The sequence below is a fragment of the Streptomyces sp. NBC_00669 genome (genome assembly GCF_036226785.1).
Lineage (GTDB): Bacteria > Actinomycetota > Actinomycetes > Streptomycetales > Streptomycetaceae > Actinacidiphila.
Genome location: NZ_CP109018.1, coordinates 6439178 through 6669863, shown reverse-complemented (window position 1 = coordinate 6669863; position 230686 = coordinate 6439178). Strand labels below are relative to the sequence as shown.

General features: G+C 72.7%; 194 protein-coding genes, 5 tRNA genes and 1 pseudogene (1 of these 200 only partly in view). 98 read left to right on the top strand and 102 right to left on the bottom strand.

The window, feature by feature from the left end; translation table 11 throughout:
* Positions 1-2: 2 nt before the first annotated feature.
* The 5 genes from OG896_RS28195 to OG896_RS28175 form a co-directional block, all read right to left on the bottom strand.
* Positions 3-803, bottom strand: coding sequence for an ABC transporter permease (locus OG896_RS28195; protein WP_329369821.1), 801 nt, complete (start codon positions 801-803; stop codon positions 3-5).
* Positions 800-1867: an ABC transporter ATP-binding protein gene (locus OG896_RS28190; RefSeq protein ID WP_329369819.1), complete on the bottom strand. Its 1068-nt coding sequence runs from the start codon at positions 1865-1867 to the stop codon at positions 800-802. The genes OG896_RS28195 and OG896_RS28190 overlap by 4 nt, the downstream gene beginning before the upstream one ends.
* A complete protein-coding gene (locus OG896_RS28185; RefSeq protein ID WP_329369817.1) occupies positions 1864-2256 on the bottom strand; it encodes a hypothetical protein in 393 nt (130 codons plus the stop codon). Before OG896_RS28185 ends, OG896_RS28190 begins: the two co-directional genes overlap by 4 nt.
* A 142-nt stretch (positions 2257-2398) precedes the next feature.
* Complete coding sequence (locus OG896_RS28180; protein ID WP_329369815.1) at positions 2399-3058, bottom strand: response regulator transcription factor; 660 nt, start codon at positions 3056-3058, stop codon at positions 2399-2401.
* On the bottom strand, positions 3055-4347 hold the full coding sequence (locus OG896_RS28175) for a sensor histidine kinase (RefSeq protein WP_329369812.1): 1293 nt from the start codon (positions 4345-4347) through the stop codon (positions 3055-3057). The genes OG896_RS28180 and OG896_RS28175 overlap by 4 nt, the downstream gene beginning before the upstream one ends.
* Positions 4348-4623: 276 nt before the next feature.
* On the opposite strand from OG896_RS28175, the gene OG896_RS28170 reads away from it, so the two are divergent.
* Positions 4624-4980 carry a DoxX family protein gene (locus OG896_RS28170; RefSeq protein ID WP_328463605.1) on the top strand — a complete coding sequence of 119 codons (357 nt, stop codon included), beginning with the start codon at positions 4624-4626 and terminating at the stop codon, positions 4978-4980.
* Between the two features lie 103 nt (positions 4981-5083).
* On the opposite strand, the gene OG896_RS28165 is transcribed toward OG896_RS28170, so the two are convergent.
* The gene (locus tag OG896_RS28165) at positions 5084-5932 is read right to left on the bottom strand and encodes a helix-turn-helix transcriptional regulator (RefSeq protein ID WP_329369810.1); all 849 of its coding nucleotides are present in this window, start codon (positions 5930-5932) and stop codon (positions 5084-5086) included.
* 145 nt (positions 5933-6077) lie between these two features.
* Between OG896_RS28165 and OG896_RS28160 the strand changes: the two genes are divergently transcribed.
* Entirely contained in the window at positions 6078-6857 is a 780-nt protein-coding gene (locus OG896_RS28160) for an NAD(P)H-dependent oxidoreductase (RefSeq protein WP_329369808.1), read from the top strand.
* Positions 6858-6972: 115 nt separating this feature from the next.
* Here OG896_RS28160 and OG896_RS28155 read toward each other — a convergent pair whose 3' ends face one another.
* Positions 6973-7593: a TetR/AcrR family transcriptional regulator gene (locus tag OG896_RS28155; protein WP_329374331.1), complete on the bottom strand. Its 621-nt coding sequence runs from the start codon at positions 7591-7593 to the stop codon at positions 6973-6975.
* A 223-nt stretch (positions 7594-7816) separates the two neighbouring features.
* Here OG896_RS28155 and OG896_RS28150 point away from each other — a divergent pair, with 223 nt between their 5' ends.
* Positions 7817-8797, top strand: coding sequence for an alpha/beta hydrolase family protein (locus OG896_RS28150; protein WP_443057164.1), 981 nt, complete (start codon positions 7817-7819; stop codon positions 8795-8797).
* Between the two features lie 3 nt (positions 8798-8800).
* On the opposite strand, the gene OG896_RS28145 is transcribed toward OG896_RS28150, so the two are convergent.
* From OG896_RS28145 to OG896_RS28130, 4 genes are all read right to left on the bottom strand, one after another.
* Positions 8801-9316: a hypothetical protein gene (locus OG896_RS28145; RefSeq protein WP_329369804.1), complete on the bottom strand. Its 516-nt coding sequence runs from the start codon at positions 9314-9316 to the stop codon at positions 8801-8803.
* A 76-nt stretch (positions 9317-9392) separates the two neighbouring features.
* The gene (locus tag OG896_RS28140) at positions 9393-13106 is read right to left on the bottom strand and encodes a hypothetical protein (protein WP_329369802.1); all 3714 of its coding nucleotides are present in this window, start codon (positions 13104-13106) and stop codon (positions 9393-9395) included.
* A 49-nt stretch (positions 13107-13155) separates the two neighbouring features.
* The gene (locus tag OG896_RS28135) at positions 13156-13749 is read right to left on the bottom strand and encodes a TMEM165/GDT1 family protein (RefSeq protein ID WP_329369800.1); all 594 of its coding nucleotides are present in this window, start codon (positions 13747-13749) and stop codon (positions 13156-13158) included.
* A gap of 363 nt (positions 13750-14112) precedes the next feature.
* A complete protein-coding gene (locus OG896_RS28130; protein WP_329374329.1) occupies positions 14113-14919 on the bottom strand; it encodes an ABC transporter permease in 807 nt (268 codons plus the stop codon).
* A 444-nt stretch (positions 14920-15363) separates the two neighbouring features.
* Here OG896_RS28130 and OG896_RS28125 point away from each other — a divergent pair, with 444 nt between their 5' ends.
* Positions 15364-16272 carry a DedA family protein gene (locus OG896_RS28125; protein WP_329369798.1) on the top strand — a complete coding sequence of 303 codons (909 nt, stop codon included), beginning with the start codon at positions 15364-15366 and terminating at the stop codon, positions 16270-16272.
* Between the two features lie 113 nt (positions 16273-16385).
* Here the strand turns inward: OG896_RS28125 and OG896_RS28120 are convergent, their stop codons facing one another.
* Positions 16386-16571 carry a hypothetical protein gene (locus tag OG896_RS28120; protein ID WP_328463621.1) on the bottom strand — a complete coding sequence of 62 codons (186 nt, stop codon included), beginning with the start codon at positions 16569-16571 and terminating at the stop codon, positions 16386-16388.
* A 279-nt stretch (positions 16572-16850) separates the two neighbouring features.
* On the opposite strand from OG896_RS28120, the gene OG896_RS28115 reads away from it, so the two are divergent.
* Entirely contained in the window at positions 16851-18269 is a 1419-nt protein-coding gene (locus tag OG896_RS28115) for a family 2B encapsulin nanocompartment shell protein (protein ID WP_329369795.1), read from the top strand.
* 164 nt (positions 18270-18433) lie between these two features.
* Here the strand turns inward: OG896_RS28115 and OG896_RS28110 are convergent, their stop codons facing one another.
* The 3 genes from OG896_RS28110 to OG896_RS28100 all read right to left on the bottom strand — a co-directional run bounded on the left by OG896_RS28110 (position 18434) and on the right by OG896_RS28100 (position 21315).
* Entirely contained in the window at positions 18434-19192 is a 759-nt protein-coding gene (locus OG896_RS28110) for a bestrophin-like domain (protein ID WP_329369793.1), read from the bottom strand.
* 21 nt (positions 19193-19213) lie between these two features.
* Positions 19214-19366 (bottom strand): hypothetical protein, encoded by a 153-nt coding sequence (locus OG896_RS28105; protein ID WP_329369791.1) that lies wholly within the window; start codon positions 19364-19366, stop codon positions 19214-19216.
* A gap of 1403 nt (positions 19367-20769) precedes the next feature.
* The gene (locus tag OG896_RS28100) at positions 20770-21315 is read right to left on the bottom strand and encodes a flavoprotein (protein WP_329369789.1); all 546 of its coding nucleotides are present in this window, start codon (positions 21313-21315) and stop codon (positions 20770-20772) included.
* Positions 21316-21597: 282 nt separating this feature from the next.
* Between OG896_RS28100 and OG896_RS28095 the strand changes: the two genes are divergently transcribed.
* The 3 genes from OG896_RS28095 (at position 21598) to OG896_RS28085 (ending at position 22819) form a co-directional block, all read left to right on the top strand.
* A complete protein-coding gene (locus OG896_RS28095; protein WP_329369787.1) occupies positions 21598-21855 on the top strand; it encodes a DUF6400 family protein in 258 nt (85 codons plus the stop codon).
* Positions 21839-22081, top strand: a complete 243-nt coding sequence (locus tag OG896_RS28090) for a hypothetical protein (RefSeq protein ID WP_329369785.1) — start codon at positions 21839-21841, stop codon at positions 22079-22081. The genes OG896_RS28095 and OG896_RS28090 overlap by 17 nt, the downstream gene beginning before the upstream one ends.
* A gap of 192 nt (positions 22082-22273) precedes the next feature.
* A complete protein-coding gene (locus tag OG896_RS28085) occupies positions 22274-22819 on the top strand; it encodes a hypothetical protein (protein ID WP_329369783.1) in 546 nt (181 codons plus the stop codon).
* Between the two features lie 144 nt (positions 22820-22963).
* On the opposite strand, the gene cyaB is transcribed toward OG896_RS28085, so the two are convergent.
* Positions 22964-23524 (bottom strand): class IV adenylate cyclase, encoded by a 561-nt coding sequence (gene cyaB / locus OG896_RS28080; RefSeq protein ID WP_329369780.1) that lies wholly within the window; start codon positions 23522-23524, stop codon positions 22964-22966.
* 9 nt (positions 23525-23533) lie between these two features.
* Positions 23534-24349: a helix-turn-helix domain-containing protein gene (locus tag OG896_RS28075; protein ID WP_329369778.1), complete on the bottom strand. Its 816-nt coding sequence runs from the start codon at positions 24347-24349 to the stop codon at positions 23534-23536.
* 188 nt (positions 24350-24537) lie between these two features.
* Here OG896_RS28075 and OG896_RS28070 point away from each other — a divergent pair, with 188 nt between their 5' ends.
* Both OG896_RS28070 and OG896_RS28065 read left to right on the top strand, forming a co-directional pair.
* Complete coding sequence (locus OG896_RS28070) at positions 24538-24834, top strand: hypothetical protein (protein ID WP_329369776.1); 297 nt, start codon at positions 24538-24540, stop codon at positions 24832-24834.
* Positions 24835-24934: 100 nt separating this feature from the next.
* The gene (locus tag OG896_RS28065) at positions 24935-25327 is read left to right on the top strand and encodes a hypothetical protein (protein WP_329369774.1); all 393 of its coding nucleotides are present in this window, start codon (positions 24935-24937) and stop codon (positions 25325-25327) included.
* 344 nt (positions 25328-25671) lie between these two features.
* Here OG896_RS28065 and OG896_RS28060 read toward each other — a convergent pair.
* Positions 25672-25743: transfer RNA gene (locus OG896_RS28060), tRNA-Val, on the bottom strand.
* Between the two features lie 219 nt (positions 25744-25962).
* Between OG896_RS28060 and OG896_RS28055 the strand changes: the two genes are divergently transcribed.
* A complete protein-coding gene (locus OG896_RS28055) occupies positions 25963-27204 on the top strand; it encodes a hypothetical protein (protein WP_329369772.1) in 1242 nt (413 codons plus the stop codon).
* A gap of 190 nt (positions 27205-27394) precedes the next feature.
* Here the strand turns inward: OG896_RS28055 and OG896_RS28050 are convergent, their stop codons facing one another.
* Positions 27395-27616, bottom strand: a complete 222-nt coding sequence (locus tag OG896_RS28050; RefSeq protein WP_328463643.1) for an FmdB family zinc ribbon protein — start codon at positions 27614-27616, stop codon at positions 27395-27397.
* Positions 27617-27713: 97 nt separating this feature from the next.
* Between OG896_RS28050 and OG896_RS28045 the strand changes: the two genes are divergently transcribed.
* On the top strand, positions 27714-28325 hold the full coding sequence (locus OG896_RS28045) for a phosphonate degradation HD-domain oxygenase (RefSeq protein ID WP_329369770.1): 612 nt from the start codon (positions 27714-27716) through the stop codon (positions 28323-28325).
* A 65-nt stretch (positions 28326-28390) separates the two neighbouring features.
* On the opposite strand, the gene OG896_RS28040 is transcribed toward OG896_RS28045, so the two are convergent.
* Entirely contained in the window at positions 28391-29050 is a 660-nt protein-coding gene (locus OG896_RS28040; protein WP_329369768.1) for an O-methyltransferase, read from the bottom strand.
* A gap of 66 nt (positions 29051-29116) precedes the next feature.
* Here OG896_RS28040 and OG896_RS28035 point away from each other — a divergent pair, with 66 nt between their 5' ends.
* From OG896_RS28035 to OG896_RS28025, 3 genes are all read left to right on the top strand, one after another.
* Positions 29117-29749, top strand: coding sequence for a nucleoside/nucleotide kinase family protein (locus OG896_RS28035; RefSeq protein ID WP_329369766.1), 633 nt, complete (start codon positions 29117-29119; stop codon positions 29747-29749).
* A gap of 100 nt (positions 29750-29849) precedes the next feature.
* A complete protein-coding gene (locus tag OG896_RS28030) occupies positions 29850-30545 on the top strand; it encodes a GntR family transcriptional regulator (RefSeq protein ID WP_329369764.1) in 696 nt (231 codons plus the stop codon).
* Positions 30546-30717: 172 nt separating this feature from the next.
* Complete coding sequence (locus tag OG896_RS28025; RefSeq protein ID WP_329369762.1) at positions 30718-32067, top strand: MFS transporter; 1350 nt, start codon at positions 30718-30720, stop codon at positions 32065-32067.
* A 24-nt stretch (positions 32068-32091) separates the two neighbouring features.
* Here the strand turns inward: OG896_RS28025 and OG896_RS28020 are convergent, their stop codons facing one another.
* The 3 genes from OG896_RS28020 to OG896_RS28010 are packed head-to-tail and all read right to left on the bottom strand — an operon-like array spanning position 32092 to position 36808.
* On the bottom strand, positions 32092-32934 hold the full coding sequence (locus OG896_RS28020) for an HAD family hydrolase (protein ID WP_329369760.1): 843 nt from the start codon (positions 32932-32934) through the stop codon (positions 32092-32094).
* A gap of 11 nt (positions 32935-32945) precedes the next feature.
* Positions 32946-35597 carry a phosphoribosyltransferase gene (locus OG896_RS28015; RefSeq protein ID WP_329369758.1) on the bottom strand — a complete coding sequence of 884 codons (2652 nt, stop codon included), beginning with the start codon at positions 35595-35597 and terminating at the stop codon, positions 32946-32948.
* 38 nt (positions 35598-35635) lie between these two features.
* Positions 35636-36808, bottom strand: a complete 1173-nt coding sequence (locus OG896_RS28010; RefSeq protein ID WP_329369756.1) for an HpcH/HpaI aldolase/citrate lyase family protein — start codon at positions 36806-36808, stop codon at positions 35636-35638.
* Between the two features lie 241 nt (positions 36809-37049).
* On the opposite strand from OG896_RS28010, the gene OG896_RS28005 reads away from it, so the two are divergent.
* Positions 37050-37967 carry a TerD family protein gene (locus OG896_RS28005; protein WP_329369755.1) on the top strand — a complete coding sequence of 306 codons (918 nt, stop codon included), beginning with the start codon at positions 37050-37052 and terminating at the stop codon, positions 37965-37967.
* A gap of 335 nt (positions 37968-38302) precedes the next feature.
* Here the strand turns inward: OG896_RS28005 and OG896_RS28000 are convergent, their stop codons facing one another.
* The 6 genes from OG896_RS28000 to OG896_RS27975 form a co-directional block, all read right to left on the bottom strand.
* Positions 38303-39034 carry a TerD family protein gene (locus tag OG896_RS28000; protein ID WP_329369753.1) on the bottom strand — a complete coding sequence of 244 codons (732 nt, stop codon included), beginning with the start codon at positions 39032-39034 and terminating at the stop codon, positions 38303-38305.
* A 105-nt stretch (positions 39035-39139) separates the two neighbouring features.
* Positions 39140-40333, bottom strand: coding sequence for a DUF475 domain-containing protein (locus OG896_RS27995; RefSeq protein WP_329369751.1), 1194 nt, complete (start codon positions 40331-40333; stop codon positions 39140-39142).
* Between the two features lie 62 nt (positions 40334-40395).
* On the bottom strand, positions 40396-40971 hold the full coding sequence (locus OG896_RS27990; RefSeq protein WP_329369749.1) for a TerD family protein: 576 nt from the start codon (positions 40969-40971) through the stop codon (positions 40396-40398).
* Between the two features lie 47 nt (positions 40972-41018).
* Complete coding sequence (locus OG896_RS27985; protein WP_103883544.1) at positions 41019-41594, bottom strand: TerD family protein; 576 nt, start codon at positions 41592-41594, stop codon at positions 41019-41021.
* Positions 41595-41696: 102 nt separating this feature from the next.
* Positions 41697-42155: a peroxiredoxin gene (locus OG896_RS27980; protein WP_329369747.1), complete on the bottom strand. Its 459-nt coding sequence runs from the start codon at positions 42153-42155 to the stop codon at positions 41697-41699.
* Between the two features lie 150 nt (positions 42156-42305).
* Complete coding sequence (locus OG896_RS27975) at positions 42306-42746, bottom strand: DUF3052 domain-containing protein (protein WP_103883542.1); 441 nt, start codon at positions 42744-42746, stop codon at positions 42306-42308.
* A gap of 449 nt (positions 42747-43195) precedes the next feature.
* On the opposite strand from OG896_RS27975, the gene aceE reads away from it, so the two are divergent.
* The 3 genes from aceE to OG896_RS27960 all read left to right on the top strand — a co-directional run bounded on the left by aceE (position 43196) and on the right by OG896_RS27960 (position 48871).
* Positions 43196-45943, top strand: coding sequence for a pyruvate dehydrogenase (acetyl-transferring), homodimeric type (aceE, locus tag OG896_RS27970; RefSeq protein WP_329369744.1), 2748 nt, complete (start codon positions 43196-43198; stop codon positions 45941-45943).
* A gap of 957 nt (positions 45944-46900) precedes the next feature.
* On the top strand, positions 46901-48052 hold the full coding sequence (locus OG896_RS27965; protein WP_329369742.1) for an alpha/beta hydrolase: 1152 nt from the start codon (positions 46901-46903) through the stop codon (positions 48050-48052).
* A gap of 93 nt (positions 48053-48145) precedes the next feature.
* The gene (locus OG896_RS27960; protein WP_328463676.1) at positions 48146-48871 is read left to right on the top strand and encodes a DUF4429 domain-containing protein; all 726 of its coding nucleotides are present in this window, start codon (positions 48146-48148) and stop codon (positions 48869-48871) included.
* Between the two features lie 33 nt (positions 48872-48904).
* Here the strand turns inward: OG896_RS27960 and OG896_RS27955 are convergent, their stop codons facing one another.
* Positions 48905-49366, bottom strand: coding sequence for a MerR family transcriptional regulator (locus OG896_RS27955; protein WP_329369740.1), 462 nt, complete (start codon positions 49364-49366; stop codon positions 48905-48907).
* 38 nt (positions 49367-49404) lie between these two features.
* Between OG896_RS27955 and OG896_RS27950 the strand changes: the two genes are divergently transcribed.
* From OG896_RS27950 to OG896_RS27915, 8 genes are all read left to right on the top strand, one after another.
* A complete protein-coding gene (locus tag OG896_RS27950) occupies positions 49405-49536 on the top strand; it encodes a hypothetical protein (RefSeq protein WP_329369739.1) in 132 nt (43 codons plus the stop codon).
* A gap of 11 nt (positions 49537-49547) precedes the next feature.
* Positions 49548-50369 (top strand): serine hydrolase domain-containing protein, encoded by an 822-nt coding sequence (locus OG896_RS27945; protein ID WP_329369737.1) that lies wholly within the window; start codon positions 49548-49550, stop codon positions 50367-50369.
* The gene (locus tag OG896_RS27940; RefSeq protein ID WP_329369736.1) at positions 50366-51073 is read left to right on the top strand and encodes a pirin family protein; all 708 of its coding nucleotides are present in this window, start codon (positions 50366-50368) and stop codon (positions 51071-51073) included. Before OG896_RS27945 ends, OG896_RS27940 begins: the two co-directional genes overlap by 4 nt.
* A 148-nt stretch (positions 51074-51221) precedes the next feature.
* Positions 51222-52361 carry a PucR family transcriptional regulator gene (locus OG896_RS27935; RefSeq protein ID WP_328474050.1) on the top strand — a complete coding sequence of 380 codons (1140 nt, stop codon included), beginning with the start codon at positions 51222-51224 and terminating at the stop codon, positions 52359-52361.
* Between the two features lie 90 nt (positions 52362-52451).
* Positions 52452-53447: an ACP S-malonyltransferase gene (locus OG896_RS27930; protein ID WP_329369735.1), complete on the top strand. Its 996-nt coding sequence runs from the start codon at positions 52452-52454 to the stop codon at positions 53445-53447.
* Positions 53444-54478 (top strand): ketoacyl-ACP synthase III, encoded by a 1035-nt coding sequence (locus tag OG896_RS27925; protein WP_329369733.1) that lies wholly within the window; start codon positions 53444-53446, stop codon positions 54476-54478. The genes OG896_RS27930 and OG896_RS27925 overlap by 4 nt, the downstream gene beginning before the upstream one ends.
* A 67-nt stretch (positions 54479-54545) precedes the next feature.
* On the top strand, positions 54546-54794 hold the full coding sequence (locus tag OG896_RS27920) for an acyl carrier protein (protein ID WP_328463685.1): 249 nt from the start codon (positions 54546-54548) through the stop codon (positions 54792-54794).
* Positions 54795-54902: 108 nt separating this feature from the next.
* Positions 54903-56171, top strand: a complete 1269-nt coding sequence (locus tag OG896_RS27915; protein WP_329369731.1) for a beta-ketoacyl-[acyl-carrier-protein] synthase family protein — start codon at positions 54903-54905, stop codon at positions 56169-56171.
* Positions 56172-56293: 122 nt separating this feature from the next.
* Here OG896_RS27915 and OG896_RS27910 read toward each other — a convergent pair whose 3' ends face one another.
* Positions 56294-57175 carry an NAD(P)-dependent oxidoreductase gene (locus tag OG896_RS27910; RefSeq protein WP_329369729.1) on the bottom strand — a complete coding sequence of 294 codons (882 nt, stop codon included), beginning with the start codon at positions 57173-57175 and terminating at the stop codon, positions 56294-56296.
* A 161-nt stretch (positions 57176-57336) separates the two neighbouring features.
* Positions 57337-57831, bottom strand: a complete 495-nt coding sequence (locus OG896_RS27905; RefSeq protein WP_202233532.1) for a DUF3145 domain-containing protein — start codon at positions 57829-57831, stop codon at positions 57337-57339.
* A 263-nt stretch (positions 57832-58094) separates the two neighbouring features.
* Here OG896_RS27905 and OG896_RS27900 point away from each other — a divergent pair, with 263 nt between their 5' ends.
* The gene (locus OG896_RS27900; protein ID WP_329369724.1) at positions 58095-59006 is read left to right on the top strand and encodes an SGNH/GDSL hydrolase family protein; all 912 of its coding nucleotides are present in this window, start codon (positions 58095-58097) and stop codon (positions 59004-59006) included.
* Between the two features lie 66 nt (positions 59007-59072).
* Entirely contained in the window at positions 59073-59675 is a 603-nt protein-coding gene (locus tag OG896_RS27895; protein ID WP_329369722.1) for a GNAT family N-acetyltransferase, read from the top strand.
* A 39-nt stretch (positions 59676-59714) separates the two neighbouring features.
* On the opposite strand, the gene OG896_RS27890 is transcribed toward OG896_RS27895, so the two are convergent.
* Together OG896_RS27890 and OG896_RS27885 are read right to left on the bottom strand one after the other, a co-directional pair.
* Entirely contained in the window at positions 59715-62177 is a 2463-nt protein-coding gene (locus OG896_RS27890; protein WP_329369720.1) for a glycoside hydrolase family 3 protein, read from the bottom strand.
* A 170-nt stretch (positions 62178-62347) separates the two neighbouring features.
* Positions 62348-62776 carry an organic hydroperoxide resistance protein gene (locus OG896_RS27885; protein ID WP_329369718.1) on the bottom strand — a complete coding sequence of 143 codons (429 nt, stop codon included), beginning with the start codon at positions 62774-62776 and terminating at the stop codon, positions 62348-62350.
* Between the two features lie 111 nt (positions 62777-62887).
* Here OG896_RS27885 and OG896_RS27880 point away from each other — a divergent pair, with 111 nt between their 5' ends.
* Entirely contained in the window at positions 62888-63307 is a 420-nt protein-coding gene (locus OG896_RS27880; RefSeq protein WP_329369716.1) for a MarR family winged helix-turn-helix transcriptional regulator, read from the top strand.
* 70 nt (positions 63308-63377) lie between these two features.
* Here OG896_RS27880 and OG896_RS27875 read toward each other — a convergent pair whose 3' ends face one another.
* From OG896_RS27875 to OG896_RS27860, 4 genes are all read right to left on the bottom strand, one after another.
* Positions 63378-63956 (bottom strand): DUF1707 SHOCT-like domain-containing protein, encoded by a 579-nt coding sequence (locus OG896_RS27875; protein ID WP_329369714.1) that lies wholly within the window; start codon positions 63954-63956, stop codon positions 63378-63380.
* A gap of 77 nt (positions 63957-64033) precedes the next feature.
* Positions 64034-65095, bottom strand: coding sequence for a LacI family DNA-binding transcriptional regulator (locus tag OG896_RS27870; RefSeq protein ID WP_329369712.1), 1062 nt, complete (start codon positions 65093-65095; stop codon positions 64034-64036).
* Between the two features lie 144 nt (positions 65096-65239).
* A complete protein-coding gene (locus OG896_RS27865) occupies positions 65240-65572 on the bottom strand; it encodes a hypothetical protein (protein WP_329369710.1) in 333 nt (110 codons plus the stop codon).
* A gap of 5 nt (positions 65573-65577) precedes the next feature.
* Positions 65578-66549 carry a DUF6772 family protein gene (locus tag OG896_RS27860; protein WP_329369708.1) on the bottom strand — a complete coding sequence of 324 codons (972 nt, stop codon included), beginning with the start codon at positions 66547-66549 and terminating at the stop codon, positions 65578-65580.
* A 101-nt stretch (positions 66550-66650) separates the two neighbouring features.
* Here OG896_RS27860 and OG896_RS27855 point away from each other — a divergent pair, with 101 nt between their 5' ends.
* Complete coding sequence (locus OG896_RS27855) at positions 66651-67952, top strand: MFS transporter (RefSeq protein WP_329369707.1); 1302 nt, start codon at positions 66651-66653, stop codon at positions 67950-67952.
* Between the two features lie 82 nt (positions 67953-68034).
* Here OG896_RS27855 and OG896_RS27850 read toward each other — a convergent pair whose 3' ends face one another.
* The gene (locus tag OG896_RS27850) at positions 68035-68709 is read right to left on the bottom strand and encodes an SCO2400 family protein (protein ID WP_329369705.1); all 675 of its coding nucleotides are present in this window, start codon (positions 68707-68709) and stop codon (positions 68035-68037) included.
* A gap of 357 nt (positions 68710-69066) precedes the next feature.
* Here OG896_RS27850 and efeU point away from each other — a divergent pair, with 357 nt between their 5' ends.
* From efeU to efeB, 3 genes are all read left to right on the top strand, one after another.
* Positions 69067-69915 carry an iron uptake transporter permease EfeU gene (efeU, locus tag OG896_RS27845; RefSeq protein ID WP_328463717.1) on the top strand — a complete coding sequence of 283 codons (849 nt, stop codon included), beginning with the start codon at positions 69067-69069 and terminating at the stop codon, positions 69913-69915.
* Positions 69916-70070: 155 nt separating this feature from the next.
* The gene (efeO, locus tag OG896_RS27840; protein ID WP_329369703.1) at positions 70071-71249 is read left to right on the top strand and encodes an iron uptake system protein EfeO; all 1179 of its coding nucleotides are present in this window, start codon (positions 70071-70073) and stop codon (positions 71247-71249) included.
* A 3-nt stretch (positions 71250-71252) separates the two neighbouring features.
* On the top strand, positions 71253-72569 hold the full coding sequence (gene efeB, locus OG896_RS27835) for an iron uptake transporter deferrochelatase/peroxidase subunit (protein ID WP_329369701.1): 1317 nt from the start codon (positions 71253-71255) through the stop codon (positions 72567-72569).
* 95 nt (positions 72570-72664) lie between these two features.
* Here the strand turns inward: efeB and OG896_RS27830 are convergent, their stop codons facing one another.
* The gene (locus tag OG896_RS27830) at positions 72665-73816 is read right to left on the bottom strand and encodes a helix-turn-helix domain-containing protein (RefSeq protein WP_329369699.1); all 1152 of its coding nucleotides are present in this window, start codon (positions 73814-73816) and stop codon (positions 72665-72667) included.
* 355 nt (positions 73817-74171) lie between these two features.
* Between OG896_RS27830 and OG896_RS27825 the strand changes: the two genes are divergently transcribed.
* The 3 genes from OG896_RS27825 (at position 74172) to OG896_RS27815 (ending at position 77078) form a co-directional block, all read left to right on the top strand.
* Entirely contained in the window at positions 74172-75206 is a 1035-nt protein-coding gene (locus OG896_RS27825) for an esterase/lipase family protein (protein WP_329369696.1), read from the top strand.
* A gap of 178 nt (positions 75207-75384) precedes the next feature.
* Positions 75385-76161 carry an SDR family NAD(P)-dependent oxidoreductase gene (locus OG896_RS27820; RefSeq protein WP_329369695.1) on the top strand — a complete coding sequence of 259 codons (777 nt, stop codon included), beginning with the start codon at positions 75385-75387 and terminating at the stop codon, positions 76159-76161.
* A gap of 77 nt (positions 76162-76238) precedes the next feature.
* Complete coding sequence (locus tag OG896_RS27815) at positions 76239-77078, top strand: helix-turn-helix transcriptional regulator (RefSeq protein WP_328463730.1); 840 nt, start codon at positions 76239-76241, stop codon at positions 77076-77078.
* 101 nt (positions 77079-77179) lie between these two features.
* Here OG896_RS27815 and OG896_RS27810 read toward each other — a convergent pair whose 3' ends face one another.
* From OG896_RS27810 to OG896_RS27785, 6 genes are all read right to left on the bottom strand, one after another.
* Positions 77180-78478, bottom strand: coding sequence for an extracellular solute-binding protein (locus OG896_RS27810; protein WP_329369693.1), 1299 nt, complete (start codon positions 78476-78478; stop codon positions 77180-77182).
* Positions 78475-79413, bottom strand: a complete 939-nt coding sequence (locus OG896_RS27805) for a hypothetical protein (RefSeq protein WP_329369691.1) — start codon at positions 79411-79413, stop codon at positions 78475-78477. Before OG896_RS27805 ends, OG896_RS27810 begins: the two co-directional genes overlap by 4 nt.
* Positions 79410-81107, bottom strand: a complete 1698-nt coding sequence (locus OG896_RS27800; protein WP_329369690.1) for a VWA domain-containing protein — start codon at positions 81105-81107, stop codon at positions 79410-79412. Before OG896_RS27800 ends, OG896_RS27805 begins: the two co-directional genes overlap by 4 nt.
* A gap of 121 nt (positions 81108-81228) precedes the next feature.
* Positions 81229-84066, bottom strand: coding sequence for a serine/threonine-protein kinase (locus OG896_RS27795; RefSeq protein WP_329369688.1), 2838 nt, complete (start codon positions 84064-84066; stop codon positions 81229-81231).
* Positions 84063-86066 carry a serine protease gene (locus OG896_RS27790; RefSeq protein WP_329369686.1) on the bottom strand — a complete coding sequence of 668 codons (2004 nt, stop codon included), beginning with the start codon at positions 86064-86066 and terminating at the stop codon, positions 84063-84065. The genes OG896_RS27795 and OG896_RS27790 overlap by 4 nt, the downstream gene beginning before the upstream one ends.
* A gap of 687 nt (positions 86067-86753) precedes the next feature.
* A complete protein-coding gene (locus tag OG896_RS27785) occupies positions 86754-87392 on the bottom strand; it encodes a TetR/AcrR family transcriptional regulator (RefSeq protein WP_329369683.1) in 639 nt (212 codons plus the stop codon).
* Between the two features lie 64 nt (positions 87393-87456).
* Between OG896_RS27785 and OG896_RS27780 the strand changes: the two genes are divergently transcribed.
* Both OG896_RS27780 and OG896_RS27775 read left to right on the top strand, forming a co-directional pair.
* Positions 87457-88584 carry an ATP-binding cassette domain-containing protein gene (locus OG896_RS27780; RefSeq protein WP_329369681.1) on the top strand — a complete coding sequence of 376 codons (1128 nt, stop codon included), beginning with the start codon at positions 87457-87459 and terminating at the stop codon, positions 88582-88584.
* Complete coding sequence (locus OG896_RS27775) at positions 88581-89459, top strand: ABC transporter permease (protein ID WP_329369679.1); 879 nt, start codon at positions 88581-88583, stop codon at positions 89457-89459. The genes OG896_RS27780 and OG896_RS27775 overlap by 4 nt, the downstream gene beginning before the upstream one ends.
* A 156-nt stretch (positions 89460-89615) precedes the next feature.
* On the opposite strand, the gene OG896_RS27770 is transcribed toward OG896_RS27775, so the two are convergent.
* The 4 genes from OG896_RS27770 to OG896_RS27755 all read right to left on the bottom strand — a co-directional run bounded on the left by OG896_RS27770 (position 89616) and on the right by OG896_RS27755 (position 90895).
* Entirely contained in the window at positions 89616-90098 is a 483-nt protein-coding gene (locus OG896_RS27770; RefSeq protein ID WP_329369677.1) for an ATP-binding cassette domain-containing protein, read from the bottom strand.
* Positions 90099-90505: 407 nt separating this feature from the next.
* A tRNA-Ile gene (locus tag OG896_RS27765) sits at positions 90506-90579 on the bottom strand.
* A 166-nt stretch (positions 90580-90745) separates the two neighbouring features.
* Positions 90746-90818: transfer RNA gene (locus tag OG896_RS27760), tRNA-Asn, on the bottom strand.
* Between the two features lie 4 nt (positions 90819-90822).
* Positions 90823-90895 (bottom strand) — tRNA-Asn (locus tag OG896_RS27755).
* 181 nt (positions 90896-91076) lie between these two features.
* On the opposite strand from OG896_RS27755, the gene OG896_RS27750 reads away from it, so the two are divergent.
* The 4 genes from OG896_RS27750 to OG896_RS27735 all read left to right on the top strand — a co-directional run bounded on the left by OG896_RS27750 (position 91077) and on the right by OG896_RS27735 (position 97048).
* Complete coding sequence (locus tag OG896_RS27750) at positions 91077-91373, top strand: YtxH domain-containing protein (protein WP_328463753.1); 297 nt, start codon at positions 91077-91079, stop codon at positions 91371-91373.
* Positions 91374-91595: 222 nt separating this feature from the next.
* The gene (locus tag OG896_RS27745; protein WP_329369675.1) at positions 91596-93044 is read left to right on the top strand and encodes an FGGY family carbohydrate kinase; all 1449 of its coding nucleotides are present in this window, start codon (positions 91596-91598) and stop codon (positions 93042-93044) included.
* Between the two features lie 288 nt (positions 93045-93332).
* Positions 93333-95069 (top strand): ABC transporter ATP-binding protein, encoded by a 1737-nt coding sequence (locus tag OG896_RS27740; RefSeq protein WP_329369673.1) that lies wholly within the window; start codon positions 93333-93335, stop codon positions 95067-95069.
* Positions 95070-95131: 62 nt separating this feature from the next.
* Positions 95132-97048 carry an ABC transporter ATP-binding protein gene (locus tag OG896_RS27735; protein WP_329374326.1) on the top strand — a complete coding sequence of 639 codons (1917 nt, stop codon included), beginning with the start codon at positions 95132-95134 and terminating at the stop codon, positions 97046-97048.
* 187 nt (positions 97049-97235) lie between these two features.
* On the opposite strand, the gene OG896_RS27730 is transcribed toward OG896_RS27735, so the two are convergent.
* Both OG896_RS27730 and dnaG read right to left on the bottom strand, forming a co-directional pair.
* Positions 97236-98462, bottom strand: coding sequence for an RNA polymerase sigma factor (locus OG896_RS27730; protein ID WP_443057163.1), 1227 nt, complete (start codon positions 98460-98462; stop codon positions 97236-97238).
* A 162-nt stretch (positions 98463-98624) separates the two neighbouring features.
* Complete coding sequence (gene dnaG, locus OG896_RS27725; RefSeq protein ID WP_329369669.1) at positions 98625-100574, bottom strand: DNA primase; 1950 nt, start codon at positions 100572-100574, stop codon at positions 98625-98627.
* A gap of 222 nt (positions 100575-100796) precedes the next feature.
* On the opposite strand from dnaG, the gene OG896_RS27720 reads away from it, so the two are divergent.
* Positions 100797-102755, top strand: coding sequence for a glycoside hydrolase family 9 protein (locus OG896_RS27720; protein ID WP_329369667.1), 1959 nt, complete (start codon positions 100797-100799; stop codon positions 102753-102755).
* 73 nt (positions 102756-102828) lie between these two features.
* Here the strand turns inward: OG896_RS27720 and OG896_RS27715 are convergent, their stop codons facing one another.
* From OG896_RS27715 to OG896_RS27700, 4 genes are all read right to left on the bottom strand, one after another.
* Positions 102829-103269: a GNAT family N-acetyltransferase gene (locus tag OG896_RS27715; RefSeq protein WP_328463767.1), complete on the bottom strand. Its 441-nt coding sequence runs from the start codon at positions 103267-103269 to the stop codon at positions 102829-102831.
* Positions 103270-103316: 47 nt separating this feature from the next.
* Entirely contained in the window at positions 103317-104579 is a 1263-nt protein-coding gene (locus OG896_RS27710; protein WP_329369665.1) for an NAD(P)/FAD-dependent oxidoreductase, read from the bottom strand.
* Between the two features lie 619 nt (positions 104580-105198).
* Complete coding sequence (locus OG896_RS27705) at positions 105199-106488, bottom strand: deoxyguanosinetriphosphate triphosphohydrolase (RefSeq protein WP_329369663.1); 1290 nt, start codon at positions 106486-106488, stop codon at positions 105199-105201.
* A 200-nt stretch (positions 106489-106688) separates the two neighbouring features.
* Positions 106689-107525, bottom strand: a complete 837-nt coding sequence (locus tag OG896_RS27700) for a sirohydrochlorin chelatase (RefSeq protein WP_329369661.1) — start codon at positions 107523-107525, stop codon at positions 106689-106691.
* Between the two features lie 149 nt (positions 107526-107674).
* Between OG896_RS27700 and OG896_RS27695 the strand changes: the two genes are divergently transcribed.
* From OG896_RS27695 to OG896_RS27665, 7 genes are all read left to right on the top strand, one after another.
* Positions 107675-108574 (top strand): DUF4132 domain-containing protein, encoded by a 900-nt coding sequence (locus tag OG896_RS27695; protein ID WP_329369659.1) that lies wholly within the window; start codon positions 107675-107677, stop codon positions 108572-108574.
* Positions 108571-113919, top strand: coding sequence for a hypothetical protein (locus OG896_RS27690; protein ID WP_329369656.1), 5349 nt, complete (start codon positions 108571-108573; stop codon positions 113917-113919). The genes OG896_RS27695 and OG896_RS27690 overlap by 4 nt, the downstream gene beginning before the upstream one ends.
* Positions 113916-115178: an ATP-binding protein gene (locus OG896_RS27685; RefSeq protein ID WP_443057162.1), complete on the top strand. Its 1263-nt coding sequence runs from the start codon at positions 113916-113918 to the stop codon at positions 115176-115178. The genes OG896_RS27690 and OG896_RS27685 overlap by 4 nt, the downstream gene beginning before the upstream one ends.
* A gap of 37 nt (positions 115179-115215) precedes the next feature.
* On the top strand, positions 115216-119013 hold the full coding sequence (locus OG896_RS27680) for a DUF5682 family protein (RefSeq protein ID WP_329369652.1): 3798 nt from the start codon (positions 115216-115218) through the stop codon (positions 119011-119013).
* 438 nt (positions 119014-119451) lie between these two features.
* Positions 119452-121383, top strand: coding sequence for a hypothetical protein (locus tag OG896_RS27675; protein WP_329369651.1), 1932 nt, complete (start codon positions 119452-119454; stop codon positions 121381-121383).
* Between the two features lie 368 nt (positions 121384-121751).
* A complete protein-coding gene (locus OG896_RS27670) occupies positions 121752-122411 on the top strand; it encodes a SanA/YdcF family protein (RefSeq protein ID WP_329374324.1) in 660 nt (219 codons plus the stop codon).
* An 82-nt stretch (positions 122412-122493) separates the two neighbouring features.
* Positions 122494-122976 (top strand): OsmC family protein, encoded by a 483-nt coding sequence (locus OG896_RS27665; protein ID WP_329369650.1) that lies wholly within the window; start codon positions 122494-122496, stop codon positions 122974-122976.
* 144 nt (positions 122977-123120) lie between these two features.
* Here the strand turns inward: OG896_RS27665 and OG896_RS27660 are convergent, their stop codons facing one another.
* Positions 123121-124548, bottom strand: a complete 1428-nt coding sequence (locus OG896_RS27660; protein ID WP_329369649.1) for an endo-1,4-beta-xylanase — start codon at positions 124546-124548, stop codon at positions 123121-123123.
* Positions 124549-124898: 350 nt separating this feature from the next.
* Positions 124899-125996 carry a LacI family DNA-binding transcriptional regulator gene (locus OG896_RS27655; RefSeq protein ID WP_329369648.1) on the bottom strand — a complete coding sequence of 366 codons (1098 nt, stop codon included), beginning with the start codon at positions 125994-125996 and terminating at the stop codon, positions 124899-124901.
* Positions 125997-126250: 254 nt separating this feature from the next.
* Here OG896_RS27655 and OG896_RS27650 point away from each other — a divergent pair, with 254 nt between their 5' ends.
* Entirely contained in the window at positions 126251-126964 is a 714-nt protein-coding gene (locus OG896_RS27650; RefSeq protein WP_328463792.1) for a DUF4230 domain-containing protein, read from the top strand.
* Between the two features lie 84 nt (positions 126965-127048).
* On the opposite strand, the gene OG896_RS27645 is transcribed toward OG896_RS27650, so the two are convergent.
* Complete coding sequence (locus tag OG896_RS27645; RefSeq protein WP_329369645.1) at positions 127049-127909, bottom strand: nitroreductase/quinone reductase family protein; 861 nt, start codon at positions 127907-127909, stop codon at positions 127049-127051.
* Positions 127910-128003: 94 nt separating this feature from the next.
* Between OG896_RS27645 and OG896_RS40485 the strand changes: the two genes are divergently transcribed.
* Positions 128004-128681, top strand: a complete 678-nt coding sequence (locus OG896_RS40485) for a MarR family winged helix-turn-helix transcriptional regulator (protein WP_443057161.1) — start codon at positions 128004-128006, stop codon at positions 128679-128681.
* Between the two features lie 592 nt (positions 128682-129273).
* On the opposite strand, the gene OG896_RS27635 is transcribed toward OG896_RS40485, so the two are convergent.
* Together OG896_RS27635 and OG896_RS27630 are read right to left on the bottom strand one after the other, a co-directional pair.
* Positions 129274-129891 carry a MarR family winged helix-turn-helix transcriptional regulator gene (locus OG896_RS27635; RefSeq protein ID WP_329369643.1) on the bottom strand — a complete coding sequence of 206 codons (618 nt, stop codon included), beginning with the start codon at positions 129889-129891 and terminating at the stop codon, positions 129274-129276.
* The gene (locus OG896_RS27630; protein WP_329369641.1) at positions 129888-131309 is read right to left on the bottom strand and encodes an MFS transporter; all 1422 of its coding nucleotides are present in this window, start codon (positions 131307-131309) and stop codon (positions 129888-129890) included. Before OG896_RS27630 ends, OG896_RS27635 begins: the two co-directional genes overlap by 4 nt.
* 124 nt (positions 131310-131433) lie before the next feature.
* Here OG896_RS27630 and dusB point away from each other — a divergent pair, with 124 nt between their 5' ends.
* Complete coding sequence (dusB, locus tag OG896_RS27625; protein WP_443057160.1) at positions 131434-132669, top strand: tRNA dihydrouridine synthase DusB; 1236 nt, start codon at positions 131434-131436, stop codon at positions 132667-132669.
* A gap of 108 nt (positions 132670-132777) precedes the next feature.
* Here the strand turns inward: dusB and OG896_RS27620 are convergent, their stop codons facing one another.
* From OG896_RS27620 to OG896_RS27600, 5 genes are all read right to left on the bottom strand, one after another.
* Complete coding sequence (locus tag OG896_RS27620) at positions 132778-134424, bottom strand: beta-N-acetylhexosaminidase (protein ID WP_329369639.1); 1647 nt, start codon at positions 134422-134424, stop codon at positions 132778-132780.
* 7 nt (positions 134425-134431) lie between these two features.
* Entirely contained in the window at positions 134432-135217 is a 786-nt protein-coding gene (locus OG896_RS27615; protein ID WP_329369637.1) for a carbohydrate ABC transporter permease, read from the bottom strand.
* A gap of 173 nt (positions 135218-135390) precedes the next feature.
* Positions 135391-136356: a carbohydrate ABC transporter permease gene (locus OG896_RS27610; protein WP_329369635.1), complete on the bottom strand. Its 966-nt coding sequence runs from the start codon at positions 136354-136356 to the stop codon at positions 135391-135393.
* Between the two features lie 178 nt (positions 136357-136534).
* The gene (locus OG896_RS27605) at positions 136535-137860 is read right to left on the bottom strand and encodes an extracellular solute-binding protein (protein WP_329369633.1); all 1326 of its coding nucleotides are present in this window, start codon (positions 137858-137860) and stop codon (positions 136535-136537) included.
* A 140-nt stretch (positions 137861-138000) separates the two neighbouring features.
* Positions 138001-139188 carry an ROK family transcriptional regulator gene (locus OG896_RS27600; RefSeq protein WP_328463815.1) on the bottom strand — a complete coding sequence of 396 codons (1188 nt, stop codon included), beginning with the start codon at positions 139186-139188 and terminating at the stop codon, positions 138001-138003.
* A gap of 266 nt (positions 139189-139454) precedes the next feature.
* On the opposite strand from OG896_RS27600, the gene OG896_RS27595 reads away from it, so the two are divergent.
* The 3 genes from OG896_RS27595 (at position 139455) to OG896_RS27585 (ending at position 146064) form a co-directional block, all read left to right on the top strand.
* Entirely contained in the window at positions 139455-141653 is a 2199-nt protein-coding gene (locus tag OG896_RS27595) for an RICIN domain-containing protein (RefSeq protein ID WP_329369631.1), read from the top strand.
* A 489-nt stretch (positions 141654-142142) separates the two neighbouring features.
* Entirely contained in the window at positions 142143-144905 is a 2763-nt protein-coding gene (ppdK, locus tag OG896_RS27590; protein WP_329369629.1) for a pyruvate, phosphate dikinase, read from the top strand.
* A gap of 565 nt (positions 144906-145470) precedes the next feature.
* Positions 145471-146064: a lamin tail domain-containing protein gene (locus OG896_RS27585; protein ID WP_329369627.1), complete on the top strand. Its 594-nt coding sequence runs from the start codon at positions 145471-145473 to the stop codon at positions 146062-146064.
* A 103-nt stretch (positions 146065-146167) separates the two neighbouring features.
* On the opposite strand, the gene OG896_RS27580 is transcribed toward OG896_RS27585, so the two are convergent.
* Positions 146168-147103 carry a helix-turn-helix transcriptional regulator gene (locus tag OG896_RS27580; RefSeq protein ID WP_402443299.1) on the bottom strand — a complete coding sequence of 312 codons (936 nt, stop codon included), beginning with the start codon at positions 147101-147103 and terminating at the stop codon, positions 146168-146170.
* A 161-nt stretch (positions 147104-147264) separates the two neighbouring features.
* Here OG896_RS27580 and OG896_RS27575 point away from each other — a divergent pair, with 161 nt between their 5' ends.
* The gene (locus OG896_RS27575; RefSeq protein ID WP_329369623.1) at positions 147265-148803 is read left to right on the top strand and encodes an MFS transporter; all 1539 of its coding nucleotides are present in this window, start codon (positions 147265-147267) and stop codon (positions 148801-148803) included.
* 317 nt (positions 148804-149120) lie between these two features.
* On the top strand, positions 149121-150122 hold the full coding sequence (locus OG896_RS27570) for an aldo/keto reductase (protein ID WP_329369621.1): 1002 nt from the start codon (positions 149121-149123) through the stop codon (positions 150120-150122).
* A 40-nt stretch (positions 150123-150162) separates the two neighbouring features.
* Here the strand turns inward: OG896_RS27570 and OG896_RS27565 are convergent, their stop codons facing one another.
* The 3 genes from OG896_RS27565 to OG896_RS27555 form a co-directional block, all read right to left on the bottom strand.
* Positions 150163-151167, bottom strand: a complete 1005-nt coding sequence (locus OG896_RS27565; protein ID WP_329369619.1) for an NAD-dependent epimerase/dehydratase family protein — start codon at positions 151165-151167, stop codon at positions 150163-150165.
* An 11-nt stretch (positions 151168-151178) separates the two neighbouring features.
* A complete protein-coding gene (locus OG896_RS27560) occupies positions 151179-151955 on the bottom strand; it encodes a class I SAM-dependent methyltransferase (protein WP_329374317.1) in 777 nt (258 codons plus the stop codon).
* A 191-nt stretch (positions 151956-152146) separates the two neighbouring features.
* On the bottom strand, positions 152147-152578 hold the full coding sequence (locus OG896_RS27555) for a Fur family transcriptional regulator (RefSeq protein ID WP_329369617.1): 432 nt from the start codon (positions 152576-152578) through the stop codon (positions 152147-152149).
* A gap of 268 nt (positions 152579-152846) precedes the next feature.
* Between OG896_RS27555 and OG896_RS27550 the strand changes: the two genes are divergently transcribed.
* Positions 152847-154229 (top strand): glycine--tRNA ligase, encoded by a 1383-nt coding sequence (locus tag OG896_RS27550; RefSeq protein ID WP_329369615.1) that lies wholly within the window; start codon positions 152847-152849, stop codon positions 154227-154229.
* Positions 154230-154473: 244 nt separating this feature from the next.
* Here OG896_RS27550 and OG896_RS27545 read toward each other — a convergent pair whose 3' ends face one another.
* From OG896_RS27545 to leuA, 7 genes are all read right to left on the bottom strand, one after another.
* Complete coding sequence (locus OG896_RS27545) at positions 154474-155271, bottom strand: isoprenyl transferase (protein ID WP_328463856.1); 798 nt, start codon at positions 155269-155271, stop codon at positions 154474-154476.
* 122 nt (positions 155272-155393) lie between these two features.
* The gene (gene recO / locus OG896_RS27540; protein ID WP_329369614.1) at positions 155394-156140 is read right to left on the bottom strand and encodes a DNA repair protein RecO; all 747 of its coding nucleotides are present in this window, start codon (positions 156138-156140) and stop codon (positions 155394-155396) included.
* Between the two features lie 49 nt (positions 156141-156189).
* Positions 156190-156882, bottom strand: coding sequence for a response regulator transcription factor (locus OG896_RS27535; protein WP_329369613.1), 693 nt, complete (start codon positions 156880-156882; stop codon positions 156190-156192).
* A complete protein-coding gene (locus tag OG896_RS27530; RefSeq protein WP_443057159.1) occupies positions 156879-158237 on the bottom strand; it encodes a sensor histidine kinase in 1359 nt (452 codons plus the stop codon). The genes OG896_RS27535 and OG896_RS27530 overlap by 4 nt, the downstream gene beginning before the upstream one ends.
* 556 nt (positions 158238-158793) lie before the next feature.
* Positions 158794-159495, bottom strand: a complete 702-nt coding sequence (locus OG896_RS27525; protein WP_328463862.1) for a TerB family tellurite resistance protein — start codon at positions 159493-159495, stop codon at positions 158794-158796.
* A 280-nt stretch (positions 159496-159775) separates the two neighbouring features.
* Positions 159776-160396 (bottom strand): hypothetical protein, encoded by a 621-nt coding sequence (locus tag OG896_RS27520; protein WP_329369610.1) that lies wholly within the window; start codon positions 160394-160396, stop codon positions 159776-159778.
* 176 nt (positions 160397-160572) lie between these two features.
* Positions 160573-162345 carry a 2-isopropylmalate synthase gene (leuA, locus tag OG896_RS27515; protein ID WP_329369608.1) on the bottom strand — a complete coding sequence of 591 codons (1773 nt, stop codon included), beginning with the start codon at positions 162343-162345 and terminating at the stop codon, positions 160573-160575.
* Between the two features lie 300 nt (positions 162346-162645).
* On the opposite strand from leuA, the gene OG896_RS27510 reads away from it, so the two are divergent.
* The 7 genes from OG896_RS27510 (at position 162646) to OG896_RS27480 (ending at position 172455) form a co-directional block, all read left to right on the top strand.
* Positions 162646-163785, top strand: a complete 1140-nt coding sequence (locus OG896_RS27510; protein WP_329369606.1) for a M4 family metallopeptidase — start codon at positions 162646-162648, stop codon at positions 163783-163785.
* A 5-nt stretch (positions 163786-163790) separates the two neighbouring features.
* Positions 163791-164057, top strand: a complete 267-nt coding sequence (locus OG896_RS27505; protein WP_329369605.1) for a protealysin inhibitor emfourin — start codon at positions 163791-163793, stop codon at positions 164055-164057.
* Between the two features lie 441 nt (positions 164058-164498).
* A complete protein-coding gene (locus tag OG896_RS27500; RefSeq protein ID WP_329369603.1) occupies positions 164499-168080 on the top strand; it encodes a DEAD/DEAH box helicase family protein in 3582 nt (1193 codons plus the stop codon).
* Complete coding sequence (locus OG896_RS27495; RefSeq protein ID WP_329369601.1) at positions 168077-169585, top strand: restriction endonuclease subunit S; 1509 nt, start codon at positions 168077-168079, stop codon at positions 169583-169585. Before OG896_RS27500 ends, OG896_RS27495 begins: the two co-directional genes overlap by 4 nt.
* 2 nt (positions 169586-169587) lie before the next feature.
* Positions 169588-171177, top strand: a complete 1590-nt coding sequence (locus OG896_RS27490; RefSeq protein WP_329369599.1) for a type I restriction-modification system subunit M — start codon at positions 169588-169590, stop codon at positions 171175-171177.
* 229 nt (positions 171178-171406) lie between these two features.
* Complete coding sequence (locus OG896_RS27485) at positions 171407-172213, top strand: helix-turn-helix domain-containing protein (protein ID WP_329369597.1); 807 nt, start codon at positions 171407-171409, stop codon at positions 172211-172213.
* Entirely contained in the window at positions 172210-172455 is a 246-nt protein-coding gene (locus OG896_RS27480; RefSeq protein ID WP_329369596.1) for a DUF397 domain-containing protein, read from the top strand. The genes OG896_RS27485 and OG896_RS27480 overlap by 4 nt, the downstream gene beginning before the upstream one ends.
* Before the next feature lie 61 nt (positions 172456-172516).
* On the opposite strand, the gene OG896_RS27475 is transcribed toward OG896_RS27480, so the two are convergent.
* Positions 172517-173083 (bottom strand): DJ-1/PfpI family protein, encoded by a 567-nt coding sequence (locus OG896_RS27475; RefSeq protein ID WP_329369595.1) that lies wholly within the window; start codon positions 173081-173083, stop codon positions 172517-172519.
* A 418-nt stretch (positions 173084-173501) separates the two neighbouring features.
* On the opposite strand from OG896_RS27475, the gene OG896_RS27470 reads away from it, so the two are divergent.
* Together OG896_RS27470 and OG896_RS27465 are read left to right on the top strand one after the other, a co-directional pair.
* On the top strand, positions 173502-174152 hold the full coding sequence (locus OG896_RS27470) for a hypothetical protein (protein ID WP_329369594.1): 651 nt from the start codon (positions 173502-173504) through the stop codon (positions 174150-174152).
* A gap of 290 nt (positions 174153-174442) precedes the next feature.
* Positions 174443-174694, top strand: a complete 252-nt coding sequence (locus tag OG896_RS27465) for a hypothetical protein (protein WP_329369592.1) — start codon at positions 174443-174445, stop codon at positions 174692-174694.
* Positions 174695-174922: 228 nt separating this feature from the next.
* On the opposite strand, the gene OG896_RS27460 is transcribed toward OG896_RS27465, so the two are convergent.
* The gene (locus tag OG896_RS27460; protein ID WP_329369590.1) at positions 174923-176383 is read right to left on the bottom strand and encodes an MFS transporter; all 1461 of its coding nucleotides are present in this window, start codon (positions 176381-176383) and stop codon (positions 174923-174925) included.
* A gap of 118 nt (positions 176384-176501) precedes the next feature.
* Here OG896_RS27460 and OG896_RS27455 point away from each other — a divergent pair, with 118 nt between their 5' ends.
* Positions 176502-177599, top strand: a complete 1098-nt coding sequence (locus OG896_RS27455; protein ID WP_329369588.1) for an Lrp/AsnC family transcriptional regulator — start codon at positions 176502-176504, stop codon at positions 177597-177599.
* Between the two features lie 282 nt (positions 177600-177881).
* Here OG896_RS27455 and era read toward each other — a convergent pair whose 3' ends face one another.
* Complete coding sequence (gene era / locus OG896_RS27450; protein ID WP_328463894.1) at positions 177882-178853, bottom strand: GTPase Era; 972 nt, start codon at positions 178851-178853, stop codon at positions 177882-177884.
* Positions 178854-179148: 295 nt separating this feature from the next.
* Here era and OG896_RS27445 point away from each other — a divergent pair, with 295 nt between their 5' ends.
* Positions 179149-180462 carry an ammonium transporter gene (locus OG896_RS27445; protein ID WP_328474064.1) on the top strand — a complete coding sequence of 438 codons (1314 nt, stop codon included), beginning with the start codon at positions 179149-179151 and terminating at the stop codon, positions 180460-180462.
* A complete protein-coding gene (locus OG896_RS27440; RefSeq protein WP_328463896.1) occupies positions 180459-180797 on the top strand; it encodes a P-II family nitrogen regulator in 339 nt (112 codons plus the stop codon). Before OG896_RS27445 ends, OG896_RS27440 begins: the two co-directional genes overlap by 4 nt.
* Positions 180798-180839: 42 nt before the next feature.
* Here OG896_RS27440 and OG896_RS27435 read toward each other — a convergent pair whose 3' ends face one another.
* Positions 180840-181223 carry a cytidine deaminase gene (locus OG896_RS27435; protein ID WP_328463898.1) on the bottom strand — a complete coding sequence of 128 codons (384 nt, stop codon included), beginning with the start codon at positions 181221-181223 and terminating at the stop codon, positions 180840-180842.
* 114 nt (positions 181224-181337) lie between these two features.
* Between OG896_RS27435 and OG896_RS27430 the strand changes: the two genes are divergently transcribed.
* A complete protein-coding gene (locus OG896_RS27430) occupies positions 181338-181532 on the top strand; it encodes a hypothetical protein (protein ID WP_328463900.1) in 195 nt (64 codons plus the stop codon).
* Between the two features lie 17 nt (positions 181533-181549).
* Here OG896_RS27430 and OG896_RS27425 read toward each other — a convergent pair whose 3' ends face one another.
* On the bottom strand, positions 181550-181816 hold the full coding sequence (locus tag OG896_RS27425; RefSeq protein ID WP_329369586.1) for an Ig-like domain-containing protein: 267 nt from the start codon (positions 181814-181816) through the stop codon (positions 181550-181552).
* Positions 181817-181864: 48 nt separating this feature from the next.
* Between OG896_RS27425 and OG896_RS27420 the strand changes: the two genes are divergently transcribed.
* Positions 181865-182392 carry a GNAT family N-acetyltransferase gene (locus OG896_RS27420; protein ID WP_329369584.1) on the top strand — a complete coding sequence of 176 codons (528 nt, stop codon included), beginning with the start codon at positions 181865-181867 and terminating at the stop codon, positions 182390-182392.
* Between the two features lie 83 nt (positions 182393-182475).
* Here the strand turns inward: OG896_RS27420 and OG896_RS27415 are convergent, their stop codons facing one another.
* The 3 genes from OG896_RS27415 to OG896_RS27405 form a co-directional block, all read right to left on the bottom strand.
* On the bottom strand, positions 182476-182997 hold the full coding sequence (locus tag OG896_RS27415) for a hypothetical protein (protein ID WP_329369582.1): 522 nt from the start codon (positions 182995-182997) through the stop codon (positions 182476-182478).
* Between the two features lie 132 nt (positions 182998-183129).
* Entirely contained in the window at positions 183130-183417 is a 288-nt protein-coding gene (locus OG896_RS27410) for a hypothetical protein (RefSeq protein WP_328463908.1), read from the bottom strand.
* 83 nt (positions 183418-183500) lie between these two features.
* Positions 183501-183833, bottom strand: a complete 333-nt coding sequence (locus OG896_RS27405; protein ID WP_329369579.1) for a winged helix-turn-helix transcriptional regulator — start codon at positions 183831-183833, stop codon at positions 183501-183503.
* An 87-nt stretch (positions 183834-183920) separates the two neighbouring features.
* Here OG896_RS27405 and OG896_RS27400 point away from each other — a divergent pair, with 87 nt between their 5' ends.
* Both OG896_RS27400 and OG896_RS27395 read left to right on the top strand, forming a co-directional pair.
* Positions 183921-184529 (top strand): NAD(P)-dependent oxidoreductase, encoded by a 609-nt coding sequence (locus OG896_RS27400; protein ID WP_329369577.1) that lies wholly within the window; start codon positions 183921-183923, stop codon positions 184527-184529.
* Positions 184530-184601: 72 nt separating this feature from the next.
* Positions 184602-185552: an aldo/keto reductase gene (locus tag OG896_RS27395; RefSeq protein ID WP_329369575.1), complete on the top strand. Its 951-nt coding sequence runs from the start codon at positions 184602-184604 to the stop codon at positions 185550-185552.
* A gap of 210 nt (positions 185553-185762) precedes the next feature.
* On the opposite strand, the gene OG896_RS27390 is transcribed toward OG896_RS27395, so the two are convergent.
* The 3 genes from OG896_RS27390 to OG896_RS27380 all read right to left on the bottom strand — a co-directional run bounded on the left by OG896_RS27390 (position 185763) and on the right by OG896_RS27380 (position 187110).
* Positions 185763-185972, bottom strand: a complete 210-nt coding sequence (locus tag OG896_RS27390) for a DUF397 domain-containing protein (RefSeq protein ID WP_329369573.1) — start codon at positions 185970-185972, stop codon at positions 185763-185765.
* Positions 185973-186040: 68 nt separating this feature from the next.
* Positions 186041-186250, bottom strand: coding sequence for a DUF397 domain-containing protein (locus OG896_RS27385; RefSeq protein ID WP_329369571.1), 210 nt, complete (start codon positions 186248-186250; stop codon positions 186041-186043).
* Positions 186247-187110 (bottom strand): helix-turn-helix domain-containing protein, encoded by an 864-nt coding sequence (locus OG896_RS27380; RefSeq protein WP_329369570.1) that lies wholly within the window; start codon positions 187108-187110, stop codon positions 186247-186249. The genes OG896_RS27385 and OG896_RS27380 overlap by 4 nt, the downstream gene beginning before the upstream one ends.
* An 80-nt stretch (positions 187111-187190) precedes the next feature.
* Here OG896_RS27380 and OG896_RS27375 point away from each other — a divergent pair, with 80 nt between their 5' ends.
* Both OG896_RS27375 and OG896_RS27370 read left to right on the top strand, forming a co-directional pair.
* Positions 187191-187424, top strand: a complete 234-nt coding sequence (locus OG896_RS27375) for a hypothetical protein (RefSeq protein WP_328463924.1) — start codon at positions 187191-187193, stop codon at positions 187422-187424.
* Positions 187425-187466: 42 nt separating this feature from the next.
* On the top strand, positions 187467-188309 hold the full coding sequence (locus OG896_RS27370) for a helix-turn-helix domain-containing protein (protein WP_329369568.1): 843 nt from the start codon (positions 187467-187469) through the stop codon (positions 188307-188309).
* A 39-nt stretch (positions 188310-188348) separates the two neighbouring features.
* Here the strand turns inward: OG896_RS27370 and OG896_RS27365 are convergent, their stop codons facing one another.
* Positions 188349-189293, bottom strand: coding sequence for a helix-turn-helix transcriptional regulator (locus OG896_RS27365; RefSeq protein WP_443057158.1), 945 nt, complete (start codon positions 189291-189293; stop codon positions 188349-188351).
* A gap of 46 nt (positions 189294-189339) precedes the next feature.
* Here OG896_RS27365 and OG896_RS27360 point away from each other — a divergent pair, with 46 nt between their 5' ends.
* Positions 189340-190893: an MFS transporter gene (locus OG896_RS27360; protein WP_329369566.1), complete on the top strand. Its 1554-nt coding sequence runs from the start codon at positions 189340-189342 to the stop codon at positions 190891-190893.
* Between the two features lie 454 nt (positions 190894-191347).
* Here the strand turns inward: OG896_RS27360 and OG896_RS27355 are convergent, their stop codons facing one another.
* Positions 191348-192610 carry a beta-ketoacyl-[acyl-carrier-protein] synthase family protein gene (locus OG896_RS27355; protein WP_329369564.1) on the bottom strand — a complete coding sequence of 421 codons (1263 nt, stop codon included), beginning with the start codon at positions 192608-192610 and terminating at the stop codon, positions 191348-191350.
* 68 nt (positions 192611-192678) lie between these two features.
* On the opposite strand from OG896_RS27355, the gene OG896_RS27350 reads away from it, so the two are divergent.
* Entirely contained in the window at positions 192679-193296 is a 618-nt protein-coding gene (locus tag OG896_RS27350; protein WP_329369562.1) for a TetR/AcrR family transcriptional regulator C-terminal domain-containing protein, read from the top strand.
* Here OG896_RS27350 and OG896_RS27345 read toward each other — a convergent pair.
* The 3 genes from OG896_RS27345 to OG896_RS27335 all read right to left on the bottom strand — a co-directional run bounded on the left by OG896_RS27345 (position 193293) and on the right by OG896_RS27335 (position 198791).
* Positions 193293-195092 (bottom strand): CocE/NonD family hydrolase, encoded by a 1800-nt coding sequence (locus tag OG896_RS27345; RefSeq protein ID WP_329369560.1) that lies wholly within the window; start codon positions 195090-195092, stop codon positions 193293-193295. The two genes, OG896_RS27350 and OG896_RS27345, sit on opposite strands and share 4 nt — an antisense overlap.
* A gap of 104 nt (positions 195093-195196) precedes the next feature.
* Positions 195197-198013, bottom strand: a complete 2817-nt coding sequence (locus OG896_RS27340) for a glycosyl hydrolase family 95 catalytic domain-containing protein (RefSeq protein ID WP_329369558.1) — start codon at positions 198011-198013, stop codon at positions 195197-195199.
* A 571-nt stretch (positions 198014-198584) separates the two neighbouring features.
* Positions 198585-198791, bottom strand: coding sequence for a hypothetical protein (locus tag OG896_RS27335; RefSeq protein WP_329369557.1), 207 nt, complete (start codon positions 198789-198791; stop codon positions 198585-198587).
* Positions 198792-199105: 314 nt separating this feature from the next.
* On the opposite strand from OG896_RS27335, the gene OG896_RS27330 reads away from it, so the two are divergent.
* The 6 genes from OG896_RS27330 (at position 199106) to OG896_RS27305 (ending at position 204044) form a co-directional block, all read left to right on the top strand.
* Entirely contained in the window at positions 199106-200290 is a 1185-nt protein-coding gene (locus OG896_RS27330) for a helix-turn-helix domain-containing protein (protein ID WP_329369555.1), read from the top strand.
* A gap of 287 nt (positions 200291-200577) precedes the next feature.
* Positions 200578-201828, top strand: coding sequence for a helix-turn-helix domain-containing protein (locus OG896_RS27325; RefSeq protein WP_329369554.1), 1251 nt, complete (start codon positions 200578-200580; stop codon positions 201826-201828).
* 260 nt (positions 201829-202088) lie between these two features.
* Positions 202089-202328 (top strand): hypothetical protein, encoded by a 240-nt coding sequence (locus OG896_RS27320; RefSeq protein WP_329369553.1) that lies wholly within the window; start codon positions 202089-202091, stop codon positions 202326-202328.
* A gap of 27 nt (positions 202329-202355) precedes the next feature.
* Positions 202356-202457: transfer RNA gene (locus tag OG896_RS27315), tRNA-Cys, on the top strand.
* 79 nt (positions 202458-202536) lie between these two features.
* Positions 202537-203409, top strand: coding sequence for a helix-turn-helix domain-containing protein (locus OG896_RS27310; RefSeq protein ID WP_329369551.1), 873 nt, complete (start codon positions 202537-202539; stop codon positions 203407-203409).
* Positions 203410-203444: 35 nt separating this feature from the next.
* Positions 203445-204044: a DUF6907 domain-containing protein gene (locus OG896_RS27305; RefSeq protein WP_329369550.1), complete on the top strand. Its 600-nt coding sequence runs from the start codon at positions 203445-203447 to the stop codon at positions 204042-204044.
* Positions 204045-204050: 6 nt separating this feature from the next.
* Here the strand turns inward: OG896_RS27305 and OG896_RS27300 are convergent, their stop codons facing one another.
* On the bottom strand, positions 204051-205022 hold the full coding sequence (locus OG896_RS27300; RefSeq protein ID WP_329369548.1) for a LacI family DNA-binding transcriptional regulator: 972 nt from the start codon (positions 205020-205022) through the stop codon (positions 204051-204053).
* Positions 205023-205501: 479 nt separating this feature from the next.
* Between OG896_RS27300 and OG896_RS27295 the strand changes: the two genes are divergently transcribed.
* From OG896_RS27295 to OG896_RS27270, 6 genes are all read left to right on the top strand, one after another.
* The gene (locus OG896_RS27295; RefSeq protein WP_329369546.1) at positions 205502-206779 is read left to right on the top strand and encodes an ABC transporter substrate-binding protein; all 1278 of its coding nucleotides are present in this window, start codon (positions 205502-205504) and stop codon (positions 206777-206779) included.
* Between the two features lie 35 nt (positions 206780-206814).
* Complete coding sequence (locus tag OG896_RS27290) at positions 206815-207759, top strand: carbohydrate ABC transporter permease (RefSeq protein WP_329369543.1); 945 nt, start codon at positions 206815-206817, stop codon at positions 207757-207759.
* Positions 207756-208706, top strand: a complete 951-nt coding sequence (locus OG896_RS27285) for a carbohydrate ABC transporter permease (protein ID WP_329369541.1) — start codon at positions 207756-207758, stop codon at positions 208704-208706. The genes OG896_RS27290 and OG896_RS27285 overlap by 4 nt, the downstream gene beginning before the upstream one ends.
* Positions 208707-208828: 122 nt before the next feature.
* Positions 208829-211435, top strand: a complete 2607-nt coding sequence (locus tag OG896_RS27280) for a hypothetical protein (protein ID WP_329369539.1) — start codon at positions 208829-208831, stop codon at positions 211433-211435.
* 251 nt (positions 211436-211686) lie between these two features.
* Complete coding sequence (locus OG896_RS27275) at positions 211687-212928, top strand: IS4 family transposase (RefSeq protein WP_329362138.1); 1242 nt, start codon at positions 211687-211689, stop codon at positions 212926-212928.
* 378 nt (positions 212929-213306) lie between these two features.
* A complete protein-coding gene (locus tag OG896_RS27270; protein WP_329369537.1) occupies positions 213307-214653 on the top strand; it encodes an MFS transporter in 1347 nt (448 codons plus the stop codon).
* Positions 214654-214675: 22 nt separating this feature from the next.
* Here OG896_RS27270 and OG896_RS27265 read toward each other — a convergent pair whose 3' ends face one another.
* From OG896_RS27265 to OG896_RS27240, 6 genes and pseudogenes are all read right to left on the bottom strand, one after another.
* On the bottom strand, positions 214676-216091 hold the full coding sequence (locus OG896_RS27265; RefSeq protein ID WP_329369535.1) for an MFS transporter: 1416 nt from the start codon (positions 216089-216091) through the stop codon (positions 214676-214678).
* Positions 216088-216750, bottom strand: a complete 663-nt coding sequence (locus OG896_RS27260) for a MarR family winged helix-turn-helix transcriptional regulator (RefSeq protein ID WP_329369533.1) — start codon at positions 216748-216750, stop codon at positions 216088-216090. Before OG896_RS27260 ends, OG896_RS27265 begins: the two co-directional genes overlap by 4 nt.
* A 52-nt stretch (positions 216751-216802) precedes the next feature.
* The gene (locus OG896_RS27255; RefSeq protein ID WP_329369531.1) at positions 216803-218176 is read right to left on the bottom strand and encodes a hemolysin family protein; all 1374 of its coding nucleotides are present in this window, start codon (positions 218174-218176) and stop codon (positions 216803-216805) included.
* Between the two features lie 19 nt (positions 218177-218195).
* Positions 218196-218690 carry an rRNA maturation RNase YbeY gene (gene ybeY / locus OG896_RS27250; RefSeq protein ID WP_329369529.1) on the bottom strand — a complete coding sequence of 165 codons (495 nt, stop codon included), beginning with the start codon at positions 218688-218690 and terminating at the stop codon, positions 218196-218198.
* Between the two features lie 13 nt (positions 218691-218703).
* A complete protein-coding gene (locus OG896_RS27245; protein WP_329369527.1) occupies positions 218704-219789 on the bottom strand; it encodes a PhoH family protein in 1086 nt (361 codons plus the stop codon).
* Positions 219790-219996: 207 nt separating this feature from the next.
* Positions 219997-221097, bottom strand: a pseudogene (locus tag OG896_RS27240) (carbohydrate kinase family protein); the annotation flags it as partial.
* A 186-nt stretch (positions 221098-221283) separates the two neighbouring features.
* On the opposite strand from OG896_RS27240, the gene OG896_RS27235 reads away from it, so the two are divergent.
* Together OG896_RS27235 and OG896_RS27230 are read left to right on the top strand one after the other, a co-directional pair.
* Positions 221284-222645 (top strand): family 4 glycosyl hydrolase, encoded by a 1362-nt coding sequence (locus OG896_RS27235; protein ID WP_329369525.1) that lies wholly within the window; start codon positions 221284-221286, stop codon positions 222643-222645.
* Positions 222646-222808: 163 nt separating this feature from the next.
* Positions 222809-223627: an HAD family acid phosphatase gene (locus OG896_RS27230; protein ID WP_329369524.1), complete on the top strand. Its 819-nt coding sequence runs from the start codon at positions 222809-222811 to the stop codon at positions 223625-223627.
* Positions 223628-223680: 53 nt separating this feature from the next.
* Here OG896_RS27230 and OG896_RS27225 read toward each other — a convergent pair whose 3' ends face one another.
* Both OG896_RS27225 and OG896_RS27220 read right to left on the bottom strand, forming a co-directional pair.
* The gene (locus OG896_RS27225) at positions 223681-224589 is read right to left on the bottom strand and encodes a ribonuclease Z (RefSeq protein ID WP_329369523.1); all 909 of its coding nucleotides are present in this window, start codon (positions 224587-224589) and stop codon (positions 223681-223683) included.
* Positions 224590-224711: 122 nt separating this feature from the next.
* Positions 224712-225068, bottom strand: coding sequence for a histidine triad nucleotide-binding protein (locus OG896_RS27220; protein WP_329369521.1), 357 nt, complete (start codon positions 225066-225068; stop codon positions 224712-224714).
* Positions 225069-225291: 223 nt separating this feature from the next.
* Here OG896_RS27220 and OG896_RS27215 point away from each other — a divergent pair, with 223 nt between their 5' ends.
* The 4 genes from OG896_RS27215 to OG896_RS27200 form a co-directional block, all read left to right on the top strand.
* A complete protein-coding gene (locus OG896_RS27215) occupies positions 225292-225417 on the top strand; it encodes a hypothetical protein (protein ID WP_329369519.1) in 126 nt (41 codons plus the stop codon).
* Between the two features lie 138 nt (positions 225418-225555).
* Positions 225556-225918 (top strand): hypothetical protein, encoded by a 363-nt coding sequence (locus tag OG896_RS27210; RefSeq protein ID WP_329369517.1) that lies wholly within the window; start codon positions 225556-225558, stop codon positions 225916-225918.
* A gap of 80 nt (positions 225919-225998) precedes the next feature.
* Positions 225999-229532 (top strand): S41 family peptidase, encoded by a 3534-nt coding sequence (locus OG896_RS27205; protein ID WP_329369516.1) that lies wholly within the window; start codon positions 225999-226001, stop codon positions 229530-229532.
* Positions 229533-229844: 312 nt separating this feature from the next.
* Positions 229845-230686 carry the beginning of a S53 family peptidase gene (locus tag OG896_RS27200; RefSeq protein WP_329369514.1) on the top strand. The gene runs 1156 nt beyond the window's last position, so 842 of the gene's 1998 nt are visible here — the first part of the coding sequence; the start codon lies at positions 229845-229847; the stop codon falls past the right edge of the window.

Genomic DNA, 230686 nt, shown 5'->3' with positions numbered 1-230686 from the left:
CCTCAGCCCGACGTGACTTCGCTGCGCAGCACCCGCAGGACGCCGAACGCCCCGGGCAGCACCACCCACAGGAGCGTCGCCGTGCACAGCTGCGCCCACTGGTGCCCGCTCAACCCGTGGTCGTAGAGCGGTCCTTGGGCGAGGTTGAGGTCGAGCCAGTGGCTGACGCCCTTGAGCCCGTGCACGGCGTTGAACAGCACGCTGGACAGGTTGGGCAGCACGTAGAACGCGACGATCGCGGCGGCGCCGTTCAGCAGCAGCATGCCGAACGCCAGGCCCAGCGCCAGACCGCTCAGCAGGACCAGGGTGATGTCGCCGAGACCGCCGGCGCCGAACGCCCAACTGCCGTCGCCGTGACGCAGTGCGACGCCCAGGAGGTTGCCGAATGCCGCCGAGACAAGGGTGTTGACGACCATCAGCAGCCCGAGCAGCATGGCCGCGCCGCCCTTGGCCAGCAACACCCGTGAGCGGTCGGGCTCCAGGGTGAAGGTGACCAGTCCGGTGCGCTGGCTCCACTCGCTGGTGACGGCCAGGATGCCCACGACGGGGAGCAGCAGCTTCTGCGGGGTCTGGGTGAAGTCGACCAGCTTCGTGAAGGTGAGCTTCGCGGGGTCGGCGGTGAACAGCATGACCGCGACCACCAGCGGGGTGGTGACGAGGATGGCGATCAGCAGCCAGCGGCCCGCCCGGGTGTCGCGGAGCTTGCGCAGTTCGGTGCCGAGCAGGCGGGAGAAGGGGATGCCGGGGTGCCGCTCCGCGGGCGCGGGCGCGGGCCGCGGGGCCGGGTGCACGTTCGTGGTCATCGTCGCGTCGCATCCTTCGCGGTGGTCACGGTCGTCGCGTCCTCTACGCTCTTCGCGCTCTTCGCGCTCTTCGCGCTCTTCGCGCTCTTCGCGCTCTTCGCGCTCTTCGCGCTCTTCGCGCTCTTCGGGTTCTTCGGGTTCTCGCGCGAGTGGTCGGCGGTCAGCCGCAGGAACATGTCCTCCAGGCCGGTCTGCCCGGCGGCGCGCAACTCCGTGAGCCGCACCCCGGCCGCTGCCGCCACGCGCGAGACCTGGTCGGTGGGGGCCTGGGTGAGGTGACCGCCGTCGGTGGCGGTGTGGTCGATGCCGGCAGCGGTGAGCGCGTCGGCCAGAGCGCGGTCGTCCGTAGCGCGGACGAACGTGCCCCCGGCGGCGAGCAGTTGCTCCTTGGCGCCCTGGGCGACGATCCTCCCCCGCCCGATGACGACCAGTTCGTCGGCGATGACCTCGATCTCGCGCAGCAGGTGGGAGGAGAGCAGGATGCTGCCGCCGCCGTCGGCGAAGTCCCGCAGCAGGCCGCGCATCCAGTGGATGCCCGCCGGGTCGAGCCCGTTGGCCGGCTCGTCGAGGATGAGCACCCGCGGATCGCCCAGCAGCGCGTGCCCCACGCCGAGGCGCTGGCGCATGCCCAGGGAGTAGGTGCCGGTACGGCGGCGGGCCTCGGTCGGGGTGAGGCCGACGAGTTCGAGCACCTCGTCGACCCGCGTGCGCTCCAGGCCCATCACCATCGCCGAGAGGGTGAGCACCTCGCGGCCGGTGCGCCCGGAGTGCTGCGCCGACGCGTCCAGCAGCACCCCGACCCGGCGGCCCGGGTTGGGCAGGTGCCGGTAGTCGTGGCCGAGTACGGTGCAGCGTCCGGAGGTCGGCGGGGTGAGGCCGATCATCATGCGCATGGTGGTCGACTTGCCGGCTCCGTTCGGGCCGAGGAAGCCGGTGATGACTCCGGGCCGCACGCCGAAGGTCACACCGTCCACGACCGTGTGGCCGCCGTAACTCCTGCTCAGGCCGCGGACGTCGATCGCGAAGGAGCCGAAGTCGCCCTGGGTGTTGCCGGTTCCGCTCATGCCGGCCGCCTCCCGCGCACCGCGCGGACGGCCACCGCGACACCGCAGACCAGGCCGAGCACCAGGCCCACGAGCTCGATCACCGTTCCGGAGAAGGCCGTCACCTTGGACGCCGCGCCCAACTGGTCGCGCATCTTGGGCGTCACGATCCCGCCGAAGGAGATGAAGACCGCGATCAGCGCACCGAGCGGCGGAGCCCACCGCCGGCGCAGCGCGAGCAGCGCCGCGCCGGCCAGCAGGACGACGACGCCCGGCGGGACGACCGGGTAGTCCGCGCCGCCCGCGCGCTGCACGTAGATTCCCAGGGCCGCGGCGGTCATCCCGCCGACGGCCAGTCTGCGCGTCGTGTCCGCCCGGTGCGGCTGTGCCTGATGTCGTTGGTTGACCATGCGCCCATCGTGGGTCGCGGCGCGCCCGCGGACGTCGGCTGCCGGGCGGCAGTCGCCGTACGCAGATCCGCGTACGCCGGCCGCGCCGCCACGTCGGAGCGGGCCGTCACGTCGGGGCTGGCCGTCACGTCAGGGCGGGGCGTCACGCCCCGTCGGCGAGCCCGGACTGGTAGGCGAAGACGACCAGTTGGGCACGGCTCCTGGCGCCGAGCTTGACCATCGCCCGGCTGACGTGGGTGCGGGCCGTGGCCGGGCTGATCACGAGCCGCTCGGCGATCTCGTCGTTGTCGAGCCCTTCCGCGGCCAGGACGACGACCTCGCGCTCCCGGTCGGTGAGGGAGCGCAGCTCCGGATGCGGCTTCAGCGACCGGGGCGACGCCGAGACGAACTCGCGCACCACCTTGCGGGTCACCGACGGCGACATCAGCGTGCCGCCGTCGACGACGGAGCGGATCGCCTGGAGGAGTTCGGCCGGTTTGGTGTCCTTGAGCAGGAAGCCGCCGGCGCCGTGGCGCAGGGCGTCGAAGATGTACTCGTCGTGTTCGAACGTGGTGAGCATGATGACCTTGGTGCCGGCGAGCGCCGGGTCCGCGGTGATGCGCCGCAGGGCGGCGATGCCGTCGATGCCCGGCATGCGGATGTCCATGAGGATGACGTCCGGTCGCGTCTGCCGCGCGACGGCCACCGCGGCCAGCCCGTCCGCGGCCTCGCCGGCCAGCGCCATGCCTTCCTCGTTCTCCACGAGGGTGCGCAGGCCGAAGCGCACGAGGTCCTGGTCGTCGACGACCAGCACGGTGATCATGACGGGGCTCCGAGGGGAAGGCGGGCACGCACCTCGAACGTATCCCGGGCCGAGCGCGCGGCGGTGAGTTCCCCGCCGAGGGCGAGGGCGCGCTCGCGCATGCCGGCGATGCCGGAACCGCCGCCGCCCGAACGTCCGTTGCCCGTCGACCCGTTGCCCGCGGTCTCGTCGCCCGCACCCCCGCCGGCACTCGTGCCCGACGCGCCGGCACCGGGCGGCGCCGCGACGGCGGGATCAGCAACCACCGGATTGGCGACGACCGGATTGGCGGCCACGGGGTTGGTGACGACGATCGACACGCTGTCGCGCGCGTAGCGGATGCCGACCGTGGCCTGCCGGGCCCCGCTGTGCCGCAGCACGTTGGTCAGCGACTCCTGGATGATCCGGTAGCCGGTCAGCTCCACCGCGACCGGCAGGGCGGCCGCGGCCTCGCCGTCGACGTCGAGCCGTACGTACACCCCCGCCTCGGCCATCCGCTGCCGCAACTCGTCCAGCCGGACCAGGCTCGGCACCGGGAACCGCTCCGGGCCGGCGCCGGTGCGGCGCACCACGGCGAGCGCGGCCCGCAGTTCGTCGAGCGCCTCGCTGCTGGTGCGGCTGATCGCCTCCAACGCCACTTCCGCCTGTTCGGGCTTCCTGGCGAGCACGTGCAGGGTGATGTCGGCCTGCATCTTGATCGCGGCGAGGCCGTGGCCGACGATGTCGTGCACCTCCTGGGCGACACGGAACCGTTCGTCGTCCACGCTCTGCCGGATCACCTCGGCGCGCGCCCGGGCCGCCGTCTCGTGCCGCAGCCGGAGCGCGTACCCCAGGGCGAAGGGCACCACCGCCCAGGCGGAGACCGGGATGGCCCCGGACACGCCGAGCCCGGAGTCACGGACGATCAGGTGCGGCAGGACCAGCACGAGCCCGCCCACGGCGTACGGCACCGCTCCGGCCAGGGGAGCGTGCCTGGCCACGGTGTAGACGGCGATCATGAAGGTGGCGATGATCGGCCCGTAGGCGTACCCGAGGTCCAGGTAGCCGGCGGTGCAGACCGCCACCACCGCAAGCGTGGCCAGCGGCCACCTGCGGCGCAGCGCCAGGACCAGCGCGGCCGTCACGAACAGCGCGAAGCCCCGGGCGTCGATGGGCACCTCCGCCCGCTGCGGGCTCCCCTCGAACCCCGTGCCGACGGCTCCGGCGACGGCGATCACGACCGCCGTCACGGCGTCGCCCAGCAGCCACCCGCTGATCCTCGTACGGCCCGCGCTCCCCTGCCGCCGGCTTCCGATCGGTACCGCGACCACCCGCGCCGTCTCCTCTCCCCCGCCCCGTTGTCCCCAACCTGCTCAGCATGGTCCGGGCGGAGCCGGGCCGCGTCCGCCCCAGGGCGGCATCCGCACTACGCGGATCGGAGTACGTCCCGGAGCACGTCCTGGAGTACGCCCCGGAGCACGCGGGCCGCCCGCCGACCGGCCGATGTCACAGATCGGGTCGCCCGCCGGTCGTTCAAGGCAGCGGCACCCCGCGACGGAGTGCCCGGCAACCTCATCGCCCGGCTCGCAGCACAGAACGGAGAGAACGTGTTCGCCGCTTACGTCACGGTCACCATCCTCGGTGTGGTCTTCAACGGCGCCGCCGCCGTCACCTACCTGATCGGCCACGAATACCCCAAGACCCAGGCGGACATGAAGGGGATAGCCCGCAAGTGGGTGCCGGTGCTGGGCATGTTGCTGGCGGCGGGCACCGTGGGGCTGGCGGCCGGGTTCGCCGTGCCGCTGCTGGGGACCCTCGCCGCCTGCGGCCTCGTGCTGTACTTCATCGGCGCGATCTTCGCCCATCTGCGGGTGGGCTCGCGGAACATCGTGGGCGGGATCGTCTTCCTCGCCACGGCGGTGGCCGCCCTGACCCTCGGCCTGGCCGACCACGGACCCTGGTGACCGGGGAGCCGCGCCCAGCGCGTGCCCTGCCCGTGCCATGCCCGTTTCCAGTGCGCGCCCTGCGCGCGCCCCGCGCGCCCCGCCCCGGGCGGACACCGTCCGGCTACTCGCGGACCTCGGCGTCCACCAGCGGCCGCACGTCAGCGCGGTCCGTGCCCAGGCCCGCGAGCAGGCGCAGCCCGTCCTCGGAGGGGCTGCCGGGGGCCGCGGTCAGCACCAGCAGCTCCATGCCGGACGCGTCGGGCAGCGAGAAGTTCTCCTGGTGCAGGTCCAGCAGTCCGACCAGCGGGTGCCGGTACGCCTTGCGTCCGTGCGTGCGGGCGCGCACGTCCGCGCGGGCCCACAGGCGGCGGAAGCGGTCACTGCCCATCGCGAGCTCGCCGATGAGCGAGGCCAGGCGGGGGTCGTCGGGGTACTTTCCGGCGGCCAGCCGCAGGTGCCCGACCACGTCCACGGTGCAGTCCTCCCAGCCCGCGTAGAGACCGCGCTCGGTCTCCTCCAGGAAGATGTGCCGGGCGGTGTTCAGGCCCGTCACCGGCCGGCCGTAGAGGAGGCCGGCCAGGCGGTTCCCGGCGAGCACGTCCATGCGGTGGTCCACCAGCAGCGCGGGCGCGTCGCCGACCAGGTCCAGGACGCGCAGCAGTTCGGGCCTGACCCGTCCGCCGGGCGCCTTCGCGCGACGCCGGCGCTGCCGGGCCAGCCGGCACAGGTGGTCGCGTTCGGTCTCGTCGAGGCCGAGGACGCGGGCGAGCGCGTCGAGCACCTGGAGGGAGGGCTGGGTCGCGCGGCCCTGCTCCAGGCGTACGTAGTAGTCGACGCTGACGCCGGACAGGTGCGCGACCTCCTCGCGGCGCAGCCCCTCGACCCGGCGGCGGCTGTCGGTGGCGAGGCCGAAGACCGCCGGGTCGACCCGGGAGCGCCGGGTCCGCAGGAAGCCCGCGAGATCGTCCATGACCTCCAGTATGGCCTCGGCGGCGCCGCGCGAAGGTGGTCCTGCCGATACCAGGAAGTCCCGTCCGACGGAAGCGGCGCCCCTGAACAGCGGGCGACGCGGTGCCCAGAATCGAAGGCACCCACCCGATCCGAAGGAGTCCCCCGTGAAGACGCTGATCGTCCACGCCCACCCGGAGCCGAAGTCGCTCAACGGCTCGCTGAAGGACCTCGCGGTGTCCACGCTGGAGAGCGCCGGCCACGAGGTGCTGGTGAGCGATCTCTACGCGATGAACTGGAAGGCGGTGGTGGACGCCGCCGACTACGGCCCGCACGCCTCCAGCCCGCTGAAGGTCGCCCGCGACTCCGGCCGGGCCTTCGACGCCGGGGCGCTCGGCCCGGACGTCCGCGCCGAGCAGGAGAAGCTGCTGTGGGCCGACACGGTCATCCTCCAGTTCCCGCTGTGGTGGTACTCGATGCCCGCCATCCTCAAGGGCTGGGTGGACCGGGTGTTCACCTACAACTTCGCGTACGGCGTCGGCGAGCACAGCGCCACCAAGTACGGCGAGCGCTTCGGCGAGGGCTCCCTCGCGGGCAGGAGGGCGCTGCTGTCGGTGACCGCCGGCGGCCCGGAGTCGCACTACGCCGCGCGCGGGATCAACGGCCCCATCGACGACCTGCTGTTCCCGATCCAGCACGGCATCCTCTACTACCCGGGCATCGAGGTGCTGCCGCCCTTCGTGCTGTACGGCACCGACCGGATGACCGACGAGGAGTACCCGGACGTCGCCCGGGCCTGGCAGCAGCGGCTGCTCACCCTGGAGACGACCGAGCCGATCGCGTTCCGGCGGCAGAACTTCGGCGACTACGAGATCCCGTCGCTGCACCTGAAGGAGGGGCTGGAGCCCGCGGGCCGCACGGGTTTCGGGCTGCACGTGGGCAACTGACGCGAAGGGGTGCGGCCTGCGCGGCGCAGACCCGGTCGGGCTACGCGTCAGTGCGCCGCGTGCGTCAGTGCATGGGGGGCGTCAGCGCGCGGGGTGCGTCAGTCCGTGGGATGCGTCAGTGCGTGGCGCGGAGGCCGGCGACGAGGAGGGAGATCAGGCGGCGCGGGTCGTAGTCGGGGTCGCTGTCCGCGCCGACGCACAAGTTGCCGACACCCCGCATGAGTTCGAGCCCGTCGAGGCGGGCGGCGCCGTCGAGGTCGGCGCGGATGTCGCCGTGTTCGACGGCGGCGTCGAGGAGCCGGTCGCAGACGGGGGCGAGCCGGTCGACGAAGTGCGCGTGCAGCGCGTCGAACCCGGGGCTGTCGGGCCGCAGGACGGCGGCGAGCCCGTGCTTGGTGACGAGGAAGTCGACGAAGAGGTCGACCCACTGCCGCAGGGCGTCGTACGGGGTGGCCGCGCTCGCGAGGAGCGCGGGGCCGGCGGCGGCGCAGGCGTCGACCTGGTGGTGGTAGACGGCGACGATGAGGTCCGCGCGGGTCGGGAAGTGGCGGTAGACGGTGCCGACCCCGACCCCGGCCTTCTCCGCTATGGCGCGTACCGGCGCCTCGACGCCAGAGGCGACGAAGACCTCGGCGGCCGCGTCCAGCAGGGTCTGCTGGTTGCGCCGGGCGTCCTTGCGCCTGGACCCGGCCGGTCCGCTGCCCGTGCCGCGAGCGCTGCCGTCCACGTCGTCCACGTCGTCCACCGCGTGATCCTCCCAGGAGCTTGCAAAGCGGAACGTTGCTCCGTATCGTTGGCGGAGCGAGGTTCCGTTTCGTGCATTGTGGCAGATCGGGGGCCGGCCACCAAGCCGTCCCGCGCCGCGGCACGCCCTCCTCGCGCTCTCGCTCCCGCCCGGCAGGACCCGCGGCGCCACACCGGCCGCCCGCTGCCGGGCGCATCGAACGGAAGGCAGCTCCATGTCCGACCCGACCACTGCGACCATCTCGACCACATCAGCCACTTCCGGCACTTCCGGCACTTCAGGCACCTCTGGCACATCCGCGACCGTGATATCCGTACGGCCGGTCGTCCTGCCCGCCGCGCCCGAGCGCGGCGAGGACCTCCAGGTCCGCGTCTCCGCCCCCGCCGACGGCCACCACCTGCCCGTCGTCGTCTTCTCGCACGGCTTCGGCGGGTCGATGAACGACTACGCCCCGCTCGCGGACTTCTGGGCCGCCCACGGCTTCGTGGTCCTGCAACCCACCCACCTCGACTCCCGCACCCTCGGCGTTCCCGCCGAGGACCCTCGCACCCCCCGCATCTGGCGTTTCCGCATCGAGGACCTCACCCGCGTCCTCGACGGGCTCGACCTGCTGGAAGCCGCCGTGCCGGGCCTCGCCGGGCGCGTCGACCACGACCGCGTCGCGGTGGCCGGCCACTCCTGGGGCGCCCAGAGCGCGAGCACGCTGCTCGGCGCCCGCGTCCTGGACTCCGCCGGGGTGCCCGGCGAGGACATGACCGACCCCCGCGTCAAGGCCGGCGTCCTGTTCGCCCTGACCGGTCTGGGCGACGAGCTGACCCCGTTCGCCGCCGAGCACTTCTCCTTCATGCGGCCGTCCTTCGACGCCATGACCGCGCCGGCCCTCATCGTGGCCGGCGACCACGACCAGTCCGCGCTGTCCACCCGCGGCCCCGACTGGTTCACCGACCCCTACACCTACAGCCCGGGCGGCAAGAGCCTGCTCACGCTCTTCGGGGCCGAGCACTCGCTCGGCGGCATCAACGGGTACGAGTCCACCGCCACGACGGACGAGAACCCGGCCCGCGTCGCGCTGGTCCAGCGGCTCAGCACGGCCTTCCTGCACAGCGCGCTCCGCCCCGAGGACACCGGCTGGAAGGCAGCGGCCGCCGCGCTGGCCGAAGACCCCAGCCCGCTGGGGACGTTGGAGAGCAAGTAGGCGTCAGCAGGACCCGCCACCGTCGAGATAGCCCAACAGGAAGCTCTGATAGGGCTGGTACGCCTTGTGGACGACGGCGGGGTCCACCAGCCAGGCGTCGTACGCGCGGGTCTGCGCCGCGTCGGCGCCGTCGACCAGCCGTCCGCTCGACGGGTCGAGGAACGCCCGGCCCGCGCTGAACCGCTTGGCGTACACCTCCGGTTGCCCGGACGTGGTGGTCTTCGGGTGCGCGGGATCGGCGACGGCGGGGAAGTGCTCGCCGTTGACGACGAAGCCGGCCACCCGCTGCTCCCACGAGTCCAGCACGAGACTGTCGCACGAGGTGGCCTTGTCGGGGTCGGGTGCGGCCCGCCGCACCGTGGTGACCAGACTCTGCTGCGACTTCAAGGACTCCAGCGCGGAGTCGGGCGTACGGGAGGGCGCGGGCTTGGGCGCCGCGTGCCCTCCCCCGCACCCGGTCAGCGCGGCCGTCACGGCAGCCGCGACGGCGATGAGCGGGACGGCCGGTGATCGGCGCACGATGAGCTCCCCCCGGAGACGTGGGGCGCAGCCTAACCCGGCCCTCCCGCGCCCCGCGCCGCCCTCCGCGAAGTCTTCACGAGAGGAGCGCGTCCACCGGGGACACGGGCTCCCAGCGCGGATCGCGGCCCGTCAGCCGCGCGGTGACCCGCGCCCAGGCCGCCTCGTCGGAGCCGAGCCGGACCCGGACGAGGCGGGCCAGCGCCGCGAGTGCGGCGGCCGCCTCGGACGGGGCGTCGGTGCGGCGGGCGGCGCTGCCGAGGTAGTCGAGGACGAGGGCCGCCGGGGCGGCCACGTCCAGCAGGTCGGTGGCGGTCAGCAGGCCGGACGTGAGGAGGCCGTCGAGTTGGGTGACGGTCGCGCAGTGGTAGAGGCCGGCCACTCCGTGGCGGGCGCGCGCCCGGGTGAGTGCGGCGCCGTCGGGCAGGCCGGACGGGCCGGGCTCGCGCACCGACCCGGCGTAGCGCAGCCGCAGTTCGGGGGGAGCGAGCGACATGCCGATCAACTCCTCCCAGTACGGCAGCGGTTCCTCCTGGTGCGCGGCCTCCAACGCCTGCCAGTCGGCGCCGACCGGGTCCGCCGTCACGGCGCTCGTCGCGGTCCAGCGGTGGGAGGCGCGGCGGAGCTTCTTGACCATCTTGGCCGGGGCGCGTTCCCGGTCGAGCCGGGCGCGGAGCACGGCGGCCGGATCACGGGAGTCCAGCGCCTTGATGCACAGTTTGGTGGCGGCCTGGCCGAGCGGGCCGCGGCCGACCAGCGCGGTGAGGCGGGTAGCGCCGCCGTGTTCGAGGAGGCTCAGGCAGCCGAACACCTGCTGGACGAAGCCGAGTTCGGTGGCGTACCGGACGAGGATCTCCTCGACCAGGTCCGGCTCGGCCGAGCCGAGCCACCGCATGCCCCCGGCCGGCCCCGCCGACGGATCGGCCCGCACCTCGGCGAGCACCAGCGCGGCGACCGGCTCCATGGGCGCGCCCGTGCCCGTAGCCGTAGCGGCGTCCGTACCGGCATCCGTACCAGCATCCGTGCGTGCGGCTCCTGCCGCTGCCTGTGCCGCTGCCGCCGCAGCCGTACGACGCGACGACCGCTCGACGACGCGGCGTACGACGAGCGGATCGCGGGTGTGCCGCAGCAGCGCGAGATCGGTGCCGGGGTCATCGACGTCGGCCAGCCGCGCGGCCAGGCCGTCTTCGAGCCAACGCTGCTGGGTGGCGAGGACCCGCAGGGCCCGCGGGTCGCGGCCGGCGAGCAGCCGTTCGAAGGCCGGGCGCGGTATGTGGTCGTGGCGCAGCAGGTACGCGGCGAGCAACCACGGTCCGTCAGGGCCGAGTCGGGACAGCACCGCGTCGATCACCTCGGCGTCGGCCAGGCACAGCAGGGTGCCCACCGGCCAGACCCACAGGTGGTCGCCGTGTGCCAGCAACCCGAGCGCCTCGTCAGGGGTGCCCGGGCGCGCTGTGTGCCGGTCCCAGGACGGCCGGCCCGCCCCGTCCTCCGGCCCGACCTCCGCCTCCGCGCCGGGCGCGGCTCCTGCTCGCGACAGCAGGTCCGCCCAGGTGTCCTCGACGGCCGCCTGCCCCGCCACCGCCGCCAGCCGGAGCCATGCCTCGGGGTCGGCGCCGAGTTCGGAACGCAGGCGCCGGGCAAGGGCGTTGCGCCATCCGACGGGGAAGGCCGACCGCCGCCAGTCGTGCGGGAGGCTCAGCAGGCGGTACGCGGGCAGCCAGCCGAGCAGGTCGTCGGCGGTCAGGATGCCCTGGGTGTAGGCGAGTTCGGTGAGAACCGCGCTGGACCCCCAGGACTCCGGGAGCTTCGCGCGCACCGTCGCGGACGCGGGCGCGGCGTACCAGGAGCCGTGGTCCGGTGGCTCGACCTCCCGCGCCGCGCACGCGCCGACGAGCCACCCCGGGGTGGCGAGGCCGGGGCTGTCCGCCCAACTGGTGCCCGCCAGGAAGCGCAGGACGCCGACGTCCACGGGATCGGGCGGCGGCGCCGCGTCGGCCGGGGCGAGGGTACGGAGCAGGTCGAGGGCGGACAGCGCGGCCCGCTCGACGGCTCCCCGTGGCTTCAGCGGCGGGTCGTACCGCTCCCCCGCGACCTCCGAACCTCCCGCCGCGAGCGCGTCGTCCCCGGCGGAAGCCTCGGCGGCCCCCGCCGCACCGGACTCCCCGGACTCCCCGGATTCCTCCGACCCCTGCGGCCCCTCCGCCGCCACGGCCTCCGCCGCCGCCGCGATCAACTCCCGCAGCCCGCCCGGATATTCGGGCAGCAGCCGGTCGAACGCCGCCCACGCCTCGGCCGAGTCGCCGAGATGCGCGTCGGCCGCCGCGCGCAACTCCCCGACCGCGGCACCGGTGAGCAGGCCGCGCCCCTCCAGCGCGCTCAGCGCCGCGAGCGCCCGGACAGCCGGCCGGGCGGCCCGCACCAGCTCGACCGGGTCGAGCAGCCCTGCCGCGACCACCCCCTCCGCCCACAGCTCGGCGCCGTAATCCAACTCCTCCTCGGCCAGGCGGCGTTCGGGCGGCGAGATGTTCCCGGAGCGCCGACCGCCGGTGCGCCAGGGCTCGTTGAGCACGCTCAGCCTGAACGCGAGCCGCTGCTCGTCGCTCGCCCCCTCGTGCCGGGCCAGCTCCTCGCACGCCTTGGGCATGAACGGGCGCTCCACGTGTGCCTTGTGCAGCGCGTGCAGGTCGTGCGCGTACGGCTCCGCCAGCAGGTCACGCAGCGTGCTGGTGCCTCGGGTGACGGCGAGCAGGCCCGGCAGCCGCCCGGGGTCGTCGTACGGCTCGCCCCGCGCGTACAGCCGGCGCAGGGCGTCGCCCGAACCGTCCTCCTCGGCCAGCGCCGCGGCGACGGCCCCGTGTACGGGCCGGGTCAGGTGGCCGGTGACGGCCGGGTCGTCGAGCAGGCCGCGCAGCGCCTCGGGGCCGCCGCGCTCCCAGACCCGGGCCAGGGCGTACTGCTGGGCCACGCCCCGGGCGCCGGCGGCCAACGCCCTTGCCGTCAGCGCCGGATCGCCCGAGCACAGCAGCGGCGCGAGCCAAGTGCGCGGCACATCGGCGCCCGGGTCGGTCAGTTCGGCCCGCAGCGCCTCGTCCATCGGCACCGTGTCGAGCCGGCGGGCGAGCGTACGGCGCAGGGAGTACGTGGCGCGCGGGTTGCGGTAGACCGCCGCCCCGACCGCCGGGTCCCCGACGTCGAGCAGCCGCGCCAGCACCCTCGGGTCGAGCCGGGAGTGCCGGGCCAGCGCCACCCGGGCGCGGGTGCCGCCGTGCTCCGTGACGGCCGCGGTCAGGCCCGGCCCCGGCAACGCCCCACCGGACAGCAGCAGTTCCACCGTACGGTCCGGCAGCGCCGCCAGCGCGACGGCCGCGTGCTCGGGCGCGGCGTGCTCGATCAGGAGCGCGAACGTGTCGTGCACGCTGCGCGGCGCCGGTGCCCGCAAGGCGCCGCCCGACGGGGCCGGCGGCACGGGCGGGGCCTCGTCGGCGAGCAACTCGGGCACGCTGCCGGGGTATTCGGCGAGCGCGTCGTGCACCCGCAGCCACCGCGCGGCGCTGCCGCCCAGCCGCTCCGCCACCAACGCGCGCAGCCCGCACGCCACTTGCTCGTCCACCCCGCCGGCCGCGGTGATCCGCGCCGCCGCGGTACGCGCCGGCCGCGCGGCCGCCAGCGCCGCGGCCGGGCCCCCGCCCCGCGCCGCGCCCGTTCCCCCGCCGGCCCCCGCTCCCACCGTCAACGCGATCAGTTCGCGCACGACATGGGCCCCCGCACCGCTCTTCGTTCCCGTCACGACCGCCACCCTACGAACGGGGTCCGACAACCGGGGCGGCCCGGGTCGCTCAGAGGAGCGCCGCGCCCGTCGCCGCCTCGTACAGGCTGAGGCCCGCGAGGACGACCATGACCGCGGCCGCGACCTTGGTGATCAGGGACAGCGGCACCCGCTTCATCAGGAGGCGGCCGCCGAAGATCCCGAGGGCGCCGACCGCCCAGAGCCCGAGCACGGCGCCGATGGCGACGGAGACGGGGTTGTCGTAGCGCGCCGCGAGGTTCGCGGTCATGATCTGCGTGAGGTCGCCGAACTCGGCCACGAGGATGAGCATGAAGCCCGCCCCCGACACCTTCCAGAAGCTCTGGCCGGCCGGCTCCTTGACCTCCTCCTCGTCCTCTCCCTTGGACAGCAGCAGCATGGCGGCGCCGCCGAGGAAGAGGAGGCCGACGACGCCCTGCACCCAGCGGTGCGGCAGCAGCGTCAGCAGGCTGCCGGCGGCGATCGCGAGCGCGACATGGACGACGAAGGCGGCGGCGACGCCGACGAAGACGTAGGACGGGCGGTAGCGGGTCCCGAGCATGAGACTGGCGAGCGCGGTCTTGTCGGGGAGTTCGGCCAGGAAGATCACGCCGAAGACGACGGCGATGACGCTGATGCTGAGCACGGAAGCTTTTCCTCGATCGGTCGGGGCGGCCGCACCGAGAGGACCATGGGCTTTCCAGGGGTCGCTTCGGCACGGCAGCGTCAGGACACTGCGGCCGAAGGTCTCGCTGGCGGGCACGCGCGGTGCACCGCCTCCGGGCGCCGGCCCGGCACGTCCGCGCACCTCGCGATGCGGAACGGCCCGGCAGTATGTCGACGGTCCGGCGAAGAGCTACTCCCCTTCTGCTGCCCTCATCGTACGGCATCCCGCCCCCGGCCCGGCCGGGGGCGACCGCGCACGGTCACGCTCCCGAGCGGCGCGCTCGCCTACGGTAACGGGCCCGCGAGGGCGCGAGACCGTACGACCCGCCATCCCGCCGTAGGCTCACGCCTTCCGCCCCCGCACGACCTCGGCCCACGAGCGTCTGTGCGGCGGCTCACCGTGCCGGGGCCGGGTGATCCGGCCGCGCGCGACCAGTTCCAGCACCACCGCCACGGACACCGCCTGCACCGCCATCAACGCGATCAGGACGAAGAGCTGCACCGCGCCGGCCGACACCGGGCTCGCCCCGCCCAGCAGCATGCCGACGAACGCCCCCGGCAGGGTCACCAGGCCCACCGTCCTGGTCTGGTCGAGCCCCGGGATCAGCGCGCCCGAGGCCGCCGGCCGGGCGATCTCCATCCGCGCGTCCCGGTCGCTGAGGCCGATCGCCATCGCCGCCTCCACCTCGCCGGCCCGCCCGGACAGCTCCTCCAGCGCCCGCCGCCCGCCCAGCACGGTGGCCGTCAGCCCGCCGCCGATGAGGATGCCCGCCACCGGGATCAGCGCGATGCCGTCGATCGGCACCAGCCCGCTGAGCACCAGCACGGCCACCACGGGCAGCGCACCGGCGCCCACCGGCACCGCGGCCCAGCGCCAGGTACGGTCGGTGGTGACGCGCCGTCCCGCCGTTCGCGAGGCGACCGCGTACATCAGCAGCACGAAGGCAAGCAGCGCGGCCTGGTGCTTGACCACCCACCCGATCAGCGCGGACACCGCGGCGAGCTGCACCGCGGCCCGGACGCCGGCCAGCACGATGCCGTGCGCGTAGTTCTCCCGCACATCGGCCAGCCGCGCGTAAGCAGCGATGCCCGCCGCCGCCACCAGCAGCACCGCGAGCACGATCCCGAGCGTCCGGTTCACCGGCAGCAGCGACGAGGACGACGAAGACGCCAGGAAAGAAGCGGGTGATCCGAGCGAAGAGGGCAAAGGGATCGAAGGGAACGAAGGGAGCGAGACGGCCGGGAAACCGCCGGACTCGGGCAGAAGAACGGCGCCGGCCGCTGTCACGGGACTGGACCACCTCACACTTGGCGTGCGGTTTCGTCGCCGACTCCGCAGAATCTGCGCCGAACCGTTTCCGCGAGAGTATTCCCGCCGTAATAACGCCGTGATTGTCTATTACGTCACGTGCCCTCGACGGAACCGCGGTCCACTACTGGCGTACGCTGTACGGCTGACGGCGGATGAAGATCCGCCGCTCGTTGACGCGACACCGGAAGCAGGTCTCCGGGGCACTTCGCAGACGGGCTCGCAGGACCAAGGCACCAGACCAAGGCACGACACGGGCACGACGGCGAAGGGCGAGGAGGCGTAGTGCTGCATCACCTGGGCTCCCTCTTCGAGTGGCCGTGGATCTACGTTCTCGTGGCGCTCTCCGTGCTGCTGGACGTGTTCGTCCCGGTCCTGCCCAGCGGCGTCCTGGTGATCAGCGCGGCCACCGCCGGCTCGACCGGCGCCAGGGACGGCATCCTCGACATCCTCGTGCTGCTGGTGTGCGCGGCGACCGCGTCCTGCGCGGGCGATCTGCTCGCATACCGGCTCGCCTGGCGCGGCGGGGCGTGGTTCGACCGGCGGATCGCGAACTCGCGACGGCTCGCCGCCGCCCATGAACGGCTCGGACAGGTGCTCAACAGCGGTGGCGGCGCCCTGGTGGTGCTGGCCCGCTTCGCGCCCGCCGGCCGCAGCGTCGTCAGTCTCGGCGCCGGAGCGGCCCGCCGCCGCCCGCGCGACTTCCTGCCCTGGTCGGCGCTGGCCGGGGTCTGCTGGGCCACCTACAGCGTCGGTCTCGGCTGGATCGGCGGCCGGTGGCTGGGCGCGAGCTGGTTCGGCACCCTGATGTCGTTCATCGCGCTGCTGGGCGCCGGGGCCTTCGCCGCGCTGATCTTCCGCCGCGAGCGGCGGATAGCGATCGAGGCGGACGAGTTCGCCGCCGCGCCGCTCACCGCGGGTACGTCGGCGACGGCCCCCGTCGTGACACCTGACGCGACACCTGCCGTGACACCCCTCGCGACGCCCCTCGTGGCCCCTGTCACAGCGGCGGCCTCCGCGGCGGCGCCGCTCTCGACACCGATCGCCCCGCTGATTCCGCCGCTGGTCCCCCCGCTCATCCCGCCGCGGCCGGCCTTCTCCCCCTCGCTCTCCCCTTCGCTCGCCGGCAACCCGCTCGGCATCCCGCCGCAGACCACGCCGCCGGTGGGCGGCGCGGTGGTGGAGGCGCGCTGACGCGCTGAGCGCCCGGCCGCACAGCCCGCGCGCGGCGCCGAGCGCCTCCGCGCCGGCCTGCGGCCCCTACGGCCACCCCGGTCCACTTCGTCCCCACCACCGGCCGCCGCCGATCAGCGACGACGCCGTCTGGACGACGGGTAGCTCCACCCGGAGCCGACCCCGGCCAGGTGCAGCGCGACGCAGAACGCACCGGCCAGCAGCAGGCTGAATGGCGTGAAACCGGCGTCCGTTCCGGTGCTGGTCGCGTTGACGATGTACCCGATGGCGAAGATGACGGCGCCCACGGCAGCAAGCATGTGAAGCCTCCTTGAAGCGGTCGGCGCCGGAGTAGGCGCCCCGAGCGCCCGGTCGGCGCCCTCAGACCCTCGCCTTCCCCCCAACCCCCATGCGACGCACATCAGTTCGCACCCCAGGGACGGATGCCCACGGAGCCGCACGGAACCGGACGGATCACCCCGGCCGGAGCCCCGCTTTCCAGAATTTCGGAAAGTATTCTCACTCGATCCGGCAATAGTCAGCACTCTCCGTACTGGAAAGAATTGGGCCGTATCAGCTCCTTACGGGAAGGACAGTCCATGTCGGTTGATGCGGGTCAGGACACCGCACAAGGCAATCCGCAGGACGCTCACGCGCGGACCAGTCTCGACACTGCCGCCGCGCGGAATCTGGCGACCACCACGAAGTCCACCCCGCAGATGCAGGGCATCTCGTCCCGCTGGCTGCTCAAGGTGCTGCCGTGGGTGCAGGTCAACGCGGGCACGTACCGGGTCAACCGCCGGTTGAGCTACGCGGTGGGCGACGGCCGGGTGACCTTCGTGAAGACCGGCTCCGAGGTCCGGGTCATCCCGCAGGAACTGGGCGAGATCGCCGCGCTGCGGTCGTTCGACGACGTGGCGGCACTCACCGCGCTGGCGGATCGTTTCGTCCAACGGGAGTACGCGGCGGGTGACGTGCTGGCCGAGGCCGGCCGCCCGGCGGACACCGTCTTCCTGATCGCCCACGGCAAGGTCGAGAAGATCGGCGAGGGGTCGTACGGCGAGCCCACCCAGCTCGGCTCGCTCGCCGACGGCGCCTACTTCGGCGAGCAGGCGCTGCTGGGCGAGGACACCTGGCAGTACACCTCCAAGGCCGCCACCGCGACCACGGTGCTGGAACTGCCGCGGCAGTCGCTGCTGTCGCTGCTGGATGCCGCCCCACCGCTGCGCGAACACCTCGACGCGTTCCGGGCGATCCCGACCCAGCGCACCAACAAGCGCGGTGAGGCCGCGATCGAGCTGGCCTCGGGCCACAAGGGCGAGGCCGCGCTGCCGGCCACCTACGTGGACTACGAAGTCAAGCCGCGCGAGTACGAGTTGAGCGTCGCCCAGACCGTGCTGCGGGTGCACAGCCGGGTGGCCGACCTCTACAACGAACCGATGAACCAGACCGAGCAGCAACTCAAGCTCACCGTCGAGGCGTTGCGGGAGCGCCAGGAACACGAGCTGATCAACAACCCCGAGTTCGGCCTGCTCAACAACGCGGACTACGACCAGCGCATCCAGCCGCACGCCGGGCCGCCGCTGCCCGACGACCTGGACGAGCTGATCAGCCGCCGCCGCAACACCCGCTACCTGCTCGCCCACCCGCGCACCATCGCCGCGTTCGGCCGCGAGTGCACCCGCGCGGGCATCTACCCGGACCCCGTGGAGGTGAACGGCTCCACCGTCCCCGGCTGGCGCGGCGTGCCCATCCTGAGCTGCAACAAGATCCCGGTCACCGAGGCCAGGACCAGCTCGATCATCGCCATCCGTACCGGCGAGGACAACCAGGGCGTCATCGGTCTCAACCAGACCGGCCTGCCCGACGAGTACGAACCCGGGCTCAACGTCCGCTTCATGGGCGTCGACGAGAAGGCGATCATCAGCTACCTGGTGACGACGTACTTCTCCGCCGCCGTGCTGGTGCCCGACGCGCTCGGCGTGCTGGAGAACGTCAACGTGTCCAACTGGCGCTGAGCCGTGCGGCGGAGCTGCCGCGGGGCCGTAGCGGCCACGGCGCGCAGCAGCCGCGGGACCTAGCAACCGCATGACAGCCGTACCGAGAAGGGCGGTTCCCCCACCGGGCCTGGTGGGGGAACCGCCCTCTTTCACGTCTCACGGCTCGGCGGTCGCGCCGCCGCTCACTGCCGGAGCACGATCTCCCGGAAGACGCTCGCGCTCACCGACAGGCCGTCGCCGAACGGCGCGTCCAGGTCCCAGATCAGGAAGAGCAGGAACGCGATGAGCGCGCTGAACAGTCCGGCGAGGAGCAACTCCCTTCCGGAGCGCCGGATCTGCAACGTGAAGATCAGCCCGACCGTGACCAGCGCCCCGGTGATCAGGCCGAACCACACCATCCCCGGCATCGTGGCCCCGAGACTCTGCCCCCGGTTCGTCCTGGCCTGGTCCACGGCCGTGACCTGGTCCAGCAGCGGCTGGTACGCCTGCTGGCCGAGGTCGCTCTTCGGGTCGTACTGCGTGACGTCGGTACGCACCTTGTCCAGCAACTGCGTGGCCCTGGGCGACAGTTCGTCGTGGTTCCGCATGTACGGCCATTCCTTGTCGGCGACATAGGAGGCGTACGCGTCCACGTCCGCGCGCACCTGGTCCCGTACACCGGCCGGGTAGACCTGCACCCGGGCCTTGATCTCGTGCAGGGCCTGCGCCTCGGCGAGCACGTCCGCCTGGGCGCTGCCGCGGCCCTCCCACACGCCCGCGATGGCCAGACCGAGCACGATCGCGTAGACCACGCCGATCATCATGACCATGTACTCGATGACGTCCGGGGTCTCGGACGGGTCGTCGTCGTCGGTGATCCTGCGCTGCCTGAGCACCACGACACTGATCACCACGGCACACACCGCGGCCATCGCGATGACCAGCACCAACCACTGTGACATGGGTGAACTCCCCCTCTTTCGCTAGCGGTTCCTGCGGTAGGTGTTGGAGCCCGGCCGCAGTACGGCCACGGCGAGCAGGGCGGGCACGGTGGTGAGCAGCATCGTCTCCATCACGGTGCGGGTGTGCCGCGTCGGCTTGCGCACGGCCTTGGGCGCGGGGGTCGGCCAGGCCACGGGTTGCGGCGGCGCGGCGGCGGGGCTCGGGGTGGCCTTGGGAGTGGGGGTGGGGGTCGGACGCGGGGTGGGGCTGGGTGGCGGGGGCGGTGGAGAAGCGGGCGGCGGTGCCACGGCCGCGCGGTGGGTGGGGGCCGGGGTCGGGGTGGGGGTCGGGGTCGGTTTCGGGGTGGGCGTGGGTGTGGGGGTGGGGGTGGGGGTCGACGGTGGCGGGGTCGTGGGTGGCGGAGTCGTGGGTGGTGGAGGTGGCGGCGGGGGCGGCTTCGGGTGGCAGGACGCCGGGGGGCGCGGGTGCCACAGCCAGCCCGACGGGAAGGTCCACGTGCCGGACCAGCCCCCGGTCCAGCTCCAGGTCCACGCCCAAGGCCAGTACCAGGGACCGCACTTCAGCGGCCAGGGCGAGCCCGGGAACGGGCTCGGGTGCCGATGCGTCCGCGGCCGGCCGGCGTGGTGCGCGCCGAGCTCCCAGAACGGGGGCCGTACGTGGGCCGGTTGCCGCGGGTACGGCGGCTGCTCGGTCCGGTCGGGCACGACCTCGGGTGTGCCGACCGTCGGAACCGGGGTGGGCGGCGCGCTGGTCGCCGCGGGAGCCGGGGAACGGGCAGGGACCGTGCTGGGGACGGGAGTTGGGGTGGAGGTAGGTGCCGGCGTACGGTTCGGCGTCGGTGCCGATGTCGGCGTAGGGCTCGGCACGCGGGTCGGCGTACGGCTCGGTGTCGGGTCAGGTTCCGCCGACGGGTTCGGGCCGTCCGGTGTCGCCCGCGAGGGCGGGGTGGCCCCTGGGCCGGAGCGGTCGGGGTGGTGCGGCCGGTCCGGGCGGTCCTGGGGCGCCGCCGGTGCGTGGTTCGCGTGTGCTGGGTGCGGCGCGTACGCCGCTGGGCCCGAGTGCCGGGAGGACGCCGGGCCGGGCGGCCCTGACCGTTCTCGCGCGGCGCCCGGGCGGGCTGGTGGACGGGAGGTCGTACAGGCGCGGGCCGCGCGTATGCCGTCGGGGCAGCCGGGTCCGGGGGTCGCGGCCGCCACGCCGCTCAGACCCCATGAACCCGCTGCCATCACCACGGCGAGCGCCGCCCACATCCGGGCGAGCCTCCCCCATGAAGTGCTCACCCCTCCATGCTTCGCAGCACCACCGCGCACACCCGCGCGAACCCCCTTCGTTCACCCGAAAGGGTCAGCAACCCCCTAAACGTGTCGGCGTGTCGCCCAACGCCCTTTCATCGGGGGGCCGTTACGGGGGTGGGGCCGGGCACGGTGGAGAGCGGGTGCGTACGCCGGCGCCGCCCGCCGGTTCCGGGCGCCGCTCGACCGTTCCCGGCCCGGCCACCCGCCACAGGGCCACCGCTCCCGGCCACCCGCCGCCCGGCCACCCGCTCCCGGCACCGCTCAGCGCGGGGCTCGCCCGCTCACCGTACGTCGCCCGCCGCGCCCAGCTCCTCCAGCAGCAGGTGCCACGGGTAGCCCACCGGGTCGTCGCCCTCCGGCGGGCCCGGCTCGAAGCCGCCCGGGCCGTGCAGCACCCGCACCCCGGCCAGCCGCAGCTCCCCCACCGACCGCTCGAACGCGGGATGCCGGGCGTACGCCGCGTTCAGGCACGGCATCGCGATCAGCGGGGTGCCCTTACCGATCGCCTCCGCGGCCACCCCGACCACGAACTTGTCGGTGATCCCGGCCGCCCACGCGTTGATCGTCGTGAAGGTCGCCGGAGCCACCACGATCACGTCGGCCGGCGGCCAGACGTCCGGCTGCCCGGGCAACTTGTACTCCCAGCGCACCGGGTGCCCGGTCAGCACCGCGAGGCCGTCCAGCGAGTCGCCCAACCACCGCGCCGCGGTGGGCGTCAGCCCGAGGCACACGTCCCACCCGGCCCGCTGCGCGGACTCGATCACCCGCGCCACGTCGAACACCGGAGGCGCGGCGGAAGCGAACAGGTACAGGGTTCGAGTGATCATGATCCCCACTCAACCGCCCCACCCTTCACTCCGCAACCACGCCCTCCGCCCGCGCGGAAGCCGTCATGAAATGCGTCACACCGTCGCAAGCAGGGCATACCCGGCGGTCGGGGCTCGGGCGCGGCAACAGCCCCCGCCCGGCGACCGATCCGGGCGCGGCCGGCGCGGGGCCGAGGGAAGCGCCGCTCCGGACGGCTCCCGGGCCACCCCGGAGCCCCTTCCCCACCTCGCGGGCGCCTGGTACAGATGGTGAGGTTACCCCCGTACACCGGAAGTCTCGCCATGAACCAGGACAACACCACCGGCCTCATACCCTTCGCGATCGACCTGACCTTCGAGGAAGCCCGCCGCCGGGCCGAGGTCGTGGCCGCGCTCGGTCCGGACTGGGACCCGATGGCCGTCCTGCGGGGCGAGGACGAGGCGTACGCCCTCCTCTACTCGGACCTGGACGCCGACCAGCAGCGCACCTACGACCTGCTGGTGGCGGCCGGCGTCCTGCCGGGGACAGGGGAGGAGCCGGGCCGTGCGGCTGCCCATTGACCCGCACGCGGACATCGCCCGCCGCGCCTGGGTGGCCTGCCCCGTCTGCGACGACGCCCGCCACTGCGCGACCTGCGCGGCCCGCCGCAACTGCGGCGAGCACTGGCGCTACCTGCTCGCCAACAAGGGCCCGGTCATCCACCTCCAGTGCCCGCGCTGCACCCACATCTGGTCCGTGAACACCCGCCCCGGCACCACCCGCCCCGCCGACGACACCCCGTTCTGACCCCCGCCCGCGGAAGAACCCTCACGGGGCGAGCCGGTACGGGGCGAGCCGGGCGGCCGTCGACCCGACGCCAGGGGGACCGGGCCGGACCGTTGCCGCGGCGGCGCGGAAGTGCGCCGCGGCGAATGTGGGTAGGGTTCCCGGGCCGCGGGGACGAGGGTGCGGCAGCGCGGATTCGGCCGGGGAGAGACTGTGGCGCTCTGGGATCAACTGCCCGCTCTGATAGGCGTCGTGATCGGTTCGCTCGGCTCGTACGCCGTGCAGACCTCGACCGAGCGCCGACGGTGGAGGCGGCAGCGGGAGGAGCGTTGGGACGAGAAGCGCTTCGAGACGTACGGCCGTTACGCCAACGTGCTCAAGGCGCAGTTGCGCGTCGCCCAGCGCATAGGCGCCGCCCTCGGATTCGCCGACGTGGCCGACCCGTTGCAGCCCGCCGACGGCCTCCCGCTCCTCGCCGACGCCGAGTCCCGCCGCGCGACGGAATGGGAGTCCGTCCTGCTGGTCGGTGACGCGGCGACCATCGCGGCGGCGCGGCGCTGGCACGAGACGATCTGGACCATCGAACTCCTCGTACGGGAGGGGCCGGTGGACCCCGCGATGTGGACCAAGGCCCACGCCCTGGCGAGCGCGGCACGCGATGCCTTCTACGCGAGCGCCCGACGCGACCTCGGCATCGCGGGAGACCCGCCGCCCTCGGGTTCGTGGCCCCGGCAATGGCGAGCCGAACTCACCGGCTGAGCGCGGACCGGCTGCGGCACGTCGCCGAGGGGCGCTCCGCGGCTCGAACGCGGACGGTACGGCGCCGACACGAACCGCGCGGCGCGCACCCGTACGGCACCCGACTCCAATGGACCGGCCCCCGTCAACAGCGCGACGGGGGCCTCAGCCTTTCCGGCTGGCGGCAACCGCGTCGGTGTACTGCTCGGTGGTCAAGTCGCCGTCCTCGATGCCCAGCTCGACGAGGACCGCGCGTACATCGTCGAGCGCGGCGTCGACCTGGTCGTCCGGGACGATCGTCTCCAACTCGATCCAGTGCTGCCCGTCTACCTCCGGCACCTGCACGAGGGTGGCGAGCATCGAGCGGCCGTGCGCCTCAATCGAGTAATTCCGGCAGCGCTTCTCGAACTCGATCACGGGCGTGTACCCGAGGCCGCGCACGATCTCGTGCACCGCACTGGCGTCCGTGACGGCGGTCTCGGACTCCGGCTTGGAGCCGCTGGCGTCATCGACCCGGGCGCCCTTGTAAGTGAGGACCGTGCGGGTGCTGTCCGGGCCGTGGACGGTGCGTACCCGCAACTCGCGGTCCCCGCCGGTCAGCTCGCGGTCGGGGGTGTCGTAGTAGGTGTCGTGGTAGACCTCGGCGCGGCCGACCGCACGCTTCTCCAGCTCTGCGTGCACGTGCTCAGGATCGCGGACCCGCGCCTTCAGCTCTGCCTCGATCAACTGCCCCTCCTAGATGGTCCGCTCGGCATCGGCGGCGAGCGCGTCCAGCATCCTGCGGAAGCCGCCGTAGAGCGGGCCCGACGGCGTGTGCATCACCTTGTACACCGCAGACTCATGCCCCTCCCAGCCCGCGGTGAACGCGCTGACGTACATGGTGGTGTCCAGCCGGATGATCCGCCATGTGGGTAGCGAGCGGTACCGGTAGACCGCGAGTTGACGACCCGTGGCCAGCTCGCGCAGTCGAGCCTCGGCCAGACGGATACCCCCCGCCAGGGACTCGGCAGACTCACCGATCTCGGCCGCCCTGCCGGCGACCGCGGGCGCGTCCGGATCGAGCAGCAGCACCCGGACCCGTGGCGGCTCCCGGCGGGCGAGGCCGGGCCGAAGCAGGCTGTCGTTGAGAGCCAAGAGCCCGAGGCCACGCACCGCCAGGACGTCGATTTCCGCCGCGGTGGTGGCGTGCCGCTGGATCTCCTCGGCGGCCGCGGCCTGGGCCGAGTAGACCCTGACGACCTCGGGGAAGGCTGCGAGGTCGAACGCGGCGCCGCTGGCGCGCTGTTCGCGGGAGGGGGCGAGACCGAGCAGCCGGCGGGCGTCGTCCGGCATGCCGAGGCCGTCGGCGACGCGCTCGTACACGTCGAGCCGCGAGATCTCCCGGCGGCCGTTGATCACCTCGTTCACCCGGCCCTGCGTCATGTCGACGGCGGCCGCAATCCGGGCCTGACTTGCGCCGGCGTGCTGCTGGACCGCACGGAAGATGGCGGCCATGTCTCGGCCGCGCAGCGCCTCGCGCACGTCGGCGCGCTGCCAGGCCCAATCAGGCATTGCTACCTGGGTGTTCGCTGCTGTGGCCACCTCGGCTCCGCACGGTTCACGGCGGGATCGAAATGTATCCCACGGTGAGATTACCGCTCGGGTATCGAATCGCGACGCACGGTCACGGAACCTTGCAGCAGAAAGCCCCGCGCCGTGCGACCGGCCGGGGCAGCAGCCACGCCAGCAAGGGGCGCAGCATGCGGCAGTCCACGGTTCGGCGGTCCGCCGTCGGACGTCTGCTCGATGCGGAGCTGCGTATCCCGCGGGTGCGGTCACTGGAAGCGGCGTGCGCCGAATTGGCCGCGCGTCCGCTCGACGTCACGCTCGCCGAGATCCGCCAGGCCCTCGAAGGGCAGGTCGGTGGCGAGGGCAGGCGGCGCCTGCACGTGCTCGTCAGCACCCTGTACCACCGCGCCGGCGCCTCACTTGACCTCACGATCGCGCTGCGCACCGAGATCGAGGCGGCACCGGCCGCCCCACCCACCGAGGAGTGATCACCATGTCCTGTGGCGTTCCCGGCTGCCGTAAGGGCGGCTGCACCACCGACCCCAAACCCACCACCCCGCCCACCCGCAACCCCACCGAGTCCTGACGATGTCGACCGCCCCCGCAGGAATCCACCACGCCCACCCGCCGATCGTGTGCTGCTCGACGACACTCCTGCTGCCGCTGAGCACGCTCGCCGCCGCCACGCGGATGACCGCAGACCCCAGCGCCATCGACAAGGCCGTGCAGTGCTGCCTCCCCCACAAGACCGGCACCCACTACGGACTCGTCGCCGAGATCGACCCGACGCACGCCGCGTGGGCCGTGTGGGGACGGGACGGCAGCCCGCACCTCCGAGTCCTCGCCGACTGCCCCGAGACCAGCCCGGACCGGATGGACGGCTGCGCCCTCTACGCCCGACACCGCGGCCCCCACACCTGGCACACGAGCAGCACCAACCACACCCCGCCCCGCTCCGTCATGACCGTCCCGCCCCGATAGCTGCCGCGGTTGGTCCCGCGGCACGGCCGCCCGACATCAAACGGGCGACCACCGGCCCCGGCACACGCCGACCCCTGCCGCGCCGGGGCCACCCACCACCAGCCACACATCCCGAGGACCGACCTTCGAATCCGTGGGCGACGGGGGCCGAGTCGTGCCCGAGACGGGCGCGCCGATCTGCGGAGTGGCCATGATCACTTGGGAGACATCCGGAAGACGTCCAGGGAGAAGCAAGTTCCAGAAGAGGGGTAGCGGGTTCCAGCAGAATCCGGGAAAAGCGAAGGGCCACGTCGGGGGCAACGCCCTGACCTGGCCCTTCGTCACATTCCGGGTGATGCACGGGGTGGGCGTGGACGGTTTCGAACCGCCGACATCCGCCTTGTAAGGGCGGCGCTCTACCACTGAGCTACACGCCCCCGGGGTTTGCGACGTCACAGGTTACCCCGGGGTGGGGCGTGCTCGGCAAGCGCGGTGGGCCGGGCGGCGGGGCGGGGCGGGCCCGGCGGCGGGGCTCGGCCTGGAGCCGGCGGGGCCGGAGCGCGGGCGCGGGGAAAGGGGGCCGTGTGTTCGGGCCGGGTGGGTGGGAGGATGGGGCGGACGACAGTGAGCAGCGAGCGCGGGGAGAGAGTGTCACTGTGACGACGGCACGTTCGTGGTGGCGGCGCGGCGACGACCTGCGTGCGGAGGCCCAGGCGGCGAAGGATGCCGCGGCCCAGGCGTTCTACGACCTGGACACGGCCCAGCGGGACCTGGAGATCTCGATAGAGACGATCTCCGCGGTGGACGACACCCCGCAGGCCAGGCGGGCGCTGGACGGTTTCCGGGCACTCGGCGAGAAGATCGACCGGGTCAGCGGCGCCTACATCGCGACCGTCGACGCCCACGACATCGACCGGGACGACCTGGACCACGCGGCGGCCTCGCGGGCCGTGACCGAGCTGACCCGGGCGAAGGACGACCTGACCAACGCGAAGACCGAGCTGGAGCGGTACCAGGCCGGCCTTGCCCCGCTGCTGGGCAAGGCCGAGACGCAGCTCGCCCAGCTGGCGCCCGCCCGGGAGCGGGCCAAGCAGTCGCTGCTCGCGGCGAGCCAGGCGCTGGACGCGGTGCGCGCGGCGGGGCTGAAGGCCGACGCGCTGGCGGCCCGGCTCGCCTCGCTCGGCCCGGAGCTCACAAAGCTCAACGAGGGCGCGAGCAAGCACGGCGTACGGGAGACGGTCCGGCGGGCCGACGAGATGCGGCGCACCGCGGAGGCGGTCAGGGCCGAGGCCGAGCGGCTGCCCGAGCAGGCGAAGGAGATCGACAAGCGGCTGGTGTCGCTGCGTACCCGGGTGCAGGCACTCGGCACCCGGGCGGAGGGGGTGGCCCCCGTGCTCAGCGAGTTGCGGCGCCGTTTCTCCGCCGCCTGCTGGCAGGACCTGCAGGCGGTGCCGGATCAGGCCGCGCAGGCGGTCCGGCTGGCCGAGCAGGCACTCGCCGAGGCCCGGGTGGCTCGTACGGAGCAGCGCTGGGCCGACGCCACCTCGCGGCTGGCGACCGTACGTACGCAGATGGACGACGTGGACGGCGCCGTGGCCGCCGCAGGGGATCGGCTGCGCCGGCTCAACGAGGTCAGCAAGGACCCGACCGGCGAGGTGGAGAAGACGCGGTTCGCGATTCGTGACGCGCAGCGGCTGGCGATGCAGGGGCGGAGTACGCCCGAGCCCCGGCACGCGCGACCGCTCGACGAGGCAGTGGCGCGGCTCGACCGCGCCGTGGGCGCGCTGGAGGGGCGGCACCCCGATTACTGGGCGTTCCTCACGGAGACCGCGGCGGTGCGCGACACGGTGAACCGGGTGGTGTCCAATATTCGGGAGGACCGCGCGGCGGGGCGTTGACGGACCCCCCGACTCGGGTCAGGCCGCCGTCCCGGGACCACCTGCCGGGGTGGGCCGATCGCGCCTTTCTCCCGCAGAGCTTCGCCTGGGTGGGAGTGCCCCCGGGTGCCTTGATGGAGCCCCCCCACGCGCCCCTGAGCAAGTGCGGGCACTCCCCCGGGCACCCCGGGCGACCCCGGGGGGGACGGGGTCAGCCGCAGCAGCCGCCTCCGCAGCAGCCTCCTCCGCCGGAACCCCCGGAGGGCCCTGCGGGGGAAGGGGAGGACGAGGAGGCGACGGAGACGGTGGAGAGGAGCTTGACCGTGTCGGCGTGGCCGCGGGGGCAGGGCGCGGGGGCGTCGGACTGGGACATGGGGCGGCGCATCTCGAAGGTGAAGCCGCACGCCTTGCAGCGGTACTCGTAACGGGGCATGCCCTCAGGGTAGCCGGAGCCGTGGGCGGGGTCGGCGTTCATCCACAGGTAACCCGGGTGATGCCGAAGGACCGCCCGGGTGTGGCATCTTCCGGCCATGGACACCGCCCCCCTCGACGCGCTGGAAGCGCTCTTCCTCGGCGCCGGCGCCGACCAGTACCTCGGCGAGGACGTCACCCAGGCCCAGCACATGCTGCAAGCGGCGGCACTCGCCGAGGCCGACGGCGCCCGGCCCGCGCTGGTGGCCGCGGCGCTGCTGCACGACATCGGCCACTTCCACGGCACCGTGAGCGGCGAGGAGTGGCTGGAAGGCACCGACAACCGGCACAGCCACACGGGTGCGGACCGGCTCGCCGCGTGGTTCGGCCCGGACGTCACGGAGCCGGTACGGCTGCACGTGGCCGCCAAGCGGTATCTGTGCCGCGCCGAACCCGGCTACCACGACAAGCTCTCCGCCGAGTCGGTGCGGACCCTGGCGCTGCAGGGCGGCCCGATGACGGTCGCGCAGGCGCGGGCGTACGAAGCCGAGCCGTACGCCCGCGACGCGGTGACGCTGCGCCGCTGGGACGAGCGGGCGAAGGACCCGGCCGCGCAGGTGCCGCCCTTCGCCCACTACCGCCCGCTGCTGGCGGCCCTGCTCAGGCCCGAGACACCCGCGACGCCCGAGACGCCCGCGACACCCCCGATGCCCGAGACGCCCGCCTCGTAAGCCCGCGCGCCGGGCCGCCGCCATCCGCCATCCGCCGCCCGCCCCACCCCGCTACCCCCGCCACCTCACCGCTTGCGGGCCAGCGTCGTGCCGTCCGCGACCGTCAGCAGCACGTCGTCGACCCGGTCGTCGGCCCGCACCCGGTCGTTGAACTCCCGGATCGCCGCGGCCCCGCCGCCCCTGCCGAGGTCGGTGACCTCGCCGTGGAAGAGGGTGTTGTCGACCACGAGGAGGCCGCCGGGGTTCATCCGCGGCACCAGCTCCTCCCAGTAGTCGACGTAGGAGCCCTTGTCGGCGTCGAGGAAGACCAGGTCGATCCACGGGCCTTCCGGCAGCGCCCGCAGCGTCTCGATCGCGGGGGCGATCCGCAGGTCGATCCGGTCCGCGACGCCCGCCTCCGCCCAGGCCGCGCGCCCCACCGAGGTCCACTCCTCGGAGACGTCGCAGGCGATGACCCGGCCGCCCTCCGGCAGCGCCGCCGCCATCGACAGCGTCGAGAAGCCGGTGAACGTGCCGACCTCCACGATCTGGCGGGCCCCGGTGAGCCGGACCAGGAACTCCAGCAGCGGGCCCTGCTCCTGCGCCGTCTGGAGCCCGGCGGAGTCCGCGAACCGACGGTGCGTGGTGTCCACCAGCGCGCGCTGGGCCGGGCTCAGCGGCGGGTTGTGCGCGAGGACGTACGCGTACAACTCCGGGGTGAGCGGGGGGTTCTTCGTCTCGTACAACGTCTTCTCCCGTGAACGGTGTCTGGCTCGGGCCCACCCCGGGGCCCGTCGCCCTAGGCTGTCCGGATGCTCGTCGATGACGTGATCGCCTTGGTACCCAGCATCCCAGGCCGCCGAGCCCTGCTCGGGTTGGCGGGCGCGCCGGCCGCCGGGAAATCAACGCTCGCGCAGCGACTGGTCAGCGGCGTCAACGGCCGGCTCGGCGCGGACACGGCGGCGTACGTGCCGATGGACGGATTCCACCTGTCCAACGCCCAGTTGGACCGGCTGGGGCTGCGCGGGCGCAAGGGCGCGCCCGAGACGTTCGACGTCGACGGGTACGTGCACCTGCTGCGCCGGCTGCGGGCGATCCGTGAACGGCCGGTCTACGCGCCCGGGTTCGACCGGCGGCTCGACGAGCCGGTGGCCGCCGCCCTGGTCGTCCCCGCCACCGCGCGGCTCGTCGTCACCGAGGGGAACTACCTGGCCGATGACGGGGCCGGCTGGTCGGAGGTCCGCGACCTCCTCGACGAACTCTGGTACGTCGACACGCCCCGGCGGCTGCGCGAACGCCGGCTGCTGCACCGGCACGTAGGGGGCGGGCGCTCCCAGGACGAGGCGATCGCCTTCATCGCCGACAGCGAGCGGCCCAACGCCCGACGGGCCGAGTCCGGCCGCGCCCACTGCTCCCGCGTCATCAGCGCGGAACGGGGTGCCTGACCCCGACCCCGTTCCGGCGGCGCCCGACCGGCTCCCGCGATGCCCGCCCGACTCCCAGAGATCTCATGGCCCATACATGTATCCATGCTAGGGTGCATGTATGGATACCTCACCTCCCGACTCCGCGCACCGCCAGGACCGCCAGGACCGGCCCGTCTCGGCCGCCGAGCGGGCCTACGCCGACACCAAGGAGCGGATTCTCGCCGGCGACCTGCCCGGCGGCAGCCTGATCAGCGAGGTCGAGGTCGCCGACCGGATCGGGCTGAGCCGCACCCCGGTCCGGGCCGCCTTCCTGCGCCTGGAGAGCGAGGAGCTGCTGCGGCTGATCCCCAAGCGGGGCGCGGTCGTGGTGCCGGTCCCGCCGCACGAGGCCGCCAACGTGCTGGAGGTGCGCGAGGCGCTGGAGTGCGCGGCGGTCCGGCGGCTGCTGGCGGGCGACGACGACCGGCTCGCCGAGGCCGTCACCCTGCTGCGCCGCCGCCTGAGCGAGCAGGAGGCACCCGCCCGGGACCTGGACGTCGACACCTTCACCCGCCTCGACCAGGCGTTCCACCTCGCGATCGTCGCCGTCTCGGGCAACAGCCTCGCCGAGCGGTTCTACGCCTCCCTCGGCGACCGGCAGCGGCGGATGGCCGTCCACGCGCTGCGGCCCCGGCCGGACCGGCTGAGCGTGCTCGCGCGGGAACACGAGGCGCTGGTGACCCACATCGCCGCGCGCGACGAGACCGCCTTCGCCGCGGCGCTGCGCCGCCACCTCGACGACACCCACCGGGCGCTGGACGGCGGCGACCGCTGACCATGCGAAGGACCGCGCACAGCACACCGGCGACAGCACGGCGGAGCCCGACGGCGCCCGCACGAAAAGCGCCCGCACGAACAGCGTCGGCACGAACGGCACCCGCACGAACAGCGTCGGCACGAACGGCACCGAGCGCCGCACGTCCCACCACGCGGAGCGGAGCGGCCCGATGACCGCGACCACCGCCTCCACCGCGATCACCGGGGCCACGCGCGCGATGACGCCCCGCGCCGCCCACCCGCGCGGCTGGCGGCAGGCCGCCGCCGGGCTGGTCGCCTGCGGGTGGGGCGGCAACCAGTTCACCCCGCTGCTGCTGATGTACCGGCGTACGGACGGCTACTCGACGGTGACCGTCGACGCGCTGCTCGGCGCGTACGTGGTCGGTCTCATCCCCGGCCTGCTGATCGGCGGTCCGCTCTCCGACCGCTGGGGGCGGCGGCCGCTGATGATCGCCGGCACGGCGCTCTCGCTGCTGGCCAGTGCCGTCCTCGCGGCCGGGTCGCTCGGGCTCGGCCCGCTCGTCGCGGGGCGGCTGCTGACCGGCGCGGCCGTCGGGATCGCGATGGCCGTGGGGTCGAGCTGGGTGAAGGAGCTGTCGCAGGCCCCCTTCGACCCCGGCGCGGACCCGGGCGCGGGCGCCCGGCGCAGCTCGCTGGCGCTCACCGCGGGCTTCGGGATCGGTCCGGGCGTGGCCGGCGCGCTCGCCCAGTGGGGTCCGTGGCCCACCGCGCTGCCCTACCTGGTCCATGTGGCGGTCGGCGGTGCCCTGTTGGCGGTCATGCTCGGGGCACCCGAGACCCGGAAGCGGCCGGCGGTCCGGCCGGAACCGACCGGAGGGCTGCCGACCGGAGGACGGCGAGGGCTACGGGTCGCAGGACTGCGGGCCCGCGAGTTCCTGGCCGATCTGAGGGTCCCGGCCGCCAGTCACCGCCGCTTCCGGCGGATCGTCCTCCCCATGGCGCCCTGGGTGTTCGGGTCCGCGGGCATCGCGTACGCCGTGACACCCCAGCTCGTCGACGCCCGGGTCGGCCACTGGGGCCTGGCCTACGCCACCGCGCTGACCGTGCTCACCCTGGGCATGGGAGCCGTCGTCCAGCCCCTCGCGAAACGGCTCGGCGCCCGGTCGAGCGTGCCGGCGATGTCGGCCGCCATGGTGCTGATGGCGCTGGGCATGGCCGTGTGCGGGCTGGACGCCCACACCCGCTCGCCGTGGCTGGCGCCGGTCGGCGCGCTGGTGCTGGGCGCGGGCTACGGGATCGCGATCGTCTCCGGACTGGTGGAGATCCAGCGCATAGCCCGCCCCGACGACCTCGCCGGGCTCACCGGCGTGTACTACGCGGCGGCGTACGCCGGCTTCCTGCTGCCGACCGTGCTCGCCGCCGCGTCGTCCGTCGTCGGCTATCCCGTGCTGCTCCTCGCGCTGGCGGTGCTCGCGGTCGGCTGCCTGGCGGTCATCCTCGCGAACTCCCGCGTCCCGGCGGTTCCGGGCCCGCTCCCGCCACGGCGCCCCGGGCTGTGACGCGCGGCCGGCAGCGGGCGCCGGTCAGCCGTCGAGCCGTACGCCGGGACGGTCTTCGAGCCGGGCGAGGACGCGGTGGAGGATCTCCTCGCCCGCGGCCACTCCGGCGGACGCGAGCGCGGTGACGTGGGGAGCCGTCCACCCGGTGTCGGCGAGCTCGCCGTGCGCGGGGGTCCAGCCGGCGTCCGCGGCCAGCAGGAGGTCGGCGTCCAGGAGCGAGTCTCCGGCGGCGAGCACCTCGTGCGCACCGGTGCGCCGGACCACCTCCGCGAGGGCCGCGGACTTGCTGAGCGGCTTGGGCACGGCGTAGATCTTGCGTCCCTGGAGCGAGACGGTCCAGCCGCGGGTGTCGGCCCACCCGGCGAGTTCCTTGACCCAGCCGACGGGCAGCCGCTCCCGGTCGACCACGAGGTAGGCGAACAGCTCCTCGGCGATCCGCTCCTTGCGCAGCCACTCCGGGTCCGCGGTGGCGGCCAGGTGCGCCCGCACCTCGGCCAGCGGCGCGCAGCCGTCGGCGAGCCTGCGCCGCATCTCGTCGTGCCAGTCGTGGTCGGTGCGCCCGTCGACCAGCAGGTGCCCGCCGTTCGCGCAGATCGCGTAACGCGGCACCCGCCCGGGCAACTTGATCCGGCGGTACTGCTTGCGGGTGCGGGTGGTGGCGGGCACGAACCGCGCGGTGTCGGCGAGTTCGACCAGCAGCCGCCCGGCGGCCTCGGTGAGGTAGGACAGCGGCCTGGCCTCGTGGACCTCGACGCACAGCAGCCGCGGGGCCTGCTCGTCCGGCATGGTCAGGCCCAGCGCGGCGGCGGAGTAGACCAGGGTGCGGTCGAGGTCGCTGGCGACCACGGTCCGGTGGTGCGTGGGCATCGGGGCGCGGCTCACTTCGCGGCCACCGCCTTGCCGTCCACACCGGTCGCGCCGCGCGTGAAGCGCGGGTGGATCAGACCGACGCAGGAGTACGGCAGGTCGTCCACCTCCTCGACGGGTACGCCGCGTTGCGCGGCGAGCAGCCTGACGTGGTCCAGGTCGGCGCCCACCCCGCGCTTGGCGAGGATCTTCCACGGCACCCGGCGCAGCAGCACCCGGGTGGTCTCGCCGACGCCGGGCTTGACCAGGTTGACGTCCCCGATGCCGTACTCCTCGCTGATCCGCTCCACCGCGGCCCAGCCCGCCCAGGTCGGCGAACGGTCCTGCCCGCGCAGCGACTTGACGTCGGCGGCGACCGAGTCGGCGACCGAGTCGAAGGCGGCGGCGACGGTGTCGAGGAAGTACCCGGAGACGTCGGCGCCGAGCAGGTCGCGGTAGAACTTCGCGCCGTGGAAGTCGTGCGGTCCGATCAGCCCCTCGCGCAGCACGGTGCGGGAGATCAGCCCGGAGACGGTGGAGTTGAGGCACGCGGAGGGGATCAGGAAGTCGTCGCGGGTGCCGTAGGTGCGTACGCAGCCGCCCGGGTCGGCGAGGACCGCGATCTCCGGGTCGAATCCCGGCTTCCCCGAACCCGAAGCCGAACCCGAACCGGAAGCCGCACCGGAACCCGAAACCCCGCCCGAGCCCTGCTCCGACGCCTGCGCTTCGGCGAACTCGGCCACGGCCGCGGCCAGTTCGCGGGTGATCGCGCCCTTCCCGGTCCAGCCGTCGACGAACACCACGTCGGCCGGGTCGTGGTGGGCGGCCAGCCAGCGCAGCGCGTTGGCGTCGATGCCGCGGCCGCGGACGATGGAGACCGCGTAGTGCGGCAGCCGCAGCCCGTGCGCGTGCTCGGCCCAGCGGCGCATCAGCACGCCGACGGGGGTGCCGGCGCGGGCGAGCGAGACCAGGACGGCGTCCGGTCCGCGCTCGGCCAGCACCAGTTCGGTGACGGTGCCGACCGCACGGGCGATCCGCCGCGCCGAGCCGTCCAGCGCCGAGCGGAACAACTCCTGGTACTCCGGGGTGGGTTGGTACTCCACCGGCAGCGACTCGGCGTAGTGCGCGCCGCCGCTCTGGATGGCCTCCTCGCGCTCCTCGGTGGGCGCCTCCAACTCGACGTCGGAGAGGTCCTTGAGCAGCCAGCCCACCTCGTCGGGCGCGTAGGAGGAGAACTCCGGCCCCCGCAGCGGCTCGGCCAGGCCGGACGACCCGGCCGGACCGTACGACCCGGCCGGGGCCTCGGGGGTCTGCGGGGCCCGCGCGGTCGCACCGCTCGGGCTGTTCGTCGGGCTCATCGCGTGCGTGCTTCCGTTCGGTCGGTAGGACGGCACCACCGCGAGCAGTACCGAGTCGGTGGCGGCGGCCAGCCGGTCCAGCAGCCCGCCGGGCGCGTGCAGGGCGGCGGTGTCCCCGGTCGAGTCCACCACGCACACCACCGCGTCGAACCCGCGCACGTTGTACGCGAACCGGTCCGTGCTGCCCTCGTCGGTCGGGTCGTCGTGTGCGGGGAACGCGATCCGGTGCCGTATGGCGTACCCGGGGTCGTCGACGGCCAGTACCGGGGAGCGGGTGGTGGTGGAGTACCGGACGGCGGCCGGGGCGCTCCCGGGCGCCGAGGCGCGCGCCCGGGCCTCCAGGGTGCCCTGGAGCGCCTTGGCCAGCCGCAGGGGCGCGTACATCAGCTCCTCGTTGCCGAGGACGAGGACACGGCCGGCGGACGGCGGCAGGGCGTCGGCGAGCCGGCCGCCCATCGCGGGCAGCGCCTCCGCCAGCCGCATGGCGTGCCCGGGCAGGAAGCCGTGCCGGCCCCCGTCGGGCACCTCCTCTGGCCACTCCAGCTCCACCCGGCGTACGCGCCCGGCGGAGGCGGGGCCGCCGGCCGCCGGGGGGACGGCGACGGACGCCTCGTCCGCCGCGTGGTGCGCGGCCACCAGCGCCTGGCCCCTGCCGAGCACCCCGTCCGGGAGGCCGACCGTCCCCGTGGCCAGGGCGATCACGTCGATGCGCGCGGGCAGTTCGGCGGCGAAGGCGTCCAGCGCGTCGCGGTCGGCGGGCGCGCGCATGTCGGTGAGCGCCACGACGACGTAGTGCTCGCGCGGGTGGAGGGCGTGCAGGGCCGCGATGGTGTTGCGGATGGTGCGGCCGGTGGAGAACTCGTCGTCGACCAGCACGAGCGGGCCGGGCCGGGTCAGCAGCCCGGGCTCCTCCGGCAGCAGCAGGTGGGAAGTGGCGTGACTGTGCTCCTCCTCGAAACCGCCGTGCGGGGTGACGCCGGGCACCGCGCGGCGGGTGGAGTGCAGGTAAGGCGCGAAGCCGATGCCGTCGGCGACCGCGTGGCCGAGCCCGGTGGCGGTCTCGGCGTATCCGAGCACGACCGCGTTCCGCGCGTCGGCCGCGCCCAGCAGGTCCCGTACCCGCAGGCCGAGCGCGAAGGCGTACCCGTAGACCGTGCCGGGGTCCTGCGGGACGTGCTTGCCGAGCACCTGGGAGACGAGCAGATGGGCCCGCTTGGGGTTGCGCCGCAGCGCCAGGCCGACCAGGTCGGCGAGGCCGTCGCCGTGCAGGGTGACGCCGAGGCGGTCGGCGACCCACTGCCCGGTCCAGGGCGCGTTCGTTGGCATCAGGCGGGTGTCCTTACGTGCGGATGGGTGGGCACCGGTCAGGAGGAGGGCAGGCTCGCGGCGAGCAGTTCCACGAAGCCGACGTCCTCGCGGGCGACACCGAAGACCTCGGCGCGGCGCAGGGTGCGTTCGGCCCAGGCGCGGTGCGGCTTCACCTCGTTCATCTTGTTGGTGTAGGCGGAGCGGAGCACCCCGCCGCCGCTGCGGTCCTGGTGCAGGATGTCGGCGGCGTCGCAGAACTCCTCGTGGGTGACGACGCTCAGCGCGTTGACGACCGGCACATGGCTGGGGTGGATGCAGGTCTTGCCCTGCAGGCCGTTGGCCCGGTCCAGCTCGATCTCGCGCAGCAGGCCGTCCATGTCCTGCTCGATGAGGGCCTCGCGCAGGTCCTCGGCCTCGGGGGTGAACGGGCTGCGGCGCAGCTGGGGCTTGAACATCCGCTCGTGGTGCCGGAAGTACTCCCACACCGGGCCGGTGACGACGAAGCCGCTGCCGTCCGCGCGGCCGAGCACGTTGACCACGTCGGCGATGACGGAGGCGACGATCTGCACGTCGTACGCGGTCATCGCGGGCGCCCGGCGCAGGCCGTAGGAGGAGCAGAAGTCGGTGACGCCAAGGCGCAGGGCGAGCACCCGGTCGCGGTACTTGTCGACGGTGCGGGATATCCCGTAGAGCGTCTCCACCCGGCTCTCCAGGTGCAGCAGCTCCGGGGACTCCAGCACCGGCATCGCGAACAGCCGATGCCCCGAGGCGCTTTCCGCGTTGCCGACCGCTTCGAGGAAGGGGACGCCGCTCTCCTCGGTGAACTTGGGCAGCACGAATCCGGACAGCAGCCGTACGGTGCCGCCGAGCCGGTGCACCAGGTCGGTGATCTGGGCCGGGGTGCGGACCCGGATGAACAGCAGCGGGAGCGCCTGCTCGGCGCCGGGCCGGGCGGCCAGATCCGCGAACTGCCGGACCAGGTTCGCCTCGCCCGCCTCGACGTCGCGGTCGTCGATGGAGTCCTCCAGGCACAGCACCATGGAGACCACGCCGCGGGCGGCCTGCTTGAGCACGTCGTCGGCGAGGTGCGGCCGGGTGGCCGGGCTGTAGAGCGTGGCGCCGAGGGCGGTCGCGAGGACGCGCGCGGGTGAGCCGGAGGTGAACTCCTGAGGTTCCCGGTGGAAGAGCTCACCCCTGAGGTCTGACGCAAGATGTCCGAAGTGTCGCATACGCCCCCTTTCAGAGTCGCAGCCGCGAGAGAAGGCGTCAATCGCGTGGCCGATTATCGTACGTGTGCCCGTGTCGCAAAGGTTCCCGCAGCGCGTGACAAACAGGTAACCGGCTCCGGTCGGCCAGGTGTCCGTCCCCGCGCGTCACCCGCCCCGCCCGCGCGGCCGGAGCGGACCCCCGCACCCGGCCCGCCGTCCGCGGCGTTGTGGGCCGCCCCGCAGGACGGGCAGGATGGCAGTCATGACGCACGTGATGGTGAAGGGCTCGAACATCCCGCTGGACGCCTCGGGCATCCGGGCGGTGCTCCGCTGGAGCCCGGCGCCGACCGCTCCCGACGTGGACGCCTCCGTGCTGCTGCTCGGCGCCGACGGCCGGGTGCGCTCGGACGCCGACTTCGTCTTCTACAACGCCCCCCGGCACCCCTCGGGCCTGGCCCGGCACCTGCCGAAGCAGCGCGTCTCCGACGGCTTCACCGACACCGTGGAGGTCGATCTGGCCGCGCTCGACCCGGGCGTGGACCGGGTGGTGGTCGCCGCGTCCTGCGACGGCGGGCCGTTCCGGCTGGTGCCCGACCTGGTGCTCGCCCTCTTCGACGCGGCCGGCCCGCAGCACGCCGCCCCGCTGGTCACCTTCGACGTGGTGCCCGACACCGGCCAGGAAAGCGCGCTGATCTGCGGCGAGTTGTACCGCAAGGACGCCGGCTGGAAGTTCCGCGCGCTCGGCCAGGGATACGCCACCGGCCTGGTCGGCCTCGCCACGGAATACGGCATCGCGGTCGACGACGGCGCCTCCGAGGAGCCCGCCCAGGGCGCCACCGCCGCCGCGGGCCCCACCGCCGCCATGCCCGGCCCCGCACCCACCGGCGGCTACACCGCGGCCGCAGGACCCACCGTGTCCGCCCCCGAACCCCCCGGCGCCTACGGCTACCCCCTCCCGGCCCCGTACCCCTCCCACGTCCCCGCCCAGCCCGCCTACGGCTACCCCCAGCCCGTCGCCGCCACCATCCCTCCCCCGCCCCCTCAGCAACCCGTAGTCCACCAACAGCCCCAACAGGCCTACCCGGCCTACGGCTACCCCCAGCCCGTCGCCACCAACGCCCTCCCCCCCGACGGCCACTTCACCCTCCCCCCGCAGGGCCCCCAGTTCCAATCCGCCTGACCGCTCGGGAGAACCAACGGGAGCTTGGCGGCAACCCCAGGCGAAGCCCTGGGTAGTGACCCCACAGCCGAAACACCACCCCGGCCAGGACAGCTTCTCCTCAAGGAAGAGCCGTCACCTACCCAGGGGCGCGGGGAACTGCGCGACAAGCCCCCACCAACAGGTGATCCCCAAACAACAACAACCACCCCCGACAGGGGAGCTTCCTTTCAAGCAAAGGCCGTCAAGTTGCCCAGGGGCGCGGGGAAAGGCGCGACAAGCCCCCCACCGGCAGGTGGTCCCGGAACCGACAGCACCACCCACCCCGGAGGGTCCGCTCGACCCCACCGCCAGGGTCACACCTTGGACTTGTACCCCCGCCCCCACTGCAGCCCCCACCCGTAGAGCCGGTCGATCTCCGCTTGGAAGCCGTAGACGTACTTCACCTCGCGGTGGACGACCATCTCGTCCTTGCGGTTCTCGATCAGCACCACCGCGCAGGACCGCGCCTGCGGCTCCCGCTCGGTGAGCGGGATCTCGATCCGCGGCCCGGACCCGGGAAAGATCTCCACCTTCGCGTGCGTGCGGTCGAACGCCGGCGTGCCGTCGTAGATGTACACGAACACCAGCAGGCGCTTGAACTCCTCGCGCTTGTCGAAGTTGATGTACAGCGTCTCGCCCGAGGTGCCGCCGAACCGGTCGTCGCCGGTCATCTGGATGTACGGCGGCGCGTCCAGGTCACCGTGGAAGTCGCCGAGCGGCTGGACCACCCCCTTGGTGCCGTCCGCGAGTTCGTACATGCACGCCAGGTCCAGGTCGACGTTGACCATCGCCGGGCCGGCCGCCTGGACCACACGTGGCTTGAACACGTCGATCTGGCGGCGCAGGAAACTGCCCCGATCCGTCACCCAGTCCCCGGAGTCGGTCGGCCGCATCTGCCAGGACAGGTTCACCCGCATGTTGCCGACCGCGGCACCGTGTTTCGTCAGCGACAGCTCGGGCCGCCGCTTGGTGAGTTCCACGCTGTGCGTGTTCGTCACGTCGAACTGGTCCGGGCCGTTGGGCCGCAGGAACCGCCACCAGGCCATTGTCGTCCGTCCTCCCCTGTCGCTCAGCACCGCAGCCACCCGCCGCACGGACGCGCCGCTGCCCCCGCCGGACGGCGGGGGCAGCGGCGCGTGCGCGGCCGGGGGTCACACCCCGGACGAGACTTCCGCCTTGTCGTCGTCCGACTGACCAGAGCCTTCCCCGAGACGGCGGTTGCGTACCACCGACGACCAGTAGGACGCCGCGATCAGGACAACGCCGACCAGGCCGGTGATGACCTCGCTGACGTCGTACTTGATCGTGATGAGCAGGATGACCGCCAGCGCGCCGATCGCGTAGTGCGCGCCGTGCTCCAGGTAGACGTAGTCGTCCAGGGTGCCCTTGCGGACCAGGTAGACGGTGAGCGACCGGATGTACATCGCGCCGATGCCCAGACCCAGGGCGATCTCGAAGATGTCGTTGCTGATCGCGAAGGCGCCGATGACGCCGTCGAAGGAGAACGACGCGTCGATGACTTCCAGGTACAGGAACATGAAGAACGCGGCCTTGCCGGCCAGACCGACCGTCCGGGCCACGTTGGCGCCGCTGGTGGCCGCGGGGACCTTGGCGCCCAGCGAGGGTTCCTCGACGGCCTTGGGGCCCTCGCCGTCCTCGTCGCCGTCCTCGTCCTCGTCGTCCTCCAGCCGCTCCTCGAAGAAGCCGGAGATGCCGCCGACCACCAGGTAGGTGATCAGACCGGCGACACCCGCCAGCAGGACCGTCTCGGCCTTGTCGACCGTGCCGTGCCCACCGTGCAGCGGCACCGAGTCCGCGACCGTGGTGCCCGCGATGACCAGGACGATCATCGCCACCGCCACCGACAGCATGTCCAGCTTGCCGAGCTTGGCCAGCGGCTTCTCCAGCCAGGACAGCCAGTTGATGTCCCGCTCCTCGAAGATGAAGTCGAGGAAGATCATCAGCAGGAACATGCCGCCGAAGGCGGCGATCGCCGGGTGGGCGTTGGAGACGAGGTTCTCGTAGCGGTCGTGGTCGTTGACCGCGATCCGGACCGCTTCCCACGGGCTGAGCTTCGCGGTGACGGCCACGATGATGATCGGGAAGACCAACCGCATGCCGAAGACCGCGATCAGCACACCGATGGTGAGGAAGATCTTCTGCCAGAACGCGTTCAGCTTGCGGACGATGCCCGCGTTGATGACCGCGTTGTCGAAGGAGAGCGAGATCTCGAGGATGGACAGGATCGCCACGATGGCGAGCCCTTTGCCTCCCCAGAGGATGCCGGCCAGGGCCAGGCCGGCGGCAGTGATGCCGAGTGACCAGCCGAATGTTCTGAGGAGCACGTGCTTCCCACCCAATCCCTTGTGATCCCTTGAGCCAAGGGTCCCCCGCGCGGTGCGCGGCTTTACGAAACGTTGACCCCGAAGTCTAGGGCGATACCGCGCAGCCCCGAGGCATACCCCTGGCCTACTGCACGGAACTTCCACTCGCCGCCGTACCGGTACAGCTCGCCGAAGATCATCGCCGTCTCGGTCGAGGCGTCCTCGGTGAGGTCGTAGCGGGCCAGTTCGACGCCGTCGGACTGGTTGAGCACGCGGATGTAGGCGTCGCTGACCTGCCCGAAGGTCTGCACCCGGGCGTCGGCGTCGTAGATCGAGACGGGGAAGACGACCTTGTCGACGGTGGCCGGCACCTTCGTCAGGTCGACCAGGATCGTCTCGTCGTCACCGCCGCTGCCGCCGGTGAGGTCGTCGCCGGTGTGCTCGACGGAGCCCTCCGGGCTCTTCAGATTGTTGTAGAAGACGAAGTACTCGTCCCCCAGCACCCGGCCGCCGGAGCACAGCAGCGCGCTGGCGTCCAGGTCGAAGTCGGCACCGGTGGTCGAACGGGCCCTCCAGCCGAGGCCGATCTGCACCTGGGTGAGATTCGGCGCGGCCTTGGACAGGGAGACGTTGCCCCCCTTGGCGAGCGTGACGCCCATCGTGGTCCTTTCCCCCTCAAACGTGGTGGTGGGCAGCGTGCCGGCGGTCAGACGTTGACGCCGAAGTCCTGGGCGATGCCGCGCAGGCCCGAGGCGTATCCCTGGCCGATCGCGCGGAACTTCCACTCCGCGCCGTGCCGGTACAGCTCGCCGAAGACCATCGCCGTCTCGGTCGAGGCGTCCTCGGTGAGGTCGTAACGGGCCAGTTCGGCGCCGTCCGCCGCGTTGACCACGCGGATGTAGGCGTTGCGCACCTGGCCGAAGCTCTGCTGGCGCGGCTCGGCGTCGTAGATGGACACCGGGAAGACGATCTTCGCCACGTTCGCCGGCACGGTGGCCAGGCTGACGTTGATCACCTCGTCGTCGCCCTCGCCCTCACCGGTGAGGTTGTCGCCGGTGTGCTCGACCGAGCCGTCCGGGCTCTTGAGGTTGTTGAAGAAGACGAAGTGCTGGTCGGAAAGGACCTTGCCCTGCTCGTCGGTGAGCAGCGCACTCGCGTCGAGGTCGAAGTCGCTGCCGGTGGTGGTGCGGGCGTCCCAGCCCAGACCGACGACGACCGCCGTGAGGTTCGGCGCCTCCTTGGTCAGCGAGACGTTGCCACCCTTGCTGAGGCTGACTCCCACGAGTCCTCCTGTCGGTTTCCCCGCCCGTCGGTGCGGTGTGGGTCGTTGTGTGCTGCGCTTGCTGGATCAACGTCCAGAGCTTAGTGACCCGTTCCCGATTGGCTACAGCGCGGACAGCGCTTTCGCGTACTGGCCGAGATCACGCGCGTCCGGCAGGCCGTTCACCACGGTCCACCGCACCAGACCCTGCCGGTCGATCACGAAAGTGCCGCGCAGCGCGCAGCCCTTCTCCTCGGCGAAGACGCCGTAGGCGCGGGAAACCGTTCCATGCGGCCAGAAGTCGCTCAGCAGCGGGAAGTCCAGGCCCTCGGCGTCGGAGAAGGCGCGCAGTGCGTGCATGGAGTCGCAGGACACCGCGAGCACCTGGTTGTGCTCGTTCTGGAACGAGGCCAACTCGTTCTGGATCGCCTGGAGTTCGCCCGAGCACACGCTGGTGAAGGCGAACGGGAAGAAGATCAGCAGGACGTTCTTGACGCCCCGGAAGTCGTCCAGGGCGACGGTGCGGCCGTGCTGGTCCCTCAGCCGCAGATCAGGTGCGGGTCCGCCCGCGTCGATCGGCATGAAAACGGCTCCCTGCGCCAAGCGGACATGAGGTTCCCCACGCCCCGGGTGCGGCCGTGCCTACCCGGGGCGCGGGGAACCGCGCGACAAGCCACGGCGGCGGCGCGGCCGGAAACGGACCGCGACCCACTACGGCGCGGTCCGTACCGCCTACCGCTTGCCGGCTTTGGCCGCCTTCGGGGTTACCAGACGGCTGCCCGTCCAGTCCTTCGCCGCGTTGACACTGCTGGTCTGGGCCAGGCCGGCAGTCTGCGCCGCTTCACCGATCTCGCTCGGCTCCACGTGGCCGTCACGCCCGGTCTTCGGGGTCATGAGCCAGATCGGGGCGCCGGGGTCGATCGTCGACGTGGCGTCGACGAGCGCGTCGGTGAGGTCGCCGTCGTCCTCGCGGAACCACAGCAGGACGGCGTCGGGCACGTCGTCGTACTCCTCGTCGGCGAGCTCCTCACCCGTGAGCTCCTCGATCCCCTCACGGAGCTCCTGGTCGCAATCCTCGTCGTACCCGAGCTCCTGGACCACCTGTCCGGGCTCGAAACCAAGCCGGCTCGCCGGGTTGGTCCGCTCCTCCGCGTGGTCCGCGGTCGCGCTCACGCTTTGCCTCCTGTCATGGGCACAGATTTCGTGCGGGTCTTCATGGTCTGTATGTGCCCGCGACGGTGCGAGCTTATTGGCGGTAGTCCACACGGGCGGGGCGGATCGCGCAAGTACCCGCCGTACGAGACCGTCGAAACGGTGACGATTCGACCGTCTTCATGGCAAGTTCCCCGCTTCACCGCCGCCCTGCGCACTCTCCCATGGTGACGCAGATCACGGACATCTGCCGGGGTTGCCCGTTTTGCAGAGTGTTGGCACCGCGAGTCGGTCGTACGTCCGACTGGGCGTAGAGTTCGGATTTGGCCGCCCACCTGGGGTTACCGCCCGGTAGAGATGACGTATCGAACGGCCTCGGTACACGATGGACGCGGCGCGTGCCGCCGTCGGCGGCCACTCCATCACGTCCAGAGACATCCCGTAGCAGTCCTAGTGAGCGAAGGAACAGCGTGGCTTCCGGATCAGATCGCAACCCGATCATCATTGGCGGCCTTCCCAGCCAGGTCCCGGATTTCGATCCCGAGGAGACGGCGGAATGGCTCGACTCGCTCGACGCGGCCATCGACGAGCGGGGCCGGGAGCGCGCCCGCTACCTGATGCTCCGCCTGATCGAACGGGCCCGCGAGAAGCGTGTCGCGGTCCCCGAGATGCGCAGCAGCGACTACGTCAACACCATCGCCACCAAGGACGAGCCGTTCTTCCCCGGCAATGAGGAGATCGAACGCAAGATCCTCAACGCCACCCGGTGGAACGCCGCGGTGATGGTCTCGCGCGCCCAGCGCCCCGGCATCGGGGTCGGCGGCCACATCGCGACCTTCGCCTCCTCGGCGTCGCTGTACGACGTGGGCTTCAACCACTTCTTCCGCGGCAAGGACGACGGCCTCGGCGGTGACCAGGTCTTCTTCCAGGGCCACGCCTCGCCGGGCATCTACGCGCGCGCGTTCCTGCTCGACCGGCTCACCGAGGCGCAGCTCGACGCGTTCCGGCAGGAGAAGTCGAAGGCCCCCGACGGCCTGTCCAGCTACCCGCACCCGCGGCTGATGCCGGACTTCTGGGAGTTCCCGACCGTGTCCATGGGCCTCGGCCCGCTCGGCGCGATCTACCAGGCCCGGATGAACCGCTACATGGAGGCGCGCGGCATCGCCGACACCTCCAAGTCGCACGTGTGGGCGTTCCTCGGCGACGGCGAGATGGACGAGCCGGAGTCGCTGGGCCAGCTGTCCATCGCCGCCCGCGAGGGCCTGGACAACCTGACCTTCGTGGTCAACTGCAACCTCCAGCGGCTCGACGGCCCGGTGCGCGGCAACGGCAAGATCATCCAGGAGCTGGAGTCGCAGTTCCGCGGCGCCGGCTGGAACGTCATCAAGCTGGTCTGGGACCGCTCCTGGGACCCGCTGCTGGCCCAGGACCGCGACGGCCTGCTGGTCAACAAGATGAACACCACCCCGGACGGCCAGTTCCAGACGTACGCCACCGAGACCGGCGCGTACATCCGCGAGCACTTCTTCGGCAGTGACCAGCGGCTGCGCAAGATGGTCGAGGACCTCACCGACGAGCAGATCCTGCACCTCGGGCGCGGCGGGCACGACCACCGCAAGGTCTTCGCCGCCTACACCGCGGCCCTGGCGCACAAGGGCCAGCCGACCGTGATCCTCGCCCAGACCATCAAGGGCTGGACGCTGGGCCCGAACTTCGAGGGCCGCAACGCGACCCACCAGATGAAGAAGCTCACCGTCGACGACCTCAAGCGCTTCCGGGACCGGCTGCACCTGCCGATCACCGACCAGCGGCTCGACGAGGGCTACCCGCCGTACTACCACCCCGGCCGGGACTCCGAGGAGATCCAGTACATGCACGACCACCGCAAGGCGTGCGGTGGCTACGTACCGACCCGGATCGTCCGCGCCAAGCCGCTGACGCTGCCGGAGGACAAGGTGTACGCGGCGGCGAGGAAGGGCTCCGGCCAGCAGTCGATCGCCACCACGATGGCGTTCGTCCGCATCCTGAAGGACCTGATGCGGGACAAGGAGATCGGCAAGCGGTTCGTGCTGATCGCCCCGGACGAGTACCGCACCTTCGGCATGGACGCGTTCTTCCCGAGCGCGAAGATCTACAACCCGCTCGGCCAGCAGTACGAGTCGGTCGACCGCGAACTGCTGCTCGCCTACAAGGAGTCGCCGACCGGCCAGATGCTGCACGACGGCATCTCCGAGGCGGGCTGCACCGCCTCGCTGATCGCCGCGGGCTCGGCGTACGCCACCCACGGCGAGCCGCTGATCCCGGTCTACGTCTTCTACTCGATGTTCGGTTTCCAGCGCACCGGCGACCAGTTCTGGCAGATGGCCGACCAGCTCGCGCGCGGCTTCGTGCTCGGCGCGACGGCCGGCCGGACCACCCTGACGGGTGAAGGTCTCCAGCACGCCGACGGCCACTCCCAGCTGCTGGCCTCGACCAACCCGGCCTGCGTCGCCTACGACCCCGCGTACGGCTTCGAGATCGCGCACATCGTCAAGGACGGCCTGCGCCGGATGTACGGCGAGACCGCGGACGGCAAGCCCGGCGAGGACGTCTTCTACTACCTCACGGTCTACAACGAGCCGATCCAGCACCCGGCCGAGCCCGCCGACGTGGACGTCGAGGGCATCCTCAAGGGCGTGCACCGGTTCCAGCCGGGCAGCGCCGGCGAGATCCCGGCGCAGATCCTCGCGTCCGGTGTGGCGGTGCCGTGGGCGCTGGAGGCCCAGCGCATCCTCGCGGAGGAGTGGAACGTGCGCGCCGACGTCTGGTCGGCCACCTCCTGGAACGAGCTGCGCCGCGAGGCCGTGGCGGTCGAGGAGCACAACCTGCTGCACCCCGAGGAGGAGCAGCGGGTGCCGTGGGTGACCCGCAAGCTGTCCGGGGCGCAGGGGCCGTTCGTGGCCGTGTCGGACTGGATGAGGTCGGTGCCGGACCAGATCGCCCGCTGGGTGCCGGGGCGGTACACCTCGCTCGGCGCGGACGGTTTCGGCTTCGCCGACACGCGGGGGGCGGCGCGCCGCTTCTTCCACATCGACGCGCAGTCGGTGGTGCTGGCGGTGCTCACCGAGCTGGCTGCCGACGGGAAGGTCGATCGCTCTGCGCTCAAGCAGGCGGTGGACCGCTACCAGCTGCTGGACGCCTCCGCGGCTCACCCGGGCGCGGCGGGCGGCGACGCGTAGCGCTGCGCTGCGCTCCGCGGTCAGCGGTCAGCGGTCAGCGGTCAGCGAGACCACGGGTGGGCCCGCACCGGTTTTTCCGGGGCGGGCCCGCCGTGCGTTCGGGGGTGACGGGACCGCCCGGGCGGGGATGTTCTGTCCGTCCCCGGACCACCTGCCGGTGGGGGGCTTGTCGCGCAGTTCCCCGCGCCCCCGAAAAGACCCGCCCGGGCAGGGGTGTTCTGTCCGTCCCCGGACCACCTGCCGGTGGGGGGCTTGTCGCGCAGTTCCCCGCGCCCCCGAAAAGACCCGCCCGGGCAGGGGGCACTGCCCACACCCGGACCACCTGTGAGCGGTGGGCTTGTCGCGCAGTTCCCCGCGCCCCCGAAAAGACCCGCCCGGGCAGGGGGCACTGCCCACACCCGGACCACCTGTGAGCGGTGGGCTTGTCGCGCAGTTCCCCGCGCCCCTGAAAGGACCCGCCCGGGCGGGGGGTTCCGTCCGTCCCCGGACCACCTGCCCCGCGCCCCTGAAAGGACCCGCCCGGGCAGGGGTGTTCTGTCCGTCCCTGGACCACCTGCCCCGCGCCCTCGAAAAGACCCGGCCGGGCGGGGGTGCCCGCGGCGGGGTCCAGGGGGAGCACTTCGGGTGCCGGTGGGCGGGGTGGGCGGGCGCGGCGGCGGGGTGAGGGGTGGGGGGTGCCGTAGCATCCCGGACGAACCGTAGGAAGTGACCGCAGCCCGTACATCCACCGGGACGGAGCCCGCAAGGCATGAGCGAGTGACGCTGCCGCCCGCACGTACGGGCACGCTGTCCCCGAGTGGTGGGCGCCCGGTCAGGGGTCCGCACGGACGGGTCGCCGTGCCCGCGAGCCGGGCGCCGAGGGACGCGCCCGTGGGCGTGTGGGCGCCGGCCGGCGGGCGGGGACGGCGCACCGGGGGGCGGAGGCGCCAGGGGCTCCCGAGCGGGGCGCGTCCGCTGGTGGCCCTGGCGGTCATCTTCGTGCTGCTGGCGACCACCGGGTGGACGGCCACGCTGTCGCCGCGCGCGGCGAAGGACGCGATGGCCGCCGCGCTCGCCGCCTGGACCCACGGCACCGTCGGCGCCCGGCGGCTGCCGGACCCGGACGCGCCGCCCGGCGCCGTCGCCCGCTTCTTCGCCTCGCTCACCGGCGCCCAGCGGCTCGGCCTGGCCCGGCGCTACCCCCTGGTCGTCGGCAACCTCGACGGGGTCGACCCGGCCCTGCGCTACGGCGCCAACCGGCTCGCGCTGACCCGGCAGCGGGCCGCCGCCCTCGCCGACGAGCGCAGCGACGCGCTCACCCCGGTCGGTCGCGCCGCCATGACCGACCTCGCCGACCGCTACACGTCCCTGCTCGCCGGCCACCGGCAGATCCTCGCCTTCGACCCGACCGGCGACGGCCACATCGCCGAGGTGCTCGGCGACCTGCGCACCGCGACCCATGTCGCGGTGGTCGTCCCCGGCGTCGCCACCGACCTGGCCGACTTCGAGCGGGACGACGCCAAGCGGTACGCCGCCACCGCCGGCATGGCCCGCGCGCTGTACGGCGCCGAGCGGCTCGACCGGCCGGACGCCCGCACCGCGGTGATCGCCTGGGCGGGCTACACCGCCCCGGACGGCCTCGGCCTGGAAGCCTCCACCGGCACCCTCGCCGCCCGAGGAGCGGTCCGGCTCGAATCGCTCCTCGCCGCGCTCCCCCGCCGCCGCGACGTGGCGCTGTTCTGCCACTCCTACGGCTCGGTGCTGTGCGGGCTGGCCGCTCCGCACCTGCCGCCCGGCCGGGTCCGCGACATCGCCGTCATGGGCAGCCCGGGCATGCGTGCCCGCGACGTCGCCGCCCTGCACACCACCGCGCACGTCTGGGCGGCCCGGGACTCCGGGGACTGGATCGGCGACGTGCCGCACGTGGAGTTCGCCGGGCTCGGCCACGGCCCCGACCCGGTCTCCGGCGGCTTCGGCGCCCGGGTGATCAGTACCGACGGCGCCGACGGCCACGGCGGCTACTTCGTCCCCGGGACGACCAGTCTCGCCAACTTCGCGGACATCGCCCTCGGCGACTACTCGGCGATCACCTGCCCCACGGAGAACACCTGCACCAGTGGTCTTGGCTGAGCCGGGCGCGGCCGGGAAAACCCGTCCCCCTTTCGATGACGCGCGTAGCGGGTAAGGGGCACAGTCCGCCGAGGCGGCCATAAGCTGGGCCTTATGGGTGAAGTGCTGGCCGGGAGCAACGCCGTGTGGGAATTCGAACCCGACGCCGTGGTGATCCGGTACAGCAGAGGCGTACGAGGCTCCCGGCTACTCCAGGCGCTCGGTGAGCGGCGGGTGCCGCACGAGGCGCTGGAGGACGTGGAGCTGGTGCCCGGCCGCCGCGGCACCGTGGTCCTGCGCGCGACCCCGCACCCCGGCGTCGACCCGCTCATCGAGGTCGCCGGCGGGCAACTGCGGGAGAGCGCCGATCCCTACCGGCTGGTGCTGCCCGAGCAGAGCGCCGAACTCGCCGAGGCCGCCCGGGACGACCTGCTGGCCGCCGTCCGCACCGCCGCGGTCACCGCGGACCCGCCCGGCGGGCGCTACCTGGTGCCGGCCCCCGCGGTACCGCGCTCCTTCAAGGCGTACGACGCGAAGGCCACCTTCGACGGCCACGCGGTCGGCTTCCACTGGTTCCGCACCGGCGCCTCCACCGCGAAGTGGAACTCCGGCGACCAGACCTTCCCCGTCGAGGAGTTGTGCGGCGTCGACTGGCGCTCACCGGAGCAGGTCCACGGCCACCTGCGGCTGCTGCTGCGCGACCCGGCCGAGCCGCTGCCCCCCGCCGACCGCGACCCGGCGAGCGTGATCTTCGGGCTCGGGTACGGCTCGGTGCACGAGTCGCTCCCGTTCGCCGCGGCGGTGCTGGCGGCGATCCGTACCAGCCGCGTCAGGCCGTAGGACGGGGACGGCGGCGGCGCGGCGGCGCTCCGCTCACGCGGTCCGTTCCGGCGCCCGGGAGCAGGCGTAGGTGCTGATCTTGTGGTCCAGCACCGTGAGGGTGTCCTGGAGTTCGGTGATCCGCCGGACCACGTCCACCCGGGTGGACTCCAGCAGCGCCTGCCGCTCGCCGTAGGTGTGGTCGCCGGCCCGCACCATCTCCGCGTACGTCACCATGTCCGCGACCGGCATCCCGGTCAGCCGCAGCTTCCCGACGAAGGCGAGCCAGTCCAGGTCCCGGTTGCTGAACCGGCGCTGGCCGGTGTGCGAGCGGTCCACATGCGGCATCAGCCCGATCCGCTCGTACCAGCGCAAAGTGTGCGCGCTCAGCCCGGTGAACTCCGCGACCTCGCTGATCGTGTACTGGTCCTGCCCGTCCGGCCGCAGATGCGTCTCCGGGTCCTCGCAACTCGCTGTGTTGCTCGGCTTGCTCTTCGCCACCTGCACGACCGTCATACCTCTTACGCTAAGACCTTCGAGCGCACTCTAGGCAAGTGAGCAAGGCGCCCCCGGTGGTGGGCGTCTTCTCGCGGAGCGAGCCGCGCATGTTCAGGGGCGCGGGCAACTGCGCGACCGGCCCCGACTCGCAGGTGGTCCCGGAACCGGCAGAACCCCCCACCCCGTAGGGTCAGGCCCCATGGACAGCTTGGCGATGATCGCGCAATGGCCGGTGCCCAACGCCTCCGCCGGCGTGGTCCGGGCGGACGGCACCGTGGCCGGGACGTACGGCACCCTCCAGCGGAGCTACCCCCTGGCGTCGGTGACGAAGCCGCTCGCGGCGTACGCGGTACTCGTGGCCTGGGAGGAGGGCGTGTTCGAGCTGGACGACCCGGCGGGCCCCGAGGGCGCGACGGTTCGGCACCTGCTCGCCCACGCCTCCGGCCTCGCCTTCGACGCCCCGAAGGTGATGGCCGCCCCCGGCACCCGCCGCATCTACTCGAACTCCGGGTTCGAGGCGCTGGGCGAGGCCCTCGCGAAGGCGGCCGGCATCCCGTTCGCGGAGTACGCCCGCCAGGCGGTGCTGGAGCCGCTGGGCATGGCGGACACCACGCTGGACGGCTCCCCCGCGGCCGACGGCGTCTCCACCGTCGCGGACCTGCTGAAGTTCGCCGCCGAGGTGCAGGCCCCGCGGCTGCTGCACCCCTCCACGGTCGCGACCGCGACCTCCGTGGCGTTCCCCGGCCTGAAGGGCGTACTGCCCGGCTACGGCCGCCAGGACCCGAACGACTGGGGCCTGGGCTTCGAGATCCGCGCCGCCAAGTCCCCGCACTGGACCGGCGCGCTCTCCTCCCCCGCGACTTTCGGCCACTTCGGCCAGTCCGGCACCTTCCTGTGGATCGACCCGGTCGCGGGCGCGGCCTGCGTGGCGCTGACCGACCGCCCCTTCGGCGAGTGGGCGCTGCCCCTGTGGCCGCGGCTGACCGACGCGGTGCTCACCGAACTGCGGGCGGCCGGATGACCGCGGCGGGCGAGGTGTGGCGGGCGGAGCGCCGCTACACCGGCGGGGACCCGTCGGCCGGGATCGAGACGCGGCACGCGTTCTCCTTCGCGGGCTTCTACGACCCGGCGAACGTACGGTTCGGGCTGCTGCTGGCGTGCAACGAGGAGCGGTTGGCGCCCGGCGCGGGCTTCGCCGAGCACACCCACCGCGACACCGAGATCGTCACCTGGGTGATCGAGGGCGAGTTGGAGCACCGCGACACCGAGGGCGTCGCGACCCGGCTGCGCGCCGGCGACGCCCAACTGCTCAGCGCGGGCGGCGGCGTTCGCCATGTCGAGCGCAACCCGGGCGCCGATCCGTGCCGTTTCCTCCAGATGTGGCTGCACCCGGACCCGGCCGGCGGCCCGTCCCGGCACTCCGTGGCCACCGACGTCGCACCGCCGGGGCCCGGCCCGTACCTGCTCGCCTCCGCCGCGCCGGACGCGCCGCTGCCGCTGCGCCAGCCGCACGCCGCGCTGCACCTGGCGCGCGGCTCGGGCCCGTTGCCGGACGCCCCGTTCCTCTACCTGCACGTGCTGCGCGGCACGGTCCGGGTGGACGGCCGCGAACTCGGCCCCGGTGACGCCCTGCGCGCCGCCAACTCCCGCGCCCGGCAGGCCGAAGCGCCCCCCGATGCCGAGTACCTGGTGTGGCGGATGACCGCCGAACCGTCGTACGGATAGCCGAAACGGACAACCCGCCACCTGCGCGGCCACACCCATAAGGCAGGCTTGGACCGTGCCTCCTCCCGCGCAACGCCCGCAGAACCCGCAGAAGCGGCAGCCCCCGCACGCCTCCTCGGAGCCGCCCCGCGGCGACCACGCCGCGACCCTGCGGCGGCTGGAGAAGTCCGCCGGCCGGCTGGCCGCGCACGCCATCGCGCGGATGGACGAGCAACTTCCCTGGTACCGGGCGATGCCCCCGGAGAACCGCAGCTGGATCGGGCTGGTCGCGCAGGCCGGTATCGCCGCGTTCACCGAGTGGTTCCGCCACCCCGAGGCCCCGCAGGCGATCAGCACCGACGTCTTCGGCACCGCGCCGCGCGAGTTGACCCGGGCCATCTCGCTGCGCCAGACGGTGGAAATGGTGCGCACCACCATCGAGGTCATGGAGTCGGCGATCGACGAGGTCGCCGCGCCCGGCGACGAGGGCGTGCTGCGCGAGGCGCTGCTCGTCTACGCCCGGGAGATCGCCTTCGCCACCGCGCAGGTCTACGCGCAGGCCGCCGAGGCGCGCGGCGCGTGGGACGCCCGGCTGGAGTCGCTGGTGGTCAACGCGGTGCTCTCCGGGGAGGCGGACGAGGGCGTGCTGTCGCGGGCCGCCGCCCTCGGCTGGAGCTCGCCGGACAAGATCGTGGTGGTGCTGGGCACCGCGCCCAACGGCGACAGCGAGCTGACCGTGGAGGCGATCCGGCGGGCCTCCCGGCACGCGAAGCTCCAGGTGCTCACCGGGGTGCTCGGCGAGCGGCTGGTGGTGATCGCCGGCGGTGACGACGACCCGATCCGGGTGGCGAAGGCGCTGATCGGGCCGTTCGCGCCGGGTCCGGTGGTGGCCGGCCCGGTGGTCGGCGACCTGCTGTCCGCGACCAGGTCCGCGCAGGCCGCCGCGGCCGGCCTCAAGGCGTGCCGGGCCTGGCCGGACGCGCCACGCCCGGTACTCACCGACGATCTGCTACCGGAGCGTGCGATGGCGGGCGACCGCTATGCTCGCAGTCAGCTGGTGGAGGAGATCTACAGGCCGCTTGAAGAGGCGGGCTCGGCGCTACTGGAGACTCTGAGTGTCTACCTGGAGCAGGCATCCTCGCTCGAAGGTGCCGCACGGATGCTGTTCGTGCACCCCAATACGGTTCGCTACCGGCTGCGACGTGTGACTGATGTCACCGGTTGGTCACCTTCCGACGTGCGTTCGGCGTTCACCCTGCGCATCGCGCTGATCCTGGGACGTCTCTCGGACGGCGACCGGCCTCGCTGACTCGTTTGTTGGACACCCACAAATCGGCTGACACTTCTTCGTCCTTGTCCCCACGGGCGGTGACACCCGCCCGCGAGAGAGAGTGTGAACGTGCTCGTACTCGTCGCTCCCGGCCAAGGCGCCCAGACGCCCGGCTTCCTGTCCCCCTGGCTCGACCTGCCCGGCGCGGCCGACCGCCTCGCGGGCTGGTCCGACACGGTCGGCCTCGACCTGGTCCACTACGGCACGAAGGCCGACGCGGACGAGATCCGCGACACCAAGGTGGCCCAACCGCTGCTGGTGGCCGCCGGGTTGCTGTCGGCCGGTGAGCTCGGCCTGTTCGGCAACGGCGGCACCGGGCGGCCCGACGCGGTCGCCGGCCACAGCGTCGGCGAGATCACCGCGGCCGTGCTCGCCGGGGTCCTCTCCGAGCAGGACGCGCTGTCGTTCGTGGCCACCCGCGGCCGCGCGATGGCCGAGGCCGCCGCGGTCACCGAGACCGGCATGTCCGCGGTGCTCGGCGGCGACCAGGACACGGTGCTCGCCCACCTGACCGGCCTCGACCTCACCCCGGCGAACATCAACGGCGCCGGCCAGATCGTGGCGGCCGGCACCCTGGAGCAGCTCGGCGTGCTCGCCGAGCAGCGGCCGGAGGGCTCCCGGGTACGGCCGCTGGCGGTGGCCGGCGCCTTCCACACCGCCCACATGGCCCCCGCGGTGGCCGCGCTGGAAGCGCTCGCGCCGAATCTGACCGTCGCGGACCCCTCTTTGCCGTATGTCTCGAACGCGGATGGGCAGAAGGTGGACAAGGGCACGGAGGTCGTGCGCCGACTGGTCACGCAGGTTTCGCACCCGGTGCGCTGGGACCTGTGCATGGAAACGTTCAAGCAGCTCGGGGTCACCGCGATCATCGAGGTGTCGCCGGGTGGCACGCTGGTCGGCCTGGCCAAGCGCGCCCTGCCAGGGGTCCGCACCCTGGCGCTGAAGACACCGGAGCACCTGGCGGCCGCGCGCGAGCTGGCCGCCGAGACGGCGGGCAACCCGCCGCAGGGTGCGCCGGCAGACTCCATCCCGCAGGACGCGACAGAGGAGCACCCGCAGCGATGACAGCGAAGATCAGCCCCAGCAAGGGTGCCCCCCACGCACGCATTCGCGGGGTGGGCGGCTACCGCCCGGTCCGGGTGGTTCCCAACGAGGTCATCCTCGAACACATCGACTCCAGCGACGAGTGGATCAGGTCCCGGTCCGGGATCGCCTCCCGGCACTGGGCCGGACCGGACGAGACCGTCGCGGAGATGTCGATCGAGGCGGCCGGCAAGGCGATCGCCGACGCCGGCATCGACGCCTCCGAGATCGACGCCGTCGTGGTCGCGACCGTCTCGCACTTCAAGCAGACCCCGGCGGTCGCCACCGAGATCGCGCACCGGATCGGCGCGGGCAAGCCGGCCGCGTTCGACATCTCGGCCGGCTGCGCGGGCTTCACCTACGGCCTGACCCTCGGCAAGGGCATGATCACCGACGGCACCGCCGGCCATGTCCTGGTGATCGGTGTGGAGCGGCTCAGCGACCTCACCGACAAGGAGGACCGGGCGACCGCCTTCCTCTTCGGCGACGGCGCGGGCGCGGTCGTGCTCGGCCCGTCGAAGGAGCCCGCCATAGGACCGACGGTCTGGGGCTCCGAGGGCGACAAGTCCGGCACCATCACCCAGACGGTGGCCTGGGACCAGTTCCGCGGCGGCGACGTGTCGCAGCTGCCGGTGGACTCGCACGGCGAGGTCAAGTTCCCGGCGATCACCCAGGAGGGCCAGGCGGTCTTCCGCTGGGCGGTCTACGAGATGGCCCGGGTGGCCCAGGAGGCGCTGGACGCCGCCGGGATCTCCGCCGCTGACCTGGACGCCTTCATCCCGCACCAGGCCAACATGCGCATCATCGACTCCATGATCAAGGCGCTCAAACTGCCCGACCACGTCGCGGTGGCCCGGGACGTGGAGACCACCGGGAACACCTCGGCGGCCTCCATCCCGCTCGCGATGGAGCGGCTGCTCGCGTCCGGCGCGGCCAAGAGCGGCGACACCGCTCTGATCATCGGGTTCGGGGCGGGGCTGGTCTACGCGGCCACGGTCGTTACTCTCCCCTAGACACACCTCGCGGCGCCGCAGTCCCGCACGCCGCATCGACAGCGAAACATCAAGGAGCGCCCCAGACATGGCAGCCACCAAGGAAGAGATCGTCGCCGGTCTCGCCGACATCGTGAACGAGATCGCCGGCATTCCCACCGAGGACGTGCAGCTCGACAAGTCCTTCACCGACGACCTGGACGTCGACTCGCTGTCCATGGTCGAGGTCGTCGTGGCGGCCGAGGAGCAGTTCAGCGTGAAGATCCCGGACGACGACGTCAAGAACCTCAAGACGGTCGGCGACGCGGTCGACTACATCCTCAAGGCCCAGAACTGAGTCGGCCCCCCAGCCGCCTCACCCCCCGTGACGGGTCCCGCGCGGACCCGTGAACACCCGGACGACGCGCCTGTCGCCCGCCCTTCTAGACGTGGAGAGACAATTCCTGTGAGCCCGACCAATCACACCGTGGTCGTCACCGGTATCGGAGCAACCACACCGCTGGGTGGCGACAGCGCGTCGACCTGGGAAGCGCTGCTGGCCGGCCGTTCCGGTGTCCGGACGCTTCCGCAGGAGTGGGCGGCCGAGCTGCCGGTGCGCATCGGCGCGACCATCGCCGTCGAGCCCGGCGAGGTCCTGCCCCGCCCGCTCGCCCGCAAGCTCGACCGCAGCGCGCAGTTCGCGCTGATCGCGGCGCGCGAGGCATGGGCGGACGCCGGGTTCACCGCGAAGGCCGGCGAGGACCCCTCGGTCGACCCGGACCGGCTGGGCGCGGTCATCGCGTCCGGCATCGGCGGCGTCACCACGCTGCTCGACCAGTACGACGTGCTGAAGAACCAGGGCGTCCGCAAGGTCTCCCCGCACACCGTGCCGATGCTGATGCCCAACAGCCCGGCGGCGAACGTCGGCATCGACGTGAACGCCCGCGCGGGCGTGCACACCCCGGTCAGCGCCTGCGCGTCCGGCGCGGAGGCGATCGGCTACGCGATCGAGATGATCCGCACCGGCCGGGCCGACGTGGTGGTGGCCGGCGGCACCGAGGCGGCCATCCACCCGCTGCCCATCGTGGCCTTCGGCAACATGATGGCGATGTCCAAGAACAACGACGACCCCGAGGGCGCCTCCCGGCCCTACGACGCGGCCCGCAACGGCTTCGTGCTCGGCGAGGGCGCCGGCGTGGTGATCCTGGAGTCCGTGGAGCACGCCGCCGCGCGCGGCGCGCGCGTCTACTGCGAGGCGGTCGGCCAGGGCATCTCCGCCGACGCGCACCACATCACGCAGCCGGAGCCGTCCGGGCGCGGCATCGCCTCGGCGCTCCAGCACCTGATGGAGAACACCGACATCAAGCCGGCCGAGATCGTGCACGCCAACGCGCACGCGACCTCCACCCCGCAGGGTGACATCGCCGAACTCAAGGCGCTGCGGAAGGTGTTCGGGGACGACGTCGACCACATGGCGATCTCCGCGACCAAGTCGATGACCGGTCACCTGCTCGGCGGCGCCGGCGGGATCGAGACGGTGACGACCGTGCTCGCCCTGCACAACCGGCTCGCGCCGCCCACGATCAACCTGGAGAACCCGGACCCGGAGATGGACGCGGATGTCGTCCGCGGCGAGCCCCGTCCGTTGCCCGCCGGCACCATCGCGGCACTCAACGACTCCTTCGGGTTCGGCGGCCACAACGTCGTCCTGGCCCTGCGGACACTGCCGCAGTAACGGGACCCTCCGGGGTGCCCGCACCCCTGGTGCCGGGACCTTGCGGTCCGTGGACGGCTGTTCGCGCGGTTCCCCGCGTCCGTTGGTAAGGGCGGCCCCTACCGACGGACGCGGGGAAACGGCTATTCCTGCGGGAAGCTCGCGAAGTAGTTGGCCGCCATGTCGTCCGCGCCGTGGCCCTGTTCGGCGGCGCGCCGGAAGCGCTCCGCCCCCGCGGCCGCGAGGTCGAGCCGGACTCCGTTGCGCTCGCCGGCGTCGGCGATGAGCCGTAGGTCCTTGAGGGCGCCCTCGACCGTGAAGGACGGCGTGTAGTCGCCGGAGCGGATCGCCGCGGCCTTGAGCCGCAGATACGGCGTGTCCATCGGGCCGCCCTCGATCGCCTCGAAGAAGCGGTCCGGGTCCACCCCGAGCGCTTCGGACAGGGCCATCACCTCCCCCGCCGCGTTGGTGATCGCCAGCACCCAGCTGTTGATCACCAGCTTGAGCGCGCTCGCGGCGCCGCCGGCCCCGTCGTCGCCGACCCAGATGACCTTGCGGCCGATCGCCTCGAAGACCGGCCCGGCCAGCGCCTTCGCCGCGGCGGGCCCGGCCGCGAGCACCGTCAGGTCGCCGCTCTCCGCGGGCGCCTTGGTGCCGAGCACGGGCGCGTCGAGGAAGAGCAGGCCGTTCGCCGCGGCGACCGCGGCCAGTTCGCTCTGCGCGTCCGGCCCGACGGTGCTGCTCTGCACCCACACCGCGCCCTGCTCCAGCGCGGGCGCGGCCGTGCGCATCACGTCGAGCACGGCGGGTCCGTCGAGCAGCATCGTGAGCACCACGTCGGCGCCCCGGACGGCCTCGGCCGGGTCGGCGGTGACATGGACCCCCGCCTCGGCGAGCGGCTGCGCACGGGCGATCGTACGGTTCCAGGCGCGGACCTCGTGTCCGGCGGCGGCGAGGTTGCGGGTCATACCGGCACCCATGATGCCGGTGCCCAGGACTGCGACGGAGAGCTTCTGCGATGGCATGCGAGCAGGCTATTGCGCGGCCGCGGCGAACACAGGACGGCGCGTACGACGGGACGCGGCGCGGTCGTCCGGCTGGTCGTACGACTGGTCATACGGCGGTGGCGCGGCCGGACGTACGGCGGTGGCGCGGCCGGCCCGACGGCGCGGGGTGTCGCGGGCGGTCAGACCACCTGGTGCAGCCAGCGGACCGGCGCGCCCTCGCCCGCGTAGCGGAAGGGCTCCAGTTCGTCGTCCCAGGGTTTGCCGAGCAGCCGGGACAGCTCTGCCTCCAGGTCGGCCTCGCCCTTGCGGGCGCGCTGCATCGCGGCGCGCAGCCGGTCCTCGGGGATGAGGATGTCGCCGTGCATGCCGATGACCGCGTGGAAGATGCCGAGTTCGGGGGTCGCGCTGTAGCGCTCGCCCTCCGCGGTCGCGCACGGCTCCGCGGTGACCTCGAAGCGCAGCAGCTGCCAGCCGCGCAGCGCGGACGCCAGCTTCGAGGCGGTGCCGGGCTCTCCCTGCCAGGAGAACTCGGCGCGCCAGGTGCCGGGAGCCGCGGGCTGCCGGACCCAGTCGAGGTTCACACGCACGCCGAGGACGCCCGCGACGGCCCACTCCACATGTGGGCACAACGCGCGCGGTGCGGCGTGCACGTACAGAACACCACGTGTCGTCACCGGTACCTCCAGTGTGGGACGAGGTTCGCCTTCCCCAGCGGCCTCACCCTCGTACTGGTTGAACCCGGGGCAACATGACACATTCTGCACTATTCAGCTGAATCAGGACAACTTTCGTCACCGTCGCCCGTCGGCCGTCGACCTCCCGTCAGATCGGTTCGCCTGTCAGGGAAAAGCTACCCTGCGGCGTCTTCCTGGGAGTGGCGTACGGTCGGGCTGACGGCAGATGTCACCCACTCGTCGGAGGGAAGAAGCGCATGCGGATGCTGTCGCGACACGCTCTGGCACTCACCGTGACCGCGGTTCTGCTGGGCGGATGCGGATTCGGCGGCGGTGCGCCGCACAGTGGCCGGGGGACGCCTCCCGCACACAGTTCGCAATCCGGGTCCGCCGCGCCCTCCGGCGGCACCCCGCGCGAGGCGGCCCCGGCGCGGCCGTGGAACACCCACCCGAGCAGCGTCGCCGCGCTCGGCGACTCCATCACCCGCGGCTTCGACGCCTGCAAGCCGGTGTCGGACTGCCCGGACGTGTCGTGGGCCACCGGCGGCCGGCAGCAGGTGGACAGCGTCAGCACGCGGCTGGGCGCCGCCAGCAGCTGGAACGTGGCCCGGTCGGGCGCGCACGTCGCCGACCTGCCCGACCAGGCCCGCGCCGCGGCGGCCCACCACCCGGCGATGGTCACCGTGCTGATCGGCGCGAACGACGCGTGCGCGGCCGACACCGGCACCATGACGTCGGTGGCCGACTTCCGTGCCTCCTTCGACAGCACCCTGTCCTATCTGCACCGCACGCTGCCCACCACGCAGGTGCTGGTCGCCAGCATCCCCGACCTGCAACGGCTCTGGTCGGTCGGCAAGGCCAACCCGCTGGGCCGCGAGGTGTGGAAGCTCGGGCTGTGCCCGACGATGCTGGACGACCCGACCTCCGACAGCCCGGCCGCCACCCAGCGGCGTACGGCGGTGCGCGACCGCGTGCAGGCGTACAACACGGTGCTCGGCCAGGTCTGCGCGACGTACCAGCGCTGCCGTTACGACGGCGGCGCGGTCTTCGCCTACCGTTTCGACACGAGCGACCTCAGCGACTGGGACTGGTTCCACCCCAACCCGCAGGGAGAGTCCCAACTGGCCCGGATCATGGCGGCGGTGGCCGGCCGCCCGGCGACGGCGACGAGCTAGCCGGCGCCCTCCGAAAGGCGCCGGCGCCCCCTGCGCAGACCTACCGAAACGACAGGAAGCGAGCCCATGGACTCGATCCGCATCCGCACGGCCCGCCTCGACGAACTGCGGCTGCTGCAGGGCGTGGAGGCCGCCGCGGGGCGGTGTTTCCGCGAGATCGGCATGCCCGAGATCGCCGACGACAGCCCCCTCCCGCTCGCCGAACTCGCCCATTACCAGCAGGCCGGGCTCGCATGGGTCGCGGTCGACGCGCGAACGGGGCAAGGCCCGGGTCCGGACACGGACACCGGCCCGGGAGCGGGCGTCAGCGCGGGCCCGGAAGCGGGCGCCGGGCGGGACAAGGAGACGCCCGTCGCGTATCTCATCGCCGACCCCGTCGACGGCAACCTCCACGTCGAGCAGGTCTCGGTCCACCCAGACCGCGCGCACCGGCGGATCGGCCGCGCCCTGCTGGACCACCTCGCCGACCACGCCTCGGCCCGCGCGATCCCCGCGCTGACGCTCACCACCTTCACCCAAGTGCCGTGGAACGCGCCGTACTACGCGCGCTGCGGATTCCGCGCCCTGGACGACGCCGAGCTCACCGCCGGGCTCCGCCGTATCCGCGCCCGCGAGGCCGCCTACGGCCTGGACCGCTGGCCCCGGGTCTGCATGCGCAAGGACCTGTGACCCGGCCGGCGACGCCGAAGACCCGCCGTGCCGCGCGCCTCAGCCGGCCGGGTGGGAGAGGACGGCGGACAGCCGGGAGTCGGCGCTCGAGCGGGCCGCGTCCAGGGTGAACGGCCCCGGCGCCGGCCGCCATCCGCCGGCCGCCTCGTCCCAGAACTGCGCGGCCCGCAGCGGCAGTTCGAGCACGACCTCGGCGCTCCGGCCCGGCTCCGCCGTCACGGTCGCGAACCCGGCCAGCCGGCGGGAGCCGCCGGACGGTGTGAGGTAGACCTGCACGACCTCCCGGCCGGCCCGGTCGCCGCTGTTGCGCACCGTGACCCGTACCGTGGCCAGCACGCCGTCCGCCGGGGAGGGTTGCGCCTCCAGCGCGGTGTACTCCCAGGTGGTGTAGCCCAGTCCGTGTCCGAAGGGGTACGCGGGGGCGGGCCCGGTGCGGGCGGCCCAGGCGCGGTAGCCGATCGACGGCCCTTCGTCGTACCGCAGTTCGCCGTCCCGCGGGGTCACCTGGCTGATCGGGGCGTCGGCCAGCCGGGCCGGCCAGGTGGTGGGCAGCCGGCCGCCTGGCTCCTCGGCGCCGAGCAGCACGTCGGCCAGCGCCGCCCCGGCCTCCTGGCCGGGGAACCACGCCAGCAGCACCGCCGCCACGTCCTCGCGCCACGGCATCTCCACCGGCGCGCCCGCGTTGACCACCACGACCGTACGCGGGTTGACCGCGGCCACCCGCGCCACCAGCTCGTCCTGCCGGCCCGGCAGCCGCAGGTCGGTCCGGTCGAAGCCCTCGGACTCCACCCGCTCGGTCGTCGCGACCACCACCACGGCGGTCTCCGCGGCAGCGGCCGCCGCGACCGCCTCGGCCAGCAACTCCTCCGGGTCCCGCTCCGGTTCGCCGTGCAGCAGGCTGAACCCGACTGCCTGGATGGGCAGTTCGGCCAGCTCCGGCGGCAACTCGTAGCGCAGCGCGACCCGTACCGGCTGGTCGGCGACCAGCTCCACGGTTCCGCGCTCCGCCGGGCGGCCGAAGAACGCCTCGAACGGGTCCTCGTGCGCGTCTGCCTGGACCCCCTCGAAGAGCACCCGCCCGTCGACCTCCAGCCGGAACCCGCCGTTGCCGCGCGTGCCGAAGCGGTGCGCGCCGGCCACCGCCGGCACGAACTCCCCGCGCACCTCGACCGCGCTCACCTCCTCGTACACCACGCCCTCGGGCAGGTCGCCCATCCACTGCACCTGCCCGCTCGGCAGCGGCTCGCTGCCCAACTCCCGCCCCCGCGCGTCCAACGCGACCGCGTGCAGCGCGAAACCCGGCCCGGCGGTGCCCAGTTCGTCACTCGGGTCAGCGCCCACCGCGTACACCAACGGCTCCTGCCGCGGCAGCGCCGCCCGCAGCCCGTCCAGCGGCGAGACCACATGGTCGGGGAAGACCTGCGCCGACCCGCCGCCGAGCACCCGGGCGTGCCGCGCCGCCGCGCCGATCAGCGCCACCCCGCCGCCGTACGGGTCGATCGGCAGCACCGGGCGGCCCTGCCGCGGCTCGTTCCGCAGCAGCACGCAGCCGCGCACGGCGACCTCGCGGGCCAGCGCCGCGCCGTCCACCTCGGCCGGCGGTTCCACCACGTCCGCCGGCGCCCCCGCGAGCACCCCGGCCCGCGCCGCCAGCCGAAGCACCCGCGCCGCCGCCTCGTCGACCAGCCGCTCGTCCACCTCGCCGGCCCGCACCGCCGCGACCAGCGCCTCGCCGTACACCGTCATCGGGCCGGGCATCGCGATGTCCAGCCCGCCGGCGAGCGCGCCCACCGTCGACCGCGCCCCGAACCAGTCCGACACCACCACCCCGTCGAAGCCCCACTCCTCGCGCAGCACCCCGCGCAGCAGCGCCTCGTGCTCCGTCATCGACACGCCGTTCACCGCGTTGTAGGCCGCCATCACCCCCCACGGCCGCGCGTCCCGCACGATCGCCTCGAACGGCGCCAGATACAGCTCCCGCAGCGCCCGCTCGCCCACCACGTTGTTCACCGTGAACCGCTCGCTCTCGGCGTCGTTGGCCACGAAGTGCTTCACCGTGACCCCGACCCCGCCGTCCTGCACGCCCCGGACGTACGCCGTGCCGATCACGCCGGTGAGATACGGGTCCTCGCTGTACGCCTCGAAGTGCCGCCCGCCCAGCGGGCTGCGATGCAGGTTCACGGTGGGCGCCAGCAGCACATGGACCCCCTTGCGCCGGGCCTCCTGTGCCAGCAGCCGCCCCACCCGCCGGGCCAGTTCCGGGTCCCATCCCGCCGCCAGCGCCGTCGGGCTCGGCAGCGCGACCGACGGGTCCACCGCCGTCCAGCGCCGCCCCCGCACCCCGATCGGCCCGTCCGACATCACCAGCTCCCCCAGCCCCACCTCGGGCACCGCCCCCAGGGCCCACATGTCCTTGCCCGCCAGCAGCCCCGCCTTCTCCGCCAACCCCAGCTTCCCCAACGCCTCGGCGACCACCCGTTCGACCGCGCCCTGCTCCGCCATCCCGCCATCCCTCCGCCGCCGACGACTGATCCGCGGCCCCAGTATCACCGCCCGCCCCCACCCAGGAGGAGACCTCGGCAGGTCCGGGCCCATGACGCCGCTCGCCCCCCGGCAGGGCGCCGGGGGGCGAGCGGGGAAAGCGAAAGGGCGGCGAAACGGAGCGGGGCGGGTCAGATCACGCTGAGCCGCACATCCACGTTCCCGCGCGTCGCGTTGGAGTACGGGCACACCTGGTGCGCCTTCTCCACCAGGTCCTTCGCCGTGGCCTCGTCCACCTTGGGAATCGACACCGCGATCTCGACGGTCAGCCCGAAGCCGCCGCTCTCGACCTTCCCGATCCCCACCTTCGCGGTCACCCGCGATCCGGAGATGTCGGCCTTCGCCTGGCGCGCCACCACGCCCAGCGCCCCCTGGAAGCACGCGCTGTACCCCGCCGCGAAGAGCTGCTCCGGGTTCGTCCCCGCCCCGCTCCCGCCCATCTCCTTCGGCGGGTTCACCACCACGTCGAGCTTGCCGTCGTCACTCGCGACCCGGCCGTCCCGGCCGTTCTCCGCGGTGGCAACCGCCGTGTACAGGACATCTACGGACTGGATGGTCATGAACGGTTCCTCCTGAGGAACGGTCTCGCGTCGCGCCTGCAATGTTTCCTTGCCTAATGAACGATGTCCTTGATGTTTCAGATTGTCAAGGAAACAGGTACCCTCGCCCCCATGACCCGCCGCATGGACCCGCTCACCGCCGAGGTGCTCGACCTCATCGGCACGGTCGTGGCGCGCTACCACCAGGAGTACGACGCGGCCGCGGCCGTGCACCACCTGACCGGCGCGCAGGCCCGGGTCCTGGCGCTGCTGGCCACCGACCCCTTGCCGATGCGCAAGATCGCCGAGCGGCTGAAGTGCGAGCCGTCCAACGTCACGGGCATCGTGGACCGGCTGGAGGCCCAGGGCCTCGCCGAACGCCGCAACGACCCGGCCGACCGCCGGGTCAAGCTCGCCGCGGCCACCGACCGGGGGCGCGCGACAGCCGAACAGCTCAGGGACTCCCTGGAGTTCGCCCGCGAACCGCTGGCGGCGCTGTCGGAGGGGGAACGCGGCGTGCTGCGGGACCTGCTCGCCCGCATGGTGCGGTAGGGCCGCACGGCTCGGCAGGTCCGGACGGATCGGCGGGCACCGTACGGCCATCCGCACCGGTGCGGCGCCGCTACCCCGCCCGCTTCGTCGTCACCCCGCCCCACATCGCCAGGCCCCGCACCCTGATCCGCGGCGCCCCCGCCACCCCGGGCCCGCTCGCCTTGCGCCCGAACAGCCCCAGGAACCCCACCCCGTTGACGTACACCTCGGCATCCGCCGGGACCACGATCTTCATCCCGCCCCAGAACGCGTACGCGCGGATGCGGGTTTCGGCCCCGGTGAACCGCGCCTCGCTGAGGTCGATCACGCCGCCGCCCCACACGCACAGCGCCGTCATCGAACGCGGCACCGCCCAGGCGCCCTTGCGCGCGAACCCGCCGAAGACGGCGACCGCCCACCGCGACCCCCACCCCGCCCGGGCCGCCGACGCCCCGCTATCCCCACCCGCGCCCGCGGGCAGGTCCCGGGTGAGAGCGTCCAACTCGGCGTAGCGCTTGGCGCCGTAGGCCGCGCTGATCCGCGTGTCGAGTTCGGCGAAGTCGATCCGCCCCTCGGCCGCCGCCTCGCGCAGCGCCTCGGCGACCTGCTCGCGGTCGCGGTCGGAGGGCCGCAGCTCCTCCCGGCGGACCCGCGCGGGGAGTTCCGTCATGCCCCGATGCTCTCACGCACCGGCCGCGGAAGGGCCGACGCGGCCGAGGATTCAGGCGGCGGTGACCGGGCGACGAGTCAGGCGGCGGTGACCGGGCGGGGCCCGCTCGACTCGCGCACGACCAGTTCGGGCTTGATGAGGCGCCGCACCGGTGGGCTCGTCTCGCCGGCGACCCGCTGGAGGACGAGCGAGACGGCGAGTTCGCCGATCAGCCGGGTGGGCAGGCGGACCGAGGAGAGCGAGGGGCGCATCCACGCCGAGTAGGCGTGGTCTCCGTAGCCGACCATGCGCACGTCGTCCGGCACGCGGATGCCCCGCTCCGCCAGCGCCCGGGCGACCCCGAGGGCGAAGTAGTCGTCCCCGACGGTGACGGCGTCGAAGGCGGTGTCCGTGTCGAGGAACTCGCGGCAGGCGCGATACGCCTCCTCCGGTCGCCAGTCGGACTCGCCGGTCTCGAACCGCCGGCTCGGCACCGGAACCGTGCGCGAGGTCGTGCCGGCCACCTCGGCGAGCGCGCGGGCGAACCCGCGCTGCCGGTTGGCGATGGTGCTGATCGCCAGGTCCTCCTCGAAGCTGACGATCGACCGGGCGCCCCGGCTGAGCAGATGGCGGACGGCGGCGTACTCCCCGGCCTCGCTGTCGACCCCGACGAAGTCGCAGCTGAGCTGGTCGATCTCGCGTGACACGGCGACGACGGGGATGCCCTCGGCGCGGACCCGGGCCCACGGGTCGCGCTCGCCCTGGACGGGGATCACCACGGCTCCGGCCAGGCCGGCGTCGGTGATCTGCGTGGCGATGCCCGTCTCCTGGCTCGCGCTCTCCTCGGTGACGAAGAGGTCGAGCGAGTAGCCGGCCGCGCGGGCGCCGGCCTCGATCGCCCCGATCAGCTCGGAGGCGAAGACGTGGGTCGAGGACGGGATCGTCAGGCCGATGGTCCGCGACCTCGACCGGGCCGAGGGGGCGTCTTCCGTGCCGGGGCGGGACGCGCCCGGCGTGATGTACCCGATCCGGACGGCCTCTTCGAGGACGAGGTCGCGGGTGCGGGTGCCCACGCCGTCCTTTCCTCTCAGCGCCCGGGAGACCGTGTTGACCGACAGGCCGAGGTTCTCGGCGAGGTCGCTCAGGGTGCTGCGTCGCATGGTGGCCACCGTCCTCGACCCGCCTCCTTGTCGTCACGTCACTCTATCCACCGCCGCCTCGGCCGGTTCCCGCTCCCCGCTGCTCCCTCGGCCGGGTCCCGCCGCTCCCTCGGCCGGGTCCCGGGTCCCGTTCCCGGCCGGCGCTCACTCCTTGAGGGCGAGGTAGATCCGCGCCAGCGGAGCGGTGCGCCCGCCGGAGCGCCGGACGACCAGCCGCAGCCAGTGGCCGAAGTCGCGCAGCGGGAGGGTGATCAGGCCGCCGGCCGCAACCTCGACGGCGGGCGCCTCGTGGTCGACCCAGGCGAGACCGTCGGCGGACACCTGCGGGGTGAGGGTGACGGTGGCGTCCTCGCCCGGTTCGAGGAACTGCACGAACCAGCGGGCCTCGCCCGCCCACGCGACTTCGAACGGCTCGGTGGCGAACTCGTCCTCGACGCGGATGCCGCGTTCCAGGACGGCGGTCTGGGATTCACGCATGGTGGTCACCAATCTGCCGAGATCACGACGGAGTCGAGGTAGAGGAAGTTGCGCTGCCCGCTGAGCGTGCGCACGGAGAAGTAGAAGTTGAGCAGGTTCTCCAGCGAGCCGTAGCGCTCCTCGTAGGGCGGGACGGGGACGTGCGACCAGTCCATGGTCCGGTCGTTGAGCTGGAGTTCGACGTTGCGGCGCGCCTCCGTGTCGATCACCCAGCGCAGGTAGTGCCAGTTGACCTTGGTCGGCACCTCGTTCATGCACAGTTCCTGCGGGTCGCCGTAGGCCCGCCAGTCCTCCGGGTTCGGCGCAGTGAAGTCCGCGGCGTACGGGTGGTCGACCTTGCCCTCGAAGTGCTCCCGCGGGGTCGGCTCGGGGACGACGGGGTACATCCACTGCCGCCGCATCCGGCCCTCGGCGTCGGCGTTCTGGTAGCGCGCCACCGTGTGGTAACGCAGCCCGCCGTCGCCGCACAGGTCCGTCGCGACGGTGAAGGCGCCGAACTGGGCCTCCGACGGGTGCTGGTTGCCGTCCCACGCCATGTCGCCGAAACCGTCGACGGCATCGGGCCCGACGGTGGCCTCGGCCTTGTAGGCGAGGTACGCCTCGATCTGGAGCAGGCCGCGACCGCTCATCGTCAGCCGGCGGATCGCCGTCGCCGTGTGGCCGGGGTGGGGGCGGGTGGCGAGCTTGAGCGCGTAGGTGCCCGACATCGCGCCGTGGGTGCCGACGTCGAAGAAGTCGCACGAGGACAGCTGCGGCGGGCGGAAGTCGCGGAAGTGGCGGTCGAGCGAGTCGTAGTCGCCCCGCCCGTTGTAGTTGCCGCCGAGCTCCACCCAGCCGTGCAGGCCGGAGTTGAAGTCGTCGTGGGCGAGTATCCGGCGCAGGGGGTTGAACCGGGACAGCGCCGGGTCGGTGCTGCGCAGGGCGTCACGCAACTGGGACCCGAGGTCGCCGTCCGGGGTGGACGTTGAGGTCGTCATGGTCATTAACGTTATTGCTAACGTGAAAAAAATACAAGAACCTTGATTCTTGGCGGATGCGGTCGTTAGGGTGCCGATGTCCACTGACGGAAGGTTCAGCAATGGCGCGAACTCGACGGCTCACGCGTACCACCCTCGCTTCCGCGGTCGGCAGCGCCCTTGAGTGGTACGACTTCTCCCTCTACGGCACGGCGGCGGCGCTCGTGCTGCCCAAGGTGTTCTTCCCCGGCGACGGTGCGACGGCCGGGACCCTCGCGTCGCTGGCGACGTTCGCGGTGGGCTTCTTCGCCCGACCGGTCGGCGGCATCGTCATCGGCCTGCTCGGCGACCGGTTCGGGCGCCGGCAGATGCTGTTCGTGACGCTGCTGCTCATGGCGGCGTCCTCGGTCCTCATCGGCTGCCTGCCGTCCTACGGGCAGGTCGGGGTCGCCGCGCCGGCCCTCCTCGTCGTCCTGCGGGTGTTCCAGGGACTCGGCGCCGGCGGGGAGTACGCCGGCGCCATGCTCCTGTCGGCGGAGCACGCCGAGAAGGGCTCCCGCGGCTTCCACGCCTCGATACCCAGCGTCGGCAACGCCTTCGGTTCGGTGATCGCGACCGGGATCTTCTTCCTCTTCCAGCAGACCCTCTCCGAGCACGCGTTCCTCGCGTGGGGCTGGCGCGTGCCGTTCCTGCTCAGCGTGGTCCTCGCCGCGGCCGGCTACCTCATCCGGCGCAAGGTGGAGGACAGCCCGGAGTTCACGGCGGCCGTGCGGACGAAGGGCGTCGTCCGCGGCCGGTTCCCGGAGATGCTCCGGCTCAGCGGGCGCCGGGTGCCGTTCGCGATGCTCATGAGCATCGCGCCCAACGTGCTCACCTACCTGCCGTCGGTCTACGCCCTGACCTACCTGTCGAAGACCGTCGGCGTCTCCGGCTGGATCGGTCTCGTCGGGATCATCATCGCCAACATGATCAAGTTCGTCACCATCCCGACCGCGGGCCGGCTCGCCGACCGGATCGGCGGTCGCCGCGTGATGATCATCGGATCGGTGGCCGGGGCGATCCTGCTCTACCCGTTCTTCGCGATGCTCGACACCGGGACGCCGGTCGTGGTCTGGGCCGCGCTCGTGATGATCTTCACCCTGTGCTGCGACATGACGCTCGCCTCCCAGGCGGCCATGCTGTCAGGGCTCTTCGACGTCCGCGTCCGCTACACCGCGGTGACGTTCAGCCGGGAGATCACCGGTGCCGTCGTCGGCGGCACGATCCCCTTCGTCGCCGCCGCCCTCACCTCCGCGGGGGACGGCCGGCCGTGGCTGGTCTGCGTCTGCTGCGGGGTGCTGTGCGCGCTCGGCGTCGTCGGCACCGCCTGCCTGCCGGAGGACCGGCGCTCGGCCGACACCGCGCCCGCCGCACTGGTCGCCTGAGCCCGCGCTCCGGAGCCGGGCGGCCGTCACCTCCGGTCCGGGGTCGGCCGGGTGCGGTGAACGGCCGCTCCTCACCCGGCCGTTACCCGCACCACCACAGCACCTGCTTGCACGGGGTCTGGGTCGGGGAAGGGGAGGACGACGGCGGCGGCGGGGTGGTCGGCGCGGTGGACGGGCTCCGGGACGGCGGCTTGGGGCTGATCGAGCCGGTCACCGGGGACGCCGGGGTGCTCGGGGTGCCGCCGCCGGGAGTGGCGGTGGGCGACGCGGAACCGGACGCGGTGGGCGAGGTGGTGGGGGTCCCGGACGAGGAGGTCTGCGGGCCGCCGCTCGGCGCGGCGTGGTCGGGGCCGGCGCCGGACCCGTCCGGCGAGGTGTCGCCGGAGGTGGGCGCGGGCGGGTTGTGGTCGAGCGGGGTCGACGGGGTCCCGTCGCCGCTGGACCCACCGGACAGCGCCGCCACCGAGAGCATCGCCGCGGCGCCGACCGCTGCGATCACGCCGATCCCGTAGACCGTGGCCCGCTGCCGGCCGCGCCTGGCCTGGTGGGCCGCCTGCCCGCGGGCCGCGAGCCGTCGCGCGGCGCGCCCGCCGCCGTGGGCCGCGTCGTCGGCGGGACCATCCCCGTCCGCGCCGATCGCCGGGAGTTGGGCGGTCTCGCCCACCGCGGGCAGCGCGAGCCGGTCGGCAGGGGTACCGCATCCCGGGCACGAGTAGGCGCCGTTGAGATGGCGTCGGCACGCGTAGCAGTAGTCCATGGCGGAAGGGACACTAGGGGACGGGTGTGGCGAGAGGGAACCCTCGCTTTCCGCTTGCCGTGCGTTTGCCCGGAAACTCCGCGGCGGGCGACCGCCGATGGCAGGAACGGGACGTCCCCAAGGGCGACGGAGGACACCTTCGCCAGGGCCGGGCCGGCCGACCGTAAAGAGGTGGCCAAGGTCGGGTGAGCCGCCCCACATCGGGTCCGGTTTGCCGCGGATTGCGTGCACCCGCGGGCTTGACGCGTACCGGGCGGGGTCCGTACTAATAAGGGTGACCTAAGCTAGGGCAGCCTCCCCTTAGCTCCCTTACCGCCAAGCTCCGGCCGCCCCGCGCCGGCACCGACAAGGACCCCTATGCTCCCCACGTTCGTGATCGGACTCCGCGAAGGTCTCGAAGCGGCCCTCATCGTGGGCATCATCGCCTCCTTCCTCGGCCAGCAGGGCAGGCGCGACGCGCTGAAGAAGGTGTGGATCGGCGTCGGCATCGCGGTGGCGATCTGCGTGGCGGTCGCCGTGGCGCTCCAGATCTTCTCCAGCGACCTGCCGACCCGCCAGCAGGAGCGGTTGGAGACGGTGGTCGGCGCGATCGCCGTCGTCATGGTCAGCTACATGGTGCTGTGGATGCGCCGGCACTCCCGCGACCTGCGCAAGGACCTGGAGGGCGCGGCCGGCCGCGCGCTGTCCGAGGGTTCGGCGTCGGCGCTGGTGATGATGGCCTTCCTCGCGGTGCTGCGCGAGGGGTTCGAGACGTCGGTGTTCCTGCTCGCGACCTTCAACGAGAGCAACAACCCCTGGTACGGCGGCGCCGGCGCCACGCTCGGCATCCTGGTCGCCGTGGTGGTCGGCTACGGCATCTACCGCGGCGGGGTGCGGATCAACCTCTCCCGCTTCTTCCGGATCACCGGCATCGTGCTGATCCTGGTCGCCGCCGGCCTGGTCTCCACCGCGATCATGACCGCGTACGAAGGCGGTTGGATCGACCGGAACAACCAGGCGTTCGACCTGTCCTGGCTGGTCCGCCCGGGCACCCCGACCTCCTCCGTGGTCACCGGCGTCCTCGGCATCCAGCCGTTCCCGAGCTGGGCCATGGTGATCGGCTGGCTGGTCTACACGGTCCCGATGCTCGCGGTCGTGCTGTGGCCGGCCCGCCGCAAGAAGGCCGCCGCCAAGCAGCCCTCGGCCGAGCCCGTGCAAGCCGGCTGAACCCGCGCGCGCCGGCCGGTTCGTACCGGCCGGCCGCCCCTCCCCCGCGTGCCGGCCGGCCCCCGGAACCGCCGTACGGCCCTCGCGCCGCCCCGTGCACACCGCACCACCACCGTCTTCCGCCGTGCCCCGCGCGGCCTCACCAAGGAGCCCTCGTGAACCCCGCTGCCACCCACCGCCGAGTCCTGGCCTGCGCCGCGACCGTGATAGCCGCGGGCATGCTGCTCACCGCCTGCGGCGGCGACAAGGGAGACAAGGGCTCCTCCGGCACGGACGCGAAAGCGGCCGGTGCGAAGACCTCCAAGGTCACCATCACCATCACCGACAAGGGCTGCGCGCCCAGCCCCGCCAAGGCACCGGCCGGCACCGTGAAGTTCACCGTCGCCAACAAGAACTCGGCGAAGGTCACCGAGGCGGAGTTGCAGGACCACGGCAAGATGCTCGGGGAGAAGGAGAACCTGACCCCGGGCCTGTCCGGCGACTTCACCCTCAACCTCGACAAGGGCACGTACTCCGTCTACTGCCCCGGCGCGAGCACCAACCGCTCCGCGTTCACCGTCACCGGCGCCGTCAAGAAGACCTGGAAGGACGACCCGCAACTGGTCGCCGCCACCCAGCAGTACGGCACCTGGATCGACGGCGAGGTCAAGCAGCTCGTCACCACCACCGCCGCGTTCACCGCCGCGGTCAAGGCCGGCAAGCTCGACGAGGCGAAGACCCTCTACGGCAAGGCCCGCGTGCACTACGAGCGGATCGAGCCCACCGCGGAGATCTGGGGCGACCTGGACGGCCGGATCGACGGCCGCGCCGACGACGCCGCCACCCCGGCGGACTTCACCGGCTTCCACCGCATCGAGCAGGCGATCTGGCAGCAGAAGTCGCTGGCCGGCATGGGCAAGCTCGCCGACCAGCTCAACGCCGACGTCAAGAGCCTCAACGACCAGGTGCCGACGGTCGAGTACCAGCCCGCGGTGATCGCCAACGGCGCCACCGACCTGGTCAACGAGATCCAGTCCTCGAAGATCACCGGCGAGGAGGAGCGGTACTCGCACATCGACCTGCTCGACTTCGACGGCAACCTGGCCGGCGCCAACGAGGCGGTCGACGTGCTGATGCCGACGCTGAAGAAGAAGGACCCGGCGCTGGCCGCCGAGGTCACCCAGCGCTACCAGGCCACCGCGGCCGCCCTGAAGAAGTACGCCGCCACGCCCGGCTACGAGGACAGCGGCTACGTGGACTACCGGAAGGTCACCGCCGCCCAGCGGCGTACCCTGTCCCAGACCGTGGACGCCTACGCGGAGTCCGTCTCCAAGATCGCCGGAAAGATTGCCTGACCAGTGACCGACAGCACCCCGGACATCACTCCCGAACCCGAAGAGCGGCGGCCCGAGGCGGCGGCCGCCGTGAGCAGGCGCCGGCTGCTGGGCGCGGTCGGCGCCGGGGCGGCGGTGGCCGGGGCCGCCGTCGGCGTGGGCGGCACCGTGCTGGCCCGGGGCGGCTCGTCCGGCTCGGGCGGCAACGGCTCCGGCGGCGCGGCCAAGAGCCAGATCGTCGCCTTCCGGGCCGGCCACCAGGCGGGGATCGCCACCCCGTCGCAGGACCGGCTGTGCTTCGCCACGTTCGACGTGACGCCGGGCGTGACCCGCGCCGACCTGGCGGAGCTGCTGAAGACGTGGACGGCCGCCGCGGAGGCCATGACGCTCGGCAAGCCGGTGCCCGGCGACGTCGGCGACCTCAACACCCCGCCGGACGACACCGGCGAGGCGGTCGGCCTCGCGCCCGGCAACCTCACCATCACCATCGGGTACGGCCCCTCGCTCTTCGACGGCCGCTTCGGGCTGGCCGCGCGCCGCCCCTCCGCGCTCAAGACGCTGCCGCACCTGCCGAAGGACAACCTCGACCCGGAGAACTCCGGCGGCGACCTGTGCGTGCAGGCGTGCGCGGACGACCCGCAGGTGGCCTTCCACGCGATACGCAACCTGCGCCGGCTGGCCTTCGGCACGCTGGCGCCGCGCTGGATGGAACTCGGCTTCGGCCGCACCTCCTCCACCACGCCGCAGCAGGCCACCCCGCGCAACCTGCTGGGCTTCAAGGACGGCACCCGCAACATCGACGCGACCGACGCGGCGCTGATGGGTCAGCACGTGTGGATCGGCGACGAGGAGCCGCAGCGCTGGGCCCGCGGCGGGTCGTACCTGGTCAGCCGGAAGATCCAGATGCGGATGGAGCAGTGGGACCGGGACCGGCTCGGCGACCAGCAGGACGTGTTCGGGCGGTTCAAGTCCAGCGGGGCGCCGCTGACCGGGAAGGCCGAGTACGACACCCCCGACTTCCACGCCAAGTCCGGCGGGCAGTACGTCATCCCGGCCGACGCGCACATCCGGCTGGCCGCCCACGAGAACAACAACGGGCTGCGCATCCTGCGGCGCGGCTACTCGTACACCGACGGGATCGACCCGGAGACGGGCGACCTGCTGGGCGGGCTGTTCTTCGTGGCGTTCATGAAGAGCCCGGACCAGTTCAGCACCCTCCAGCGCATCCTCGGCCAGCACGACGCGCTCAACGAGTACATCCAGCACATCGGCAGCGGCGTCTTCGTCACCCCGCCCGGCCTCGCGGCCGGCCAGGACTGGTCCACCCAGCTGTTCGGCTGACCGGCCGGGGCCTGGTCGGCCCGACGCCGGTCGAAGGCGGCCGACGGCCCGCCAGGGGCGTCCCGTCGGCCGGCCGCCCTGCCGCCGACGGCTGATCAGCGGCTGGGCAGCGGGCGGTGGGCCAGCACCCGGCCGCGCAGGGCGACTTCGAGTTCGAAGCGGGCGTCGGCGTCGGCGAGCGCGGGGCCGAAGAGATGCTGGACCTGGTGCAGCCGGCGGCGGGCGGTCTGCGGGTGGATGCCCAGCCGCGCGGCGACGTCGGGCGCGCTGCCCCGGTTGGTCTGGAGCCAGGCGAGCAGCGTCTCGGCGAGCCGTTCACCGCGTTTGGGGGTGAGCGCCGCCAGCGGGCGCAGCCGCCGTTCGGCGATCAGCCGGACCAGCGCAGGGTCGCCCAGCAGCATCAACTCGGGCAGGCAGCGGTCGCAGTCGACCAGCCCGCCGCGCTGCCCTTCGGGCAGGCACGCCAGGATCGCCCGGGCCCAGCGCAGCGAGTCCGCGGCCAGCGCGACCGGCACGGTCGGCCCGATCACCGCGGTCCGTTCGTGCAGCACCCGCTGGACCTGCCCGTCGCGCAGGTAGAGCGCGGGCTCGGGCACCAGGAGGAACGGCTGCGCGCCGTCGGTGTCGGCGAGCACCAGATCGGGCAGCCGGGCACGGGCGGCGGGTGGGCCGGGCGCGGGCGGCGGCCCGAGCGCCACGCAGGCCACCGCGGCCGGCAGCGGCCAGTCCGCGGTGCCGGCCGCCTCCCGTACGGCGTCGGGCGCCGCGGGGCCGACCAGCAGGTCCAGCAGCCGGTGGCGGCGCCGGACGAGGGTGCCCGCCTCGTCGGCCCTCGCCTCGGTGTAGCCGCGCACGGCGGCGGAGGCGAGTTCGTCGAGGCAGGCGAAGATCGCCTCGGCGAGGACGACCATCAGGTCCGCGCCGAGCCCGGAGCGGCGCGCCACCCGGGCGTAGCGGCGCCAGGCGACCCGGCCGCCGAGCCGGTAGGCGGCCTGGAGCGCGTCGAGGCTGCGGCCCTCGGCCAACTCGCCCCGGCCCAGGGCGCGGTGCACCCGCAGCCGGTCCTCGCTGAAAGCGCCCTCGGCCCGGCCGGCGGCCAGCAGGTCGGCGAATTCCGCGAGGGCGCTCTCCACGCCCTGCTGGATTCCGGCACCGAAATTCCCGGCGAGCGGCCGGGCGAATTCGGGCACCTGGCGCCGTATCTCGCTGATGATCTCGGCGGCGAGCGAGGAACGCTCCTTTCGCACCTCCACGGCGAATCGCGGCGGAAAGCGCGTCCACGGTCCGTCCACCGGTGACCTCCGTCGGGCCGGGCTGCGATGCGGTGCGCCCCGGCCCGACACGGCCGGTCCGGCCGGTGCTGGTGGCCCACAGGGGAGTATGCGGCGATGTTACCGGCGAGTCAACAGGTGGGGCAGGGGCGGCTGTTCTTCTGCCGCCGATGACAGTTCCGCATTGCGGGCGCACGGTTTCCTGGCATCTCCGCACGCGCTTTTCCGGGCGTCCGGCCGAGGCCGTTGACCGGCCCGACGGCGCTTCCTAGCATCACCGATCGCCGCACTGCCGGAATTCGCATTCCCGAACAAGGGACGGTAACGCCACATGAAACGCACCCTTCTGCGCGGCTGCGCGACGGCCGCCGCCGCGCTCGGCCTGACCCTGGCCGGCACCCAGGGCACCTTCGCCGCCGCCTCCGCCTCCACCGCCTCCGCCACCTCTGCCGCCGCCTCCTCCGCTTCCCCTTCCGCCGGCACGGACGCCGCCGCACCGGCCGCGTCGGGCCGGCTCCCGGTGAACTACCACTTCAGCACCGGCTTCGTCGGCGGGTTCTTCAGCCCGACGAAGGCCCCGGCCGGCGCGAACAACTGGTCGTGCACGCCGAGCGCCGCGCACCCGTACCCCGTGGTGCTGGTGCACGGCACCCTCGAGAACATGAACGACAACTGGGGCGGCGCCGCGCCGCTGCTGGCGAACAACGGCTACTGCGTCTTCGCCTTCGACTACGGCGGCTCCTCGGCGTCCGCCGCGATCCAGGGCACCGGTCCGGCCGAGGACGGCGCGGCGCAGCTCTCCGCGTTCGTCGACCAGGTGCTGGCGGCGACCGGCGCGGCCAAGGTCGATCTGGTCGGGCACTCCCAGGGCGGCATGATGCCGCGCTACTACCTGAAGAACCTGGGCGGCGCGGCCAAGACCGACAAGCTGATCGCGCTGTCCCCCAGCAACAACGGCACCACCCTGGACGGCCTCACCGAGTTCGGCCGCCAGCTCGGCCTGCTGGAGCCGGCCAACCAGTTCGTGGTCGGCCCGGCCTGCGCGGCCTGCGTCGAGCAGGAGGTCGGCTCGGACTTCCTCACCTCGCTCAACAGCGGCGGCGAGACCGTGCCCGGCGTGACGTACACCGTGATCACCACCACCGGTGACGAGGTGGTCACGCCGTACACCAACGCGCTGCTGCCCGCCGCGCCCAACGTCACGAACATCACCGTGCAGGACCAGTGCGGGCTGGACGCCAGCGATCACCTGGAGATCGCGTACGACCCGATCGCGCTCACCGACGTGCTCAACGCGCTCGACCCGGCGCACCCGCGGCCGGTGCCGTGCGAGGTGGTCCTGCCGGTCACCGGGCCGCTGACGTAGCGGACCCGGGTGGGCGGGGCTCCGGCGGGGCGGGCGGGCCGTAGCCAGGGATCGCGGGTCCCTGGTTGAGCCGGGCCTTCATCCGGTGCGCGGACGCGCGCAGGCTGGTGAGCGAAGGCGGAGACCGCAGGCCGTACGGACGGTACGGCCGCCGCCCACCCGCGAGGAGCAGACCGCCATGACCCAGCAGACCGAGACCCGCGACCGCGTCGCCCTGATCACCGGCGCCAACCGCGGGCTGGGCCGCAGCACCGCGCTGCGGCTCGCCGCGGAAGGCGTCGACTCGATCATCACCTACCGCTCGCACGCCGACGAGGCGCAGGCCGTCGTCGACGAGATCACCGCGCTCGGCCGCACCGCGCGGGCCCTGCCGCTGGACACCGGCCGGCTGGAGGACTTCCCCGGTTTCGTGGCGGAGGTGCGGCGGACGCTGAAGGAGGGGTGGCGGCGCGAGGACTTCGACTACCTCGTCAACAACGCCGGGCAGGCCGCCGCCGCGCCCTTCGCGCAGGCCACCGTCGAGGACTTCGACGCGCTGTTCGCGGTGCACGTGCGCGGCGTGTACTTCCTCACCCAGGCGCTCGCGCCGCTGATCGCCGACGGCGGCCGGATCATCAACACCTCCTCCGGGCTGACCCGCTTCAGCCGCCCGGGCATGTCGGCGTACGCCACGATGAAGGGCGCGGTGGAGGTCTTCACCCGCTACCTGGCGCTGGAGCTGGGCGAACGCGGCATCACCGCGAACACCGTGGCCCCCGGGCCGATCGCCACCGACTTCGGCGGCGGCTACCTGCGGGACAACGCGCAGGTGCGCGCGCAGCTCGGCGCGGAGACCGCCCTCGGCCGGGTCGGCGAGCCCGACGACATCGGCGGCGTGGTCGCGTCGCTGCTGTCGGAGCACACCGGCTGGATCAACGGCCAGCGCGTCGAGGCGTCCGGCGGCACCCTGCTCTAGCGGAGGACCGTGCCGGCGGGGAACGGCGGCCGGGCGGGCGGGGAACGGCGGCCGGGCGGGCGAGGGAGACTGGGATCATGGACCGAGAACAACTGGCGGACTTCCTGCGCACCCGGCGGGAGGCGCTGCAACCCGAGGACGTGGGGCTGCCGCGCGGGCAGCGGCGCAGGACCAGGGGGCTGCGGCGCGAGGAGGTCGCCGCGCTGTGCGGGATGTCCGCGGACTACTACGGCCGGATCGAGCAGGCCCGCGGCCCGCAGCCGTCCGAGCAGATGCTCGCCGCGATCGCCCGGGGCCTGCACCTGTCGCTCGACGAGCGCGACCACCTCTTCCGGATGGCCGGCCACGGCACCCCGCGCCGCAGCCTGCGCGCGGACCACGTCAGCCCGGGCATGATGCGGATCGTGGACCGGCTGGCCGACACCCCGGCGCAGGTGATGTCGGTGCTCGGGGAGACGCTGCTCCAGACGCAGCCGTCGATGGCGCTGGTCGGCGACCAGACCGGCTACTCCGGCCTGGACCGCTTCATGGTCTACCGCTGGTTCACCGACCCGGTGGCCCGGCTGACCTACCCCGAGCCGGACCACCCGCAGCACAGCCGCTTCTTCACCGCCGGGCTGCGCGAGGGGTACACCGCGCTCGGCCCGGACTCGCCGGCCGGCGAACTCGTGGACGCGCTGCTGGCGTCGAGCGAGGAGTTCGCCGGGATCTGGGGCGACCACGAGGTGGGGCTGCGCAGGGTCGAGATCAAGCGCATGCTCCACCCGGACGTGGGCCTGCTCGAACTGCACTGCCAGAACCTGCTCGACGAGGACCAGTCGCAGCGGCTGCTGGTGTACACGGCCACGCCGGGCTCCGAGTCGTACGACAAGCTCCAGTTGCTGTCGTCCCTCGGCGCGCGGCGGCCCGGCACCTGAACGCCCCCGCTGCCCCGGCCTGCACCCGGTCCGCACCCGCCCCGCACCCGGTCCGCGCAGGGAACGTGTTCCAGGCGTCGAGCCGTTGAGGCGTCGATACGTCAACCGGTGCCGCTGCCGCAGACCTTCGGCAGCCAGACCATGGTCCGCCGCTTCCGCACCCCATCCAGGATCGTCAACTGGTGCTCCAGCGAGGCGGGTTCGGCCAGGTAGCGCAGCGCGGCGAGTTCGAAGGCGTCCCGCATCACCGCGGGCATCGCGTCGGAGGCGTCGTAGCAGCGTACGGTTCCGGGCGAGTCGAGGGTCCTGGCCGCGGCGAGGCTGACCGGGTCGGCGCCGTAGGCGGAGGTCCGCACCGCGCGGTCGGCGGAGAACGCGGACTGCGACAGGCTCCACTTCTGCTGGACCTCGGGCCGCGCCAGGTAGCTGATCAACTTCCGTGCCTGCGGGGTGTCGTGCAGCATCGCGGCGAGGTCGCCGGAGACCTCCCAGGCGTCCTGGGCGCTGTCCGACCCGGGGATGAGGTCCGCGGAGTGCACGAAGTCCGCGTCGGAGCGCTTGGGGTCCGCGCTGTTCGCCCAGCCCGCGTCGGCCCGTATGAACGACGACTGGTGCTCCAGGGTGCACGCGGCGCCTCCGCCGGCCGCGGTGCGGGAGACCACGTCGTAGGGGCGCGTCACCGCGGGCCGGACGTACGCGGCCTGGCCGGCGCCGACCATGTCGCCCCAGGTCCGCCAGGCCCGTGCGACGCGCGCGTCCGTCCACCGCAGGCGCCCGCCGGCCCACTGCTGGTAGACGGCGGGACCGGCCTGCTGGAGCAGGATGTCCTCGATCCAGTCGGTGGCGGGCCAGCCGGAGGTGGCGCCGGAGACCATGCCCAGGCACCAGGAGCCGGGGGCGGCCGCGGCCGCGGTGCGCTGTCCGGCCGTCATGCCCTTCGGGTACCACACCGCGCTCTTCAGGTCGGTCTTGATCGGCAGCCAGTAGTAGTGCGCGCCCTGGCCCGGAGGGCCGTCGACCTTGCGCGCCCAGGGCGCGTTGAAGTCCTTGCCGTCGATCAGGCTGTCCAGCGGGGCGAGTTGGCCCTTGGACGCGTAGTCGGCGAGTTCGCCGGGACCGGGCAGCACCGCGATGTCGGGCGGCGCGCCGGCCTCGGCGTCGGCGTCGAGCACCTGACTCTCGGCCGAACTGCCCTGGTAGAGCACGTGGATGTGCTCCTCGGCCTCGAACGGCTGGATCACCTGCTGCCGGAAGAGCGTCTCGTCGCCCCCGCTCCAGTTCGCCAGCAGCGTCACCGAGCCGTTCCCGCCGACCGCCCGCACCACCACGACACCCACCACGGCGACCACCACCAGGCACAGGCCGATGACGCCGTATCCCCGTACGTCCGGCCGCCTCATCGGGACGCCTTGACGCGGTACTCGTTGATCCGCGGCACCAGTGCCCACACGACCAGAACCATCAGTGCCACTCCCCCGGCCACTATCCAGCCGGCCGCCGCGGCGCGGAAGCCGGTGTCCGCCATCCGCCGGGCGACTTCCGCCCCCGCGGTGCTGATCTGCCCGCCCGCGTGCGGCCGCTCCAGCAGCCTGCGGGCATGGAACAGGCCGGTGTGGGTCTGCCAGGTGAAGGCCGCGAGGACCACCGCACCGCACACCAGCAGGCCGCCCGCCGCGACGAGTTGACGGTTCCAGCGGCGCCGGAACCGGCCCCGGTGGAAGCGGTGTGCCTCCACCAGCGCGGCGGTCAGCGCGACGACCAGCACCGCCGACAGGCACCAGCCCAGCACCAGCGGCCACCCGAACGACGCCTGCCGGCGCGCCACCGCGAGTTGCGCCTGCTGGAGCGCGTTGAGCCGGCTCATCAGCGACGCACCGGCCACCGAGTCACCGGGCGCGCCCAGCACGTTGGCCGCGTCATGCATGTAGCCGTCGTGCAGCGGCGAGTCCCTCGGGACCTGTCCGGCGAGCCCGATCCAGTACGAGTACGCCGAGATCAGGCCGGTGACCGTCTTGAGGGTCAGCCGGCCGCTCGGCCCGGTGACGTCCTCGGCCGCGGCCGAGGTGAGGATCTGGTTGGCGACCGCGACCTGGGTGGAGAAGCTGCTGGTGCCGGCCGCGTCGGAGGCCGCGTCCTGTTCCGCGTCGGACTTGGCCTGGAGCAGCGCGTCCTTCGCGGTGTCCACGTCGAGCACGCCGGACGCGGTGGACGACGCCAGCGGCACCGCGTCGCTGTGCACCCCGGCGTAGGAGCCGAGCAGGGCCAGCGTGGTGACCGTGATCAGGGCCGTCAACAGCCAGAGCCGGTGCCACAGTTCGCGCGAGGTGGTGCTCATGGCGCCTCGACTCTCGGCGTGAGGCGGTGCCGGCAGTGCGGGCAGAACTTGGCGTTCGACGGGATCGGGGCCCGGCACTTCGGGCAGCCGACCAGCCCGGCCACGGGCCGCACCTGGAGGTCCCCGCCGGGCAGGCCGTCGGAGGTGGGGCCGTGCGTGGTGTGGGTGCTCGCGGTGATCAGGTGCTCGAACGCGTCCCGGGTCACGCCCTCGCGCAGCACCACGTTCCCGTTGGCCGGGTCGCGGATCTCCACGATCCGCTGGAGTTCGGCCAGTTGGCGATGGGCGTTCAGCTCGTGGGCGAGCATGACCGCGATCCCGAGCAGCCGGACCGCGGCTTCGCGCTGCCCGACGCGGAACGCCTCGGCGGCCCGCCCGGCGGTGTCGCCCAGCCGCCGGTGCTTCTCGAAGTGCTCGTCCTCCTCGTTGCCGGTCAGCGCCGGCACCGGGTCGTCGGTCCACCGCACCCGGCACGGCTTGGCCGGTGGCAGCCGCAACTCGCCCGGCCCTGGCGGGTGTCCGCCCGCCGGCCGGAACCGGCTGCCGGGCGCCACCACCTCCACGACCGCCGCCTGAAGGTCCTCGTCCAGCGCCCGCCCCTCCGGATCGACCGTCAGGCACAGCTGGTACCTGCGCACCTCGTTGCCCCAGGCGCGGGTGGTGAAGGCGACCGCGGCACCGGTCGCGGTCTCGGTCGCCGTCTGCGGCAGGATCAGCTCGTTGGGGAACATCTGGCGCAGGTAGCGCAGCCGGCTGCCGGGTGAGGGCGTCACCCGGATCTCCAACTCCGGTAGCGGCTTGGCCAGCAGCCGCTCGACCAACGCCGCGTAGGCGGACGGCAGTTCGGACTCGTCGTGCACCGCGTCCGCGCTGCCGTGCAGCCGCGTGGTGACGTCCACCAGCACCTGCGCGTCCCAGTCCTTGCCGATGCCCCAGGCGTCGCACAGGAAGCGGCCCTGCCAGGTGTCGAGCACCGCGGCGAGCGGGTTGCGGTCGTCGTGCTCGTTCCGGCCGTCGGTGAGCATCAGCACGTGCGGGATCGGCGCGGACTGCTCGGCGAGCAACGTGCCTGCCAGGTCGAGCCAGTTGCCGACGCAGGTGCCGCCGCCGGCCTGCATGGCGTACACCGCGAGCGCCGCTTCGGCCCGGGTCGCCGCGGAGGCCGGGCGCATCGGTCCGGAGGGCGGGTAGACGGTCACCGCGTGGTGGGTGCCCTTGACGATCGCGAACGGGGTGCCGTCCGGGAGCGCCTTCAGCGCGGTGACGGCGGCCTGCCGGGCCGCGTGGATCTTCTTCTCCGGTACGTTCATCGAGACCGAGCAGTCCACGACGAGGACTTCGGCGAGCGGCGGCCCGTCGGCGCCCGCGGCGGCGCCCGTGGCCGCGGCCTCGTCGATGCCGTCGACGTGCACGGTCAGGATGGCGTGCAGGTCCTGCGCGCCGGCTCCCGCCGGGAGGTACATGCGCTGGCTGATCCCGAGCCCGACGGCGGGGCCGGCCGCGTCCTGGCGGTGACCGGCGCCCTGGTGCTGGTGCTGGTCCTGGCGTTGGTCCTGATGCTGGCCCTGGCGCTGGTACGGCGGCGGGCTCGAACCCGCTTCCGCGCCAGGCCCGTTGGGCGGGACCGGCGGCCCGGAGCCGGGCCCGTCACCGTACGCGCCCGCGTCCCCGCTCGTGCTCCCGTGAGTGTCCACTGCTGCCTGCTGCTCCTCACCGCTCGCTCGGTCGGTCGCCTCGGTAGGTCGGTCGCTCGGTAGGTGGGTAGGTAGGTCGGTCGGAGGGCCCGGGGCCGGCACGGGTCCGCCGCCGGTGCCGTCAGAACCTGCTCTCCGGACGGACCGCGTAGGCCCGGTCGAGAAGGTCGCCGCGCTCGGCCGCGTCCTGCCCCTGGTCGGCCAGGTCGTGCAGCGACTCGTGCAGCAGCGTGGCCAGCCGGCGTCCGTCGGCCGCGCCCTCGAAGAGCTCCCCGGGCGGCAGCGCGGGGAACGGCCGGTCGAGCCAGGCGCCGTCGGGACCGGTCGGCGGCCGGTGGGTGCCGAGCACCGGCAGGCGGCCCAGCCGGCCGCGTAGCCGCGTCAACACCCCTTCTGCTTGCGCGGGTTGGCCGACGGGAGCGGCGCCTCGGCTGTGCGCCGCCTCCTCGGGTCCGCCCGGCGACGTCGCCGCCGCCAGCCGTCGCGCGTACTCCTGCTCCCGCACCTCCGCGACCAGCCGCTTCTTGGCCGCGCCGGAGGGCTGTTCGGCGATCCGGTCGGCGGCGTCGCGCAGGTCGGCCGCGGTGGGGTCGGCGCCCGGCAGCCGCCCGGTGAGCACCCGGATCATCGCGATCCGCGCGGTGTCGTAATGCCGTGAGGTGGAGGGGACCTCGCCCAGCACCCGGACCGCCGCCGTACGGTGCCCGGCGCGCAGGTGGCCGCGGGCCAGGCCGAACGCGGCGCTGCCCTGGGTGCGGTCGCGTTCCCAGACCGCCTCGTAGTAGCGGCTGACGTCCTGCTCGGGGTCGCGCAGGCGCTCGGCGCAGTAGCCGAGCGCGAGCTTGGGCGCCCACTCGCCGGGCACGATGTCGTAGACGGCCTCGAAGTAGCCCTGTGCCGTGTGCACTTGGTCGTTCATCAGGTCGCGCAGGCCGCGGTGCCAGGCGAGCCGCCAGTCGTAGGCCGCGGCGTCCGGGCCCATCAGCCGCTCCGCCTCGGCCAGCCACGCCGCGGCCTGTTCGGCCGCCTCCTCGCCGCCGCGCCACAGGTAGCCGCGGCACAGCCACAGCGCCACCTCGACCGTACGCAGCGGCGGATCGTGCAGCACCCGCTCCGCGACGCGCTCGGGCACCGCCGCGCCCAGCCGGCCGAGGAAGACCACGGCGCCGTCGTCCGGGTCGGGGATCGGCACCGGCAGCGCGCGGGCCACCTCCTTCGGGCCGGGCGCGCCGAACTCCAGCTCCGGTGCGGCCCCGACGGCCTGCCCGGCCTGCCCGGCCTGCCCGGCCTGCCCGGCCTGCCCGGTCCGCCCGCCCCGCCCCGTCCAGTAGCCGGTGCCCGGGGCCTCGCCGAGCACCGCGCCGAAGAGCACCGCGGTCGGTTCGAACCGGGTGGAGCGCTCGGGGTGCCGCTCGTGCCGGCTCAGCGCGCGGTGCTCCCGCAGCACCTCCCACAGCTGCCGGGACATCTGCGCCGCCGAGGTGAAGCGGGCGGCCGGGTCGTCGTGCGTGGCGCGGGCGATCAGCCGGTCGAAGGAGCGCTCGGCGAGCCCGGCGGCCGGCACCGCCTTGTCGTACAGCTCGTTCAGGGTGCGGCCGACCGTGAACAGGTCGCTGTCGACATGGAACCCGCGCTGGCTCAACTCCCTTGACGGCGGGGCGTAGTTGCGGGTGTACGACAGCCGGGTGGCGCGGTCGTCCTTGCGGCGCACCGCACCGAGGTCGATCAACTTGATCTGCCGGCCGTAGTGGATGACGTTCGCGGGCTTCATGTCGCAGTAGAGCAGCCCCTGGTCGTGCAGGTACTCCAGGGCGCCGAGGATCTTGCAGCCGTACGTCACCACGTGGTCGAGGGCGAACGGCTCGCCGAACAGCTCCGCCAGCTCGTCCGGGTTCGACCTCAGCAGCAGGTTCAGCGGGCGCCCGGCGACGTACTCCATCACGATGTAGTCGGTGGGCTCCTCCTCGCCCGGCGCGAGGTGCTTGCGCGAGGAGATGACGCCGACCACGTCCCGGTGGTGCAGCGAGGCGAGCGAGCGCATCTCCTCGACCGCGCGCAGGCGGGCGATGGCGTCGCTGTTGTTGATCTGGGCCTTGAGCACCACCCGCAGGTCCTTCAGCTCGGTGTCCTCGGCGAGGTACACCCAGCTCGTGCCGCCCGGCGAGAGATAGCCGAGCACGCGGTACGTCTGCCGGCTCGCCTCGCCGATCTCGTCGCCGACGCGCAGTTGCGGGCGGAAGGAGTACGGCGTGCCGCACTCGGGGCAGTAACCGTGGTCGGGTGGCGGCCCGCCGTCGTACGCCAGCCCGATGGTGCCGGGGCACTCCGGGATGCCGCAGGGCCGGCCGCCGACCGGCGGCGGGCTGGGGGCGCGGGCGATGCTGGCGAGCGGCGGCGCGGGGATGTCGGGGAGCGGGACGAGGCCGTCGCTGTCCAACGTGTCGAAGTTGGGGACGGCGGGGGCCGGTGCGAGGCCGGGCCGGGACGCGGCGTCCTCGGCGGAACGGTCGCGGTCACCCTGGCGGTCACGGTCACCCTGGCGGTCGCGGTCGGCGGTGCGGCGCGTGGCGCGCTGCCGGCGGGCGCGCTCGCGGCGGCTGTCGGTACGGCCGGACTCGCCGTCGGGTAAGTCCGCCGAGCTGTCCGCGCCGGTACGGGGCCCGGGCGTGCGGGGCCGGTCCGGTCCGGGACCGGCTCCTTCACGGGCGGGTGTGGCCGCGAGTGTGGCCGCGGGAGCGGGAGCGGGCGCAGGGGTGGGCGTCGGCGGGGACGGGGGCGCGGGTGCGGGGGCAGGCGGAGGGGTGGGGGCAGGCGCGGGCGCGGTCCTCGGTGGGGATACGGAGGTGACGCCGCGAGGGGCCGCCGCGGGCGGCATCCGGGAGCAGGTGTCGCAGAAGCCGGTGGACATGAGGGTGCCGTCGCATCCGGGGCGCGGGCAGCGCACGGGCGGGTCGGTCACAGTCGGGGCTCGCCTCCCTCCTGATCCGGTTCACGTAAAGGGACTTGGCCAAGCTCGGAAGCGTGGCGGGGTCCGGCGGCGCGGTACGGCCCGGCACCGTGGTTGGGCCCGGCACCGTGGTTCGGCCCGGCACCGTGGTTCGGCTCCACCTCGTGGTTCGGCTCCGCACGACGGTTCGGCGACGCAACGTGGTGCGCCTCCGCCCCCTCCCCCGCACCGTCCCCGCTCCCCGGCTGCCCGTCCGCCCCCGGGCCCGACGGCCCCCGCCGTTGCGGGTGCCTGCTGCTCCATCGCTCGATGAAGCCGGCGTACTCGCGCATCGCGACCTCCGCTGCGGCCAGGTCGCAGGGCCGGGCGTGCAGCAGTTCGTAGGCGGCCTGGTAACGGTCCTCCGCGGCCAAGTCCTCGCTGTCCAAAGCCGTTTGGTGGAGCACCTGGTACGAGTCGAGGCGTCCGATCAGCTCCGCGCGGCGCTCGATCAGCGGGTCGAGGCGCTCGACGGCCTCCCTGATCCGCCGCTCGGCCCGGACCGCCACCCGCTCGAACCGGGCGAGGTCCGGGTGCCCGCCGCGTCCGGCCGCCACACCGACCGTGCCCGCCATGGTGGTCCGTACCGCGTGCGCCTTGACCAGCGCGTCCAGCGCCCGGTCGCAGTCGGCGCGCACCTCGGCCATCCGCTCGTGCAGCGCGTCGGCGAGCGGGCCGGTGATCTCGGTCAGCATCCCCACCAGCCGCGCCTGCCGCTGCTGGCTCGGCTCGATCACCAACTGGCTCTCCGCGCGGGCGACATGGGCCCCGTCGCGGCGGAAGACCAGCAGCATGCGGTCGCCGTGCACGCGCAGCCGGGCGAGCAGGTCGAGCAGCCCGTCGGGGTCGGGCGCCTCGTCGACCCCGACCAGGACGAGGGTGAGGGTGGTCGAGGCGGCGAGGATGCGCCGGACGATCGCGTCGATGCCCGTGTCGTCGATGTCCTCCCGGCCCTCCGGGAGCACGCCGAGCCGGTCGGCGACCCGCTCGGCGATCCACAGGGTGCTGCGGCCGGACGCGCTCAGCGCCAGGTCGAGGCCACCGGGCGGCGGGTCGGTCTCCGCGTCACCGGCGGCCGGGCCGGGCAGTTCGCGGTCGGCGAGCCGGAGAGCACGGCAGAGCGTGGTCACCCGCACCGGGTGATCGGCCCGGACCTGGCTGATCTTGACCTGGCTGCCGTCGCCGGTACGCCGTCGGGTGCGGGCCGGACCGGGCCGGACCGGCGCGCCCGGCGCATGCGGCGCGCCCGGCGGGCGCGGCACGGACCTCGGGCGGTCACCGCGGAACCACTCCGCCAGCCGCTGCGCGAAGTGCGGGTCGAACATGCCCCGTTCGCGGCCGAGCACGTCCAGCCGCTCGTCGACGGCGGCCCAGCCGCGGGTCCAGCCGCGGGCGCGCGGCAGGTGGCGTACGACGGTCTCGGCCGGGCTCAGATACGGGCCCGCGCGGTCGCCGTTCACGTTTCCGGGCAGCGCCACGCCGACGATGTCGCCGGTGGCGGCGTCGGTGACCCCGGCGCCGCCGAAGCCCGCCGCGCCCGGACCGGCCGGCGCCAGCCGGACCCGCCCGTCGGTGCCGCTCGCCACGGCTTCCGTGGCCGCGGCCATCCACCGCCCGGTGCCGTCGGCGGCCGGGAAGCCGTACATCCGCACCCTGCGGTGCGGCACGGACAGCCGGCGCAGCGAACCGGCCGCGCCCGCCGGGCCGGACCCGTCCAGCCGCAGCAGCGCCACCCCGCCCGCCTCGGCCGCGCACACCTGGTCCGCGACCGCGTGCAGCGAGACCCCGCCGGCGCCGACCAACTCCGCGGTGACGCGCTCTCCTTCGGCGACCGCCCCCGCGTGCGTCAGTACCCATTCCGGGTCGACCAGCACTCCGGCCCCCGCGATCGTCCCATCGCCCCGCCGGATACGTACCGCCCACGACGGCGCCGCCCAGGAGCTCCGGCCGCCGATTCCCCCTTCGGCTTCCATATCAGGCACTCTACGCCTGACGCCCCATCATGTCCGCCCGGTTGGACGGACGATCACCCGTGACCGCGTGGAGCCAGGCGCGCGGAGTGCGGGCATGGGCGCCGTCCGGCGCCGCGGCTCCGCCGAACCGATCCCCACGCCCACCCCGCACCGATCTCCACACCGATCTCCACACCCGTCCACGCACCGAATCACCGCACCGATCGGCAACCTCTCCTGCTGATCGCCGCTCGCCGTGCACGCGAAAAGTGCCCTCCGCGCTGGGACGACGAACCTTCGGGTCGCGCCGGTCCAGGTGGCGGGCACTTTCCGCGTACCGGGCGCCGGTACGCGGCCCCCGTGCGTGGGCCTCGGCCTCAGGTTCCGCCGACGGCGCCGGCGGGGCCGGTCGTCGCGCCGGGCGTCAGGAGCGAACCGGGCGGATTCGGCGCCTCGCTGAGGCGACGGGTGCCGCCCCAGCCGGTGCAGCCGCGGACTCCTAAGGCCGGCAGGACACAGGCCCTGGCCGTGGCCACGGGCGCAAACGGATCGGCCCAGGGCGCAACTCCCTTTGCCCGAGCGGACGCGCGGCGGAGCCTCGGCGCACCCCGGCCCGTCCCGGGTCCTGGTCCTGGTGGGCCGAGGCGCGTGACCGCCGACCCGCGCCCTTACGGCTACGGCACGGCCACGGCACGGCCACCAATGGGGCTACGGCTGTGCCTGGCCGCCGCAGAGGCGCAGCGCGCTCTCCGCACACAGCTCCGCCGCCTTGTCGTTGGTCAGCAGCCCGGCCGCGACCTGGTCCACGGCGGTGTGCTGGAGCCCGAGGATGGCGGCGGCGAGCCAGTCCGCGGGCAGCGCCGGGTCGAAGTCGCCCGCGTACTGGCCGCGTCGGACGAGCCGGGCGAGCCGCGGGGGCACGAAGTCGTGGGGGTCGTGGGCGGGCCGCGGGATCTGGGCCGTGGCGGAGTGCAGCAGGAGGGGGTAGCGGTCGAGGAACCGCCATCCGGCGTCGAGGTACCGGGTCAGCGCGTCGGCGGGCGGGGCGGTGTCGAGAGCGGCCTCGTCGAGCAGCGCGGCGAACTCGGCGGACGCGACCTCGACGAGGGCCGCGACCAGGACCTCCCGCGAGGAGAAGTGCGCGTAGACGGTCTGGCGGGTGACGCCGGCCGCCGCGGCGATGTCCTCCATGCTCGCGTCGGGCCGCTCGCCGAGCACCACCCGGGTCGCGTTGAGGATCGCGTCGATGCTGCGCCGGGCGTCGGCCCGGCGGCGCCGTGACGGCGGCGGCGGTGCGGGGATGCCGTGCGGTGCGGGGACGTCGTGCGGGTCGTGCGGGTCGGCCATGCCGCGACGATATGCGCCCGAGCGTAACCTTGACAAGCCGACAGAGTTAGCCAACTCTTACGGCATGTCAAAGAAAAGCTGGAGTGGAGCACCAGGGAGCGGAGACGACCATCCGGCGATCGAGGCACGCGGCCTGGTCAAGGTCTACGGCGAGAGCCGGGCGTTGGACGGGATCGACCTCACGATCCGGCGCGGCCAGGTGTTCGGGTTCCTCGGCCCCAACGGAGCCGGAAAGACCACCACGATCCGTATCCTCGCCACGCTGACCCGCCCCTCGGCCGGCACCGCCCGCGTCCTCGGCCACGACGTGGTGACCGAGGCCGACGCGATCCGCGCCCGGGTGGCGGTGACCGGCCAGTTCGCCTCCCTCGACGAGGACCTGACCGGATACGAGAACCTGCTGGTCCTGGGCCGGTTACACGGCCTGACCCGGGCCGCCGCCAGGCGGCGCGCCGACGACCTGCTCGCCGCGTTCGACCTGACCGGGGCGGCCGGGCGGCCGGTCGGCGGCTACTCGGGCGGCATGCGCCGCCGGCTCGACATCGGCGCCAGCCTGGTCGTCACCCCCGACCTGCTCTTCCTCGACGAGCCGACCACCGGTCTCGACCCGCGCAGCCGCAACCAGGTGTGGGAGCTGGTCCGCCACGTCGCCGCGGCCGGCACCACGGTGCTGCTCACCACCCAGTACCTCGAAGAGGCCGACCAGCTCGCCGAGCGGATCGCGGTCATCGACAACGGCCGGATCGTGGCCGAAGGCACCAGCGCCCAGCTCAAGTCCCGGGTCGGCTCGGGCACGTTGCACCTGCGGCTCCTCGACGGCGAGCAGCGTCCGAAGGCCCGCGACATCCTGGCCGGCAGCCTGGAGGGCACGATCCGGCTCGCCGCCGACCCGCTCGCCCTGTCCGTATCGCTCGCCACCAGGCCGGACCCGCGGGGCAGGCAGGACGCGCAGGACCCGCAGGACACGGCCGGGGCGCCGGGCGTGAACGAGGCGCCGGGTGCGCAAAGCACGGACGGGGCACGGGACATGGGCCGGCTGGTCGGGCGCGCCATGACCCGGCTCGCCGACGCCGGCGTGGGCGTCGCCGACCTCTCCCTCGGCCGGCCCAGCCTCGACGAGGCGTTCCTCGCGCTGACCGGCCACCCGGCCGGCCCGGCCACCGCCGACGACCGCAAGGACCCGACCGTATGAGCACTTCCGCCGCCTCGGCCTCCTCCGCTGCCACCTCCGCCTCTTCCGCCCGCCCCACCCCCGCACCGGCCGACCCGATCGACGCCCTGCTCGCCGCCGGACGCTCCGCCCGCCGCGCCTCCGCGCTCACCGCCTCGGCCACCTTCGGCCGGCGCGCCCTGCTCAAGATCAAGCACGACCCCAAGCAGCTCGTGGACTCGGCCGCCATCCCGATCCTGTTCACCGTGCTGTTCACCTACCTGTTCGGCGGCGCGATCAGCGGCTCGACCGGCGACTACCTCACGATCCTGCTGCCCGGGGTGCTCAGCATGAGCATCGCCATCGTCACCATGTACGGCGGCGGCCGCCTCGCCCAGGACGTGCGCAGCGGCGCCTTCGACCGCTTCCGCGGCCTGCCGATCTGGCGCGGCGCCTTCGTGCTCGGCGGTCTGCTCAGCGACGCCGCCCGCTACCTGTTCGCCTCCGCCATCGTGGTGGGCCTCGGCCTGGCCATGGGCTACCGCGCCGACGGCGGCGTGCCGGGCGTGCTCGCCGCCGTCGCCCTCGTCGTCGCCTTCGGACTGTCGCTGTCCCTGCTGTGGGCCGCGGTCGCCCTGCTCGTCCGCGACCCGGCGGTGGTCATCAGCATCGCCAACGCCGTCCTCATGCCGCTCTCGTTCGCCAGCAACATCTTCGTCCAGCCCCGCACCATGCCCGGCTGGCTCCAGGCCGTCGTCCGCGTCAACCCGCTCAGCCACGTCGCCACCGCGGCCCGCGACCTGATGAACGACACCGGCCACACCGCCGGCGCGGTCACCTGGTCCCTGACCGCCACCGCCGCCCTCGCGCTCGTCTGCGCCCCGATCGCCCTGCGCCTGTACAGCAAGCAGAGGTGAGCGACCGCCTGGGACCCGCCCGGACCCGTGGCAGCGGCGCTCAGGCGTGGAGGCCCGCCTGGCGGCCGCCCCGGGCGAGCAGTTGGGTGCGGGTGCCGGATTCGGCGAGGCGTCCTTCGTCGAGGACCAGCACGCGGTCGGCCCGGGCGGCGAGGCTCACGTCGTGGCTGACGATGGCGGGGGGCGGCCGGCGGACAGGCCAGGCAGCGCGGGGAGGAGGTCGTGGGCCGCCCGCGAGTCGAGTGCGGTGGTCGGCTCGTCGAGGACGAGGACGGGCGTGTCGCGCACGAGGGCGCGGGCGATCGCGATGCGCAGGAGCCGGCCGCCGGACAGCCGGGTGAAGCGGCCGTCGTCGAGCGCGGTGACGAATCCGTGCGCCCCTGCCGTACGGGCGGCCCGCCGGATCTCCTCGTCGGTCGCGCCCGGCCGGCCGCAGGCGATGTTCTCCCGGACGCTGCCGCTGAGGATGCGGGTGCGCAGCGGCAGCAGTGTGACCGTCTGCCGCAGCCGGTGGAGCGGCAGGTCCCTGAGGTCGGCGCCGTCCAGCCGGATCAGCCCCGCGTCCGGGTCGTGGAAGCGCATCAGCAGCGCGAGCAGCGTGGACTTGCCGGCGCCGCTCGGCCCGGTGACCGCCACCACCTCGCCGGGATGGTTCCGCCGGCGCCGGGACAGCCGAAGTGGACTCCGCGCGGGTCGAGTCGGCCGGTGCGGGAGGCGGCGGTGGGATACGGCGTGACCGTCGCGCCGCCGGTGCGCAGGATGCCGATCAGCCGCTCCGCTCCCGCGGCGGCCGCCGTGGCGGTCAGCCCGGACCCCCTCGACCCGGGCACCGTCGACCCGGACCCCGTCGAACGCGACCTCGCCACCGACGCCCCGAACCGCGCCGCCCGGCCCGTCCCCGCGGACTCGTCCGATCGGAGGAAGCCAGACTCCCGGGCCCACCCCGGGCTCATCGGCCGTTCGAGGGTCCCGCGGAGGCCCCCGCGGGAAGGCTCGGCAGAGCGGTTTCCGCAGGTGGGTCCGGGTGGCGGGGAAGGCCGGCAGGGTGGGGCGGGTGGGACTCGAACCCACGACCGACGGATTATGAGTCCGCTGCTCTAACCGGCTGAGCTACCGCCCCGTGCGGCGTGCCGTGCGCGCCGTCTGCCGCAGCATAGCCGCTCATACGATCTGTCGCCCTCGCGGGTGTACGGACGCGTCGTCAGGTGGACGCGACGCGACCGGAGGTGAGGGCGGGACAGCGGCCCGGGGGACGAAAAAGGACCCCGAAGGGTCCTGATTCCGCGCTCCCCCGACTGGACTCGAACCAGTAACCTGCCGGTTAACAGCCGGCTGCTCTGCCAATTGAGCTACAGGGGATCAGCTCCCCCGACTGGACTCGAACCAGTAACCTGCCGGTTAACAGCCGGCTGCTCTGCCAATTGAGCTACAGGGGATCGCGCTACATGCACCGAATGCACCCCCCAGGGTCCTCCCGGAAGGCGCGCTCTCGGTGCGACACATACATTAGCGCAAGCAGGGGGGTGCTCCGCCAACTGCTTGCACGGGGTTGCCCCCGGCGACGCAGGGTAGGCGCGCCACAGGTCCGGCAGAACCGGAGTTAGGAAGGGTGGAGCCATGCGCTACCGGCTGACGTTCATCACCGGAGCCCTGGTCGGTTTCGTGCTCGGCGCGCGGGCCGGGCGGGAGCGGTACGAGCAGATCCGGGAGGCCGCCCGGAAGCTCGCGCAGAACCCGGCGGTGCGGAACACCGCGGAGTCCGCGATGCAGCAGGGCCGTACCGCCGCGGGCAAGGCGAAGGAGACGGTGACGGCGAAGGTCGGCGACCGGATGCCCGACGCCCTGGCCGGAAAGATGCGCGCGGGCCGCAACGGCAACGCGCCCGACAGCGACTGGGGCACCTCGAACACCTGACCCGCCGCACCCCCGTCCCGTCGCGCGGGCGCCCGGCCGTACCCGGCCCGGGCCCCGCGCGCCCGCATGTCCGTGCACGCCTCCGGGTGAACGTCACTCCGCGCACGTCCGTACCCGGACGTGTGCGGACCCGTCCGCTCTGCCGCCCCCGCGGGCATCCGTCCCCATTCGTGATCCCCGGGAGGGGCGCGCGCCGGGCCCGCCGTACGGCATCATCGGCGCATGGGGAAAGTCGCCGGTATAGACAGCTCGACCACAGGCACCACCATCGTCGTGTGCGACACGGACACCGGGGCCGTGGTGCGGCAGGGCCACGCCCCGCATCCCCTCGACGACGGCGAGAAGCCCACCGAGATCGACCCGCAGGCGTGGCTGCTGTCCCTGGGCGAGGCGGCGACCGGCGGGGTGCTGGAGGGCGTGCAGGCGATCGGCATCGCCGGGCAGCAGCACGGCATGCTGGCGCTGGACGCCGGCGGCGTGATGGTGCGCCCGGCGCTGCTGCGCGGCGACAAGCGGGCCCAGGTGCAGGCCGCGGACCTGGTGGACGAGCTGGGCGGCCCGGCCGGCTGGGCCGAGGCGGTCGGCGCGGTGCCGCAGGCGTCGCACCCGGTGGCGAAGCTGCGCTGGCTGGCCCAGCACGAACCGGCCGCCGCCAAGCGCGTCTCCGAGGTGATGCTCCCGCACGACTGGCTGGTCTGGCAGTTGCTGGGCCGCCCCGAGCGCCGTACGACCGACCGCGGCGACGTGTCCTGCACCGGCTACTGGTCCGCGGCCACCGGCGAGTACCGCCCCGACCTGGTGGAGCGCGCCCTCGGCCACAGCGTCCGGCTGCCGGAGGTGCTCGCCCCCGCCGAGCCCGCCGGGCAGACCCCCGAGGGCCTGCTGATCTCGGCCGGCACCGGCGACACCATGGCCGCCGCGCTCGGCCTGGGCCTGGGCCCCGGCGACGCGGTGGTCTCGCTCGGCGCGGCCGGCACCGTCTTCGCGGTGCACCACGAGGCGCTGAAGGACCCGACCGGCACCATCACCTCGTACGCCGACGCGACCGGCCGCCACCTGCCGCTGCTCCAGGTCCGCAACGCGGTCCGCACCCTGCGCGGCACCGCGGAACTGCTCGGCACCGACCTGCCCGGCCTGTCCGAGCTGGCGCTGACCTCCACGCCGGGTGCGTACGGGCTGGTGCTGCTGCCTTACCTGGAGGGCGAGCGCACCCCCGACCTGCCGCACACCGCGGGCACGCTCAGCGGGCTGCGGCGCGACTCGATGAAGCCGGAGCACCTGGCGCGGGCCGCGTTCGAGGGGATGCTGTGCGCGCTGACCGACGCGCTGGACGTGCTGCGCGGCAAGGGCGTCGAGGTGCGCCGGGTGTTCCTGCTGGGCGCGGCGGCCGAACTGCCCGCCGTACAGCGGATCGCCCCGCCGCTGTTCGGCGCCGAGGTGGTGGTGCCGCAGGCCGGGGAGTACGCCGCGCTGGGGGCCGCCCGGCAGGCCGCCTGGTCGCTCGGCGCGGTGCTCGGGTCGCAGGCCCAGGGCGAGGCGCCGGAGTGGGAGCCGGCGGGCGCCCGGCGGTTCGAGCCGGGTGACGACGCGGCCGTGGGCACCGCGGTCCGCCAGCAGTACACGTCGGTACGCGAGCACACGCACCCGGGCGCCTTCGACGCGCTGCGCTGACCCGGGGCCGGGGCCGGGGGGCTGGGGGCGAAGGACGGGGGCCCGCGAAGGGCCACGCGGGCGGGCCACCCGGACCGGCCCCCGCACCGTAACGCCCGGACGGGACCGTGCTGCCCGGTCCGGACCGTACGGCCCGGACCGGATCGGCAAAATCCGGGTTATCCCGGTGCGCCGCCGCCATGCCGGAGGATAGGTTGATCCGTCGCTCAACCCTCCGGGCGGCCGCCGCGTCCTTACGGTCAGCGTCCCAGCCCGTGCCCTGCCCGAGGCAACCCGAGGAACCCGATTGTGCTGATCCGACTCCTACGGTCCCATCTGCGACCGTACAAACGCCCCATCGCGGTACTGGTGCTGCTCCAGCTGCTCTCCACGATCGGTGCCCTCTACCTGCCGACCCTCAACGCCGACATCATCGACAACGGCGTGGTCAAGGGTGACACCGGCTACATCGTCGGGCTGGGCGGGGTCATGCTCGGTGTGACCGTCGTGCAGATGGCGTGCGCGATCGGCGCGGTCTTCTACGGCGCGCGCACCGCGATGGCCGTCGGCCGCGACATCCGCAAGTCCGTCTTCACGCAGGTGCAGAGCTTCTCCGCCCGCGAGGTCGGCCAGTTCGGGGCGCCGTCGCTGATCACCCGGACCACCAACGACGTGCAGCAGGTCCAGATGCTGGTGCTGATGAGCTTCACGCTCATGGTGGCCGCGCCGATCATGTGCGTCGGCGGCATCATCATGGCGCTCGGCCAGGACGTCCCGCTGTCGGCGCTGCTGCTCGTGGTGGTGCCGGTGCTCGGTGTCTCGGTGAGCCTGATCGTCCGCAGGATGCGCCCGCTCTTCCGCACCATGCAGACGCGCGTCGACTCGGTGAACCGGGTGCTGCGCGAGCAGATCACCGGTATCCGCGTGATCCGCGCGTTCGTCAAGGACGGCTACGAGCAGCGCCGGTTCGGCGCCGCCAACGACGAGCTGACCGCGGTGTCGCTGTCCACCGGGCGGCTGATGGCGCTGATGTTCCCGACCGTGATGGCGATCGTGAACATCTCCAGCGTGGCCGTGCTGTGGTTCGGCGCGCACCGGATCGACAGCGGCGGGATGCAGATCGGCGCGCTCACCGCGTTCCTCAGCTACCTGATGCAGATCCTGATGTCGGTGATGATGGCCACCTTCATGTTCATGATGGTGCCGCGCGCCGAGGTCTGCGCCGAGCGGATCGAGGAAGTGCTCGGCACCGACTCCAGCGTGGTCCCGCCGACCGCGCCGATCACCTCCCTGCGCCGGCACGGCCACCTCGAACTGCGCGGCGCCACCTTCGCCTACCCGGGCGCCGAGGTGGCCGTGCTGCGCGAGGTCGACCTGGAGGCCCGGCCCGGCCAGACCACCGCCGTGATCGGCTCCACCGGCAGCGGCAAGTCCACCCTGCTCGGCCTGATCCCGCGGCTGTACGACGCGACCGCCGGCCGGGTGCTGGTCGACGGCGAGGACGTCGCCCAGGTCGATCCCGCGCTGCTCGCCGAGACCGTCGGCCTGGTGCCGCAGAAGCCGTACCTGTTCTCCGGCACCGTCGCCAGCAACCTGCGCTACGGCAAGCCGGACGCCACCGACGAGGAGCTGTGGCACGCGCTGAAGGTCGCGCAGGCCGAGGACTTCGTCCGCAAGCTCGACGGCGAGCTGGAGGCGCCGATCGCCCAGGGCGGCAGCAACGTCTCCGGTGGCCAGCGGCAGCGGCTGGCGATCGCCCGCTGCCTGGTGCGCCGCCCCGAGATCTACCTCTTCGACGACTCCTTCTCCGCGCTCGACTACGCCACCGACGCGGCGCTGCGCCGCGCGCTCGCGGAGGAGACCGCCGAGGCCACCGTCGTGATCGTCGCCCAGCGGGTCTCCACGATCCGCGACGCGGACCGCATCATCGTCCTCGACGAGGGCCGGGTGGTCGGCACGGGCACCCACACCGAGCTGATGCAGGACAACGAGACCTACCGGGAGATCGTGTTGTCCCAGCTCACCGAGCAGGAGGCGGCGGCGTGAGCGGCGAGAGCGCGGGCGGGGACCCGCTGAAGAAGGCGCCCACGCGGCGCGGGCCGGCACCGATGGCGGGGCCGGGCCGGTTCATGGGCGGCGGCCCGATCGAGCGGTCCATGGACTTCAAGGGCTCGCTGAAGCGGCTGATCCGGCTGATGCGGCCGGACCGGATATGGATGTACCTGGTGCTGGCCCTCGGCACCGCCAGCGTCGCGCTGACGGTGACCGGCCCGCGCATCCTCGGCCACGCCACCGACCTGATCTTCGCCGGGGTGATCGGCCGGCAGACGCACGGCGGCAGCAAGCAGCAGGTGCTGGACACGCTGCGCGCGCACGGCAACGGCAAGGTCGCGGACCTGATGTCGGGCATCGACTTCACTCCCGGCAAGGGCATGGACTTCGGTGCGATCGGCGGCGTGCTGCTGATCGCGCTGTGCGTGTACCTCGGCGCGGCCGTGCTCAGCGTGCTGCAGATGCGCACCGCGACGAAGGTGATCAACCGCGCGGTGTACCGGCTGCGCCGCGACGTCGAGGACAAGCTGTCCCGGCTGCCGCTGTCGTACTTCGACCAGCAGCCGCGCGGCGAGGTGCTCAGCCGCGTCACCAACGACATCGACAACATCGGCCAGACCATGCAGCAGACCATGGGCCAGCTGGTGAACTCGCTGCTGACCATCATCGGCGTGCTGGCGATGATGTTCTGGATCTCCTGGCTGCTGGCCCTGGTCGCGCTGGTCACCGTGCCGGTGACGCTGCTGGTGGCCACCCAGGTCGGCAAGCGGGCGCAGCCGCAGTTCGTGCAGCAGTGGAAGACCACCGGCACGCTGAACGCGCACATCGAGGAGATGTACACCGGGCACTCGCTGGTGAAGGTCTTCGGCCGGGCGCAGGAGTCCGCGGAGGTCTTCGAGAAGGAGAACGAGGCGCTGTTCCGGTCCGGTTTCCGGGCGCAGTTCATCTCGGGCACCATCCAGCCGCTGATGATGTTCATCGGCAACCTCAACTACGTGCTGGTGGCGGTGATCGGCGGGCTGCGGGTCGCGTCCGGCACGCTGTCGGTCGGCGACGTGCAGGCGTTCATCCAGTACTCGCGGCAGTTCAGCCAGCCGCTCACGCAGGTCGCGAGCATGTCGAACCTGATCCAGTCCGGGGTGGCCTCGGCCGAGCGGGTCTTCGAACTCCTCGACGCCGAGGAGCAGTCCGACGAGCCGCAGCACCCGGCCCGCCCGCAGGAGCTGCGCGGCCGGGTGGCGCTGGAGAAGGTCGACTTCCGCTACCTGCCGGACAAGCCGCTGATCGACGACCTGTCGCTGAAGGTGGAGCCCGGGAACACCGTGGCGATCGTCGGGCCGACCGGCGCGGGCAAGACCACCCTGGTGAACCTGCTGATGCGGTTCTACGAGGTCTCCGGTGGCCGGATCACCCTGGACGGCACGGACATCGCCGCGATGTCCCGGGAGGACCTGCGCTCCTCGATAGGCATGGTGCTCCAGGACACCTGGCTGTTCGGCGGGTCCATCGCGGAGAACATCGGCTACGGCCACGAGGGCGCCACCCGCGAGCAGATCGAGGAGGCGGCGAGGGCCGCGCACGCCGACCGCTTCATCCGTACCCTCCCCGAGGGCTACGACACGGTCATCGACGACGAGGGCACCGGGGTCAGCGCGGGCGAGAAGCAACTCATCACGATCGCCCGGGCGTTCCTCTCCGACCCGGTGATCCTGGTGCTGGACGAGGCGACCAGTTCCGTCGACACCCGCACCGAGGTGCTGATCCAGCGCGCGATGGCCAAGCTCAGCCACGGGCGGACCAGTTTCGTCATCGCGCACCGGCTGTCCACGATCCGCGACGCCGACGTCATCCTCGTCATGGAGTCGGGGTCGATCGTCGAACAGGGCACCCACGACGAGTTGCTCGCCAAGGAGGGGGCGTACGCGCGCCTGTACTCGGCGCAGTTCGCGCAGGCCGTGGCCGAGGTCGACTGAACACGGGCTCGCCCCCTGGCGGTTGGCTCCGCGAGGGGGCGGGCGGGCGGCGACCAGTTCTTGGATGTGTCGTACCCCGCACCCACCGCACGAGAAGCCCGACGGCAGAACTCCACGCTCCGCCACCACGCCATCACGCCGGCGCGTCAGCGGGAAGTGGTCGCGGGGCGCTCCCGCCTCGGCCCGCTCAGTCGAGGTAGCCGCGGAGTTGTTCCGCGAAGGTGTGGTCGCGGAGCTTGCTCAGGGTCTTGGACTCGATCTGGCGGATGCGCTCGCGGGTGACGCCGAAGATGGCGCCGATCTCCTCGAGGGTGCGGGGGCGGCCGTCGGTGAGGCCGTAGCGGAGTTGGACGACCTTGCGTTCGCGCTCGCCGAGGGTGGACAGGACCGCTTCGAGGTGTTCGCGCAGCAGGAGGAAGGCGGCGGACTCCACCGGGGAGGCGGCGTCGCTGTCCTCGATGAGGTCGCCGAAGGCGACATCGTCCTCCTCGCCGACCGGCGCGTGCAGGGAGACCGGTTCCTGGGCCAGCCGCAGCACCTCGCCGATCCGCTCCTGGGTCAGCTCCAGTTGCTCGGCGACCTCCTCGAGGGTCGGCTCGCAGCCGCGTTCCTGGAGCAGCCGGCGCTGCACCCGCACCACCCGGTTGATCAGCTCCACGACGTGCACGGGTACCCGGATCGTGCGGGCCTGGTCGGCCAGCGCGCGAGACATCGCCTGGCGAATCCACCAGGTCGCGTACGTGGAGAACTTGTAGCCGCGGGCGTAGTCGAACTTCTCGACCGCGCGGATCAGGCCGAGGTTGCCCTCCTGGACCAGGTCGAGCATGGTCAGGCCGCGCCCGATGTAACGTTTTGCCACCGACACCACCAGGCGCAGGTTCGCCTCGATCAGCCGGCGCTTGGCCATCCGGCCCAGGACCACCAACCGGTCCAGGTCGAAGGCGAGTTGGGAGTCCAGATCGGGGAACGCGGCCAGCCGTTCCTCCGCGAACAGGCCCGCCTCCACCCGCCGGGCCAGATCGACCTCGTCCGCGGCGGTGAGCAGCGGGATACGGCCGATCTCGCGCAGGTACTGGCGGAAGAGGTCGGCGGACGGCCCCGCGGAGGTGTCCACGCGGTGGATGCGCGGCTCGTCCGGCGGGTACTCGATCGCCCGCAGTTCCTCCACCGGTGGCTCCAGCACCCGCGGCTCGTCCGCGGCGTCCGCAACCTCCGCAGGGGGTTCCCGCACCACCACCTCGGCCACGGCAGGAGGTATCGGCACGTCGGGCGTGATCTGGATCTGGGCGTGTGTCCGCACGGAAGCGACCTCCGCGGTGAGCGCGTCGTCGGGCTCAAAAGAGGGCTCGGCACCGGGACCCCAGTGTGACCCACCACGCCGCCCGCCACGAGGGTCGTGCGGGCCCTTTTTCACGCCATGTCACCGCGTATGACTTGCCCGTCACCGGGGTACCCGGGCGGGCCGCGGCGGCCCCGAACGACCCGCCGCGAGCGCTGCCCGACCCGCTCGACCGACCCGCCGCGAGCACCGCACGGGCCACCGTGAAGCGCCCGCCCAGGCCGCCCGGCCTGCCGCCTAGAGCGCCGCCGCTCCGTTGACGCGCAGCCGCTGGGCGTACTGCTGGAGGGCCCACAGTTCGTTCGCGGCCGCGGTGGCCTCGGGAGCGTCGGACGGGACACCCTGCGCGGCCAGGCGGGCCCCGGTGGCGTGGACCTGCGCCACCCGGCGGTCCACCGCGAGCAGCCGGACCCGGACCAGCACCTCGCCGGCGTACATCTCGGGGACCTTGTGCATGACCGGTTCGACGGCCAGTTCGGTGACCATGCCGCGCACGGTGTCGTCGGGCGCGGCGTCGCGCACCCGCAGCAGATACTCCCCGTCGGCGTACTCCGCGCCGCCCGCCTCGGCGATGGCGCGGCGCACCGCGGCGTACGGGGGCCCGGTGAACTCGTCCTCGCCGTAGGCGTCGAAGGCCGGGGAGACCAGGTCGGGGAACTGGAGCGCGAGCTTGAGCAGTTCGCGCTCCACGCGGTGGGCGGGGCTGCGCAGGTCGAGCCGGGGGCCGGACGGCGGGCGGCGGTCGCCGCTCTCCTGGGGGCCGGACGGGCCGCCGCGGTACGGGCCGCGGGCCGGACCGCCGCGCCCGGAGTCCGCGCCGGGCCCGGGGCCGGAGTTGCCGCTCGCGGCGCGGGCGCGGGCCATCGCCCGCACCCGGCGGATCATGCTCTGCTCCTCCGCCTGCGTGGAGATCCCCGCCATCCCGACCAGCCGGATCGCGTAACGGTCGCGCAGCGCCTGGTTCTTGATCGCGGCGACCACCGGCACGGCGGCGTCCACGGCGGCGACCCGGCCCTCGTCGGTGTCGAGGTTGTAGCGGGCCACGATCGAACGCAGCGCGAACGCGAAGAGCGGGGTACGGCCGTCGATCAGCCGCTGGATCGCCGGATCGCCCTCGGCGAGCCGGAGTTCGCACGGGTCCATGCCGCCCGGGGTGATCGCGATCGACGTCTCGGCGGCGAACTTCTGGTCGTCCTCGAAGGCGCGCAGCGCCGCCTTCTGCCCGGCGTCGTCGCCGTCGAAGGTGAAGACCACCTCCGAGGTGGAGTTGTCCATCAGCAGCCGGCGCAGGATCTTGATGTGCTCCCCGGCGAACGCGGTGCCGCAGGTGGCGATCGCGGTGGTCACCCCGGCGAGGTGGCAGGCCATCACGTCGGTGTAGCCCTCGACCACGACCGCGCGGCCGGTCCTGGCGATTTCCTTCTTGGCGAGATCGATCCCGTACAGCACCTGGGACTTGTGGTACAGCGGCGTCTCGGGCGTGTTGAGGTACTTGGGGCCCTGGTCGTCCTCGCGCAGCTTGCGCGCGCCGAAACCGATCACCTCGCCGGTGATGTCCCGGATCGGCCAGATCAGCCGGCCGCGGAACCGGTCGATCGCGCCGCCCCTGCGGCTCTCGGAGGCCAGCCCCGAGGTGATCAACTCCTTGTCGCTGAAGCCCTTTCCGCGCAGGTAGCGCACCAGGTGGTCCCAGCCGGCCGGTGCGTATCCCACCCCGAAGTGCTCGGCCGCGCTCTGGTCGAAACCGCGCCCGGCGAGGAACTTCCGCCCGATCTCCGCCTCCGCCGAGCCCAGTTGCTCCACGTAGAACGCGGCGGCCGTGCGGTGCGCCTCCACCAGCCGGATGCGCTCGCCCTGCTGCCGCCCGGGGACACTGCTGCCCTCCTCGTACCGCAGCGTGATCCCGGCCCGCGCGGCGAGCCGCTCCACGGCCTCGGTGAAGGACAGGTGGTCGACCTTCATCACGAACGCGAGGGTGTCCCCGCCCTCGCCGCAACCGAAACAGTGGTAAAGACCCTTGGACGGGCTGATCTGGAAGGAAGGGGACTTCTCGTCGTGAAAGGGGCAAAGGCCCTTGAGGTTGCCGCCACCGGCGCTCTTGAGCTGGAGGTAGTCGGAGACGACGGCGTCGATCGGGACGGCGTCGCGTACCGCCCTTACGTCGTCGTCCCTGATCCTTCCTGCCACGGAGGCAGTCTACGGCCCGGGGGCGACAGGTTCGGCGGGGCGGCGGGCCGGGCGGCGACCCGGGGGGCGTGAGGGCCGTGAGGGCGGTGCGGCCCGAGGGAGGCGGCCGGGGGGAAGAGGGGGAAGGCGTCGGGTCGGACGCATTGACCCGGGGGCGGGGCGGCACTAGCTTCCTCCGTATTCGTTAGGAAGCTTTCCTAATCTGCGAGGAGACGCCGCCGTATGCCCTCGGTCAGAGTGGGGACCGCCCGTCGGGCGGGGTTGCGCAGGATCACGACGGCCGCCGCGAGCGGTCTGACCGCGGCGGGGCTGCTGGCCGCGCTGTCGCTGACCGGTTCCACCGCCGACGCCGCGGCCGCCCCGCACGACCTGGTCCGGGTGAACCAGGTCGGCTACGCGGCGACCGGCGCCAAGGAGGCGTTCCTGCTCGCCGGGTCCCCGGTGAAGGGCGCGCGCTGGCGGCTGGTGGGCACCGGCGGCCGTACGGTCGCGGCGGGCCGGACCGGCCCGAGCCTGGGCAAGTGGAACGCCGCCTACCAGGCGGTGTACGCCATCGACTTCGACGCGGTCCGCACCCCGGGCCGTTACCACCTGGTGGTCGGCGGCGGCGCCACCGGCAGCTCGCCCGTCTTCACCATCGGCACCCCGAAGTCCGTCTTCGGCAAGCCCGCCACCGACACCGCCGCGTTCTTCCAGGCCCAGCGCGACGGCGCCGGCACCATCCCCGGGCAGCTCGACCGCAAGCCCGCGCACCTCAACGACACGCACGCCTCCGTCTACGCCTGGCCGGCCTTCACCGACCCCGACGAGAGCGACACGATCAAGGCCGCCCCGAAGAGGATCGGCGGACCGGTGGACGTCTCCGGCGGCTGGTTCGACGCGGGCGACTACCTGAAGTTCACCGAGACCACCTCCTACGCGGTCGCCGCGCTGGAGATCGCCGGCCGGGACAGCGGCGCCGGACCCGCCACCCCGCTGGGCGCCGAGGCCCGGTACGGCCTGGACTGGCTGGACAAGATGTGGGACGGCAGCACGAAGACCCTCTACATCCAGGTCGGCCTCGGCTCGGGCACGGAGAGCGGCAGCGTCGTCGGCGACCACGACGTGTGGCGGCTGCCGGAGCTGGACGACACCGACAGCGCGCACCCGTTCCTGAAGAACCGCCCGGTCTTCGCGGCCGGCGCGCCCGGCTCGAAGATCAGCCCCAACCAGGCCGGCCGGCTCGCCGCCGACTTCGCGCTCGCCGCGCAGAGTTACGCGCACACCGACCGCGCCAAGGCCCGCGGCTACCTCGCGACGGCCGCGCAGATCTACGGCCTGGCCGACACCCACCCGGGCGCCCTCGTCACCACCGTGCCGGCCGGCTACTACCCCGAGACCAGCTGGCAGGACGACCTCGCCTTCGGCGGCGCCGAACTCGCCCTGGCCGCACAGCAATTGCACGACCCGCGGGCCGGCGGCTGGCTGGCGCAGGGCACGAAGTGGGCCAAGGGGCACCAGAGCGAGGCCGACACGGACACGCTCAACATGTACGACACGAGCGCGCTCGCCGATCTCGACCTGGCCCGCGCGGTCAAGGCGGCCGGGCACACCGCCGGACACACCACCGGCCTCGCCGCCACCGCACAGCAGCTCACCGGCTACGTCAGGGCCCAACTCGCCACCGGCCAGGCCCGCGCGCAGGCCGACCCCTTCCACGCGGGCGCGGTCTACGACGACTTCGACGCCGACTCGCACACGCTGGGGCTGGCCGCCACCGCGCGCCTGTACGCCGCCGCCACCGGCGACCACACCTTCGACCGGTTCGCCGTCCGGCAACTCGACTGGGTGCTGGGCGCGAACGCCTGGGGCACGTCCTTCGTCGTCGGCGAGGGCACCACCTTCCCGCAGTGCACCGCCGGCCAACTCGGCAACCTGGCGGGCAGCTTGGACGGCAAACGGCCGCTGGAGGTCGGCGCGATCGTCAACGGGCCCAACGGCTCGGACCAGTTCGAGGGCGGCCTCGGCGACTACCTCGACGGGATGCGGGCCTGCCCGCCCAGCGGCGAGCCCTTCGCCCCCTTCACCGGGCACGGCAGCACCTACGCGGACGACGTGCGCTCCTGGCAGAGCTCAGAACCCGCGCTGGACATGGACGCCTCCGGGCTCCTCGCGTTCACCCTCTCCGCCCGGGGACGTTGAGGACGTCAGGCGGGTCAGGTCCGTCAGGCGGGTCAGGCCCGTCAGGCACGCGGGGGGCGCCCCGGAAGGGGCGTCACCCCAGTTCCTTGGTCACGAAGACGTAGTGGGGTCCGCTCGGCTCCAACTGGAACTCCGCACCCGTGGCGGTGAACCCGAAGTGCTCGTAGAAACCCTTCGCGGAGGTCCGGCCGTTGCACCAGACGACCTGCGCGCCCCGGGCGGCGGCCTCCCGCAGGCCCGCGCGCAGGGCCGCGGCACCGTAACCGGCTCCCCGCGCCTCGACGGAGCTGCCCATGCCGCGGAAGCGGTACGCGAGGGCGGCCTCGCCCGGCAGGGGGTCGGGGAAGAAGGTGACGCACGCCTGGATCGCGCCCGCGTCGTCGTAGGCGGCTATGTGGAAGGTGTCGGCGCGCGCGTCCTCCGGATAGACGGCGGCCTCGCGCGGCATGCCGGTGCGCAGCACCGCCCAGCGCAACGCGAAGATCTCCTCGACGGGTACGACGGCGGTGCGCATACGGTACTTCCTCCGCGTTCGTTCCTGGCGGTCCAGGAACCTCCTGGTCAGTCCAGGAACGAGGCTAGCGGCACGGAGGGGTCGGACAGCGCCTCGGGGTCGACCGGGCGGCCGTCGCGGATCAGGTTCTGGATGGGTTCGGTGACATCCCACACATTCACGTTCATCCCGGCGAGCACCCGCCCCTCGCTCAGCCAGAACGCGATGAACTGCCGCTTGCCGACGTCGCCGCGGCACACCACCTGGTCGTACGACCCGGGCGCGGCGTTCCCGGAGAACTCCATGCCGAGGTCGTACTGGTCGGAGAAGAAGTACGGCACACGGTCGTAGCTGACCTGCTGCCCGAGCATGGCGCGGGCCGCGGCGGGGCCGCCGTTGAGGGCGTTCGCCCAGTGCTCGACCCGCAGCCGGCCCCCGAGCAGCGGGTTCTCCGCGTTGGCGACGTCGCCGGCCGCGAAGATGTCGGGGTCGGAGGTGCGCAGGGAGGCGTCCACGGCGATGCCGCCGCCCTGGGCGCGGTCGGCGAGGGTGAGCCCGGCCGCCTCGGCGAGCGCGGTGCGGGGGGCGGCGCCGATCGCGGCGAGCACGTCGTGCGCGGGGTGCTCGGTGCCGTCGTCGGTGACGGCCGCCAGCACCATGCCGTCCTGGCCGGTGATCTCGGTGAGCCGGCTGCCGAAGTGGAAGCGCACCCCGTGCTCGGTGTGCAGGTCGGTGAAGACCGAGCCGATCTCGGGGCCGAGCACGCCGTGCAGCGCGGTCGGCTCGGGTTCCACCACGGTGACCTCGGCGCCGTAGCCGCGGGCGGCGGCGGCCACCTCCAGGCCGATCCAGCCGGCGCCGGCGATCACCAGGTGGCCGTTCTCCCGGCCGAGGCTGGTCAGCACGTGCTTCAGCCGCTCCGCGTGGGCGAGGCGGCGCAGGTGGTGCACGCCGGCCAGGTCGGTGCCCGGGATGTCCAGCCGGCGCGGCTCCGCACCCGTCGCGAGCAGGAGTTTGTCGTACTGCAGGACGGTGCCGTCGCCCAAGGTGACGGTGTGCGCGGCGCGGTCGAGGTTCACCACCGGCTGGCCGAGGTGGAGTTCGACGTCGTGCTCCGCGTACCAGGCGGCCGGCTCCACGAAGACGGAGTCCCGTTCGGCGCTGCCGTTCAGGAATCCCTTGGAGAGGGGTGGGCGTTCGTACGGGTGGTCGCGCTCGTCGCCGATCAGTATCACCCGGCCGGTGAAACCCTCGGCACGCAACGTCTCCGCGGCCTTCGCTCCGGCGAGGCCGGCTCCGACGATCACGAAGGTCTGGTGCGCGTCGACCACAGTGTGCCTCCCCGGCGGGTTGTCCGTTGCCCTGCTGAGCGTCCCGCACGGCGGCCCGGACGGGAAGGGCGCCGCGCCGGTCCGTCCCACCCGTTGATCATTGCACGGTGCCCCTGACCCCCCGGGGTGCCTCGTCCTGTCGGCCCCGGGACCACCTCCCGGTGGTGGGCTTGTCGCGCAGTTCCCCGCGCCCCTTGTTGTGGCTGACCACCCCTGAAAAGTGCCGGTCCCCCTTGCCGTAAGGGCGCGGGGAACCGCGCGACCAGTAGGCCACCGGCAGGGGCAGACGGGGCGGGAGGCCGGCGCGGCAAGGGAGGTGGCCGAACGACGTCGTGACCGTCCGCCGCAGGCGAGGGGCACCCCCACAGGGGCGCGGGGAACTGCGCGACCAGCACACCACCGGCAGGCGGCAAGGCAACCGGCCGGCAGGGGCAGACGGGGCGGATGGCCGGCGCGGCAAGGGAGGTGGCAGAGGGAGCGGTACATCGGGGGCGAGGGGGGAGTGGGGTTCGTTTCGCGGAGGAGCCGAGCACGACAAGGGGCGCGGGGAACTGCGCGAGAACCCCCCACCGGGAGGTGGTCCCGGGGCGGCCAGGACCGGACGCTGGGGAGGGTCCCGTTACCGTCGGAGACGATTCGTCGCGGCGGCATCCGTGAGCGACGCGATCTGATCGACGACCGCGCGCCGGCGCCCCGCAGGGTCACCCGCACTCTCGAAGATCGCCCGGAACTGCGGGTCGAGCCCGTCGGGAGCGCCGGCGAGCAGCGTCTCCGCGAGCTCGCCGATCACCACGCGCTGCTCGGCGCGCCGCCGCGCCTGGGCCGCGCGCTGCATGACGTAGCGGTCGGCGACGGCCTTGAGGACGGCGCATTCGAGCCGCTGCTCGCGCGGTACGACGAGTTCCGCACCGTAGCGGGTGAGGGGCGCGGTCCCGTACCGCCGCCTGGTCGCGGATTCCGCGGCGAGGCAGAACCGCCCGATGAGCTGGGACGCCGCGTCCTTGAGGCGGGCCTGGCCGAGCGCGGAGTCGTCGTGGTGGTGCGGCCACCAGGGCTGCGCGAGGAGGCGGTCGAGGGCTTCCGCGAGTTCCGCGGGCGAGGTGTCGCGCGGGACGTAGCGGTCGCGCGCGCAGTCGAAGACCTCGGCCCGTTCGGGGCCGGCCGACAGCGCGCGGGGGTCGATGTGCCCGGCCTGGAGGCCGTCCTCGACGTCGTGCACGGAGTACGCGACGTCGTCGGCCCAGTCCATGACCTGAGCCTCGAAGCAGGTACGGCCCTCGGGCGCGCCCTGGCGCAGCCACCCGAAGACCGGCAGGTCGTCCGGGTAGACCCCGAACTTGCGGGAACCGGGGTCGGTGGGGTGACCGCCGCGCGGCCACGGGTACTTGGTGGCGGCGTCGAGCGCGGCGCGGGTGAGGTTGAGGCCGACGCTGACGAGTGCGGACTCCCCGGTCGCGGGGTCGGTCGCCCGGGTGAACCGCTTCGGCTCGATCCGGGTCAGCAGCCGCAGGCTCTGCGCGTTGCCCTCGAAGCCGCCGCAGTCTGCGGCGAACTCGGCGAGCACCATCTCGCCGTTGTGCCCGAAGGGCGGGTGGCCGAGGTCGTGCGCCAGGCAGGCGGTCTCCACCAGGTCGGGGTCGCAGCCGAGCGCGGCTCCCAGTTCGCGGCCGACCTGCGCGCACTCCAGGGAGTGGGTCAGCCGGGTGCGCGGGCTGGTGTCGGTGTCCGCGGTGCCGCCCGCCTCCGGGTCGACGACCTGGGTCTTCCCGGCCAGCCGGCGCAGCGCCGCCGAGTGCAGCACCCTCGCCCGGTCCCGCTGGAAGGCGGTGCGCCCGGGCCGCTTGTCCGGCTCGGGTACGTAGCGCTCCAGGTCGGCCTCGGTGTAGCCGCGCGGCTGGTTTCCGTCCATACCGACGACGGTAACCGGCCGGAGCGACCGGCGGCTGGTGCGAGCCGCCCCCGCCTACGGACGGATGATCGTACGGGCGGGAAGGCGTCGGAAAACGGCGGGAAGCGGCGGGAGACAGCGGTGACCGGGGCGGGTGCGCGGGGTCAGGCCGGTCCGTGGGCGGCCGCGCCCTGATCCGGTCCCTGCCGGACGTCAGGCCCTCAGCCCGCGCACGCCTCGTCGTAGCGGCGCAGCACCAGTTCGGCCAGTGCCGGGTGGGCGCCGAGCGGTGCGGAGACGATCCAGGGGGCCGCGGCCGCGCTCTGCGCGGCGAACCGCCCGGGCGCGGTGAAGCAGGACGCGACCGCGATCTCGCGCAGACCGCGCCCGGCGAGTTCGGCCACGGCCTGCGGCACGGTGGGGCGCGCGGCGGAGGCGTAGGCGGGGACGACCGGCACGCCGCCGAGCCGGGCGGCGAGCAGCGCGGCCGTACGTTCCGTGTCGCGGGCTGGCTCCGGGTCGCGGGAGCCCGCGGCGGCCAGCACCACCGCCTGGCCGCTGGCGGTCCACCCGGCCTGCGCGAGCCGGTCGTGCAGGGCGCGGGCGAGCAGCGGGTGCGGCCCGAGCGGCGCGGCGACCGCTCCCCGCAGGTGCGCGGCCGCGGCAAGGGCGTAGGGCAGGTCGTGCTTGACGTGGTGACCGCGGCCGAGCAGCAGCGGTACGACGACGACCTCTCCGGCCAGTCCCGCCAGCACCTCGCCCACCAGGGGGCGGTTCAACTCGACGTACCCGACCTCCACCTCGGTCCCGGGACGCAGGATACGGACCTGGGCGGCCAGGTCGGCGAGCACGCGTGCGGCGCGCGGGTCGCGGCTCCCGTGGCCGACGGCGACCAGGGCGGGTGGGCGGCGGGTGAGGGCGGTGGACGGAGAGGTGGTGGGCGACGCGGCGGCGGGCGGGATCGTGGCCGTACGGGCGGCGGGCGGGGCCGGGCCCCGACGGGTGACGGTCCGCTCGTCTCCGTGCGGGCTGCGGTGCGAACCGGCGTGCGCGTCCATACCTCCATGATCACCCTGGTTTGCCCCGGGTGGCCGCTCCGACCGCGGGTGTCGGAACCGGAACCCGAACCGGAACCGGCCCGCGATTGTCGGTGCCCCCTTCTACTGTGATCCACCTCGCAAGCGAACGTGCTGGAGGGGACCGGGGAATGGGCTGGATCGAGGCGGCGGGCGGCTATGCCGTGACGCTGGACGGCGCGCGGGTGGTGTGCCGTAACGCCGCGGGGCGGGCGTTGAAGCAGGTGCCGGGCAAGTTGCGCACGGACCCCGAGGTGGTGCGGCTCCAGCAGCTCGCGGAGTGGCTGGAACGCCACGAACGGGAGTGCCTGGCGCAGGCCGACGCCTGGCTGGTGCGCTCGCTGCCGGTGCCGGCCGCCCTGATCGCCCGGGTCTGGCCCGACGCGGCCTGGCAGGCGGCGCTGCGGGACCTGGTGGTGGCGCCGCTCGCCGAGGACGGCGGCCCGGACCTGGCCCGGGCCGGCTTCTTGCGGGACGCCGACCCCGAGCGCGGCCTCGGCGTGGTCGACCTCGACGGCGACTCGGTGCGGCTGACCGTACCCGCCGTGCTGATACCGCACCCGGTGCTGCTCACCGATCCCGCCGACCTCGACGAACTCCGCGAGTTCGCCGCCGAGTTGGAGGTACGGCAGAGCGTCGGCCAGCTCTTCCGCGAGGTGTGGCGGCGCGGACCGGAGACCGACGGCGCGGCGACGGTCCTGGACACGTACGCGGGCGGCCGGTTCGCCCAGTTGCGACATGCCACCGCCCGTGCCACGCAGCTCGGTTACCGGGTGCGCGGCGGCCACGCGGTCTGCCAGGTCATGGCGGCCGGGCGGCCGGTGGAGGCGGCGCTGTGGCTCGGCTCGGACTACCCCGAAGCGGAGGCCGTCACCGGGGAGTTGGAGTGGCGCGTCAGCGGGGGCGGCCGGCTGCGGCTGTCCGAGGTGGACCCGGTGGCGTGGTCGGAGGGGCACCGGATGGCGTCGGCGCTGTACGCGGGGCGGGTCGTGCCCGAGGAGACCGAAGAGGGCGTGGAGGGGAAGCGATGAACGACGGGGATCTGCTGGCCGCGGGGGCGGTGCTGCCGCTCGATCGGCAGGCGGGCAAGGAGGTTGGTGCGGCGTCGAGTACGGCGCCGGCCGCGCGCTCCAACACGGCTGCGGGGAGGGCCGGTTCGGCCGCCGGGTCCGACCGGCCGGGCGACGCGACGGACGTGCTGGTCGCCCGCGCTTACGCGCACCCCGTCCTGGACGGCCGTACGGTCGTGCGGCTCGTGCCGGAGGCGCTGGGCACGGCGGAGGACCTGTCGCTCGAATACCTGGGCTTCGCACCGGGGTTCGCGGCCGGGGCCCCGCGGGCCCCTGAAAGCGCGGAGACCGGCGAGAGTGCGGAGAGCACCGGGAGCACGGACGCCGCCGGCACCCCCGCGACGACCGAACCCGCGGACACGGCGGACACGGCGGTCCCGGTCGGCCGGGTGCTGCGGCAGTCCCTCGGCTTCCCGGCCTGGGCCCTGGTGAACGACCCGGCCAACTCCCGCCACGCGCTCGCCGTGGTGAAGGAGATGGAGCGGCTGACCCGGCTCGCCGCCACCAAGCCCGGCCACGCGAAGGACGGCTTCTCCGAGATCGGCGAGCGGCTGGACCGCTCGGTGCCGCACTTCCTGCCCACGTACTACGAGGAGGTGGCGCGGATCTTCCTCGCCGCCGAGTCGACGACGTACGCGTCCATGTACTTCGGCAAGGCGCGCGACGCCGAACGGCGGCACGCCCTGGCGATCGACGAGGAGCGGCTGCGCGAGGTCTTCCTGGAGTTCGCCGCGGCCGGGGCGCTCAGCGGGAAGACGCTGCGCGAGCAGGCCAGGGGACTGTCCGAACGCCTCTCACCCGAGGCCGCGTTCACCCAGTTCCGGCTGCTGTGCATGGAGCGGGCCGGCGCCGGACTGCCGCCGCACGCCGGGCTGATGGAGGACCTGCGCCGGCTGGCCAGGGCCGCCGGGCGGGACGCCCCCGCGGAGGAGGCCGCACTCGTCGGCGAACTGCTCGGCACCAGCGCGATCGGCCGCGCCGCGCTGTCGTTCTGGAAGTCCGCCCGCGGCGCGCTGCTGACCGCCGCCCGCGACAGCCGCACCGCCCGGGTCCGGCTGCTGCGCCTGTTCCCCGCCGAGGCCGGCAACGCCTCCGAGGGCAGGGCCGCGATCGACACGCTGTGGCTCGAACTGCTGCAGAAATCCGGGGCGTTCACGCTGCTCGCCGAGGGCGGCACCGCCGGTGCCGGTGCCGAATCCGTTGCCGGTACCGCCGCCCCTGAACCCGCCGGCGACGCGCGCGAGGACGTGCCCGGCGCCGCGTGGTGGTTCGGGCAGTGGGCGCGGTTCCGGCAGCGCGGCTACCGCCGGACGGACGAACGGATGCCGGCGGAGCTGGAGTTGGTGGAACGGTTCGCGCCGCGGCTGGTCCGCGACGGCGAGCCGGTGCGGCTGACCGCCGAGCGCGGCCACCGCGACATCGCCCCCGACCTGCTGGACGCGTGTCTGGCCGCGGGCGTGCCGGTCGCCGACCCGCACAAGGGCGTCTCCATCAACCTGGCCGGCTGGCTGGCCGACGACAACCCCGGCCGCCGCGACCTGGCCGCGGTCGCCGCCGACCCGAGGTACGCACCGCTGCTGCGTGCCTCCGTCGAACAGGTCGCCAACCGGAGCGACGGGCCGGAGGGCCTGCTGACGCTGGCCGAACACCCGGTGCTGGGCGCGGCTGTCGGCGGATGGCTCGCCGACCGCGCCGACGACCTGGACCGGCCGCTCGGACTTCCCGGTCTCGACCGCCAGTTGACGCGCCTCGCCCCGTTCGGCGACCCCGCTGTGCTGGCCACCGCGCCCGGCGCCGTGGACCGGCTCACCGCGTTCGACGTGGCGCCCGTCCTGGCCCGTGCCCTGCGCGCGGGCGTCCTCGACGAGTTGGGCTGGCCCGCCCTCGACTCCTATGTCGCGGGGCGGATGCGCGCGGTCAAGAATGACCAGTCGTTCCAACTCGACGACGCCTGGCCCGCGTTGATCGTCATATCCGGCACCCATGTGGCCGCTGTCGGGCCGGACGCGGTGCTGGACGAGCGCACCCTGACCCTGCCCGCGCCGAACCCGTACTCCTGGCTGCGGCCCACCGTGCGCCTGGTCGACGGCCAGTGGCTGATCGCGTCCGGTTACGGCGACGAGCGGCGCGCGGCCTGGTCCGGGCGGCCCGCCGACACCTTCCGACCGGCCGGCCACCTGGACGCGCCGCACCGCGGCGCCGGCCCGGCGTCGCTCGCGCTGGCCGGCGGTGGCCGCTGCTACGGCTCCCGGCCGGTGCTGCCCGGCGACACCTCCTTCGCCGAGCGCCGCCCGATCGCGTGCGACGGGATCTCGCACTGGGTGCTGCACGAGGGCCGCTGGCACGAGTACGACCCGGCGGCGGCCGTCCGCGGCCGCGCCTCCCTGCCGGCCTTCTTCGACAGCGCCCTCGCCGGCGACGGCGCCGGCACGCGGGTGGACGAGCCCGCGTCCCGCCTGCTTCCGCTCGCCCCCGGCCTGGAGGCGACGCCGTTCGGCAGCAAGGACGGCCTGCTCGGCTGGTGGGTGCGGCACGACGAGGCGGCGGGCACGTACACCGCGTGCTCGGTGGACGGCAGCCGCAGCCCGGTGACGTCCGGGCGCGGCACTCCCCTGCCGCCGCTGCGCCTGCCGGGCGGCGCCGTACTGCACCCGGCCGTCCAGAGCAGCTGGTCCGAGACGGTCCACCTGTACGACGCGGACGGCATCGAGCTGGGCGACGTGGAGGCCGGCGGTCGTGGCAACCGCTACGCGGAGGGCACCGACCTGGTGCCGCCGCTGTCGTACTGGCACGCGCTGCGCCCCCGCGACGAGGCGGGCTCCGCGGTGCTGCGCGCGGTCACCGACGAGCAGGCCGCCGCGCTGCTCGCCGCGGTGCCGAACGCGAAGGCCGACGTGCCCGCCGCCGTACGCAAGGTGCTGCCGGGCATCACCGACCCGCTGCTGATCAAGGGCGTCGCCTCGATCGTCGGCACCGCCGCCGCGGCGGCCCGGCGGATCGCGATGCTCCACGAGCGCCGCAACCGCCGCCGTGCCGAGAAGCCGGCGGCCGAGGCCGCGCACGCCCATGACGCGATCCTCCACGAGGCGCTGCGCGGGCTGATCGACACCGTGCGGGTCGGCGGCTACCCCTTCGGGAACTCCGACCGGCACACCTTCGACACGATGAGCACGCTCCGCACCCTCCACGCGATCGAGGCGGGCACCCAGCCGGCCCGCCCGGCTCTCCCGGGCCCCAAGGACGTCCGCTTCGGCATCGCCGGCCGCTACCACGTCCGCCGCACCATCGACTGGCTCACGCTCGCCGGTCCCGGTGTCATCGCGGCGGCGGCGCGCGCCGCCGCCCCGGGCACGCCCGCCGAACAGCGCACCGCCCTGGTGGAGTTCCTGCACACGGTGCTCGGGCTCGACGCGGGTGCGGGCGCGGGTGTTCGTGCGGGTGTTGGTGCGGGGACGGGCGGGGGCGCGTCGGGCGGGGGCGCGTCGGGCGGGCTGCTCGCCGATCCGCGCGGCCGGCTGCGGCTGCTGAGTGTCAGCGGGAAGAAGGCCACGGAGCGGGTCGGGGAGGTGTGGCGCAGCGGCGAGCGGTCGCTGCTGATCCTCTCCTTCTTGCAGGACGAGGGCGACGAGCGGCAGAGCTGGAAGGCGGTCGAGTTCGCGCCCGACGGGAAGTTCGGGCCGTGGGAGGGCTTCTCGCTCACCGAGGACCGGGTGTTGGGGTCCGCCGCGGACCTCGCGCGCGCCGGCTCGGCCGGACCGGGCGGGCCGAACAGCCAGGACGGTCGGGCGGGTTCGGACGGTGCGGCCGAGTCGGCCGCGGTGGCCGCGGTGGCCGCCCTGATCGCGCGGGTCGCCGAACGCGGCCCAGTGCCGTACCGCCCCGAGGCGGCCGAGCGGTTCTCCGAACGGACCGGCGTGGACGTGTCGTTGGCCGCTCTGCTGCTGCTCGGCCTGCCCGGGCTCGGCGGCTACGGGAAGTCGGGGCTGCCGCCCGCGGAGGTGCTGGACCTGGCCGGGCTGCGGCCGACCCGCGCGCTCACCGCGCGTGACGCGCTGCGCCGGATGCCGACCGAGTACCGGACCCGCTTCCTCGCGGCGCTCGTGCCCGCCGATCCGGCCGCGGTGGACCGGCTGTGGCTCGACGGTTTCGACCCGGACGCGCTCGCGGACGCGTGGCTGTCCGTCCACGGCGACCGGCGCCCGGTGCCGATCGAGCTGGTCGAACGCGCCGAGCGGGAGGGCGACTTCGGCGCGTGGACCGAGATGGTGGTCAACTCCGAGGCCGCCACCGCCCTGCACGGCCGCACCCGCCAGCGGCTCGACGAGAACCGCGTGCTGGCGCCCGACCGTCCCGAGGCGATGCTGTACGGGTCCACCCTGCCGCAGTACAGCGGCGCGCTGCGCTGGCTGGCGTACCGGCTGCCGTACGGCGATCCGTTGCGCCCGCCGCTGCGCGACACCCTGGCCGCGCTGCGCGCGCGGCTCGCCGACGAGGAACTGCTGCTGGACCTGAACATCTCCTGGAGCGGCACCGGCAAGCCGGTCGCGGTGGCGTTGCGCGAGGCGTACGGCCTGCCGACGACCGGCGGCGAAGGACCGGACGGCCTGGTCCGGGTCGGACCGGCGATCGTCCTCGCGCCGCCGCTGCGCGGAAGGACCCACGAAGAGGTGTGGCTGCGGCCCGCGGCCGTGCTGCCCGGCGCCTCCGCCGAGGGCGGCCCCGACCACCCGGCGCTCGTGCTGCTGTCCGGCTTCGCCGGAATCGGCGGCCCGTACGTGCAGGCGCTGCGGGATGTGCTCGGCGAGGGGCTGGCGGCCGCGGTGGCCGCCGACGGGCCGGCGGGCGCCGCGCAGTATCCGGCGCACAGCGTGCCGGAGTTGACCGCGCGTGCCGCGCAGCGGCTCGGCCTGTCCCAGGACGCGGCCGCGCTGTACCTGATGCTGCTGGCGCTGCCCGACCCGACGGACCGCAACGTCACGGCCTGGACCGGGTGGAAGCCGGCCCGGGCGAAGCAGGCCAGGGCCGAACTGGCCGCGACCGACCTGGTGGTGGAGGCGAAACGGCCCCGGTCCGGTCGCTCCCTCTTCCTGCCCGGCGGCTGGCTCGACCTCGCGGCGCCGGCACTGCCGCTGGAGTCGTGGAAGCAGGAACTGCTCCCCGCCGGGCAGTTGGACCTTGCCGCGCAGCCGATACCGGAACTCCCGGTGCCCGAACTGTTCCGGCGGGCATGGCAGCGGGTGCTGGACGGCGACCCGCCCGCGTTCGAGAAGTTCGCCCAGCGGCGAACCGGACGGGGACGGCGATGAGCGAGCGCGGGACGAAGCGCGCCGGGGCCGGTGGGTTCGACGGTGCGGGTGAAGGAGACAGCGAAGGTGACGGTGGCGTGGTGAGCGCTCAACCTGCCCGGCGGCAGATCGAGTTGGCCGAGGACCGGTACGCCGCGGAGCTGGCGTTCCTGGCCGGCTGGGACCGCGGACCGCGCCCGCCCGGCTGGCGGCTGACCCCGAGGGCGGTGGTCGTCTTCGTCTGCGGCTCGGGCGGCGAACCGCTGCGCGCTGCCGCCGGCAACGGAGTTGAGGGCGCCCCGGCGGGCAATGGGCCCCACGAGCTGGTGGTGGCATGGAAGTTCGTCGGCGACCGGGCGCTGGTGGAGCGGTGCGTGGTGACGCTCGCCGGGGAGCGGGGCCTGCTGCTGGTCGGCGAGCCCGGCACCGCCAAGTCGATGCTGTCGGAGCTGCTGGCCGCCGCCGTGTGCGGCACCAGCGGGCTGACCGTCCAGGGCACCGCGGGCACCACCGAGGACCAGGTCCGCTACGGCTGGAACTACGCGTCGCTGCTCGCCAACGGCCCCAGCCGCGCGGCCCTCGTGCCCTCCCCCGTGCTCACCGCGATGACGCGCGGCGCGGTGGCCCGGATCGAGGAGATCACCCGCTGCCTGCCGGAGGTGCAGGACGCGCTCGTGTCGATCCTGTCCGAACGGCGCATGGCCGTACCCGAGTTGGCAGACAGCGGCGACGGCACGGACGGCACGGTCCACGCGGTGCCCGGCTTCACGGTGATCGCCACCGCCAACCTCCGCGACCGCGGCGTCTCGGAGATGTCCGCGGCCCTCAAGCGCCGGTTCAACTTCGAGACGGTCGGCCCGATCGACGACCTCGACACCGAGACCGCGCTCGTCCGCGCCCAGGCCACGGCCGCGCTGGCCCGCGGCGGCGCCGAGTTCGCCGTCGACCAGGCGGTGCTGGAGGCACTGGTCACCGCCTTCCGCGACCTGCGCGGCGGCCAGAGCGCCGAAGGCTGGGAGGTGGAGCGGCCCTCCACGGTGATGAGCACCGCGGAAGCGGTCCACGTCGCCACCTCGATGGGCCTGGCCGCGGCCTATCTCCCCGACGGCCGGGACCCGTTGCGCACCCTGCCCGGGCACCTGCTCGGCACCGTACGCAAGGACGACCCGGCCGACCACGCCCGGCTGCTCGGCTACTGGGACGGTCCGGTACGGCGCCGCGCGGAGCAGGGCGCGCCGCTGTGGCGGACGCTGTGGGAGCTGCGCGATGCGCTCGGCTGAGGCGGCGGAGGGGGGCGCGAACGGGGCTGCGGCGGGGATGGCACCCGAACGGGCTGGCAGGGCCGAACCGGCCGACCAGGTCGACGGGTTCGGCGGGTCCCGAGGGTCCGACGGGTTCGGCGGGTTCGGCGGGTCCGGCCGCTTCGAACACGACTTTTTCGAGGCGGAGTTGGGAGAGCTGGCGGGCTGCCGGGAGCCGTACCTGATCGGGGTACGCCACCACTCGCCCGCGCTGGCCGCCGCCGTACCGGAGCTGCTGGCCGCGGCGGCGCCCGACGTGCTGTTCGTGGAGCTGCCCGCGGACTTCGGGACCTGGCTGCCGCACCTGGCCGACCCCGATGTGCTGCCGCCGGTGGCGCTGGCGGGGCACGGTCCGCGCGGGCTGGTGTTCCTGCCGTTCGCGGAGTTCTCGCCGGAACTCGCCGCGCTGCGCTGGGCGCGGGCGGCCGGGGTGCCGGTGGTGGCGTTCGACCTGCCGGTCGGGGCGCCCGAAACAGACGGCCCGCGCCGCGGAGGGGGCGGCGCGGGCACCCTTCACCCACCCGTGCGGCGCGGCCTCGCGGACGCGTTGCGGGAGCGTGCCGGGGGCCGCGCCGAGGACGACCTCTGGGACCGCCTGGTCGAGTCCGCGGCTCCGGGCGGCGCGCCCGAGTCGCTGCGCCGCGCCGCCCTCATGGTCGGCTGGGCGCTCCGCCGCGACGCCGCAACGGAGGACCGGCTCGACCCCCACGACCTGCGCCGCGAGGCCCACATGCGGCGCGTGATGGCCGAGCGCGGCGCCGTACGGCCGGTCGCGCTGGTGGGCGCGTTCCACGCCCCGGCCCTGCTGCCGGGCGCGGCACGGCACGCGCCGGACGCCGAGGCCGGCGCCGAACCGGGCGGCGGGACCGAACCGCCTGCTGCGGCCGAACCGGGTGTGGCGGCCGAACCGCCCGCGGCGACCGGCGATGTCACCACCTCGCTCGTCCCCTACACCTTCGCGCTGCTGGACGAGCGGTCCGGCTACCCCGCCGGAGTCCGCGACCCGGAGTGGCAGCAGGGTGTCGTGGAGGCGGCCGGGGACGCGGAGCGGCTGGACGCGTTGCTGGTGGCGACGGCGGTACGGATCTGCGTCGCCGTACGCGCCGCGGGCCATCCGTGCGGGCCGCCGGATGCCCGCGAAGTGGTGCGCCACGCCCGCGACCTGGCGACCCTGCGGGGTCGGCCGGCCGCGGGGCGTGCGGAGTTGCTGGAGGCGGCGCAGACGGTTCTCGCGCAGGGCCAACTGCTCGGCCGGGGACGAGTGGTGGCGCAGGCACTGGAGTCCGTGCTGGTCGGCACCCGGCACGGGCGGCTCGCGCCCGGCACCCCGCGCTCCGGGCTCGGCCCGGCCGTCGAGGCGCTCCTCTCCGAACTGCGGCTGCCCGCACCGGATGCGCCGGACCGGCGCGAGGTGCGGCTCGACCCGCACCGCTCACCGCTCGACCGCAGGCGGGAGTTGGCGCTGCGCCGGCTGGCGGTGTGCCGGGTGCCGTACGGCGAGGTCGTACCCGGCGGGGGCACGCCATTCGGAACGCCGGGCGCGTCCGGACCGACCGGATCGCCGGGGGCCGCCGCGCCCGACGGCGACACCGGCGCGAGCGCGGGCATCGGTGTCCGCTGGGCGGTCGGCTGGACCCCGGCGACCGCCGCCATGCTGGACGCCGTGGCCGCCCACGGCACCGACCTGGCGCAGGCCGCCGCCGGTCTGCTGCGGCAGCGGGCGCTGGCCGAGCGGCGGCGCGGCGGCCCCACGGCGGCCGAAGTGCTGGCCGGTTTCGAGGAGTCGGCGCTGTGCGGGCTGCCGGACGCGGCGGCGGACCGGCTCGCCGAGACCGCCGATGTGCTGCCGGCCGCCGGGACGCTGCCCGAACTCCTTTCCGCGATGCGGCTGCTCGACCGGATCTCGGCCGGGCTGCTGCCCGGCCTGCCCGCGGATTGGGAGGCCGCGCGGGTCGCCGCCGCGCTCGCCGGACTCACCGCGGCGGGCGTTCGCGCGCTGGACGGGCTGGCGGGTTCCGACGACCCCGCCGACGCCCGCGCGCTGGCCGAACTCGCCACCCGCGGCGGCCCGCCGGGGCTACGGGTCCGCGACGCCCTGATCCGGCTGGCCGCCGACGGCACCCCGCTGATCAAGGGCGCCGCGGCCGCGACCCGGGTGCTGCTCGACGACCTCCCGCCCGCGGCCTTCGGTACGGCGCTGGCCGGTCGTGCGTACGGCGCGACCGGTCCCGAACTCCGAGCCGACCTGGGCGCGTTCCTCGCGGGTGCGCTCACCGCGGCCGGGCCGCTCCTCGAATCGGGCCCGCTGCTCGCCCCGGTCACCGAACTCGTCGCGGCACTGCCCGACCGCGCCTTCCTCACCCGGTTGCCGGCCCTGCGACACGGCTTCGGCGCCCTCTCTCCCGCCGCCCGCGCCCGCCTGCTCGCCACGGTCCGCGCCCACCCGTCCGCGCCGGCCGCGTCCCGGGGGGCCACCGCGACCGACCCGCACACGCTCGCCCGCCACACGTCGGCGGACGTCGCCGGTCGCGAAGTGCTCGCGGCGCGCGGGTTGTTGACGCTCCTCACGACGGAGAGCGCCGAGCCGACGGCGAACCCCGCCGGGCCGGAGCCTGCCACGGCGGACGCGGCCGAGGCACCCGCCTCCCCGCGGCCCGAGCCGCAGGAACCCGCACCCGTACCCGCACCCGACGGCATCACCTCGGACGTCCGCTGGCAGTTGCTGCTCGGGCAGGTCGAGGACGGCGGCGGGCGCGGCGGCCGGGCCGGGCGGATCGCCACCGCGCTCGACGAGTTGTACGGCTCAGGGCGCGGCGAGGGCGCGGCGAGCGTGCCCGGCGCGGCGGGCAGCGGAGGGGGCCAGGGCCCGCCGTATCCGGATGTGCGCGCGTGGGGCGAGGAGTTGGCGGAACTGTTCGGCGCGGACGTGCGGGAGGAGGTGCTGTCGGCGGCGGCATCGGCGGGCCGGCTGGACGCCGCGCTCGCCATCGACCCGCGGTCGGCACGCCCCTCGGTGGACCTGCTGCGTACCGTGCTCTCCTACGCGGGCGGCCTGCCCGAGGGCCAACTCTCCCGGCTGCGGCCGCTCGTGGCCCGTATCGTCGGCGAGCTGACCCGCGAACTCGCGGTCCGGATGCGGCCGGCGTTGGTCGGCCTGACCCACCCGCGGCCCACCCGCCGCCCGGGCGGCCCGCTGGACCTGGCCCGTACGCTGCGCGCCAACCTCGCGACGGCCGAACGCGATCCGGTCACCGGCGCGGTCACCGTACGGCCCGAACGGCCGGTCTTCCGCACCCGCGCCCGCGCTTCGGCGGACTGGCGGATCGTCCTGGTCGTCGACGTGTCCGGGTCGATGGAGTCCTCCACGGTCTGGGCCGCGCTCACCGCGGCCGTGCTCGCCGGGGTGCCCGCGCTCACCACGCACTTCGTGGCCTTCTCCACGGAAGTCCTGGACCTCACCGACCAGGTGTCCGACCCGCTGTCACTCCTGCTCGAAGTGCGGGTCGGCGGCGGCACCTCCATCGCCCGCGGGCTGCGCCACGCCCGCACCCTCGTCACGGTGCCCTCCCGCACGCTCGTCGTACTCATCAGCGACTTCGAGGAGGGCGACGCGCTCGGACCGCTCCTGGCGGAGGTGCGGGCCCTGGTCGACTCCGGTTGCCGCGTCCTCGGTTGTGCCTCGCTCGACGATTCGGGGCGGCCCCGCTATTCCACTGGCGTGGCCGGGCAGCTCGTCAGCGCGGGTATGCCCGTCGCCGCTCTCGGGCCCCTCCAACTGGCGTCCTGGATCGGCGAACAGGTCCGCCGCCCCTGACTCCCCCCGGCTCGCCGGCCCTTGGGGGGTGCCCCCTTCCACGGACCGGGGGGCGCGCAGCCGGGGGCCCGCAGGCCCAGCCCGGACAGCCGAGTCGCCGGACCACCCGCCGGTGGACGGCTTGTCGCGCAGTTCCCCGCGCCCCTCATCAGTGAACGCCATCCACGACGCGGCGGGCCAGCACGGAAGAACCCGCGCATCCCCAGGGGCGCGGGGAACTGCGCGACCAACCACGACGACGCCGCACCCGCGACCTGACCGCAACCCCCGCGGCGCGGCGGGGCCACCACGAAAAGACCCGCACAGACCCAGGGGCGCGGAGAACCGTGCGGGCCACCCGTCACCGTGGTCCGGGAGCCGATGGAACGGGGGGTGCCCACGGGCGGAGGACCGGCGCAGCCCGTGGGCGCGGGCGCTGTCGGACCCGTTGTCAGACCCGTGGGGCAGGATGAGTTCGGGGCGTACGACGGGGCGCTGGGGACGGTGCGGGTGAAGGGTGCGGGGATGGAGACGGGGACAGGGGCAGAGGGAGGACTCCCGCCGGTCGCGGCGGGTGCCGCGGCGCAGGCACTGGCGGATCTGCCCGCGCGGCTGCGCAAGCGGCTCGACGGCGCGGTGGCGAAGGCGGCCGGGTGGCCGGTGACCCGGGTGGAGGGCGCCGCGCGGGTGGCGGTGGACGCGGACACCACGGTCGTGCTCGCTCTCACCGAAGACGGCACCGTGGCGAGCGCGGCCGCCGTGACCTGCGACTGCCTGCTCGCCCCGGCGTGCCTGCACCGGGCGGCGGTGCTCGCGGCGGCGCCCCTGGCGGAGGAAGCGGAGGAAGTGGAGGAGCCGCAAGCGCCGCCCGCGGAGGGAGCCGGGCGGAGGGAAGAGGGCGGGGCGGAGCCGTCGGCGCGGCCGGACCCGTTGGGCCCCGCGGCGGAGCAGGCCGCGCAGGCGTTGTGGGCGGCCGGGGTCGCCGTCCTCCGCGAGGGCGCCGTCGCCTCCACGCTGCCGCGTACGAGGCTGCTGCATGCCGCGCAGGCCGCCAGGCTCGTCGGACTGCACCGGCCCTCCTCGGCCGCGGTCCGCGTCGCCCGCCGCCTCACCGAAGCCCGTGGCGCCGAACCGTCCTTCCGGCTAGCCGAGTTGGTGGACGACCTGGCCGAACTGCTCGACCTGACCCGCGTGATACGCGCCGCCGACCCGGCCGACCCCGCGGCCCGCGCCGCCGCGCACCGGGCCGCGGGCGAGGCCCGCCGGACGTACCGCCCGAGCGGATCACTGCGGCTGTACGGCCTGTTCACCGAACCGGTGGCGACCGCGTCGGGTTACGCGGGCGCGCGGACGTACGCCGTCGACCCGGGTGGCGGGCTGCGCACCTTCGCCGTCATCGCCCCCGGGCCGCCCGAGCGGGCCCGGTCGGCCGCGAGCGCCCCGCTGCCCGGCGGCGCCGCCCTCACCCTGCGCGAACTCGGCCGCGGCGCGGGCCTGATCGCCACCGGGGCGACCCTCACCGAGGACGGCCGGATCGGCGGCGGCACGGGGCTGCGTACGGTCACGGCGTCCGGCGCGGACTGGTCCGCCGACCCGCTCGACGCGCTGTGGCACCGGCCGCCCGCGGAACAGGTCGCGGCCGCACTCGCGCACCAGGGCACCGACGCCGACCGCAGACCCGCCGGCGCCGACCTGCTCTTCCTCGAAGGGACCGTGGTCGGCCGGGGCGGGCACGCCGCGCTCGTGCCGGACGGCGGCCCGCCGGTGCTGCTCCACGCCCCCGACGAGAGACCGGAGTTGGCGTACTCCGGCAACCTGCGACGGCTCGCCGAACGCCCGGGCGGACGGGTCCGGCTGATCGGCCGGCTGACCCCCGACCGGCCGTCGGGAGTGGCCGCGCTGGCGCTGACGACCGACGGCGGTGCGCGCTACGACCTGGGGCTCGACCGCCTTCCGCCCGGCGCCCCTCCTCCCGTTTCCGTGCCAGGTTCCGCTTCCGTGCCAGGTTCCGCGCCCGGCCGCGCGGACGGGTCGGCCGGTGCCGGGCACCTGCCATCGATACCGCCGCTCGCTCCCCCACCGGTGGAGTGGGAGCTGCTGAGCCGGGCGGTGGCCCGCACCGTGGCAGGCGGCCGTGCGCTGGCCGCCGCCGCGGTCGACCCCGAACTGCCGGGCCGGCTGGTGGCCGCGGGGCTGCCGACGGCCGCCGCGTGCGCGCGCTCCCTCGCCGCCGCGACCCGGGCCCGCCGTCCGGACCCGCTGGGCGCGATGCTGCCCGCCGACCCGGACGCCTTCGCCACCGCCTGGCTGGCCGCGGCGCTGTACACAGGGGCCGCGGCCCGCGAGTTCACCGCAACCGCGTGGGCCGGGAACACGTCAATCAGCGCGTAGGGGGAGATCTTGCGTGACTGACGGGCGCGGCAGCGCGCCCCACGAGCGAGGGGGCACCGATGCGTGACCGGACCAGACGACTGCGCGCCCGGGCGGCCGGCACCATCCGGACCACCCGCACCGCTCGGATCGGCCCGCTCCGCCCGCGGACGTCGCAGGCACCGAGCGCGTCGCGTACGTCGCAGGCACCGGACGACCCGGGCACATCGGCGAGCCCGCGGACGGCCCAGGCCCCGGCCACCTCGGCCACCCCGGACGGCTCGCCCGCTCCCGCGCCGACCCCGGCCACCCCGGACAGTGCTCGCCCGGCGCGCCGCTTCCGCCCCCGACTCCCACACCTCCCGCGCACCCGCCACGCCCAACGCCGGCTGCTGCGCTGGGCGGTGGCGCTGTGCGTGCTCGCGCTGCTGCCGCCGACCTGGCTGCGGCTCACCCAGGACAGCCGGGTGCGCTCCGAGCAGGACGTGCCGAGCGAGCCCGTGGCCGTGGTCTTCGGCGCCGGGCTGGTCCACGGCACCCCGTCGGCGTACCTCGCGCACCGTCTCGACGCGGCGATCCGGCTGTACGCGGCCGGCAAGGTCCAGGTGATCCTCGCCACCGGCGACAACAGCCGTACGTCGTACAACGAACCGGGCGCGATGCGTACCTACCTGGTCGCGCACGGCGTGCCCAGCTCCCAAGTGGTGCTGGACTACGCCGGGTTCGACACCTGGGACTCCTGCGACCGGGCCAAGCGGATCTTCGGCGTGGACCACGCGGTGCTGGTCAGCCAGAGCTTCCACATCGACCGGGCGCTCGCGCTGTGCAAGGCCGCGGGGATCGACGCGTACGGCGTCGGCGTCGACGAGAAGCACGACGCCACGTGGTACGCCAGCGGGACCCGGGAGCTGCTGGCCGCGGACAAGGCCGCGCTCGACATCGCGATCAAGCCGAGCCCGAAGTTCCTCGGGCGCCAGGAGCCCGGGGTGGCCCGCGCGCTGGCCGCCCCGCCGGGACCGCACATACCCGCGGTTCCCGCCGACCGGTGAGCCCCGCGCGGTGGTAGGGAGCCCACCGATAAAATGACCGTTACGGCCCCTGGTGGCCGCCACCGACCCGAGGGAGCACCCCATGCCGTCCGCCCGGCAGCACACCTACCGGACCGAGCTCGTCTGGACCGGCAACCTCGGCACGGGCACGGACTCGTACCGGTCCTACCGGCGCACCCACGAGGTCACCGCGCCCGGCACACCCGTGATCGCCGGGTCCGCCGATCCGCACTTCCGTGGCGACGCCGACCGCTGGAACCCCGAGCAGATGCTGCTCGCGGCGCTCTCCCAGTGCCACCTGCTCGCGTATCTCCATGTCTGCGCGGTCAACGGCGTCGTGGTCACCGCCTACACCGACCGCGCGGACGGCACCATGGCCGAAACGTCCGACGGCGGCGGGCACTTCACCGAGGCCGTACTCCGCCCCGAGGTCGAGGTCGCCGATCCCGCCATGGCGGAGAAGGCGCTCGCACTCCACGAGCGCGCACACGAACTCTGCTTCATCGCAAGCTCGGTGAACTTCCCGGTCCGGCACGAGGCAACGGTGACCGTCAGCGGAGGGTGACCGTCACCCCCACCACACCCGTCACCGCTCCCATCCCGGCGGCACGTGGATTCGTCGCGCGGTTCCCCGCGTCCCTTGCGGGGCAACGTCCTTCCGTGGAAGGGACCGAGCCGAGGGCAAGGGCGCGGGGAACCGCGGGTCAGCTCAACTGATGCTGCACGAGGTGCCGTTGAGGGTGGCGGCGGTGGGTTTCGGGTCGGTGCCGGACCAGTCGGCGTTGAAGCCGAAGGTGGCGTTGCCGCCGGCCGCGATGGCCCCGTTGTAGGAGAGGTTCGTGGCGCTCACGGTGCTGCCGCTCTGGGTGACCGTGGCGTTCCACGCTTGGGTGACGGTTCTGCTGCCGCCGGGGTAGGTCAGCGCGACCGTCCAGCCGTTGACCGCCGACGCGCTGGTCACGGTGACGTTCGCGGTCAGACCCGTGCTCCACTCGTTGGTGGTGTAGGAGACCGTGCAGGCCCCGCCGCCCGGGGGCGTGGTCGGCGGCGTCGTGGGGGGCGTCGTCGGCGGGGTGGTCGTACCGCTGCCGCCCAGCGCGGTCTGGATCGCGTAGTACGCCGGCTTGGGCTGGTAGTTCTCGTCGTACGGGGTGGCCGCGCCCTGCCCGGGGAAGGTGCTCGGCACCCATGAGGTGGCGTCGTTGAAGCCCCACACCGTGATGCCCTGGCAGCGCGAGACGCCGAGGCAGTCGTCCACCACCTTGGTGTAGTCGCCCGCCTGCTGCTGGAGGTCGGCGGCGCTGGCCGGGGTGTTCATCCGCACGTCGAGTTCGGTGACCGCCACGTCCACGCCGAGGTCGGCGAAGCGCTGCAGGTTCGCCTCGAAGTCCGAGGGGATCTGGCCGAGGATGAAGTGCGCCTGGAAGCCGACGCCGTCGATCGGCACGCCTTGCTGCTTCAGCGACTTGACCAGGTCGTACATCGCGTTGCTCTTGGCGTTCTCGCCCTCGATGTTGTAGTCGTTGATGTAGAGCTTGGCGGCCGGGTCGGCGGCGTGCGCGGCCGTGAGGGCGTCGGCGATGTAGGACTGGCCGATCTGGTTGTACCAGATGTCCGAGCGGTAGCTGCCGTCCTCGTTGAACGGCTCGTTGACCACGTCCCAGTGGACGACCTTGCCCTTGTAGTGCGTGACCTCGTCGGTGACGTGCTTGATCATCAGGTCGTGCACCTGCGCGTTGGTGAAGCTGCCGGACGTCAGCCAGTTCGGCAACTGGCTGTGCCAGACCAGGTTGTGGCCGCGCACCTCCATGTCGTGCTGCTGCGCGAAGCTCACGATCTGGTCGCCGGGCCCCCAGTTGTACGTGCCCTGGGTCGGCTCGACGGTGTCCCACTTCATCTCGTTGCCGGGGGTCACCTCGTCGAACTGCGTGCTCGCGATCGACGCCGACGTGCCGGACAGTTCGTTGGCCATCAGGGCGGTGCCCATGTAGATGCCCTTGGCCTCGGCGAGCGTGCGCAGCGGGGTGTCCGCGGCATGGGCGGACGGCATCGCGGTGGCGACCAGCGCGGCCGTCACGGCGATCATGGCGACGCCGGACCCGCCCAGGGCGGATCTCAGGGTGCGCTTCGAGAACATCGGGGGGTACCTCTCTCCAAGTGGGGTTGGACAGGGTTGCTGCGTCCCCGGGAGCCGCCGCAGCCACGCCGTACGGCTCCCCACGGTTCGAAAGTTTCGGGGACGATTCCGATCTGTGCGCAGACCTTACGACCGCCCCCGTCGAGCGTCAACACTCGCGACGGTCATCGCAGGTGGGAGTAGCGGGAGCGCTCCCACACGCGGGCTGACGCGCGCCCGTCACCGCGCGGTGCACTCCCCGTACCCGGCTCGGCGGCGGGCGGGGTGCGGGCCGGGCCGCACCCCGCCCCCGAGCCGCCCCGCCGTCGAACCGCCCCGCCCCCGAGCCGCGCCGCCGTCGACTCCCCCGCCTACTCCCCGGCCCGTTCCCCCGCCGGACCCCGGTCCTCGCTGTCGGCGCGCGGCGGCGCGCTGCTCGCCCGCTCGACCAGCCGCGTCGCCAGGTCCACCCGCAGGGTGCTCGGCTGCTTGCCCCGGCTCAGGTCCAGCACCAGCCGGGCGGCGGCCTCGGCCATCTCCGTCAGCGGCTGGCGGACCGTGGTCAGCGGCGGGCTGATCCAGCGGGCCAGCGGCAGGTCGTCGAAGCCGACCACGCTCAGGTCCTGCGGAATGCGCAGGCCCAGCTCGCGCGCGGCCTCGTAGAGCCCCAGGGCCTGGAGGTCGTTGCCGGTGAAGACGGCGGTGGGGCGGTCGGGGCGGCGCAGCAGCTCAAGCCCCACGGTGTAGCCGGCCTCGTGGTGGAAGTCGCCGGACCGCACCAGGTCCGGGTCGTAGTCGACGCCGGCGGTCTCCAGGGCGGCGCGGTAGCCGTCGATCCTGGCCCGGTTGCACATCATGCCGCTGGGCCCGCCGATCACGCCGATCCGGCGGTGGCCCAGCTCCAGCAGGTGGCGGGTGGCGGCGAGGCCGCCCTGCCAGTTGGTGGCGCCGATCGCGGGCACGTCCTCGCCCGGGTCGCCGGCCGGGTCCAGCACCACGAACGGGATGTCGCGGCTGGTGAGCTGGGCGCGCTGCGCCGGGTCCAGGTCGGACAGCACCAGGATCACCCCGGTCGGGCGGCGGGCCAGCACACCGTCCACCCAGGTCTGGCCGGGGCTGAGCCGCCCGGCGGACTCCGACAGCACCACGTTGAGGCTCTCCTGGCGGGCCACGTTCTCCACCCCGCGGATCACCTCCATCGCCCAGGAGCTCTCCAGCTCGTGGAAGACCAGGTCGATCAGCGGGGCCGGCTGCACGCTGCCGCGCCGCCGCTGGTAGCCGTGCCGGCGCAGCAGCTCCTCGACCCGGCTGCGGGTGGCCGGCGCGACGTCGCCCCGCCCGTTGAGAACCTTCGAAACAGTCGGAGCCGACACGCCCGCGGCCCGCGCGATCTCGGCAAGCGTCGCGGTGCCGTCACCGGGGGTCTCCGGCTGGTCGTCACGGGGCGGTTGCACGCTGGTGGCACTCATATCAGCGATCGTAGCCCGCCCGGGGGCCGAGGGCAGCGCCCCGCCCACCCCGCACTTCAGCCCATCGGGGGCCGTAAGCTTCGAATCCACCCGCGAAACATTCGCCATCGGGTCCGCCTATTCGCGACCGGGGCGCCCCCTCTCGCCGCTTCTCGACGATCAAGTCACCTTCCCCCCAAGGGCGTTGGCCACGGAACGCAGCCATGCCGGCACGTTCCGGGGGTAGCCGAGCCGGTGACGAGAGGAGGTGTGTCATGGAGACGCAGCAGGTCGAGGTGGTGCGCACCACACCGTGGTGGGCACGGATCGTGATCGGCGTGGTCGTGCTGGGACTGCTGTTCTTCCTGCTCGGGAGGGCGAATCTGCTGCCCGGAATCCCGAACCCGTTCGAGGAGAAGACCACCGACCGCAGCGGCCCGGTGCTGCTCAAGTCGATCCAGGACATGAACCGCTTCGAGGGCGCCAGCGGCAACTTCCAGGTCGTGGTGGACCTCGACAAGGACGCCAAGTTCCTGCCCGACGCCGTCCGCGGCAAGCGCACCCTGTACGTGGGGGCCGGCAGCGTGGACGCCTACGTCGACCTCGGAAAGGTCGGCACCGGCGCGGTGCAGGTCTCCGACAACCGCAGGACCGCGGCGATCCGGCTGCCGCACGCCGGTCTGGAGCGCGCCTCGCTCGACCCCAAGCACTCCTACGTGGTGTCGCAGCAGCGCGGCCTCTTCGACCGGATCGGCGACTTCTTCAGCGGCAACCCCGGCAACATGCAGCAGCTCAACGAGCTGGCCGCGTCGAAGATCCAGACCGCCGCCAAGCAGAGCGAGTTGGCGCAGCGCGCCGAGACCAACACCCGAAGCATGCTCACGCGGATGCTGACGTCGCTGGGGTTCACCAAGGTGAGCGTGGTCTTCGGTACGGCGCCGGCGACGCCCAGCCCTTCCGCCTCCCCGTCCCACTCGCCGACGAGCTGAGCGTCGGGCACGTCCACCGGGTCCGGCAGGTCCTGAACCGGCGGTCGCGAACCGGCGAACTGCGAACCGGCGGGCCCGTCCGGCTCACTCCGAGCCGGCGCCGAACCCCCGGGCGCCCTCCTCGCCCAGCAGGGCGGGCAGCAAGTGCCGCTCCTCGTAGGCGAAGTGCGCCTCCGCGCCGGCGGCGAGGGCGTCGAGCCGGGCCCGTACGGCCGCGGGTCCGGCACCCTCCCGCACCATCGCGCGCAACTCGGCCAGCTCCTGGCCCACTTCGCGGTGCTCGGCCCGCAACCGGGCCAGCACCGGGGCAAGGTGGGGGAAGGCGGAGTCGAAGGCGGGCAGCACCGCCTCTTCGGTGCCGTGGTGCGCGCCCAGCGCGTCGCAGAACGCCAGGCAGTGCACGGCGAGTTCGGCGGTGGCCGGCTCGCCGTACCGCAGGGCGGCGAGTTGGCCGCGCAACTCGGTGTGCACGGTGAGGAGTTGGTAGGCGATGGCGCGGTTGCGGTCGGCGTCCGGCGCCGTGAGGTCCAGGGGGTGCAGCGCCACCACGGGGATGGTCCGCGCGGTCCGGGTCTCGTACTCCCCGTAGGCGGGCACCGCGGCGACCTGCCGGGCCCAGGCGCGGTCGCGTTCCGCCCCGGCCAGCGGCCGCGCGCGGACCGCCAGGGTGCGCACGCCGTCGGCGCCGTCGCCGATCTCGACCTGCGCCTGGGGGTGGGCGAGCAGGTTGTGGTACCAGCCGGGGTGCCGGTCGGCGCCCGCGTTCGAGCCGAACACGTGGAGGGCGTCGCCGTCCCTGGCGTAGCCGATCGGGTGGGTGCGGCGCAGGCCGCTGCGCGCGCCGAGGGTGGTGAGCAGCAGCAGGTCGGCGCCGGCGAACATGCCGCCGACCCGGCCGCCGTTCGCCCGGAACTCCGTGATGACCTGCTCGGTCCAGTCGGCCATGGGAATGCCCCTCTCCGATACGCTCGGACCACGGAAATGCTTCGCTTTGCAAGCAAAGCATCTTTGAGGGCAAAGCTATGGGAGGCGGGCTGCCATGTCAATCACGGGTGACGGCCGCGCGGACGCGGGCGCAGGCAGGGCGGGCGCGGGCGCGGTGGACCCGAGCGGCGCGGCGCCGCGCACGGGCGGTACAGCGCAGGCGGGCGCGGGGGACGCGGGCGCACCAGGCACCGACAGGGCAAGCGCCGGCACGGGAGGCGCCGGCACGGCGGACGGGGGCCCGGTCGGCCCGGACGGTCCGAGCAGCGACTCCGCGGACGTGGGCGCCGACGGCCTCTCCGTCGACGACGGCATCCGCACCCTCCTGCGCCTGATGCCCCGCATGGTCGGCCGGGCCAAGCGGATCAAGCTCCCGGAGGAGCTGAGCGGCTACTCCCTCGCGCCCCGCCACCTCTCGCTCTTCTCCTACCTGCTCTTCGACGGCCCGTTGTCGGTGAACGACCTCGCCACCCGGTTGGAGGTCGCCCCCGCGACGGTGAGCCTGATGGTCAGCGACCTCGCCAAGCAGGGCGTCCTGCGGCGCGACGCCGACCCCGGCGACCGCCGCCGCGCCGTCGTGTCGATCGACCCCGCCCACCACCCCGCCATCAGCAACTGGCTGGCCCGCGGAGCCACCGCCTGGCGACAGGCGCTCACCCCGCTCACCCCCGCCGAACGCCGCATGTTCGTCACCACGTTGCAGACCTACGAGTCGGCGCTCGCCGACGACTGACCATGCGTCAGGCGGCCTTGGAGCCCTGCCGCGGCGCCGTGGACTCGGGTCGGCAGCGCAGACCGGTCCCGGGGGGACCGCATGGGTGAGCAGGCCACGCAGGAGGAGACGCCAGCGCAGAAGAAGGAACGGGCGGGGCAGGATGCATCGCACCCGGTGGTTCGCGGTGGGAGCCGTGGGGCTCGTCGCGGCAGACGGGCAGCGGCTCGTGGCCGTGCCGGAGACCATCGGAATCCTCAGCACGGGCGGCATCTCCCTCCCCCACGGCCGCGGCGTGGGTTTCGGCATCTCCACCAACGGGTCCGTCAAACCGCCGCCCGGCCCCCACGAAGCCGAACTCGGCCTGTGTCAGGACGAGTTCGATGCCGACTGGCACCTGGTCCAAGCCGGAGACGTGATCACCGGGTACGGCGTCCGCGTCAAGGTGCTCAAGATCCGGCGCATGCCCAACCCCGACCACGACGCCATGGACATCCAGGCCGACGCGTCGCCCACCCCGCCACCGACCCCCATCACCCCATCCCCAGCACCCCCGCGACGGCGTCGCGCCCGCCGGACTGAGAGTCCCGCGGGCCCGGGAGCGCGGGTGCGGCTACTCCCCCGGCTCCACTCCGCCGTCGCCGCGGGTGGCCGCGAGGGCTCGGGCGCCCGCGGCGACGAGTCCGGCGACGATCCGGTCGAGGGCGGCGAGGTCGTCCGCGGGCAGGGCGGCCAGCGCGGGTGGGGCGTTGCCGAGGATCGCGTTGGCGCGGGCGGCGGCGGCCCGTCCCTTCTCGGTCGCGGACACGATCTTGGCGCGGCGGTCGGTGGGGTGCTGGTGCCGCTCGACCAGGCCGCGCTCCTCCAAGTCGTCGACCACCAGGGTGAGATAGGGGCGGTCGGAGGCGAGTTCGGTGGCGAGGTCGCTCATCCGGTACGACCGCGCGGCGATCCGGCGCAGCGCCTTGACCCGGAAGAAGCTCATGCCGAGCGCCTCGGCCGTCTCCTTGCGGCGCTCGTTCTGCTCCAGAACGAGGGCCCGCAGGTTGTTCCAGACCCGCTCGGCCGCGTCCGCGGCCTCGGCCGACATCTCGGCCGTGGCGATGCCCGCGGCCTCACCCGAGCCCGCGCCCGCACCCGAGCCCGCACCCGTACCCGGACCCGGACCCGCGCTCCTACCCGGACCCGCGCTCGAACCCCCACCCGCGTCGTCCACATTCACCGTCGTCATGACGTGCTCACCGCCACCTTGTCCTTCTCCGACTCGGGCGCCATCAGCTCCGACGCCGTACGCTCCGCCGTGCCGCGGGCCCAGCGGCCGGTGGTGAGGATACCCAGCAGCAGCACGGCGGCCCCGCACCCGGTGATGATCCACCATGCTCCCGCGTGCAGGCCCGCGGCGAGTGCCGCGCCCAGGACCGCGACACCGAGCGCCTGGCCGACCTGGCGGCTGGTGGACGCGACCGCGGCGGCCACCCCGGACTGGGCGCGGGGCATGCCGGACACGGCGGTGTTGGTGATCGGCGCGTTGATCAGGCCGAAGCCGATGCCGAACAGGACGTACGCGGTGAACAGCTTGACGTTGTCCGTCTCGGCGTCGAACCCGGCGAAGAGCACGCCGCTGGCGGTCATCGTGATCCCGGCGAGCACCAGCGGCAGCCGCGGCCCGCGGGCACCGACCAGCCGTCCGGACAGCGGTGCGAAGACCAGGCACATCACGGCCATCGGCACCATGTAGAGGCCGGCGCCGAGCGCGGACAGGCCCCGGGTGTTCTGGAGGTAGAGGGTGTTGAGGAAGAGGAACCCGCCGAGCGCCGCGAAGCCGCAGACCGCGATGACGGTGGCGCCGCTGAACGGGACGCTGCGGAAGAAGCGCACGTCGATCAGCGGGTCGAACCGGCGCCGTTCGTACCGGGCCAGCGCGGCGATCGCGGCCGCGGCGACCACGAAGCAGCCGACGATCAGCGGGGAGCCCCAGCCCGCGCCGGTGCCCTCGATGATCCCGTAGGTGAGGCTGCCGAGCAGCGCGATCACCAGCACCTGGCCGACCGGGTCGATCCGGCGGGGGCGCGGCGCGCGCGACTCCGGCACGAACCGTGCGGTCAGCGCCAGCGCGGCCACGCCGACCGGCAGGTTGATCCAGAAGATCGAGCGCCAGCCGACCGACTCCACCAGCGCACCGCCGATGATCGGCCCGGCCGCCATGCTGATGCCGACCACGCCGCCCCACACGCCGATCGCCTTGGCGCGCTCCTTGGCATCGTCGAAGGTGTTGGTGATGATCGACATCGCCACGGGGTTGAGCATCGAACCGCCGACCGCCTGGAGCATGCGGAAGGCGATCAGCCAGCCCAGGCCGGGGGCGAGACTGCACAGCGCCGACCCGAGGGTGAACACCACCAGCCCGATCTGGAAGACCCGTTTGCGCCCGATCCGGTCGGCGGTGGAGCCGGACAGCAGCAGCAGCGACGCGATCACCACCAGGTACGCGTCGATCGTCCACTGCAGGCCGGAGAGCGAGGCGTGGAAGTCGCGCTGCATCGACGGCAGCGCGACGTTCAGGATCGTGTTGTCCAGGCTGACGATCAGCAGGCTCATGCAGCAGATCGCCAGGATCAGCATCCGGCGCCGATAGGTCTTCTCGGGCATACCGTCGCGTCCCCACCCTCACATCGCTTGTACAAACAGAATCATTACTACTGTACAACCAAATTCATTACTGTCGTACAACCGTTTTCCCCGACCACCTCCGCCGGTACGGGACAATGGCCGTATGACCGCTGACGCCACCCTGGCCCCGCCCGCGACGGGCACCTCGGCCCCGCCCGCGCCCGGCGCGCTCCGGATCGGCCCGCACACCGTGTGGCCGCCGGTCGTGCTCGCGCCCATGGCCGGGATCACCAACGCGCCCTTCCGCACGCTGTGCCGGGAGTTCTCCGGCGGCCAGGGGCTGTTCGTCAGCGAGATGATCACCACCCGGGCGCTGGTCGAGCGCAACGACAAGACCATGCAGCTCATCCACTTCGACGCCACCGAGACGCCGCGCTCCATCCAGCTCTACGGCGTGGACCCGGTGACCGTCGGCAAGGCGGTGCGGATGATCGTGGACGAGGACCTCGCCGACCACGTCGACCTCAACTTCGGCTGCCCTGTGCCGAAGGTCACCCGCAAGGGCGGCGGCTCGGCCCTGCCCTTCAAGCGGAACCTGCTGCGGGCGATCCTGCGCGAGGCGGTCGGCAGCGCGGGCGACCTGCCGGTGACCATCAAGATGCGCAAGGGCATCGACGACGACCACCTCACCTATCTCGACGCCGGCCGGATCGCTGTCGAGGAGGGTGTCACGGCGGTCGCGCTGCACGGCCGTACCGCCGCGCAGCACTACGGCGGCACCGCGGACTGGGACGCCATCGCCCGGCTCAAGGAACACGTCCCCGAGATCCCCGTACTCGGCAACGGCGACATCTGGTGCGCGGACGACGCGGTGCGGATGATGCGGGAGACCGGGTGCGACGGCGTGGTGGTCGGGCGCGGGTGCCTGGGGCGCCCCTGGCTGTTCGGCGACCTCGTGGCCGCGCTCGGCTCGGGTGCGGCCGGCTCCGGCGGCTCGGCCGGCTCCGGCGGTGACGTCTCCGGCGGCGGCGCTCCCGCCACGCCCGACTTCGGCACGGTGGCCGCGGTGATGCTGCGGCACGCCGAACTCCTCGGGCAGTGGCTCGGCGACGAGACCCGCGGTGTGGTCGACTTCCGCAAGCACGTGCCCTGGTACACCAAGGGGTTCTCGGTCGGCTCCGACGTCCGGCGCGCCCTCGCGATGGCCTCGTCCCTGGCGGAGATGGCCGACCTGCTCGGGTCGCTGGACCGGACGCAGCCGTGGCCGGCCCACGCGGACGGCCCGCGCGGGCGCACCGCGCCCGGCAAGAGGGTCGTCCTGCCGGACGGGTGGCTGAACGACCCCTACGAGTGCGCGGCCCTGACGGAGGACGCGGAGTCGGCGACGTCCGGAGGCTGACCGGCCTCCGGAGGGTGACCCACGTCCGGAGGCTGACCGACCTCCGGAGGCTGGCGCGGGCCGCCCGGCCGACGCCGGCCCTTCACCGTCGCGTGCGGGTCACCACCCTCACGCGCGGGCCGGCGGCGATGTCGGGGCCGCCGTCCTGATCCCGGCCGTGAGCCGGTCGATCAGCGCGTCCCACTCCTCACGGGTGGACGGCTTCCCTCGCACCCCCGGGCGGGTCTGCCAGGGCAGCGGCCCGTCCGGCCTGCGGTACTCGACCCCGAACGCGTCCAGCCGGGCGAGATGCGCCTGGAGGCGGACCCGGAACTCGCCGAAGTCCCGCTCTCCGGTGGTCCACAGCGCCTCCGCGACGGCACACAGCCGGGGGAAGACGTAGTAGTCGACGGTGCGCGGCGAGTCCATGTGCTCGGTCCACACATTGGCCTGTCCGCCGACGACACGGGTCGCTTCCTCCGCGGTGAGCGCCGCCGGGACCGGGTCGAAGGAGTAGGCGTCCTCCAGCGTGAGCGGGATGGAGAACGGGATCGGTTCGTCGTCCTGTTCGGACTGGCGGTAGTCGAGGTAGACCAGGTGGTCAGGGCAGGACAGCACGTCGAAGCCCCGGCGCGCGCCCGTCACGGCTCCGGCGGTGCCCCGCCAGGAGGCGATCATGGCGCTGTCGGGCAGCGGGCCTTCCAGCGCTTCGTCCCAGACCAGCACCCGGCGGCCGAGGGTCCCCAGGTGGTCGGCGAGCTGGGTGGTGAACCACGACTGGAGCCCCTTCTCGTCGGCCAGACCGCGCTCCGCGATGAGTTGCTGGGTGCGCGCGTCCTGCCGCCACTGCTCCTTCGGGCACTCGTCACCGCCGATGCCGACGTGGAGCGACGGGAACAGCTCGGTGATCTCGTCGAGCACGTGGCGGTAGAACGCGACGGTGGACTCCTCGGCGTTGAGCAGGTGGGGGTTGACGCCCCAGCGGGTGCGCACCCCCAGCCGGGCGTCGGTCACCCCCAGTTCGGGGTACGCGGCGATCGCGGCCTGGGAGTGCCCGGGCACATCGATCTCGGGGACGATGCTGATGTGCCGGTCCGCCGCGAAGGCGACGATCTCGCGGATGTCGTCCTGGGTGTAGTAGCCGCCGTGCGGCCGGTTGTCGTCCGGAGCGTCCTCCGCGGCGCCCAGCGGGGAGGACGCGCGCCAGCTGCCCACCTCGGTCAGCCGCGGGTAGCGGCGGATCTCGACCCGCCAGCCCTGGTCGTCGGTGAGGTGCAGATGCAGCACGTTCAGCCGGTGCAGGGCGAGCAGGTCGATCAGGCGCAGCAGCGCGTGCTTGGGCATGAAGTGCCGGGCGACGTCGAGCAGGAGACCGCGCCAGGCGAACCGCGGCCGGTCCTCGACGGTGACCGCGGGGACGCTCCACCGGGGCGCGTGGCCGGTGGCGGCGGCACGGTACACGTCGGGCGGCAGGAGTTGCAGCAGGGTCTGGCCGCCGTAGAAGACGCCCGCGCGGCTGCCGCCCGCCACCCGGATGCCCTCGGGCTCGACGGTGAGCCGGTATTCCTCCGGGCCCAGGGCGTCGTCCAGTTCGAGGGCGATCCGCCGGGGCGCGTCGGTGTTCAGCGGAAGCGGGAGGCGGGTCGGGCGCCGCAGCGCGTCGAGCAGCCAGTGCGCGGTCGGCAGCAACTCGGGCGGCGCGGTGAGGCCGGTGGCTTCGTCCAGCGGGAAGGCTCCGGAACGGCGGTGCACGGAGGCCGGGCGGGGCAGCAGCATCGGGAGGTCAGCCTTTCACGGCTCCGGCGGACACACCGGAGACAAGTTTGCGCTGGATGATCATGAAGAAGAGGACGACGGGGAGCGAGAAGACGACCGACCCGGCCATCTGACCGCTGAAGTCGGTGCCGGTCAGCGGGGTGGAGAACGAGGCGAGCCAGACCGGCAGGGTGTAGTGGCTCTGGTCCTTCATGAAGGTGAACGCGATGAGGTAGTCGTTCCAGGCGGCGATGAAGGCGAAGATTCCGGAGGCGATCACGCCGGGGACGACCAGCGGGAAGAGGATGCGGGAGAGCACCTGCCAGGTGCTCGCGCCGTCGATGCGCGCGGCTTCCTCGATCTCGACCGGGATGGCGACGAAGAAGCCGCGCATCACCCAGATGGAGAACGGCAGCACCAGCGCCAGGTACGCCAGGATCAGACCTGTGTACGTGCCCAGCAGCCCGGCCTTGTTGAAGACGATGAAGGTCGGGATGAGCAGCGCGGTGCCGGGCAGCATCTGGACGGCCAGGATCGCGACCATGATGGTGCGCCGGCCGCGGAACCGGAACCGGGTCAGGGCCGCAGCGGCGAACATCCCCAGCACGACGGAGAGCGCCACCGTCCCGCCCACCACGACGAGGCTGTTCCTGAGGTCCCGGGCGAAAGCGGTCTGGTTGATCGCGGCGTCGAAGTTCGCCGGCGTGGGCGAGGTGGGAAAGAACCGCGGGGTCGGGGTCATGGCCTGGGACCGCGGTTTGAACGCCGTGTTGATCATCCAGTAGACGGGGAAGAACCACAGGACGCAGAACACCGCGGCGGTGAGGTTGGCGCCGACGCGCCCTCGCCGCCCTCGGCGCCGTCGAGGACGGCGCGCGGAAACGGCAGCGGAAGCAGAAGCAGAGGCGGCAGCAGAAGCCGAGGCGGAAGCAGCAGCGGAAGCAGCGGCCGAAGCAGAAGCCGACGCGGAAGTGCTCGGGCGGCGGGTCACAGATCCTCCCCGGAACGCAGCAGGTTGCGGATGTAGAGGGCCGTGAGTCCGAGCAGGACGACGGTGGTGACCACGGACAGCGCCGCGCCCTGCCCGATGTGGAAGTTCACGAAGGCGGTCTTGTAGGAGTAGATCCCCAGCGTGGTCGTGGCGTCGTCGGGTCCGCCGGAGGAGATCAGCCAGATCTGGTTGAAGACGTTGAAGTCCCAGATCACCGACATCAGCGTGACCAGGAGCAGGGTGGGCCGCAGCATCGGCAGGGTGATCGACCACCACACGCGCCACTCGCCGGCGCCGTCCAGCCGTGCGGCCTCGTCGAGTTCGGCCGGAAGCTGGGTGAGGGCCGCGTAGAGGGTCAGCGCGATGAAGGGCACCGCCTGCCAGACGACGAGCGCCCCGATGGACAGGTAGGCCAGCCAGGCGTTGTTGGACCAGTCGGTGCTGGTCATGTCGCCGAAGAGGTGGGTCTGGGTGAGCAGCCAGTTGACCACGCCGTACCCGGGCTGGAACAGCCACTTCCACACCAGCGAGGAGGCGACGGTGGGCATCGCCCAGGCGAAGATCAGCACCACCGTGGTGAGGGTGCGCATGCCGCTGCCGAGCTTGGTCAGCAGATGGGCCACGCCGGTGCCGATGACGACGCTGCCGAGCACCATGGCCGCGGTGAAGACGGCGGTGCGGCCCAGCGAGCGCCAGAACTCGGCGCTGCCGAACAGGGTGCCGTACTGGCTGAAGCCGACGATCCGGTAGGCGCCGGTGAACAGGGTGCGCTGGTCGTAGTCGGTGAACGAGGCCCACACGAGGAACGCGATCGGCAGCACGCTGACGGCGATCAGGACGAGCCCGGCGGGGGTGAGCAGCAGCCACGGGGCCAGGTGGTGGCGACGGCGCCGCGGTGCGGGGCCGGGCGGAGAACCGGTCGGAGGGGCGTGGCGGACACGCGTCATCAGGGAACTGGTCATGGGTCTTCTCTGGGTTCTGGCGGACAGCGCGGCCGCCGAACACCTGGTCGCGTGCCCACGCTGGTCGGGGGGTCGACCGGAATCGCCGGTACGACGGGGGCCGGTGACGGCCGCGGGTCAGAGGATCACCCCTCCGCGCCGACAGCCGGCGGCGCGGTCCTGGATCACGCGGGGCCGGTCACTGACCGGAGTTGAGCACCTTGGACGCGGCGCCGTCGAAGGCCGTGGCCGCCGTGGACGGCGACTTGGAGCCGGAGGCGATCGAGCTGAAGAGGCTGTTGATGTCCTTGTCGCCCTCGATCTGTGCCCAGTCGGCACTGGCCGGGGTGGCGTCGGAGCGCAGCGCGGCCTCGAAGAAGCCCTTGTTGAGCGCGGTGAGGTGCGCCTTGGCCGCCGTGATCCCCTGGGAGCTGTTGGGGATGAAGCCCTCCTTGCCGGCGATCCAGGTGGACTGCACGCTCGGGCTCGCCGCGATCTTCGTCCAGGCGAGGGCGAGTTCGGTGTTCTTGCTGTGCGCGGCGATGCCCCAGTCCGAGCCGCCGAGGAACACCGGCTGGTTCCGGCCCGACGTGCCGGGGAACGGGAAGGTGCCCAGGTCGGAGTCGGTCAGCTTCGGGTTGGCCTTCTCGATGGCGGCGATGAACCCGCTGGTGGCGATGATGGCCGAGGTCTTGCCGTCGGCGAGCACCTGCGTCTGATCGGGCGTCAGCACGTCGACGGTGCGCGACGCGGGGCTGGAGTAGGCGTTCTGGAACGCCTTGAACGCCCGCAGTCCCCGCTGGGCCGCGGCCGAGGTCAGCCCCGGTTGCCAGTCGGAGCCCTTCTTCGTGGCGATGGCGCCGCCCGCGTCCCAGACGTACTGGATGCCCGCGTACCAGTTCTGGCCGGGGTAGTAGAAGGGCGAGAAGTCCTTGGCCGGGTGGGCGGTGCGCACCTTGTCCAGGTCCGCGGTCAGTTCGGCGTAGGTCGTGGGCGCCTTGGTCACCCCGGCCTGCGCCCACATGGTCTTGTTGTAGATGACCGCGCGCGCCCCGGCGAAGCCCGGGACACCGTAGAGATGCCCGTCCACGGTGGCCGGGTCGACCAGGCCGGCCAGCCAGGTCTGCTGCTGCGCCAGGTCCTCGCGGTAGGAGGTGAGGTCCTTCAGGCCGCCGTTCGCGGCGAACGCGGCGACCTGGGTGTTGCCGATGTCCAGCACGTCGGGCGGGTTGGCGGTCGACAGCGCCGTGGTGACCTTGGTGGTGATGTCGTCCCAGCTCTGCACCTGGATGCTGACCTTCGCCCCGGTCTGCTGGGTGAACCGGCTGTCGATCGCCTTGAGCACGGCGTCGCTGTAGTCGCCGTCCATCACCCACACGGTGAGCTTGCCGCCCTTGCCGCCGGTGGCCGAGACCTGGCGCTGGTCGGTGCTGGAGCCGCCGTTCCCGGCACTGCCGCAGGCGGCCAGGCCACCGGCCAGCGCGAGCACGAGGGCGGCCGCGAGCGTGCCTTGTCTGTACGTCATGGTGCTTCCTTCGGGGCATGTCCGGTGACGGTCACCGGTTTTCCGGCAGAACTCATGGCTGTGCGGCGGGGCGCGGGACGAACAGCTCGCGTCCGCGGACGCCGGTACGAAGGCCCGGTCTCGCGCGCGCGACCGGGCGGTCAGAGGACGTTCAGTTCTCCGGCGAGCACGAGGCACGCCGCGCCCTGGAGGATCAGGTCGTGGTCCTCGGTCAGGGCCCTGATCCGCAGCGAGGCGCCGATCGGCGGCAGGGTGCGCATCCGGACGGTGTCGGCGGCGGCCTCCAGCAGCGGGCCCTGGAGCAGTTCGGCCGCGCCGACGAGGACCAGTTCGTTGAGGTTGAGCGCGCAGGCGATCGGGGCGAGCACCATGCCGAGCGCCTCGCCGGCGCCGGTCAGGATCTCCGCCCGCTGCCCGGCGCCGGCCTCGGCCAGCCGCTCCCGCAGGCAGCCGGCGTCGATCAGGGGGTCGAGGCACCCGCGGCGGCCGCAGATGCACAAGGCTCCGGCCGGATCGACCGTGACGTGCCCGATCTCCCCCGCGGCGAACTGCTCCCCCTCCACCAGCTGGCCGTCCACCACCAGCCCCGCGCCGACCCCGTGTTCGGTCAGGATCACCATCAGGTTCAGCGAGCGCGCCTCTCGCAGATGGAGCACCGCCAGCGCGGCGGCGTTCGCGTCGTTGCCGACGTACGCCGGGACACCGAACCGCTCGGTGAGCCGTGCGGCCATCGGCAGGCCCTGCCAACCCAGGTGCGCCGCATGGCGGATGACTCCCCGGTCGTCCACGGTGCCGGGCGTGGCCACGCCCAGGCCGAGCACCCGGCTCGGGGCCGCGTCCACCAACCGGGCGGCCAGTTCGGCGACCAGGTCCCAGGCCGCCGCGCCGACGGCGTCCCCGATGTCGGTCCTGGCCCGGGCCACCACCCTCCCGCGCAGATCCGTGACCGCTCCGGAGAAGTGGCCGTCCGGCGAGAGGTCCAGCACGACCGCGCTCCTGCTGCCGTCCTGGATCTCCACCAGCGGGGACGGCTTGCCGCGCCGCGGGCCGCTCTCCACCGGCCGCTCCGCGTACGCCACCAGGCCGTCCGACTCCAACTCCGCGACCAGCGCCGAGATCGTCGGCGCCGTCAGCCCGGACTCGCGGGTCAGGTCCGCCCGGCTCATCGCGCCCTGGCGGTACAGGGTCGTCAGGACCAGCGAGCGGTTGTGGGCTCGGCTGTCCTGGGTCTGCGCCTTCGTGCGCTCGGCCCGTCTGCGCGGAACGGGCGGCAGAGCGAACAGCCCCCTGGGCGGGCGCTGTCCCTTGGCCGTCCTCGCATCACTCACCGGGGCTCCAATTTCTTAGATGTCTTTACTTAAGACGCCTTAAGGCTGGCTCGGCGGCGTACCCCTGTCAAGGGGTGCGGCGGCCCCGGGATCGCCAACGGCGGCCCTCCGCAGCCCTCTTGACAGGACCGGAACAGCATCCCAACCTTCTAAGGCCCCTTAAATTAAGCGTCTTAAGTTATGGACGCCCTCGCGCGCGGCGTTCACGACACCTGCCGCCCTCGGCGGCCCAGCCCGCAGTCCCCTCGCCCTACGGAGGCAAACCCATGCCACCCAGCAGATCCCGATCCGCCACGTCCGGACGCCGGAGGACAGCACTGACCGGAACCCTGTCGGGGCTCCTCGTGGCCGGGCTGGCGGTGACCGGGCTGGTGAGTCCGACCTCCGCGGCGGCGGCCGGCGCGGGGCCGATCACCATCGGCGGAAAGTGCCTGGACGACGCGGACTTCGGCACCGGCAACGGCTCGGTCGTCCAGGTGTTCACCTGCAACGGCTCGGCGGCGCAGAACTGGACCTGGCAGGCCGACGGCGCCCTCACCGTGACCATCGGCAGCACCACGAAATGCCTGGACGTCACCGGCGCCTCGAACGCCGACGGCGCCCTCGTCCAGCTCTACGACTGCGTCGCCGGCGCCCCGCAGCAGGGCTTCCGGCACCTGCCCGACGGCACGCTCTACAGCGCCAGGTCCGCCAAGTGCCTTGCCGTGCAAGGAGGTTCGATCGAGGACCACGCGCGCGTCGGCCTGGAGCCCTGCGACCCCGCCCAGAGCACCGAGCAGTGGTCCGCGCCCGCCGCACCGGCCTCGGGGTACACCCTGTCCGGGGCCGCCCCCGTCCCGTACGACCGCTCCGACGACACCCCCGCGTCCGTCTTCACCGACCAGGACGGCAGCTTCTACTACACCCAGGCCCACTCCCTGTACGGGCCGACCGACTCCCGGCAGTGGAAGTTCTACACCGGCGCCGACTTCGACCACTCCTCCGACGCGTCGATCGACACCGCGGTCAACCCCGCCAACAGCGCCGACCGCAACGACGACACCACCTGGCGCTGCAACAACAGCCCGACCGGCACGTCGGCCAGCTACGACACGGCCGACCTCGCCGGATACGCGGAGCGCAACTACTGCGACCTGAGCGGCGTATGGGTCGACCCCGACACCGGCTGGTGGTACGGCCTGGTCCACAACGAGTTCACGCCCAGCCCCTTCGACGACGGCATGCACTACGACGGGATCGACTACGCCGTCTCCAAGGACCACGGCGCCACCTGGGCGATCCAGGGCCACGCCATCACCTCGCCGTACAGCACCCAGCGGGGCGACACGGCCGCCTTCCCGCAACAGACCTACTCCTACGGCGACGGCGACCAGCGCATGTTCGTCGACTACGCCTCCGGCTACTTCTACGTCTTCTACGCCTCCCGCACCCTCAACAAGTCCGGCGGCGGGTCCATCTGGGAGGAGCACGCCGCACGCGCCCCCCTCTCGCAGAAGATGGCCGGCTCGTCCTGGCAGAAGTGGTACGACGGCGCCTGGCAGTCCCCCGGCGTCGGGGGCGCCGAGAGCGACATCGTCCCCGCGGACGGCGGCGGCCCCGGATACATCGACGCCGGAGACGACTACCACCCCGCCACCGCCGGCAGCACCGCCGCCCAGGTCAGCGCCGGCACCCTGCCGGACAACTCCCAACTGGCCGTCATGAACGTCGCCTGGGACGCCTACCTCGGCAAGTACATCGCCACGCCGCAGAACAACGTCGCCCAGAACACCGGCGTCGACACCCCGCTGCATGTCTACGCCACCGACAGCCTGGCCGGCGAGAAGTGGGTCGACCTCGGCCTGGTCACCAGCGACACCAACGGCGCGTGGTACCGCTGGTTCCTGGACCCCGCCAACAAGACCAGCTCCACGGTGGTCGGCAGGACCTTCCGCTCGTACTGCGCCTTCGAGTGCTCGGGCGACAGCCAGGGCGAGTACGTCGACGTCACCCTGGCACCGACCTCGTCCTCCCTGCTGCCGGCGGCGCCCGTCACCGGCGCCACGCAGATCACCGCGGGCAACGGCCGGTTCCTCAAGCAGAGCGGCACCTCGCTGACGACCACCTCCTCCTCCCGGGCCGCCGACCAGCACTGGACCTTCACCGCCACCGGCGACGGCTTCTACACCGTGGCCAACGCCGCGACCGGCCAGGTCCTCGGGGTGGGGACCGGCGACGCCGGACGCGCCTGGGGCGCCCCGGTCACCGTCGGCACGCCCGGCTCGGCCCCCGCCGTCGGCCGGCAGTGGAGCGTCCAGAAGACGACGTCGGGCGGCTTCCGCCTGGTCAACCGGTACAGCGGGCTGGCGCTCAGCATGACCGCGGGCGCCGTGACCACCTCGCCGCAGCGCGGCTGGGACAACAGCACCGCGAAGGGCGGCGACCGGACCCCGTCCGCCGCCCAGCTGCTCTCCTTCACTCGCTGAGCGGCGCCCCCCAACGCCCCCCAACTCCCCCCGGCGAACCCCGGCGAACCCCGGCGAACCCCCGGCCCGTCCCGGTGCCTGCCGCCGCCCCGCACCTCGCGCGGCGGCAGGCACCCGCACCTCGCGCGGGCACGCACCCGCCTCCTCCCCTGCGTACTCCGCGTACGTCCAACAGATGAGACACCGGGCACCCGGAACGCGTGATTCCCGCCACGCCTGATACCCATTGCGCTCAAATGAGCGCACATCAGAGCGCCCTACTTCTCGAATGCTCGGCACTCAGTGCCACCCCGGTTGCGTACACCCAACCTCCGCACCCGTCACCCTGCGTACGCGAACCGCCCGCCGCACCTCGCGCTGCGAGGTCTTCCGTTCGACTCGTGAACGGAGGGCCCGGCCCCGAGGGACGGCCGCGCACTTTGGATTAGACGGCAGACGAGCGGTTACACCCGTGTGTCGTGGTGATGGACATACTTGGGCACCTTCGAGATGGGTACGCTCCCCGCCGTCAGGGCATCCAGGACGCGAGGAGTCAACGGACCCGTGTCGACACGCGAGAAGAAGCGCAAGTACGTCTACGACTTCACAGAGGGCAACAAGGACCTCAAGGACCTGCTCGGCGGGAAAGGTGCGAACCTCGCCGAGATGACCAACCTCGGTCTGCCCGTCCCTCCGGGCTTCACCATCACCACCGAGGCGTGCAAGGTCTACCTGGAGTCCGGCGCGGAACCGGCCGCGCTCCGCGACGAGGTGAGTGCGCACCTCGACGCGCTGGAGCAGCGGATGGGCCGCACGCTCGGCCAGCAGGACAACCCGCTGCTGGTGTCGGTGCGTTCCGGGGCGAAGTTCTCCATGCCCGGGATGATGGACACCGTCCTGAACATCGGGCTGTCGGACGCGTCGGTGGCCGGCCTGGCCGCGCAGGCCGGCGGCGACGAGCGGTTCGCCTGGGACTCCTACCGGCGTCTGGTGCAGATGTTCGGCAAGACCGTGCTCGGGGTGGACGGCGACCTCTTCGAGGAGGCGCTGGAGGAGGCCAAGCGGGCCAAGGGCGCCGACAGCGACCTCGGGCTCGACGCCGCCGACCTGCGGCAACTCGTCGACGAGTTCAAGGCGATCGTCGCCAGGCAGGCCGGGCGGGACTTCCCGCAGGAGCCGCGCGAGCAGATGGACCTGGCGATCCGGGCGGTCTTCGACTCCTGGAACACCGAGCGGGCCAAGCTCTACCGCCGCCAGGAACGCATCCCCGGCGACCTCGGCACGGCCGTCAACGTCTGCTCGATGGTCTTCGGCAACCTCGGCCCCGACTCCGGCACCGGGGTGGCCTTCACCCGCGACCCGGCCAGCGGCCAGCAGGGCGTCTACGGCGACTACCTGCAGAACGCGCAGGGCGAGGACGTGGTGGCCGGCATCCGCAACACCGTGCCGCTCGCCGACCTGGAGTCGATCGACAAGGCGTCGTACGACGAGCTGATGAAGATCATGGAGACGCTGGAGACGCACTACAAGGACCTGTGCGACATCGAGTTCACCATCGAGCGCGGGCACCTGTGGATGCTGCAGACCCGGGTCGGCAAGCGGACCGCGGCCGCCGCCTTCCGGATCGCCACGCAACTGGTGGACCAGGGGCTGATCGACGAGGCCGAGGCGTTGCAGCGGGTCAACGGGGCGCAGCTCGCCCAGTTGATGTTCCCCCGGTTCGAGGACTCCGCGACCGTCGGCGCCAGGTTCCAGCGGATCGGCTGGGGCATCGCCGCCTCGCCGGGCGCGGCCGTCGGGAAGGCGGTCTTCGACTCGTACACCGCGGTGAAGTGGTCGCGGTCCGGGGAGCGGGTCATCCTGATCCGGCGCGAGACCAACCCGGACGACCTCAACGGCATGATCGCCGCCGAGGGCATCCTCACCTCGCGCGGCGGCAAGACCTCGCACGCGGCGGTGGTGGCGCGCGGGATGGGCAAGACCTGCGTGTGCGGCGCGGAGGAGCTGGAGGTCGACACCAAGCGGCGGCGGCTGACCGCGCCCGGTGGCGTGGTGATAGAGGAGGGCGACCTCATCTCGATCGACGGGTCCTCGGGGAAGGTGTACGTCGGGGAGGTGCCAGTGGTGCCGTCGCCGGTGGTCGAGTACTTCGAGGGCCGGATGCACGCCGGCGCCGAGGAGGCCGACGAACTCGTGCAGGCGGTGCACCGGGTGATGGCGTACGCCGACCGGGTGCGGCGGCTGCGGGTGCGGGCCAACGCCGACAACGCCGAAGACGCTTCGCGGGCCCGGCGGTTCGGCGCGCAGGGCATCGGGCTGTGCCGCACCGAGCACATGTTCCTGGGCGAGCGGCGGGAGTTGGTGGAACGGCTGGTGCTGGCCGACACCGACGCCGAGCGGGAGGAGGCGCTGGGCGCGCTGCTGCCGCTGCAGAAGGCCGACTTCGTGGAGCTGTTCGAGGCGATGGACGGACTGCCGGTCACCGTACGGCTGTTGGACCCGCCACTGCACGAGTTCCTGCCCGACATCACGGAGTTGTCGGTGCGGGTCGCGCTCGCCGAGGCCCGCAAGGACGAGAACGAGAACGACCTGCGGCTGCTGCAGGCCGTGCACAAGCTGCACGAGCAGAACCCGATGCTGGGGCTGCGCGGGGTGCGGCTCGGCCTGGTCATCCCCGGGCTGTTCGCGATGCAGGTGCGCGCGATCGCCGAGGCCGCCGCGCACCGCCGCTCGGTCAAGGGCGATCCGCGCCCGGAGATCATGGTCCCGCTGGTCGGCACCGTGCAGGAGCTCGAACTCGTCCGCGAGGAGGCCGACGCGGTGATCGCCGAGGTGGAGGCGGCCACCGGCACGGACCTCAAGCTCTCCATCGGGACCATGATCGAGCTGCCGAGGGCCGCGCTGACCGCCGGTCAGATCGCGGAGGCCGCCGAGTTCTTCTCCTTCGGCACCAACGACCTCACCCAGACGGTGTGGGGCTTCTCCCGTGACGACGTGGAGGCGTCGTTCTTCACCGCCTACCTGGAGAAGGGCATCTTCGGCGTCTCCCCGTTCGAGACGATCGACGTCGACGGGGTGGGCGCGCTGGTCCGCTCCGCCGCCGAGGCGGGCCGCGCGGTCCGCCCGGGCCTCAAGCTCGGCGTCTGCGGCGAGCACGGCGGCGACCCGGAGTCGGTGCACTTCTTCCACCGGGTCGGCCTCGACTACGTCTCATGCTCGCCCTTCCGCATCCCGGTGGCCCGTCTCGAAGCGGGCCGGGCGGCGGCCCGTTGACCAACTGAACCGGGGCCGGGTCCGGCCCGCCGGCGGCGGCCCTTGCCCTGGGGCCCCAACCCTCACCGCCCGGCACCCCCGGACCCGGCCCCTCACCCCCGGGGGCGGCGCTTCGTGCGGAGGCGCCGCCCCCGGGCATGTCCCTCCGACTCATCGGCTCGCCACGGCGCCTTGAACGAACCCGCACGGAAGAGCCCGTCGCACCCGGACGATCCGGCAGGTGGACGACGCGGGCGCGCAGTCGGGCGGTCCCGTGCGCCAGGGCGTCGTTATCTTCGGACGGGGGTGGGGGCGAGTGGGTGTTCGGGGTGGCTCGGGGGTGGCGGGGAGGGCTGGTCGGCACGGGGGTTGGGGTCGGTGGGGGCGGGGTGGGCGCGACGCGCCCGAGCGGGCCGAACGGTGACCGGTACAGGCAAGAGTTACCGAGATGTCCGGATTCCGTAACGCGAGGCGATCATGCGTCACAACGGGTGGCGAAGCGGTCACAGTGAGGTTGCCCGGCGGGTCGCCGGGTATCCGCACCACTCGTCCCGGTCCCGTACCGGACCCGCACGAAGGGGGACACATGTCCCGTATCGCCACCCGTATGACCGCCGCCGCGATCGGCGCCGGCGCGCTGCTGGCCGCCGCGGCGCTGCCGGCCGTCGCCGCCGACGGCCGGCAGCACCTGCCGGCCCACCACCCGCAGCGCTCCGCGGTGGTCCTGGGAGCGGTCCACCACGACAGCGCAGGGCGCGACACCCACTCGGCCAGGGCGCTGGACACGGAGTGGGTCACGGTCGCCAACACCGGCCGCAACGCGGTCAACCTGAACGGATGGACGCTGTCCGCGAGCGACCACCACGTCTACCGGTTCAGCCACCTCACCCTGGCCGGCCACAAGTCCGTACGGGTGCACACCGGCGCGGGCCGGAACACCACGCGCGACGTCTACCAGAACAGCCGCACCCTGCTGTGGGCCCACGCCACCGAGACCGCGACCCTGCGCGACAGCCGCGGGCACCTGGTCGCCAGCAAGTCGTGGGGCAAGCGCGACGAGCACCGCGGCGGGCGGGCCGGAGACCACCGCGCGGATGACCACCGCAACGGGGAGCACCGCGCCGGCGACCACCGCGCCGACAATCACCGCACCGGCGACCACCGCAACGACCACCGCTGAGCCGCGGGCCCACCGCTGAGCCGTAGTACGCCGTGCCGCCCCGTCGCCCGCACCAGGGCGGCGGGGCGGCCGTACGCCCAGGCCCCAGGGGGTCGGTGCTCGTTCACACCGCCAGCGGCCGGCGGCTGCGCTCCTCCTCCGCGAGGACCAACGCGTGCAGCCGGTCCAGCCGTTCGCGGGTGGTCGCGTCGGTCGGGACGTACGTGGTCAGCCGCGACCCCTGCCGCGGGCCGAGCCACAGGTGGGTGAAGTCGAAGGCGAGCAGGCCGACATCGCGGTTGAGGTAGCGCTTGACGTGGCTGTCCGGCTGGACCAGCACCTCGTGCCGCTCCCACAGCGCGCAGAACTCCGGCGACCCCTGCTGGAGCCGTTTGAGCAGGGCCTTCCAGGCCGGTTCGGCGAGGTGCTGGGCCATGGACGCGCGGAACTTCGCGGCCATCAGCCGGATGTTCTCCGCGCGGTCCAGCATCCCTTCACGCCACACCGGGTCGGTGAAGGCCAGCCACATGAGGTTGCGGTCCTCGGGCGGCATCCGGTCGAGGTCGCCGACCAGCCGCCCGTAGGTGCGGTTGTGGGCGATGATGTCGTAGCGGCTGTTGAAGACCGCGGCGGGCAGCGGTTCGAGCTGGACGAGCATGGCGCGCACGGTGGCGGACATGCCCGGGCAGTCCAGGTCCGGATGCGGGTCGGCGGCCCCGGCGAGCGTGAACAGGTGGCTCCGCTCCATCCGGTCCAGCATCAGCGCGCGGGCGATCGCGTCGGCGACCTGCCCGGACACCTGGATGTCCCGGGCCTGCTCCAGCCACGTGTACCAGGTCACCCCGACCGCGGCGAGCTGCGCGACCTCCTCGCGGCGCAGCCCGGGCGTGCGCCGGCGGCGGCCGGGCGGCAGGCCGACCTGCTCCGGCGAGATCCGCTCCCGGCGGCTGCGCAGGAACGACGCGAGTTCGTGCCGGCGGCTCTCGGCGGCCACCCCGGCGTCCACCGCCTCGACCCGGTCCACGGCTTTGCGGCCGGAAACCGTACGGCCTGCGGCCATGCGGTCGGAGGCCACACGGGCGGAAACCGTACGGGCGGCGCCTGGCGCGGTCGGTGTCATGCTCCCAGCGTGCCGCACTCCGCAGACCGTTGCCAGGTGGTGCTCATACCTGGATAAACGCTCTCTGGTACCCCCCTGAGCAGAGGTCCATCGTTGGCCGGGTGACCGAACGCATGGAACACACCCTGACATCCCGGGCCCAGGTGCTACCCCGGGTCACCCACCTCGGCACCGGCCGGCACACCGGCAACAGCACCGGCACCGGCACCGGCACCGGCAAGAGCTCCGGCACGGGCACGGGCACCACCCCCGCCCCCTCCCCCGGCCTGAGCGCCCTCGGACTGCTGACCGTCCTGCTGGGCGCCGCCCTCCCGATGGTCGACTTCTTCATCGTCAACGTCGCCCTGCCCACCATCGACCGCGACCTCAACGCCGGCTCCGCGGTGCTGGAGATGGTGATCGCCGGCTACGGCGTCGCATACGCCGTGCTGCTCGTGCTCGGCGGCCGGCTCGGCGACATGTTCGGCCGCCGCAACCTCTTCCTGTGGGGCCTGGCGCTGTTCGCGCTGACCTCGCTGGCCTGCGGACTCGCGCCCAACGCGTGGAGCCTGGTCGGCGCGCGGGTCGCGCAGGGCGCCGCGTCGGCGCTGCTGCTGCCGCAGGCGCTGGCCACCATCCAGTCCGCGACCTCCGGCAGCAGCCGCGCCAAGGCGCTGAGTTACTACGGCGCGACCGCGGGCATAGCCAGCGTGGTCGGACAGGTGCTCGGCGGTGTGCTGGTCTCCGCGGACATCGCGGGCAGCGGCTGGCGGGCGATCTTCCTGGTGAACGTGTCGGTCGCCGCGGTCGCGTTCGTCCTGGCGCTCCGCACGGTGCCGGAGACCAGGTCGCAGCACCCGGCGCGGATCGACCGGGCCGGCACCGGGCTGCTCGCGGTGACGCTGGTCGCGCTGCTGCTGCCGCTCACCGAGGGCCGTGCGGCGGGCTGGCCGGTGTGGGCGTGGGCGCTGCTGGCGCTGTCGCCGTTCACCGCGGCCGCGTTCGTGGCGGTGGAGACGCGCGGCGAGCGCGCCGGCGGCAACCCGCTGCTGCCGCCGTCGCTGGTCCGTATCCACAGCGTGCGCAGCGGGCTGATGCTGATCGTGCCGTTCTGCCTGGGCTTCGGCGGCTTCATGTTCGTGGTGGCGGTGGCGATGCAGGACGGGCTGAGGTTCAGCGCGCTGCTGGCGGGCGCGGCGCTGGCCCCGCTGTGCGCGGCGTTCTTCGCCGCCTCGCTGCTCGGGCCGCGGATGGTCGCGCGGTGGGGACGGCTCACGGTGACCGCAGGGTCGCTGACCCAGGCCGCGGGCCTGCTGATCCTGGCCGCCACCTTCCTCTGGGGCTGGCCGCACCTGGGGGTGTGGGCGCTGGCACCGGGCATGGCGGTGACCGGGTTCGGGCAGGGCCTGGTGCTGCCGGTGGTGTTCCGGATCGTGCTGAGCGAGGTGCCCGCGGCGCAGGCCGGGGTCGGCAGCGGTGCGATGGCCACCACCCAGCAGTCGGCGCTGGCGCTGGGCGTCGCGACGCTCGGCACCCTGTTCCTGAGCCTGTCGACGTCGATCGGCGTGCGGGACGCGCTGGTGTGGACGCTGCTCGCGCAGCTCGTGGCGGTGGCGGCGACGGTCGCGCTGAGCCTGCGGCTGCCGCGCAGGGTGGTGTGAGCGGAGGGCTTCCCGCCAGTCCTGCCAGTCCCGCCAGTCCCACCCCTCCCGCGGTCCCGCGGTCCCACGCCGGGGCGGGGCGGGCCGGGGGCGGGGCCGGTGCGGACCTCGAAACGGGGGACACGCCGGGCACCCGGCGACGAGGCGAACGCACGGAAGATCCGCTTCCCGCGTGCGACGGTGAGGGAATGCCCGACGCCGACCCGCCCCCGTAGCGGCGCTCCCCCGCCGCACCCCGCGTGACGCCCGGCCCCGCCCGTACGCCCTGTGCCGTCCCACCCCGCCCCCGCCCCACCCGTCCTCACGAGGAGATCCCGATGCGCACCCACACCCTCGGCGCCACCGGCCCCACCGTCTCGGCCATCGGCCTGGGCTGCATGGGCATGTCCGCGGTCTACGGCCCGACCGACGACGCCGAGTCCACCGCCACCATCCACGCCGCCCTCGACGCGGGCGTCTCCCTGCTCGACACCGGCGACTTCTACGCCATGGGGCTCAACGAGCTGCTGATCCGCGACGCCCTGCGCGCCCGCCCCGGCAGCCGCGAACAGGCCGCGATCAGCGTCAAGTTCGGCGCGCTGCGGGACGCCGGCGGCGGCTGGAGCGGATACGACGGCCGGCCCGCCGCGGTGAAGAACTTCCTCGCGTACTCCCTCAACCGGCTCGGCACCGACCACGTGGATGTCTACCGGATCGCCCGGGTCGACCCGGACGTGCCGATCGAGGAGACCGTCGGCGCGATCGCCGAGGAGGTCCAGGCCGGGCGGGTGCGGCACATCGGGCTGTCCGAGGTCGGCGCGGACACCCTGCGCCGAGCCGCGGCCACCGCGCCGATCTGCGACCTCCAGATTGAGTACAGCCTCTTCTCGCGGGGCATCGAGGAGGCCGTCCTGCCCGCCGCCCGCGAACTGGGCATCGGCATCACGGCGTACGGGGTGCTCTCCCGCGGCCTGCTCAGCGGCCACTGGACCAAGGAGCGCGGCATCGACCCGACCGACTTCCGCAACCGCTACCCGCGCTTCTCCGGCGACCGCCTCGACCGCAACCTCGCCTTGGTCGAGGCCCTGCGCGAGGTTGCCGACGGCAAGGGCGTCACCGTCGCGCAGGCCGCCATCGCCTGGGTGCTCTCGCGCGGCGACGACATCGTCCCCCTGATCGGCGCCCGCCGCCGCGACCGCCTCGCCGAGTCCCTGGGCGCCCTCGACGTCTCCCTCGACGCCACCGAACTGGCCGCGATCGAGGCCGCGATCCCGCCCGGAGCCGCCTCCGGCACCCGGTACGACGAAGCCCAGATGCAGCACCTCGACAGCGAGCGCTGACCCCCGGCCCCGGCCCACGGACACGTGCGGGTGCGGGTGATCAGCCGGCCGTGGGCGCGTTCGGCGGGGCCGGGGGGTGGGCGAGCCCGGCGTGGGCGGACAGGACCGCGCGCTCCTGTGCCGGGGTGAAGGTGTACTCCAGCGGGGGCTCGCCGCGTTGCCGGTCCCAGGCGAGGACGTCCGCGGCGGTGGTGGCCAGCGGGGTGGCGGGCAGGCCGGCGGCGCGGGCGCGGGAGGGGTCGCGTTGCTGGGTCGGCCAGTTGGGGCGGATCAGCGGGAACATCGCGGGGAGGGGTGCGGTGGAGGGCGGCACGGGGACGAGTTCGACCTCGGTGCCGGCGACGCGGGCGCAGGTGTGGATTAGGCCGCCGAGGGTGGTCGGCTCGGCGGGGCCGACCGCGTGGAAGGCGCCGGGGCGGTCGTCGGCGATCAGCCGGACCACCAGCCGGGCGAGGTCGCGGGAGTCGACCACCTGCACCGGTTGGCGCGGGTCGCCCGGCACGGCGACCCGGCCGCCGCGGGCGGCCCGCCGCACCCAGTAGGTGAACGCGCTGGACCGGTCGTAGGGGCCGGCCACCTTCCCGGGCCGCACGATCGTGGCCCGGGCGCCGTACCGCGCGGTGACGTCGTCCTCGCAGGCGACCTTCAGCGGGCCGTACGTCTCCTCGCTCAGCTCCTCGGTGTCGCGGACCGCGGGGCGGCGCGGGGTGTCCTCGTCGGAGCCGGGCGCGATGCCCTCGCGCCGGTACACCGCGTGGCTGGAGATGAACAGGTACCGCCCGACCCGGTCGCCGAGCACGTCCATCGCCTGACCGACATGCCGCGGCAGATACCCGCTGACGTCGGCCACGGCGTCCCAGCCGCCCTGCCCCAGCGCCGCGTAGTCCCCGCTGTCCCGGTCCCCGAGCAGCCGGGGCACGCCCGGGAACAGCTCCGCCCCGGTCCGGCCCCGGCCGAAGAGGGTCACGTCGGCCCCGGACTCCAGGGCGGCGTCGACGATGGCGCGGCCCACGAACGAGGTGCCGCCGAGTACGAGTACGCGCATGGTGGCCGACCCTACGCCGGTCCGGCCGGCCGCCGCGCGACCGTGACGATCTCCCGGCTGGCGGCGTCCAGCGGTCCGCCGACCCAGTCGCCGTACTGCGCCTCGATCTCGTAACCGGCCTCGGCCAGAAGGGAGTTGAGGGCGGCCGGATCGAGGAAGCGCAGCTCGGCCCGGTCCACCCGCAGCACTGTGCCGTCGGGCGCGGCGGTGGTGCCGTGGAAGGCGACGACGCCGCCCGCCACGGAGTCCACCTGGTGCCAGACCCGCAGGGGCCGGCCGCCCGGGCCGGTGACGTCGGCGGCGTTCGCCGGGTTCCACTCCTCCCAGGCCCGCGCCTGCGGGTGCCGGGTCTCGAAGGCGAACCGCCCGCCGGGGCGCAGCGCGGCGCGGACCGCCGCGAGCGAGGCGCGGATCTCCTCGTCGGCCACCAGGAACTGGAAGGCGTGCCCGGTCATCACCGCGAGGTCGAACTCCCCGTCCCAGGCCGCCGCGCCGGTCGCGGCCGCCTCGACCCACTCGACGTCCGTACGGCGCCGCGCCCGGGCCAGTGCGTCAGGGTCCGGGTCCAGCCCGACCAGCCGCCCTCGGTGCCCGTCGGCCCGCGTCCGGTGCAGCATCGCGCCCGTACCGCAGCCGACGTCCAGCACGGAGCCCGCCGCCGCCAGCAGCCCGGCGTAGAAGCGGTCACCCGGGTAGAGGTCGGGGTCCCACGGGTTGAGCAGGTCGTAGAGCGCGGCGGCGTCTACGTACGGGTGCGGGTGCGGGTCGGTGTACGGGTCCGGGTCCATGTGCGGGTCGGTGTACGGGTCCGGGTCCGGGTCGGAAGGCACGGCGCCAGTGTTCCGCGGTGGCAACGGACGGCCAACCGATTATCCGGTCGGCCGATGATCCGCCCACAGCCGCCGCCCGCCGGCCACAGCCCGCCAAGCCGCCAGCCCCCGCCCGCGCCGCCCGCCGGCCACGGCCCGCCGCGCCGCGCTCAGCCGGACCCGCCGGGGCGCTCCACCTCCGCACACTCCCCGCAGGTCCCGACGATCTCCATCGTGTGCGCGACATCGACGAACCCGTGGGTGGCCGCGATCGACTCGGCCCACTTCTCGACGGCCGGCCCCTCGACCTCCACCGCCTTGCCGCAGCCGCGGCAGACCAGGTGATGGTGGTGCCCGCCACCGGAGCAGCGGCGGTAGACCGACTCGCCGTCGCCCGTACGCAGCACATCGACCTCGCCGGCGTCGGCGAGGGACTGGAGGGTGCGGTAGACCGTGGTCAGGCCCACCGAGTCGCCGCGGTGCTTGAGCAGGTCGTGCAGGTCCTGCGCGCTGCGGAACTCGTCGACCTCGTCGAGGGCCGCCGCGACCGCGGCGCGCTGTCGGGTGGAGCGGCCGCGCACCGGCTGCTTGGTGCTGTCCACCGATTGCCTCCTTCTCGGTCTTCCCGGGCTTCCCGGTCTTCTCGATCACCCCCGGATACGTCTCGCGCACCCGTCCGGGCGGCCCATTGTGCCAGCCCGGGCCCGATCACCACGGTCCGGATAAGTGGAAACCATTGTCAATTATTGCTCACTCTCCGCCGAACCGGACCGCGCCGGGCGGCGGCGGGCGGGAACGGATTTGATATGGGCCCCACACCCGCCGGTAATCTGGGACGACTGAACCCCCCGTCGCACTGAAGAGAGCACCGTGGCCGCCGACAAGATCGACACCATCGTCAGCCTGAGCAAGCGCCGTGGCTTCGTTTTCCCGAGCAGTGAGATCTACGGCGGTTCCAAGGCCGCCTGGGACTACGGACCGCTGGGCGTCGAGCTCAAGGAGAACATCAAGCGCCAGTGGTGGCGCTCCATGGTGATTTCGCGTGACGACGTGGTGGGACTCGACTCGTCGGTGATCCTCGCACCCGACGTGTGGGTCGCCTCCGGCCACGTGGCCACCTTCTCCGACCCGCTCACCGAGTGCACCTCCTGCCACAAGCGCTACCGCGCCGACCACCTGGAGGAGGCGTACGAGGCGAAGCACGGCAAGCTTCCCGCGAACGGCCTGGCCGACATCAACTGCCCGCACTGCGGCACCAAGGGCTCCTTCACCGAGCCCAAGCAGTTCTCCGGCATGCTCCAGACCCACCTCGGCCCGACCCAGGACGCCGGCTCGGTGGCGTACCTGCGGCCCGAGACCGCGCAGGGCATCTTCGTGAACTTCGCCCAGGTGCAGACCACCGCCCGGCGCAAGCCGCCGTTCGGCATCGCCCAGATGGGCAAGTCGTTCCGCAACGAGATCACGCCCGGCAACTTCATCTTCCGCACCCGCGAGTTCGAGCAGATGGAGATGGAGTTCTTCGTCAAGCCGGGCGAGGACGAGAAGTGGCACGAGTACTGGATGGAGGAGCGGTGGAACTGGTACACCGGCCTCGGCCTGCGTGAGGAGAACATGCGCTGGCTGGAGCACCCGAAGGAAAAGCGCTCCCACTACTCGACCCGGACCGTCGACATCGAGTACCGCTTCCAGTTCGGCGGCCAGGAGTTCAGCGAGCTCGAGGGCATCGCCAACCGCACCGACTACGACCTGTCCTCGCACGCGAAGGCGTCCGGCCAGGACCTGTCGTACTTCGACCAGGAGGCCGGCGAGCGCTGGTTCCCGTACGTGATCGAGCCCGCGGCCGGTGTCAACCGCGGGATGCTCGCGTTCATGCTCGACGCCTACAACGAGGACGAGGCGCCCAACGCCAAGGGCGTCATGGAGAAGCGGACCGTCATGCGGCTCGACCCGCGGCTGGCGCCCGTCAAGGTCGCGGTGCTGCCGCTCTCCCGCAACCCGCAGCTCTCCCCGAAGGCGAAGGGCCTGGCCACCGCGCTGCGCAAGAACTGGAACATCGAGTTCGACGACGCGGGCGCGATCGGCCGCCGCTACCGCCGGCAGGACGAGATCGGCACGCCGTTCTGCGTCACCGTCGACTTCGACACCCTCGACGACAACGCCGTCACGGTGCGCGAGCGCGACACGATGAAGCAGGAGCGGGTCTCCCTGGACCAGGTCGAGGCGTACCTCGGCAGCCGCCTGCTCGGCTGCTGACAGCTGCTGACAGCTGCGCCAGGCTTCCACCGCCCCGGGGTGCCCTTCAGGGGTAACGGTTCCCTTCCCCGGGGCGGCGGACACCGCAACGGATGACCCGCGTCACCAGGGGCGCGGGGAACCGCGCGGCAAGCCACGGCCGGCCGGTGGTCCGAAAACCTCACCGCGGGGCTGGGCCTGCGGGCCCCAGCCCCGCCGTCGTGGTTGCTCGCGCGGTTCCCCGCGCCCCTTGGGGGCGCGACCCTTACGCCTGGGCGGAGCCGAAGCGGCGGTCGCGCTGGGCGTATTCGAGGCAGGCCCGCCACAGGTCGCGGCGGTCGAAGTCCGGCCAGAGCACGTCCTGGAAGACCATCTCCGCGTAGCTGCTCTGCCACAGCAGGTAGTTGGAGGTGCGCTGCTCGCCGCTGGGCCGCAGGAAGAGGTCCACGTCGGGCATGTCGGGGTAGTAGAGGTACTTCGCGAAGGTCTTCTCGTTGACCTTGGACGGGTCGAGCCGGCCCGAGGCGACGTCGCGGGCCAGCGCCTGCGCGGCGTCGGCGATCTCGGCGCGGCCACCGTAGTTCAGGCAGAAGTAGAGCGTCATCGCGTCGTTGTCGACCGTCCGCTCCTGGGCGATCTGGAGTTCGTGCACCACGGACTTCCACATCTTCGGCATCCGGCCCACCCAGCGGATGCGGATGCCGAGTTCGTTCATCTCCTCGCGGCGGCGGCGGATCACGTCGCGGTTGAAGTTCATCAGGAAGCGCACCTCGTCCGGCGAGCGCTTCCAGTTCTCGGTGGAGAAGGCGTACAGCGACAGGTTCTTGACGCCCATCTCCAGGCAGCCCTTGAGCACTTCGAGGACGACGCCCTCGCCGACCTTGTGGCCCTCGGTACGCGGCAGCCCGCGCTCGGTCGCCCACCGGCCGTTGCCGTCCATCACGATGGCGACGTGCTTGGGGACCAGCTCGCCCGGGATCTTCGGCGGATGCGCGCCGGAGGGGTGGGCGTCGGGCGTGCGGTAGGTCTTCCGGTGACGGGTGAGAATCCCGCGTCGTGCCATGGTGGTACGTCTCCCGACAGGTCGTGGCAGGTCGTCGTCGATCATGCGGTGCGGTGCGGTGCGGTGCGTTGTCGTGCGTGCTGGTGCGGTGCGCTGCGTCGCGGTACGGCGCCGCGCGGTGCCTACTTCTCCACGAAGCGCAGCGACCGCAGTCCGCGCTCCAGATGCCACTGGAGGTAGGCCGCCACCAGCCCGCTGCCCTCACGGCAGTGGCGCGGCTCGCAGGCGTCCGCGGTCTCCCAGTCACCGCCCAGCAGCGCGCCGAGCAGTTCCAGTGCCTCCCGTGAGGGTACGACGCTTCCGGGCACCCGGCACTCGCCGCAGACGACTCCTCCCGCGCCGACCGAAAAGAACCGGTTCGGCCCGGCCATTCCGCACCGGGCGCAGTCGTCGAAACTCGGCGCGTAGCCGTTGACGGCGAGCGAGCGCAGCAGGAAGGCGTCCAGCACCAGCCGCGGCTCGTGCTCGCCCGCGGCGAGGGTGCGCAGCGCGCCGACCAGCAGCAGATACTGCTGCACGGCCGGCTCCCCTTCGTGGTCGGTGAAGCGCTCGGCGGTCTCCAGCATGGCGGTGCCCGCGGTGTAGCGCTCGTAGTCGGTGACGATGGTGCCGCCGTACGGGGCGATGGTCTCGCCCTGCGTGCACAGCGGCAGGCCGCGGCCGACGAGCTCCCCGCCCCGGGTGAAGAACTGCACGTCGACGTGGCTGAACGGCTCCAGCCGGGCGCCGAACTTCGACTTGGTGCGCCGCACCCCGCGGGCCACCGCGCGCACCCGGCCGTTCCTGCGGGTCAGCAGGGTGATGATCCGGTCCGCCTCGCCCAGTTTCTGGGTGCGCAGCACGATGCCGTCGTCGCGGAACAGACTCATGCCGACCATTCTCGCCTACGGCGCCGCGGGCCGGGGGAACGATTCGCCGTCAGCGCTCCGTGCCCGGCGCGACCAGGCCCGACTCGTAGGCGGAGATGACCAGTTGGGCGCGGTCGCGGGCGCCCAGCTTGCCCATGATCCGGCTGACGTGGGTCTTCGCGGTGAGCGGGCTCAGGCCCAGCGCCTCGCCGACCTCGTTGTTGTTCAGGCCGCGCGCGACCAGGGTGAGCACCTCCCGTTCCCGGTCGGAGAGGCAGGCCAGCAGGGCCGGGCCGGGCGCGCTGGGCAGCGGGCGGTCCGGCAGCCGCAGCACCCGGGCGATCAGGCGGGCGGTCGGGCCGGGCGACAGCAGCGCGTCACCCGCGGCGACCGTGCGGATGGCGTCCAGGAGTTCGGCGGGCCGGGTGTCCTTGACCATGAAGCCGGACGCGCCCGCGCGCAGCGCGGAGACCACGTGATCGTCGTCGTCGTACGTGGTCAGCACCAGCACCCGCACGCCCGCGAGGTCGTCGTCGGCGGCGATCCTGCGGGTCGCCTCGATGCCGTCGAGCTCCGGCATGCGGATGTCCATCACGACCACGTCCGCGCGGGTGCCGTGGGCCATCTCGACGGCTTCCAGGCCGTTGCCCGCCTCGCCGACCACCACCATGTCCGGCGCGGACTCGACGAGCATCGCGAACGCGGCGCGCACCAGGTTCTGGTCGTCGGCGAGCAGGACCCGGATCGGCGTGGACTCGGTCATCTCTGGTCTCCCTGGGGTGCGAGGGGCTCCGCCGGTTCCTGCGGGGTCGGTTCCTGCGGGCTGGGTTCCGGCTGCCCTGGCGGGGTGAGCGGGAGTTCCGCGTGCACGGCGAAGCCGGGGCCGTCGGTGCGGGGGCCCGCGGTGAGGGTGCCGCCGACGCTGCGGGCCCGCTCGCGCATGCCCACGATGCCGAAGCCTTCCGTGCGGTGCGGGGGCGGGGCCTGGCGGGCGTGCGGTCCGTCGTCCTCGATGCGCAGCCTCAGGCGGTCGCCCTCGCGATGTACGGCGACGGTGATGCGGGGGGCGGTGGCGCCGTGGCGGACGGCGTTGGTGAGGGCTTCCTGCACGATGCGGTAGGCGGCGGCCTGGACCGCGGGTCCTGGGTCGCGCTGCCCCTCGCCGGACCACCTGCCGGTGGCGGGCCGGTCACTGGGGCACCCCTGACCGGGCACCTCGGGCCCTGCGAGGTCGAGGGCGAGGTGGACCTTCGCGCCGGTGGCCTCGGCGGCCCGGGTGAGGGTGGGGATGCCGGCCAGGGACGGGAGGGGGCCGTCGCCGTCGGCGCGCAGCACGCGCAGGGTGGTGCGCAGTTCCGCGCGGGCCTCGCGGCAGGTGTCGGCGATGGCGTCGAGCGCGGAGGCGACCGCGGTGCGGTCGAGCCGGTCGGGGTCGGCGACGAGGACGTGCGCGGCGACCGACGTCTGGACGCCGATCAGGGTGATGGAGTGCGCGAGCAGGTCGTGCAGGTCGCGGGCGATCCGCAGCCGTTCCTCGGCGACCCGGCGGGCGGCCTCCTCCTCCCGGGTGCGCTCGGCGCGTTCCGCGCGCTCGGTGACCGCGGCCACGTAGTTGCGGTGCACCCGCACGCCCTCGCCGGCCGCCGGCACCGCCAGAATCCACCCGGCGCTCTGCAGCATCGTGGCGGCCTCGTGCTGCTTGCCGACCGTCGCCATGATGACCAGCATCGCGCCGACCACCACCGGCACCGTCAGCACAGTGCGCAGGTGCGGCCCGGCGACGGCCAGCGCGTACAGGGCGACGATGCTGGAGGGGATCGGCGCGATCTGGATGTACTGGAGGTAGTGGTAGAGCGCGACGACGCCCACCATGCCCAGCAGGCACAGCATCGGCGTCCGGCGGCGCCACACCAGCACCACGGCGCTGGCGGTCAGCAGGGTCCAGCCGAGCGCGTCTGGACGGTGGCTGCCGGTCCCCTCGGGCAGCACCGCGGCCACGACCGTCTGGTCCACCAGGATCAGGGCGGCGAGCGCCACGTCGTTCCGGGAGACCTTCGGGCGCGGGGGTCCGGAGACGCCCGCCGTGAAGAGCGACAGCAGCGCGGATTCTGAGGGCACGCGGACATCCTCCGTGACAGCGGGCGGCGTACTCCACCCTCCCGCCGTGACGGCGCCTCCCTCGTCGGGCCCGCGGCCGAGAACGCCCTACTCCCCGGGGCGACCGGCGCAGAACCCCTACTCCGCGGGGAGTAGCCGCACCCGTGTCCCCAGGCCCCGGCGGGCTCCCCCGGCATCAGGGCCGACCGGGCACAGGCGTGCGAGCTGCCGCCCGGCGTCAGGCCGACGCAAGCGGAGGGGCCGAGCGACCGCGAACGGTGACCACGCCACCTCGCCCACCATCAGGGCCGACCGAGCACAGGCGTACAAGCCGCCGCCCAGCATCACGCCGACGCAACCCCCAGCGCCAACCCCACCGCGAACCGTGGCAACGCCAACTCGCCCAACATCAAGGCCGACCAAGCACAGGCGTACAAGCCGCCGCCCACCATCAAACCGACGCAACCCCCAGCGCCAACCCACCGCGAACCGTGGCCACGTCACCGGCATGGTCACCACAGTGCCGCCGGCCGGGCCGGGCCGACGGTCCTCAACACGGCCAAGCCCGCGGCAGGCGTCACGCAGCGGTCGCGGCCGCCTTCAGCAGGCGGTCGATGTGGTCGGTGTGCAACGACAGGCAGCGGCCGATCGCCTCCAACACGTCCCGCTCGGCGGGCAGGTAGGGCCCGTCGGCGAGCGCGATGTGCGCGCCTTCGAGCAGCACCCGCTCGCGGCCCTGGGGCGCGAGGTGGTCGGCGAGCGGCTCCAGCGCTTCGTGCAGCTCGATCGACAGCCAGCTGCCGCAGCCGTCGACGGCCTCGGCGAAGGAGTCGGGACCGAGCTCGTCGGAGCGGCGGAACCGGCCCTCGTCGGCGACGATCGCGGCGAGCAGGCCGAGGAGTTGGTCCTCGGTGCAGTCGCTGAAGCCCGCGGCGCGCACCGCGCTCACCGCGGCCTCGCGGGTCGACCTGGCGGTGCCGCCGCCCGCGGTGAGCACCGCGAGCGCGATGGTGTGCACCGCGTCCCGCAGCATCGCGGCGAAGCGGGTGGTGGTCGGGCAGAGCAGCACCTCGGAGCCGTACTGCTGGTGGCAGGCGGCGCACTCGATGACGGTGCCGGCCGGACCCCGGGCGAACAGCGGCACGTTGAGCACCGTCAGCCTGCGGGTGCCGGTTCTGCGGTGGTACGCGCGGTCGCCGCCGCACTCGGGGCAGTAGAACTCGCCGTCGTCCTCGGTGTGCCAGGCCGTGCGCACACCCCAGATAGGCCCCAGTCTCATCGCACCCTCCGGCCGTCCTCGTCCCGGTACGCATCCGCAACGGCCCGAACGTGCGCAGCGGCCACGGTGCCGTACAGCGTGATGTTAGCCACAGTGGACAGGTCCAGTCAGTACCGCGTACGAGGGCAATTCACCTGGGCGGGTGTTCCGGTGGCCGTTGCGGCGGGTGGTCCGGCGCACGGCCCGGCCGTTTCCGCTGGTTCGGCCGGTGCCGCCGGTTCAGCTGATTCCGGTGGTTCGGCCGGTTCGCGGATGCCGCGGATGCCGCCCGCCCTCCTGCTCAGCCGTGCACCACGAGCGAGGAGATCCGGTTGTCCCAGTCGGCGCCCAGGTAGGGCTGGTCGCCGACCCAGACACGGGTCTCGCCGCGGTATCCGGCGCCGTCCCAGCCCTCGACGACCGCGCAGCCGCCGTAGTCCCGGAAGGACGAGACCGCGTGGTCCCAACTGCGGCCGAGGCTGTCGGAGATGCCGAAGACGCCCACCCCGCCGGCGTCGCAACGCCCGGCGTCACTGCGGATGTCGGTGGCCCCGCCGGTGTACGCGGCGCCGGTGTACCAGGTCATCAGCAGGGTGCCGGAGCGGGCCTCACGGGTGTCGGCGGCGGCGCCGCAGCGGGCGGTGGGGGCGTCCGCGCGGTGCAGGGTGAGCACGCAGTGGGCGTGCGAGAGCACTTCGGACGCCTGCTCGCCGGCGGGCCGCGCCTGAGCGGTCTGCTGGGGGGTGGGTACGGGCGGGGGCGGCGCCGGGTCCACCGCGCGGGCGGTGGCGGGCCCGGCCGCGGCGGCGGCCAGCAGGGCGGCGGCCACGGCCGTGAGAAGCGCGGATGCGGGTCTTGCGCGCCGCGGGGCGGTACGGCGCCCGACGGACGTACGCGTTCTGGACATGGGCTTCAGGGGCATGCCCGCCACCGTAGGAACGCGGTGGCCGCGAGCCGGGCGCGGACATCGGCCGACCGCGGGAAATCACCCGGGTGCGTGAGCGCCGGCCGTACGTTGACGGGCGTCGGGCCGGGACCGGAACGGACCCGGACGACGACCGGAACGGCGGCCGGCGATCACGCGGAATTGACGGGTGATCAGCGGGCCGCGCGGTTGACGGCGGAGACGACGGCCTGCAGCGAGGCGCGGGTGGTGTTGGCGTCGACGCCGATGCCCCACATCACGCGGCCGTCGATGGCGCACTCGATGTACGACGCGGCCTGCGCGGACGCGCCCTCGCTGAGGGTGTGCTCGGAGTAGTCCAGCAGCCGGGCGTCCACGCCGACGGCGGCCAGCGCGTCGAAGAACGCCGAGATCGGGCCGTTGCCGGTGCCGGTCAGGGTGGTCGGCACGCCATCCACCTCGGCGCCCACGGTCAGCGCGTCGGTGCCGTCGCTGGAGGTGGAGGTCTGGGCGGAGCGCAGCGCGATCCGGCCCCAGGCGTGCTCCGGGGTGGGCAGGTACTCGTCCTGGAAGATCGACCAGATCTGCGCCGGGGTGACCTCGCCGCCGTCGGTGTCGGTCTTGTTCTGGATGATCTTCGAGAACTCGATCTGCATCCGGCGCGGCAGGTCCAGCTTGTGGTCGTTCTTCAGCACGTAGGCGATGCCGCCCTTGCCGGACTGCGAGTTGACCCGGATCACGGCCTCGTAGGAGCGGCCGACGTCCTTGGGGTCGATCGGCAGGTAGGGCACCGCCCACTCGATCTCGTCGACGGTCTTGCCCTGGGCGGCCGCGTCGGCCTCCATCGCCTCGAAGCCCTTCTTGATGGCGTCCTGGTGGGAGCCGGAGAAGGACGTGTAGACCAGGTCGCCCGCGTAGGGGTGGCGCGGGTGGATCTCCATCTGGTTGCAGTACTCGGCGGTGCGGCGGATCTCGTCGATCTGGGAGAAGTCGATCTGCGGGTCGATGCCCTGGCTGAACAGGTTCATGCCCAGCGTGACCAGGTCCACGTTGCCGGTCCGCTCGCCCTGCCCGAACAGGCAGCCCTCGATCCGGTCCGCCCCGGCCATCAGCGCCAGCTCGGCAGCGGCCACCGCGGTGCCGCGGTCGTTGTGCGGGTGCACCGACAGGCATACGTACTCGCGCCGGGACAGGTTCCGCGACATCCACTCGAACCGGTCGGCGTGCGTGGAGGGGGTGGAGCGCTCGACGGTGGCCGGCAGGTTCAGGATGATCTCGCGGCCGTCCTCGGGCTGCCAGACGTCCATCACGCCCTCGCAGACCTCCAGCGCGAAGTCCAGCTCGGTGTCGGTGAAGATCTCCGGGCTGTACTGGTAGCCGAAGACCGTGTCCTGGCCGAGGATCTTGTCGGCGTACTCCACCACCAGCCGGGTGCCGTCCACCGCGATCTGCCGCACCTGGTCGCGGCTGCCGCGGAAGACCACCCGCCGGAAGACCGGCGCCGTCGCGTTGTACAGGTGGATGGTCGCCTTGCGGGCGCCGACCAGCGACTGGACGGTCCGCTCGATCAGTTCCTCGCGGGACTGGGTGAGGACGGAGATCGTCACGTCGTCCGGGATCGCGTCCTGCTCGATGATGGAGCGCACGAAGTCGAAGTCGGTCTGGCCGGAGGCGGGGAAGCCGACCTCGATCTCCTTGTAGCCCATCCGCACCAGCAGGTCGAACATCTCCCGCTTGCGGGCCGGCGACATCGGGTCGATCAGTGCCTGGTTGCCGTCGCGCAGGTCGGTGGACAGCCACCGGGGGGCCTTGGTGACGCGCGCGTCGGGCCAGGTGCGGTCGGGGATGTCGACCTGCTCGTACCGCCCGTACTTGTGGATCGGCATCGAGGTCGCGCGCTGCGTGACGGTCTCGGCGGTGATGGGCGTGGCACGGCCGACGCGGTTGCTGCTGGGCTGCGAGTTCATCGGGGGTGGCTCTCCTCGGGGGTCCGCTCGGGGCGGCCGACGGCTTGGGAACGCCCAAACTCCGCGGGGAGGGGGTCGGCCTACGACTACAGGCCCTCGCCGCGGCAGCTAAGGAGAAGCAGCCCGAAACGCATGAGACCGACCCTAGCCGAACCGCGGACGGAAGTCGCAGCCGGTGCGTACTTCCTCTCAGCATGCAAGACGACCGGGGCGTCCACCCCGGTCCGCGCGATTCCCTCCTTTCCGTGGTGTGAACGGGAAAACGGTGACACACAGTGCCCGAGCTGACACATTCCGGTCATGGGAGTTTTCTGCACGATCGTGCCGCCGCACATCCTGGACCGCCTCGCCCGGTCCGACGACCCGGAGCTGTCCGCGACTGCCCGCCACACCCTGGAGCACGACGCCCGGCAGCGGACCCGGCGGCGGCTGAACGCGGTGGTCGGACCACCCGGCGGCGCCCCGTCCGCCGCCGCCCCTGCCGCGCCCGCCGACCAGCCGCAGCGCACGATCTACGACGCCAAACACAAGGACGACCTGCCCGGGCGCAAGGTCCGCGCCGAGGGCGCGAAGCCGTCCCGGGACGCCAGCGTCAACCGCGCCTACGACGGGCTCGGCGCCACCTTCGAGACCTACCTCAAGGCGTACGCCCGGCACTCCATCGACGGCCACGGGCTGCCGCTGACCGCCAGCGTGCACTACCTGGAGGGCTACAACAACGCCTTCTGGAACGGCGAGCAGATGGTCTTCGGCGACGGAGACGGCAAGATCTTCCTCGACTTCACCATCCCCATCGACGTCATCGGCCACGAACTGACCCACGGCGTCACCCAGTTCACCGCGAACCTCGACTACCAGGACCAGTCCGGCGCGCTCAACGAATCGATCTCCGACGTCTTCGGCAGCCTGATCAAGCAGTTCACGCTCGGGCAGACCGCCGACCAGGCGGACTGGCTGATCGGCGCCGGGCTGCTCGCCCCCGGCGTGCACGGCGTCGCGCTGCGCTCCATGAAGGCCCCGGGCACCGCCTACGACGACCCGCACCTCGGCAAGGACCCGCAGCCGGGCACCATGGCCGGCTACGTCTCGGGCCCGGACGACAACGGCGGCGTGCACATCAACTCCGGCATCCCCAACCACGCGTTCTACCTCGCCGCGGCCTCGCTCGGCGGGCACGCCTGGGAGCAGGCCGGGCAAATCTGGTACGACACCCTCACCGGCGGCTCGCTCGCCTCCGACACGGACTTCGCCGCTTTCGCCGAGGCCACGGCCGCGGCGGCGAAGGCGCGTTACGGTGAGGGCGCGCAGTACCAGGCGGTGCGGTCCGCGTGGACCACGGTGGGCGTCACCGGCTCCTCCGGCTCCTCCGGCTCCTCCGGCTCCACCGGTTCGGCCGAACTGCCGCGCCAGCAGCCCGGCGAGCAGACCCAGGAGGCGTAACTCCCGTGCGTATCGAGGTGGTCCGCTCCGGTGGGTTCGCCGGCATCCCCCGGCGGGCCACCCTCGACACCGCCGACCACCCCGACGCCCCCCACCTCGAAGCCCTCGCCCGAGCCGCCCTCACCCCTCCGGGCGACCACCCGCGCGCCCCCGTCCCCGACGGCTTCACCTACACCCTCACGGTCGACACCCGCGAAGTCCGCTGCGCCGACCCCGGACTCACCCCCGCCCAACGGGAGTTGATCACCGCGGTCCTGCACGAGGGCGCGTGACCACCGCCTGCCGCCCCCGCGAGGGGCAGCGGGGCTCAATCGACACCGACCTCGACCGGCGCGGTGATGACGTAGGTGCCTTCGGGGGCGGGGCATCCTCGAAAGAGGGCCCCAGCGCCTCATCGATGTTCTCGCCCAGGCTGGCGACCTCCACCTGGAGGCAGCGGGCCACGTGCCACACGCCCTCGTGAGTGATCGCGGCACTGAGGTGCAGCGACGCCGGTGTCATACGAGAGTATGGCCCGCAATTGCGGCCTACTCCCGCCTATCGGCGCCCGAACTTGCAGACCTCACGGCAAGACGCTCTGCGGCGGTGCGTCGCACCGCCGGGCCGCGACGCACGAGCCCCATTGCCTCGCAAGTTCCCGGTCCCTCTCCGCCCCCGCGCGTAAACTGATCGCTCCACTCAAGCAGTGGCCGCAGGCAGGGGGAAGAACGAGCGTGGATCAGCAATTTCGCGACTTCGCCAAGGCGTCGCCCAACTTCGGCCTGCTGTATCAGCACCAGCCGCTACTCGCTCTCTACGGCGCCCTCGCCGAGGCCACTGTCTTCAGCAACCCCAATGCCTCCCTCGTCCAGGCGGGCCAGTTCGGCGAGATCCTCAGCGAGGAACTGATCAGCAAGATCGGCGTCCGGGTCGATGGTGACCGGCAGGTCGATCGACTCAACGCGCTGACCCGGGAGGGAGTGCTGGTCGCCGGTATCCGCGACGACTTCGACCAGCTCCGCCGCGACCGGAACAAGGCCGCCCACAGCCATCTCTTCGACCGGGCGCGTGCGCTCGCGGCCGTCCGCACCTGCTACAAGCTCGGGCTGTGGTTCCACGACGCCATCGACGGCCGCAGGACCGTCGCCGAGTTCGTACCACCGACCGAGCCCAGCGGCAGCGCGCGGGTCACCGACCCGGCGGAACTGGCCGAGCTGCGCGAGGCGTTGAACGGCCACCGGCAAGCCCTCACCCAGGCCCGTACCCGGCTTGTCGCGTCCACCGACGCACTCGAAGCCGAGCGCAGAGCACGGGCCGAGTCGGAGAGCCTGATCGCGAGCGTCGAGTCGAACCGGGTCACGCTGGAGGCCCAGGTCGAACAGCTCACCGCCCAGGTCGCCGAGCTGCGAACCGCCCAGCAGGCCGCGTACCTGACCCTCCGCAAGGAGCCGCGCAGGGTCGATCCCCAGCGTCGTGACGCGATCATCCACCGGGCGCAGCGCCCCGCCCCCCTCAACGAGGTCCAAGCACGTCAGGCCATCGACACGCTGCTCGCCGCCGCAGGCTGGCACGTCCAGGACCGAGAGGACGTCAATCCGCTCGCTGCCGAAGGTGTCGCGGTCCGCGAGTTCACCCTGGCCACGGGCCGCGCCGACTACGTCCTGTACGTGGGCGGCAGGATCGTCGGCGTGATCGAGGCCAAGCGCGAAGGCGACCACCTCTCCAGCGCCGTGGAGCAGAACGACCGATACGCGTCCGGTGTCCGCAAGGAGCACCGCCTCGCCGTGTGGCGCGAAGCCGAGCCGTTCGCGTTCCGCTACGCCACCACCGGCACCGAGACGTACTTCCTCAACCGCCTCGACCCCGACGCTCGCTCCCGCGAAGTGTTCTCCTTCCACAGGCCGGAGACGGTGGCGGCCTGGATGCGCCGCGCCGACGAGACGTCGGAGGCTCCCACCTTCCGCGCCGCCCTGCGCCGGATGCCGACACTTGAGCCGGGGGGACTCCGCCTGGCGCAGATCGAAGCCATCTCAGGGCTTGAGGACTCGCTGGCGCACGACCACCCCCGTGCGCTCATCCAGATGGCGACCGGCGCCGGCAAGACGTTCGTGGCAGTCTCCCAGACCTATCGCCTGCTGAAGTACGCCAAGGCCCGCCGCGTGCTGTTCCTCGTCGACCGCAACAACCTCGGCAGGCAGGCGTTCGACGAGTTCCGGCAGTTCACCACCCCCGACGACGGCCGCAAGCTCTCCGACATCTACAACGTGGACCGGCTCGGCGCGGCCGGCCTACAGGACACCTCCTCCGTCGTCATCTGCACCATCCAGAAGATGTACTCGCTGCTGCGCGGCGAACCCCTCGTCGAGGACGACGCGGCGGACGACCTCGCCGACAGCCTCGACACGGAATCCTCCTACGCCACCGAGAAACCGATCGAGGTCGCCTACAACCCGGACGTGCCGATCGAGTCGTTCGACCTGATCGTCGTCGACGAGTGCCACCGCTCGATCTACGGCCTGTGGCGGGGCGTGCTGGAGTACTTCGACGCCCACCTGGTCGGCCTCACCGCCACCCCGAGCTTGCAGACGCTGGGCTTTTTCGGCCGCAACCTGGTCTCGGAGTACACCTACCCGCAGGCCGTCGCAGACGGCGTGAACGTCGACTTCGACGTCGTGCGCATGCACACCGACATCCGCGCGGCGGGGTCGGTGACGATCGAGTCGGGGACCACCGTCACGATCAAGGACCGCAAGACCCGCCGCAAGCGCTACGAGGCCCTGGCGGACGACTACTCCTACTCCACGCGGCAGATCGGCCGGTCCGTGGTGACCGTGGACGAGATCCGCGCAGTGCTCACGGCCTACCGCGACAATTGGCAGCGTTGGTTCCCCGGGCGGGCCGAACTCCCGAAGACGTTGATCTTCGCGGTCGGCGAGGACCACGCCGAGGACGTGCTCGCGCAGGTCAAGGAGGTCTTCGGGAAGGGCGAGGACTTCGCAAAGAAGATCACTTACAAGTCGCGGCAGGCGGGCGAGAACCCGGACGACCTGATCCGCGCGCTGCGCAATTCCCCGAAGCTGCGGGTCGCCGTCACCGTCGACATGATCGCCACGGGGACGGACGTGAAGGCCCTGGAGTGCGTGATATTCCTTCGGGAGGTGCGCAGCGCCATGCTCTTCGAGCAGATGAAGGGGCGCGGGGCGCGGACCATCGACCCGACAGAGTTGCAGGAAGTCACGCCGCAGGGGCCGGCGGGCGCCGGTGGCGTGTCGGCGCCCGTACGGAAGGACCGTTTCGTCCTGGTGGACGCGGTCGGTGTGACGGACTCCCCGCTCGTTGACGCGAAGCCGCTCGTGCCCGCGGGCGAGCGGCAGGTCTCGCTGGCCAAGCTGCTGGACAAGGCCGGCACCAAGTCGATCAGCGCGAGCGAGGCGGAGATCCTGGCCGGACGGCTCGCCCGGCTCAACCAGCAGCTCACCGACGAGGAACGGGACGTCCTCACGCGCGCCGCCGACGGGCGCACACTCTCCGAGATCGCGGGCGCCATCGTCAAGGCGGTCGACCCCGACCGGCAGGAGGCCGCTCTCGCGGACGGCGGCCGTCCGGCAGCCCGGCACTTGGTCGAGGACGCGATCGCCCCGCTCACGGCCAACCCGCAACTGCGGCGCCACATCATCGAGATCCGCCGGGACAAGGACTACCTCATCGACGAGGTGACCGCCGTCAAGCTGACGGATGTCGTGGAAGTGCCTCGGGAGGAGCGCGCCCGCGAGGAGGTCGGCAGGTGGCGCAAGCTGCTCACCGACGAGCGGGACAGGATCGCGGCGATCAGCATCGCCCTGACGAGCCCCCGGTCCGTCTCCCCCGCCGAGGCGTACACCGCCCTGTCCGAGCTGGCCCTGGAGATCCACCGGCCGCAGTACGCCTGGACCCCGCAGTCCCTCTGGACGTACTACGAGGACCTGGGCATGGCCGCACACCGCGCGGATGGCGAGGCCGGAGCACCCGATCTGATTTCCATGATCCGGTTCGAACTGGGCGTCGACGACGAACTCCGGCCGTATCGGGATACTGTGGAGGCCCGCTTCGAGGGGTGGCTCCTCCGGCAGGAACAGGCCGGTGCGAAGTTCTCCGACGAGCAACTGTGGTGGCTGCGGTCCATCCGCGATGTCGTGGCCAGCGACGCGGGCATCAGTCCCCAGGAGTTCAACGCGGAGCCCTTCCGCGCCCGCGGCGGCGGCCGAGCCTTCGCAGCGGCCTTCGCGGAACAGGACCCACGGTCGTTGGTCCATGAGCTGAACAGGGAACTGGCTTGAGTGATACGGAATTGCCGGCGGGGTGGGTGTGGGCTCGTCTGGGCGATCTGGGCGATTGGTACGGTGGAGGCACGCCGTCGAAAAGCCGACCCGATTTCTGGACCGATGGGTCGATTCCTTGGCTCTCACCCAAGGACATGGGTTCGGATGTCGTTCCGTCCACCCAGGACCGCATCACGGACGATGCCATGCAGAACTCCGCAGTTCGATTGGTACCTGCCGATTCCGTCGCTATCGTCACACGCTCAGGAATCCTAGAGCGTACGGTACCAATTTCTCGCGTGCCCTTCGCCACCACCCTAAATCAAGACATGAAAGCAGTCTGCACATACGGCAACATTACCACTCGATGGGTCGCATGGTGCCTGCGATCCCTTGAGCAAGTAATTCTCAAGCAGTGCCGAAAAGCCGGAACAACTGTAGCCTCTCTGTCCACATCAGCCCTGATGGACCTGCGCGTGCCCGTCGCGCCCCTCGCCGAGCAGCACCGCATCGTCGAGGCCCTGGAGAACCATCTCTCCCGCCTTGACGCAGCATGTTCCGCTATCCAAAGTACGGTTTCACGCACGAAACAGCTGCAAAGATCAATCACAGACGCCGTACTGCGCGGCGAGCGCGTAAGAACGTCCCTGACCGAAGGTACGGCACTCGACCTTATCTCCGATGCCGCTAACTGTATTCCGAAAATCGAGCAACCGTGGGAGATCCCAGGCGAATGGCTATGGACGACCATCGGAAAAATTTTCGATGTGCACGTCGGGACCACTCCGAGCCGTAAGATCCCAGAGTACTGGAATGGCCCCATTCCGTGGGTCTCGAGCGGCGAAGTAAACTTCAACAGAATTTCTTACACCCGAGAGCACATCAGTGAATCCGCGGTGGGAAACCGCACGACTCGAATTCATCCACCCGGCACAGTAATGTTGGCAATGATCGGGGAAGGGAAGACGCGAGGCCAATGCGCCATTCTTGACATCGAAGCAGCACACAACCAGAACGCCGCATCCATTCGGGTGTCAAAAACGCGCATACTACCAGAATACGTATACATCACACTCCGGCAGCGCTATCAGGAATCGCGCAACGATAGCTCCGGAGGGAATCAGCCGGCGCTAAACAAGGCCAAGGTCCAAGATATTCCAATTCCGATTCCACCACTTTCCACGCAACGCGATATCGTCGACCTTGACGAGAATCTAAGCCGACTGTCTGAAAAATGCCGTGCGGAACTCGACCGTACGCTGACACGCTCTGCACACCTGCGCCGATCGCTCCTGCATCGCGCGTTCACCGGCCGTCTCGTTCCCCAGGACCCGGCCGACGAACCCGCGTCCGTACTCCTCGACCGCATTCGGGCCGAGCGTGCGGCCCAGGCCCAAGGCGCCCACGGCGGCAAGGCGAAGCGTGCTCGGCGGGCCGCCGTGCCGAAGCAGACCACTGCCGGCCCCGCGCCCGCCGCGAAGGTGAACCCCATTCCCACCGACGCCGTACAGCTGGAGTTCTAGCCGTGACCGCCGCAACCCCCGAACAGGCCACCGCCCAGGCGAACGCCCAGGCCGTCGCCCAGACGAACAGCCTGGTCGCGAAGCTCTGGAACTACTGCAACGTCCTTCGGGACAACGGCCTGTCCACGATCGAATACGTCGAGCAGCTTTCGTACCTGCTCTTCCTCAAAATGGCCGACGAGATCGCTGGCGACCCCTTCACAGAGGCGGAGGCGAGGGCCGTCGTACCGGCGGAGTACGACTGGCAGTCGCTCGTCACGAAGAAGGGCATCGCCCTTGAGGTCCACTACCGCAACACGCTGACGGCGCTGGCGCAGAACCCCGACACCACGCTCGGCACGATCTTCGCGAAGTCGCAGAACCGCATCACCGAGCCCGCGCTGCTCGAAAAGCTGGTCGTGGACCTGATCGGCAAAGAGGACTGGACGATCCAGGGCACGGACCTCAAGGGCGACGCGTACGAGGGCCTGCTCGCGAAGGGCGCCGAGGACACGAAGACCGGCGCGGGCCAGTACTTCACCCCACGCGCGCTGATCGACGCGATGGTGGACGTGATGCAGCCCGGCCCGGACGACACCATCACGGACCCTGCGTGCGGCACGGGCGGGTTCCTGATCGCCGCACAGAGCTACATCCGTGAGCACCACAAGCGGATGTCCCGCGAACAGCGGCTCGGTCTCGGCAAGGGCAAGATCTGGGGCAACGAACTGGTCACCGGCACCGCCCGACTGGCAGCTATGAACATGCTGCTGCACGGCATCGGTGACGCCGACGGAGACTCTCTGATCACGGTCGGGGACGCCCTCGCGCACAAGCCCAAAAAGCACGCCTCCCTCATCCTGGCGAACCCGCCGTTCGGCAAGAAGTCGGCCATCACCGTCGTGGGCACCGATGGGAAGACCGACCGCGAGGACATCTCGTACGAGAGGGACGACTTCCGCGCGACGACGACCAACAAGCAACTCAACTTCCTCCAGCACATCATGTCCACGCTGGAGATGGATGGCCGTGCGGCCGTCGTCCTGCCCGACAACGTCCTGTTCGAGGGCGGCGCGGGTGAGACGGTCCGCCGCCGCCTGCTGGACGAGTTCGACCTGCACACGATCCTGCGCCTGCCGACGGGCATCTTCTACGCGGGCGGGGTCAAAGCGAACGTGCTGTTCTTCGAGAAGAAGCGGCCCCAGGCGGGCGGTGGGCACAACACGACCAAGGTGTGGGTCTACGACTTCCGCACCGGCAAGCACTTCACACTCAAGCAGAACCCGCTCCGCCGCTCGGACCTGGAGGAGTTCGTGCGGGCGTACGCGCCGGGCGAGCCTCGGTCCGTGCGGGAGGAGGCCGAGCCGAACGAGCGCTTCAGGGCCTACACGTACGACGAGTTGATCACCCGCGACAAGGTGAACCTCGACCTCACGTGGATGAAGGACCCGTCCCTCGACGACGCCGACAGCCTGCTGCCGCCCGAGGTGATCGCCAAGGAGATCGTCGAGGACCTCCAGGCCGCGCTGAGCGAGTTCGCCGCCATCGCGGAGGCCCTCGGCGGCGACGTGCCCGCCGACGCCGACGCGACCGAGGCGGGCCTCACCGACTGACCCTGACTGGCGTCGCCGGCGCGCGCCCCCGAATGCGCCACCGCGCACGCGGTCCGGGATCGGCAGGTCCACGCGCAACCGAATCACCGTTTCGGGTGAGGCTTTCGGACAACCTGACCGTTTCGGTACGCGTGGTGACTACTTTTGCCCGCAGTGAACCTGACTCCGTATCAGAGGAGTCAGGGGTGGCGGGCCATGGGCGCACGCCGCGCGCATGGGAGGCGACCTCATGACCAACGAAGGCACCGGCAGCATGCGGGTGTTCGGCGCGGTGGTCCGCGCCGTCCGCGAGGCGGCGGGAAAGGAGCAGCAGGAACTCGCCGACCACGTCGGATACTCGCGGGCGATGATCACCCGCGTCGAACTCGGCGACCGGATGCCGCCGCCCACGTTCGTGGAGAAGGCGACAGCGTTCCTCGGGGCGGGCGAGATCCTGTCCAAGGCGGCGGAGAAACTGGACCGCACGGAACACCCGGCGTGGTTCGAGGGGTACGTGGACCTGGAGAAGCGGGCAGCCAGCCTATACACATACGACAACGCGGCGATCAACGGCTTGCTCCAAATCGAGGAGTACGCCAGCGCCCTGCTCTCAACGCGCTGTCCAGCGCTGGAGACGGACGACATCGAGAGCCGAGTGCAGGCCCGCATGGCGCGCCAGGTGCTGCTGCTCCGCACCCCACTTCCTCAGCTTTGCTTCGTCATGGAAGAGTCCGTGCTGCGGCGACCAGTTGGGGGGCGCAACGTATTGAGGCAGCAGTTGCTACGGTTGCTGGAAGTAAGCCAACTGCGGCACGTCGCGATCCAGGTGCTTCCTCTGGACCACGGGGCCCACGCCGGATACGACGGGCCGATGCACCTGCTGGAGACACCCCAGCGACAGCAGTTGGTCTACCTGGAAATTCATGACCACAGCTTCCTCGTGGACGACCGCGACGAGGTCAGTGAGCTCAACCAGCGTTATGCGATGATCCGTTCGCAAGCCCTCGGCGTGAGGGAGTCCGCGAAGGTGATCGAGCAGATTGCAGAGGAGCTATGACCTCCGAACTCACCTGGTTCAAGAGCAGCTACAGCGGCAACAGCGGCGGCGCCTGCATCGAAGTCGCCCTGGACTGGCGCAAGTCCACCTACAGCGGCAGTGGCGGCGGTGCCTGCGTCGAGGTCGCGGCCTGCCCCCACACGGTCCACGTCCGCGACTCCAAGGACCCCGAGGGCCCTGCCCTCGCCTTCCCCGCCGACGCCTGGGCCTCGTTCCTCAGCTACGCGGCCTCGCACGCGTAACCGCACCGCGGACGGGGGCCGGCCCCCGCTCACCCGCAGGGGCCACCCCCGTCGGCCGGTTCTACGTCGCCGGGGCCACCTTCCGCAGCACCGCCACGAACTCCCGCATCCACACCGGATGGTCGGGCCAGGCCCGCGCGGAGACCAGCCGGCCGTCGACCACGCCGTCACCGTCCTCGTACTGCGCGCCGGCCGCCACGACGTCCGGCTCCAGCGCCGGATAGGCCGCCGTGCGACGGCCGGTGAGCGACCCCGTGGCGGCCGGGATCAGCGGGCCGTGGCAGATCTGCGCGACCGGCTTGCCCTCCTCGAAGAAGTGGGCCACGATCCGGCGCAGCCGCGGATCGTTGCGCAGGTACTCCGGCGCCCGGCCGCCCGGGATCACCAGCGCGGCGTACCCGGCCGGGTCGACCTCGTCGAAGCCGAGGTCCGCGGGCCACGTGTAGCCGGGCTTCTCGGTGTACGTGTCGAAGCCGTCCACGAAGTCGTGCACCACGAACTGGAGCGTTTTACGGGTCGGCGCGGCGATCTCCACCGCGTAGCCCTCTTCCTGCAACCGCTGGTACGGGTAGAGCACTTCCAGGGATTCGGCAGCGTCCCCGGTCACCAGAAGGATCTTCACCGTCATCGTCAGGTCCCTTCCACTCACTCCCCCACGCCGCTCTCGGCGCCGGCTCCCCCACGATGCCCCACCCCGCCTCGGATAACGCCCCATCCACCCCGAACGGCGCAAACAACGCCCCACCGCCAGTACCGACACCGCCAAGAACCCTCGCGAGGTGAAATTGCACCAGTCGGCCAACGCAGTCGAGGTCGGCATCCCGAGCCCTCAGAGAGGCACCAGGCGGAACTCTCAGTCGCCTCGAACCCCCTTCTCCGCCCCCGGGCCGCGGCCTTCCGGGCCTGCGTCCGGGCAGCGGCCGAACGCACCGACGCGGACGTGATCGAGCCAACCACCCCGAACCGCAACCGAATCGGGTTGACCCCTCCAGTCCTCGCCGAGAATCTTGAGGCCGGATCATCGCGAGGCACAAGGACGGCGAACCGTGGCAGTTCCGTACCCGCAGACGCGGGAGTTCCAGGCGTTCAGGGCCAATATCGAGTACGCCCGGCAGATGGTGGTGGCCGGCAAGAGCCTCGCCGCCTTCCAGTCGCCGCTGTTCGACATCGGGGACTTCTACCGCGCCGCGTGGGTGCAGGCCGTCAGCGCCATCGACCACTGGTTCCACGAGGAGCTGTACCGGCGGGTGGCGGAACTGGCCGGACAGGACAGTCCCGGAATGCCCTACCAGTTGACGAAGTTCGAACTGCCGCTGGAGAAGGTCGAGGAGGTGCGGCGGGGCACGACGACCCTCGCCGACGCCGTCTCGGAGCACATGAAGGCGAAGTGGGCCAACGCCTCGCTCCAGAACCCCCGCAAGATCAGCGAGGCACTGAAGTTGGTCAGCGAGGAGGACGTCTGGGCCAAGGCCGCCGTTCAGATCAACGCCTGGAACCACGGCCGGACCGCGATGACTGCCCAGGCCGTCAAGAAGCAACACCTGGCGATCACCGACCGCCGTAACAAGATCGCCCACGAGGCGGACCTCGTGGACGGCAGTCTCAAGCAACGCCGCCCGATCACCGACGCGGACGTCACCGACGCCATCGACTGGACCGAACGGATCGCGCTCGCCATCGCCGTCGCCCTGGGGTAGGGCAGCCTCCGCATACGGCCTGAGGGAACCTGCCACGCCGGGCCGAGCCGTGCGCCGTTTCCTGCGGACGCTCGGTGTCGCAACCGTAGACGTACCGGATGACACGTCATTGACGTGGCGACGTAGTCAGCTCGGCCCCGCCCGCCTTGTCCCTACGTGTCAGTTTGTGGGGAAAGCCGGTCGTCACGGGCAGCGGCAGCGGCAGCCGGGCCGTCAGGACGAAGCCGCCGTCGCGCCCGGGGCGGGCGGTCAGGTCGCCGCCCCACCGCGCGACCTGGTCACGGGTCTCGATGGCGACCCATGTCGTGTTCGTGGCGGCCTTCCTGCTCGCGGCGTCCTGGCAGGGCCCGCGCTACAGCGTCTCCGCTCACTCGATCAGCGACATGTACGCGGAGGGGGCACCGCACGCGGCCTTCCTCATGGTGGTCAACACCTGGTGCGGAGCCGCCGGCCTGGACGGCCTCTTCGAACGCCTCGTGGCCGGCTTCGGCGCCACAGGTGTCATCGCTCTCGGCGCAGCAGTACACCGGGTATGTGCGTGACTCTCCGGGGTGGACCTGTCTTCCGGTCGAGAGACCACCCGCCGGTGACGGGCTTGTCGCGCCGTTCCTCCCCCCGGGCTTCGGCCTGGGAGGTAGCCCCAGCGCCCCTGGATATGCCCAGGTACCCCCGGGGCAAGCACACGGGGAACCGCACCGACTCAAGGTCCCGCGCCCCGGCGGCAGGGGCACCCCGCCAGGTCCCGCCCACCCCGGAGGGGCCGTGCAAGGTCAGGGGCGGGGGGAACTGGGTGACAAGCCGCCCTCGACCGCGAGGTCCCGCGGCTCGGGGGCAGGGGCACCCTGGGGGGTCCCGTCACCCCGGGAGCGGCGAACCGTGAGGAAGACCAGCACCCCGCCCGCCAGCGCGGCCAGCGCCGACGCCAGGAAGATCCGGTCCAGCCCAGCCGCGTATCCGGCCCGCACGCTGCCGCCGTGACGCGTGACGTCCCGCAGTCGTGACGTGAAGATCGAGCCGAACAGCGCGATGCCGAGGCTCATCCCGAGCTGGCGGAAGGTGTTGACCGCGCCGCCCGCCATGCCCGCGCGGTTCGGGGGCACCGCCTCCACGGCCGTGGAGACCAGCACCGGCGTCGACAGGCCGACGCCCACACCCATGACCGCGAGCCCCGCGTACAGCGAGGACGCATGCGACCCCGCGGACACCGACTGCCACATGATGCCCGCGCCGACACCGACCAGCACCAGGCCGCCACCGACCAGCAGCGCGGGCGAGAACCGGTGGGTGTGCTTCCCGGCCGCCGCGGCCACCACGAAGGACGCCACCGCCAGCGGCATCAGCGCGAGACCACCGCGGATCGGGCTGAGGCCAAGGATGTTCTGCAACCACAGCGAGATGTAGACGAACCCGCCGAACGCGCCCGCCTGGAAGAGCACGGCGCCACCGAGCAGCCCGGAGAAGGTCGGGCGGCGCAGCAGGGACAGGTCGAGCATCGGGTGCGCGGTGGCCAGTTCGGCGACCACGAACCCGACTACGGCCAGCACGGCCAGCGCGAAGGCTCCAAGCGTCAGACCGCCGGTCCAGCCGTGGTCGCCGCCACGGATCAGCGCGTACGTCAGCGCCGCCGCGGCCACGGTGAAGAGGACCGCGCCCGGCACGTCCAGCCGTCCGGTGCCGCGCTTGCCGGCCGGCAGCACCCGCAGCGTGAGAACGATGGCGACCACCGCGATCGGCAGGTTGACCAGGAAGATCGCCTGCCAGCTGAAACCTTGCGTGAGCAGACCGCCCAGCACCGGGCCGAGCGCGGCGGCGGCACCGTTGACCGCGCCCCACACGCCGAAGGCGACACCGCGGTCGCGGCCGTGGTAGGTCGCGGCGACCAGCGCCGCCGACGTCGCGAACATCGCCGCACCGCCGACGCCCTGCACCCCCCGCCAGGTGATCAGCACGGCGGCGTTCGGGGCGAGCGCGCAGCCCAGCGAGGCGATGGCGAAGACGACCAGGCCGATCGCGTACAGCTTCCGGTGCCCGAACAGGTCGGCCAGCGACCCGGCGGCCAGCAGCAGGGCCGCCAGCGCCAGGGCGTACATGTCCATCACCCACTGCAGGGAGGTGAAGGACGCGTGGAGGTCGGACGCCATGCTCGGCAGTGCGACGTTCACGATGGTGACGTCGACCAGCAGGATGAAGGCGCCCAGGCAGATCGCCACAAGTGGCAGCCACTTGCGCATGGGTGGGACTCCGTTCGGGTTCGCGTGATGTGATCACCTCACCATCGGGCAAACGCCGCTCCGCTCCCCAGCCAGAACCGCCTTGGCGGCGCATTTCGACAGAACCTAGGCTGTGGTGATGGAATCCGACACCGATTTCGACCCCGGCATCGACACCGGTATCGACACCGACGCGCGCGCGACCACCGACACCGACACCGTCTGGAGCGCGCTGGCCGGTCTCGACCTGCTCGACCGGCGGCTCGTGCACGCCCTCCAGATCGACGGGCGGGCCCCGTTCAGCCGGCTCGCGGAGGTGCTGGGCGTCTCGGACCAGACCGTCGCCCGCCGCTACGGCCGGCTGCGCCGCGAGAAGACCGTACGGGTGCTGGGCCTGGCCGACCCGCTGCGGATCGGGCTGACCCCCTGGATGGTCCGGGTGCGCTGCACGCCCGACGCGGCCGGCTCGATCGGTGCGGCGCTGGCCCGCAGGACCGACACCCGCTGGGTCAACCTGATCTCCGGCGGCACCGAGATCAGTTGCCTCACCCAGGCCGCCGCGCCCGGCCACGACGACACGCTGCTGCTCCAGAAACTCCCGCGCACCCCGCGGGTGGTGCAGGTGACCGCGCACGCGATGCTGCACATGTTCTTCGGGAAGGACCTCAGCCCGGTCAGCCGCAGCAGCGCGCTCACGCCCGACGAGATCGCCGCGCTGACGCCCCCGGACGCGCCCGACAACCCGACCCGCAGCCCGGCCGGCGTCCCGACCGGCCCGCCCGCCGACCCCGTCCCGCTCGGGCCCGGCGACCACCTCATGTGCGACGCCCTCGCGCAGGACGGCCGGACCTCCGCAGCCGAACTGGCCGCCGTCACCGGCTGGTCGCAGAGCACGGTACGGCGCCGCCTGTCCGAACTGCGTTCCGCCGGCGTCCTCTACTACGACCTCGACTTCGGCAACGGCCTGTTCAAGTCCGAACTGCGCGCCGCGCTCTGGCTGGAGGTCGAACCGGCCCGGCTCGCCGAGGTCGGCGCCGCCCTCGCGGACCACAGCGAGGTCGCGTTCGCGGCGGCCACCACCGGGGCGACCAACATCTACGCGTCCGTCAGCTGCAAGGACCCCGAGGCCCTCTACCGCTATCTCACCGGGCCCGTCGCCGCGTTGCCCGGCTTGCGCCGGACCGAAACCGCCCCCATCCACCGCCTCCTCAAGGGCCCCGGCCCCTACGCCGCGTAAGCGATTCCCGCCGCGAGGGCCCCGTCCCGTCCCCACCCCCCGCCCGGTGGCCTGCTGAGCGCGCGGTTCCCCGCGCCCCTGGGCTGCCCACCGTTACGGTTCCGGTCTCTTTCCCGGCCACAGGCCGGTGGCCTGCTGAGCGCGCAGTTCCCCGCGCCCCCGGGGGTGTTGGCGTTCTTTCGCGGAAGGAGCCGCACAGACCGAGGGGCGCGGGGAACTGCGCGACCAGCCCCCACCGGCAGGTGGTCCCTCAACCCGCGGCCAGGGGCGCCCCGGTGGGTCTCAGAACCCCAGCTTGCGCAACTGCTTGGGGTCCCGCTGCCAGTCCTTCGCCACCTTCACGTGCAGGTCCAAGAACACCGGCGTCCCCAGCAACCCCTCGATCTGCTGCCGCGACTTCGTCCCGACCTCCTTGAGCCGGGCCCCCTTGGGCCCGATGATGATGCCCTTCTGGCTGGGCCGCTCGATGTAGAGGTTCGCGTGGATGTCGAGCAGCGGCTTGTCCGCGGGCCGCCCCTCGCGGGGAATCATCTCCTCGACCACCACGGCGATGGAGTGCGGCAGTTCGTCCCGCACCCCTTCCAGCGCCGCCTCGCGGATCAGCTCGGCCACCATCACCTGCTCCGGCTCGTCCGTGAGGTCGCCCTCGGCGTAGAGCTGCGGGCCCTCCGGGAGGAGCGGGACGAGCAGGTCGGCGAGGAGCCCCACCTGCTGGTCGCCGACCGCCGAGACCGGCACGATCTCGGCCCACTCCAGCCCGATCTCCTGCCCGAGCCGGTCCACCGCCATGAGCTGCCGGGCGAGCTGGTCGTGGTCGACCAGGTCGGTCTTCGTGACGATCGCCACCTTCGGCGTCTTCCTGATCCCGGCCAGCTCGCGCGCGATGTACGTGTCACCCGGGCCGAGCTTCTGGTCGGCCGGCAGGCAGAAGCCGATCACGTCGACCTCGGCCCAGGTGGTGCGGACCACATCGTTGAGCCGCTCGCCGAGCAGGGTGCGCGGCTTGTGCAGCCCGGGGGTGTCCACGAGCACGAGCTGCGCCTCCGGCCGGTGCACGATCCCGCGGACGGTGTGCCGGGTCGTCTGCGGCCGGTTGGAGGTGATCGCCACCTTCTGGCCGACCAGAGCGTTCGTGAGGGTGGACTTGCCGGCGTTGGGACGGCCGACGAAGCAGGCGAAGCCGGACCGGTGCGGCGGGGTCGCGGTGGACCCGGCGGTTCCGTCGGAGGGGGTACGAGCGCTCATGGCCCCCATTCTCCCCGATACCGCAGAGGTGTACGGACACCGCTCGATCGAGCGGCCCCCCGCCCCCGTACGACGCGACACGGTGTGACACGAGCCGTACGTCCCGCGGTGAGGAATCCGAAACCCGGCGGCAACAAGAAACGCCACCGAAACACGTACGCCCACGTCCGGTAACGCGCACGCCCGACGCTCGTGCTAGATCAGCGACCGAAGGGACCCCTCCGTGCTGCTCCTGCCCACCGGCCACGCCCTCCCGCCCGCCTCGTCACTCGCCGCCCCCGCCGCCGCCGCGCACCACGCGGCGATCAACGCCGGCGACACCGCGTGGCTGCTGGCCGCGACCGCGCTGGTGCTGCTGATGACACCGGGCCTCGCGCTCTTCTACGGCGGGATGGTCCGCAGCAAGAGCGTGCTGAACATGCTGATGATGAGCTTCGTGTCGATCGCGCTGGTCACGCTGGTGTGGCTGGTGGCCGGGTACACGCTGGCGTTCGGCCCGGACGCGGGCGGGCTCGGTCTGATCGGCGACCTCAGCCACCTCGGCATGCACGGCGTCGGCCCGACCAGCGTCACCGGGCACGTGCCGACGCCGCTCTTCGCCGCGTTCGAGCTCTCCTTCGCGATCATCACGGCCGCGCTGATCAGCGGCGCGGTCGCGGACCGGGCCCGGTTCGGCGCGTGGGTGGTCTTCGTCCTGGTGTGGACGCTGGCCGTATACGTCCCCGTCGCGCACTGGGTGTTCGGCACCGGCGGCTGGGTGGTGAGCAAGCTGCACGCGCTGGACTTCGCCGGCGGCACCGTGGTCGAGGTCTGCTCCGGCGCCTCCGGGCTCGCGCTGGCGCTGGTGCTCGGGCCGCGGCTGGGCTTCCGCAAGGACGCGATGCGCCCGCACAACCTGCCGCTGGTCGTCCTGGGGGCCGGGCTACTGTGGTTCGGCTGGTTCGGCTTCAACGCGGGTTCCGCGCTGGGCGCCAACGGCATGGCCGGCTCGGCGTTCCTCAACACCCAGGCGGCGGGCTGCGCCGGGCTGCTGGGCTGGCTGATGGTGGAGAAGCGCAGGGACGGCCACGCCACCACGCTGGGCGCCGCGTCGGGTTCGGTCGCGGGCCTGGTCGCGATCACCCCGGCCTGCGGCAGCGTGGACCTGATCGGCGCGGTCGTGGTGGGCCTGGCCGCGGGCGTGCTCTGCTCGTACGCGGTGAGCTGGAAGTTCCGCTGGGGCGTGGACGATTCGCTGGACGTGGTGGGCGTGCACCTGATGGGCGGGATCGTCGGCACCCTGCTGATCGGCCTGCTCGCCACCTCCTCCATGACCGGCGGTCCGCGCGGCCTGCTCTACGGCGGCGGCCTCGGCCAGCTCGGCCGGCAGGCGGTCGCGGTGGCCGCGGTCGGGGCGTACGCGTTCGCGGTCACGTACGGCCTCGGGCGGGCGATCGAGCGGCTGATCGGCTTCCGGGCCAGCGAGGAGGAGGAACGGACCGGCCTGGACCTGACCGTGCACGCCGAGACCGCCTACGATCACGGCGTACTCACCCACGGCATGGCGGGCGGGGCACCGTTCCCGGCGGGCGCCGGGCACTTCGGTCCGGCCGCGAAGGACAGGAGCCCACTGGCATGAAGCTGGTCACCGCCGTCATCAAGCCGTACAAGCTGGATGACGTGAAGACGGCGCTGCAGGAGCTGGGCGTGCAGGGCCTGACCGTCACCGAGGCGAGCGGCTACGGGCGGCAGCGCGGGCACACCGAGGTGTACCGCGGCGCGGAGTACCGGGTGGACCTGGTGCCGAAGGCGCGGATAGAGGTGCTGGTGGAGGACGCCGACGCGGACCTGGTGATCGACGCGCTGGTGGCGGCGGCCAGGACCGGGAAGATCGGCGACGGCAAGGTGTGGGCGGTGCAGGTGGAGACAGCGGTGCGGGTGCGGACCGGGGAGCGCGGCCCGGACGCCCTGTAGGGAACGGGCGACCGGGCGAGGTCCGTACGGTCGTTCCGTTTCTCAGCCCGCGGTGACGGTGCGCCGCACGGTGCCGTCCGGGCCGGCCAGCAGCAGCGGCGTGTCCGGGCCGCCCAGGTCGCGGACGGCCGCGCGGTCGGCGTCGGCGGGCTCCTCGGCCGCGGTGACCACGGCGGCGGCCTCCAGCGACGTCGCGCCGCTGGCCACCGCCATCGCGACCGCGGTCTGCACGGCGGTCAGCCGCAGCGACGGCAGGTCCACGGTGCCGGCCACGTACGTACGGCCGGTCTCGTCGCGGACGGCGGCGCCCTCCGGCACGGCGTTGCGGGCCCGCGCGGAGCGGGCGAGCGTGAGGAGCTTGCGGTCCTCGGGGTTCTCGGGGGCTGCGGGCGGCTGCGTCTGCGGCTCGGTCATACGCGTGATCATAGGACGCCCCGCGGAGATGTCACCCTCCGTATCCGCAGATGCGCGCCCAGCGACCTCCGCCTAACCTCATACATGAGCAATGCCCTCTTATGAGGAGATTGGGGTGATCCGACGATGCTGCTGCACCTCCCCCTCGTCATCGCACTCGCCGCGGCCACGTTCTTCCTGAGCCGCAAGGCCGAACTCAAGGTGACCCACGCACTGGCCTGCGGCGCCTTCGGCTTCTACCTCGCCGACACCAGCCTGGCCACGTCGATCCACTCGGCCAGCGCGAACATGCTCGGCATGATCGGCCACATCGGCTTCTGACGATCCCGCCCCGTCACTCACCCCGCCCGGCGGTTCGACGGGTTCGACGGGTTCGACGGGTTCGGCTGGGCCGCCACCGAGACCGTCACCGGGTTGGAGCGGACCTGCTTGCCGTCGATCGTGGCGCGGGCGGTGACCACGGACGTCCCGGCCCCGACCCCCGTGATCACGCCCTGGCTGTCGACCGTGGCAACGGAGGGGTCCGAGCTGGCGTACGTGACCGTTGCGGAGGGGCCGGTGACGCGGTCGGCGTTCAGAGCCAGGTCGTCACGGGTGACGGTCACCTCATAGGGTGGGCGCGCCAGCCGACGGGCCGTGACGAGGATCAGCCGATGGACAGCAGCACCCGGGTTCGTCTGATCGAGCCCGCCGACGCCGCCGCGATCGCCGCGCACCGGGTGCGGGACGTCGAGGCGTTCCGGCCGTGGGAACCGGCGCAGCCGGCCCGCTTCCTGACGGCGGACGGCCAGGCGGAGCGGATCGAGAAGTTGCTGGCCGGACACCGGGCCGGCACGGTCTGGCCGGGCGTGGTGCTCGCCGACGACCAGGTGATCGGGCAGGTCACCGTCGGAGGCATCCTGCCGCAACCGCACCTGCGCCGCGGCACCGTCGGGTACTGGATCGCCTCGACCGCCCAGAACCGAGGGCACGCCGGGCGCGCCGTCGAACTCGTCCTGCGGGTGATGACGGACGAACTCGGCTTGCACCGCGCCGAGGCGTCCACCCATCTGGAGAACCTGCCCTCCCAACGGGTGCTGCGCCGCAACGGGTTCAGCCCGTACGGCGTCGCGCACTCCTCGATCCTCCTCGACGGCGACTGGCGCGACAGCCTGCTGTGGGAGCGGGTTCTCGGCGGCTAGCGTCGTGACCGGAAAGGTTCACCGGTTCGCGGCGCCCGGCACGGCACCAGCCTCGGCGATCGGCCGTGCCGTCGGATGACCGCTCACGGGGCGGCGAGGTCGTCATCGTCGCTGGGTACGGTGCTGTGGCGCTCGGCGAGCGGGCCTACGCCGAGGTCCTCGCGCATGAGCATGCGCATCCTGGCGGCCGCCTTGCCGCGTGCCTCCCAGCGGGCGCGGTCCTCCGGGCTGCTGACAGCGGTGCCGTCGACGTAGCCCTCGCAGATGCGTCGCAGGCAGTGGAACACGCTGTTGGACGCCTTGACGACGGGTTGGGGCGCGATGAGCCACATCCGTTCGGACGCGATGGCGATGCCTGACTCCCGAAAGGCCTCGCGCAGCGCGCGTGCCCGCTCGTCGTCGGACGGGTGCTCGCGCCGGGCCAGGGCCCGCAGCGTCTCACCGAGTACTTTCACGGTGGTGGTGTACTGCGTGTATATGTCCAGCCGCAGCCGACGGGCTTCCTTGTCGTCCTCGCGCTTCCACCGGCTCCGATCCGCGACGAGGGTGGTGACGATGCCGATCGCGGCGCCGGCCAGGGTGGAGAGCAGTGGCAACCAGTCCATGCGGGCCACCTTGCGGCATCCCGTGACCACCGCACCAGGGAATTCGCGGCCGACCCCGCACGCCGCGGGGCGCGCGCCGCTCGACGTGGAGCCGTCACCGGGTTCCCGAAACGACGTCTCCTCGGGCCGAGTTCAGCCGAGCCCGCGGTGCGCGGCCCACAACTCCCCCGCCCGGGTCGCGGCGTCGGCGACCAGGGCCGCCAGTTCGGGCCGGTCGGGGACGGGGAACGAGACGTACGCGCCCCGGCCGCCGCCGACCGGTCGGCCGTACGCCTTCACGGCGAGGTGGCCGTCCGGCAGGAGCCGGACGTTGAGCGTGGTCAGCGTGAACGCTTCCCCGCGTCGGGTGTCCGTCCAGCGCAGCGCCTGCGGGATCGTGACGTTGATCGCCAGGGCACTGACTTCCAGGTCGCCGCTCACGGACGGATGCTCTCACGCGAGCCGCCGCACGCGGGCTGCCGGCGGGACGGGGACGCAGGGCCGTCGCCCTGGACCTGGAGCTTTCAGGGGGCATCCCCGGAACGCTCCAGGTCCAGGGCGACGGCACGGACCGCGTCGACGATCGGCTGGAGCTTGTGGCCGAACGGAGTGAGGTCGTAGACGGTCGACTGTTTGCTCCTCGACTCCTCGACCCGGCTGACGATGCCGGCATCTTCGAGTTTCCGCAGGCGGTTGGTCAGGGTGACCGCATTGACCTTCGGGATGGCCCGTCGAAGTTCGTTGAAGCGCATCCCCGACTCCTGGAGCGTCATCACGATCGCCAGTGTCCACAGGTCGCCGATCACCGACAGGACCTGCATGCAACGCGCCGTCTGGAGGTCGTCCGCCTGATTCATGATGCCGCCCATTTTAGCCGTCGTGCTACGCTCACCGGTAAATAATCTTTAGTGGTTTCGGGTTCCCTCAGGAGGGTGCATCCCACCATGAAGATCACGATCTTCGGCGCGACCGGCCGGATGGGCCAGTTACTGGTGCGGCGGGCCCTCGACGAGGGACACACGGTCACGGCCTACGCCCGCACCCCCGGCAAGCTCCGCATCACGCACGCCAACCTCTCCGTAGCCCCCGGACAACTCGACGACGACGAGGCGATCCTGGAAGCGGTCCGCACCGCCGACGCCGTCATCGAGGGGGTCGGCTCCGAGAGCACCGCGACCCGCAGGATCATCGCCGCCATGGACACCGCGGGCGTCAAGCGCCTCGTGGCCGTGTCCACCTGCAGCGTTGCGGACCCGGCCGATCGGCCCGACCTCAAGGTCACGGCGCTCGTCCGGTTCGTCAGGACCGTGGCGCCCCGGCCCTGGGCCGAGGTGCGCTCCGCGGCGGAGGCGGTACGCGCCAGCGACCTGGACTGGACACTGGTCCGCGTGGCCAAGCTCAATGACCAGCCGGCCACCGGGGACATCAAGGTCGGGCACTACGGCCAAGGGGTGGTGGGCCTCTCCCTCAGCCGCGCCGACATGGCCGCCTTCCTGCTCGGCCAAGTGACCGACGAGACCTATCTGCGCGCCGCCCCGGCGATCAGCAACTGACCGACGGCGCGGTCACCGCGGACGCGGTCGCTCCTCGATCGAGAACATGCGCGACGGGTGTTGAATGAAGTCATGTCTGATCACAAGAACTTGGGTGGGTCGGGGCTGTCCGTCGCCCCGCTGTGTCTGGGCGGAAACGTGTTCGGCTGGACGGCCGACCGGGAGCAGTCGTTCGCCGTGCTCGATGCCTACGCTGCCGCGGGCGGCAACTTCATCGACACCGCGGACTCGTACATGTACCACTTCCCCGGGAACCAGGCCGGCCAGTCCGAGAGCATCATCGGCGAGTGGGTCTCCGCCCGCGGCAACCGCGACGGCGTCGTCATCGCCACGAAGGTCGGTGACAGTCCGGAGCGCAAGGGCCTGAAGCCCGCCAACGTCAAGGCCGCCGCCGAGGACTCGCTGCGGCGTCTGGGCACCGACCGGATCGACCTGTACTACGTGCACTTCGACGACGAGTCGGTGCCGGTCGAGGACATCGTCACCACGCTCGACGAACTGGTGCGTGCCGGAAAGGTACGCGCCCTCGGTGCGTCCAACGTCGGCCCGGCACGTCTCGACGCCATGCTTCGGTTCGCCCACCGCGAGAACCTGGCGGCCTTCACGGTTCTCCAGCCCCAGTACAACCTCGTCTCCCGCGACACCTACGAGGGCGAGCGCCGGGACATCGCCCAGCGGGACGGGTTGGCCTGCGTCCCCTACTTCGCCCTCGCCTCCGGCTTCCTGACCGGGAAGTACCGGCCCGGCCACACGGTGGACAGCGTGCGCAACATGCCCGGACTGGCAGGTGGCTACGCCGACAGCGAGCGCGGCAACACGGTCCTCGCCGCCATGGAAGAGGTCGCGGCGGCGCACGACGCCCAACTGGCCACCGTCGCCCTCGCCTGGCTGGCCCAACAGCCCACCGTGGCCGCGCCGATCGCCTCCGCGCGAACGGTGGACCAGGTGCCGGCCCTCGTCGCCCTCAAGGACCTCCGCCTCTCCGACGCCGAACTCCACGCCCTGGACGCCGCATCCGCCTGAGGACCGACCTGTGCGGCGTCGGTGCCCCCAGCGCCACTGAGGCCCTGGCGGCACCCCGCCGTTCCGCGGCGCCCCACCGCAGGACGTCGATCGCGCGGACGATGAGAACCCTGCGGTGGAGGTCGAGTTCACCCGGGCTCGGTGCCCATCACCTTGGCCGCCGGTCCAACGCGGCGGACGGTGATCCACAGCTCAGGGGTGCGAACGGGATCAAACGGAGCCGAACTCACCGGACTTGACGCCCGCCACGAACGAAGCGAACGCGTCAGCCGGGAAGACCAGGGCAGGCCCCTGCGGGTCCTTGGAATCACGCACGGGGACCACACCACGCGCTTCGATCAGATCGGCCGCGACCTCAACACATGTCCCGCCGTTCTGGCTGTACGAGGACTTGAACCAACGCGGGGACTCTGTTGTCACGGGGTGCCCTTTCGGGGGGTGGCCCTGCGCCGCCCGGATGGACGGCACAGAGGATGGCTACCCCACGATCAGACGGTGCCGAACTCGCCCGACTTCACACCGGCCACAAATGACGCGAACGCATCGGCCGGGAAGACCAAGGCAGGCCCCTGCGGGTCCTTGGAATCACGCACGGGGACCACGCCACGCGCTTCGATCAGATTGGCCGCGACCTCAACACATGTGCCGCCGTTGTCACTGTATGAGGACTTGAACCAACGAGGGGTTTCGGTCGTCACGGGGTGCCCTTTCGCAGCTGGCTGATCATGGCCACAGACGCCGCCTGCGACAGCGCTTCAGCCTGGAGTTGATGATAGGCGGTCAGCATAGGCACCACGGACACGCTCTCCCGATCCAAGTGCCCCTGCGTCTGGGACTCGGCATAGCAGAGCACCGAACGATCCGCCAGTGTCAGGAGGTTGATCGAGAGGTTGAGCGATCGGCGCTCACCCATCTCGAACGGGGCGATCTGGAGCAGTGTGTTCGGCAGCTCGGCGAACTCGATCAACCGCGCCAGTTGTGCATCCATGACGCCAGGACCGCCGATGGGCCGACGGACGCAACTCTCGTCCATCATCACGAACACCATGGGCGGTCGAGGCCGCACCAGCGCCTCCTGCCGCTCGGCCAGGAACGCGACGCGTTCATCCGCCTGTTCGGGCGTGATGGCCCCTCGCCGCACCGAGCTGTCCGCCAGCACCCGCGCGTACTCCGGCGTCTGCAACAGGCCCGGGACGATGCCAATCTCGAAGACCCGGATCTCGACCGCCCGGGCCTCGTACCCGACGTAGTGCGGAAAGCCCTCCAGGAGCGATCCGTGCCGGATCTGGCGCCACTCGCGCTCAAAGGCGTCCGCCGTCTCGCCGATGCCGAAGGCTATGTCAACACTGCGCGAAAAACGAAGAGTTGGCACCTTGCGGCCAGTTTCCACGGCCGAAATGTGCGTGCTGGAGTATCCCGTCTCCATCGCGAGGTCTTCCTGCTTCCACCCACGGGCCTCCCGCGAACTGCGGACCCGTGCGCCGAAGGCAGCCTCCGGACCGCTCTCGGGGTCCAACTCCTTGCGATTAACCACCTCTTTGGAAACCTTTCTTTCCATACCTACAAGTTGATGACGTTTTGACTCTAGAGGACAGCAACGCCTCCCGGTAGTGGTTCCACTACAGAGAGGAGCGGGGCATGCTCCGGAGAGAGCCTCGGCCGAAGCCGGTGGGAGCCGTGCACACGCCTCAACTCGGCGAGCTGGTCTGGGATGACGGGCCACGTCAGCGCAACGGCGTCTACATGGGGACCGAGGGCGGCCTCCTCTTCCTGCGGCCCGAGGGCGGCGGCATCGAGTGGACGACGGCGCCCGCGAACATCAGGCCGCTCGCCCGAAGGCCCGGCAGGTCCACCGTGCGACGCGAGGCGTAGGGCACCACCACCGGCAGGACACCGTAGAGAGAGGAGAGCCGTATGGACGGCGGGAGCAGCAACGGGAACGAGGACGTCATCGACTGGGAGTGGTTGTCCGCGCGGGAGGTGTACGCGAGCGAACTGGCCTACCGGCGGCGGCAGGCGGGGCTGACGCTGATGGAACTCGCGGCGCTGTGCATGTACGAGCAGTCCTACCTGCACCGGCTGGAGAGGGGGCAGCGCCTCGGCACGCTGGAGTCGGCCACGGCGCTGGACAAGGTGTACGGCACCGGGACGCTGCTGGTGAAGCTGTGGCACCTGGCCAAGCGGGAGGCGAAGGACAGGCCCTTCCTGGGGCTGGCCCCGTTGGAGGCGGACGCCGTGAGCATCCAGGAGTACGCCGTCAGCGCGGTGCCGTACCTGCTCCAGACCCGCGCGTACGCCGAGGAACAGTTGCGCACCGCCCGCCCGCACAGCATCGAGAAGCTGGCCGGGCAGGTCGCGGCGCGGTTGGGCCGGCAGGAGCGGCTCGCGGGTCCGAACCCGGTGCACTACCGCGCCCTGATCGACGAGTCGGTGCTGCGGCGCAAGGCGCGTGATCCGCAGACGTGGACGGGGCAGATGGAGCACCTGATCGCCGCGGCGCAGCAACCCGATGTGTCGCTACAGGTCGTGCCGTTCGGGACCGGACCCCACCACATCCGCAGCTCCCTGGAACTCATCGTCTTCCAGGACGGCCGCACTCTCGCCTACACGCAGAGCAGTTGGAGCGGGCACCTCATCGACGAGCCCGAGGACGTCGAGGCGTTGCGGCTCGCCTTCGACCTGCTGCGGGACGCGGCGCTGACCCCCGCGGACTCGCTGGCGGTCCTGCACGGGGCCCTGGACGAGGCCCTTCCGTAGCCTTGCCGCAGTCCGATCCGCTTCCGTGGGAAGGGGAGTTCAGCTCGCCCGCTCGTCCCGCACCGGGGTGAGCGAGCCGCGCCGGCCCTCGGGCGTGGCCAGCCACGCCAGCTTCGACTTGGTGTCGGCGTCGAGCGGGCTGTGCATCACGACGATCAGGTCCGCCCGGATCGGCAGCCGCAGTTGGGTGCTCTCGAAGTACATCGCGCCGACCAGCGGGTGGGCGAGCCGCTTCTCCAGTTGCCCGCTCGGTTCGATGTCCCCGCGCGCCCACAGCTTCGCGAACTCGGGGCTGCGCGCGGATACTTCGGCGACGATCCGGGGGAAGCCCTCGTCGTCGGGGAACTCCGAGGCGGCGGCGCGGTACTGCGCCACCACGGTGGGGGCCACCGAGTCAGCGTCCTCGACCATGCCGCGGTAGCTGGGGTTGGTGAAGAAGGAGACCAGGCAGTTGGTGTCCTCGGTGCTGAAGCCGAACGCCTGCCCGGCGGCCTCGTTGAAGGCCACGATGTTCCAGTAGGCGTCCATGATGTGCGCCGGGTAGGGCATCCAGCCGTCGAGCAGCCGGTACAGGCCCGCGCAGAGGTCGATCTCCGAAGCGGGCTCCGGCAGCGGCGGGTTGAGCCCGGCGAGCACGTAAAGGTGGCGCCGTTCGGGGCCGTTGAGCCGCAGCACCCGGGAGACGGCGTCCAGCACCTGCGGGGATACGGTGATGTCGCGGCCCTGCTCCAGCCATTGGTACCAGGACGCGCCGACCCCGGCGAGCACCGCGACCTCCTCGCGCCGCAGCCCCGGCGTACGCCGCCGCGGGCCGCCCTCCGGCAGACCCGCCTCCACGGGCGAGACCCGGGCGCGCCGGGTCATCAGGAACTCCCGCAGCTCCTCGCGCCGCCGCCGACCCGGCGCCGTACTTGTCGTCGCTGTCGTCCCCGCCACTGGCTCCCCCTCGGCCGTCGGCCCGGCTGGTGGTACGACCACCAGCATAAACCGCGGCTCCCCACAGCCGGCCGGACCGGCCGAGGGTGGCCGTATGCCAACCGACTCCACCACGACACCGGCGACACCCGCGGCACCCGCGGCACCCGCGACGCCCGCGGCACCCTCGGCACCGACCGCCAGGACCGGCGCGACTCCGGCGACCGGCGCGGGCGCCACGACCACGGCCGCCACGGCCACGACCACGGCCACGGCCACCCCGACAGCACCCGGCCAACAGCTCGGCGCACGCGCCAAGTTGATCCTCTTCGTGCTGTGCGCGGCCCAGTTCATGGTCGCGCTCGACTTCTCCATCCTCAACGTGGCCCTGCCTGTCCTCGGCGCCGACCTGGGCATGAGCCGGGCCAACCTCCAGTGGGCGGTGACCGCGTTCGCGTTGCCGTCGGGCGGCTTCCTGCTGCTCTTCGGCCGGATCGCGGACCTCTACGGGCGGCGCCGGCTCTTCCTGACCGGGCTCGCGCTGTTCGCGGTCGCGTCGCTGCTGGCCACGCTGGCGTGGAACCCGGCGGCGTTCCTGGCCGCACGCGCGCTCCAGGGGCTCGGCGCGGCGATGGTCGTGCCGACCGGGATGTCCCTGTTGACCACCACCTTCCCCGAAGGACCGCAGCGGGAAAGGGCGTTGGGGATCAGCGGCACCCTGCTGTCGCTGGGCTTCACCATCGGCGTGGTGCTGGGCGGCACCCTCACCGACGCGTTCGGCTGGCGCTCCACGATGGGGCTGCTCGCGGGCGTCGCGGTGCTGGTGCTGGCCGCCGCGCCGGGCCTGCTCACCGAGTCCCGGCACCCGGGCCGGCCGCGGATCGACGTGCCGGGCGCGGTGACCGTCACCGGCGGGCTGCTCGCGCTGATCTACGCGCTGTCCACCGCGGCGCAACACGGCTTCGGCGGCGCCGACGTGATCGTCACGCTGGTGCTCGGGCCGCTGCTGCTGGGCGCGTTCGCGCTGGTCGAGTCGCGGGCCGCGGAGCCGATGGTCTCGCTGGCGATGCTGCGCCGCCGCAGCGTCGCCTTCGGCAACCTGGCCGGGCTGGCCACGTTCTCGATGATGAGCTCGGTGGTCTTCCTGCTCACCCTCTACCTCCAGGAGGTCCGCGGGCTGTCGGCGTTCCGCACCGGCCTGGTCTTCGGCGTCCAGGGCGTGTTCGCGGCCGTCACCGGGATGACCGCGGCCCGCGTCATCGGCCGGATCGGCGCCCGCGCCACCGTGCTGACCGGGCTGGCCGTGCAGGCGCTGCTCACGCTCCCGCTCCTGCTGCTCGGCCCCGGCTCCGCCGGCACCTGGCTGGCGTTGGCCGCGGTCTCCCTCGCCTGCGTCGGCCACCTGCTGGTCGTCGTCTCCTACGGCATCACCGCGACCTCGGGCCTGCCCGACCACGAACAGGGCCTGGCCACCGGCCTGGTGACCAGCTCGCAGCAGGTCGGCATGACCATCGGCATCCCGCTGCTCTCCGCCCTCGCCGCCGCCCGCCCGCACTTCCTCTCCGGCCTCCACCTGGCGCTCGGCGTCGACGCGGCCGTCCTCGCCGCAGCCGCCCTCCTCGTCGCCGCCGGCCTGCCCCGCTTGGCGCGCTCGGCGAGTGCCCGGTAGATGACGCCGGCCACCAAGGGGTCCCGTCCCGCGTGCTCGCCGGTGGGGACGACCAGGCCGGGCGGGACCTGCTCGACGGACCCGCCGCCCGGAGGGCGCCGCACCACGGTGTGGAGCATGTCGACAGTGACGACCGGCGGCCGGCCGCCCCTGATCGGGTCGTGGTCGTAGGCGCCGGGCAGGGGCCCGGCGGGCATCTCCACGACCAGACCGTGGGCGGTGAGGCGGTGAGGCGGTGAGGCGGTGAGGCGGTGAGGGGGGCGGCCGGCCCGGTGAAGCGGCTCGGCAGCGTCGCGGCCGAGCCGCTTCACCGGGCGACGGGGCGGGACGCCTGCGGCCGACCTCCGGGATCGGTGGGCCAGCCGTCAACGGTCGGCCCACCGACGACGCCGTGTCGGGCTTCGCCCGGACAATCACCGGCGGCGCTCCACGGACAGCGGTGCGTTCGCGTGGGTCATGGTGTCGTCGGGGCCGTACGGGACACATGGCGCCGTGCGCCGGTGACGACGAGCGAGACATTCTGCCCGCCGAAGCCGAAGGAGTTGCTGAGCACGGCCTCCTGGGGGACGTCTCGTCGCTCCGCGACGACATCGAGATCGATGTCGGGACCGACGCCGGCCGCGGTGAGGTTGCGGGTCGGCGGGATGACGCCGTGCTCGACACTGAGGACGGCGATGAGCGCTTCGATCGCGCCGGCTGCGCCGAAGAGATGACCGAGCGCCGCCTTGGGGGCCGTCACGGTGGCGCGGCCGAAGACCTCCCCGATCGCGTGCGCCTCGGCAAGGTCGCCGACCGGAGTCCCGGTGGCATGGGCGTTGATGTGGCTGATCCGCTCGGGAGCCAGTCCGGCTTGCGCGAGGGCCTTCCGCATGGCCGAGATCTGACCGGAGCCGTCGGCGGCGGGCGCCGTGATGTGGTGGGCGTCGGCGGCGATGCCGGCGCCGGCGAGCACCGCGTGGACGCGTGCGCCCCGGGCGCCGGCATGCGCGGCGCTTTCGAGCACCAGGACAGCGGCGCCTTCGCTGAGCACGAATCCGCTGCGGTCCGCGGCGAACGGCCGGGACGCGGAGGCGGGTTCGAGGGTATGCCGTGACAGTGCCTGTGCCTGGGCGAAGCCGGCCACGGTGATCGGTGTGATCGCGGCCTCGGTCCCGCCCGCGATCACCACGTCCGCCTCGCCGGCACGGATGAGCCTGGCCCCCAGGGCGATCGCCTCGGCACCGGAGGAGCACGCCGAGACGGGCGTGTAGGCACCTGCCCGTGCACCGTATTCGATACTGATCAGCGCCGCCGCCGCGTTGGGCATGAGCATCGGGACCGTGCGTGGCGAGACGCGCCGCGTCCCGGCGGCCCTCAGTACGTCGTCCTCCTTCAGCAGCGTCCGTACGCCCCCGATGCCCGTGCCGATCGCCGACGCGAGCCGGTCCGGGTCCGCCGCTGGGGCACCGGCGTCGGCCCAGGCTTCGGCCGCCGCGACCAGGGCCGCCTGCTGCGAGCGGTCGAGCCGCCTGGCCCGCACCGGCGGCAGCAACTTGGCGGGGTCGATCGCCATCGTCCCCGCGGCGGTGTCGGGAAGGCCCGCGTCTTCGTAGCCACGCAGGACGCCGCCGCGGATACCGGACTCACCGGCGAGCAGGGCGTCCCAGGTGGACGCCACGTCTGCGCCGAGTGGGGTGATCGCGCCGAGCCCGGTCACGACGACTTCAGTCCCGTGCATGCCCCTCAACCTTTCTTGTATGCGATACAAGTCAACATCGCCCTTGTTGTATCACATACAATTTCGATGTGGAGAAGAAGCGAACCGAAGCTCGATCAACGTCGGCCCGGTCGCGTGACCGCGGTCGCGCGACGAGGCACCGGCTGATCGAGGCGACCGCACGGCTGTGCAGGGAACGGCCCGGCACCGAGGTGAGCGTCGCGGAGATCGCGAACGCGGCAGGTGTCTTCCCCAACCAGGTCACCTACTACTTCGGCTCCAAGGACTCGCTCCTCGTGCACGCCGCCTTCCTCGGCTTGCTGCACGACGCCCGACGGATCGAGCGCATCGGTCGCCAAGCCCCCGACGCCGTGACGTTCCGCCGCAACATCGCCCGCGCCGTGCTGGCCATGCCCTCGCTCCCGTCGGTCACGCGGGCACTCGCCGCCGGGATCTCCAAGCCCGAACTCGCCCCCGTGGTCGACCAGCACCTCCAGTTGCTGTTCCGGCAGTCCGAGCGCTTCGTGAGCCAGCTCATCGACCGTCGCGGCTGGAGGGCCCGTCGACCGCTCGACGTGGAAGCCAGGACGTTCTGGAGCACCGCGCTCGGTGCGGTGCTGCTCGTCCGCGCCGGGGCACATGGCACCGTCGCCGACCTCGACCTCGCCGGAGCACTGACCATCCACGACGAACCCGGTCCCGGTTAGCTCATTCGAGTGCGGGGCGGGCATGCGGGAACGGACGGGAGCATCAGGCGGGAGGTGCCCGGCAGGACCGTCTGTACGGCGGGACCCGGCTCGGGTTGCCAGCGCGGGTGACTGGTCGCGGCGACGTGCACGCGCAGGGCGTGGCCCGGCCGGAAGAGGTGGTGCGCGGACCACAGGTCGACGTCCACGGCGGTCTCGATCGGACCTGACGGACCAGCTGGACCGGCGGGACCGGCTGAACCGGCGGGACCGGCTGGACCGGGCCGGCCGACGGGGTGGGCCGCGCGGGCGATCCCGTCCGCGAGGTTGACCGAAGTGCCGTCGGGCGCGACATCGCACAGCCGCACCACCCAGGTGGCGGTGGGAGCGGTGCAGGTCACCGTGAGCACCGCGCTGATCCGCCCGGCGATCTCCAGCGGGCGGGTCAACGGAGCGCTCGCGTAGACGAGTACGTCGGGGCGCGCCTCGATCGGCCGCTGGTCGGCGGGCCCGGCCGGGTGCCGCTCGGTCAGCAGCAGCGCGCCGCCGAGGGCGGGTACGGGGTCGGCCGGATCGTGCCGGAACGACCGGCCGGGCCCGGCCGTACCTGTCACCGAAGGAGGCCGCGTGGACAGTTCGCCGTTCGCGTGCAGGTACCAGGCGGTCGGGTCGCTCGGCGGCGGCCACGCGGCGAACCGGCGCCAGCGGCCGGCCCCGGTGACGAAGACGAGAGCGGTGGCGTCCGCCGAGGTCCCGCGCGCCCGGCCGGCGCCGGGTTCCGACGCGTTCCGCGGCTCGGCCGCGTCGCGCGACCCCCCGGCGACGATCCGCGTGCGCTCCACCACCGTTTCCAGCCAGTCCAGTTGGCGCTCCAGCAAGGAGCCGCCTCCGTCGATGTGCGCGCTGTCCGCGTGCGGCCCGAAGTCGAAGACGTCCCCGGCGGCGGCCGGTTCGGCCCGGCCGGACTGGTTGTCGTGGGTCCAGGGGCCGATGATCAGGGCGGCGCGGTGGCCCGCGGCACGGGCGGCGGCGTGGTTGTCGAGGCTGCCCTGGAGGAACGCGTCGTACCAGCCCGCGACGGTGAGCGTGGCGACGGGCGGCAGCGCCGTATGGTCGGCGGGAACGGCGCGGGGTGGCGGGGCGCCGACCCGGCCGGGGACGGGCAGGCCCAGCGCGTCCGGCGCCGCGAGGTCCCAGTGCCCGGCACGCAACTCCGCCTCAGCGCGGGTGAGTTCCGCGAGTGCGGCGCGCCGCCGGACCTCGTCGGCCGCGTGCCTGCGGCGCAGGACCTCGTGGCCCAGGCCGAGCGTCCACTGGACGGGCAGGCCGAGTTCGCGGGTGCCCCCGCGCGCGAGCAACCCGTCAGCGGGGTCTGACCAGGTGAACTCCGGTACGGCGGCGACCAGTTCGGGAGGCGCCGCTTCGATCGCGGCCCACTGGGCGTGCCCGAGATAGCTGGGCCCGTACATCGCCACCCGGCCGTCGCTGCCGGGGAGCCCGGCGGCCCAGCGGACGGTGTCGTGGCCGTCGTCGTACTCGTGGGCCAGCGGCTCCCACGCGCCGTCGGAGCCGAACCGGCCGCGGGTGTCCTGGAGGACGACGAGCCAGCAGCGGCGGGCCGCGGTGGCGGGGGCCAGGCGGGCGAGTATCCCCGGGTCGCGCCGCCCGTAGGGGCAGCGGGCGAGCAGGACCGGCCAGGGCCCGTGCCCGTACGGCGGCCGGTACACATCGGCGCGCAGCACCGTGCCGTCGCGCATCGGGGCGTACGCGGTGTCATACGGCTCAGGGCTGGACGTCACGGGGCTGGTGGACGTCACGGGGGCTCCTCGTCACGTGCGGGCCCCCGCCGTGGACAAGACGGCGGGGGCCGGTCGGCGGGGGCAGAACGCCAACGTGCGCTCTGTGACAGCCGGTTGACGGGTCAGGTGATGGACAGGTCGTCGATGTAGCCGCGGTAACCGCCCGAGCCGCCGGGGTGGTCGTAGCCGACGAGGACGCGCGCGATCCGCTTGCCGGAGTTCTTCGGCGCGAGGTCGACGGTCACGTGGTTCCACGTGTCGGGGGTCAAGTGGCCGCACTGGTGGGCGGGATGGATCTGGTCGCCGCTCTGGTCCACGGCGCCGGAGTCGCGCAGCGTGCCGCCGTCGGTGAAGACCAGGTCGACGGCGACGCACTCGCTCTCGGTCGAACCGGCGGGCACCCAGGGGGTGGTGGCGTGCGACTGGGGGTAGATCCAGTAGCCGAGGGTCTTCGCGGTGCCGATGTCCAGGGGTGCGGCACTGAGGTCGTAGACCTTGAGGTAGGCGTGCGGGCTGCTGCCGGCGGCACTGCCGGAGTACATCAGCGCGGCCGTTCCGGTACGGGAGGTCTCCCCGCTGCGGACGCCCGTCTGCGGGCCGGTGGAGTCGGAGTTGATGCCGGTGACGCCCACGGCGTTGCCGCCCGCGGTGTCGACGGAGTCGGTCCAGGTGGGCTGCGGCTGGCCGGACTCGAAGCCGGTGGAGAAGCTGGTGCTGGTGGTGCCGCCGCCCGCCTTGACCGGCTGGGCGAGTTCGGCCTGCACGGTGGCGTAGGAGGTGCCGGGCCTGGCCAGGGTGATCGTCTCGCCCGCCGACGTGCTCAGCGTGATCTTCGTGCCGGACACGGTGCCCGCGTCGGAACCGCCCCGGTACACCTGCACCGGACTGCCGGGCCAGGGGTTGGTGAAGACGAGGTCGCCGCCCTTCTGGCTGACCGCGCGGACGTACTGCACCGCGTTGTCCGCCATGCTGCTGGAGATCAGGAAGCCGCCGGCGGCCATCAGGTCGCCGAACTTCGCGTTGGAGTTCGCCGGCCAGTCCGCGAAGACCTTCACGTCGCCCTGGAAGGACTGGAGCAGCATCTCGTCCAGGCCGGAGGTGGTGACGTTGATGTTCTCGATGCCGCCGCCGCTGTGGTGCACGGCGAGGTTGGGGTAGGAGTTGTCCACGGCCTCGGTGTGCAGGTTGGCCAGGATCGTGGCGGGGTCGTAGCCGACCCGGGCGGCGGCGGCGTAGAAGGTGGCGGGCGCGTTGCCGCCGTGCCAGGCCGCGGTGAGCTGGTCGACGGTGTTGCGCGCGGTCTGCACGAGCCCGGCCGGGCTGTCCAGGCCGACCTGGCCGCCCGGGTAGACGGCCTGGATGTCGATGTCGTTGCCGTCGTTGACCCAGCCCGCGCCGGTGGAGGTCTCCCGGAAGACGGTCTGGCCGTTCTGCGTCATCGTCGGCAGCGGCGCCAGGTGCGCGTCGATGTCCTGCCAGGTGGCGCGGGTCCCGGCGTCCTGGCCGAGCGCGGCGCTCATGTCGGTCAGGCCCTCCATCAACAGGTGGACCAGGCCGAGCGACAGGATGCTGTTGGTCTGCGGGTAGGCGTTGCCTTCCTGCGGCGCGTCGTTGGTGATCGTGTACGTGCCGGAGGAGTCCTTGGTGAGGTAGTTCTGCCAGAACAGGCCGACCTGCTTCAGGAACGGGTAGACCTTCGCCGCGTACGTCGCGTCGCGGGTCTGCTCGTAGCGCATCACCATGTCACTGGCGACGTTGACCGCGTCGGACTTCTGGTTGTACAGGTTGGTGTCGGCGCTGGTGCCGTTCGGGGAGATGCCGACCGGGTAGAGCACGCCCTGGAAGCCGTTCTGCTGGGCGAGTTGCTGCCCGCGGCTCATCCAGTCCAGCACCGGCTGGTCGTAGGCGTCCATCTGCGCGATGTGATTGGTCGTCAGGGCGGCGTAGAACGGCGCCTGGTAGTTGTAGTTGGTGTGGTAGTCGCCGTTCCAGTTCATGTCGCCGGTGATCCAGTTGCCCCACAGGCCGGGCGCGTACTTCCCGCTCCGCGACACGCTGCCGAGCAGGTAGAGCGAGCCGTACCAGCTCTTCTCCACGTCCTTGTCGCCGATCTGCACGAAGGACCGCGACCAGTAGGAGTTCCACCAGCTGCGGTGCGAGGCGTTGTGGTCGTCGACGTTGCCCTGGGTGAGGTTGTCGACCAACGCGTCCGCCGCGGACTGGTAGTCGGCGGAGTCGTTGCTGCTCTCGACCGCCGCGACCAGCGTCGAGGTGGTGTTCGGCTGCATCGTCAGGGTCAGCTTGCTGCCGGATACCGACTGGCTCTGCCCGATGGTGCGCATCGCCATCCGGGCGCGCGGGTCGCCGCTGCCGCCGGTGTCGGCGACCACGTCGGCGTCGAGGTCGTGGTCGCTGGTGGAGACGGTGGGCGTGCCGCCCGTACCGTTCTGCAGCGTGACGCCGATGCTCTGCGCGCTGCCGCCGGTGAGCGTGAACGACGTGACGAACAGGTTCGTGTCGGCGTCCACCCAACTCCGCGTGGCCAGCGTCTGCCCGCCCAGGGTGTACGTGCCGCGCACCTCGGCGTGCTGGATGTCCTGCACCACGTGGTACGACGCCCCGGCCAGGCCGCCCGCCGACACCACGATCCGGCCGAGCGGCTTGATGGCGTGGCTGGTCGAGGACCAGAAGTCGTTCTTGCCCACGTAGAACGTCTGGTTGTCGATGCCGCCGCCGACCGCGACCCCGACGTCGCCGTTGCCCATCAGCGGCGCGTCCACGGTGTCGCCGCCGGTGAGGTGGCTCGGTGGCGCGTTCCACACGCCCTGGTACTGCGCGACCGTGGCCACGCCCTGGTTCGCGGTGATCGAGTCGGCCACCGCCGGCCGGGACAGCACCGTGGTCACCATGGCGCCCATCACGACCGCGGCGGTGGTCACGCTTCCCGCTCGTCTCGCAAGCGATGTGAGCCTCATCAGGCTGCTCCCTCTCTGCTTCTTCACGCCGGTCTCCCCGCGGGCCCGCCCGCCGCCGGCGCCCTCCGCTCCGGCACGCGCGGGGAGGGCGAACAGCGGTGTGCGGACGGGGAGGTGGGGGGCTCGGAGCGGGGGCACCGGCGGTCGTCGCAGCGGACCGGCACACCCGAAGACGTTCCCGGGAGGCGGCTCGCGGACCCGAGATAACGTTATCTTTGAATGACTGGGTTCATTTATAGGTGCGGGGCGGGCGGGTTGTAAAGGGGACGGGAGCGGAACCGTGGGGGTGGGGCGCCGCGCGGGGGTGGGGCGCCGCCGGGGGTTGGGCACCGCGCGGGGGTGGTGCACCGCCGGGAGCACGCGTGTCGGCGGGGGCGCGCGTGTCGGCGTGGCCGCTCGGCGCCGCATGCCGGAGACCTTCACCAACTTCGGTGACTGGCTCGGAAACTGAACGTAGATCGTTGGCCGGGCTCGGGACCAGCCTGGGGCCAGGCGGCAGCGGCCTCCTCTGAACTTCCCGAAGGCCAGGTGCTTCTTACGACAGCGGCTTTCCACGCGAGACGTCGAAGCAGACCAGCCCCATGGACGTCGCGGCCTGCGCTGCGAACGCCGTGACCACCTCGGCCAAGTTCCACCGCACACCGAAGCAGAGCAGCGGGCCCGTACCGCTGCCGACCACTCCGGCTTCCCCTACCGGGTGGTTGTCCTCTTCATCGGTCGGATGGGGCCAACCCTCCAACATCGCGGCCGTATACGCCTCTGTGCGCGCGGTCGGCGGCTTGAACGGGCTGCGGTCCTCCCAAAAGGGCGACCTCGCTCCGAACCGATAGGCGGCCCTACGGTCCGGACCGTGCCGGCTCAACCCACCGGGCCTACCGCGGCGTGGTTCGGTGCTCGCGGTGCCGAGAAACGGCCCCGCCCCATACTCTGACAGTTCCGACAAGCGGCGGATCTGCTCGGGATCGCCCGGCACGAGTTCACCGCCATACCACCACGCACGTAGGCGGCCGTTCGCAGGGGTACCGTTTTGGTGTCGACGCCGAACGGGAGACCGTTATGCCTGCCCATGCGGAAGAGCACACAGGGGCGCGCGTCTTGCATGCCCGCAAGGTCAGAGGACTGACGCAGCGTGAGCTCTCCGACGCGTCGAGCGTCGCCTACAGCACGCTGACGAAGGTGGAACAAGGCGTCATGCCGGCGAGCCCCTCCGTGTTGGGCGCCCTCGCACGGGCGTTGTCGGTGCCTGTCGCCGAACTGACGGGGCAGCCGTACCTCGGGGAATTGCGGCAGGACCAACTCGACGGGTTGATAGAGCCGATCCGGGAGGCGCTGAACGTCTACGACCTGGGCCCGGACCCGGACATCTCGCCGCGCGCGCCCGAGGAGATGGAGACCGACGCCGAAGAGATGTGCGCCCTGGTACGCGCAACCGACATCAAGAAGGTCGCGGCGGAACTGCCGAGTCTGATCTTCGAGGCTACGACGGCGGCGCACGTCAGTCCGAGCGAGCGGCATTGGCGCTTGCTGGCCAGTACGTACCGCACCGCCTACGACGTCACGACGAAGCTGGGCTTCTTCGACCTGTGCACGGTTGCCCTGGACCGCATGGAGTGGGCGGCTCAGCATGCCTCCGATCCGGTCATCAGCGGCATGCGTCAGTACCTGCGAGCGCTGGCTTACTTGCGTGCGAGTGACTACCGCACCGGTCAACGACTGATCGGCCTGGGAATGAACACATTGAAGCAGGCAGATCCCGGACGAACGCGAGACGTCCTGACCGGGCAGCTTCATCTCGGTGCGTCCGTCCTCTCGGGCAGGGACAAGGACAGAGACGCGGCCGAGGGGCACCTGGACGAAGCCGAACGGATCGCCCAACGCACCGGACCGGCCGAACGAATCCACTGGCTCTCGTTCGGTCCCACGAACGTCGCCGCACACCGGGTCAGTGTCCTCGCCGAACTGGATCTGTATCCGGAGGCCGTCCAGACGGCAACCGCCATGACCGTTCCGTCTGACTGGCCGTTGTCCCGGCGGGCTCACCACCACGCCGAGGTGGCATGGGCCCAAATGTGGAGCGGGCACACGGAAGGGGCGTTCAGGAGCCTGCAACAGGCGAGGACGCTGGCTCCGCAGCAAACGCGGTACCACCCGATCGTGAGGGAGACCTACGCCGGGCTGGAGTCCGCTCGGCGCCGCATGCCGGAGACCTTCACCAACTTCGGTGACTGGCTGGGAAACTGAACGTAGGTCGTTGGCCGGGCTCGGGACCAACCGTGGGGCCAACGCTCCAGCAGCGCGGCCGAATACCCCTCTGTGCGCGCGGTCGGCGGCCTCGAACGGGCTGCGGTCCTCCCAAAAGGGCGACCTCGCTCCGAACCGATAGGCGGCCCTACGGTCCGGACCGCGCCGGCTCAACCCACCGGGCCTACCGTGCCGTGGTTCGGTGCTCGCGGTGCCGAGAAACGGCCCCGCCCCATACTCTGACAGTTCCGACAAGTGACGAAGTTGCCACAAGAGGATGGGCACTGATGCCTTCAGACGGTACGTCAGACCCGTACACCGATGCGCTGGCGTTCGGCCAGCGGCTCCAGGTTCTCCGCAACAGTCGAGGCATCACCCGTGAGCAGTTGGGCGGCCTGCTGGGTCTCACCGGTTCGTGGGTCAAGGCAGTGGAAAGCGGCCGACTCAAGACGCCGAAACTCGAAGTGATCCTGCGGATCGCCGAGATCCTGCGGGTCCGAAATCTGGCGGACCTCGCCGGCAACCAGGCTCCCCCGGTCGAGTTGTTCGCAGGACCGGGGCATCCGAGACTGGCCGCTGTGAAGGCTGCGGTGGATGCCTACCCGGTCGGATCGCAGCATGAGGCGCCGCCGACTGCCCACCTGCGAGCCCGGCTCGATCGTGCCTGGGCCTCGCGGCACAGATCGCCCAACCATCGTGAGGTGGTGGGGTCCCTGCTGCCGGACCTGATCCGGGACGCGCAGGCGGCGGTCCGACAGTCCGACCGGGCAGAGGAACGGCGGGCGGCCCAGGCGATCCTCAGCGAGACGTACTCGCTGTGCCAGTTCTTCGTGGCCTACCAGCCCGACGCCGCGCTGCTGTGGCGGGTGGCCGAGCGTGGGCTGGTGGCCGCACAGGAGAGCGAAGACCCGCGCGCCATCGGCCTGGCGGCCTGGCTGGCGGGGCAGGCGCACCGGGACGCCGGCCCGGCCCACTTCGAGGCAGCGGACGCGGTGGTTCTGGAGAGCCTTGCGTATCTGATGCCCCTGCTGCCGGACGCGCCGGACGAGGTGCTGGCCATCGCCGGTGCGTTGACGTTCGAGGCCGGATACACCGCCGCGCGGAGAAGCGAGACGGGTACGGCCTGGCGGTACTGGGATCAGGCCCGCGCCATGGCCGAACGCCTGCCCGGCGAGTACTACGACCCGGTCACGTCGTTCTCGCAGGCCATCATGGGGGCGCACGCCGTGACGGTGGCCGTTGAACTCCATGCCGGCGGTGAGTCCGTCCGGCAGGCCGCGGCGGCGGATGCGGTGACGATTCCTTCCCGCCCCCGCCGCGCCCGCCACCGTATCGAAGAGGCGCGCGGATTCCAGTTGGACGGTCAGCCGGACGTCGCCCTGGCAACATTGGTAAAGGCGTACGAGTCCGCGCCGGAGACCATCAAGTACAACGGCTATGCGAAGCGGATCGTGCTGGAGGAGACCACATCGAAGAGCCCCGACCGTCGTCGGCGCGCCTCCCAACTCGCCGTGCGGATAGGGATGCTGGCAGCGTAGTCAAGGGGACACAATCCGTACCCCTGCCATGTGACAGCAGCCCATAACGTCTTCGTCCTGAGGACCCCCGTGACCGTCTGACCGGTCCGGGGGCGTGGACCACCTGACGAAGGCAGGCCGACATGCGCGGGTTCATGGAGTCGTGGCCGCCCGGGGCAAGAGCGGATGTGGGCGGGCCCGCGGTGAGCGGCGCCCGGCTTCTGCCGTGGCCTGGGCCGGACGGCGGTGCGTGCTATCTCCGGTCGGATGAGTGTGACGCGTTGTGGCGGCTGGCCGACGAGATGGAGTCCGTGCAGCTCGGGATGGGCCGGGAACTGCTGGGCTTTGTCCGCCGGACGCTGGCGGAGGCGACGCCTTGGGACTGTGAACTCCAGGGCATGGTGGCGCACTTGTGTACGGCGTTGTCGGACGCGCTGCGGGTCGCCGACAGCCGTGGGGCGCTGCTGGGCCTGCCCGGGAGTAGGGATCGGGTGGGATCGACGGTGGACGTATCCCGTTGATCGGGCCTGCCCTCGTTGCGTGAACTCCCCCTTGTAGCTCAGTTAGGAAGAGCCCGGGCAGCACCGCACGCTCTCCGTTCATTCGTGCGGGCAGGCCCGATGACTCCGGTTCGAGTCCGGACAAGGGGACGTGGCGGCCCGGTACGCGGAATTCCCGCGCGCCCAGGCCGAATACCACCACGACCGACACCGTGGAAAGGAGAGCCGCATGGCCGGCACGAGCGGCGGAGACGGCAAGACGAAGATGCTCATCGACTGGGAGTGGTTGTCCGCGCGGGAGTTGTACGCCAGTGAACTGGCCTACCGGCGGCAGCAGGCGGGGCTGACGCTGATGGAACTCGGGGCGAAATGCCTTTACGAGCAGTCGTATCTGCATCGGCTGGAGCGGGGGCAGCGGTTGGGCACCGTGGAGGCGGCTGCCGCGCTGGACAAGGTGTACGGCACGGGCGACCTCCTGGTGAAGCTGTGGCACCTGGCCAAACGCGAGGCGAAGGACAAGCCGTTCCTGGGACTTGCCCCCTTGGAGGCGGACGCGGTGAGCGTGCAGGAGTACGCGGTCAGCGCCGTGCCGTATCTGCTCCAGACCCGCGCCTACGCCGAGGAGCAACTGAGCACCGCCCGCCCGCGCAGCATCAAGCAGTTGAGCGCCCAGGTCGCCGCACGGCTGAAGCGCCAGGACCGTCTCACCGGCCCGAACCCGGTGCACTACCGCGCACTGATCGACGAAGCCGTGCTGCGCCGCAAAGCCCGCGACCCGCAGACGTGGACCGCCCAACTGGAACACCTCATCGAGACCGCCCAAAAGCCCGATGTCTCCCTGCACGTCGTCCCGTTCGGCACCGGACCCCACCACATCCGCAGCTGCCTGGAACTCATCTTCTTCCAGGACGGCCACACCGTCGCCTACACCCAAAGCAGTTGGAGCGGCCACCTCGTCGAGGAACCCGAAGACGTCGAACCCCTACGCCTCGCCTACGACCTGCTGCGGGACAGCGCCCTCACGCCGGCGGACTCCCTGACCTTCCTCCGCACCGCGCTGGCCGAGCACGCGCCGCAACCGCAACCGGCTCTGCCCGCCTGAACCCGGCCACACGACAAGAATCGACAAGGAACGAGATGCAGACCCGTAAGACCTCTTCCGCAACGACCGGACCCTCGGCCTTACCCGCATCACCCCGGCGGTGGACCCTCACCGCCACCGACGGGCGCACCCTCACCGGCCACCTGCCCGCGTGGGCCGGGAACGACCCGAGCGAGCACAACGTACCCCCCGGTGCCTGGGAGGACCGGCTCGCCGACATCCATCTCACCCGGCGCTTCCCGGGACGCACGGTCCCCGTCTACTGCGCCACCAGCCCGGCCCCGGGACCCGTCGCCGAGGAAGCCTTATCCTGCACGCTCGACTGCAACCCGCACGCCGAAGCACCCGAACCCCGCACCCCGCTGGTCAACCTGCACCTGTGCGGGGACAGTTGGCTCACCGACCTCGACCCGCAGGACCTGACCCGGCTCGCCGCCACGTTCCACTGGGTCGCGAACCGCCTCGACCAGGAAATCCGGCCCGCCCTGGTGGACGCGCAAGAGGACTGGGCCAGGCACGCCGATCCCGACCCGAAAGCCGTAGCACCCGACAGCCGTGCCGCCCCAAAGCCGTGGCACCCGAAAGCCGTGGCAGCCGGCACCCACCGGACTCCCGCGGCGCCGCCGCACCGTTGAGAACCCTCAGAGCGGGATCTCCCCCGACCCGCGGGTGATCAGCGTGGTCGGCACCGTCACCGTCCGCACCGGGCGCCCCGGGTCCGCCAGCCGCGCCTGGAACAGTTCGATCGTGGTGCGCCCGATCTGCACGTCACCCTGGGCGACGACGGTCAACCCGGGCCTCAGCAGATCCGCGAGGCCGAAGTCGTCGAAGCCGACCAGCGCGGTGGCGCCGAAGTCGGGCCCGAGCGCGCGGATCACGGCCACCGAGGTGGAGAAGTTGCCGGTGACGATGGCCGTCGCCGGGTCCGGCCCGCTCCGCAGCCGCTCCAGCGCCGCGGAGATCCGCTCGGCGGTGATCGGCCCGGGGTGCACCATCCCGTCGAGCGGGCCGCCGGCCGCCCGCAGGCAGTCCCGGAACGCGGCGGCGCGCTGCCGCCCGGTGTAGATCCGCTCGTCGTCCCCGATGTAGCCGATCCGCCGGTGGCCCTGCTCGGCGAGGTGGCGGAAGGCCAGCTCGATCCCGCCCTGGTTGTCGGACAGCACCGTGTCGACCTCGACTCCGGTGGCGGGCCGGTCGAAGGCCACCACGGCCAACCCGGAGTCGATCTCGGGCTGGAGGTACTGGTGACCGTCCGCGATCGGCTCGATGATGATCCCGTCCATGCGGCGCCCGCACATCGACATCACGGCCTCGCGCTCGCGCACCTCGTCGTCCTCGGTGGACATCGCGACGACCGTCAGGCCCGCCCCGCGCGCCGTCTCGTCGACCGCCCGCAGCACCGGGTGCGCGTCGGCGATGTGCCGCACCGCCGCGCCGATGGTGCCGGTGCGGCCACTGCGCAACTGGCGGGCCCGCTCGTCGGGTTGGAAGCCGAGACGGTCGATGGCCTGCCGGACCCGCTCGGCGAGCGCCCCGCCCACCGTCGTGTCGCCGTTGACGACCCGCGAGACCGTACGCAGCGCCACACCCGCTTCACGGGCCACATCGATCATCGTGGGCCGGCGCGGCCGTGACGATCCGCGCTTTCCGGCGGCACCAGGACCAGCCACTTCGCTTATCTCTCCTCGATCGCCTACGACTCGCCCCCGGGGTCGGCCCGAGATCCGTCCGTGATCACCGAGGGGCTTGACTTGCTGTCCTGGAACCCTAGTGTACTCGGCGAGAAAACGTTATCTCGCCGTCAGGACGCGGCAACCGCCGAAGCGTCCCCGGTCCGGGACGCGTCCGTGCTCGCCGGTTTCCGCCTGCCCCAGAAGCGCTCCGCGGCGCCGACGCGGGCCTCCCGCAGTCCCCACGCAGCCCTTCCGTCGTTACTCAAAGTACCCACATCGTCACTCAACGATCCTGGCAAGTCCTCCGCTGTACCCCGCAGTTGCCGTGACCCGTGGTCCGTGGCCCCGTGCCCCCGTGACCACCGGTCGTCGCGGCGGCCGCGCCGTACGCCGACCCAACCCTCCCGAAAGGTACGGCCATGCTCAGACGAAGTGCCGCCGCGCTCGTGGCGGCCGGTGTGCTCGTCCTCACCGCGTGCTCCGACTCCGGCTCCGGCTCCGGCTCTTCCGCGAACGGGGGCGGAACGTTGACCTACATGACGTTCAACTCGCCTTCGCTGACGCCGACGTTCTGGAAGCAGTCCATCGCCAGGGCGCAGAAGGACGTGCCGGGCGTGAAGATCAAGCAGGTGGTGGCGCCGAGCACGGACCGCGACTCCTACGCCAAGCAGCTCCAGGCGTCAGGGCAGTTCCCCGACCTGCTGCAGTCGATCACGCCGTCGCAGTACACCGCGGCGGGGCTGCTGCGGCCGTACGACCAGAGCTGGGTCGACCAGAACTTCCTGCTGCCGCAGGGCAACGCGATCAAGGGCAAGGTCTACATCCCGCCGACGAACTCGCAGATCATCCCGCTGGTCTTCTACCACAAGTCGCTGTTCAAGAAGGCCGGGGCGCAGGTGCCGACGACCTGGCAGCAGTTCCTCGACGCCAACGCGAAGCTCAAGTCCGCCGGCCTGACCCCGATGGAGCTGGGCGGCAACGACCCGTTCGCCGCGGCGATGCCGCTGACCGGTGCGATCAGCGCGGACGTGCTGGGCAGGAACCCGCGGTGGATTCAGCAGCGGTACGCCGGAAAGGTGAAGTTCACCGACGCCGACGTGGTCGCCGCCGCGACGAAGATGCGCACGCTGGTGACCAAGGGCTACTTCGAGCAGGGCGCGCTCAACGTCAGTTACGCCGACTCGATCAAGAACTTCAACGCGGGCAAGGCCGCGATGTACCCGATGGGCAGCTGGTACCTCGGCTCGATCCCGAAGGACCAGTGGAACGACATCGGGGTCTTCCCGTGGCCGACGGACGACGGCTCGGTGGTGGTCCCGTTCGCGGTCGGCGGCTCGATGGCCATCGCCACCAAGGTCGGTGACCCGGCTCAGGCGACGAAGTTCGCCCAGGCGTGGTCGCTGGACCCGGACAACCTCAAGGCGCTGATCGAGGGCGACGGCGCGTACCCGATGCTCAAGAACAAGACGCTCGCCGACTACCACGTCACGGTCAGCCCGGCGTTCAGCGACTCCTACGCCTACGTCACCAGGACCGACACCAAGGTGAGTTCGATCGGCTGGGCGACCAATGACGACGCGCTGCCCGGCTCCGGGAACAACGACTTCTACGCCGCCGCGCAGGCGCTGTTCAACTCCGGTGACGTCAAGGGCCAGATGGCCAAGCTCGACAAGGCGTGGAGCACGTCGACGCAATGAGCACCCGGACCGCTTACGAAGGGAGGGGGACAGCAGTGCAGCCGCTCTCGGACGCCTCGCGCTTCCCGTACACCTCGCGCTTCCCGCACCTCTCGCACTGGTTGCGCGACACCACCGAGGACCTCGGTCTGCGGCTGATCGCCGCGCTGGGTCTGCTGCTCTACCTGGTCTTCATCGTCGTGCCGGTCTTCATGAGCCTGCGCAGCAGCTTCACCGACGAGAACCCGCTCAGGTCCGGCAGCCACTGGATCGGCCTCGCCAACTACTCCGAGATGCTGCACGACAGCCAGTTGCGCGACAGCGTGCTGTTCACGCTCGCGCTGGCGGTCGGCGTGACGGTCGTGGCCAACGTGGTCGGCCTCGCCTTCGCGATGCTGCTGGACCGGACCGAGTTGAGCTACCGGGTGCTGCGCACCATCGCGTTCCTGCCGCAGGTGATCTCGGGGGTGATCGTCGGCTTCGTGTGGAAGACGATCCTCACCGAGGACGGCCTGCTCAACGACCTGCTCCAGCGCACCCACGTGGTGCACCGGCCGGTGGACTGGCTGGGCACGCCGCACCTGGCGCAGCTGTCGGTGGGGATCGTGGTGGCGTGGGTGCTGTCCGGCTTCACCACCGTCGTCTACCTCGCGGCGCTGCAGAACATCCCGCGCGAGCTGTACGACGCGGGGTCGATCGACGGCGCCAGCTCCCGCCAGCAGTTCCGCATGATCACGCTGCGGATGGTCGCCCCGGCGACCACGATCAGCGTGACGATCTCGCTGATCACGGTGCTGAAGCTGTACGACATCATCCAGGTGCTCACCTCCGGCGGCCCCGCCGACGCCACCCAGTCCACGGCGCAGTACATCGTGAAGATGGCGTTCACCTCCGACCGGTTCGGCTACGCCTCCGCCATCGCGATGTTCCTGCTGGCGCTGTCCGCGGTGATCGCCCTGTCCGTCACGAGCATCCTGCGCCGCAGGGAGGTCGACCTGTGACCGTGCACGCCGTCCCCACCGCACCCGACCGGACCGGTTCGCGTCCGCGTCCGCGTCCGCGCCGGGCCGCGGCCCCGATGCCGCGCCGCTCGCGGCGGCCTGGCCGGCCGGGCAGGTCGCGCCGCAGCCGGCTGAGCCCGGCCCGGCTCACGCTCGCGGTGATCGTGGTGCTGGTGTTCGTCAGCCCGATCTACCTGACGATCGTCAACGCGTTCAAGAAGGAGGGCGACATCGTCGCCGGTCCGGCGACGCCTCCGCTCCACCCGACGCTGGGCAATCTGCACACCGCGCTCAGCCGGCCGGACCATCTGCTCCAGCACGGACTGCGCAACTCGCTGATCGTGGTGGTGTGTTCGGTGCTGCTGCTGATCCCGCTGGGCTCGGCGTTCAGCTTCTACGTCTCCCGGCGGCGGACCCGCACCCGCGCGGCGGTGCTGGCGGTGCTGGCCGCGGGGCTGATGATCCCGCCGCAGGTGGTGCTGCTGCCGACCATCCGCATCCTGACCTTCCTCGGCCTGGACCACAGCTATCCGGGGCTGATCCTGTCCAACCTGGGCGGCGGCTACTTCTCGTTCGCGGTGTTCGTCTACGTCGGCTTCATGCGGGCGGTGCCGGACGAGGTGGTGGAGGCGGCCCGGCTGGACGGCGCCGGCGGGCTGCGGATCTGGTGGACCATCGTGATGCCGCTGGTGCGGCCGGCCACCGCGACCGTGACCATCTTCCTCTCGCTGTGGATCTGGAACGACTTCCTCAACCCGCAGTTCATCCTCGGCCCGCTCCAGGGCCAGACCATCACCACCGGTCTCTATCTCTCCGTGGGGCAGTTCCAGATGGATTACGGCCAGTTGTTCGGCATCATGTTCCTCGCCGGGGTGATCCCGGTCGTCGGGTACCTCACCCTGCAGAAGCAGTTCATCGCCGGTCTGACCTCGGGATCGACCAAGTGAGCGCGGCGCCGGGCGGCGTGGGGGTGGCGGCGGGCCCTGGTCCCGAGCCGGGCCCTGTTCCGGCCGCGGTTCCGGCCGCGGTTCCGGTTCCGACGGAGGGCGGTCCTGACCGGCCCGAGGGGGTGCCCGCGCTGGACGACCTGGCCGGCGGGTGGCTGCCGGTCGAGGAGCTGGCCCATCTGCCGTCGCTGCGCAACCAGTGGGGCCAGGCGCACGTCAACGCGGACCTGGCGTCGCTGTCGTGGGTGGCGTTCCCGCCCTACAGCGGCGGCTACCACACCGGGGTCCTGCGGGTGGACGGCCGCCCGCTCGCCGCGCAGCGGATGCGCTGGTCCCCCTGGGGCGTCCGACGCGCCGCCGAGCGGGGACCGTTGACCGTCGAGACCGACGTGCGGATGGCGTACGAGCGCAGCCGCGTGCTGTGGCGGATCACGCTGCGCAACGACTCGGCGGAGCCGGTGCGGACGGTCGTCGAGCAGGAGATGCTGGCGATGTTCGCGCACTCCGAGGTCGACTGGGGCTGGCTGTACGGAACTCCGTGGAACTCCGGCCACCACCACGACTTCTACGCCACCGAGCGGCTGCGCGCGGAGGTGACGGCCGAAAGACCCCGGCAGGTGCAGCTCCTCCCGCACGGCGAGCGCTGGATACGGCTCGGCTCGCCGCGCATCCCCGGCATCCAACGGGACGAGGACACCGCGCCGATGCTGCTGGAGTCGGAGCTGCCGGACCACTCCGCGCCGGACTCCGGCCGGGTGCGGGCTCCCGGCGCGCCCTGCCTGGTACGGCAGTTGGCGGTCGAGCGGAGCAACGGGGCACGCACGGCGATCGGCGACGGCGTGGCCGCGTACACCGTGCGGGCCGGCACCGACCTGCGGATCGGACCGGTGGCGCTCGGCGCGGGCGACGCGCTGCAGTTGGAGGTGCGGGTGGACCAGCCCGGGGTGAGCGGGGTGGTCGCCACCCACGGCAACCATCCGGACTCCGCTCAACTGGGCTTCGATGAAGGGCGGTTGACGCTGCGGATCGGCGGGGAGCTGGTGCTGGCCGAAGAGCCGCTGCCGCTCGGGTCCTGGCACGCGGTGGGCGTGCGGCTGTCGGAGCAGGGCGCGACGCTGCTGGTCGACGGCGCCGCGGCGGGGCGTACGGCGCCGTGGTGGGGCGGGCAGCGGTGGACGGCCGAGGCGCTGCCCGGCGGCGGGGTGCTGGTCACGGACGGGGCCGGGCCGGCCCGGTCCTGCTACGCGTTCCAGGCCGCACCGGACGCACTGACCGTGGACGGCGCTCGGGCGGTGGCCCGCTGGGAGGTCGCGCTCGCGCCCGGGCAGCGGGTCGAGATGGGCTTCGTGCTGGACGTGGCCCGGGACGCGGACGCGGCGCGGCGACGGGCGTACGGCGCGGCGGCCGGCTTCGACGCGGCCTTCGCGGAGGTCGCCGAGCGGTGGCGCGCCACCTGGGCGTACGCGTTCACGCCGGGCAACCCGGAGTTCTCCGGGCACCTTCCGGCGCTGGTCACGGCCGACCCGGACCTGGCGCGCACCTACTACCTGGGGGTGCTGCTGGCGCTGTACCTGCGCAACACACAGGTGTCGCGGACCGGTCCGGTGTTCCTGACCGGCGGGCCCCGGCTCGGGCCGACCACGACCTTCTTCTGGGACCAGTCGGAGTTCGCCCGCACCGCGGCGCTGCTGGAGCCGGCCGGGATGCGGGCATGGATCGTGGCGGCGCTCGGCCAGCCGTACGACCACTGCCACTCGTTCGACACCCGCAACCTGCTGCCGGTCGGCAACCACTACGCCGCGAACGACCACGCGCTGTTCCGTACCGCCACCGCGTATCTCGGGGTGACCGGGGACCTGGGACTGCTCGCCGAATCCACCGGCGGGCGCAGCGTGTTGGACCATCTGCGGGCGATGGCCTACCGGCCTCGTTCGCGGGCGGCGGCGTTCGGCGGAGGGGTGCTGGTCGATCTGGGCCGGGACGCCTGGGAGTTGCTGGAGTGCGTGCCCAACTACCGTGACGCGGTGACGTCGTTCAACGCCGGCTACGTCGGCATGCTGCGCTCGCTCGGCGGGCTGCTGCGCCGGCTCGGCCTGGACGCGGAGGCGACCGGCGCCGAGCGGGACGGCGACGCGCTGGCCCGCGCGGTACTGGAGGGCTACGCGGGCGACGGGCGGTGGCTGATCCGGCACCCGGAGGGCAGCGAACCCATCGGCCACTGCCTGGACTTCGCGCTGGTGGCCGCCGACATGACCGGTGACCTGTCGGCGGCGCGGCGCGCGGAGATGGTGCGGTTCGTGACGACCCGGCTGATCGACGGGGACTGGATGCGGGCGCTCGACCCGGCCGACCCGATCGCGCCGCTGTCCGACCGGCCCGACCACGGCGCGGCGGGCGCCTTCGCGGCCTGGCCGGGGGCGACCGCGTACGGGCTGTGCCGGCTCGGGCGGGCCGACCTCGCGGCGGACCTGCTGCGGCGCGGCCATCGCGCCACGTCGGGCGGGCTGTGGGGGCAGGCGATGGAGGCCACCGCGGACGGCCGCTACCGCGTCGCCGAGCGCGGGGTGTCCAACCGGGAGAGCGTGGCCGCCGTCGCGGTGACCGAGGCGGTGATCGCCGGGTTGTTCGGGGTCGAGGCGGATGCGGCCGGCGGCGGCGCGGCGCTGCCGGGTCCCGGGCGGACGGTGGTGTCGCCGTTCGGTGAGCTGCGCAACGTCCGTACGGCGTAGGCCGTGTTTTGGAAGTCCCTCCCCCCCTGCCTTCGGCGGGGGAGGTGCCCCCATCCCGTGGCGCCTGGCACGCACGCTCGCTTCGTTGTCGGGCTTGTCCGAGTAGGCCCACTACGAGGACAACCCTCCGCCTTGCGATCGCACGCACCAGACGCCACGGGCCCCGCCCTTTGGGCGGACGGCGCTACTTCCAAAACACGGCCTAGGCCCAATACTGGTGACTTTGGTGGTGTCTGGTCGTTGGTCGGTGTGTGCCAAGGCCTGGACAGGTGAAGTCGTCGGGGGTTGAGCGGTTCTCGGATCGGATCGCGTTGGGGGTGCTCACGCGGGCTTTCCCGCCCGAGTTGATCGACGAGGTCGTCGCCGAGTGTGGTCGGGTCGAGCAGCGGAACCGGCTGTTGCCGGCTCGGGTGGTGATGTATTTCGTCCTGGCGATGTGCCTGTTCTTCGGGCAGGGCTACGAGGAGGTGGCCCGGTTGTTGGTGCAGGGGCTGGAGCGTGAGGGCCGTTGGGTGAAGGCCTGGCGGGTGCCGACCACCGGGGCGATCGGCCGTGCGCGTCTGCGGCTGGGGCCGGAGCCGTTGCGGGTCTTGTTCGACCGGGTCTGCCGACCGGTGGCGGTCCCGCGGACCCCGGGTGCCTGGTATGGCCGGTGGCGGCTGGTCGCGGTGGACGGCACCGTCTTCGACGTGCCGGACACGGCCGCGAACGCGGAGTTCTTCGGGCGTCCGGGCAGCAGCCGCGGGCAGGGCAGGAGCGCGTATCCACAGGTGAGAGTAGCGGCCTTGGCCGAGTGCGGCACCCATGCCGTGTTCGCGGCCGAGGCCGGCCCGTTGTCGGTGCATGAGACCGCCCTGGCCCGGCGGATCTTCCCTGCTTTGACCGGGGACATGCTCGTACTGGCCGACCGGGGTTTTTGCGGCTTGGACCTGTGGCGGGCGGCCAAGGCCGGAGGCGCTGACCTGCTGTGGCGGGTGCGGAGCGTCATCGTGCTGCCGGTCCTGGCCGCGTTGGAGGACGGCTCTTATCTCTCGCAGATCGTCGCCACCCGAGACAAACACCGCCGAGCCGACCCCGAACAGGTTCGAGTGATCGAGTACACGCTCGGTCCGGGCGGGGCTGACGGGGACGTCTACCGGCTGATCACCACCATCCTCGACCCCGCCGACGCCCCGGCGGGCGAACTCGCCGCCCTCTACGCCCAGCGCTGGGAGATCGAGAACACACTCGATGAGATCAAGAACCATCAGGGCAGCCCCGGGATCGTATTGCGCTCCCAGCACCCCCGCGGGGTCGAACAGGAGATCTTCGCGTTCCTGCTGGTCCACCACGCCCTACGGGACCTCATGCATCAAGCCGCCATACACGCCGGACACGACCCCGACCGGATCTCCTTCACCCGCACCCTGCGCATCGTCCGCCGCCACGTCACCGGGCAGGCGGCACTTTCCCCCCTCCCGCCTGACCCACACACTCAGACAGAGTCTGCGTGAAATCACCGAACGGCCCCTACCCGCACGGCGGCCACGCTCCAACCCCCGCGTCATCAAACGCAAGATGTCGAACTGGGCACTGAAACGAGCCGAGCACAACCACCCGCCCCGCCCCAACACCCCCACCGTCCAACTGGTCGGCCCGACCAAAGCCAACCCAACCCGCCGGAAAATAACCTAAATCACCGGTATTGGGCCTAGGCCGATCGCCGGGCGTGCGCCGCATGTGGTCACGCCCGGCACCTCGGCCATCGAGGCACAACTCCTGGTTGTGGCTCGCCGGACGGATGGTTGTTTGCCCTGCCGTCCTCGCACTTGCTTTCATGGCGCCGGTCAACGCGTAGTTGTACGGGCGACATGGCGAGGGGTGCGCTGAACGTGACGGACGGCAGGGCGGACGATACGGCACCCGGCGCGGCGGGAACGGCGGGGACGCGATCGCTGGGGCGGCCCTTCGGCTGGCTCTGGGCGGCCTACGCGGTCAGCGCCTACGGCACCGGCTTCGGCTTCGGGGCGTTCCCGCTGCTCGCGATCATGGTGCTGCACGCCGGGTCGGGCGAGGTGTCGGCGCTGTCGGCCGCCGGGCTCGCCGTGGGCGCGGTGGCGGCGGTGCCGCTCGGCCCGTGGGTGGAGTTCCACCGCAAGCGGCCGGTGATGATCGCGATGGACCTGGTCCGGTTCGCCGCGATGATCAGCATCCCCGTCGCCTACGCGTGCGGTCGGCTCGGCTTCGCCCAACTGCTCGTCGTGTCCGTCGTCGTGGCCACCGCGAAGATCGCGTTCCGGTCGGCGAGCGGCGCCTACCTGAAGTCGCTGGTCCGGCCGGAGCACCTGCTCGTCGCCAACGGCCGCTTCGAGTCGACCACATGGACCGCCACCGTGATCGGACCGCCGCTCGGCGGCGCCGCGATCGGGCTGTTCGGCCCGGTGACGACCGTGGTCGCCGACGCGGTCAGCTACCTGCTGTCGGCCCTCGGCGTCCGCGCGATCGGCGGCAGCGAGCCGCACCCGCGGGCCCGTACGACGCCGGTCCCCGCACAGGGCGGCGCCGCGCCCCGCTCGCGGATCGCCGAACTGCTCGACGGATGGCGGCACATCCTCGGCCACCCGACGCTGCGCCGGCTCTTCCTCAACACGCTCCTGATGAGCGCCCTGCTGCTGGCCACCGAACCGCTGCTCGCCGTCCTCATGCTCGGCCGGCTCGGCTTCGCCCCCTGGCAGTACGGCCTCGCCTTCGCGCTGCCTTGCCTCGGCGGCCTGATCGGGGCGCGGCTGTCCCGGCGGCTGGTCGCGCGGTTCGGGCAGCACCGCGTCCTGCTCGTCTCGGGCACGCTGCGCGCCTGCTGGCCGCTGTGGCTGGCGTTCCTCCGGCCCGGGATCGCCGGGATCGTGCTCGTGGTCGTGGTGCAGTTCGGCCTGGTCACCTGCATCGGCGTGTTCAACCCGGTGCTCGCCACCTACCGACTGGAGCAGACCGCGACGGACCGCGTCGCCCGCACGCTGTCCGCGTGGACGGTCAGCAGCAACCTCACCGTCGCGGCCATGACCGCCCTGTGGGGCCTGCTGGCGGCCCTCACCTCACCGCGCCTGGCGATCGGCGCCGCCGGACTGCTCGTCCTCGCCACCCCGCTGCTCCTCCCCCGCGCCGCCCACGGCACCTCTGCGACCGCCGACCCGGCGGCCGCCCCGGCCGACGCCCCGGAGCCCGCCCGCGGCGCCGCGTGAGGCCCGAACACGCCGCCACCGGCTACGACTTCCGGGTCAGGCCGCGGTCCAGAAGGGTCATCGCGAGGACCGCGGCGCCCGCGGCGATGAGGATGACCGCCGCCGCGTGCAGCCCGGAGTCGGTGGCGCCGTGCTTGAAGGCGAGCCCGGTGACGGTGGCGGAGACGATGGAGCCGAGGTAGCCGAAGGTGCGGAAGAGCCCGGAGGCGGTACCGATCTGCTCGGGCGGCGACTGCGTGTAGAGCGCGGTCTGGTTGCTGACGGTGGCGGTGCCGACGCACAGGCCGAAGACGAGGGTGACGGCCACGACCAGGACGACCGGGCTGTGCGCGGTCAGCGCGAGGATGCCCAGCGAGCCGGCCAGCATGGCGACCGCGGCGGTGACCAGCGGCCCGCGGACGAGGTTGCGCCGGGACAGCGGGCGCGAGACGAGCGCGGACAGCGCGCCCATCGGCAGGAGCAGCAGCCCCGCCTCCTCGGTGGACAGCCCCCGGCCGGCCTCCAGCCACTGGGTGAGCCCGTACATCACGGTGTAGGTGCCCAGCAAGGTGAGCGAGGTGCGCAGGTAGGTCCGGGTGAGGGCCGCGTTGGCACCGAGGCCGCGGATGTCGAAGAAGGGGGTGGGGGTGCGCAGTTCCCACCACACGAGCGGCCCCAGCAGCAGTACGGCGACGGCGAGCGCGATCCAGTCGAGGTCCGGCAGGTCCATCAGGAAGACCATCAGCGCGGTCATGAACCCGCCGAAGCCGACCATGCCGGGCAGGTCGATCCGGGCGGCGATCTGCCGCGCACCGCGGCGCGGCCCGGTGGCGGGCGGGTCGGCCGGCACCCAGCACAACGTCATCACGAACGCGACGGCGGTGACGGGCACGTTGATCAGGAACGCCCAGTGCCAGCCGAGCGCGCCGACCAGGACGCCGCCGAGCGGCGGTCCCACCGCTGTGGTGGCCATCCCGGCGATCGCGATCCCGCCGAGCACGGCGCCGGGCGGCTCGGCCAGACCCGCGGCGGCGGCCCGCCGCCGGATCAGCACCATCGCCGAGGGGAAGCCCGCGGACGTGCCGACGCCGATCAGCACCCGCGCCACGGTGAGCGTCGCCAGGTCGGTGGCGAAACCGCCGAGCACCCCGCCGAGCAGCACCAGCGTGATCCCCGCCAGGAACACCCGGCGCGGCCCGAACTCCTCCGCGAGCTTGCCCGCGGTGGGCTGGGCGATGGCGCAGGCCAGGTAGAGGCTGGAGACCAGGACCGCGGTGCTGCCGACGGACACGTGCAGCGCGGTGGAGATGGGTACGAGCGCGGTCGCGATGATCGAGCTGTTCACCGGGTTGAGCGCGGAGCCCACGTACAGCGGGGTCACGAAGCGCCAGGCGAAGGGGGCGGCGGCGTCCGTCCCCGCGGGGACGGACGCTGCCTGCTTCCGTATTCGGAGCGTCATTCCGCCGGACCCTCCGAGCTCGCCACGTCCTTCGGGCTCGCCACGTCCTTCGGGCTCGCCACGTCCTCCGGGTCGTCCGGTCCCTCCGGACCTTCCGGCCCCTCCGGCCCCTCCGGCCCCTTCGGCCCGGCGTCGTCGAGTTCCGCCGCCGCGAGCCGCTCCAGCAGCGCGATCGTGCGCTCCAGGTCGGCGCGCTCCCCCGCCGGGACCAGCGCGTCCAGGGCCCGGGTGAGGAAGGACTCCCGCGAGGACTCCAACGTGTCCAGCAGGCGCGCGGCGGACGGCTCGGCGGTCACCAGCGTCTTGCGGCCGTCGGCCGGGTCCCGGTGGCCCCGCACCAGGCCGGCCGCCTTGAGTACGGCCAGGTTCTGGGCGATGGACTGCGGGCTCACGTGCTGGGTGGTGGCCAGCCAGGCCGCGGTGACCGGACCGTCGTGCACCACGCTGCCCAGCACCGCGAGCTGCGAGATCGACAGTCCGGTGCCGTGCAGTCCCGCCTCCACCCGCAGGCGCGAGCGGAGGCGGGTGATGGCCACGCTGAGCCGGTGGGCGACTGCCGGCGTGCTGTCGGCCGCGGTGCCGCCGGCGGGCGTGGAGCCGGCCGGGGCGGGGCCGCCGGAAACCGGCACGGGGGTGCCGTTGGGGTCGTGTGGGCGCATGACCGCCACCGTAACAGTTCGACAAGCAACTTGTTGAATTTACTTGTCGAAATTACCGATCGCCGCCGAGCGCCCCCTCGCCACGCCCCGCCGCGCCCGGCTCCGGGTGGCCCTGGACCCGCGTCGCCCCCGACGCCTCGGCACCGCTCACCGGCTCCACCAGCACCGTGCCGATCCGGTTCCGCCGCCCCGCCTGCGTCTCCGCGGTCAGCCGCAGCGCGACCGTACCGTCGGGCCCGACCGCCGACGCGTCCACCGGCAGCGGCACCACCGCGACCGCGCCCGGGATCGGCACCCGGCCCAGCGCCTTCGCCAGCAGGCCGCCGACCGTCTCCACGTCGTCGTCGTCGAGCGGCACGCCGTACAGCTCGCCGAGGTCGCCGATGTCCAGCCGCGCGGTGACCCGGAACCGGCCGCCGCCCAGCCGCTCCACCGGCGGCGTCTCCCGGTCGTACTCGTCGGTGATCTCCCCGACGATCTCCTCCAGGATGTCCTCGATCGTCACGATGCCGGCGGTGCCGCCGTACTCGTCGACCACGACCGCGACGTGGTTGCGCTGCTGCTGCATCTCGCGCAACAGGTCCCCGGCGTTCTTGGTGTCGGGCACGAAGAACGCCGGCCGGATCAGCGAGGAGACCGGGTCGGACTCGGCGTCGCGGTTGATGTGCACCCGCCGCGCCAGATCCTTGAGGTAGACGAAGCCGACCACGTCGTCCTCGCTCTCCCCGGTCACCGGAATCCGGGAGAAGCCGCTGCGCAGCGCCAGCGTCATCCCCTGACGGACCGTCTTGAACCGTTCGATCATCACGAGTTCGGTACGCGGCACCATCACCTCGCGCACGATCGTGTCGCCCAACTCGAAGACCGAGTGCACCATCCGGCGCTCCTCGTCCTCGATCAGCGACTCGGACTCGGCGAGGTCCACGGCCGCCCGCAGCTCCGCCTCACTCGCGAACGGCCCGCGCTTGAAGCCCTTGCCGGGCGTGAGCGCGTTGCCCAGCAGGATCAGCAGCCCCGGCACCGGCCCCATCACCCGGGCCAGCGGCAGCAGGACGTACGACGCGGCGGTCGCGGTGTTCATCGGGTGCTGGCGGCCGATGGTGCGCGGCGAGACCCCGACCGCCACGTACGACACCAGCACCATCACGCCGATCGCGACGCACAGCACCTGCCAGGTGCGGTCGAAGTGCCGGTCGGCGACGACCGTGATCAGGACGGCCGCGGCCGTCTCGCAGGCGACGCGCACCAGCAGCGCCACGTTCAGGTAGCGGGTGGGGTCGGAGGCGACCGCGACGAGGTTCGCGGCCCCGCGCCGGCCGGAGCGCAGCGCGTCCTGGGCGCGGAACCGGGAGACCCGGGCGAGCCCGGCCTCGGCGCACGCCGCCAGCCAGGCGACGATGACGAGCAGTACGGCGAAGACGACCATGAGGGTGCAGTCGCCGCCGTCAGCGGGTGGTGGGCGCGGGCGAGGGGCCCTCGACACCGCGCTCGGCCCGCCAGCCGTCCAGGATCGCCTTCTGAAGGCCGAACATCTCGGCCTTCTCCTCGGGCTCCTCGTGGTCGTACCCCAGCAGGTGGAGCACGCCGTGCACGGTGAGCAACTGCAACTCCTCGTCCATGGAGTGCTTCGTCGGCGCCTCCTCGCCCTGCTTCTTCGCCACCTCCGGGCAAAGCACGATGTCCCCGAGCAGGCCCTGCTCGGGTTCGTCGTCCTCCTTGCCCGGCCGCAGTTCGTCCATCGGGAAGGACATGACATCGGTGGGGCCGGGGAGGTTCATCCACTGGAGGTGGAGTTGCTCCATCGCGGCGGCGTCCACCACGATCACCGACAGTTCGGAGAGCGGGTGGATGCGCATCCGGTGCAGGGCGTAACGGGCGGCGTCCAGGACCGCCTCGTCGTCGATATCCCAGCCGGACTCGTTGTTGACGTCGATCGCCATGGTGGTGGAGTGGTTACTTTCTCTTCGGCCCGGAGCCGCCGCGCCCGCGCCCGGCGTCCTGGCCGCGCGCGGACTCTTCCTCGGCCTGGGCGTTGTCGTAGCGCTCGTAGGCGTCCACGATGCGCCCGACCAGCTTATGGCGGACCACGTCGGTGCTGGTGAGCCGGGAGAAGTGCACGTCGTCCACGTCGAAGAGGATGTCCTGCACCTGGCGCAGCCCGCTCTTGGTGCCGCCGGGCAGGTCGATCTGCGTGATGTCGCCGGTGATGACGATCTTCGAGTCGAAGCCGAGCCGGGTCAGGAACATCTTCATCTGCTCGGCGCTGGTGTTCTGCGCCTCGTCCAGGATGATGAACGCGTCATTCAGGGTTCGGCCGCGCATGTAGGCCAGCGGGGCGACCTCGATGGTGCCGGCGGCCATCAGGCGGGGGATGGTGTCGGGGTCCAGCATGTCGTGCAGCGCGTCGTAGAGCGGGCGCAGGTACGGGTCGATCTTCTCGTACAGGGTGCCGGGCAGGAAGCCCAGCCGCTCGCCGGCCTCGACCGCGGGGCGGGTCAGGATGATCCGGTTGACCTGCTTGGCCTGAAGGGCCTGCACGGCCTTCGCCATCGCCAGGTAGGTCTTGCCGGTGCCGGCCGGGCCGATGCCGAAGACGATCGTGTGCCGGTCGATCGCGTCGACGTAGCGCTTCTGGTTGACCGTCTTGGGGCGGATGGTGCGGCCGCGGCTGGAGAGGATGTTCTGGGTGAGGACCTGGGCGGGCGTCTCCGCCTCGCCGTCGGCCGACGTCCCGTTCGCCCGGAGCATCGCGATCGAGCGCTCGACGGCGTCCTCCGTCATGGGCTGGCCGGTGCGCAGCACCAGCATCATCTCGTCGAACAACCGCTGGACCAGGGCCACGTCGGCGGCGTCGCCGACCGCGCTGATCTCGTTGCCCCTGACGTGGATGTCGACGGCCGGGAACGCCTGCTCGATCACGCGGAGAAGAGCGTCACCAGAGCCCAGGACGGTCACCATGGGGTGCTTGGCCGGTACGACGAAGTGCGCGCGCGCCTGATGCGGCTGCTGCGGCTGCTGCTGGGTCGGTGTCTGAGTCATGGGCCGGCGCTAGGGCCTGCTCATCCCGCCTTCTGCTGGTCGATGGGCCCAGGGGGCCTTGGGGTACCAAGCGTACGACGCGGAACGCCGCAGGCAGAGGGGATTACCGCTCGCCGTTTCGGGCCGCGCTGCCGGGTGCGCCCCCGGCGCGCCGCCGACCGCGCCGGGGACCGATCCGCTGACCGCGCCACCGACCGCGCCGCCCGCCGGGCGGAAGCCGATCGTGGGGACGGCTCGGCGCAGCGGCCACGGGCGGGTGGCCGCCGGCAGCAGGTCCTCCAGGAAGCCGTACCGGCACACCGCCTCGCGGTGGTGCGGGGCCTGACCTGCGAACGCCTTGGCCTGCTCCCACCAGCCGGCGATCTCCATCCAGCCGGGCGCGGACAGCGACCCGCCGAACTCCTGCACGGACAGCGCCGCGCACAGCGAGGCGAACGCCAGCCGGTCGGCCAGCGGCCACTGCGCGAGGGTGCCGGTGACGAAGCCGGCCACGAAGACGTCCCCGGCGCCGGTCGGGTCCAGCGCCTCCACCGCCAGCGCGGGCACCTCCGCGGTCTGGCCGGTCGCGGAATCCACCGCGATGGCGCCCTGCGCACCGAGGGTGACCACCGCGAGCGGTACGAGTTCGGCCAGCCGGTGGGCGGCCTCGCGGGGGCCGTCGGCCCGCGTGTAGCGGACCGCCTCCTCGGCGTTCGGCAGGAACGCGGCGCAGTGCCGCAGCCCGGCGAGGTCGGCGGGGTCCCAGCGGCCGGTCTCGTCCCAGCCGACGTCGGCGAAGACCTTCGTGCCGGACGCGGCGGCCCCGGCGATCCAGTCGTACCGCTCCTCGCCCGCCTCCCGGCCGCCGAGCGAGGCGACCGCGGCGCGGGCCGGCGGCGGGCAGGTCGGCACGGCGTCCTCCGGAGGCGGTGCGCGGTGGCCGTGGCTGACCATGGTCCGCTCGCCCTCGTACGCCATCGACACGGTGACCGGGGAGTGCCAGCCGGGGACCCGCCGGGACGGCCCGAGGTCGATGCCCTCGCCCTCCCGCAGGCACTCCCAGCAGTAGTCGCCGTACATGTCGTCGCCGAAGGCCGCGGCGAGCGTCGTGCGCAGGCCGAGGCGGGCCAGCGCGGTGGCCATGTTCGCGATGCCGCCGGGGCTGGAGCCCATGCCGCGCGCCCACGACTCCGTGCCTCGCACCGGGGCCCGGTCCAGTCCGGTGAAGATGATGTCCAGGAAGACGGTGCCCGTCAGGTACACGTCCGTCGCCGGGTCGCCCGGCGCACGCAGCCCTCCCAGCGGGTCGAGAACGGGATGATCGTCCATCCCCCCACTGTCGCACGGTGCCCCTGACCGACCGGGTTGCCACGTGCTGTCGGTTCCCGCGGTGCCCCTGACCCGCCGGGTTGCCACGTGCTGTCGGTTCAGGGACCACCTGCCGGTGGGGTTGCGCCACGGACGGGTCGTAAGGTCCGGGGAGGACATCGGCCGGGCAGACGGGACGGATACGGCGTGCGACTCACCATCCTCGGCGGGGGCGGCTTCCGGGTGCCCCTGGTGTTTCGGGCCCTGCAAGGGGACCCCACGGTCACGGAACTGGTGCTGCACGACACGGACCCGCTGCGCCTGCGGGTCATCGCGAAGGTGCTGGCCGAGCAGGGGGCGGCGGGTGCGGCTCCCGGACCGCGCGTCCGGGTCGAGACGGACCTGGACGCGGCGCTGCGCGGCACGGACTTCGTGTTCTCGGCGATCCGGGTCGGCGGCACGGGGGGCCGGGTGCGGGACGAGCAGGTCCCGCTGGCCGAGGGCGTGCTCGGCCAGGAGACCGTCGGCGCGGGCGGGGTGCTGTACGGACTGCGCACCGTCCCGGTCGCCCTGCACCTCGCCGAGCGCGTCCGCGCGGTGGCCCCGTCCGCGTGGGTGATCAACTTCACCAACCCCGCGGGGATGGTGACGGAGGCGATGGCCCGGGTACTGGGCCCGCGCGTGATCGGCATCTGCGACTCGCCGGTGGGGTTGGTCCGGCGGGCCGCGCGGGCGGCGGGCGCGGACCCGGACGCGCCGGGCTTCTCGTACGACTACGTCGGCCTCAACCACCTCGGCTGGCTGCGCGGACTCGCCCTGGACGGACGGGAGTTGCTGCCGGGGTTGCTCGCGGACCCGGCGGCGCTCGGCTCGTTCGAGGAGGGGCGGCTGTTCGGCGCGGAGTGGCTGTCGGCGCTGGGTTCGCTGCCCAACGAGTACCTGCACTACTACTACTTCGAGCGGGAGGCGCTGGCGGCGGTGCGGTCGGCGGACGCGACCCGGGGGGAGTTCCTGCACGCGCGGCAGTCGGAGTTCTTCGCGGCGGCGGACCGCGCGGGCGGTACGGAGGCGGGCGCGGCGGGCTCGGCGGGCGCGGCCGGCGGCGGGCCGTCGGCGTACGAGCTGTGGGAGCGTGCCCGGTTGGAGCGCGAGGAGACCTACATGGCCGAGAACCGCGCGGCCACCGGCGGCTGGCAGCGCGACCCGCACGACCTGGACGGCGGCGGCTACGACAAGGTGGCGCTCGCCCTGATGCGGGCCATCGCGCGGGACGAGCGCACCGTGCTGATCCTCAACGTGCCCGGCGGCGGGGTGGTTTCGGCGCTGGACCCGGACGCGGTGGTGGAAGTGCCGTGCGAGGTAGGCGCGTTCGGGGCACGGCCGCTGCCGGTGGCGGCGCCCGACGAGCACCAGGCCGGGCTGATGCTGGCGCTGAAGTCGGTGGAGCGGGCGGCGATCGAGGCGGCGACCACCGGTTCGCGGGCGGCGGCGCTGCGCGCGCTGGTACGGCATCCGCTGGTCGACTCCGCGGCGGCGGCGAGCCGTATCCTCACCGCGGCGAACTGGTGACAACCGGCGGAACCCGGCCCGCGCGGCTCTGAACTGCGGGTTAACGCAAAGGAAACCACGGATGAACCCGTGTTGCGCCGCCACGCGCGTAGATGGGCCTTGACCTGCTCGGATGCCGGGGTCTACATTCCGCCGCACCACCAAGCTTTGAAGGAGCACCGCCATGCCCCGTGCCCGTCTGTCCCTGCGTACCCGCGCGCTGGCCGTCACCGCCGCCGCGGTGACGCTGGGCGCCACGTTCTACGGCGTCGGCGTCGCGACCGCGGACAACTCCGCACCGCGCAGCGACAAGCAGATCCCCAATCTCACCAACGTCGTCGACGAGATCAAGGCGTACTACGGCGACACTGTCGACGCGTCGGGCGAGCACCAGGCGTCCCCGACCAGCAACTACGCACATCAGGTCGCCGGGATCGAGGCGAAGGCGAAGTCCTGGCTGGCGCAGGCGGCCACCGCCGGCCACGGCCACGGCGGCGGGAAGGGCCACGGCAAGAGCGGCAAGCCCGCGATCGTGCTCGACGTCGACGACACCAGCCTGCTGACGTACAACTACGAGCTGGAGGTGGGCTTCAACTACACCCCGGCGAGCAACCAGACGTACCTGGACACCAAGAACATGCCGCCGGTCTTCGGCATCGACACCCTCGTCAACTGGGCCGCCTCGAAGGGCATCACGGTCTTCTGGATCACCGGCCGCCCGGAGGCGCAGCGCACCGACACGGTGCGGAACCTGACCGCGGAGGGCTTCAAGGCGCCGGCCGACACCTCGCACCTGTACCTGAAGAACGCGGCCACCCCGCCGTCGTACCTGCCGTGCGGCGCGACCTGCACGACCATCGAGTACAAGTCCGGCACCCGGGCGCACATCGAGTCGCTGGGCTACGACATCGTCGGCAACTTCGGCGACCAGTACAGCGACCTGGAGGGCGGGCACGCGGACAAGTCGTTCAAGCTGCCGAACCCGATGTACTACCTGCCGTAGGGCGTGCGGCCGCCGTGGGCGTGAAGCTGTGCCGTGCGGCGGCAAGGTCCCCTTCAGGGACGGCGTTTGGGCACCGGGACGCGCATCAGGTCGTGGGCGACGGTGAGTTCGCCGGCGAAGCCCGCCGCGCGGGCCTGGTGCCCGAAGTCGTCCGGGTCGGGGTAGCGCTGCGAGAAGTGGGTGAGCACCAGGTGCCGTACACCCGCTTCCGCGGCCACCCGGGCCGCCTGTCCCGCGGTGAGATGGCCGTACTCCTCGGCGATCCCGGCGTCCTGGTCGAGGAAGGTGGACTCGATCACCAACATGTCGCATCCCGCGGCGAGTTCGGGCACCGCCGGGCACATCCGGGTGTCCATCACGAACGCGAACGACTGGCCCGGCCGCGGCTCGCTGACCTGATCCAGCGTCACCCCGCGCAGCTCGCCGTCGCGTTGCAGCCGGCTGATGTCCGGCCCGGCGATGCCGTGTGCGGCCAGCCGCTCCGGCAGTATCCGCCGCCCGTCGGGCTCGTCCAGCCGGTAGCCGTACGCCTCCACGGGGTGCGACAACCGCCGTGCCGACAGCGTGAGTTCGCCGGTGACCGCGATCGGGCCGTCCTCGTCGAGCGGCCGCTCGCGCAGTTCCGCGGTCTCGCGGTACGCGGTGGCGTACCGCAGCCGCTCGAAGTACCGCTGCCCGCTCGCCGGGTAGTGCGCGGTGATCGGGTGCGGCACCCGGTCCAGGTTGATCCGCTGCACCACCCCGGCCAGGCCCAGGCTGTGGTCGCCGTGGAAGTGCGTGACGCAGATCCGGGTCAGGTCGTGCGCGGCCAGCCCGGCGTGCACCATCTGCCGCTGGGTGCCGTCGCCGGGGTCGAAGAGGATGCCCTCGGTGTCCCAGCGCAGCACGTAGCCGTTGTGGTTGCGCTGCCGGGTCGGCACCTGGCTGGCGGTGCCGAGCACGACGAGTTCGCGGGGTGACATGGCGCTGGGGTCCGTACGGTCGCGGTTCGGGTCGGGCCGGGGGTCCGGGTCGGGTCCGGGCGTCCGGGTCGGGTCCGGGTGTCCGGGTCGAGTCCGGGAGTTCGGGGCGTCCGGTGCCCGGCTCAGACCAGCCGCTGGAGGTCGCGGCCGCCCAGCACGTGGGCGTGCGCGTGGAAGACGGTCTGGCCCGCGCCCGGGCCGGTGTTGAACACGATCCGGTAGCCGGTGTCGACCACGTTCTCCCGCGCGGCCACCTCGCCGGCCTCCCGCAGCACGTCCGCGGCGGCGGCCGGGTCGCCCGCGGCCAGCTCGGCCGCGTCGGCGTAGTGCACCCGCGGGATCACCAGCACATGGGTGGGCGCCTGCGGGTTGATGTCCCGGAACGCGATGGTGGTCTCCGTCTCCCGCACCACCGTCGCCGGGATGTCCCCGGCCACGATCTTGCAGAACAGGCAGTCCGGCTGTGCTTCTCCCGCCACGGCGGCACCCCTTGCTCTTCCGCTCGTCCGTCCGCGGCCGGCGCCGTCCGCCGACCCGCACCCGGCATCGTATCGGCCCGCCCGTCGTCGTCCTCGCGGTACGGCCCCCCTTGCGTGTTCCGGTGCGGCGCCCGCCGGGCACATCACGGGAGTGAGGAACGAACGCGCGCCCCGGGCGGGCAGGTTACGTGACCGGTCGATCTCCGTGGGCTGCCTGCTCGCGATGCTGATGCTGGTCGGAGCCATCGTGGCGGGGCTCGGCGCGATCGCCTACTACGCGCTGCCGTCGTGCCACACCGACTGCCGCCCGAGCACGGGGGGCGGCGGCGGAGGCGGCGGCGGCGGGTGAGGCAGCGGAGGCGGGTGAGCCGGCCTACCGGCCTTCCGGCCCATGCCCGCAGGCGTCCGCGCGGGCCGCGGCCCTTAAGGGCGGACGTCCACCGTGTGGGGGATGGCCGCCGTGAACAGGGCGGGGCATCGTGGGGGGATGGGACGCATCCGGAGGAACTGGGGTGTCGGGGTGGCGGGAGCCGCCATGGTGATGGCCACGGTCGCGGCGTGCGATCCCGTGGACGGGCTGAGCAGCTCCAACGTGTCGGTGAGCACCGACCAGTTGGCCACCAAGGCGCTGAAGCAGGAACACGTCGAGGTGCAGTGGCTGTCGTGCAGCGCGACCGAGGACAGGAAGGACCCGAAGGTCGACTGCGTGGGCCGCACGAACGACCAGCGGAAGATCTCGGTGAAGGGCGACGTGACCCGGCAGTCGAACCTCAAGTGCGTCCAGGGCCATCTGACCGCGTTGGTGGAGGGCCGCACCGTTTTCGACGTGCACGGGCTCGGCGCGTGCTGACCGGCCGCGCTCCGCGCGGCGGCCCCGGTTCGTACCGAGGGGCACTGCTCAGCGCAGTTGATCGTGGTTAGGCTGGCTTCGTGACGCAGTCCTCGCTCTCCGCGCGCCCTTCGGGCCCTGTTCACCCCGCATCTCACCCCTCGTACCTGAGGCACCCGCACCCGCACGGTGACCTGGTCGTCTTCACCGCCGAGGACGACGTGTGGGTCGCCCCGCTCGACGGCGGCCGGGCCTGGCGGGTCAGCGCGGACAACATGCCGGTCCGGCGGCCGCGGATCTCCCCCGACGGCAGGTCGGTGGCCTGGTCCTCCACCCGCGACGGCGCCCCCGAAGTCCACGTGGCGGACCTGACCGGGGGCCCCTCGCGGCGGCTCACCTACTGGGGCAACGCCCAGACCGGCGTGCGGACATGGACGCCGGACGGCGAGCTGGTGGTGGTGACCACGGCCGGCCAGGCGTCGATCCGCCGTACCTGGGCGCACCGGCTGCCGCTGGACGGCGGCCCCGCGCGGAAGTTGCCGCTCGGCCCGCTCGGCGACCTCGCGTACGGACCGGACGGCGCCCTGCTGCTCCAGTCGGTGACGATGGGGCGCGAGGCCGCGTACTGGAAGGGCTACCGGGGCGGCACCGCGGGCAAGTTGTGGCTCGACCCCACCGGCGAGGGGGAGTTCGCCCGGCTGCACGAAGACATCGACGGCAACCTCGAGTACCCGATGTGGGTCGGCGACCGGATCGCGTTCCTCTCCGACCACGAGGGCCAGGGCGCGCTCTACTCCAGCCGGCCCGACGGCGCCGACCTGCGCCGCCACACCCCGCTCGGCGCGTTCTACGCCCGGCAGGCAGGCACCGACGGCACCCGGGTGGTGTACACCGTCGGCGGCACCCTGTACGTGCTGGACAGCCTCGGCGAGGACGTGCAGCCGCGCCCGCTGGAGATCGAACTCGGCGGCCAGCGGGTGGACTTGCAGCCCTACCCGCTGCGCCCTGCCGCGTATCTGGGCGACGCCCGGCCGGACCACACCGGCCGGGGCAGCGCGGTGGAGGTGCGCGGCACCACGCACTGGGTCACCCACCGGGGCGGCCCGGCCCGGGTCCTGGCCGCGCAGCCGGGCGTACGCACCCGGCACCCGCGGGTGTTCTCGCAGGGCGACGACCAGTACGTGGTGTGGGTGACCGACGCCGACGGCGACGACGCGCTGGAGATCTCCCCGGCCACCGGACTGCCGGCCGGCACCGCGCCGCGCCGGCTCGCGGCCGGGCGGCTCGGCCGGGTGCACGAGCTGGAGGTGTCGCCGGACGGCCACCGGATCGCGGTCGCCTCGCACGACGGGCGGGTGCTGCTGGTCGACACGCAGACCGGCGAGGTCCGCGAGGTGCCGACGACCGACACGGCCACGGCGGAGGGCGACGACGAACCCGCACCGGCTCCCGCACCGGCCGGAAACGCCGGAGACGTCAGCGACCTGGCCTTCTCCCCCGACTCCGGCTGGCTGGCCTGGTCCCAGCCCGGGCCGGGCTCGCTGCGGCAGATCAAGCTCGCCGCCACCGCGGACCTGACCCTGGTGGACGCCACCCCGCTGCGCTTCATCGACTTCGCGCCCGCGTTCACCGCCGACGGCCGGCACCTCGCCTTCCTGTCCCAGCGGGCCTTCGACCCGGTCTACGACGCCCACGTGTTCGACCTCTCCTTCCCCAACGCCTGCCGCCCGTACCTGATCACGCTCGCCGCCACCACGCCCTCACCGTTCGGCCCGCAGCGGCACGGCCGCCCGTACGACGACGACGGGGACGAGAACAGCGAGCACGGGGACGGCGGCGGCACGGGAACAGGCACGGGTACGGGTCTGGGGCTGGCCGCGGGCGAGGACACCGGGGCGGGCGTGAGCGCCGGCACCGGCGCGGACGACGGCTCGGACAGCGGTTCCGGCGAGGAGTCCGACGACGCCTCCGACGGTGACTCCGGCAACGGCTCCGACAGTGGCTCCGGCAGCGACAACGGCGGTTCCGACACCGGTGGTTCGGGCCGGCGCGGCCGCCGGGACCGGCCCCGTCCCACCAAGGTCGACGCGGAGGGCATCGCCGACCGGATCGTGCCCTTCCCCGTCGAGGCCGGCCACTACTCGGGGTTGGAAGCCGCCAAGGGCGGGGTGCTGTGGCTGCGGCACCCGCTCGTCGGCAGCCTCGGCGCGTCTCTGGCCACGCCCGAGGCCGAGCCGCCGGAGACCGTCCTGGAGCGTTACGACCTGCGGCAGTTGAAGGTGGAGGAGATCGCCTCCGACGCCGACGGTTTCGCGGTCTCCGGCGACGGCACGAAGGTGCTCGTCACCAGCGGGGCGCGGCTGCGGATCGGGCCGGCGGACAGCAAGTCCGATGACGACTCGGACAGTTCGACGAGCATCGACCTGGCCCGGGTGCGCGCCACCGTCCAACCCGCCGACGAGTGGCGGCAGATGTTCGACGAGACGCACCGCCTCGCCCGCGACCACTTCTGGCGGGCCGACATGGGCGGCCTCGACTGGGACGCGATCGGCGCGCGGTACCGCGCGCTGCTGGACCGCATCGCCACCCACGACGACCTCGTGGACCTGCTGTGGGAACTCCACGGCGAGCTGCGGACCTCGCACGCGTACGTCTCGCCCCCCGGCGGCTCCGGTGACCCGCGCCGCCGCCAGGGTCTGCTCGGTGCGGACATCTCCCGTGCGGAGGACGGCAGTTGGCGGGTGGACCGGGTGCTGTCCGGCGAGTCCTCCGACCCCCGGGCGCGCTCGCCGCTGGCCGCGCCCGGGGTGGCGGTCCGCGCCGGGGACACCCTCGTCGCGGTGGACGGGCTGCCGGTCGACCCGCTGACCGGCCCCGCGCCGCTGCTGGTGGGCACCGCGGGCAAGCCGGTCGAGCTGACGGTCACACCGGCGGCGGGCGGCCCGGTCCGGCACGTGGTCGCGGTGCCGCTCGCCGACGAGGAGGCGCTGCGCTACCACGACTGGGTCGCCGACCGGCGCGCCTACGTCCACCGGGCGTCCGGCGGCCGGCTCGGCTACCTGCACGTGCCCGACATGGTCAGCAACGGCTGGGCCGAACTCCATCGCGACCTGAGGGTCGAGGTGGCCCGCGAGGGGCTGGTGGTCGACGTCCGCGAGAACCGCGGCGGGCACACCTCGCAGCTCGTGGTGGAGAAGCTGGCCCGCCGGGTCATCGGCTGGGACCTGCCGAGGTACGGCCACCCCTTCAGCTACCCGCAGGACGCTCCCCGCGGGCCCGTGGTGGCGGTGGCCAACGAGTTCTCCGGGTCGGACGGTGACATCGTCAACGCGGCGATCCGCACGCTCGGGATCGGCCCGGTGGTCGGCACCCGCACCTGGGGCGGCGTGATCGGCATCGACAGCCGCTACCAGCTGGTCGACGGGACCTCGGTGACCCAGCCGAAGTACGCGCTCTGGTTCGAGGGGTTCGGGTGGTCCGTGGAGAACCACGGGGTCGAGCCGGATGTCGAGGTGGTCGTCACCCCGCAGGATTACGCCGCCGGGCGCGATCCCCAGCTCGACCGTGCCATCGGGATGGCCCTGGAGGCGTTGGCGGCGAACCCGGCGAAGTCGGCGCCGCCCCTTCCGGGGTAGGCGGGACCCTCCCGGGTGCCCCTGTCCGCGGTTCTCGGGACCTTGCGGTGGGGGCGCCGCGGGACCCTCCCGGGTGCCCCTGTCCGCGGTTCTCGGGGCCTTCCCCGAGTGGGGGGCTGGTCGCGCAGCTCCCCGCGCCCCTGGGTATGTGCGGCCCGCCGCGCATCCGCAGGGGCGGGGTGGAACACCCGAACTGATGAAGTTTCAGCCGCCGCCCGCGGCAATCTCCCGGTGTCCGTGTTGCCGTCGGCCGGTGAAGGGTCATGCATCTTCGGAAGGCCCGCACCGCCCACCACCGAGAGGTGACCGCCCATGCGCCGACGCAGCCGCAAGCTCCTCGCCCGTACCGCGTCCCTGCTGGCCGCGGGGCTGGTGGTGGCGGGCACTCCCGCCGCCGCGCACGCCGCCGCGCCGTCCGCCGTGCCCGCCGTACCCACCGGGCGGATCGGCCTGCCCGGTACCGCGCCCCCGTGGGCGACCGCGCAGGCCGACCAGGGCCAGGCGCCGACCGGCACGACCGTGACCGCGCACGTGTACCTGGCCGGCCGGGACCACGCCGGGCTGGAGGCGGCGGCCCGTTCGGTCTCCGACCCGGCCTCGGCGGAGTACGGCCGGTACCTCACCCCGGCGCAGGTACAGGCGCGGTACGGCGCCACGCCTGGCCGGCAGGCGGCCGTACGCGACTGGCTGACCGGCGCCGGCTTCCGGGTGACGGCCGCGGACGCGCACCAGCTGACCGTGCAGGGCAGCCCGAAGGCCGTCAGCGCCGCGTTCGGCACGACCCTGCACCGGTACCGCAAGGGCGGCCACGTCTACACCGCGCCGGTCACCGCCGCCTCGGTCCCGGCGGACATGGCCGACGCGGTGCTGACGGTGACCGGCCTGGAGGACACCCCGCACCTGGCGACGCCCAAGGCCGTATCGGCGGCCTCGCCGGGCGATCAACTCCCCGGCCCCACCGCCGCCTTCGTCAACGCGCCGCCGTTCTCGACCAGTTGGGGCGACCACCCGGCAGCGGGCGTCCCGCAGGCGTACGGCGCCGTCCCGCCGTACGCCGTCCAGGGCTACACCGGGCGGCAGTTGCGGAGTGCGTACGGCGTGACCGGCTCGGGCCTCTCCGGCCGCGGCGTGACCGTGGCGGTGGTGGACGCCTA

Excerpts from the sequence above, each read along its gene's own strand:
- OG896_RS28195 (WP_329369821.1), bottom strand. The coding sequence starts at position 803 with ATGACCACGAACGTGCACCCGGCCCCGCGGCCCGCGCCCGCGCCCGCG.
- OG896_RS28190 (WP_329369819.1), bottom strand. The coding sequence starts at position 1,867 with ATGAGCGGAACCGGCAACACCCAGGGCGACTTCGGCTCCTTCGCGATC.
- OG896_RS28185 (WP_329369817.1), bottom strand. The coding sequence starts at position 2,256 with ATGGTCAACCAACGACATCAGGCACAGCCGCACCGGGCGGACACGACG.
- OG896_RS28180 (WP_329369815.1), bottom strand. The coding sequence starts at position 3,058 with ATGATCACCGTGCTGGTCGTCGACGACCAGGACCTCGTGCGCTTCGGC.
- OG896_RS28165 (WP_329369810.1), bottom strand. The coding sequence starts at position 5,932 with ATGGACGATCTCGCGGGCTTCCTGCGGACCCGGCGCTCCCGGGTCGAC.
- OG896_RS28150 (WP_443057164.1), top strand. The coding sequence starts at position 7,817 with ATGTCCGACCCGACCACTGCGACCATCTCGACCACATCAGCCACTTCC.
- OG896_RS28120 (WP_328463621.1), bottom strand. The coding sequence starts at position 16,571 with ATGCTTGCTGCCGTGGGCGCCGTCATCTTCGCCATCGGGTACATCGTC.
- OG896_RS28115 (WP_329369795.1), top strand. The coding sequence starts at position 16,851 with ATGTCGGTTGATGCGGGTCAGGACACCGCACAAGGCAATCCGCAGGAC.
- OG896_RS28110 (WP_329369793.1), bottom strand. The coding sequence starts at position 19,192 with ATGTCACAGTGGTTGGTGCTGGTCATCGCGATGGCCGCGGTGTGTGCC.
- OG896_RS28100 (WP_329369789.1), bottom strand. The coding sequence starts at position 21,315 with ATGATCACTCGAACCCTGTACCTGTTCGCTTCCGCCGCGCCTCCGGTG.
- OG896_RS28095 (WP_329369787.1), top strand. The coding sequence starts at position 21,598 with ATGAACCAGGACAACACCACCGGCCTCATACCCTTCGCGATCGACCTG.
- OG896_RS28075 (WP_329369778.1), bottom strand. The coding sequence starts at position 24,349 with ATGCCTGATTGGGCCTGGCAGCGCGCCGACGTGCGCGAGGCGCTGCGC.
- OG896_RS28070 (WP_329369776.1), top strand. The coding sequence starts at position 24,538 with ATGCGGCAGTCCACGGTTCGGCGGTCCGCCGTCGGACGTCTGCTCGAT.
- OG896_RS28065 (WP_329369774.1), top strand. The coding sequence starts at position 24,935 with ATGTCGACCGCCCCCGCAGGAATCCACCACGCCCACCCGCCGATCGTG.
- OG896_RS28050 (WP_328463643.1), bottom strand. The coding sequence starts at position 27,616 with ATGCCCCGTTACGAGTACCGCTGCAAGGCGTGCGGCTTCACCTTCGAG.
- OG896_RS28045 (WP_329369770.1), top strand. The coding sequence starts at position 27,714 with ATGGACACCGCCCCCCTCGACGCGCTGGAAGCGCTCTTCCTCGGCGCC.
- OG896_RS28035 (WP_329369766.1), top strand. The coding sequence starts at position 29,117 with ATGCTCGTCGATGACGTGATCGCCTTGGTACCCAGCATCCCAGGCCGC.
- OG896_RS28030 (WP_329369764.1), top strand. The coding sequence starts at position 29,850 with ATGGATACCTCACCTCCCGACTCCGCGCACCGCCAGGACCGCCAGGAC.
- OG896_RS28025 (WP_329369762.1), top strand. The coding sequence starts at position 30,718 with ATGACCGCGACCACCGCCTCCACCGCGATCACCGGGGCCACGCGCGCG.
- OG896_RS28020 (WP_329369760.1), bottom strand. The coding sequence starts at position 32,934 with ATGCCCACGCACCACCGGACCGTGGTCGCCAGCGACCTCGACCGCACC.
- OG896_RS28015 (WP_329369758.1), bottom strand. The coding sequence starts at position 35,597 with ATGCCAACGAACGCGCCCTGGACCGGGCAGTGGGTCGCCGACCGCCTC.
- OG896_RS28010 (WP_329369756.1), bottom strand. The coding sequence starts at position 36,808 with ATGCGACACTTCGGACATCTTGCGTCAGACCTCAGGGGTGAGCTCTTC.
- OG896_RS28005 (WP_329369755.1), top strand. The coding sequence starts at position 37,050 with ATGACGCACGTGATGGTGAAGGGCTCGAACATCCCGCTGGACGCCTCG.
- OG896_RS28000 (WP_329369753.1), bottom strand. The coding sequence starts at position 39,034 with ATGGCCTGGTGGCGGTTCCTGCGGCCCAACGGCCCGGACCAGTTCGAC.
- OG896_RS27990 (WP_329369749.1), bottom strand. The coding sequence starts at position 40,971 with ATGGGCGTCACGCTCGCCAAGGGGGGCAACGTCTCCCTGTCCAAGGCC.
- OG896_RS27980 (WP_329369747.1), bottom strand. The coding sequence starts at position 42,155 with ATGCCGATCGACGCGGGCGGACCCGCACCTGATCTGCGGCTGAGGGAC.
- OG896_RS27960 (WP_328463676.1), top strand. The coding sequence starts at position 48,146 with ATGGGTGAAGTGCTGGCCGGGAGCAACGCCGTGTGGGAATTCGAACCC.
- OG896_RS27955 (WP_329369740.1), bottom strand. The coding sequence starts at position 49,366 with ATGACGGTCGTGCAGGTGGCGAAGAGCAAGCCGAGCAACACAGCGAGT.
- OG896_RS27945 (WP_329369737.1), top strand. The coding sequence starts at position 49,548 with ATGGACAGCTTGGCGATGATCGCGCAATGGCCGGTGCCCAACGCCTCC.
- OG896_RS27940 (WP_329369736.1), top strand. The coding sequence starts at position 50,366 with ATGACCGCGGCGGGCGAGGTGTGGCGGGCGGAGCGCCGCTACACCGGC.
- OG896_RS27925 (WP_329369733.1), top strand. The coding sequence starts at position 53,444 with ATGACAGCGAAGATCAGCCCCAGCAAGGGTGCCCCCCACGCACGCATT.
- OG896_RS27920 (WP_328463685.1), top strand. The coding sequence starts at position 54,546 with ATGGCAGCCACCAAGGAAGAGATCGTCGCCGGTCTCGCCGACATCGTG.
- OG896_RS27910 (WP_329369729.1), bottom strand. The coding sequence starts at position 57,175 with ATGCCATCGCAGAAGCTCTCCGTCGCAGTCCTGGGCACCGGCATCATG.
- OG896_RS27900 (WP_329369724.1), top strand. The coding sequence starts at position 58,095 with ATGCTGTCGCGACACGCTCTGGCACTCACCGTGACCGCGGTTCTGCTG.
- OG896_RS27895 (WP_329369722.1), top strand. The coding sequence starts at position 59,073 with ATGGACTCGATCCGCATCCGCACGGCCCGCCTCGACGAACTGCGGCTG.
- OG896_RS27890 (WP_329369720.1), bottom strand. The coding sequence starts at position 62,177 with ATGGCGGAGCAGGGCGCGGTCGAACGGGTGGTCGCCGAGGCGTTGGGG.
- OG896_RS27885 (WP_329369718.1), bottom strand. The coding sequence starts at position 62,776 with ATGACCATCCAGTCCGTAGATGTCCTGTACACGGCGGTTGCCACCGCG.
- OG896_RS27880 (WP_329369716.1), top strand. The coding sequence starts at position 62,888 with ATGACCCGCCGCATGGACCCGCTCACCGCCGAGGTGCTCGACCTCATC.
- OG896_RS27875 (WP_329369714.1), bottom strand. The coding sequence starts at position 63,956 with ATGACGGAACTCCCCGCGCGGGTCCGCCGGGAGGAGCTGCGGCCCTCC.
- OG896_RS27870 (WP_329369712.1), bottom strand. The coding sequence starts at position 65,095 with ATGCGACGCAGCACCCTGAGCGACCTCGCCGAGAACCTCGGCCTGTCG.
- OG896_RS27865 (WP_329369710.1), bottom strand. The coding sequence starts at position 65,572 with ATGCGTGAATCCCAGACCGCCGTCCTGGAACGCGGCATCCGCGTCGAG.
- OG896_RS27860 (WP_329369708.1), bottom strand. The coding sequence starts at position 66,549 with ATGACGACCTCAACGTCCACCCCGGACGGCGACCTCGGGTCCCAGTTG.
- OG896_RS27855 (WP_329369707.1), top strand. The coding sequence starts at position 66,651 with ATGGCGCGAACTCGACGGCTCACGCGTACCACCCTCGCTTCCGCGGTC.
- OG896_RS27850 (WP_329369705.1), bottom strand. The coding sequence starts at position 68,709 with ATGGACTACTGCTACGCGTGCCGACGCCATCTCAACGGCGCCTACTCG.
- efeU (WP_328463717.1), top strand. The coding sequence starts at position 69,067 with ATGCTCCCCACGTTCGTGATCGGACTCCGCGAAGGTCTCGAAGCGGCC.
- OG896_RS27825 (WP_329369696.1), top strand. The coding sequence starts at position 74,172 with ATGAAACGCACCCTTCTGCGCGGCTGCGCGACGGCCGCCGCCGCGCTC.
- OG896_RS27820 (WP_329369695.1), top strand. The coding sequence starts at position 75,385 with ATGACCCAGCAGACCGAGACCCGCGACCGCGTCGCCCTGATCACCGGC.
- OG896_RS27815 (WP_328463730.1), top strand. The coding sequence starts at position 76,239 with ATGGACCGAGAACAACTGGCGGACTTCCTGCGCACCCGGCGGGAGGCG.
- OG896_RS27810 (WP_329369693.1), bottom strand. The coding sequence starts at position 78,478 with ATGAGGCGGCCGGACGTACGGGGATACGGCGTCATCGGCCTGTGCCTG.
- OG896_RS27805 (WP_329369691.1), bottom strand. The coding sequence starts at position 79,413 with ATGAGCACCACCTCGCGCGAACTGTGGCACCGGCTCTGGCTGTTGACG.
- OG896_RS27790 (WP_329369686.1), bottom strand. The coding sequence starts at position 86,066 with ATGGAAGCCGAAGGGGGAATCGGCGGCCGGAGCTCCTGGGCGGCGCCG.
- OG896_RS27785 (WP_329369683.1), bottom strand. The coding sequence starts at position 87,392 with ATGGCCGACCCGCACGACCCGCACGACGTCCCCGCACCGCACGGCATC.
- OG896_RS27780 (WP_329369681.1), top strand. The coding sequence starts at position 87,457 with ATGTCAAAGAAAAGCTGGAGTGGAGCACCAGGGAGCGGAGACGACCAT.
- OG896_RS27775 (WP_329369679.1), top strand. The coding sequence starts at position 88,581 with ATGAGCACTTCCGCCGCCTCGGCCTCCTCCGCTGCCACCTCCGCCTCT.
- OG896_RS27750 (WP_328463753.1), top strand. The coding sequence starts at position 91,077 with ATGCGCTACCGGCTGACGTTCATCACCGGAGCCCTGGTCGGTTTCGTG.
- OG896_RS27745 (WP_329369675.1), top strand. The coding sequence starts at position 91,596 with ATGGGGAAAGTCGCCGGTATAGACAGCTCGACCACAGGCACCACCATC.
- OG896_RS27735 (WP_329374326.1), top strand. The coding sequence starts at position 95,132 with ATGGCGGGGCCGGGCCGGTTCATGGGCGGCGGCCCGATCGAGCGGTCC.
- OG896_RS27720 (WP_329369667.1), top strand. The coding sequence starts at position 100,797 with ATGCCCTCGGTCAGAGTGGGGACCGCCCGTCGGGCGGGGTTGCGCAGG.
- OG896_RS27715 (WP_328463767.1), bottom strand. The coding sequence starts at position 103,269 with ATGCGCACCGCCGTCGTACCCGTCGAGGAGATCTTCGCGTTGCGCTGG.
- OG896_RS27705 (WP_329369663.1), bottom strand. The coding sequence starts at position 106,488 with ATGGACGGAAACCAGCCGCGCGGCTACACCGAGGCCGACCTGGAGCGC.
- OG896_RS27700 (WP_329369661.1), bottom strand. The coding sequence starts at position 107,525 with ATGGACGCGCACGCCGGTTCGCACCGCAGCCCGCACGGAGACGAGCGG.
- OG896_RS27695 (WP_329369659.1), top strand. The coding sequence starts at position 107,675 with ATGGGCTGGATCGAGGCGGCGGGCGGCTATGCCGTGACGCTGGACGGC.
- OG896_RS27690 (WP_329369656.1), top strand. The coding sequence starts at position 108,571 with ATGAACGACGGGGATCTGCTGGCCGCGGGGGCGGTGCTGCCGCTCGAT.
- OG896_RS27685 (WP_443057162.1), top strand. The coding sequence starts at position 113,916 with ATGAGCGAGCGCGGGACGAAGCGCGCCGGGGCCGGTGGGTTCGACGGT.
- OG896_RS27680 (WP_329369652.1), top strand. The coding sequence starts at position 115,216 with ATGGCACCCGAACGGGCTGGCAGGGCCGAACCGGCCGACCAGGTCGAC.
- OG896_RS27665 (WP_329369650.1), top strand. The coding sequence starts at position 122,494 with ATGCCGTCCGCCCGGCAGCACACCTACCGGACCGAGCTCGTCTGGACC.
- OG896_RS27660 (WP_329369649.1), bottom strand. The coding sequence starts at position 124,548 with ATGTTCTCGAAGCGCACCCTGAGATCCGCCCTGGGCGGGTCCGGCGTC.
- OG896_RS27655 (WP_329369648.1), bottom strand. The coding sequence starts at position 125,996 with ATGAGTGCCACCAGCGTGCAACCGCCCCGTGACGACCAGCCGGAGACC.
- OG896_RS27650 (WP_328463792.1), top strand. The coding sequence starts at position 126,251 with ATGGAGACGCAGCAGGTCGAGGTGGTGCGCACCACACCGTGGTGGGCA.
- OG896_RS27645 (WP_329369645.1), bottom strand. The coding sequence starts at position 127,909 with ATGGCCGACTGGACCGAGCAGGTCATCACGGAGTTCCGGGCGAACGGC.
- OG896_RS40485 (WP_443057161.1), top strand. The coding sequence starts at position 128,004 with ATGTCAATCACGGGTGACGGCCGCGCGGACGCGGGCGCAGGCAGGGCG.
- OG896_RS27635 (WP_329369643.1), bottom strand. The coding sequence starts at position 129,891 with ATGACGACGGTGAATGTGGACGACGCGGGTGGGGGTTCGAGCGCGGGT.
- OG896_RS27630 (WP_329369641.1), bottom strand. The coding sequence starts at position 131,309 with ATGCCCGAGAAGACCTATCGGCGCCGGATGCTGATCCTGGCGATCTGC.
- dusB (WP_443057160.1), top strand. The coding sequence starts at position 131,434 with ATGACCGCTGACGCCACCCTGGCCCCGCCCGCGACGGGCACCTCGGCC.
- OG896_RS27620 (WP_329369639.1), bottom strand. The coding sequence starts at position 134,424 with ATGCTGCTGCCCCGCCCGGCCTCCGTGCACCGCCGTTCCGGAGCCTTC.
- OG896_RS27610 (WP_329369635.1), bottom strand. The coding sequence starts at position 136,356 with ATGACCAGTTCCCTGATGACGCGTGTCCGCCACGCCCCTCCGACCGGT.
- OG896_RS27605 (WP_329369633.1), bottom strand. The coding sequence starts at position 137,860 with ATGACGTACAGACAAGGCACGCTCGCGGCCGCCCTCGTGCTCGCGCTG.
- OG896_RS27595 (WP_329369631.1), top strand. The coding sequence starts at position 139,455 with ATGCCACCCAGCAGATCCCGATCCGCCACGTCCGGACGCCGGAGGACA.
- ppdK (WP_329369629.1), top strand. The coding sequence starts at position 142,143 with ATGGGTACGCTCCCCGCCGTCAGGGCATCCAGGACGCGAGGAGTCAAC.
- OG896_RS27585 (WP_329369627.1), top strand. The coding sequence starts at position 145,471 with ATGTCCCGTATCGCCACCCGTATGACCGCCGCCGCGATCGGCGCCGGC.
- OG896_RS27580 (WP_402443299.1), bottom strand. The coding sequence starts at position 147,103 with ATGGCCGCAGGCCGTACGGTTTCCGGCCGCAAAGCCGTGGACCGGGTC.
- OG896_RS27570 (WP_329369621.1), top strand. The coding sequence starts at position 149,121 with ATGCGCACCCACACCCTCGGCGCCACCGGCCCCACCGTCTCGGCCATC.
- OG896_RS27565 (WP_329369619.1), bottom strand. The coding sequence starts at position 151,167 with ATGCGCGTACTCGTACTCGGCGGCACCTCGTTCGTGGGCCGCGCCATC.
- OG896_RS27560 (WP_329374317.1), bottom strand. The coding sequence starts at position 151,955 with ATGGACCCGGACCCGTACACCGACCCGCACCCGCACCCGTACGTAGAC.
- OG896_RS27545 (WP_328463856.1), bottom strand. The coding sequence starts at position 155,271 with ATGGCACGACGCGGGATTCTCACCCGTCACCGGAAGACCTACCGCACG.
- recO (WP_329369614.1), bottom strand. The coding sequence starts at position 156,140 with ATGAGTCTGTTCCGCGACGACGGCATCGTGCTGCGCACCCAGAAACTG.
- OG896_RS27535 (WP_329369613.1), bottom strand. The coding sequence starts at position 156,882 with ATGACCGAGTCCACGCCGATCCGGGTCCTGCTCGCCGACGACCAGAAC.
- OG896_RS27525 (WP_328463862.1), bottom strand. The coding sequence starts at position 159,495 with ATGAGACTGGGGCCTATCTGGGGTGTGCGCACGGCCTGGCACACCGAG.
- OG896_RS27520 (WP_329369610.1), bottom strand. The coding sequence starts at position 160,396 with ATGCCCCTGAAGCCCATGTCCAGAACGCGTACGTCCGTCGGGCGCCGT.
- leuA (WP_329369608.1), bottom strand. The coding sequence starts at position 162,345 with ATGAACTCGCAGCCCAGCAGCAACCGCGTCGGCCGTGCCACGCCCATC.
- OG896_RS27510 (WP_329369606.1), top strand. The coding sequence starts at position 162,646 with ATGGGAGTTTTCTGCACGATCGTGCCGCCGCACATCCTGGACCGCCTC.
- OG896_RS27485 (WP_329369597.1), top strand. The coding sequence starts at position 171,407 with ATGACCAACGAAGGCACCGGCAGCATGCGGGTGTTCGGCGCGGTGGTC.
- OG896_RS27480 (WP_329369596.1), top strand. The coding sequence starts at position 172,210 with ATGACCTCCGAACTCACCTGGTTCAAGAGCAGCTACAGCGGCAACAGC.
- OG896_RS27475 (WP_329369595.1), bottom strand. The coding sequence starts at position 173,083 with ATGACGGTGAAGATCCTTCTGGTGACCGGGGACGCTGCCGAATCCCTG.
- OG896_RS27465 (WP_329369592.1), top strand. The coding sequence starts at position 174,443 with ATGGCGACCCATGTCGTGTTCGTGGCGGCCTTCCTGCTCGCGGCGTCC.
- OG896_RS27460 (WP_329369590.1), bottom strand. The coding sequence starts at position 176,383 with ATGCGCAAGTGGCTGCCACTTGTGGCGATCTGCCTGGGCGCCTTCATC.
- OG896_RS27455 (WP_329369588.1), top strand. The coding sequence starts at position 176,502 with ATGGAATCCGACACCGATTTCGACCCCGGCATCGACACCGGTATCGAC.
- era (WP_328463894.1), bottom strand. The coding sequence starts at position 178,853 with ATGGGGGCCATGAGCGCTCGTACCCCCTCCGACGGAACCGCCGGGTCC.
- OG896_RS27440 (WP_328463896.1), top strand. The coding sequence starts at position 180,459 with ATGAAGCTGGTCACCGCCGTCATCAAGCCGTACAAGCTGGATGACGTG.
- OG896_RS27435 (WP_328463898.1), bottom strand. The coding sequence starts at position 181,223 with ATGATCACGCGTATGACCGAGCCGCAGACGCAGCCGCCCGCAGCCCCC.
- OG896_RS27430 (WP_328463900.1), top strand. The coding sequence starts at position 181,338 with ATGCTGCTGCACCTCCCCCTCGTCATCGCACTCGCCGCGGCCACGTTC.
- OG896_RS27420 (WP_329369584.1), top strand. The coding sequence starts at position 181,865 with ATGGACAGCAGCACCCGGGTTCGTCTGATCGAGCCCGCCGACGCCGCC.
- OG896_RS27415 (WP_329369582.1), bottom strand. The coding sequence starts at position 182,997 with ATGGACTGGTTGCCACTGCTCTCCACCCTGGCCGGCGCCGCGATCGGC.
- OG896_RS27405 (WP_329369579.1), bottom strand. The coding sequence starts at position 183,833 with ATGAATCAGGCGGACGACCTCCAGACGGCGCGTTGCATGCAGGTCCTG.
- OG896_RS27400 (WP_329369577.1), top strand. The coding sequence starts at position 183,921 with ATGAAGATCACGATCTTCGGCGCGACCGGCCGGATGGGCCAGTTACTG.
- OG896_RS27395 (WP_329369575.1), top strand. The coding sequence starts at position 184,602 with ATGTCTGATCACAAGAACTTGGGTGGGTCGGGGCTGTCCGTCGCCCCG.
- OG896_RS27380 (WP_329369570.1), bottom strand. The coding sequence starts at position 187,110 with ATGGAAAGAAAGGTTTCCAAAGAGGTGGTTAATCGCAAGGAGTTGGAC.
- OG896_RS27375 (WP_328463924.1), top strand. The coding sequence starts at position 187,191 with ATGCTCCGGAGAGAGCCTCGGCCGAAGCCGGTGGGAGCCGTGCACACG.
- OG896_RS27370 (WP_329369568.1), top strand. The coding sequence starts at position 187,467 with ATGGACGGCGGGAGCAGCAACGGGAACGAGGACGTCATCGACTGGGAG.
- OG896_RS27365 (WP_443057158.1), bottom strand. The coding sequence starts at position 189,293 with ATGCTGGTGGTCGTACCACCAGCCGGGCCGACGGCCGAGGGGGAGCCA.
- OG896_RS27360 (WP_329369566.1), top strand. The coding sequence starts at position 189,340 with ATGCCAACCGACTCCACCACGACACCGGCGACACCCGCGGCACCCGCG.
- OG896_RS27355 (WP_329369564.1), bottom strand. The coding sequence starts at position 192,610 with ATGCACGGGACTGAAGTCGTCGTGACCGGGCTCGGCGCGATCACCCCA.
- OG896_RS27335 (WP_329369557.1), bottom strand. The coding sequence starts at position 198,791 with ATGTTGGAGGGTTGGCCCCATCCGACCGATGAAGAGGACAACCACCCG.
- OG896_RS27330 (WP_329369555.1), top strand. The coding sequence starts at position 199,106 with ATGCCTGCCCATGCGGAAGAGCACACAGGGGCGCGCGTCTTGCATGCC.
- OG896_RS27325 (WP_329369554.1), top strand. The coding sequence starts at position 200,578 with ATGCCTTCAGACGGTACGTCAGACCCGTACACCGATGCGCTGGCGTTC.
- OG896_RS27310 (WP_329369551.1), top strand. The coding sequence starts at position 202,537 with ATGGCCGGCACGAGCGGCGGAGACGGCAAGACGAAGATGCTCATCGAC.
- OG896_RS27305 (WP_329369550.1), top strand. The coding sequence starts at position 203,445 with ATGCAGACCCGTAAGACCTCTTCCGCAACGACCGGACCCTCGGCCTTA.
- OG896_RS27300 (WP_329369548.1), bottom strand. The coding sequence starts at position 205,022 with ATGATCGATGTGGCCCGTGAAGCGGGTGTGGCGCTGCGTACGGTCTCG.
- OG896_RS27295 (WP_329369546.1), top strand. The coding sequence starts at position 205,502 with ATGCTCAGACGAAGTGCCGCCGCGCTCGTGGCGGCCGGTGTGCTCGTC.
- OG896_RS27265 (WP_329369535.1), bottom strand. The coding sequence starts at position 216,091 with ATGACGCTCCGAATACGGAAGCAGGCAGCGTCCGTCCCCGCGGGGACG.
- OG896_RS27260 (WP_329369533.1), bottom strand. The coding sequence starts at position 216,750 with ATGCGCCCACACGACCCCAACGGCACCCCCGTGCCGGTTTCCGGCGGC.
- OG896_RS27255 (WP_329369531.1), bottom strand. The coding sequence starts at position 218,176 with ATGGTCGTCTTCGCCGTACTGCTCGTCATCGTCGCCTGGCTGGCGGCG.
- ybeY (WP_329369529.1), bottom strand. The coding sequence starts at position 218,690 with ATGGCGATCGACGTCAACAACGAGTCCGGCTGGGATATCGACGACGAG.
- OG896_RS27245 (WP_329369527.1), bottom strand. The coding sequence starts at position 219,789 with ATGACTCAGACACCGACCCAGCAGCAGCCGCAGCAGCCGCATCAGGCG.
- OG896_RS27230 (WP_329369524.1), top strand. The coding sequence starts at position 222,809 with ATGCCCCGTGCCCGTCTGTCCCTGCGTACCCGCGCGCTGGCCGTCACC.
- OG896_RS27225 (WP_329369523.1), bottom strand. The coding sequence starts at position 224,589 with ATGTCACCCCGCGAACTCGTCGTGCTCGGCACCGCCAGCCAGGTGCCG.
- OG896_RS27215 (WP_329369519.1), top strand. The coding sequence starts at position 225,292 with ATGCTGATGCTGGTCGGAGCCATCGTGGCGGGGCTCGGCGCGATCGCC.
- OG896_RS27210 (WP_329369517.1), top strand. The coding sequence starts at position 225,556 with ATGGGACGCATCCGGAGGAACTGGGGTGTCGGGGTGGCGGGAGCCGCC.